The following is a 218,358-nucleotide window of genomic DNA, read 5'->3' as shown; positions in this document are numbered from 1 at the left end:
AAATAGCGGTGTGTCAGGCAGGGCATCCGTCACAGGCAGATTGCTTTCGCGGGCAAGCGCGCTCCTACAGGGGATTTTCGCAAAGCACACCACTGTCAGCGTTCACATGATCCGTAGGAGCTGGCTTGCTGGCGAACGCGGTGTGTCAGGCAAGCCATTCGTGACAGACAGATTGCCTTCGCGGGCAAGCGCGCTCCTACAGGGGATCTTGGTAACGCATGCACTCGTCGGCGTTCATGCAACCCGGAGATCTTTGGCAAAGCGCACCATCGTCGGCGCTCACGCGATCCGTAGGAGCCGGCTTGCTGGCGAACGCGGTGTGTCTGAAACGAACATATCGACTGACACACTGCCTTCGTGAGCAAGCTCACTCCCACAGAAACCAGTCAGTCAGTCACTAAATATCCGCACCGAGCTGTGCGCCAGACGCAATCACGGTCACATACTCGTCGAACAATTGGACCTGACCACCGACCCTGCTCCATCCCCGATACGATTCCGCGTCCCTCCTGTAGCGGGCAAAGGCTTCCGATTCCGGTCCGTCCGCGAACAGTGAAGCTATGGCTGCGCTCTGGAAGTACCAATAAATTCCGTCACATTGCTCGGTGGCTTTAGCGCTGGAAAGGTCGATCGCCCTGGACCGCCATTGCGCTGCAAGCTCACGTCCCTCTTCCCGAGAAGCGTCTGGCAGCGCTCGCCCGCCATTCTTTTCGGCATCGTCCACATAGGCGTGATACCTGGCGAGTAATGCCTTATCTCTTTCCCAGACCGAAGGACAAACGGGCGGCGGCGTCGCGAACGCACCAGGCGCCGGACAAACCGGCAACCCGCTCAGAAGTTGCTGCACCCGCGACAACGGCTGCTCCTGCCCCCGCTCCTTGCCGTCGGCAGAAGCTGACTCTGACTTCGACCCTGGCACAACCTCCTCCGCCCGCCCCGCGCGCCCCAGCACCGCCCTCAACCAGCCTCGCACTTCCATCACCCGCTCCCTTGATAAATCCCTTCCACAAAAACGACGCTCAGCCCAAGCCATCGACCCAAGCCACAACCCGGCAAACTACACCACCCCGCGCCCGAGAAAATCGAGACGCCGCACAAAAAACCACAGATTCGTCACCGCTCCAGCAAAGCTCTTTTGCATCGATTTTCCTTAGTTGTCCGGTAAGTTCAGATCAGTAGGTGAACCGGTTCACCTTTCGACCCTTTTCTTTAAACCTGCCAAAGGGATCCAATAAAACCCTGCAGCCCTTGAATCACAAGGCCTGGAGCCATTTCCAAGCTAACCGCAGCGACAGTACTGGCCATAAAGCATCATTGCGGCCTGTATCAAATGTGAGAAAAACTTCGCGTCTGTAGGAACTTTCCCACACAATTAACTGCCTGAGCTGACACTGCTGGCTACTAGCTATCGGTGTTCGGCCACGTTTCACGCGCCTAATCTTCGCAGCGAGTTTTCGGGATGACGTTCATCCGGACTGCTTCTCGAGAAGGTGTGCCAGCCGGGCAACGCGTATCTCTTCACGCTGTCTCGTCGCATTCGCCGCATTGTTGAGAAAGGTTCAGGGACGATGTACCCATGACTCAAACGTTTGACGTAGAAGCACTCATAAAGCTGCGCAGCCAGACCCGGGCTATTTCCGACGTGCTTAAAGCACAGGCGTCCGATTACCTGGCCACGCTGGCGCTGCTGATCCGTCCGCAGAATCTGTTCGGTGAGTACCTTCAGGGTGCCCAGCGCAGCAGTGGCCGGGAGACTCAACACCACTTCAAAGAACTCAAAGAGCTGTACGACAGGATTGGTTCGGCGTCTCCGTTCCAGTTGGTCAATGAGATGGAAGTGCCGCTGAACCTGATCAGCACCACGCCCGAGCTGTTTCCGCTGGAATACGACAAGGTCCTGGCCGACAGCGGCCAGACCATCCGCATCACCAGCCCGACGCGCTGGGTGATCGGCTTCAATTCCTTTGATCTGGCGCGCTTTCGCAGCGTCATCAAAGACCCTAACCGCAGCAGCGCCGAGTTGTACCGCTTCGTCGTGCACTACCTGGTGCTTTTTTATTGCGTGAGCAAGTCACCGGGCCTGAACCGTCTGTTCGACGGTCTGCGTTTTCCGGTGAGCTTCGAGCGACTGAAGGATTTTGGCGACTTGCCGTTCTGCGTGATCAGCTCCCCGGTGCGCTCGACGCTGCCGGACGACTCGGTCATTCGCAGCAGCACGCAGATTGCCGGCAACGCCAGTTTCGAAGAACTGGTGGGCCAGGACAGCATCATGGAAATGAAAGATGAGATTCGTCAGCGCCTGCTGATGACGATCGAAGGACTGTAAAGCACTCGGCTCAACGTCGAGCCGACACGCAAAATGACTTGCAGCGAGTTGCTCGCACAGGAGAACACGATGGCGAAGAAGGAAAGTACCCAGCACAAACTCGACCGCGTTCGCGCCCCTCGGGTCCACATCACCTACGACGTCGACATCGGCGATGCTCAGGAAAAGAAAGAGCTGCCCTTTGTCGTCGGCGTGCTGGGCGATTTTTCCGGCAACCCCCTTGAGCCGCTGCCCAAGCTCAAGGATCGCAAATTCATCTTCATTGACCGCGACAACTTCAATGGCGTGCTCAAAGGCATCAAGCCGCGCCTGGCCTATCGCGTCGACAACACCCTGGCCAAGAACGGCACGCAGCTGGGCGTCGAGCTCAACTTCAACGCGCTGGAAGACTTCGAACCGCAGAACGTGGTCAAGCAAGTCGAGCCGCTGCGCAAGCTGCTGGAAGTGCGCAACAAGCTCGCCGACCTGCGCAACAAAATGGGCGGCAACGACAAGCTCGAAGAGCTGTTGATGGACGTGTTGCAGAACACTGAAAAGCTGAAAACGCTGGGCAAGGAATTCGGTCGTGAAGCCGCCGTTCCCGCCACCGACGCCAAAGAGTAAGCAGGAGCACGACCATGAACGACAAACAAACCGTGGCCCAGCCGGACACTGATCTGGTTGAAGTGGAAAACTTCGCCCCACAGTCTTCGCTGCTCGACAGCATCATTTCCGAAAGCCGTGTCGCCCGCTCCGAAACTGAACGCACCCGCACCCGTGATCTGATCGGCGAGCTGGTGGGTCAGGTGCTGGAAGGCGAAATGACGCCAAGCAAAGACCTGATCGCCGTGCTCGATGCGCGCATCGCCGAGATCGATTCGATGCTCTCCGAGCAGATGAACGAGATCATGCACGCCCGTGAATTCCAGCAGCTTGAAGCGTCCTGGCGTGGCCTGAAATACCAGGTCGATCAGACCGAGACCAGCACCACGCTGAAGATTCACCTGCTCAACGCCTCGAAGAAAGACCTGGTCCGCGACCTCAAGGCCTCGTCGGAATTCGACCAGAGCGCGCTGTTCAAGAAGATCTACGAAGAAGAGTACGGCACCTTCGGTGGCGCTCCGTTCGGCATGCTGCTGGGTGACTACGAGTTCAACCGTAACCCGGAAGACATGTACCTGCTCGAAGAGATCTCCCACGTTGCGGCCGCCGCCCACGCGCCATTCATTTCGGCTGCGTCGCCCGAGCTGTTCGGCTGGGACTCGTTCACCGACATGTCCGGCCCGCGCGATCTGGCGAAGATCTTCGACACCGTCGAATACGCCAAGTGGAAGTCCTTCCGTAACTCCGAAGACTCCCGTTATGTCGGCCTCACCCTGCCCCACGTGCTGGGTCGCCTGCCGTATGGCCCGGATACCACGCCGGTCGAAGAATTCAACTTCGTCGAAAGTGTCGATGGCCGTGACCACAACAAGTACCTGTGGATGAACGCTGCCTACGCTCTGGGCACTCGGGTCACCGACGCGTTCTCGCGCTACGGCTGGTGCGTGGCAATTCGTGGTGTCGAAGGCGGCGGTCTGGTGGAAGGTCTGCCGACTCACACGTTCAAGACCGATGACGGCGAAATCGCCCTCAAGTGCCCGACCGAAATCGCGATCACCGACCGCCGCGAGAAAGAACTCTCCGACCTCGGTTTCATCCCGCTGGTGCACTGCAAGGGCACCGACTACGCGGCGTTCTTCGGCACCCAGTCGACCCAGAAGCAAAAGCAGTACAACACCGACATCGCCAACGCAAACGCCCGTCTTTCGGCGCAGTTGCAGTACATCTTCGCCACCTCGCGTATCGCTCACTACATGAAGGCGATCATGCGCGACAAGGTCGGCAGCTTCGCTTCGCGCAAAGACGTCGAGATGTTCCTCAACAAGTGGCTGTCCAGCTACGTGCTGCTCGACGACACCGCCAGCCAGGAAGCCAAGGCCAAGTTCCCGCTGCGTGAAGCCCGCGCCGAAGTCTTCGAAGTACCTGGCAAGCCTGGCGTGTACAAGGCCGTGACGTACCTGCGTCCCCATTACCAACTGGATGAGCTGACGGCGTCGCTGCGACTGGTCGCCGAATTGCCGCAATCCACACGCGGTTAACCGGTCCGGATCTGCCAGGGAGGCAACATGAGTAGCCAACACAAGCTGTTGCCGTCACTGCTGGACCGGTTGCTGGACGACCGTCCGCACCAGTCCGTTGAAGCCTCGGCGCAACGCTTGTGTTCGCTGGCCGATTACAAGGCCAGCATCGTGCGTGACCTGGAAATTCTGGTGAACACCCGCCAGTCGCTGGTGGCTGGCGAACTCGCCGGTTTCCCGCAACTGCCTGGGACGATTCTCGATTACGGCATGCCCGATTTCACCAGCAAAAGCGTGCTCGACCCCCAGGACCGCTATCTGATTCAGCAGCAGCTGGAGAAGGCGATTTCCGACGGCGACCGGCGCTTTCGCAGCGTCAAGGTACAACTGCTCGCACAACAAACCGGCCAACGCATGCTGACCTTTCGCGTTGACGCCGTACTGCGCCTGCAAGACATCTCCCGTCAGGTTTCATTTGACGCGGTGTTGCAGGTCAATACCCAGGAATACACAGTACAGAACCTCAACTGATGCTCGACGACCTGCTCCCCTATTACGAAAAGGAACTGTCGCACCTGCGCTTTCTGGGCCAGGAGTTCGCGAGCCAGTACCCGAAAATCGCCTCCCGGTTGCTCATCGAGGGCGATAACTGCGAGGACCCTCACACCGAGCGGTTGATCGAGGCGTTTTCGTTTCTGGCGGCACGGGTGCACAAGAAGCTCGATGACGAGTTTCCGGAAATCGTCGAGTCGTTCCTTGAGGTGCTGTACCCGCACTACCTGCGCCCAACCCCGTCGATGTCCATCGTCGAGTTCACCCTGGGCAAGAACGAGAAAGTCACCGACGCCTATCGCGTGGCGCGTCACACCGAGATCCACGCCACGCCCATCGACAGCGTGGTGTGCAAGTTCCGCACCTGCTACCCGGTCGACCTGTGGCCGATCAGTGTCCAGCAGGCCTCGTTCGTCGAGATGGAACGCTCAGCGTTCAACGGCCACAGCGCTGACCTGGTGGCGCGTTTGCGCATCGGCCTGACGGCGACCTCGGACGTATTGTTCGGCCAGATGGAACTGGACTCGCTGCGCTTTTTCCTCGACGGCGAAAGCACGCTGATGCTGCAGCTCTACGAGTTGCTCTTCAACAACCTGGCCAAAGCCACGCTCACTTTTGAAGACGAAGGCCGTATGCGCGAAGTGGCGCTGCCGGCCAACGCGTTGAAGGCTGTCGGCTATGGCCTGGATGAAGGGCTGGTGGATTACTCGGAACGTTCATTTCTGGGCTACCGGCTGCTGCACGAATACTTCACCTTCCCGGACAAGTTCATGTTTTTCGACCTGTCCGGTTTCGGACGCATTCTGGCGGGCAAGGCCCTGGGCAAAGTCGAGATCAGTTTCTACTTCTCCGACTACGACCTGCACGACCGGCTGGCGCGCCTGACGCAGAACATCGGCCGCGCCAACTTCAAGCTCAACTGCACGCCGATCATCAACCTGTTCCGCCAGCAGGCCGAGCCGATCACCCTGACCCACGCGCAGCATGAATACGCCATCATTCCGGACGTGCGCATGCAAAACACCGCCGAGGTGGTGTCCATCGACCAGGTGCGCCGGGTCAAGAAAGTCGGCGGGCTGGAGCAGGTCACCAGCTGTCATCCGTTCTTCGAGCCGCGCGCCGATCAGGGGCCGGGCAACAGCTTCTGGATCGCCCGCCGACGCCCCTCCCAGAGCCGGCAACGGGACGGCACCGACATGTTCATTCGGGTGGTCGACCGGGATCTGGAGCTGATCAACTCGGCCAGCGATACCTTGAGCATCCGTCTGACCTGCAGCAACCGCGACCTGCCTTCACTGCTGCCCTTCGGCGGCGCGCGCGGGGACTTCAGTGTCCCGGCAGGCTCGGTCATCGACGACATCCGCTGCCTGCGCAAGCCCACCGCATCGGTGCGCGTGCCACTGGGCAACGGGGTGATCTGGCGCCTGGTCTCGCACCTGTCGCTGAACCACATGTCGCTGGTCAGCAAAGGCCGCGACGTGCTGTTGGAATTGCTGTCGCTCTACAACTACCGCAACACCTCGGCGATCCGTAAGCAGATCAACGGCATCGTCTCGGTGAGCAGCGAGCCGGTGGTCGCTCGGATCGGCCACCCGCGGCCGAACTTCGTGCGCGGCGTCGGCATCACCCTCAAATTCGATGAAAGCCAGTACACCGGCAGCGGCGTGTTTCTGTTCGGCATGGTGCTCGACCATTTTTTCGGCCAGTACTGCTCGATCAACAGCTTTACCCAATTAACCCTGCGCACCTTGCAGCGCGAAAAGAGAGTGGTCCAATGGCCCCCGCGAACCGGCGATCAACCCCTGGTCTGATCGACCAGGCACGGGCTGAGCCGCACCGATTCGAATTCTTTCAGTTGGTGCGTTTGCTCCGCCTGCATTACAGCAGGAACGGGCGAATGGACCTGCAGACGCGGCCCCATGAAGACCCGTTGCGCTTTCGCTCGCAGCTGTCGCTGAATTTTCCGGCAAGCGAAGTCAGCGACATGAAGTTCGAGCGCGAGGGCAAGGTGTCCGCGGCCGGGCTGCCGCTGACCGAAGTGCAGGTGACCTTCATGGGCTTGGTCGGGCCGTCCGGCGTATTGCCGCGCCCGTACACCGAGCTGTTGCTCGACCGCCACATTCAGTACCGGGACGACGCTGCTCACGCGTTTCTTGACGTGTTTTCCCATCGCATGACCACGCTGTTCTACGAGGCCTGGCAGAAATACAAGTTCTACATCGAGTACGAGCGCAATGGCACGTCGGACTTCGATCGCTACCTGCTGCACCTGGTGGGTTTGGGCCCGCAGGCGCAGAAGCAAAAGTTCGGCCCTGAAGGCTCACCGCTGCGTCGGGAGCTGTTCAGCTATTTCTCGGGGATGTTTGCGCAGAAGCCGCGCAACGCGCTGAACCTGCAAGTGATGCTGAGCTTTTACTTCTCGCTGCCGTTCAAGGTCCGGCAGTTCGCCGGGGGCTGGCTGAAACTCGACGTGAGCCAGTGCACGCAGCTGGGCCGCAAGAACGCCGCCCTCGGGCAGAGCGCCGTGGTCGGCAACCGGGTCTGGGATTACCAGTCCAGCGTGCGCATCGACATCGGCCCGTTGGCGCTGGCCGACTACCAGCGTTTTCAGCCCGGCACCGAGGACTACCAGAAGCTGGTGGAACTGGTGCGTTTTTACGTCGGCGCGCACCTGGATTTCCAGATCGCGCCGACCCTCAAGCGTGAAGCGGTGCCGCTGGCAAAAATCGGCCGTCAGGGCAACGTCGCGCTGGGCTGGCTGGGCTGGTTGAAACGTCCGGGCGCCGATGTCGAACCGGCCCGTTGTGCTCTTTTCCATATTCCTTTTGATGGGGTCTCACTGTGAACCTGAAGTCGCTGTTCGCCAAACTGAACGAAACCAGTCGCACAGCCACAGAAGGCGCTGCCGCCCTGTGCTTGTCAGAAAACCATTACGACGTTGAAGTCGAGCACCTGCTGCTGCAGCTGCTGGAAAACAACGACAACGATTTGCCGGCGATCCTGCGTCATTACGACGTGGTTCCCGAGCGCTTGCAGGCGCAGTTGGTCACGGCCCTGGGCACCTTCAAAAAAGGCAACACGCGCACGCCGGCCCTGTCGCCGCACATCACCCGGATGATCGAACAGGCCTGGGTGCTGGCTTCCATCGAATTCGGCCAGAGCCAGATCCGTACCGGCTACCTGATTCAGGCGTTGCTGGACGATGACGAGCTGCACCGCGTGGTCGTGGCCTCCGCTCCGGAGCTGGAAAAAATCAACGCCGACGACCTGCGCGTCAATCTCGCCGCACTGGTGGAAGGCAGCCCGGAATCCGGCTTGGCCAGCCCGCTGGAAAGCCCGAAAGCCGCCAACGGCCGCGCCGTTCAGGGCAACGGCAAGACGCCGGGGCTGGATCAGTACACCATCAACCTGACCCAGAGCGCTCGCGACGGCCGCATCGATCCGGTGCTGGGCCGCGAGTTCGAAGTGCGGCAGATGGTCGACATTCTGACCCGTCGCCGGCAGAACAACCCGATCCTCACCGGTGAAGCCGGCGTGGGTAAAACCGCGGTCGTTGAAGGCCTGGCGTTGCGCATCGTTCAGGGCGACGTGCCGTCGGTGCTCAAGGACGTGGCGATTCACACCCTCGATTTGGGGCTGCTGCAAGCCGGCGCCGGGGTCAAGGGCGAGTTTGAGAACCGCCTGAAGTCAGTCATCGAAGAAACCAAGCGCAGCCTGCACCCGATCATCCTGTTCATCGACGAAGCCCACACGCTGATCGGTTCCGGCGGTCAGGCCGGGCAGAACGATGCCGCCAATCTGCTTAAGCCGGCACTGGCCCGGGGCGAGCTGCGCACCATCGCCGCGACCACCTGGGCTGAATACAAAAAGTACTTCGAGAAAGATGCCGCCCTCGCCCGCCGCTTCCAGGTGGTCAAGGTCGAAGAGCCGGACGAAGACAAAGCCATTTACATGCTCCGTGGCCTGCTCGGCAAAATGCAGGAACACCACAAGGTCACGGTCATGGACGAAGCGCTGGTGCAGGCCGTGCGCCTGTCCAACCGCTACATCACCGGGCGTCAGTTGCCGGACAAAGCCGTCAGCGTGCTCGACACCGCCTGCGCCCGCGTGGCCCTGGCGCAGTCGGCACAGCCCGGCCCGCTGGAAGACTGCAAGCGCCAGATCGACAACGTCCAGGCTGAGATCTCGGTGCTGGAGCAGGAAGCCGCCAAAGGCAGCGACCACTCCCGCCGTCTCGCTGCACTGAACGAGGAGTTGCAGAGCGTTCAAAAGACTCGCGAGACGCTGGAGCAGCAATGGCAGCGCGAGCTGGATCTCGTCAAGAAACTGGCTGAACTGGGCAGCGTCGAGACACCCGATGTCAGCGAAATTTCTGCCGTGCGCGCCGAGCTGTCCGAGGTGCAAGGCGAGCAACCGCTGGTCCACGCCCTGGTCGATGGCGGCACCATTGGTGAGGTGATTTCCGGCTGGACCGGCATCCCGCTGGGCAAGATGCTGCGCAACGAAATCGACACCGTGCAGCGCCTGCCGGCACTGCTGGGTGAACGCGTGCTGGGGCAGGATCATGCCTTGGCGGAGATCGGCAAACGCATCAAGATCTCCCGCGCACGCATGGAAGACCCGAACAAGCCCATCGGCGTGTTCCTGCTGCTGGGCCCCAGCGGCGTCGGCAAGACCGAAACCGCCCTGGCGCTGGCCGACACCCTGTACGGCGGCGAGCGTAACGTCATCACCATCAACATGTCCGAGTACCAGGAAGCCCACACCGTTTCCAGCCTCAAAGGCTCGCCGCCGGGTTATGTCGGTTATGGCGAAGGCGGCGTGCTGACCGAAGCGGTGCGGCGCAAACCCTACAGCGTGGTGCTGCTGGACGAAGTGGAAAAAGCCCACCCGGACGTGCTTGAGCTGTTCTTCCAGGTCTTCGACAAGGGCGTGCTGGATGACGGCGAAGGTCGCGAGATCAACTTCCGCAACACAGTGATCATCCTCACTTCCAACACCGGCACCGATCGCATCATGCAGCGCTGCCTGAACACCACCGAGCAGCCGACCCCGGACGAGATCGTCGAGGACCTGCGCGACGAGCTGAACCAGGTGTTCAAGCCGGCCTTCCTGGGGCGTCTGACCATCGTGCCGTACTACCCGGTTCAGGACGAGATTCTGGAGCGCATTGTTGCCCTGAAGCTGGAGCGCATTCGCAAGCGTTTCGAGCGCAATCACCAGGCCGTGCTCGGTTACGACGAGGCGCTGGTCAAGGCCATCGCGGCGCGCTGCACCGAGGTCGACAGTGGCGCACGCAACATCGACAACATTCTGTCCAAGACCCTCATGCCGGAACTGTCCCAGCACGTGCTGGAACGCATGGCCCAGGACAAACCGATTCAGAGCCTGAACATCGAGCTGGGCAGCGACGGCGGTTTCGCCTACCGACTGGTTTGAGCTGGCTGGATTGATCGAGCATTCATAGGTATGCAGTCATGAATATGCGAAACAGGGAACGTCTTTGCGCCGGGGCTGGCTGGGCCACCCGCGTGGCCCTTCTGACGGTCGTGATGGCGCTCACCGCCTGCGGCATCACCGACCGCGCCAGCAAGCGCGTCGATGACACGTGGGCCGGCGACATGCTGTTCGGCGACAAGGAAAAAGTCATCCTCACAGCCGACGGCGGCAACCAGCTCAACCCCGATGAAAGCGGCCGGCCGCTGTCGGTTGTGCTGCGGGTCTATCAGCTCACGGCGCTTGAGCGCTTTGCGTCCATCGACGCCGATTCGCTGTGGGACAACCCGCAGCAGGCCCTCGGCAATACGCTCATCGACAGCCAGGAAATCACCCTGCTGCCGGGCATGGGCCAGATCGACCAGTGGCCCCTGAACACGGCCACCGGCTATGTCGGCATCGCTGCGTTCTTCCGCTCCGATGAGAAGAGCCACTGGAAAGTCGCGTTCGACGCCAACTCCCTGCGCAAGGACGGCATCTGGTTTTCCTCCGACGGCCTGCGCGTGTTGGTCGACAACAACCATGTGCTGGCGGTGCGCGGCCAGGATGTGCTGAACAAGCCGCAGACCGAGGCGCAGTTCGCCAAAAGCAATGTCATGCCCTCGCCCTCGCCCGCCGCCAATGCAGGCAATCCGTCACTGACTCAACAGGTGCAGGACGCAGCGGTGCAGAAGGCCCAGGACACAGCGGTCGACTCCGCTCAAAAAGGCGCGCAGTCAAAGTTCGATTCATTAGTGGAAGGCGTTCATGAGTAAGCAAAGCCGCGTGATGTGGTCCGAAGGCATGTTTCTTCTGCCACAGCACTTCCAGTACCAGGATGAATTCCATCAGCACCAGCTGAGCGAATCGACGCTGCGCGCCACGCCCTTCCATTGGGGCGTGCAGGCCATGCAGATCGACGAAGAAGCGCTGGCCGGCGGGTCCCTGCAATTCAAGCGGCTGAAGCTGGTGTTTCCCGACGGCAGCCTGTTCGACGCGCCGTCACATGATCCGCTGCCGGCTGCGCGGGATTTGCGCGAGTTGCTCAAGGGCAATGACTTCAAGGTCTACGCCGCCTTGAAGCTGCCTGAGCCGTTCGGTCTCAATTACGTCGAAGACGGCCAGGAGCAGAAAAGCGCGCGGCGTTTCCGCAAGCAGTTCGACACCCTGCCCGACCTCAACGAAGGCGATCTGGAAAACGAGATCACCAGCCTGCGCCTCAACGTGGTCATGCTGATCGACGGCGACACCCTGGACGGCTACAGCTACTGCCCGATCGCGCGCCTGTCGCGCAACAACATCGGCGGCTTCAGCCTCGACACCCAGTTCGTACACCCAACCTTGCACCTGGGCACCCACGAAACCCTGATCGGCCTGGGCAAGCGTCTGCTCGGCGCGCTGCACTCCAAGAGCAAGGCGCTATCCGGCCGCCGCCGCGAACGTGCCGACCAGATTGCCGAATTCGGTTCCAGCGACGTCACGCTGTTCTGGTTGCTCAACACGGTCAACCGCGCGTACCCGAATCTGGCCCACTTGCTGGCTCACCCGCGTCTGCACCCGGAGCGTCTGTACCTGTTCCTGGCGGAGCTGGCCGGCGGCTTGCTGACCTTTTCGCTGGACGTCGAACTCAACGACATCCCCGAGTACAACCACCACGACCCGGCGGCGTCGCTGGTCACCCTGGACCAGATGATCCGAACGCTGCTGGACAACGTCATCCCGAACCAGTGCATCGTCATCAACCTGACCCAGACCAAGCCCTCGTACTGGCAGGGCCAGTTGCACGATCCGCGTCTGGTCGATGCCGACTTCTACATCTCCGTACACGCCGACATGCCCGGCTCCAGCCTGCTGGAACTGGTACCGCGGGCGGTCAAGGTCGGCTCGCCGGAAGACATCGAAGTGGTGGTCAACAGCGCCATGCCCGGCGCCACGCTCAACCATTCGACGCGATTGCCCAACGCCATTCCGGTGCGTCTGGACAACCACTACTTCTCGATCGAACCCCATGGCCGGGTCTACGAACGCATGATGAGCGCCCAGGCGATCTCGTTCTACGCACCCAGCGCTTTCACCAACCTCAAGCTTGAACTGATGGCAGTACTCAAATGAGCGAAGCCGTAATGCAAGGCGCCATGGCCGCCGACCAGCCAAAACCGACCCTCAAAGACCTGGTGCAGGAATTCATCAGCATGGCGCTGATCCTGCGTCGTGGCCGTCAAGTGACTTCGGTCAGCGCCTTCGAGGAGAGCGTGGACAGCTTCTTCGCGACCCTGGAGCGGGAAGCCCGCGCCTCGGATTACAGCGTCGAGCAGGTCAAGGACACGCAATACGCGTTGTGCGCGTTTCTCGACGAAAGCGTGCTGCGGGCCAAAATGCCCGAGGCGCCGGTCGTGGTTAAAGCCGACGGTGCTCCCCCTTCAGCCAACGCCGCACTGGCGGCGCCGGCCGAGAAGGTCAACGAGCTGCGCCGGCACATCGAAGTGTCGCCGCTGCAATTCCGCCACTTCGGCGTGCACCTGGCGGGCGAAGGTTTCTTCGACAAGATCGAGACCCTGCGCGCCGACGTCAAACGCAACCTCGACGTGCTGGAGGTGTATCACCTGTGCCTGGCACTGGGTTTCGAAGGCAAATTCAGCGTCGGTGAAGGCAAGGATCAATTGCGCTATCTGGCCAACACCCTCGGCCAGGACATCGCCCGCTATCGCAAGACCCCCAAGGCGCTGTCCCCGGACTGGGCGCTGCCGGATCAGGTCTCGCAGATGCTGCGCCACGAGGTGCCGGTGTGGGTGTACCTGGCGTTGATCGCACTGGTCTGTCTGGCGGTTTACCTGACGCTGGACTGGCTGCTGGGCAAGGACGTTGCCTTATTGTCCGAACACATCAGCCAATTGTTCAGTGCCTGAGCACTACTCGGGTAAGCGGGTCAGGAAGACATGAAAACACTACTTCGCGCTCTAAAAAGTTTCTGGTTCATCCTCATCGCGCTGTGGCTGGCGAGCCTCGTCGCGTGCGTGGTCGTGGCGACGCGCAGCCAATGGTCGCGGGAATACCTGCTTCAGGTCATGCTAGTGGTCAGCGCGTTCTATGTCTTCGTCGGAATATTGCGCCAGCTGCGACGCATGTCCGCGGAGCGAAATCTAGAGCGTCTGGTGCACCATGAAGTCGACCGCTCATTGCCGGCCGACGGCGATTTCCGCGACCAGCAAGTGCTGCGTGATCGCCTCAAGCACGCGATCACCATGCTCCGAGCCGATCGCTCGGCAGGCGGCGGCGGTTCGTCGGCACTGTATGAGCTGCCGTGGTACCTGGTGATTGGCCAGTCAGCGGCGGGCAAGACTTCGCTGCTGACCCGCTCGGGGCTGTCGGCCACCACCGCCGGAGGCCAGAGCAGTGGCGAAAGCGGCACCCGCCACTGCGACTGGTACTTCAGCCCTGAAGCGGTATTGATCGACACGGCCGGCCGTTACCTCAATGACGACCAGTCGGCGAGCGAATTCACCGCCTTCCTGCAACTGCTGAAAAAGCAGCGCAAGAAAACCGCGATCAATGGTCTGGTGCTGGTGGTCAGCCTGCCGGAACTGCTGGCGGCCACCGCCCAGGAACGTGCGGAGATGGCGATCCAGCTGGTCGCGCGCATCGAAGAATACAGCCGCAGCCTCGACGCCCATCCGCCCATCTACCTGATGCTGAGCAAGACCGACCAGTTGCCGGGTTTCAATCAGGCCTTCGACGGTCTGGACCTGAACGAGCGTCAGCAGCCGCTGGGCATGACATTCGCCCTGTCGGAAATCCGCACCCAGGGCTTGAAGACGGTCCTCGACAGCAAACTGAGGAACTTGCACAACGGCGTACAGCGTCACGTCGATGCGCAGATGATCAGGCTCGGTTCCGACGCCAACAGCGCGCTGCTCAACTTCCCCAATTACTTCGCCGAGCTGTCCAGCGTGCTGGTGCCGTTCCTTGAGCACTTCACTCAACCGGCCAGCCACGGCAGCCCCTTGCTGCTGCGCGGCCTGTACTTCACCAGCGCGCTGCAGACCGCCGAGCAGCTGAGCCAGGTGTTCGACGACGATCTCGCCGAATCCTTCGCTCTGCAGCCAGCCAGCGACGGCGCCCAAACCGCCCAGGCCAATGGCCGGAAAACAGGCGACCGCAGCTACTTCATCACCGACACCTTCCGCCGGGTGATCTTCCCCGATCGCGAGCTGACCTCGTATCAATCCCGCGACGGCCGCGACAGGTCCATGACGCCGGTGGTCATCGCCGCCGCACTGCTCGCAGGTTTCGGTTTCATCGGCTGGCAGGCGCTGTCGTTCCAGCACAACCGTGAGTGGATCGCCGCCCTGCAAGACAAACTGACCGAGCTGAGCGACGCCCCCGACCGCGCCCAGCGCATGGCCGCCGGTGAAGGCCTGGAGCTGCTGCGCCATGAACTGGCGCAAATCGAAAAACACCGCGCCAAGGGCGTGCCGCTGCAATTGAGTGCCGGCCTGTATCGCGGTGACGAAATCTTTGCTGCCGCGCAAACAGCCTATCTCCAGCAACTGCGCAGCCAGGCCCTTGAGCCGGTGGCGCTGAAGCTGCAAATGCAGATGCGCGCGTTCAACGAGTTCACCAAATCCGTGGACCCTCAGAACGAACTCGGTGCCACTGCTGGTAAGTCAAGTGACAAGCCCGGCAGCAAGCCCGGCAAAGGCCAAAAGCTGGTGGATCGCGGCGTGCGCGGTTTGACTGCCACCACCGGCAAGCCGAGCCTGAGCAGCATCCCGCGCAGCGTCGGTGATGTCGGCAGTCGTCTCAAAGGCGCCGTGCGCAGCAACGTGACCAAGACCCGCGAAGCCGCCCTTGCCGATCTGCGTAATCCGGCCACGGCCAGTGACGCAGCGGAACTGTCGGCCACCACCGGCGGGCTGTCGTTGTCCGAAGAAATGCTAGGGCGCCTGGATGAGCAACAAGTGGCCTCGATCATCGAGTCCTACAACTCGCTCAAGCTGTACCTGATGCTGACCCAACCGAGTGCGCACTCGGACCCGGAATTCGTCAGCGCTGCCTTGCCCGTTGCCTGGAGCAACACCGCTTCGGCGGACAGCCCGGTGAGCGATGAAGTGATCGCCGACAACGTGCCGATGTACGTGCAGTTGCTCAAGACCGGACAGGCCCCTGCCCTGCCCCGCAATGATCAACTGGTCGAAGAAACCCGCAGGAGCCTCAAGTCGTTCATGATTTCCAGTTCGCTGGTGGACCGTGAATACCTGCGCCTGCAACTGGAAGCCAGTCGCCAGTTCCCCGCCGTGGGCCTCAACGAGCTGGTGCCGTTGCCCGGCCGTCAGTTGCTCTATGGCAGTGAGGCGGTGCCGGCAATCTTCACCCGCCAGGGCTGGGACGGTTTCGTCAAACCCGAGTTGATCAAGCTGATGTCGAGCAACCTGCGCAACGAGTCCGACTGGGTTCTGGACGGCGACGGCGGCGACAGCATCATCCAGAAAGCCAACTTCATGCGCGAGTTCATGGCGCGCTACAAGCGTGACTATGCCCAGTCCTGGTACACCCTGCTGAGCAGCATCGGCGTGCGCCACTTCACCGACATGGCCAACGCCACCCAGCAGTTGTCGCTGCTGAGTGACGTGCAGAACTCGCCGGTGAAAATCCTGCTGTCCGGGGTCAACGACAACACCCAGTGGGACGTGCCCGCGCCCCAGGTCAATCAACAGGCCGGCACGCCGAAGCCCGATGATTTCTGGAGCAAGGTCACCGGGCTGGTCAGCGGCCCGCAAGCGCCGACCGCTGCCATGCTCTCGCCGCTGCCTGCGGTGGATGACGGCAGCCTGGCCCAGCGCTTCGAGCCGGTGTCGCGGGTCTTCGCGACGCAGAACGCTGAAGGCGCCGACAGCACGATCATGGATCGTTACCTGGCGGCACTGCGCAAACTGAAAGTGCGGATGAACAACATCCAGCGCTCCCAGGACGTCGGCAAGAGCAGCAAGCAGCTGATCAGCGAAACCCTGGAAGGTCAGCCGAGCGAAGTCACCAACGTGCGCAACTACGTCGAGACCACGGTAGACAGTAGCCGGGGCAGCTTGTCGGAATCGCTGCAGGGCCTGTTCAGCCTGCCGATCCAGTTCGCCTGGGAAACCCTGCGCGACCCGGCCGGCCAGCAGATCGCCAAGGCCTGGGCGCAGCAGATTGCCAAGCCGTGGGAACAGGTCATGGCGCACCGTTACCCGATTGCCGCCGGCAGTCGCAACGAAGCCTCGGTGAAGGACCTGCAGCGTTTCGTCGACCCCGAGTCCGGCCTGCTGCCGAACTTCAAGCGCAACGAAATCGGCAACCTCTCCGGCGGTGAAGGCCTGGGCATGAGCAGCGGCGCGAAGGCTGCGCCGCTGGTCAACCCGAACATGGTCACCAGCATCGACAAGGCCAGCTCCCTCGGCCAGGTCATCGCCAGCCTGTCGGACAAGGAAAACGGCTTCGAAATCATGCTGGAGCCGTCGGCGTTTTTCACCGACATCATCTTCACCCTCGACGGTCAGGTGCAGCATTACCGCAACGGCAAAACCAGCTGGAGCCGCTTCTCCTGGCCGGGCACCACCACCGCACCGGGCGCACGTCTGGACGTCGTCACCCTGACCGGCGAACGCATCACCGTGTTCGACTACCCCGGTCGCTGGGGCCTGCTGCGCATGAACGACAGCGCGCGGGTTGATGACCTCGACGGCATCCAGCAGCGCTTCAGCTGGAACACGGCCAACGGTCAGGTCAGCCTCGCAGTGCGCAACTACGGTGGGGTCAAGCTGACCGACCTGGCCAACGTCAAATCCCTGAGCGCGCTGAACACGCCGTCCAAGGACGTGGCGCAAGGATCGGCGAAGTGATGTGCGTTGCGCAGGTTCTTGAACGCGGTCTTCAAGGCGGGCTTATGAACCGTCGGGAGGGCAATCGATGATCGGCTGCTTCGGCAAGCTGCCGTCGAGCGCGGACTTCGTCAGCCTGCATGGCGCGGCGGATGACGTCTGCGAGTTCGACGGCTGGCTGCAGACGTCCCTCGCGGCGATTCATGCGGGCGAAGACTGGCGGGCGCAGTTCGATCGCCTGCCGGTGTGTTTCTTCTCGTATCGCGCGCGCTCGGGCAACTGGTTGCTGGGCGGGCTGGTCAGCTCGATGGATTCCAGCCAGCGACGCTACCCGCTGTTCATCTACCAGACCGTGAAGGCAGGCGACGGCGAGCCGCTGGTCAATCCGTTCACCTTGAGCGAGCTGTTCTGCGCGCAGATCAAACCGTTGCTGCACCTCGGTGCCCAGGGCGAGCAGGCGGCGGTGCTGTTCGAGCGGATAAAGGCGCTGCGCCCGTTGCAGGGTCAGGATTTCGCGTTGTTCCGCCAGGTGCACGAGAAATTCCTGCGCAACTTCAACCTGCGGGACATCGCCACGGCGCTGGGTCACTCCTGGCCGGAGTTCGTCACCAACGCCGTGCTGACCCGCCTGCATGCGCTGCGCCGCCCGCTGAATCAACCACAGGCGCCGGGCATCAGCCTGCCGCTGCCCGCCGAACGCGGCCTGAAAAACCCGACGGCGGACCTCTGGGTCGACTGGCTGACACGGATGAAAACCGGTCGCGTGTCGCCCCAGATCAGCGTGCTGGCCGATGACTTCATGCGACCCAAGTTGCTGTGCTTCCCGTCGCGCAGCAACACCGGGCTGTACGCGGCGCTGACCGATCCGGCCGGGCGCAGTGAGCATTACGACGTGCTGGCGGACTTCGCGGCGTTCGATGAACACCACCGGCCGCCCCAGTTTCCCGACACCGACCGCCCCCTTTTTGACGTCATCGACCGTTTTGTCGACGCGCTGGATGTGAAGTCTGTATGAACAAGCTCAAGTATTACCTGCTGCGCTACCAACCCTACATTCTGGGGGTGTGCTTCTTCCTGACGATCTTCATCGTCTGGGGGCTGGGCCGTGCGCTGGACTTCAGTTCCCTGGGCAGCCTGCTGACCGGCATCGCGGTCTTTCTGCTGCTCTCGATCGGCTACGTGCTGTTTCTCTACCGGAGCAACTCGCGGCAGCACAACCTCGAAGGGCTGCTGCGCGACGACGCCGATCAGGCGGTACTGAACGCAAGCCCCGCGGACCGGGAAGAAGTCAGCCTGCTGCGCGAGCGCCTGCTGCAAAGCATCGATCGCCTGCGCAGCAACACGCCCCGCGGCACTCGCGCCAAAGACGCGCTGTACGCCCTGCCGTGGTATCTGGTGGTCGGTCAGCCAGCCGCCGGCAAGAGCACCATGCTGTATCAGTCCGGCCTGAACTTCCCCTACGCCGAGCGCGAAGGCGTTCGCGTCGCCGGGCTGGGCGGCACGCGCAATTGCGACTGGTTCTTCAGCTCCGAAGCGGTGCTGCTGGACACCGCCGGACGCTACATGACCGATCAGGAAGAAGCCGGCAAATGGCGCGGTTTCCTGCAGCTGCTGCGTCAGCACCGCCAGCGTCGTCCGCTCAACGGGCTGATCGTGACAGTAAGCATCCACGACATTCTGCAGGCCTCGCTGGAAGATCAGGAACGTCTGGCCAAGCGCCTGCGTGAACGCATTCAGGAAACCTACTCTCTGCTGGAAGTGCGCCTGCCAATTTACCTGGTCTTCACCAAATGCGACCTGGTACCGGGCTTCGCGCCGTTCTATCGCCAGCTCGACGAGGTGGCCCGTGGCGAAGTGATGGGCAAGACCTTCACCCACAAGGACTATGAAAAAGCCGACTGGGCCCAGCGCTTCGGCGTTGCCATGGACGAGCTGGTCAATTACTGGAAGGAAGCGGCCAGCCAGCAATTGGTGTTGCAGGACATTCAGATCACCCGTCGGGATTCGGCGGTGTACCGGTTCCCCCTGGAACTCGCCGCGCTCAAGCCTAGGCTGCAACTGTTCGTCGACGCCCTGCTGCGCGCCAATCCGTATCAGAACGCCGAGCTGCTGCGTGGCTTCTACTTCACCAGCGCACTGGATGCCGACGCGCCGGAGCTGGGTGGCCATACCCGTCAGGTCAGCGAGCGCTTCTCCCTCGAAGCCGAACAAGCCGCCGCCATCGGTCACGCCCAGCCGCAGCCGCTGTTCATCAACAGCCTGTTCCGCAAGGTGATCATCCCCGATCAGCATCTGGTGGCGCTGTACACCAGCAATGTCCGCGAACGCCGTCGCAAGGCCGCCTGGATTGGCGGCGCCAGCCTGATTGCGCTGCTGCTGTGCGGCGTATGGGGCTGGTCGTTCTGGAACAACAAGACCGAGATCCAGACGCTGTCGTCTGAACTGACCGCCGCTGCGGCCCGGGACGATGGCACGCCGGGGCAGTACACCGACTGGCAAACCCTTGACCGTCTGCGCATCGGGACCGCCGACTACTACGCGCGACACCATGATCAGGGTGTGCCGCTGCGCCTCCGTCTGGGCCTCTATCAGGGTTATAACGTCGAACCGCTGGTGCGTGCGCGTTACTTCAGCCGACTGGAAACGGTCATGCTCAAGCCGACCGCCGACAACCTCACCCGCTCGCTGTACCTGCTGACCACGATCAAGGTCTACCAGCGCAACGCCAAAGACCTGATGCCGGTGACCGGCGTTGACAGTGTCGAGCCGCGCGCGCTGCCCAACGACAACCGCGCGCAGTCCATTGCCGACTTCGGCAAGGCGACGCTGGAGACTTACGTTCAGCTCTCGCGCTCCCAACGGGAAAAAGCCGATCCGGCCTTCCTCAAGGCGAAGATCCCTGACTATTGGTACCCGGCCATCGCCAAGCAGACCGGCAAAACCATCGGCGCTGCCGGCGCTGCGACGAATTCGGGCACGGACTACGAGCTCGCCAGCCGCCAGGTCAATTTCTACAGCGACCAGATCCACGAACCCGACGTGCCGAGGATTCTCGACAACGCGTTCCTGACGTCGAGTTCGCGCAATTACATCAACAGCCTGCTCTCGCAATCGCTGCGCTCCATCGAGACCATCACCCTGGAATCGGACACCCTGTTTGCTTTCGGCCGTGCCGATTTCCAGAGCCTGAAAACCGAGGGTCAGGGTCAGCTGAGCGCCATCGCCGGCAAGCTGCTGAGCACGCCGAACATCGGCAAGATCATCATCGCCGGTCACGCCGACCAGCTTGGCGATCGCCAGGGCAACCTGCAGGTGTCCAGGCAGCGGGCGCAAACCATCAAGACCTATCTGGTCGGCAAGGGCGTGCCCGCCGAGCTGGTGGAAGCCGTGGGCGAAGGCAGCGAGAAGCCGCTGGTCAAGTGCGACATGCAGCAGCCGCGTGCGCAGCTGATCCAGTGCCTTGAACCTAACCGGCGCGTAGAAATCGAGGTGCGTGCGCTCAACTGATTGCGCGCAGGCACCTGAAGAACCCGGCGCCCGGGCCCTGTTGTACGAAGGCCCGGGCAGCGGCAACCGATCCCTTTGAATGTTCAGAGGGGTCAAATCAAGGGGCGTGACCTGGCCGCTGGACGGCTAGCCCCAACATGTAAGTAAGGAGAATCAAGAAATGGCATTTGACGCATATATTCAGATCGACGGCATTCCAGGCGAAGTTCTGGATGACAAGCACAAGGACTGGATTGAAGTACTCGGCTACGAGTACGGCGCCACCCAAGCGACGTCGGCGACTGCCAGCTCTTCAGGCGGTGCGTCCTCCGAGCGCGTTGCACTGAGCGATTTCAGCATCCGCAAAGCGGTCGACAAGGCCTCGGCGAAGCTGTTCGAAGCGTGCTGCAAAGGCACTCACATCGCCAAGATCCAGCTGAACGTCAACCGTGCCGGCGGCGACAAGCTGACCTACCTGACTATCAACCTGGAAGAGGTTGTGGTGTCGTCGGTCAAGGCCGTTGCCGGTGGCAGTCAGGATGGCGAAGACAAAGCCGTCAGCGACCTGCCGATCGAAGAAATCAGCTTCAACTTCGCTCGCATCAAGACCACTTACACCCAGCAGAGCCGTGCCGATGGCCAGGGTGGCGGTAACGTCACCGGCGGCTGGGACCGTACGGCCAACAAGGTTTTCGCTTGATCGAGTAGTCACAGCGGTCCGTTGCCTGGCGCAGCGGGCTGTATTCAACACCGCGCCGGCTGGATGGGCGCGGTGTTCTTTTTTCTTATCCCGAGTTGACCATGTCTGAATTTCTCAACGACCTTTCACTGACCGAACTGACAGCGCCGATCAATGGAGGAAGCGGCGAAGACCTGAGCTTTTCCACGCTGTTCGACAACGTCAAGGAAGCTCGTCGAGCGGACCCTGATTACCTGACCCAGGGTGACTGGCAGACCGACCTGAAATCTTCGGATTGGGACCTGACGATCACCCTGGCGGCACAAGGCCTTGCACAGCAGAGCAAGGATTTGATGCTCGTCGCCTGGCTCAGCGAAGCCCTGGCGCACAAATATCACTTTCTCGGCATCACCTTCGGCCTGACCCTGGCCGAGCGGATTCTTGAACGCTTCTGGGATGACCTGTTCCCGGCGCTGGACGAAGGCCTGGAAGAGCGCGCCGCGCGCCTGGCCTGGCTAAAGACCACCCTGGCCGATGTGGTGGGCGGGCTGCCGATCACCCAGGGCGACTCGTTCGGCCTGCTGCGCTACGACGAGTCCCGGCACATCGAGAACCTGGCGCTGCAAAACCCGCAGGCCATGCGCATCGCGCTGGACGAAGGCAAGATCAACGCGGAAATCTTCCAGCGTTCGGTGGTGCTGACCGACACCGATCACTTCCTGCGCAAGGCCTCGGAAATCACCGACAGCCTGCAGGCCTGCCGTCAGCTGCAAGCCACGGCTGATCGCCTGTTCGGTGTTGAGGCGCCAAGCTTTGCCGGCCTGAGCGAGATCCTTTCCCGCGCCGCGCAACTGGCTGAAAAACTGCTCAAGGACCGTGGCGTGGAAATCAATCCCGCGCCTGCCCAGCCGACTGCCGAGCCTGTCGCCGAAACAGCCGATCAACCCGCTGCGGGGCCTGCCATGACCATCACCGTGAAAGACACCGCGTCGGCGCCACTGCGCACCACCCCGCTGACCCGCGACGAAGCCTTCACCATGCTCGCCGGCGTCGCCCAGTTCTTCAAACAGACCGAGCCACAAAGCCCGGTGCCCTACCTGATCGAACGCGCAATCAAATGGGGCAACATGCCCCTGGAAGGCTGGCTCAGCGACGTCATCAAGGACAACAACGTGGTGGACAGCATTCGCGACGTGCTGGGCACCAAAGAGCCGAAGGGCTGACGACACCCCCCGCCATGGATGGCGGATCTCAGCGTGCCCACGGAGCGAGACCGGAGTGAACGGACCCCGAGGAACGAGCGGCTGAACCAGGAGCAGGCACTTTTGCTTACTTTTGGAGGGTGCGACTTTCGACTTTTCAAAAGCAAGTCGCCGAAGGCGAAACAGTCTGCCTTCAGACAGACGCCCTTGATCTCAAGGGTCTTGATCTTCGACCCAAACCCAACAGCCCTACTGGTGAGTCACCCAAAACACCACCGCCCCCACCACTAATACAACAATGAACAAAATGGCCCATGCATCCACATGGCTATCGGATTTGGCAACTTTCGGGTGATTACGCATTGCATCGCCTTTTGTCTGTTTTATGGGTGATCGCAAAACTCACGGACCAACGACAGCCGCCGTCAGCCATCACCAGAGTAAAGTCGAGCCATCCCCTTATCACAAGTGAGGTTATGCCAGGCCGACGTACTGCTTAGTACTTTTGGTTCTGTGCATATACTCAAACATCACTTTTGCGCATATCTGCAAACTGGTAACCTCCCCCGGCTCCGCAAGGAGTGCGCGGCCGTGCGCGCAGATTTGTTCGGTAGCCCGAAAGCAGACGACAATGCATCGCCTTTCCGGCTGGCCCAGCAGCAGTGAACCGCCTGAGAACAGGACCACCATGTACGTATACGACGAGTACGATCAGCGGATCGTCGAGGACCGCGTCAAGCAGTTCCGCGACCAGACCCGCCGCTATCTGGCCGGCGAGCTCAGCGAAGAAGAGTTCCGCCCGCTTCGCCTGCAAAACGGCCTCTACATCCAACGCTTCGCCCCGATGCTGCGCGTCGCTGTGCCCTACGGCCAGCTGACTTCGCGCCAGGCCCGCATGCTGGCGAAGATCGCCCGCGATTACGACAAGGGCTACGCGCACATCAGTACCCGCCAGAACGTGCAGTTCAACTGGCCGGCACTCGAAGACATCCCCGACATTCTCGCCGAGCTGGCCACCGTGCAGATGCACGCGATCCAGACCAGCGGCAACTGCCTGCGCAACGTCACCACGGACCAGTTTGCCGGCGTCGCTGCCGATGAACTGGTAGACCCGCGCCCCTGGTGTGAAATCGTCCGCCAGTGGACGACGTTCCACCCGGAATTCGCCTACCTGCCGCGCAAGTTCAAGATCGCGATCAATGGCTCGACGACCGACCGCGCCGCCATCGAAGTCCACGACATCGGCCTGGAGCCGGTGAAGAATGCAGCTGGTGAGCTGGGCTTCCGCGTGCTGGTCGGCGGTGGTCTTGGCCGCACGCCGGTGGTTGGCGCGTTCATCAACGAGTTCCTGCCGTGGCAGGACCTGTTGAGCTACCTCGACGCGATCCTGCGGGTGTACAACCGCTACGGCCGTCGCGACAACAAGTACAAGGCGCGCATCAAGATTCTGGTCAAGGCGCTGACGCCTGAAGTGTTCGCCGAGAAGGTCGAGGCCGAAATGGCGCACCTGCGCGGCGGCCAGACCACGCTGACCGAGGCCGAAGTGCATCGCGTCGCCAAGCACTTCGTCGACCCGGACTACAAGGCGCTGACCGATTACAGCGCCGAACTGGCTCAGCTGGATCAACAGCATCCGGGTTTCGCCCGCTGGCGCTCGCGCAACGTCCTGGCCCACAAAAAGCCGGGCTACGCCGCGGTAACGCTGTCGCTGAAACCCACCGGCGTTGCGCCCGGGGATCTCACCGACAAGCAACTGGACGGCATCGCCGACCTCGCCGACACATACAGCTTCGGTCAGCTGCGCACCTCCCACGAGCAGAACATTATTCTGGCCGACGTCGAGCAGAGCCAGCTGTTCACGATGTGGGGCGAACTGCGCGAGCAAGGTTTCGCAACGCCGAACATTGGCCTGCTGACGGACATCATCTGCTGCCCGGGCGGCGACTTCTGCTCGCTGGCCAACGCCAAGTCGATCCCGATTGCCGAATCGATCCAGCGCCGTTTCGACGATCTCGATTACCTGTTCGACATCGGCGAGCTGGACCTGAACATCTCCGGTTGCATGAATGCCTGCGGCCACCACCACGTTGGCCACATCGGCATTCTCGGCGTGGACAAGAAAGGCGAAGAGTTCTATCAGGTGTCCCTGGGTGGCAGCGCCAGCCGTGACGCCAGCCTGGGCAAGATCCTTGGCCCGTCGTTCGCACAGGACGTCATGCCGGACGTGATCGAGAAGCTGATCAACGTCTACGTTGAGAAACGCAACGAAGACGAGCGCTTCATCGACACCTACCAGCGTATTGGCATCGACCCTTTCAAGGAGCGCGTCTATGCAGCGAATCATTAAGAACAACGCGGTCATCGACGAGACCTGGCACCTGCTGCCCAAGGACACGACGTTCGACAGCCTGTCCAACTGCGACGACCTGATCGTGCCGCTGAACCTGTGGCGCGAGCATGCCCATGCATTGAAGGCACGCGACGGCGGCCTGGGCGTTTGGCTGGACAGCGACGAAGAAGCCGAGGAAATCGGTGACGACGCGGATCAGTTCCAGGTCATCGCCCTGAACTTCCCGGCGTTCACCGACGGCCGCAGCTACTCCAACGCGCGTCTGCTGCGTGACCGCTACGGTTACAAGGGCGAGTTGCGGGCGATTGGCGACGTGTTGCGCGATCAGCTGTTCTACCTGCACCGCTGCGGATTCGATGCGTTCGCGATTCGTGCCGACAAGGACCCGTACGAGGCGCTGGAAGGTTTGAGAGACTTCTCGGTAACCTATCAGGCGGCCACCGACGAGCCGCTGCCGCTGTTTCGGCGTCGTTGAGTCGCTGCTGCTGACTCAATGTTAAAAGATGCTGAACAAAAAGCCCCGGCTTCGTGAGAAGCCGGGGCTTTTTAATTGAGAGGGTGAACGGTTCATGTAGGAGCGTGGCTTGTCCCGCGATCTGCCGCGAAGCGGCAGCAGATCAGGTCAACGGTGTGTCAGTTTTGCAAAAAACTGCGGCCATTGCGGCTGCTGCGCAACCGATCGCGGGACAAGCCACGCTCCTACAGACTCATGCACATCAGCTCACCTACCAAAACCGCTGCTGCGTCAGCTTGCCCCACCACCCGGTCACCAAGTGGTCTACCGATGTGCTTGCGGCGATACCGACGCGCTGCTGCAGGCTTTTGCGTTCGGCGTAATGCAGATGGAACACCTCGGCGGTCTTGGCTTTCTCCGACAGGTATTCATCGCTGGTCTTCAGCTCATCCACCAGTTGCTTGTCCTTGGCCGCGATGCCCAGCCAGATCTCGCCGGTGGCGACTTCGTCGATTTGCAACTGCGGTCGGTAGCTGGCGACGAAGTTCTTGAACAGCTCGTGGGTGATGTCCAGATCCTCCTGGAATTTCTCGCGCCCCTTCTCGGTGTTCTCGCCAAACACCGTCAGCGTGCGCTTGTACTCGCCGGCGGTCAGCACTTCGAAGTCAATGTCGTGCTTCTTCAGCAGGCGGTTGACGTTGGGCAGCTGGGCCACAACGCCGATGGATCCCAGGATCGCGAACGGTGCACTGATGATCCGGGTGCCGATGCACGCCATCATGTAGCCGCCGCTGGCCGCGACCTTGTCGATGCAGATGGTCAGCGGAATACCCGCCTGCCGAATCCGTGCCAGTTGCGAGGACGCCAGACCGTAGCTGTGCACCATGCCGCCGCCGCTTTCGAGGCGCAGCACCACTTCATCCTTGGGGGTGGCGAGGGTCAGCAGCGCGGTGATCTCATTGCGCATGTTCTCGGTGGCCGAGGCCTTGATGTCGCCGTCGAAGTCCAGCACGTAGACACGCGACTTGACCTCGGTGGACTTCTTGTCCTTCTTCAGCTCCTTGGCCTGGGACTTGCGCAGCGCCTTGAGCCGGGCCTTGTCCAGCAGCGAGCCTTCGAGGCGATCACGCAGCCCTTTGTAGAAGTCATTGAGCTTGGTGACGTGCAGCTGACCGCCTGCGCCGCGGCGCCCACGACCGCGCATCGAGCCAACGACCACCAGCACCACAATGATCGCGATCACGATGGTGACGGTTTTTGCCAGGAAGCTGGCGTAATCGAAAATGAACTCCACAGAAACTCCTTACCTGTACAGCAGACCCTCGGCAGAGGATCGCGAATGGGGCCAAGCATACCGGCGCGCCGGTTGCCGGGCCAGCGACGAGACGGGTGATCACGGGACAGATCGGCCAATTCAAACGAGCGTATGTTTTTTCATTGACAGACCGCGGGCCGTCCTCATAACCTCCCAGCACTTTCAACGAGCCAGGGTGAAGCGGTCGTGGGCAGCATCTATCTCATACGACATGGCCAGGCCTCGTTTGGTGCGGACGATTACGACGTCTTGTCGCCCACCGGTTTTCGTCAGTCGGAAATCCTCGGCGCGCACCTCGCACAGCAGGGTCTTACCTTCGACCGCTGCATCAGCGGCGCACTGTTTCGCCAGCGCCACACGGCCGAAACCGTGATCGCCCAGCTCAATGCCGCTGGCCTCGCCACACCCGAACTGGAAACCGACATCGCCTTCAACGAATTCAACGCAGAAGGCGTGATCCGCGCGCTGCTCCCCGCGATGCTGGATGAAGAGCCCGACGCCTTCGAGGTCATGCGTGATGCCGCCAACAACCGCGCCGAGTTCCAGCGCCTGTTTGCCGCAATCATCCGTCGCTGGCTGGTGGGCGATCACGACGCCGCCGCGCTGCAGAGCTGGCAGGCCTTCGTCGAGCAGGTAGAGGCCGGCCTGAGCGGGATACTCGACAGCGCCGGGCCAAGCGATCGCATCGCCGTGTTCACCTCCGGCGGCACCATCACCGCCCTGCTCCACCTGATCACGCAAATGCCGGCCACCCAGGCCTTCGAACTCAACTGGCACATCGTCAACACCTCGCTCAACCACTTGAAGTTCCGTGAGCGCGAGGTGTCCCTGGCTTCCTTCAACAGTTACGCGCACCTGCAACTGCTGAAGGCGCCGGAGCTCATCACCTACCGCTGAGCCCGGCCAATCGCACCCGCAAAGTGCTCGTCATCACTCATATAAAAGGATCACACCATGAGCTCCGTAGAAAACGCCGTCCAAGCCATGAAAGCCAAGTTCAACCCAGCCGCTGCTGCAGGCCTGGACCTGGTGTTCGGTTTCCGCATCGACGAAACCAAGAACTTCTCCCTGATCGTCAAGGACAGCACCTGCGAATTGCAGGAGGGCGAAAACCCGGACGCCCAAGTCACGCTGGTGATGGACGGCGAGACCCTGGAAGGCATCGTCAGCGGCGAGACCGACGGCATGCAGGCGTTCATGGGCGGCAAACTGCGCGCCGAAGGCGACATGATGCTGGCGATGAAACTGAGCGAGCTGTTTCCTTCCTGAGGACGCTCGTGCAGGCATTGGCCCGGTCTGCGAGATTTGTCGGTGGCAGCTTGTGTCGCTGATGGACCGCAATCGCGGGCAAGCGCGCTCCTACACAGGAAAGCGCCCATGCCGAAAAACCGAAGCTGCCCGGCTTCGGTTTTTTTTTGTCCGGGCGATGTGAGGACAGCGGCCGCAGCCGTGAATCAGGGATGCTGATTGCCCCGTAACACCCACGCCAATAGCCCTTGTTCGTAGCGGTCGGGGCGCATTAGATTAGCCAATGATCCTGTCCTACCAAAATAATCTGCAGGGATACCCATGGTGCTCACCGACCAGTCCACCCAGGTTCGATCCGGCGAAGAACTCGACGCTGCGTTGATCGACCCCTACCTGAAAGCCCATATCCCCGGCCTGAGCGGCAGCGCACAGATCAGCCAGTTTCCCGGTGGCGCGTCGAACCTGACCTACCTGCTGAAATACCCCGAACAGGAATTCGTTCTGCGCCGCCCGCCGTTTGGTCACAAGGCGAAAAGCGCTCACGACATGGGCCGCGAATTCCGCATTCTCAATCAGCTGCGCGATGCCTTTCCTTACTGCCCCAAGGCGTACCTGCACTGCACTGACGAAGAAGTGATCGGCGCCGAGTTTTATGTCATGGAGCGGGTCAAGGGCATTATCCTGCGTTCGGAATTGCCCGCCGAGCTGAACCTCAATGCGGCGCAGACCGAAACCCTGTGCAAGAGCTTTATCGATCGGCTGGTGGAACTGCATCAGGTGGATTACACCGCCTGTGGCCTCGGCGATCTGGGCAAGCCCCAGGGTTACGTTGAACGGCAGATTCGCGGCTGGACCGAGCGTTACGAGAAAGCGCGCACCGCCGATGCCCCAAGCTGGGAAAAGGTCGCGCGCTGGCTGGACGAGAAAAAGCCCGCGGACCACCCCGTCTCAAGCCTGGTGCACAACGATTACCGCTTCGACAACGTGATCCTCGACGCGGACAACCCGATGCAGATCATCGGCGTGCTGGACTGGGAGCTCACCACCCTGGGGGATCCGCTGATGGACCTGGGCAACAGCCTGGCGTACTGGATTCAGGCGGACGACCCGGCGCCTGTGCAGCTGATGCGGCGCCAGCCAAGCCATGCACCGGGCATGCTCACCCGCAAAGAGTTCGTGGCGTACTACGCCGAGCGCTCGGGCATTCCCATCGACAACTTCGACTTTTATTACACCTACGGTCTGTTCCGGCTGGCCGGTATCGTCCAGCAAATCTACTACCGCTTCTTCCACGGACAGACCCAGGACAAGCGCTTCGCTCAGTTCATTCACATGAACGCCCTGCTGGAGCGCATGGCCCTGCAAGTGGTTGAGCGTTCCAGCCTCTGAATGCGACACGACAAGGAAAACAACATGTCCAAGACCCAACTGTTCGACCTCGATGGCAAGATCGCTTTCGTCTCGGGCGCCAGCCGCGGCATCGGCGAGGCGATCGCAAAATTGCTGGCCCAGCAAGGCGCCCATGTGATCGTCTCGAGCCGCCGGATCGACGGCTGCAAGCAGGTGGCCGACGCGATCATCGCCGAGGGCGGCCAAGCCACCGCCATCGCCTGCCACATTGGTGAAATGGAACAGATCACGGCGGTCTTCGCGCAGATCCGCGAGCAGTTCGGTCGGTTGGACATTCTGGTGAACAACGCGGCGACCAACCCGCAGTTCTGCAACGTGCTGGACACCGACCTCGGCGCGTTCCAGAAGACCGTCGACGTCAACATTCGCGGCTACTTCTTCATGTCGGTGGAAGCCGGCAAGCTGATGCGCGAACACGGCGGCGGCAGCATCATCAACGTCGCGTCGATCAATGGCGTCTCGCCGGGCGTCTATCAGGGCATCTATTCGGTGACCAAAGCGGCGGTGATCAACATGACCAAGGTCTTCGCCAAGGAGTGCGCGCAGTTCGGCATCCGCTGCAACGCCCTGCTCCCCGGTCTGACCGACACCAAATTCGCCTCGGCGCTGGTAAGCAACGAGAAGATCCTGAACACCGCCCTGGCGCAGATTCCCCTGAAGCGGGTGGCGGCGCCGAGCGAAATGGCGGGGGCGGTGCTGTACCTGGCCAGCGAAGCGTCCAGCTACACGACCGGCGTGGCCTTGAATGTGGACGGCGGGTTCCTGTCCTGAGCCACTGAGCGATCATCTGTAGGAGCGCGCTTGCCCGCGAATTCGATGTATCTGGTGTTCATTCACTCCCTGACACACTGCAATCGGGGTCAAGCGCGCCCCCCACAGCATCTGCCCATGAGGTCAAACTGAGGTGTTCCTGATGGAATAAAGATTCCATCAGGCGCCCCCAACCGCCTACATTTTCCGCACAACAACACGTCTTAAAGGACACGCTGTCATGCGCGGAAAATCTCTTCCAGGACTGGGCGTCGGCCTGATTGGCACGGGCTTCATGGGCCGGGCTCATGCCCTGGCGTTCCACAACGCACGGACGACGTTCGACCTTCCCTTCAACCTCACGCTTGTCGCGCTGGCCGATGCGGACGCTGCGCGCGCGGAACAGTGCGCCGCCAGTTGGGGGTTCGAGCGCAGCCATGGCGACTGGCAACGGTTGATCAGCGATCCGGCAGTCAGTCTGGTGGCGATCACCACGCCGAACCAGCTGCATTTCCCCATGGCCATGGCCGCCCTTGAGGCGGGCAAGGCGGTGTATTGCGAGAAGCCACTGGCGGTGAGTCTTGGACAGGCGCGGGAGATGCAGGCGGCAGCGCGCAAGGCCGGCGTGGTGACAAGGGTGGGCTACAACTACCAGCACAACCCGATCATCGGGTTGGCCAAGCAGATGATCGAAAGCGGCGAGCTCGGTCAGATCGTCAGCTTTCAGGGAGAGTTCAGCGAGGACTTCATGGGCGATGGGCTGTCGCCGTGGTCCTGGCGCTGCGAGGAGTCCCATGCCGGCGGCGCCCTGGCGGACCTGGGCAGCCATTTGCTGGCGATGGCGCGGTACCTGCTCGGCGATATCGACGCGGTGTGCGCTGACTCGCAAACGGTGCACCCGCAGCGCCCGACGGTGCTCGGCAGTGAGGAGCATCGGCCGATCAGCATCGATGACCAGACTTACGCACTGCTGCGCTTCGCCAACGGCGCCCGGGGTACGTTCGGCAGCAGTTGGCTCAAGCACGGTTACAAGAATCATCTCAGCTTCGAGATTGGCGGCACCGAAGGCACCTTGTCGTTTGATCAGGAACGCTTGAACGAGCTGCGCCTGTACCGGGCCGGCGCGGCGGGTCGTGACGGGTTTCAGCGGATCCTGGCAGGGCCTGCGCAGCCTGGCTATGCGTCTTTCTGCCCGGCGCCGGGGCATCAGTTGGGGTACAACGAACTGAAGACCCTGGAAGTGTATGACCTGATTCAGGCGCTGGGCGGTCACGGTTCGAACGGGACGGACTTTGCCGAAGCGATGGAAGTCGAGCGGCTCGCCACCGCGATTCGCATCGCGGCGAAAGAGATGCGCTGGGTGAGCGTTTCGGATATTTGAATCGGGTGTCAGCCCGGAAGTTGAGGACGTTCTCTCCGGCCCCTTCCCGGCTGAAGCCGGTCCCACTGAATGCAGCGCGTGCATCCAGGGAGATTGGTGCTGGAAGCTCATTGTGGGACCGGCTTTAGCCGGGAAGGCGTCAGGCGCTACGCCGCAAATCTGGGCGTCGATCGCCACACGGCAGATTCGATGGTGCCCAGACTGGCCCCTTCCCGGCTGAAGCCGGTCCTACCAAATGCAGGGCATGCATCCAGTGACCCGCTACATCCCTTGAGAGTTGTCCTGACCCAATACTTGCTATGATCCGCCCCCGCGCGCATGAATGGTCGAGCCCCCTGCCTGCCGTTCGACAACTGCGCCAGACGATCAGATCGCAAAACCGGTTAACGCCCCAAAGGACCCCCAATGCAACACGCTACGTTGAACCGTTTCTACGCTGGGCTGCTCGCGCTGTTGCTGTGCGTCGCCGTGCCCGCTTTCGCACAGGCCGCGGCGGCGCAGGTCGCGCCACCAGCAGCACAACAGCCCGCCAGTCAGGCTAATGCGACGCCCGAAGCCGAGGCGCCGAGCCTGGATGACCTGAGCGAGCAGCTCGACCAGATCCGACAAAAAGTCACCGTGAGCGCCAATGACGACTTGCTCTCCAGCCTGCGCCAGGCCGCGCTGCAGGTGCAGAAGCAAGCCGACGACCTGATCGCCAAACAGGCGGTCGACATCGAGCACCTGAACGACCAGCTGAACATCCTTGGCCCGGTGCAACCGGACGAAGCACCTACCCTGACCAGCCAGCGCAAGGCATTGACCGCCCAGAAAAACGCGCTGGTCAGCGACGAGCGGCAGACCAATACCTTGAGTCAGTCGGCCCGAGACCTGGCGACTCAGATCTTCAGCCTGCGCCGCAGCCTTTTCGACTCACAGATCAGCACCCGCACGGCAAGCCCGTTGAGTTCGGCGTTCTGGTCGACCCTGATCCGCCCGACCGATGACGACCTGAGGCGCATGAACGGTTTGCTGGACGACGTCCGCAGCGTATTCACCAGCGCCCTGGCGCCCGGCAATCGCCTGCTGTTTGCCAGCGTCGTGATTGGCGCGCTGCTGATCTGGGTGGTGGTGCGCCGCCTGCTGGAAAGCCTGCTGATCCGCCTGATGGTCCGCTGGTTGCCCGAAGGCCGCCTGCGTCGCAGCGCCCTGGCACTGGCCGTCGGACTGTCGACGGTGGTCACCATCACCGCCGCCACCTCCCTGCTGCGTTGGGGCATTGTGAGCAATGCGGTGCTCAGCAACGACGTGGTCAACCTGCTCGACCAGTTGCAAACGCTGATCACTTTCTGCGCCTTCATTGTCGGCCTGGGCCGGGCGCTGTTGATGCTGCCGCATCCGTCGTGGCGCCTGCCCAATATTCCAGACGAAATCGCCACGGCCATGGGCCGCTTCCCGGCGGTGCTGGCCCTGGCGCTGATGATCATCGGCACCCAGGAGCGCATCAACAGCGTGATCGCCAGCAGCCTGGCGCTGACCGTAGCGGTCAACGGCCTGACGGCGCTGGCTGTATCGCTGGTGTTTTTCTTCGGCCTGGTGCGCTACCGCCGGACTCGCCGCCGCTGTGCAATCGAACGTCCGGGCGGCCTCGCCGGGTTGATTCCCTTTGTCGTCGCGGTCTGGGTCGGGCTGAGCCTGCTGGCGTTAGTGAGCGGCTACCTGACCCTCGCGTACTTCCTCGCGGTCAAGCTGCTGTGGATGAGCGTGGTAGCGTCAACTGCCTACCTGCTGGTGGCGTTCTTCGGCGACGTCTGCGAAACCCTTCTGTCGCCCAAACAACCTGGCGGCATGGCGCTGGGTTCGGCACTCGGCCTGTCCCCGCGCCATCAAGCCCAGGCAAGCACCATTCTGGCGGGCGTTGGCCGCAGCCTGCTGCTGCTGGCCGCGGTCCTGCTGGCCTTCCTGCCATCGGGCTCAAGCCCGGGTGAGTTGCTCGAAAGCTTCACCCGGATGGAAGTCACCGACAAATCCCTGGGCGCCCTGAACATTGTCCCGAGTGACATCCTCATGGCACTGGGCTGCCTGGTCGCCGGGCTGTTTGGCGTGCGCGTGCTCAAGGACTGGTTCGGCGAACGCCTGCTGCCGGAAACCAACATGGACGCCGGCATGCAGGCCTCCCTGGTGACGCTGATCGGCTACATCGGGTTTGTGCTGGTGATTGCGGTGGTGATGTCCACCCTGCATATCAGCCTGACGAACCTGACCTGGGTGGTGAGTGCCCTGTCGGTGGGGATCGGTTTTGGTCTGCAAGCGATCGTGCAGAACTTCATCTCGGGCCTGATTCTGCTGACCGAGCGCCCCGTCAAGGTGGGAGACTGGGTGAGCCTGGCGGGGGTCGAGGGCGATATCCGCCGGATCAACGTGCGCGCCACCGAAATCCAGATGTCCGACCGCTCCACGGTGATCGTGCCGAACTCACAGTTCATTACCCAGAACGTGCGCAACGTGACCATGGGCAACGCACTTGGCGTTGTGGGGATTTCCCTCACGCTGCCGCTGGAAACGGATGTCTTGCAGATCCGCGAGCTGCTGTTGCAGGCCTTCACCGAGCATGAAGCCATACTCGATACGCCGGCCCCGTCGGTGACCTTCAAAGACCTGACCAACACGGGTCTGATCATCAGCGCCAGCGGTTACGTGAACAGCCCGCGCTCGGTGGGCGGTGCGCGCAGCGACCTGTTGTTTACCGTGCTCGGGCGCCTGCGTGAAATGGGCATCGCGCTGTCTGCACCGCAGAGCATGGTGTTGATCAATGACGGGCCGGGCAAGGAACAGCCGCCGGCAGTCGTCGATTGATCATTCAATCAGGCGTGTCCGGGTGAATGGGTGCGCGGCGCGACAGTCGATTTCATGACTGACACGCCGCACACCCACCGCAATCAGCTCACCTCTTTGTTCGGGTCTTCGGCATGGGCCCAACGATAATCCAGACGCGGCGCGAACACTTTGATTCGACGCTTGATCTTGATCAGGATCGGGTCATGCACGGGCTCCGGATCTTTCAGGAATGCGGTCATCACGGCGCTCAGCGCGTATAAGCCGCAGAATGCCCAGACCACGCCTTCAATGCCGTAACTCTCATTGAAAATCGCGACCACCGCCGGGCCTACCCATGTCGACGCACCTGCACCCAGGCTCAGCACCGACAACGCAGCGGCCTTGTTATTAGGCGCCAACGCAGGAGCAAGCGCCGACAGCGGCACAAAACACGCCAGCGTCAGACCATAGAACGCACCGAAGATCGAAGCGATCAGGAAGTCGTGGGGAAACGCTTGTGGCATGAAGAAGAACAACGGGGTGCTGATGGTGCTGCCCACTGCGCCGAACCACAGGATCGTATTGCGGTAGCCGATCTTTGTGCTGATCACGCTGGAGCTCAGATTGCCGATGATGTTGAACACAAAGACGATGGTTAGCAGGCGTAGCCACTCTTCCAGGGTGAAGCCCACGGTGTGCATGAAGAACCCGGGCATGACCACCAGAAAACCGAACATCGACGAGGTGTTGATCACCCGGACAAGGGCGGCCAGTGACACTTTCGGACGCGTCCACATGATGGTGATGTTCTTGGCCATCGACACCATCGGCCGCTCACCCTCAGGGGCCAGTCGACGCATCCCGTGGGCTTCGCGCATCCCGATCAAGCCAATCGCACCGCCTATGACCACCAGCGCAAAGGACAACCAGAAGGTCTGCAGCGCCCCAATCAGCGGGATCGCGGCGCTCGCCACCAGAGAGCCGAGCATCGGCAGGCCTGCAGCGTAAGCCACCCAGAACCAGCCCACGGCCATGCCCATTTTGCGGGACGGGGTAGAAGCGGCGATCCAGACCAGGAAGCCGTAGGCGAACAGCGGATAACCGAATCCGCGCAGACCATAGGTCAGCAGAATCATCGAGTAGCTCAATTCCTGCAGACCGTAGATCAGGAAGAGCACTTCAAAGACGCTCCAGATGATCAGTCCCAGGAACATCACCCGTTTCGGGCCCCAGAGGTTGGAAAGCGCACCGGCGAGCCACGATGAAATACCGACCGTGATGCCGTAGGTGGTGAAGATCATGGCGATTTCGTCATCGGGCATGCCGCGATCACTGAGGAAGGGCGAGAGGTAACCGAGTTCTACGCCATCGCCGATCATGAAGATCAACAGGCCGACAAAGCCCCAGAACATGGGATAGGGAATACCCACTTTGTCGCAGAATCGTGAGAGTGGAGTGTTCGGAGTGGATTGATCGCTCAATTTTCCGGTCCTTTTTGATGCACGGCGTTTGGTCGCGCCGAATGAATGGCCTCGATGAGGTTGAAAGGCAGAGGGGTGGCACAGATTTCCGCTTCGGGCAGCGAGCAAAACTGGCTGATGGGTAGCGCGGGGGTCGGACGTGACAGCAGCTATCGTCGACCCATTAATCTATGTTTTTTCTAGATTTTCGAGCCCGTAGCCAGCCTTTTATGACAGATGAAACGATTAAGCTCAACCGCACGACGTTGGCTCGGGTGCGACAACGTGCCCGGTTGTATCGCCTGAGGGGCACAGGGGCCGGGGGATCAGCCGGTGCCAATTGTGGATGAAAATAAATACATCTTTTTTGCGGGAATGGCTCTGTTTCGGCATTCTTGGCGATGTTTCGTCAGAACACTGTCATCGTTATCGACTTTAACCGCGAAGGCGTTTGATCTCGCACCGCGCCCGTGATGGCCGTCACCAGGACGGGCGGATCTTCCTGCCCCACGGCCAGGACGAAGGAAGGGTGAAAGCATCACGCATTTGCCCGGCCGTTATCGCGCGTGCGCCGGCGTCAAATGCAAGAGCGGTTCGCAAGGCAGGCCAGCAACGTTTCGGTAGACGGGCTGGCGCCTGCAAGCCGACGTCGAGATGTTCATCCCGGGCCTGGATCGAAGGCAGGTGGCGAAAGGGATGTTTGCCGCTCGCAAGCTCGTAGATCACACACGCCACGGCGTAGATGTCAGTGCGTGCGGAGAGCGAGTGATGTTCAAGCAGTTCAGGTGCGGCGTAACCCGGTGTCCAGGCATTGAAACGCTCGCGGCTCAGGTGCGGCAGGCCGGGCAGCACGCCCTCCTCGGCCCTGCCAAGGCCGAAGTCGAACAGGCGCACGCCTTTCTCACTGAGCATGACGTTGCTCGGTTTCATATCCCCGTGGACAACGCCGCAGGCATGGGCGTAAGCCAAGGCGTCCAGCAGCGGCAGCACGATGTGTCGCAGTTCTTTCCACGGCAGACCCAAGGGCCGCTCGCAAAGCAGTTTGTCCAGCGTCAGACCTCGCATCAGCTCCATGGTGATGAAAGCGCGCTCGCAAGCGGTGTCGACGTGAAATCCGTGCACGCGCAGCACGTTGTCATGCCGCAGGTAACGGGTCAGGCAGAACTCGCTGTAGAGCACGGCGCTGGCGTCCGGCGATTCAGCGAAGTCTTGGTTGAGGACTTTGAGCGCGACATACGGATCGGGATCGCCGTACTGCTCAGCCAGCAAATCGCGGGCGCGGTAGACGGCTCCCATGCCGCCGGCGCCAAGCAGTCGCTCAATGCAGTAACGGCCTGCCAGAACGTCGGGCATTGTGCTGAGGGCCGACCGGGCCGCCAGGCGAGCGGGTTCACGATTTTTCGACTGAGCGAAGGCGTAACAGGTGAGATGTCCGGGCGGGTCATCGCCGGGAGGAGCAACGAGCGCCTGTCCGTCGGCATCTGTTTGCAGAGGATCGGTCATCGGCGAATCACCACAGCCGTCAGGTTGTCTCGGGCGGGACCACGCAGCGCGTCATCGAACAGGCGCTTGAGTGCCATTGCCGGCAGACCGAGACTCAATGCGCGGCTCAATGCATCGCTGCTCAAGCCCTGATACAAACCGTCGCTGCACAGCAAGAGCGCGTCGCCTGGAAACACCTCGAACTCCAGCACCTCCAGCGTCAGTTGCTCGGCAGCGCCCACCGCTCGGGTCAGGGCATGCCCGCCAGGGTGGGCCCGGGCTTGTCGAGCATTCATCTGTCGTTCGTCGATCATCTGCTGTTGCAGCGAGTGGTCCCGGGACAGCTGGTACAGCCGCTGGCCGCGCCACAAATAGCAGCGGCTGTCCCCCGCCCAGACACAGGCTGCCCGGTCTTCCTCCACGAGAAGCGCGACCACGGTGCTGCCGATGATGTTGTCCTGCCGGCCTGCATTCACGGTCAGCTCCTGACCCAGCCGCCGGTTCAGCCAGTGCAGGCACTGTCGTATGCCGATAAGCCTGTCATCGAAGTGTTCCTGCACCGGCAGCTCCGCCAGACTGGCGACGATCATCTGGCTGGCGATATCGCCTCCCTGGTGGCCGCCCATGCCATCGGCGACCACCCACAGCCCCTGCTCCGGACACTCCAGATACGCATCTTCGTTACGCTCTCGAACCTTGCCGGCATGGGTTCGCGCAGCGCTGCGCCAATGGCCGGCGAGCGGCATCACAGTTGCGCCGGCATGCGGAAGCTGCGCAGCACGGTCATGTCGAACGGGTTCGGCGAGCGCTGGCTCGTCAACAGGTAGCTGGCACGCAGTCCACCCACGTCGGCCTTCAGGACCAGCACGTCGCGACCACTCAAGTCATCGCGCTGCATCGAATCCAGCAAACGGAACAGCGACCACGGCCCCGAGCTTTCTTCGATACCCAATGGGCGGCCAACCATTCTGTCGAGCACCAGACTGGTTCGACCGGCCTGATCGTCGGTCGGCCAACGGAATGACACCGGGACGATCGGGCCGTGGCGATACTCGAGGCTCTTGTCACCCAGCTTGAATTCGGAACGGCTGACAGACGAATCGAGGGTATGGGGCTCAAGCTTGAACTGCACCTGAGGCTCGGCCGGGTTGTCCGCGAAGAAGCCCTGTCGGATGACCCTGGCAGCGTTCATCTGATCGAGATACGCCCGGGAGATCGGCAGGCTTTGCCCATCGATACTGCGCAGACGGTAACTGCCCTTCTCGGCACTCACGAACGGCCGCAGAAATCCGTCGAAGAAGCGGTCTGCAACGCCCTGAACCTTGAAGAACTCGCGAAAATCACCGAGTGCAACATCGCTGGCACTGTCGGCGTTGAATGGATATCGCTTGCTGATCGCCTTCGCGTAGAAGCTGTACACCTCGCTCTGGTAGTGCTGGTTCACGTGTTGATAGGCGTCGCGAAGCACCAGCCGCCAGGAGTCCTCGGCCAGGGTGTTGAACCACGTGCCCACCGGACGCGGCAGGCGACTGGATGCCCCACGCAAACCGGCCAGCGCATCGCGCTGACCGCCCATGCGTGATTTGGCCATGTCGAACGCAGCCTGCTCCGGCGAGCTGGCCCTGCCCAAACTGGCCATTTGCATCTGCAGTTCGTTGAGCGCTGTCAGAACGGGCAGCAGATCGGCAGCCGGGCCGTCCTTGTCGTCGAGCATCCGGTGCAGCGGATCAAACCGGGTTTGCAGTGACTTGCGCGCCGTATCCGGGACGGATGCACTCAACGCCTCAGAGGCTTTACTGGACGCGGCGATCGCCAGTTTGCCGGCTTTGCCACCCTTGTCCGCCAACTGCGCAGCGGCATCGACGGCGTTTGTCAGTGCCTCGGCAACCGGCGTGAAGCGTGTGTTCTCGCGAACTTCCCTGAGCAGGTTGATCACCGGCGAATGGGCCGAGGTCAGGCCAGCCAGTTGCTCGGCACTGTCGGCGAAATCGTAGGGCCCGGGAAGCTCGACCGCGCTGACCGCTTCGCCCCAGTAATCGGCGTAATCGCGAAAATACAGCTGTTCCAGTTCCACCATCAGACGCCGCATGTCCATGTCGCTGAGGCCGGCGCCCTCGCCCAGCACCCAATTGTCCCGCAGGATGTCGGTTACCACCCGGGAGCCGTGAACCGAGAAGTACTGCTCGTATCCCTGTCGGGTATAGAACCCCGGAATCACATAATCGGCGCCGACGAACAGCACCGCCTGCGGCCCGAGGTGCTGGTCGAAACTGTAATCCGGCAAGTTCTCCGCCTGCTCGCGCAGCATCCGGTAAACGACGTTCGCCAGGGACTCACCGCGCAGCACCTGTCGTGCCTGCGCCACGCGTTGATCATTGAGCGCATGGACGAAGGGCAGCTGCAGCAACCGTTCGAAGTGACTGTTCAGCCCGTCTTGCGCGGCGGCATTGCCGGGGTACAGCTCGGACCAGGCAGCAGCGACCTGCTCCTTGAGCCACGCCGCATCACGCCGGTCTTTCAGGCCCAGCATCAAATAGGCCCTCAGGCTTTTGAGCAGGCCCTCGCGACTCTCAAGGTTGGCGGCAATTTGCCCTTCCAGCATCAGTGCCACCTGGGGCAGGAGCAGCCGTTCCAGCTCACGCTCGTAAGCGCTCTCGACGACCGGGTTGACCGCTTCGCCTTGATAAAGCCCGCCACGCGCCTGGTAACCGGCCTCCCCTTTGTCCGGGAAAACCCGGGTCGCCGCATAGCGGGTGTCTAACACGTTCAGCGCTGCGACAAGGTCATCCTCTACCGTTTTCGCCGACCGCTGCCCGGCCCAGGTTCGAGCAAGGGCACTCACACTGTCGAGGCGCTCATAATTACCGGAAAAGCTCACTGCCCAGAGGCTACCGAACAGCGCGAGTGACGCCAGCGCGCCTGCATAGAGCGCGCGCTGGGCCCAATGAATACGGCTGCGCTCGCGCGTGTCCAGACCGGCAAGGTCCGCTTCCGGGAAAATAACCCTGCCGAGCAGGTGATTGATGAAACGCGATCGGCTGCCGCCCGATGTCGGCAGCATCCCCGTGCTCATTCCCGGACTCATTGCCCGGCCGACAGCGGCCCCGTGCATGTCCTGTTCAAAACCTGGCGCGCTGGTGAGGTAGAAGCCCCGCAATTGACTGGCCGACTGATAGCGATTGCCAGTGAACGCCAGCTCCACAAACACGCAAACACGCTCGCCGATTCGACTGAGCTGGTGGGGAAAATCGAGAATGCCGCCACGGCGCGAGGTATCACGCTCTTGGTGCATGCGGGTGATCACCTGGCTGTTGAGCCGAACCAGCAGCTCGCCGAATTCGGCTCGCAGCACGTCGCCGTCGATGCCGCTCTGCCCGTCCCGGAAGGTGGTACCGAGGACCTGATCACTTTCCTCACGGGTCAGTTGCTCGAAAAATGCGTCGAAGCCCGGAAGGCTGTCGGCTTTGCTCAACACGAGGTAGACCGGCACCTCGACGTGCAGCGTCTGATGCACCTCCTGCAAACGGGTACGCACGTGTCGGGCGAGGATTTCGAGCTCAAGGTCGCTGCCGTGGAGCAGCGTGTCGACAGGGAGTGTGACGAGTACGCCATTCAGAGGCCTGTTGCGGCGATACCTGCGCAGCAGGTCAAGCAACGTGCACCAGGCGCTTCGGTCGATGTCGGCGCTCGGCTGGGTCAGGTAACGACCAGCGGTGTCGACGAGCACGGCGTTATTGGCAAAATACCAGTCACAGTGGCGCGTGCCTCGAGGGTCACGGGTGAGTGTGCGCCCGGCCTTGTTGAGCGGAAACTCGAGACCTGAAAAGTCCAGCAGGCTGGTCTTGCCGCTGCCTTCGGGGCCGATCAGCAGGTACCACGGCAGCTCGGTGCGCCAGTGCTCGCTGCGACCGCGATACAGACTCGATGTCTTCAGTGTTTTCATCGCGTCCTTGAAACGCGCCGTCAGCTCAGCTTTCTCCTCGTCCATCTGATCGTCGCGCAGGATGCGCGCCTGACCGTCCTCGCTGTCCTCGACCGCCTTCTTGCGCTCTCCGGCACGCCAGCTGACATAGACCATGGCAAGGCCCCAAAGCAGGAACAGCGAACTGATGGTCAACAGCCGAGAGCTTGAGCCCTCCCAGAACTTTCGGTCGTCAACCGCCAGGGCCGGCCCGACGAACCAGACCATCAGCGCCACGAGCAATACCAGCAGCAGCGTCCACACCCACGTCTGACGCAAAAACGCGCCGGTTTTCTTGAAAAGGTTCTTCATCACACGTCTCTGTTTACGGCTGCGATTGCGCTTGCGGCTGCCATTGCGAGTGAACGGCAGGCTGATCAAACGGCTGATAAGGTTGCAGGACGGCGTTCCGGTGTTCGCCCAGCACCCAGGCGAAGCCCGAATACATCACAATCAGGCAGACCAGGGTGAAGCCCACCACCATCCAGGTGGGGACGATGCGCACCAGGCTGCGGCGCCGGTTGTTCAGGCCTTCCCAGTGGGGTGACAGCTCGCGAGGCGCATCACCACGCAGCTGACGAATTTGTCGGTAGACCGCGTCGCGAATGCTCTCGAGTTCCTGCACGCCGCGTGTCTGCACCCGGTAGCGGCCCTCGAAACCCAGCGACAGGCACAGGTACATCAGCTCCAGCATCGACAGATGCTTCACCGGGTTTTTCGAGAGTCGATCCAGCAGCTGGAAAAACTTTTCGCCGCCGAACGTTTCCTGGTGAAACCTGCTCAGCAGGCTCATCTGCGACCATTCGCTTTCATTGCCCCAGCCGCTTGTGACCACGGCCTCATCCAGCGCCGTGCAGAGCACATAGCGGGCGCCCGCGACCTGACTGCTCTCGGCGCCGTTGTGTAGTGCCCGCGCCTCAAAGGATTTCATCACGCGGGTCAGATGCTCATGGAGCGCGTTCATGTCTTGGGGGAGGTCACCGCTCTTGAGCCGTACAACCTCGGACAACAGCTCCGATGCAGCGGCCACAAGCGGGTTCATGCCGACATTGAAGGTCTGCGCCGGGCGCAGGTGCGCGGCGTAGATCATGCGTTCTTCCAGTTGCTCGAAGCGCGGCGGCGGCGTGGAGTCCGTGATCGGCGTCGATGCGGGGCCATGACCCTGGCGGCTGACCAGCACGGTTTTGTGGTCCTGGCGGTAATCGTTATCCTTGATCATGGCGGTCAGTTCCTGATGGCCCAGAACTTGAGCTCAAGCTCGGCGAACTCGCCGGACACGTGGAACGCGAAACCACCGGAGTGCTCCAGCTGCGCCAGGTCTTCGGAGCTGAGTTCGAGGACGAAGTAGGTTTTGTTCGAATGAAACGCAATTTGTCGCGGCGCCACCGGCAACGGGGTCAGCTTGATGCCGGGCAGGTGCAGGTTCACCAGCTGGCGAATACGCTCCACCGGTGCAACCTTGAAATGCGCGGGCAGACGATGGCGCAGTTCCTCGGAGTCGCAATTGGCACTCGCCGCCAATACAAACGAGGCCGAACCCAGCAGCGTGCGGTCGTGCAGCGGCGAGACGGTGATGCCGTATTGACGCGGCTGGAGCACCAGCTCGATAGCGTGCTGCTCCAGCACCATCGACAGCATCTGCCGAAGCGCTTCCATCAGCGTACGAAAGCTTTCCCCTTGATCATTGTGCCGATAGCGGCTGTCCAGACGCGGCCGCTTGCTGTCGCTGGAGAAGGTCGCCAGATCGCCCAGCAGGGTCAGCAACACGCGGTAGAGTGCCTCCGGATGCACGTGTTCCAGACCCAGGTAGTGACGCAGCAGCAGTTCGGCACGATTGATCAGCTGAAGCATCATGAAATCGCCCACTTCCGCGCCAGCGACCGTGCCGCTGGAGCGGATGCGCTCGGCAATGCTGTCGCCCCGGTGACTGAGCATGCTGATGACTTCCTTCAGGCACGACAGCAGATAGCTGGAGGTATGGGACTGGAGGTAGGTCGGCACGAAATCCGGGGCGAGGCTGATCACTCCGTCAGGTGAGGTGTCGAGCACATCGCAGATTTTCATCTTGACGTACGCGTGGTCGCTCTGCTGTTCGCCCAGCAGCAATCTGAAGTCGGGACGACCGCAGCTGACCTGACACGCCGCGTCATCACCTGCATTCGAGTCGGCAACTTGGGCTTCATAGGCGGTGTAACGCGCCAGCACATCGGACTGCTCCGGTCGTCGGGCTTCCACGTGATTGCCGGTGACCAACGGCAGGGCCAGATAAACAGGCGTGCTGGTCGTATTGGGTGGTATGTCGAGGGCCAGCGACGCCGTGGTGCCACCCAGCTCGAACACGCTGCCGTCAGGGAGGATGCCCGACGCCTGGCTGATCACCAGTTTGCCAATATTGAGAAACTGCAGGTCGATCTCCAGCGTGAGGAATCCCCAACAATAGCCGCCCATTAACCGAGTGCGGATTTTCAGCTGGTGGTCGTAATAGCGGTCGTTGTGCTGGAAGTGCTGCGGACGCAGCAGCATGCCCTCCTGCCAGATGACTTTGTGAGTATTCATGGGCGGTCAACCGCCTCGGCCAGCACTTCATGGGAAGGCCGAATGCCGCTCTCGTCAAGGATCAGATCGATCTCGGTAACGGCTTGAGGCGCGAGATTGAGCGTGGAGCGCCACGAGGCTCGGGACAGGTCGCGGTACGCCGCCACAACGCCGACATAGCGACTGCCCTTCTGCACGCTGAGCTTGAGGTCGACCGTCTCGCCAGGGCGCAGCTCAAGCTCTTCGGTGGCGACCATATCCGGTGCCAGAGACTCTTTGGCCCGCTCATACAGGCTGAAAAAATCAGCGTTCTCGAAGGCCACCGCGTGTTTGAGCTCGTACAGCCGGACCACGATCGGTGACGGCCGGCCGTTGAGATCGGGGTTCAGCTGATCACTGGCCGTGAGCCTGAGGTTGAGTTTGGTCAGGTGGGAAAACGGCGACAGCGTCGAGCAACCTGCAAGCATGAGCACGGCAATCAATGCAGTCAGCGTGTGTGGAAAGACTATTGAACGGCGAAACATGCGCTTCATCCCTGATGATATGTATGGAAGGTGGAAATCAGACGAATTTGCTCTTCGTAGGCCTGGGCGAAGTCTCGCGCCAGCAACCGCTCGCTCCAGTCGTTGTCCTGGCGCAACGCCTGGTGATAGCGGCCATAGGCTCTCCAGCGACTGCCGGAAGTTACGAGCAGTGGCGGGTTGTCGCGCTCGAATCGCAGGGTGAGTTGCTCTGGTGAAAAATGCTCGAGCGTGGCGCGGATTGCTGCGCGACTGGCCGCCAGCAAGGCCACCTGATGCGCCTGCACGTCATGAAAGGCTCGGTTTACCGCCAGATCAGCGGATAGTTGCCCGGGTTTGCCCGGTCGCAACAACGCCGACAGTGCCTCGCCAGCATCGACCGCCGACTTCAGCGGATTGCGCTGAGCCCCCTGCACGGTTGTCTGGGACAGGCGCAACTCGTTTTTCAGCTCGCTGCGCGAATGCAGGTTTCGCTGAAGACCGCCGACGCACTGCCTGAGCAACCGAGCGGCATTGAGCGCCAGCGCCTCACGGGCATCCTGATCAGGCTCGTCCAGTTCGATGCCCAGCGCCTCGGCAAACTGGTGCCAGAAATCATCGGGCTGGCGCTCCACTTCACTAGGCGCAGGCTCGGGTGCTGGCTGTGCCGAGGGATCGTCGACCAGCTCGGGTACGCGCAGGCTTTCCATATCCACCCGGGCATAGTCCGTGCGCGGTTGGCCGGTCTTGAGGGCGGCTGCTGGCGAAATCAGTTCGTCGATGTCTGAATGGACGCGTTCCTGCTGGTCGAGGGCATTCAGCGGGTCGAGGTCCAGAAACGAGTCGTCCGGGATGATGCTGCCGGCCGCATAAGTACGACCCACGTCAGCGTCAAAGGAGGCCGGGTCACGTGTGAGCCGGGCACGCAGCTCGAAATCGCCCAGCACATACAGACTGCCATGCTCGATGGGAACGGCCTGCCCCTTGGGCAGGCGCGCCCTGCTCTCCCCGCTCAGCACGCCATTGCTGCTGGTGTCAGTGAGATAAAAGTCGCCATCTCGGTAGCTGATCGTGATGTGGTGGTGGGACACATGCCGATTGCGGTCGGGAATAACCCAGTCGCAGTCCGCGCCCCGTCCGATCACGCCGCCCGCCTGCCTGAAGGTCTTTTGGCACTGCTCCGCAGGCACAAACTGCCGGGCGCTCAGCATTTCGAAAACCAGTTCCACGGTGATGCTCCTTGGGGTCAGTTACCGCGGTTGGCCGCTTGGGGATCACCCAGCGGGCGATAGGTTTTGTCGTTGAACGTGTAATTGCCGCTGCAACCCGACAGGCCACAGAGAAGAGCGAGGGTCAGCAGAATGGCTTGCCGGTGACGAGCAAACATCAGAGTGTCTCCAGAGGTGAGCAAAAGGCGCCGACGGTTGGCGCGATGGAAAGCGAGTGGGGAAACAGTGATTCGTGCCTAGGCATTGACTTCCCCCAGATTGATATTGAGGCGGCCAAGGCGGTACAGCAGCGTGCGCCTGGGCAGGCCAAGCTCACGCGCGGACAGGCTCTGATTGCCTTCATTTTTACGCAGGCAATCGAGCAGCAAGCCGCGTTCGACCTGTTCAAGGCGTTCGCGCAGGTTCAGGCGGACATCATCGGGGGCAGCCTCGGCGCGAAGGGTGAAATGCTCGGCAAGCAATTGGCCCCCTTCGCACAGCAGAACCGCACGTTCGACCAGCCCCTTGAGCTCGCGAACGTTGCCGGGGAAGGCATAGCCACACAGATGGTCGAGCGCCGCGTCCGACCAGCAAAGTGCATCCCGTTGCAGAAATGCGCAGGCCTTGTCGGCGAAATGCCGGGCGAGATCGACGATGTCATCGCCGCGCTGGCGCAGGGCGGGCAGCTCGATGGGGAATTGCGAAAGGCGGTAGTAGAGGTCCTCGCGAAACGTGCCTTCGCTGACCATGACCGACAAATCCCTGTGGGTCGCGGCAAGGATGCGCACGTCTATCTTGTGGGTGTCGTTGGAGCCCAACGGGCGTATCTCGCCCTCCTGCAGCACGCGCAGCAGCTTGGCCTGCAGCGACAGCGGCAGGTCGCCGACTTCATCAAGCAACAGGGTGCCGCCGTTTGCAGCGTCGAAGAGCCCGGGGCGATTACGCGAAGCGCCTGTGAACGCCCCCTTGCTATAGCCGAACAACTCGCTTTCCAGCAGGCTTTCAGGCAGTGCCGCGCAGTTCTGCACGATGAACGCCTGGGAGCGACGCGGACCATAGTCGTGGATGGCACGTGCAACCACTTCCTTGCCGGTGCCCGTCTCTCCGCGCAGTAAAACGGTATACGGACTGTGCAGGACTTTACTGATCATCGAACAGGTCTGGCGCATGGGCGCGCTTTTGCCGATCAATCCGTAGGCGCTGACGCTTGGCACGCTGACGCGCATGGGTTGTGAGTCATCGACACGTCGTCTCAACCGCTGAAGCAGGTGTAATTGACGGAGCACGAACGTGCCCAGCCGGCCAAGGGAACCGGCAAAAGCCTGCAGCTCGATAGACCGGCTGCTCGCGCAGACGAGCAGGCCCTCCACCCTCTCTTGATCGTTGAGGATGGGCACGCACAGCAGCGACTGCCAAGGCACCGCCCCGGTCGGCAGGAAGCTGGTTTCGTGCAGGCTGCCGGGCAAATCGGTGAGGCACACGACGCGGTTTTGACACAGCGCAAACTGCAGCAGTTGCTCACCCTTGTAATCGGCGGGTAGGCTTCGTGCCTCACGGGGTTGCAAGCGCCCCTCAAGGCACTCGGCGGTCATCCCCAGACGCGTATGGTCTGCGTCCAGAAGATAAAGCTGTGTCAGCTCGCACCCGCTCAACTCGGCAAGTCCAAGCACGAGACCGCCCAGCAGCGCAGCATCGTCGGCGGCGCACGCGAGCCGGGCGAATTGCTCCAGCAACGCTTCTGCGTAGGCCAGCGGCTGCGGCACTTGAATGAACATCGCGCCCACCTCAGGCAAACTCGCAGGTCACGGTAGCTTCGTGATCCAGGGTTGCGTGCACGGACGTGAGACGTTGACCTGCCGCCATCGCGTCGAGCACCCGGTCAGCCACCCGGGGAAGAACATGCAGCTCCAGCAAGTGGTCGATCAGACGTGCGCCGCTGTCACCCTGGCTGCAGCGCTCAGCCAGATGGTCGACCAGCGCCTCGGAAAAGGTAAACGCCAGTTGGCGGCGGTTCAGACGCTCGCCCAGACGTCCCAGTTTGATCTCGATCAGCTCACGCAGAACCGACCCGCTCACCGGGTAGTACGGGACGACGCGCATGCGTGCGAGCAGTGCCGGTTTGAAATGACTCGCGAGGACCGGACGAATATTTTCCTCCAGCACCTGCGCAGCGGGACGTGCGCCCTCTGCGCAGAGATCATTGATGAGGTCGCTTCCAAGGTTCGAGGTCATCAGGATCAGCGTGTTGCGGAAGTTTATCTCCCGCCCTTCCCCGTCATTGGCCACGCCCTTGTCAAAGATCTGATAGAACAGATTCAGCACGTCCGGATCAGCTTTTTCGACTTCATCGAGCAGGACGACGGAATACGGTTTCTGCCGCACCGCTTCGGTGAGCATGCCGCCTTCGCCGTAACCCACGTAGCCCGGCGGTGCGCCAATCAGACGCGAGACGGTGTGCTTCTCCTGAAACTCGGACATGTTGATGGTGGTGATGAACCGCTCGCCGCCGTACAGCAAGTCGGCAAGCGCCAGCGCTGTTTCAGTCTTGCCGACACCGCTCGGCCCGACCAGCAGGAACACGCCCACGGGTGCATCAGGTTTGTTCAGACCGGCTGCAGTAGCACGCATCGAACGATCAAGGGCGTGCACCGCTTGCTCCTGACCGCGGATGCGAGCGCGCAGGTCAGTCGCGAAGGTGGCGACCTTCGCGTTGTGCTCTCGCGCCAACTGCGCCAGGGGCACGCCGGTCCAGGCACTGATCACTTCGGCGACAAGCCGCGGGCAGACCTCAAAGCTCACCAGCCGCTCCTGGGCCTGGGCCTGAGTCAAAGCGTGGTGAGTCTCATCACGGGCGGCTTGCAGCTCTTCGACAGTTTGCGCTTCATCGACATCACGGGCCTGCGCCAGTTGCTGCCGCAAGCCCAGCAGGCGCTCGGCCAGTTCTTTCTGTTCCAGCCAGAGAGATTCGAGAGCGAGGCTTTCTTCATCCGCAACCCGCAGACGGTCTTCCAATGCATCCAGTGCCGGATGATCGATGGACAAACCGGCGTCGGCGTCACGAAGCAGTGCGTGGCGCTCGCGACTGCCTTCTGCCAGTTCGTTGCGCAGACGCTCAAGACGTTGGGGCGCGGCGGCGAGGCTGATGCGAACGCGTGCGCACGCCGTGTCGAGCACATCGACGGCCTTGTCCGGCAATTGGCGACCGGCGAGATAGCGGGCAGACAACTCAGCGGCGGCCACCACCGCATCGTCCCGCAAATAGATGCCGTGACTCCGTTCGTAGACCTGAGCAAGGCCACGCAAAATGGTCACTGCCTCATCGACGGTCGGTTCGTGCAGCCGCACCGGCTGAAAGCGACGGGCCAGTGCCGGATCTTTCTCGACGTATTTTTTGTACTCGGTCCAGGTGGTCGCCGCGATGGTGCGCAGTTCGCCACGCGCCAGGGCCGGCTTGAGCAGGTTGGCTGCATCGGACCCGCCCGCGTCCCCACCGGCCCCGATCAGGGTGTGGGCCTCATCGATGAACACTATGATCGGCCTGGGTGACGCCTTGACCTCGTCGATCACGCCCTTGAGCCGACGTTCGAACTCCCCTTTGACACTGGCGCCGGCCTGCAACAGCCCCACATCCAGCGCCAGCAGCTCAACACCCTTTATTGCCTGCGGCACTTCCCCGGCGACGATACGCAACGCCAGCCCTTCAACAATCGCCGTCTTGCCGACACCGGCATCGCCCACGACGATCGGATTGTTTTTCCGCCGGCGAGCGAGAATATCCACCATTTGCCGAATGGCGTCGTCACGGCACAGCACCGGGTCGAGTTTGCCGTCCCGGGCCTGCTGGGTGAGGTTGTGGGTGAAGCGCGTCAGCAATGACTCGACGGCCGCACCGTGTTTGCCCGCGCCGGAATGCGCCTTCTGCGACAAGGCGAATGCTTTCAATCGCTCGATATTCAGTCGGGCGAGCAATGCCTGATAACGACTGCCTGCGTAACGCGAGGGGTTGAGCAATAGCGCAAGGATCAGCGCTCCCTGCTCAACCTGGGTCTGGCCCAGTTCAAGGTTGGCCACCAGCAACGCATCCTGCAGCCACTGCACCAGTTCCGGCGCAAATACCGGGTTTCGGGAGGCGCTGTTTTCCATCCGCATCTGCAGCGAGGCGCCGAGTTCACCCGCCTCCACACCGGCATCCTGCAGTGCACGGGACAGCAGGCCCTGTGGGCGTTCCAGCAAGCACAGCAACAGGTCCTCGACAAGGACCTTGCTGCCGCCGCGTCCCACGCAGCGTTCGGCGGCGTGCTCCAGGTCGCGACGGCTTTCGGCGTCGAGGGCCTGAATAAGTTGTTGCAGGTTGACGTTACTCATCGTTCGGCTGTCCTTAATGATTGGCTGCCCAGGGTCACCATGCCGTCCGCGCGTTCGCGGCCCAGCCAACTGGTCCATCCCAGGCGACACGCGTTCTGTCCGGCCAGGCGCAGTTCGCGAATTTCTTCCTGACGCAACGCCAGGCGGACGTCGTAGTCCAGCGGGTCACGCAACGTGAATCGCACCAATGCGCACAGCGGTTGGTAACCGGTGCCGATTGGCAGGAACTCGTGGAAACGCTGCCAGCCAAGCTCTCGAACATGGATGCGGAACTTGCCACTGCGGTCGCGAACGTGTTCGCCCAGCACCAGGTCCTCACCTAGCTGGCTGTTGGCTCGGCCAAGGCTGTTGCGCTGCTCTTCGAGAATTTCCACGCGACGCTCCATGCATTGTTCGATCGTGAGTTCTGCGTGTTTGAAGTAGTACCGCAGCACCGACTCGATCAGCGCTGCCGAATGCGCGCGCAGGCTGAGCAAACCCAGGTACGGCAGCAGTCGCTTCCAGTTCAGCTCACGCGCCTGTCGAATCTCTTCGCTGCCCAGTCCGATGAGCGCGAACAACTGCGACGAAAACGGATCGATCGCGCCGCTTTCAAAACAGGCGCGGTACCGGTATTTCTTCCAGATCGGCAACATCAGCCGATGCAGGCGATGGTGAAACAGATCGAGGAACTGACGGGTCGGATTCCCCTCCTCGTTGTCCCCCAGTGCCTGCTCGCTATAAAACGCAGGCAAGGGTGATCCGGACCCGACAAGGCCCGGCAGGTTGAAGCGCAGGCGTGCACGAATCAGCCCGGACTCTTCAAAAAACTCCACGCGGTCCACATCACTTCCCGGAAAGCCCAGGCTCGGGTTGGCCTGGAATTCCAGCAAGTCATACAAGTCGTCATCGTTCAGACGCGGGTGCTCAGTGCGCAGCCGGTCGATGACCAGCAAGACGGCCTGAAACAGCGAGTATTCGCGTATGCCTTGGGTCAGCCCGCTCAAAGCAGGGGCTGCAGGCCCATGCGGGGTGTCCATTGGTACACCTCTCCCTGTGTGCTTCTTACCCGCAGCTCGTGATACGAATTGAGGCTGGCGTAGAGCGCAAAAAACTCATTGAGAACAGAAGCGAACACGAACACGTCGCCCTCACCGATATAGCCCTGTGGGTCGATGGTCAGCTCGGTGCGCAGGCCGCGGACCGGCAAGCCTTTGTGCAGGCGGTCGACATGCTGATGGCTGATCGACGTGAGCCCACCCAGCAGGCGCTTGCTGACCTTTTCCGCGTGCGGGTCGTAATAGCGCGGCAGGTCGTATGTTTCGAGGACCACCTTCAAGGCGTTGACGTCCGCCAGGGACAGGTAGTTGAGCGACATGTTGCTGATCAGCTTCCACAGGAAGTCGCGGTTCAGCGGCGGCGCATAACTGGGCGTGGCCGGGGTGATATTGCGGAAGGTCAGAAATTCCGGTGTCTGTTCGCAGGCGATGCAAATGTCACCCAGCTTGAGCGTGCGCGGCAGGTTCTGATTGGTGCACATCATTTCGATCGACAGTGTTTCAGAGGCTTCGGTGTGACGGATGCCGAAGCTCAGGTAGGTGTCGAGGCCATCGTGCAGCGATGATGAACGCTGGCGAATGCTGTAATGCGGACGGCGATTCGGCACATCGAAACTGGGGTCATGCTCGAAGGACTCGAATGGCACGTACGCCTCGTACCCCAAGCCACCGGGTTTCCAGCCGATCACGGATTCGACTGAAAACACACCGCAATTTTCCGGGCTGTAGAGCGCCGGCGCCAACAGGTACTCGTCCTGTTTGCCCTCAAGGCGTATCGGCGAGGCATCATGCTTGAACAGGTTCACGACCGGCGTGCAATGGAGCTTCACGTTGTCCAGCGTCGGGCGCAGACGCTGCACGCCGCTCTTGCGAATGTCGAAACGCAATTCAAACCCGCGCGCCTGTTTCAGCGTGTCTTCCGGCAACGCAGCGAGCAGGTCCAGGCCCTTCACGTCCACGAACAGAAACTTGTCCTGGAAGGCGAAGTATTCCTGCAGATAGCGATAGCCGCGAAAGGTATTCAGCGGATACGGGATCAGCGCTTCGTCTTCGGCAAACCCCACGGGCTGGATACGATCGACAGGGACGTTGAATGCCATGGGTATGCCGTTGAAGCCCTTTACAGGCTTGCCGTCGCCGTCCAACGGGACCAGCTCAATCTTCTCCAGATTGCGCAGAAGGCTCAGGTAGAGCATCTGACTGATGTAGCGCTCGCCAGCAAAATGCAGGCGCAAACGGCTTAATTCCAACTCACCGAGATGGCCTTCGCCGCTCACCTCCAGGCGCAGGCTCAGCAGCGAGCCTTCGCCCTTGACCGAGTACCCCAGTGCCACCAGATCAAGCGCCTGAACGTCGGTTGGGTAGCAGGTGCGGAAGCGGCACTGCACGCCATCGATCGGCACGCTGTCCACCGGTGTATCGCGCTCCACCCTCAACGCAGGCCCTGCCAGTTTCAACGGGTCGAACTGGAGAATGCTGAAGGCCGGCAGCGGCTGCATGTAGTTGGGCCACAGCAGCCGCATCAGCGAATGGCTGAGCTCAGGCAGCTCGTCATCGAGCTTCTGCCGCAGGCGTCCGGTCAGGAACGCGAAGCCTTCCAGCAACCGCTCTACGTCAGGGTCCCGGCCGGCCTGCCCCAGAAAAGGCGCCAACGCCGGACTGCGCTCGGCGAATAGACGACCTAGCTGGCGCAGCGCGGTGAGCTCGCTTTGGTAGTAGTGGTTAAAGGACATGGTATTACCTTCGGGCGCAGCTGTTTTGGTTCAAGGGTGGGCGTTGCGGCGAGACTTCCTGCTAGCGCCTTGTGTGATCCGGTGCAGCCATGTGCAGCGGGTTACTGACATCAGGTTTTCCTGTGATTGACCTGTACCTGACCGCCGCCCTCCAGACGTGCGGCGAAAGTGACCTGGCGCTTGAAACCCTCAACCTCCAGCAACCCTTCTATACGGAAGGCGAGACGAAGCTGATCGTTGTCGTGGGGCAGCGCGATGACCTGGACGCTACTCAGGCGAGGCTCGTAGGTTTCGATGAAGACTTCGATAGCGAGCCGCGCCTTGGTCAAAGCGTCATGAAGGCTCAAACGCATGTCATTGAGATCGGGCAGCCCGTAGTCGGTAAGCGTCTGAACGCTGCCCGCCCGGGTGCTGAGCATCTTGGCCAGATGGGCAGCCACTGACGCCGTCGCAGAATCTTCGCGGCTCCAGCCGACGCGCTTGTCTGCGTCGCCGCCCAGGCGTTCGAAAAGGCTGCCGTACCCAGTCATGCATCGAATCCCTTCACTCTTTGTCCAGCTTGCCCACCAGCGACAGGGTGAAATCGGCGCCCATGTATTTGAAATGCGGGCGCACGTTCAGGCTGACGCGATACCAGCCGGGCTCACCTTCCACGTCACTGACGATGATCTGCGCGGCACGCAGGGGACGACGACCACGCACTTCAGCACTCGGATTTTCCTGGTCGGCAACGTACTGGCGGATCCACTTGTTCAGTTCCAGTTCGAGGTCAGTGCGTTCTTTCCACGAACCGAGCTGCTCGCGTTGCAGGACTTTCAGATAGTGAGCAAGACGGTTGACGATCATCATGTACGGCAGCTGGGTGCCGAGTTTGTAGTTCAGCTCCGCCGCCTTGCCTTCCACACTGGTACCGAAAAACTTCGGCTTTTGTACCGAACTGGCGGAGAAGAAGGCCGCGTTATCCGAGCCCTTGCGCATGGTCAGTGAAATGAAGCCCTCCTCCGCCAGTTCGTATTCACGACGATCGCTTACCAGTACTTCGGTAGGGATCTTGGTTTCGATTTCACCCATGCTTTCGAAGTGGTGCAGCGGTAAATCCTCGACGGCGCCACCGCTCTGCGGGCCAATGATGTTCGGGCACCAGCGGAACTTGGCGAAGCTGTCGGTCAGCTTCGTACCGAAGGCGTACGCCGTGTTGCCCCACAGGTAGTGCTCATGGCTGTTGGCAACGGTTTCCTTGTAGACGAACGACTTGACCGGGTTCTCTTGCGGGTCGTACGGGTTGCGCAGCAGGAAGCGCGGCACCGTCAGGCCGACGTAGCGGGCGTCTTCCGACTGACGGAAGCTCTGCCATTTGGCGAACTGCGGCCCCTCGAAGTGATCTTTCAGATCTTTCAGGTCCGGCAGGCCGGTGAAGCTTTCCAGGCCAAAGAACCTGGGGCCGGCGGCGGCGATGAACGGCGCGTGGGACATGCAGGCGACGCTGGAAACGTACTGCATCAGCTTGACGTCCGGTGAGCTTGGGGACATGAAGTAGTTGGCGATGATCGCCCCCACGGGCTGCCCACCAAACTGGCCGTACTCCGCGGTGTAGATGTGTTTGTAGAGCCCCGCCTGCATGACTTCGGGTGAGTCCTCGAAATCTTCCAGCAAGTCCTCTTTGGACACGTTGAGGATTTCAATCTTGATGTTCTCGCGGAAGTCGGTCCGCTCGACCAGCAATTGCAGTCCACGCCAGGACGACTCAAGCGACTGGAAGTCCGGGTGATGCAGAATCTCGTCCATCTGGCGGCCGAGCTTGGCATCGATCTCGGCAATCATGCGGTCAACCATCGCCTTCTTGACCGGCTCACCCGCGTTTTGCGGTTTGAGCAGCTCTTCGATAAACGCCGATACGCCGCGCCTGGCGATGCCATATGCGTCTTCATCTCGAGGCAGACGGGTTTCGGCGATGATGCTGTCGAGAATGCTGAACTCGCCGGATGCTTTGCTCTGCTGCTGCGCTGGTGTAGTAGTCATGATGTTGGTTCCTTGGCGGATGGACTCAGGTGTCCTGGGCGGCGGTGTTCAAACCCAGCTCGCCGAGGACGCGATCACGGGACTCGCCGTCGGCAAGGACGCCTTCGATGGCTTTGCGAAAGGCGGGCGCGTTACCCAGCGGTCCTTTTAGCGCCACCAGAGCGTCGCGCAGCTCCATGAGCTTTTTCAGTTCGGGTACCTGGTCAACCAGCGAAGCCGGATTGAAGTCTTTCATCGACTTGACGTGCAGCTGCACCGCCAGGTCTTCGTTGCTTTCACCTTCTTGCAGACGATTGGGCACGCTCAGCGTCAGGCTCAACGCCTGCTTGGCCAGTACCTCGTCAAACGTCATCTTGTCGATGCTGATCGGCTTGCGCTCTTCGACTTTTCGCTCGTCTTTACGCAGGGTGTAATCACCGATTGCGAGAAGCTTCAGCGGCAGCTCGATCTCTTCCTGAGCACCACCGGTGGCGGGTTTGAACGTGACATTGATACGTTCTTTAGGGGCTACCGATCCTTCTTTGGCCATGGCCGTTCTCCTGGTAATTGGGGCCTGAGGCCTATTCAAGTACGACTTCAAGGTCGAGATGGCACAGCCTGCGATACACCTCTTCCTTGCGCTCCCGGACCCCATGGCCCTGGGGCATTAATTCAAAACAGCTGTGCAAGAGATGCAGCACATCGAGCGCAAGATCAGGCTCCCAGGCATCGATACCTGAGTCCCGCAGGGTTTGATCCAGGGTGTCGAGTTGGGTCTTGGCGAGTTCGTACTTCCTGGCGGTGAAGCACAATCGAGCGAGGGCGAACTGCCAGAAAAATCGTGAGCGTCCGCCTTTGGCGCTGTGCAGGCCTTGCTTGAGGAGCTGCACTGCCGCTCTGAGGCCGTCCTTGCGCAACACCGACGCTGCGCATTCCAGGGCGGACTCCCAGGCGGGTTGCGCATCAGCAACTTCTACTTTGCGGGACGCACTGGCCGCTTGCAGGCGAGGCATGACACTGGCGGTAATCCAGGCGCGGGTTGCCGGGTCCGCAAAAGGCACTCCGTCGTGAAAACGCAGTTCGATGACACCCGGCAGTCGCTGAATCAACTGCGCAAAATGGAGCTCTACCTCGCGCATTGCTGACTCCGCGTTCAACCCTTGCAGGCACTCCCAGACCATTCGCTGGCCATCGAACCAGAACGGCGCCTTTGCCAGGCTCGCCTCCAGTTCAAGAAGCAGATCGGCATGGCTGCCTTGATCGTATTTGTCCTGATAGCCTTTGAGCTTGTCTGCCGGGAGCCCACGAAGGGCGGTGATCTGTTCTGCATTACGTTCCGGGACCGCCTCGATCGGCAGCCACAGCAACGTGCGATTGAGGCGCAAGGCGCGCAGATCGCTGGCTTTCTGCCTGAGCCACCAATCACATAGCGACCGCGCGCTGTCCTGCTGATGACGCAGCGCCTTGTGCGCCTCTTTCTCATCGTTGATCACAGCGGTTGGGGCGAATGACTGAGTAGCAGCCTGCATGACCTGCACCACAGCCACGCCAGTTGTACCGGCGTCCGGCGGACTGTCGGGCGTGCCCCGGGCCAGATGTTTCAGACGTCGAGAAATCGGCAGCAGCAAAGGCGCTTCAACACCCAAGTGCTGTGTAAACGCCGTATCGAGGCCTTCGAGGACTTCAACCAGACGACTGAACAACGGCAGTCGCCCTTTGATGGGAACATTATCGTTGAGCACCTGTTCAAGACGGGGGACCAGCCAACCAATAGCGGCGGAGCGCGTGCGGGCCTTCAGGGGATAAATTTCGGCCCAATGCTGCACGCAAAGATGGTGAAGAACCTCAAGCCCTGCCAACAGCCCCTGGAAAGACTCCCGCTGGCACAGCGCCCATGTCAGCCAGACTGCGACGCGCAGATCTTTGGATTGAGTACGGAGCAGATTTTCGCTTTGTTGTTGCACCTTCAGCCAGTCGATCTGACCGTTTTCGTGAATGGATTGAGCCTTACCCAGTTCACTTTCCAAGGCCTCGTATTCATTTGAAAAACGCACGTCTTCACCCGCGAAGCTCTCTACCGAAACAGGGGCTCGAGCGGCGTCAAGGTAATACACAGAAAGTTGACTTGAATAAGACATGCTAAATCTTCGATATAAATTCACGTCAAATACAGCTGATTAATCTGCTGAATGAACGGAATTATTTAGTGACTACCTGAACGGTTGATATGTAACAAAACGTCTACCCTTCCGAGGCCGCAGATAATACTCAGCGCCCCTAGCGCTATCAAGCCATCTAAAAACGAGATAATTCCATTTGCATTGTAGGAAATTTCCACAACTTATAACTGCGAGATGACTCTCCCTCAATGCGCTATAGAACAAGTGCATCTTTGGCGAGTTCGTGATGAATGGACGACGCGCCGCGGCTTCCCGATAACGAAGAACAAGGAGTCGATCAAGCAGTCCGTGGACGGTTTGAGGTGTCCAGCAAGCAGCAGTGGCGCTGAGCCGCCATGCGCAAAAAATTGCGCACTCTTTTAGAAAAACACAGCTCCCTAGACCTTCCAGCCCAGGCGCAGCGGGCCTTACAGCCGAGTGCGCAAGAAGTTGCGCAACACTGCGCAACTTCTTGCGCACATTCTCACGAGCAAGCCCGACAACCTAACGTACCAATGACAACGCATCAATATAACCAATTGATTTACATGAATAATTCAAAGCCTGGCACAGAGATTGATATATCTCCTGCACCCAGAACGCTAACTGGCTTTCGGGGAATTTTATTTATGAGGCAAGGAGCATCTTCATGGCTACACCAGCATATATGTCCATCACAGGCACCAAGCAGGGCCTAATCACCGCAGGTGCCTTTACCGCAGATTCAGTTGGCAACACATACCAGGAAGGTCACGAAGATCAAGTCATGGTGCAAGGCTTTCAACATGAAATGATCATCCCGCGCGATCCGCAGTCGGGCCAGCCAACCGGCCAGCGTGTGCACAAGCCAGTCAAGATTACCAAGGTGTTTGATAAGTCCTCGCCACTGTTACTGGCAGCTTTGACATCGGGCGAGCGCCTGACCGAGATCACTATCCAGTGGTATCGCACGTCCGCAGCGGGTACACAGGAGCACTACTACACCACCAAACTGGAAGACGCGATTATCGTCGACATTAAAGACTACATGCATAACTGCCAGGATCCGTCGAACGCCCACTTCACTCATCTGGAGGACGTAGAGTTCACCTACCGCAAAATTACCTGGACCCATGAAGTTTGTGGCACTTCGGGCTCTGATGACTGGCGTTCGCCGGTTGCTGGTTAACGTCGGCTGACAGCCTCAAGACCTCGGCCGGGGATGCCGGCCGAGGTCTTTAAACAATCAACGGCAACTGAATTCTCTGACGTTCGGTCTCAGCGCCAGAAATTCCATCACATAGGGCAAAGGGATGCTGATGGATGCAGCGGACAATTATGCTGAAGGCGCACTCCAGAGCCCCCAAAAGTGAAAAATATTTCTGATCGTGCCCACGCTCGGCGTGGGTATGCATCCCGGGGCGCTCCGCGTCCATCCCAGCCTTATAGCGATGCAATCAGGCACACGCATTCCTGGCAGGACCGGCCTTAGCCGGAAAGAGGCCAGCGTGCGCACTCTCAATCTCGCCCCATCACGTAGAACTATCCCCCTGTCACCGCCCCACTAGGTGGGTGTAGCCGCGCGGCTTTTCACGGGGCAGATGACACGGTGCAGATTCAGCGCTGTGTTGATGATGCCAATGTGGCTGAAAGCCTGGGGGAAATTGCCGAGCATGCGGTTTTGCTGGGGGTCGTATTGCTCGGCGAGGAGGCCGACGTCGTTGCACAAACCGCACAAGCGTTCGAAAAGGACTTGGGCTTCGTCGTCGCGGCCTTGCAGCACGTAGACATCGGCGAGCCAGAACGAACACACCAGAAACGTCCCTTCGCTGCCCGAGACGCCGTCGGTGCTGCGTTCGCTGTCGTAGCGCAGCAGCAGGCCGTCTTTCATCAGCGACTGTTCAATCCGCGTGACGGTGCCGGTGACGCGCGGGTCGTCGACGGGGAGGAAGCCGGTGAGCGCAATCTGCAGCAGGCTGGCGTCCAGCTCAGTGCCGCCATAGGTCTGCACGAAGCTCCCCAGCGCTGCGTTGTAGCCGTTGGCGCAGACGTCGGCGTGAATCTGGTCGGCAACCTCCCGATAGTGCCGTCCCCTTTCGCGGTCTTCCGGGTCATCGCTCTTGGCCAATACCCCCGCGTTTCGGTCAAACGACACCCACGCCATGACTTTGGAATGGGTGAAGTGCCGTGGCGCCGAGCGAATTTCCCAGATGCCCGCGTCCGGCTGATGCCAGACCTTTTCAAGAAACGGCATGATCACTTTCTGGATTTCAGTTCCGCGCGGCAGCGCCGGCAAGCCGTTCTTGAGCGCCTGGGTCATGGCGTCGGCGACTTCACCGTAAACGTCCAGTTGCACCTGACTGGCCGCACCATTGCCCACCCGCACAGGACGCGACTGCTCGTAACCGGCCAGCCATGGCAATTCATACTCCAGCAAACGCCGCTCGCCTGCCAGGCCATACATGATCTGGACCTGGTCAGGGTTGCCGGCAATGGAGCGCAGCAGCCAGTTGCGCCATGCGGTGGCTTCTTCGAAGTAGCCCAGGTTCATGAACGCCAGCAGGGTCATGGTCGCATCGCGCAGCCAGCAGAAGCGGTAATCCCAGTTGCGCTCGCCGCCCAACTGCTCTGGCAGCGAGGTGGTCACCGCCGCGACGATGCCGCCGGTGGGCGCATAGGTCATGGCCTTGAGGGTGATCAGCGAACGCTTGACCTGATCCGTCCACTGCCCGACATCCGGACAGCGCCCGGAGAAATCTCGCCAGAACGTTTCGGTCTGCTGCAGGGCCAGCTCCACATCGAAGCCCCAACGCACCGGCTCGTGAGAGGCCTGCCAGGACAGCGCGAAGCCCAAACGCTGGCCTGCTTCAACGCTGAACAGGCTTTCGGTGTGATGGTCCATCGGGTGCAGCTCAGCAGGTGTGCGCAGCACCAGCATGTCCGGGCCGGCAACCGCGGTCATAGTGTGGGGATCGCGCTTCTCGACCCACGGCACAGTGCTGCCGTAGTCAAAGCGGATCGCCAGGTCCATCGAAAAATCCACGCGTCCTTCCACGCCGACGACGATACGCACCACGCTGTTGTCGATCTCCATGGGCATGAAATCGATAAGCAGCGCCTGGCCGGTGTCGGTGGTGAAGAGGGTTTCGAGAATCAGCGTGCCGTCACGATAGCGGCGCCGCGACTGAGCGGTGCCGTCCACCGGTGCCAGCTTCCAGCGCCCGTTGTTGCTGTCGCCGAGTAGCGCGGCGAAACAGGCTGGCGCATCAAAACGCGGGAAACACAGCCAGTCCAGCGACCCGTCGCGGGCCACCAGCGCTGCGGTCCGGCAGTTGCCGAGCAGCGCGTAATCTTCGATCAATACAGCCATCGGGCGTTTATCCCTCTTGGTGAGCACTTTATTCTTGTTGTACGCCGGGCCCTTGAGTGGCTGCCCCCATGAGTAGCAGCGCAATCGCCGTCTCGAATCAACGAGGCAGGATGTAGCGCTCGATGGCCTTGGCCAGCCCGTCATCGCCATTACTGTCGGTGACGTAGTTGGCCTGTGTCTTGACGCCCACTTCGGCCTGCCCCATCGCAATCGACAGCCCGGCACGAAGGAACATCGCCACATCGTTGCCGGCATCGCCGATCGCGGCGGTATGGGCCAACGGCACGCCCAACGCAGCGGCCAGCGTTTCAAGGGCAGTGCCCTTGTTGGCGTCCAGCGCGGTGACGTCGAGGTAATAGGACTGGGAGCGCGCTGCCAGCGCCGACCCGGCGATCAGCGGGTTGAGCGCCAACTCGAGGCGCTTGAGCAGCTCGAAATCCTTGCTCGCCGCGACAATCTTGTCGATGCGGTCCAGGTAATCGTCGAAGCTGGGGACGTGCACGAAGTCGTAGCCCAGGGTATTGCGCTCGTGGTCGACGTAATCGCCTTCGGGATTGAGCAGCAGCCACTGGTCATCGGCGAACACCCAGACCGCCACCGCCTCGCTCGCGAACAGCTCAAGGCTGGTGCGCGCCGCTGCGGCATCAATCCGGTGGGCCTGCAGCAGACTGCCATCGGGATTAATGATGTTGGCGCCGTTGAACGCCACGGTCGGCAGCGTGATGCCCAAGGCATCGATCTGCTGACGCATGGCGCGCGGCGGACGGCTGCTGGCGACCGAGAAATGAATCCCGGCCTCCTGCAATTTACGCACGGCATCGATGTTGGCCTGACTCAGGCTGTGATCGGGGTGCAGCAGCGTGCCATCGATGTCGGACAACATGAACTGGATGAGGGGTTGCGTGGCATCACTCATCCCAGACGCTGCCATGTTCGGCCATCACGGGCCAGCAACTCATCGGCCGCCGACGGCCCGTCTTCGCCCGCGTGGTACAGCTCGACTTGCGGATCCTTGGCCCAGGCATCAATGAACGGCTGCACGGCACGCCAGCCGTTTTCGATGTTGTCGGCACGCTGGAACAGCGTCTGATCCCCCGTCAGGCAGTCGTAGATCAGGGTTTCGTACCCGGTCGACGGCTGCATCTCGAAGAAGTCCTTGTAAGCAAAACCCAGCTCGATGGTCTGCATGTCAAGGGTCGGGCCGGGCTTCTTAGCCTGCAGATCAAACCACATGCCTTCGTCAGGCTGGATCTGGATCTTCAGAAAGTTTGGCGCGGGACGGCCGACATCGGTGTCACGAAAGTGCGCGTAAGGCGCGGGTTTGAAGCATATGGATATTTCGGTGTCGCGCACGCTCATGCGCTTGCCGGTGCGCAGGTAGAACGGCACGCCCATCCATCGCCAGTTGTCGATCATCACCTTGAGCGCAACGTAGGTTTCGGTGTTGCTCTCGGGATCGACGCGGTCTTCCTCGCGATAACCGGTGACAGCCTTGCCATTGATGCTGCTCTCGGAATATTGACCGCGCACCGAGTTGGCAAGCGCTTCCATCTCAGACCAGGGCCGAATCGCGCCGACCACCTTGGCCTTCTCGCCACGCACGGCATCGGCGCCGAATGCAGCGGGCGGCTCCATCGCCACCATCGCCAGCAGCTGGAACAGGTGATTGGGCACCATGTCCCGCAGCGCGCCGGTGGTTTCGTAAAAACTGCCACGGGTTTCAACGCCCACGGTTTCGGCCGCGGTGATCTGCACGTGATCAATGTAATGGTTGTTCCAGAACGACTCGAACAGACCGTTGGAGAAACGGCTGACCAGAATGTTCTGCACCGTCTCTTTGCCCAGGTAATGGTCGATCCGGTAGATCTGCTTCTCGCTCATGACCTTCAGCAAGCAGTTGTTCAGTGCCACAGCGCTGGGCAGATCGTGGCCGAACGGCTTCTCGATCACCACGCGACGGAAGCTGTCATCGTCTTCGACCATCAACCCGGAAGAGCCCAGACGCTGCGTCACCTCGCTGAAGAAACGCGGCGCGGTCGCCAGGTAGAACACGGCATTGCGGGTGCCCGTGCTCTTGATCTTCGCGTCGATGTCCGCGTACGTGGAGTCGTCGAGAAAATCACCGGTGATGTAGGTGATGCGCTTCGACAGGCTGCCCCACAACGCCGGGTCCAGAGGCTCTTCGCCGCCCTGGGCGACCTTGCTGGCCGCCTCCTGACGAATGAAATCCTCGAGCTTTTTGGCGAAATCGGCATCGCTGACGGTGTTGTGGTCGACGCCGACGATGTGCAGGTCTTCACTCACCAATCCGTCGCGAAACAGGTTGTAGAGGGCCGGCATCAACAGCCGTTTGACCAGGTCACCATGGGCACCGAAGAGAAACAGCGTGGTCGCCGGAGCGACCGGCGCATTCTGCTTGCTGCGGGATAAACCCATTATTTTGGTTCCTTATGACCACCAAATCCGAAACGCATGGCGGACAGCATCTTGTCGCCGTACGTGCTTTGTTGACGGGAGCGGAAGCGCGCGAACAGCGAAGTGGACAGCACAGGAACCGGTACCGCCTGCTCCATGGCGGCTTCGATGGTCCAGCGGCCTTCACCGCTGTCGGCCACGGAGCCGGAATAGGCGTTGAGCTGTGGGTCGGTGGCCAGCGCGTCGGCGGTCAGGTCCAGCAGCCAGGAAGACACGACACTGCCGCGACGCCAGACTTCGGCGATGTCGCCCAGGTTCAGGTCGAAGCGCTGTTCAACCGGGAGGTTGTCCGAATTCTTGGTCTTGAGGATGTCGAAGCCTTCGGCGAAGGCCTGCATCATGCCGTACTCGATGCCGTTGTGAATCATCTTCACGAAGTGGCCTGCGCCCGGCGGGCCGGCGTGGATGTAGCCGTGCTCGGCGCGCGGATCGGCGTCCTTTGAACGGTCCCTGGTGCGCGGGATGTCACCGATGCCCGGGGCCAGGGTCTTGAAGATCGGGTCAAGTCGCGTGACGACGTCGGTTTCGCCACCGATCATCATGCAATAGCCGCGTTCCAGCCCCCAGACGCCTCCCGAGGTGCCGACATCGACGTAGTGCAGGTTTTTGTCTTTCAACGCCAAGGAGCGGCGTACGTCGTCCTTATAGAAGGTGTTGCCGCCGTCAATGATCACATCGTCGGCATCGAGCAAAGTGGCCAGCTCGTTGATGGTGTCTTCGGTTGGAGCGCCAGCAGGCAACATCACCCAGACGGCTCGCGGTTTTTCCAGGGCAGCGACCAGCGAGGCGAGGTCTTTAGCCGGGGTCGAGCCTTCTGCGGCGAGCACGGTGCGAGACTTCTCATCGCGATCATAGACCACAGTCGTGTGGCCATTGAGCATCAGTCGACGTGCGATGTTGCCGCCCATGCGGCCTAGTCCAACAATCCCGAGTTGCATGTAGAGGTGCTCCTTAATCAAATTCAGAGGTGCCTCAGTTTATAGCCCAGTGCCGCATAGTGGGTTAATCCGGGGAGGCAAACTATGGTTTCCCGGTGAAAAAAGTTTCATGTGCATCTGCACAGATGTCTGCAAGACTGCCTTATGACGCTGGTTTTCGCGATCAAGAAACGTTCGCGACAATCAAAAATAAAAAAGTTCCTTTTTTACGCAAAAGAAATCAGAATTCCGGCCGATAGAGGTAGTGAGCAGGACATGCCGATCAGCAAACGTCCTTGCTTGAACCTTATGAAGTTGAACCCGCCATTTGCGAGGTGTGCAATGGGCACAGTACTGACAGCCAACGCTCCACAAACCCTTTACGTCACAATCCGTCGTGACGAGCTGCGCCAGCTCAGGGAAGAACGCGCCGTATTGCAGAACAAAGTCGCCCAGCTGACTTCGATGCTGCAACACGCCCAGCTCATCGGCAGCGGCACTGCCCTTCACGCCTGACACACACGTCCCTGCGCCACTAAGACCAAGGCAAGCCCGATCTGCAGGCTTGCCGGCGCATGCCCTGATCTTGAGCACTCACCCCGCATCGCCCCATGCATGGCACGGATTTCGACCCTGCGTCGGACCCGGTGCCGGCTGTTACGTTCCCCGCCCTGCTCTAGCGTGCGCGTCTGTAGCTGCTTGCTGCGGTTTCGCAACGCCCTCGTGACAAAATTTTCACTCAACTGAAAACATAATCCCGACCCTCAACACATTGATTGCTGGCCATTTGCTGGCACTTGAATTAATTCGGGCGGTGTCCTGTCGCCCGGAAGGTCTATAGCGGAGCGCTTGATGGCAACGATGAAACGGAGCACTGCGACTCCGAAAGGGTTCGACTGGGCGGGCGTTATCTGGCTGTTCGTGTTTTTCTGGTACTTCTCCGGCATCACTCAACTGCTGATCCAGCTGACCGGCATCACCGGTTTTGCCGGCTTCCGCCAAGCGTTCGTCATCAGTGGCATCTGGCTTGCGCCGATGCTGATGTTCCCGCGAAAGACCCGCGTCATGGCGGCCGTGATCGGCGTGATTCTGTGGGCCTGCTCCATGGCGAGCCTGGGCTACTTCTTCATTTACCAGCAAGAGTTTTCCCAGAGCGTCATCTTCATCATGTTCGAATCGAACATTTCTGAAGCCGGCGAATACATGACCCAGTACTTCGCGTGGTGGATCGTGCTGGCGTTTATCGCCCACACCGCGTTCGCGATATTCCTGTGGACTCGCCTGCGCCCGGTATACATGCCACGCCGCCGCGCCTACGCCGTTGCAGCGGCGCTGTTGATCGGCATCATCGGCTACCCGCTGGCCAAGCAGTTTGCGCGGTTCGACGAAGCATCGACCGCGCTGGAAGCCTTTGAATCACGCATCGAGCCGGCGGTGCCATGGCAGATGATCGTTGCCTATCACCGTTACACCCAGCAACTGGATGGCATGCAGGACATGCTGACCAGCAGCAACAACATCGCGCCGCTGAAAAACCTTAAGGACCAGCAAGCCAATCTGCCCACCACCCTGGTGCTGGTGATCGGCGAGTCGACCAACCGCGGGCGCATGCACCTTTATGGCTACCCGCGCCAGACCACACCGAACCTGGACGCCATGAAGGACCAGTTGCAGGTGTTCAACAACGTCATCACGCCACGGCCTTACACCATCGAGGCCCTGCAGCAGGTACTGACCTTCGCCGACGAGGAAAACCCGGACCTTTACCTGAAGACGCCATCCATTGTCAGCGTGATGAAACAGGCGGGTTACAAGACGTTCTGGATCACCAACCAGCAGACGATGACCAAGCGCAACACCATGCTCACTACCTTCTCCGAGCAGGCTGACGAGCAGGTCTATCTGAACAACAACCGCAACCAGAACGCCCGACAGTACGACGGAGACGTGCTGGCGCCGTTCACCAAAGCACTGACCGATGCCGCGCCGCGCAAACTGATCGTGGTTCACCTGCTCGGCACGCACATGGCTTACCAGTATCGTTTCCCGGAAGAATTCGCGAAATTCAGCGGACGTGACGGCGTGCCACCTGACATCGATGACAGCAAGCTGGAGTTTTACAACAACTACGACAACGCAGTGCTGTACAACGATTTCGTGGTGTCCAGCCTGATCAAGGAATACGGCAAGGCCGACCCGAACGGCTTCCTGCTGTACCTCTCCGACCACGGCGAAGATGTCTACGACTCGCCAGGCCGCAACACCCTGGGCCGTAACGAGAACAAGCCGACCATCCCGATGTACACCGTGCCGTTCATTGCCTACGCCTCGCCGAAGTGGAAGCAGACCCATGACTGGAATTTCGACAGCATTCATGATCGGCCTTACACCAGTTCGAACCTGATCCACACCTGGGCACAACTGGCGGGACTGAGCTTTGACGAACTCGACACCACCAAGAGTCTGGTCAGCCTGGACTTCAAGGCGCGCCCTCGATTGATCGGCGATCCCTATGCGCCGAAAGGCCTGAGTGACTTTGCCCACATGGAGAAGGCCGCCAGCCAGCCCGGCACCACGCCCGACGTCGTACAGAAGTAATAAGTAGCTGTGAAGTAATCTTCGCTCCAACTAAAAAGGCCTGCGCAATGCAGGCCTTTTTTGTTTTCGCCGGGATGGATGTGCATCAGCGACGGCTATAAAGGCGGTGTCTGGCGCAGTAGCACGCGGGTCACCCGACGCTCCTGTACCTGCACGACTTTCATGTGCCAGCCCTCCCACTGCGCCTCATCCCCGATCACCGGCAACCGGTCAAGCAGGCTCACCACCAGCCCGGCCAGGGTCTGATAATCACTCGTCGCCCTCGCTTTGAAGCCAATGCGTTCGCGCAGATGGCTGAGGTTCATGGCGGCATTGACCAGCACGCCCTCACCTTCTTCGATCACGTCCGGGCCCTCGATTTCGCTGGCGTCCGGCAGCTCGCCGGCGATGGATTCGAGAATGTCGGTCATGGTCAGGATGCCGGCGAAATCGCCGAACTCGTTGATCACGAAAGCAATGTGTGTGGACTGCGCGCGCATTTGCTCCAGGGCGTTGAGGATCGAGAAGCTCTCCAGCAGGTTGAGCGTCGGTCGGGCCAGGTGTTCGATGTTCGGCTCGGCACCGGACAGCCAAGCATTGAGCATTTCCTTCTTATGCACGAAGCCCAGTGGCTCGTCGATACGGCCCCGGCGGATCAGGGGCAGCCGTGAATAGGACGAGTTGACCAGTCGCTGGCGAATGCCGTCGGGCGTGTCATCCAGATCGATCACGTCGACGTCGTTGCGCACCGTCATCACCCCGCGAATGGGCCGCTGCGCCAACTGCAGCACGCCGCTGATCATCACCCGCTCGCGGCGGTCGAACACCACCTCGTCGCTGTCGCCATCGAGCATGTCGGCGATCTCCTCACCGACCTCCTCAGCGTTTGGCCTGCGACCACCTAACAGGCGCAGCACGGCATGGGCGGTGCGCTCGCGGCGTGGCAAGTCACCTTTGACGCTGCGCTTGCGTCTCGCACGGGCAATCTGGTTGAACACTTCGATCAGGATCGAGAAACCGATGGCGGCGTACAGATAGCCTTTGGGAATATGGAAACCCAGGCCATCGGCGGTCAGGCTGAAACCGATCATCATCAGAAAGCCCAGGCACAGCATGATCACCGTCGGGTGGGCGTTGACGAAGGCGGTCAGCGGCTTGCTGGCGATGACCATGATGCCGATCGAGAACACCACCGCGATCATCATGATCGACAGCTCATCGACCATGCCCACGGCGGTGATCACGGCGTCCAGGGAGAACACCGCGTCCAGCACGACGATCTGCGCGACGATGGGCCAGAACAGCGCGTAGGTCGTGCTGCCCGCCCGCTGGGTAACGTGGCCTTCCAGCCGCTCGTGCAGTTCCATGGTCGCCTTGAACAGCAGGAACACCCCACCGAACAGCATGATCAGGTCGCGCCCTGAAAAGCTCTTGCCGAAAACCTCGAACAGCGGCTCGGTCAGCGTGACCATCCACGAAATGCTCGCGAGCAGGCCCAGGCGCATGATCAACGCCAGCGACAGGCCCAGGACTCGCGCACGGTCGCGCTGCTCGGGCGGCAGCTTGTCGGCGAGGATGGCGATGAACACGAGGTTGTCGATGCCGAGCACCAGCTCAAGCACGATCAGGGTCAACAGGCCAAGCCAGGCCGTAGGGTCAGCGATCCATTCCATGGGTCAGCGCCCTTTTACAGTCAATGGAACAACCACGAAAAGGCCCGACGCACCGCGAAGTGGGTCGAGCCAGGGAGATATCGTGTTCAAGCGGGATAAAGCGAAGTGAACGCCTTCGACCCCGTTGGAAGGGAGTCGGCGACTGGGAGGTTCCAGAGAAAGCGACATGTGAGTCCTGAAAGCAATACGGGAGGCGATCCTATCGCGCTCCCGGAATCGTCTTACAGGACAGAACTGTTACAAATGGTTTGCGCATTGAGTAGGACCGGCTTTAGCCGGGAAAGCGTCAGGCGTCACACCGCAAAATTGAGGGCATTCAAACCGGCCTCTTCCCGGCTGAAGCCGGTCCCACTAAAAGCATCGCGTGCATCCCGTGGAATCGGCTTTCGCCATGACCACTCCGCTACAGCGCTTTCTGCCAAAACAACGCTCGGCCCATCTGCGGGTCCAGCTGGTAGTCGGCAAACCCCAGTTTGCGGTAAGCGCCTTTGGCCGCTTCGTTACCTTCCAGTACTTCCAGTGTGATTTTGCAGCAGCCGCGCTGGCGGGCGATTTCCTCGACCTTGGCCAGCATCTTCTGGCTGATACCCTGCCCTCTGGCGGAGGCGATCACCACCACGTCATGGACATTGACCAAGGGTCGGCAGGCGAAGGTCGAGAAGCCCTCGAAACAGTTGACCAGGCCAACCGGCTCACCGGCGATGAACGCCAGCACGCTGAACGCATGAGGCCGCTTGGCCAATTCGATCGCCAATTGCTGACGGGTGTCCATGGACAGCGACTTGCCGCCACCCATCGCGTCTTCGGCATATTGATTAAGCAGAAATCCGATCGCGTCAGCGTGAACCGAATTGCTGTAGCTGGCTTGCAGTACCAGAACCTCAGGGGCTTGCATTGACTTCCTCTACCGCTGGAGAAACCTCAACAGGCGCTCGACTCAGTGTGCCGACGTGCCACGTGGCGGCGATTCTAACGCCCTGGCGGAGAAAATATCCTTATACAGAAGTAGGAAATGTCTCTGATCGGTCAGGAATTCTTCCGCCATGCACCGAGAAAAGGCACGGCAATCGGATTGCCCGGGTCACGTCCCACAAAAGCGCATGAGTTGCATCGGAGTAGACCAACGGCTCAATGATTGTCCAACAATCCGACCGGCGGTACCCCTTTATAAAGGCCGCCACCCCATGCTCCACAACGGCGCATTCAGGGGGCCGCAGATCACTGCAACGCTTCGCCATTCACCCGGCACCCCATCGCAACCCCGCATGCCAGACATGGCCCGGAAAAATAGTCGAAACTTCTACACAGGCGCCGGGGTCATGTGAATAGAGCAACTATGCTGTTGAAAAATCGAAGCAGAGTCCGCTTTCACCTTGTCCCTTAATGTGCAGTCGGTAAATGGGTATCGATCTTGCGTAGGTCTTGCGTGCCTGGCCATAGGAAATGGCCGTTTACAACTAAGTGCTGTACCAACACTGCATATCGAACTGGAGAAAACGATGATTAGTGCCGCTGTCAAAACCCAGAAGGGAGAGAGTTTTAATCAGCCGGCCAGCGAGCTGACCCATCTGCCGGTCTTCGCAACGACGAGCGCACCTGTGCTGCAACTGCCTCCTGTTCAACCAGTGATTTCTTCGGTAACCCGCAAGAAAGTCCTGTTCGTGACTTCAGAGATGGCCGACCTGGTGAAAACCGGCGGTCTGGGCGATGTGTCTGCTGCACTGCCGCGCGCCATGCGCCACCTGCACGATGTACGCGTGCTGATTCCCGGCTATCCCCAAGTCATCAATAGTGGCAATCCGATCCACATCATCAGTGAGCTGCCCGGCCACGCCGCGCTGCCACCTTGCAAGATCGGCCGGATGGACATGAAAGACGGCCTGGTCATCTACGTCCTGATCTGTCCCGAGTTGTACGAGCGTGAAGGCACGCCCTACGGTGACAATGACGGTCGCGACTGGTCCGACAACCACATTCGCTTCGCCCGTCTGGGCCTGGCAGCCGCCGACTTTGCGGCCGGCGCGGTCAAGACCCAGTGGTGCCCCGAGCTGGTTCATGCCCATGACTGGCCAGCAGGTCTGGCGCCGGCGTACATGAAATGGCGCGGCCAGACCACGCCGTCGATTTTCACCATTCACAACCTGGCGTATCAGGGTTTTGTGAGCATCGCCTCCAGCCGTGAGCTGGGTATTCCGGACTCGGCACTGAGCCCGGAAGGCATGGAATTTTACGGTCAGCTGTCGTTCATCAAGGCCGGTATGGCGTATTCGAGCCACATCACCACCGTGAGCGCGACCTACGCCAAAGAAATCACCACCCCGGATTTCGGCTGTGGCCTGGAAGGTTTCCTGCAGAGCAAAGCCGATCGCGGTCAGCTCAGCGGCATCCCCAACGGCATTGACGAAAGCTGGGACGCTGCGACGGACGAACACCTGATTTGCCGCTTCGCACCGAATGAGTGGACCCGCAAGGAAATCAACGCCGACTACGTGCGCGAGCTGTTCGAGCTGGAGCCGTCCACCGGCCCGCTGTTCGCCGTGGTCTCTCGTCTGGTTTACCAAAAGGGTCTGGACCTGACCATCGGTGTTGCCGAGTACATCGTCAACAACGGTGGCCAGATCGCAATCATCGGCCGTGGCGAGCCTGAAGAAGAAGACGCCATGCGCGACCTCGCCGCTCGCTTTCCGGGCCAGGTCAGCGTGCGTGTCGGCTTCAACGAAACCGACGCACGTCGCATGTTTGCCGGCAGTGACTTCCTGTTGATGCCATCGCGCTACGAGCCATGCGGCCTGAGCCAGATGTACGCCCAGCGCTTCGGCTCCCTGCCGATCGCCCGTCGCACGGGCGGCCTGGCGGACACCATCGAGGACGGCTGCACCGGCTTCCTGTTCGACGAATCCACCGTCGAAAGCTACACCGACGCCCTGACCCGCGCATTCAAGGTCTTCGAGAGCTCCCTGCTGCTCAACGCCATGCGTTGCAGGGCCATGGCCGCTCCGTTTGATTGGCACAAGGCGGTTGAACCCTATGCCGATCTCTATCAGGAGCTGCTGAAGAAGACCGCAGGCGCGGCATTGCATTATTGATAACTCACTGATTAAGGAATTACGGATGCCTTCGCGCACGGATCACAACTGGCGCCACGGCGCCGTCATGCTGGATCAACAACACACCCGGTTCGCCCTCTGGGCACCGGATGCCAAAAGCGTCAGCGTCGAATTCGAAAACGGGCCTGCACAGGCCCTTCAGCCAGAGCAGGACGGCTGGTTCGTTCTCGACGCCAAGTGTGTTGCCGGCACACGCTACCGTTACAACGTCGCCCTCAATGAACAAGACACCCTCACTGTTCCTGACCCGGCTTCCCGGGCTCAGGACGGCGACGTGCATGGTTACAGCATCGTTGTCGACCAAGACGCCTATCAGTGGCAGAACACCGAGTGGCAAGGTCGGCCCTGGCACGAGGCGGTCATTTACGAGTTGCACGTCGGTGCGCTGGGTGGCTACGCAGGCGTTGAAAAGCGCCTCCAGCATCTGGTTGACACCGGCGTCACCGCCATCGAGCTGATGCCTATCGCGCAGTTCCCGGGTGATCGCAACTGGGGCTACGACGGCGTGTTGCCTTATGCCGCGCAGTCTTCCTACGGTACACCCGACCAGCTCAAGCATCTGATCGACACCGCCCACGGTCTGGGTCTGGCGGTGATTCTCGACGTGGTCTACAACCACTTCGGGCCGGACGGCAATTACCTCGGCGCCTACGCCAAGCATTTCTTCCGCAGCGACAAGAAGACCCCGTGGGGCGATGCGATCGACTTCCGCCGTCGTGAAGTGCACGACTTCTTCATCCACAACACCATGATGTGGCTGCAGGACTATCGGTTCGATGGCCTGCGTTTCGACGCTGTACACGCCATCGAAGACCCGACCTTCCTGCAAGACCTGGCACAGCACGTACGCGATGCGATTCCGGCCGAGCGTCACGTCTGGCTGACCCTGGAAAACGAATTCAACGAAGCCGGGCGCATGGATCAGGGCTACGACGCCCAGTGGAACGATGACGGCCACAACACCCTGCACGTCTTGCTGACCGGCGAGACTGACGCGTACTACACCGACTTCGCCGAAAAGCCCACGCAAAAGCTGGCGCGCCTGCTGGGCGAAGGCTTCGTCTATCAGGGCGAATCCACCCGCCATGGTCATGCCCGGGGCGAACCAAGCGGCCACCTGCCGCCGACCTCCTTCGTGTTGTTTCTGCAGAACCACGATCAGATCGGCAACCGTGCCTTCGGCGAGCGTCTCGTCCAGTTGAGCCCACCGCAAGCACTGCAGGCGGCGACCGCGCTGTTGCTGCTTTCACCGATGATTCCGCTGATGTTCATGGGCGATGAATGGGGCGCGAGCGAACCCTTTCTGTTCTTCACTGACTTCCATGACGAACTGGCAGACGCTGTGCGTGAAGGCCGTCGCGGCGAGTTCAAGGATTTCGCCGCGTTCAAGGACCCGGCCAAGCGCGAGCAGATTCCCGATCCCAATGCGCTGAAAACCTTCGAGGCCTCGCGCCCGGCGTTCGATGCATTGCTGCTTGAGACAGACAAGGGTCAGGACCATCGCAACTGGCTGGCGCTGTACACGACGCTGCTGGAAATACGTCGCACCGAGCTCTTCCCTCGCCTGCACGGTGCGAGTGCCCTCGGCGTGAAAGAGCTGGGCGACAAAGCCGTCAGCGCACGCTGGACACTGGGCGACGACAGCGAGCTGCGCATCGATCTGAACCTCGGCACCGAGGCGGTCGACACCGATGACTTCACCGGCTACAGAGTGCTTCATCAGTCCCACGCCAAGTCAGCAGAACTTTCCCCATCCGCCACCCTCAATCCATACACGGCCATTGTCAGCCTGAAATCGAGTGATGTTGTGGAGGAACAGGATGAGCAATGAGCAACTGGAAATACTGGCGGCCCAGGCGGGCCTGTCGGTTGACTGGAAGGACGCCAACGCCAAACCGCAGCACGTAAGCCCCGAGGTCCTGCGCAAGGTCCTCGGCGGCCTGGGTTACCCCGCCGAGACAGATCAAGACCTCGAAGCCAGCCTCAAACGTCTGAACGAAGAGAGCCAGTCAGCCACTCCGCCGCCGTTGATGACCGTCGACCATGGCCAGGATCTGGATCTGTCGAGCTGGTTCACCGCAGGCACTGCATTCAAGTTGACGCTGGAAGACGGTTCGCTGCTTGAGGCGAAACTCACCGACAAAGCCGCCCTTCCAGGGTTAGCCACAGTCGGTTATCACCAGTTGGAAGTGGACGGCCAGCAGTTGACCGTCGCCGTTGCGCCGAAGACCTGCTTCAGCCTGACCATGGCCAACAAGAAGGCGATTGCCCGCGACTGGGGCCTGACCACTCAGCTGTACTACCTGCGTCGAGACGGCGATGGCGGTATCGGCGACACCCAGGGGCTGGAAGCCTTCGTTCGCGACGCGGGTCGCCGTGGCGCCTCGGCGGTCGCGATCAGCCCGGTTCATGCGATGTTTTCCAACGACAGCGAGCGCTATAGCCCCTACTCGCCTTCCAGCCGGCTGTTCCTCAACGCGCTGTATGCCGCGCCGGGCAAAATTCTGGGTGACCGTGCGGTTGAGCTGGCGATCGAGAAGTCCGGCCTGGCTGACGAGTTCAAGCGTCTGGAATCCCTGGAGCTGATCGAATGGCCCGCCGCAGCCAAGGCAAAATATGCCCTGCTTCGCGAGCTGTATGCCGGTTTCATCGGCAGCGATCACCCCTTCCATGAGGACTTCAAGAGCTTCCGTCGCGCGGGTGGTGAAGCCCTGGAAAACCACTGTCGGTTTGAAGCCTTGCGTGATGCAGGCGATGAACTGGGCATCGGCGGCAACTGGCATGAATGGCCAGAGCAGTTCAAGAATCCGAAGAACCCTGCTCTTGATGCCTTTGCTGCACAGCATGAGAAAGAGATCGGCTTCCACGCTTTCGCCCAGTGGCTGATCGCACGCGGCCTTGAGCGCGCGCAAACCGCCGCCCGTTCGAGCGGCATGAGCGTCGGCTTGATCGGCGATCTGGCCGTAGGTGCCGACGGTGCCGGCAGTCAGGCCTGGAGCCGTCAGGACGAACTGCTTTCGGCGCTGACCGTAGGCGCGCCGCCGGACATCCTCAACCGCTCGGGCCAGAGCTGGGGTATCTCGGCGTTCTCGCCGACGGGCCTCAAACGCAACGGCTTTCAGGCGTTCATTGAAATGCTCAGGGCCAACTTCGCCCACGCCGGTGGCCTGCGCATCGACCACGTGATGGGGCTGCAGCGCCTGTGGGTGGTTCCGTTGGGATCACCTGCCAGTGAAGGCGCTTACCTGAACTACCCGCTGGACGACATGCTGCGTCTGTTGAGCCTGGAATCCTGGCGTCACGAAGCGATTGTTCTGGGCGAAGACCTCGGCACCGTGCCCGAAGGTCTGCACGAGAAGCTGTCCGAGCGTGAAATTCTCGGCATGCGCGTGCTCTTGTTCGAGCAGGATGATGCGGTGTTCAAGCCGATCACCAAATGGTCCAAAGATGCACTGGCGACCACCAGCACCCACGACCTGCCCACCCTCACCGGTTGGCTGAGCGAGCTGGATATTCAGTGGAACAAGACCCTGGGTTTTGTCGATGACGAAACCGAACAGAAGATGCGCGACGGCCGCGAGCGTGAACGCAAAGGTCTGATCACTGCACTCAAGCAGAACTACAAGATGCCAGCCGGCGAGGACAACATCAGCGCCGCCGACATCATCGACCACAGCATCGCTTACCTCGGCCACACCCCGGCACCGCTGGTGTTGCTCCCGATCGAGGATGCCCTCGGTATCGAAGAACAGGCGAACTTCCCCGGCACCATCGACAGTCATCCCAATTGGCGACGTCGGCTCAACGGCGACAGCGGTTCACTGCTGGATAACGCCGATGCAGCGCGACGCCTTGAAATTCTGGCAGCGGCACGCAAACAAGCCGCGGAGCGTGATCAAAAATGAGTACCCCGCTTAAATCCCTGCGCGCCACCCAGCGACTGCAGTTCCACAAAGACTTCACCCTCGACGACGCCACCAAACTGGTGCCGTACTTCGCCAGCCTGGGCATCAGCCACATCTACGCCTCGCCGCTGCTGAAAGCCCGCGCCGGTTCCATGCACGGCTATGACGTTGTCGACCCGCGCGTGATCAACCCCGAACTGGGCGGTGAGCCTGCGTTGCTGCGCTTCGTCGCGGCGCTGCGCGAACATGGCATGGGCCTGATTCTCGATATCGTCTCCAACCACATGGCAGTCGGCGGCAACGACAATCCCTGGTGGCTGGACCTGCTGGAGTGGGGTCAACGCAGCCCGTACGCCAAGTTCTTCGACATCCAGTGGAATTCACCGGACCCGCTGCTCAAAGGCCAACTGTTGCTGCCCTTCCTGAGCACTGATTACGGCACGGTGTTGCAGAACGGCGAAGTGCCGCTGCGTTTTGATGCAGAAAACGGCAGCTTCCACGCCGAGCACTACCAGCACCTCTTCCCGATCAATCCAGCCACGTATGCGCCGCTGCTGAAAGCAGCGAAGCGTACCGAACTGGACGAACTGGCGAAGCGTTTCGCCGAGCTTGACCACTACCCTCAGGCCTACGAGCGTGCCCGTCAGGCCAAAGCGGAACTGGCCGAAGCAGTCAAAGCCAAGCCTGAGCTGGTCAAGGCCATCGAAGCAGGTTTGGGGCAGTTTGACTCCAGCACGCCTGAGGGCTTCGATCGCCTGCACCGTTTGCTTGAGCAGCAGGATTATCGTCTGGCCAGCTGGCGCACAGCGGGCGATGACATCAACTGGCGGCGTTTCTTCGACATCAACGAGCTGGGCGGCCTGAAGGTCGAGCGCTCGCAGGTGTTCGAAGCGACCCACGGCAAGATTTTCGAGATGATCGCTGAAGGCCTTGTAGACGGCCTGCGCATCGACCACATCGACGGCCTGGCCGACCCGCGCGGTTATTGCCGCAAGCTGCGCCGTCGCGTCGACAGCCTGATGAAGCTGCGTCCGGCGGGCACCGAGCTTGCGCGCTTGCCGATCTTCGTCGAGAAGATCCTCGGTTCCGACGAGCAACTGCGCACCGACTGGAATACCGATGGCACCACCGGTTATGAATTCATGAACCAGGTATCGCTTCTGCAGCACGACCCGAAAGGTGAAGCCGTGCTGGGCGAGCTCTGGAGCCGCATCAGCGGACGCACGGCCGACTTCAACAAGGAAGTGCTGGAAGCCCGCGATCTGGTCCTCCACGGCACGTTGGCGGGCGACTTCGAGAACCTTGCCCAGGCGCTGCTGCAGGTTTCGCGCAGTGACGTGATGACCCGCGACATGACGCTTGGGGCGATCCGCCGCGCGCTGCTGGCGCTGGTCAGCAATTTCCCGGTGTATCGCACCTATCTCACCGCGTGCGGCCGTTCTGCCGAAGACGAGCGTTTCTTCCAGCAGGCCATGGACGGCGCGCGCGAGATGCTCGGCGAAGGCGACTGGCCGGTGCTGGATTCGCTCAAGTTGTGGCTGGGTGGCGAGAAGCTGCGCGACTACCCGACGGGCCCATTGCGCGAAATGCGCCGCAAGGCCGGCAACCGCTTCCAGCAGCTGACCTCGCCCGTGGCGGCCAAGTCGGTGGAAGACACCTCGTTCTATCGCTCCGCCGTGCTGCTGTCGCGCAACGATGTGGGTTTCCACCCGCAACATTTCAGTGCGCCGGTGGAGGCGTTTCACCAGGTCAGCGCCGAACGTCACAAAACCTTCCCGAACAACCTGCTGACCACTGCAACTCACGACCACAAGCGCGGCGAAGACACTCGCACCCGTCTGGCCGTGCTCAGCGAACTGGCGCCGTGGTATGCCGAGCAGGTCGAGCGCTGGCAGCAGCTGTCGGCACCGCTCAAGGCTGGCGACACCCACATCAGCCCCGGTGACGAGCTGATGCTGTATCAAGCCATCATCGGCAGCTGGCCGCTGGATCTGGAGGGCGAGCCGGCTTTCGAAGCCTATGCCAAGCGCCTGACTCAGTGGCAGGAAAAGGCCCTGCGTGAAGCCAAGTTGCAGAGCAGCTGGAGCGCGCCCAACGAAGCCTACGAGACCGCTTGCCGCGAGTTTCTGCAGCATGTGCTGCTCAATGCTGACGGCCTGGCGCTGCGCCAATCCATCGGTGCAACGGCCAATCGCATCGCGACCGCCGGCGCGCTCAACAGTCTGGCGCAAACTTTGCTGCGAATGACGGCGCCCGGTGTGCCTGATCTGTATCAGGGCACCGAGTTCTGGGACTTCAGCCTGGTGGATCCGGACAACCGTCGTCCGGTGGATTACCCCGCTCGCGAACGTGCGCTGCAGGCTTCTTCGCCAGTCACCGAGCTGTTGGACCAGTGGCACGACGGCCGGATCAAGCAGGCGTTGGTCGCCCAGGTGCTTAACCTGCGCAACCAGTACCCCGCCCTGTTCAGTGAAGGGGAATATCAACCGCTTGAGGTGGTCGGGGAAAAAGCCGATCACGTCATCGCTTTTGCCCGGGTAACGAAGGAGATGCGGGCTATTGTTGTGGTTCCGCGCTTGCCGGCTGAACTATTGGGCACTGCGCAAACTCCATTCATCAATGCAGCAAATTGGGGCGATACACGAATCAACCTGCCGTTCGCTGATTCACATCCAAATTGGAAGGGACTTTTTTCACAGGCTACAGTCACATCCAGCAAGGAAATGTTGCTCAGCGCAGCGCTCAAGGAAATTTCTGTAAACCTGCTTATACAAACCTTGTGATACCGGGAGTGTCGAGATGAGTGCCGACGATAAAAGAATCAGCGAGCTTGCCCACCAGATCTGGGAAACGGAAGGCAAGCCACATGGGCAAGATGCCCGCCACTGGGAAATGGCCAGCAAGTTGGCAGCCGCCGAGGCGAAGTCGCCTAAAAAACCGGCGGCTGCTAAGACGGCGAAGTCCAAGCTTGACGGCAAGGCGGAGCCCAAGGCTGCCGCCGCCAAACCTGCTCCTAAGGCTGCTGCAAAACCGGCTGCGAAGTCTGCTGCCAAGCCTGCAGAGAAGTCCGCTGATCAGACTGCGAGCAAGCCTGAGCCAAAAGCCGATGCCAAGCCCGCCGCCAAATCGGCAGCGAAGGCACCTGCAAAGCCCAAGTCCGCCGCAACCGGTGCTGGCGCTAAACCGGCCAAGCCAGCCGCCAAGCCTTCTGCCAAGAAGCCTGCCGCAGCTAAGCCTGCACCTTGATCGCATGCCCTAACGCGTCACTGCTGCGCAGCTAACACCCCTACCGCAGGGATCGCCTTAAAACGGTCTTGACCCTGCGGTAACTTTCAAACCTGTTGCATCGATGGCGCAGTCACGTACTGAGGCCACGGCTTTGTTCGCCTTCAGGAACTCATTCGAACGTCAGGAATACACATGAGCACGCAAGATAAGAACGCCGCTACACAGAATGAATCCGGCAACGCTGGCAGCCCCGAAGTCACCGCCTCGCGCATTCGTGAAGGCCTGCCCTTCCCGCTGGGCGCCAGCTGGGATGGCCTGGGCGTCAACTTCGCCATCTTTTCCGCCAACGCCACCAAGGTCGAGCTGTGTCTGTTCGACTCCGCCGGCGAAGTCGAGCTTGAGCGTATCGAGCTCCCGGAATACACCGACGAGATTTATCACGGTTACCTGCCCGACGCCCACCCGGGTCAGGTCTACGGCTACCGCGTCTACGGTCCGTACGATCCGAAGAACGGCCACCGCTTCAACCACAACAAACTGCTGATCGACCCGTACGCCAAGCAACTGGTCGGCGAGCTGAAGTGGTCTGAAGCGCTGTTCGGTTACACCATCGGTCACCCGGACGACGACCTCAGCTTCGACGAGCGTGACAGCGCCCCGTTCGTGCCCAAGTGCAAGGTCATCGACCCTGCCTACACCTGGGGCCGCGAACAGCGTGTGGATGTGCCGTGGGACAAGACTATTTTCTACGAGACCCACACCCGCGGTTTCACCATGCGTCACCCGTCTGTGCCCGATGAAGTCAAAGGCACCTTCGCCGGCCTGATGGTCGATGACGTGATCAAGCACATCAAAGGTCTGGGCGTCACCTCGATCGAATTGCTGCCGATCCACGCCTTCGTCAACGACCAGCACCTGCTGGAAAAAGGCATGACCAACTACTGGGGTTACAACACCCTGGCCTTCTTCGCACCGGATCCACGCTACCTGGCCCACGGCAAGATTTCCGAGTTCAAGGAAATGGTTGCGCACATGCACCATGCCAACCTGGAAGTGATCCTGGACGTGGTCTATAACCACACCGCCGAAGGCAACGAGCGCGGCCCGACCCTGTCGATGCGCGGTATCGACAATGCCTCGTACTATCGCCTGATGCCGGATGACAAGCGTTACTACATCAACGACTCCGGTACCGGCAACACCCTCGACCTGAGCCACCCGTGCGTGCTGCAGATGGTCACCGACTCCCTGCGTTACTGGGCAACCGAGATGCACGTCGACGGTTTCCGCTTCGACCTGGCCACCATCCTCGGCCGTTACCACGATGGTTTCAGCGAACGCCACAGCTTCCTCGTGGCCTGCCGCCAGGATCCGGTGCTGCGCTCGGTGAAACTGATCGCCGAGCCATGGGACTGCGGTCCGGGCGGTTACCAGGTCGGCAACTTCGCGCCGGGCTGGGCGGAGTGGAACGACAAATTCCGCGACAACATCCGTGCGTTCTGGAAAGGCGACGAAGGCCAGCTGGCAGACTTCGCCAACCGCATGACGGCGTCGGGCAATCTGTTCAACCAGCGTGGCCGCCGGCCGTACGCTTCGGTGAACTTCATCACCGCCCACGACGGCTTCACGCTGCACGACCTGGTGTCGTACAACGATAAGCACAACGAAGACAACGACGAGAACAACCAGGACGGCAGCAACGACAACCGTTCATGGAACTGTGGCGTCGAAGGCCCGACCGACGATCCGGAAATCAACGCGCTGCGCCTGCGTCAGATGCGCAACTTTTTCTCGACGCTGCTGCTGGCCCAGGGCACGCCGATGGTGGTCGCCGGTGACGAGTTCGCCCGCACCCAGCATGGCAACAACAATGCCTATTGCCAGGACAGCGAGATTGGCTGGGTCAATTGGGATCTGGACGAAGACGGCAAGGCCCTGCTGGCCTTCGTCAAGCGTCTCATCAAGCTGCGTCAGTCGTACCCGATCCTGCGCCGTAGCCGCTTCCTGGTCGGCGATTACAACGACGCGCTGGGGGTCAAGGACGTGACCTGGCTGTCGCCAAGTGGCGAAGAGATGACCATCGAGCAGTGGGAAGATCCGAACGGCCGCTGTCTGGGCATGTTGATGGACGGCCGTGCGCAGGAAACCGGTATCCGTCGTCGCGGCTCTGAAGCCACGCTGCTGCTGCTGGTCAACTCGCACCACGACGGCGTCAACTTCACCCTGCCGGAAGTGCCGGAAGGCCTCAACTGGACCAGCCTGATTGACACCAATCAGCCGGAAATCGACGGCAAGGATCAGTTCGAGTTCGGCAGCGAATACACGGTCACACCGCGCTCGCTGTTGTTGTTTGAACTGCAAAAGGCTCCACAGGCGTAACTACTTGCGTCTGGATTCATAGCGACACGCTTGCCCGCGACAGGGTCGGTCAGCCGGATATAACGGCTGACCGATCCGGTCGCGGGCAAGCTTCGTTTCAGGCACCGGTTTTGCCACCTTCGTATCGCCCCTGCGCTGTACCCCCCGGATTCATTGACCTTGTAGTCACGAATCGACCTTTGTGTTCTGAAACTACAAAATATGTAGTGCCTCACAATAATCACTACAAAGCCATTGACGATGTCTTTTGCCGACTGCATAGTGCAGGCGTCTCCCCGATCGGGAGAGCTGGCAAATGTATTCCGGGCCCGTTCGACACAGCCGTCGAACAACCTCTGGATGTGTGCTGCCCACAAGGCAGATTGATGAAGCCGAACCGGCAAGATCGACCCACCAGGCCGAGCGCTGGCGACACGTCCTCATGACACTTGTGGTCGACCACCCAGTCGCCCGAGTCCTCGAGGCGTCCGCCCTCACTCCCCCAGGCTCGACCTTCCACCTCTGCTCTCATCAATGCCCACACCTTGCGGCCCGGCACCGGCTCTGTGTACCGACGGACCTTGCTTGTCAGCATATGGAAGGAGTGCGAGTCGACGGACGATTCGCCATTGCGTTTGAACTCACTCGATAGATTAACCAGTGGTCAAAAAGGGGTAACAACCATGAACCTGAACAACCAACCTACCATTGATCAATTGGCTCGACTGTTCGCCGCACGCAAGGATTCTCTTGATAGCCATATCCTCTGGGTGTGCGAGGAAGGCAACGTGCACATGGACGGTCTGGGTGCCTGCACCGAGGAAGAACAATTCGAGAGTCAGCACCCGCACATGCGTGCCCGACTGAAGATGTACCGCAAAGGCCACGGCTACGTCGGCAAGAAGGCCGCAGCGGACAAGCAGTTCCTCGGCCAGGTGCTGGAAACCCTGAGCAGTGAGTGGGGCGCCGTGCAGCAAGCGCCTGGCCTGCGCGTCATCGACAAGCTCTGCTGACCGCCGCTGTCCTGACTTACGCTGCCGCCTGCTGATGGTTTTCGCAGGTGGCGGCGGGTTTTTCAGGTGCCGGCTCCTTCTTTGATGTGCCGGCACTCTTCTTGAAACACCCCTCCTCCCCCCTTCTCCGCCTCTCCTGTTTTTGCGTTGAACTTGCCACCGCCAGCCTCTTCCAATACAGGCAGGCCGCATAGACGGTCTCGCATCAATCCATGCAACAGACAACGCCCGCGGGCGTCATTAAGGTGCCGTAATGGATCTGGACAAGCTCAGCAAACACGTCAAAGCCGGAGAAGTCACTGAGGTCAATCTGGTCTCGGTCGAAGGTGGCTCCTATGTTATTCATGCGCTCATGGATGGCAAGTCCAATGCCGTCACCAGCCCGGACGGCAAAGTCCTGCACGTCGCCTCCATCGACGAAGCGCGCAAATGCCTGTCGTCCACCGAGGAAGTTAAGCTTTTCATCGTCCATCCCGTGGTTTACGACGAGATGGTCGGCCAGCCGCACACCACGCCCGAAGCGCCACGCCAACCCATTCCGTTTCGCTCGGGTAATTGATCGGGATGTGAGACCGGCTTCAGCCGGGAAGAGGAATGTGTGATCAACCCGGATTTTATGGTGTGACCACTGACGCCTTCCCGGCTGAAGCCGGTCCTACAAGTCCCAGTCGCAGCGGGTCTCTCTGGATCCGCGCGGCACATTGAGTGGGACCGGCTTTAGCCGGGAAGAGGCCAGCGTAAACACCCTCGGGCTTGCGGTGTGAAAACTGACTTTTTACTGCTGAAAGCCTGGCCTGCAGGGTTTCGCATCGTGCCAGCGAAACCCTCTTTAAAACGCCAGCTTGTACCCGATCGCCACCAGCATCAGCGCCAGGCACGGGCGCAGGATGCCGTCGGGAATGCGACCGGTCAGATGGCTGCCGATGTAGATGCCCGGTAGTGATCCCATCAGCAAGTAGCCCAACATCGACCAGTCCATGTTGCCCATGCTGGCGTGGCCGATGCCGGCGACGAGGGTGAGCGGCACGGCGTGGGCGATTTCGGTGCCGACCAGGCGCCGGGTTTCGAGGAAGGGATAAAGCAGGAACAGCGCTACGGTGCCGAGCGCGCCGGCGCCGATGGACGTGAGCGCAACCATGGTGCCCAGGATGACGCCGGTCAGCACCGTCAGTGCGTTCAGGCTACGCGGGCTGAGGCGGTAGCGATCACCCGCATGCCGCTGGGCAAATGCCAACAGGCGTTTCTTGAAAAAGATCGCCAGCGCGGTCAGCAGCAGCACCACCCCCAGCGCTTGTTTGATGACCGAATTCATCGCGTCCGGCGCAGCGTGCAGGCTGCTCAGAAACCACAGTGTCAGCCCGGCGGCCGGCACGCTGCCCAGGGTCAGCCAGCCAGTAATGCCCCAATCGATGTTGTCGTTCTTTTTGTGAACCAGTACGCCACCGCTCTTGGTGATGGCGGCGTACAGCAGGTCAGTGCCTACCGCCGTAGCGGGGTTGATGCCAAACCACAACAGGATCGGGGTCATCAGCGATCCGCCGCCCACACCCGTCATGCCGACAATAAAACCGACCACCAGCCCTGCGACGACGAAACCTGCGTTGCCAAAATCCATTGTTCTGCCTGACTGCACATTTGAAAGCCGGCGGGCAGAATAGCGATTTTTGCTCTGACGACCTCTGTTTTTCTTATATCGACGCTAGATCAAGACGTTCTATGGTTATAACCGAATGAGTCATCGGCACACGCCTGGGCGTGAATCACGGCTCGCCTTCCCAATAATCCAGCGTCGCGTCGGAGCGCTGCACAGCGGCAAATGCTCGGGACCCATTGATGGTGACCATCGCCTGATACTTGCCGGAGTCCGGGTATTCTCACACTTCTGGCGTCTCCCGGGTGCTGATGGACAAATACTTTAGCGGCGCGTCCGAGGTGTTGATCAACTGGTGGGGATACTCAGGTCCTGGCGGAATGAAAATGACATCGCCGCTGCGGATCGGCAGCATTTCCCCGGCAACACGCAACGTGCCCTGCCCGTCCAGAATGACGAACATCTCTTCCTGAGCGTAGTGAAAATGATAAGGGCACGAGCGCTTGCCCGGCGCGACGATGTCCACCGATGCACCCAGCTTTTGTGCGGCGGTGTCGGTGCCCAGTCGCGCAGCATGGCTTTCGTACAACGGGTCGCGGCGCTCGTGCTGCAGCGGCACCTCATTGAAGTTGCGAATCAGGCGCGCGGCCAATTGGCTTGGGTCGTTGTCCATGCTCACTCCATCAGAAAACGGTCTCAATCACGGGTCGCGGAACATCTGCATCAGAGCGTTTGATGCAAGGCGCACGCGTTAACGGGTGGCAACGATGAACAGGCGCGGGAATGGCAGCAGCACCGTGCCGTCGTCCAGCGCCGGGTAGGCCTGACTGATCGCCTGCAGGTACGCTTCGAGGAACGCCTGCTGACCTGCTTCGTCCAGCTTTTGCAGATACGGCCGCAGCGCCGAGCCTTTGAACCATTCCACTACCGCCCCGTGACCACCAGGTAGAGGATGGTGATACGTGGTGCGCCAGACATCGACCTCGGCGCAATGCGGTCGCAACAGCTCGAAGTAATAGGCCGCAGGGTGTCGATCGGGGTGCTTGACCCCGCCGATCCTGTCGGCCCACTGCGCGCTCGCGGCGATCTCCCGGGCCAGACGATGGGCAGGCTCCTCCAGATTGTCCGGGGTCTGTACCGCCAGCACACCCCCTGGATTGAGCCGGCTGACCAGCCGTGGATACAGCGACGCGTGGTCGGGCACCCATTGCAGCGACGCGTTGGCGAGGATCACGTCGTAACTCTGCGAAGGATTCCAGTTGCCGATGTCCGCCAACTCGAATGCAATGTTCGGCAGCCGCTGACGGGCGTCGCGCAGCATGTCCTCGGAACTGTCGAGCCCGGTCACCGTGGCCTCCGGGAACCGCTCGGTCAGCACTTCGGTGGAATTGCCGGGACCGCAGCCGAGGTCGACCGCGATGTGGGCCGAGGCCAGGGGAATGGCGGCGACAAGGTCGCGTACCGGTCGCGTGCGTTGCTGCTCGAACAGGGAGTACTGCGTGGCGGACCAGCTCATCGGGCCTTCCTTCTGGGTGTACGGAGTGGCCGAGAGTAAAACGCGCGGGCCGGGAGTACAAATGGGGTGAGCTGCAAGCGGCAAGCTGCAAGCGGTTGGCAGCAAGCAGCGGGTGTTCAGATCATGACGCGCCGGGTGAGGTGGCCGAGCGGTGCGGGTCCAGCGCCGGGAACACCGCCGGCCCGGGCATGATCGCGCCAACGCCTGCCGCAATGACCTGCCGGAACACGTCCAACCCGTCGCTGAGCGCAACTGGGTCATCAGCCACGGTAGCCCGCTCCACCGCCGGGTCATGATCAAGTTGGGGATGACCGGGAAAGTGCTTGGCCGTGGCGATCACGCCCGCGCGTTGCACACCGCGTATGAAGGCGCAGGCAATGCGCGCCACTTCGGCGGGATCGGACCCGAGATTGCGCTGGTGCAGCCATGGGTTCACCCCGGTGACCACGTCAACGATCGGCGCCAGGAACAGGTTGACGCCCATCACCCGGGCCGAGCTGGCCATTTCATAGCTGCGCGATTCGACGTCTTCGGTGCTCATGTGAGTCAATTCGGCCGAAGCCGGCATACCGGGCACCAGACTGTGCAGGCGCTGGATGCCGCCAAGCTCCTGATCCACAGCGATCAGCACCGGCGCCTCCGCACACAGCGCCGCCTCCCTGGCGATCGCGGAAAATTGCGCGTCGGTTTCTTCTCGGCGACGCTCGAAACTCATGCGCCGCGCCAGGTATTCGTCGCGGGTCTCGCCCAGCAGTACCGACACGCCGCCGCCTTGCAGATGCCGGCGCACGGGTTCATCCAGCGCGAGCCCGGTAATCGCCGGCATCAAGACTGACCGTGCAGCCCGTTGCAGTTCATCGTGAGACATGTGTGCTCCGTTTATCAGGCAGTAACGAGCAGCGATGGGGGGAATAATATGCTCGTTTTCGCTCACTCTATTCAGTGATCGAGCAGCATGCAAACGTATCGAGCATAGATTAGCGTTTGACTGAGCGATGGCACGCATCAGCGGGAATGACCCGAAGGCTCGACGGCGCCGGTGCGATGGGGGTTTGAAGAGGCGGTGAAAAATTTCAGAGCGTGCACTTTTCATTTGCACGGTTGCTGGTCAACATAGGCGCCCATCGACCCGGTCGAATTGTTTTCGTTTTCTTATTCAGGATGAATTGATGCGCCGTTTATTTCCGTACTCGTTGCTGGGCTGCACCGTGGCCGTGGTGCTGGCGGGTTGCAGCTCTACCCCGAACAACCCGTCATTCAATTTCGATACCGCCAAGACGCCGTCTGACTACGCCAAGTGCATTTACCCCAAATGGCAGCAGATCAAGCCCGGCACGACCATGACCGAGAGCAAGGGCCACTACAAATTGCTGATCTCCGGGAAGATCGCCTCCGATGAAATTCTCGAGGTCTACAAAGGCAACCCAAACACTCGGGTCTTCCTGTACCAGCGCGCTCCACTTTCGTCAGCCTTTGGCCGCAATGCACTGGAAACCGCGGTCCGCGACTGCCTGTAACCCTGGCGTGGATCGTGGTGCGCCGATTCGTCGCACAGCACTGCTCCTAGCGCCCGGAATCGCGGGCTTGGCTTGAGACATGCGCCACGGCCCCGCCATCCGGCCACGCAATCGGGCTGAACTTTTGCTTTTACGGCTTCCTCTGAAAGTGACACCGCCCGCTGATAGCGGGCGCAGCTCAACACTTTTTATTTCAGAGGAAAGCGAAACATGAGCAATCAACTGAACGGCAAGAAGGTTTTGATCATCACGTCCAACACCGGCATCGAGCGCGACGAGCTGCTCAAGCCGCTGGAAGCGTTGAAGGGTCACGGTGCTGCGGTCACCCATGCCTCCATCGAAGGCGGCACTGCGCAACTGTTCCTCAACGACACCGATAAAGACGCCGTTGTCACCTCCGATACCAAGCTGGCCGGCCTGTCTGCCGCTGATTTCGATGCACTGGTCATTCCCGGCGGCACCGTCAACGCCGACACCCTGCGTCAGGACAGCGATGCCCAGAAGCTGGTCAAAACGTTCGCCGACGCCGGCAAGACTGTCGCGTCGATCTGCCATGGCCCGTGGCTGCTGATCGATGCGGGCGTAATCAAAGGCAAAACCCTGACCTCCTTCCCAAGCGTGCGCACTGACTTGGTCAATGCTGGCGCGGCCAACTGGGTCGACGTGGAGGTCAAGGAATGCCCGGCCAATGGCTGGACCCTGATCACCTCCCGCACGCCAGACGATCTGCCGGCCTTCAACGAGGCCATCGCCAAGGCGCTGATGGCGGGCTGAAGCTTCATCAGTACGCCGTAACGTGAGAACACATCGACGCCGCTGATCAGCGGCGTCGCTGCGTTTGGGGGATGGGATAACGCCCGACACGCGAGACGGTGGTCTTCGCAAACGAAAATACTTGAAACCAAATTTCCATCGCTTCGGTCGACATCGAAGGACGCCGCGATCAGCGCAGGTGTCGAGACGAGACACTTCGATGATTGGAATCATTGTCCCCGCGCACAACGAAGAAGATTTCCTGGACGATTGCATCAAGTCCCTGATCGCCGCCTCTGTCCACGAAGACCTTCACGGCGAGCCCGTGGAAATTCTGATCATGCTCGATGACTGCTCCGATGCGTCGGCCCGAGTGGCGGCCGCCCATGGCGTTACCACCCACGTTTGCAGCTACCGCAACGTCGGCATGACCCGCGCAGAAGGTGCTCGACTCATGCTCGAAGACGGCGCCCGCTGGCTGGCATTTACCGATGCCGACAGCGTCGTGCCCTACGCCTGGCTGGCGCACCAGGTCAGCCTGAAGGTGGACGCGGTGTGCGGCATTGTCGAAATCGATGACTGGTCCGGGCATCCCGAGCATGTGCGTCAACGCTACGACTCGCTGTATCGCCCGGTCGATGACCATCGGCACATCCACGGCGCGAACCTGGGTGTCAGCGCCGATGCTTATCGGCAGGCTGGCGGTTTTAAGGCGCTGGCTGCCCATGAGGACGTGCATCTGGTCGCCGATCTGCAACGCATCGGCGCGTCCATCGCGTGGATTTCCGCGAACAGCGTGACCACCAGCGCACGAAAAGACTACCGGTGCAAAGAAGGCTTTGGGGGTTATCTAAACTCACTGGCAGCGACGTCGCTGTCCAGTTGAGGTGCTCCGTCTGGATGCGCCACGGCAGGCACGCCGGCAGGTGGTAGCCACGCGCTGAAACCGGCGGCAGGTGCGGAATTCCGTGCCTTACGACTCCTCTCATTCTTAAGTATCCAACGCCGGGATCCTCCATGCCGCCCATCGATCATTCTGCCCGCCCCGGCGACGACACACTCGGCGGCGGCATGCACAGCGCCAGTGTCGCCATGCCCAAGAGCGGCAACTGGTTCAAGCGGCTCCTCGCGTTCACCGGCCCCGGCTATATGGTCGCCGTGGGCTACATGGACCCGGGCAACTGGGCCACCGACATCGCCGGCGGTTCGAAATTTGGCTACCTGCTGCTGTCGGTGATTCTGCTGTCGAACCTGATGGCCATCGTGCTGCAAGCGCTGTCGGCCCGCCTGGGCATCGTCACCGGATGGGACCTGGCGCGGGCCTGCCGCGAACGCTGCAGCCGCCCGGTGTGCATCGCCCTGTGGATTGCCTGCGAGATCGCGATCATCGCGTGCGATCTGGCCGAGGTGATCGGCACCGCCATTGCGCTGAATCTGTTGTTCGGCATTCCGCTGATCTGGGGCGCGGTGATCTCGGCCGTCGACGTGTTTCTGATATTTCTGCTCATGGGCCGCGGCTTCCGGGCGCTTGAGGCGTTTGTCATCGCGCTGCTGCTGGTCATTTTTGCCTGCTTCGCGATCCAGATGGTGCTGGCCCGTCCTGATCTGGCGGAGCTGTTTGCCGGTTTCATTCCCAAGGCCGAGGTGGTGACCAATCCCGAGGCGCTGTACCTGGCGATCGGCATCATTGGCGCCACGGTGATGCCGCACAACCTGTACCTGCACTCGTCCATCGTGCAGACCCGCGCCTATCCGCGCACGGATGAAGGCCGACGCGTCGGCCTGCGTTGGGCGGTGACCGACAGCACCATCGCGTTGACCCTGGCGCTGTTCGTAAACGCGGCGATTCTGATCACGGCGGCGACGGTGTTTCACAAGGCCGGCAAGACCGACGTGGTGGAAATCGAGCAGGCCTATCATTTGCTTTCGCCGATGCTGGGCGTGGGCATGGCGTCGATGCTTTTCGGCGTGGCGCTGCTGGCCTCGGGGATCAACTCCACGGTCACGGCGACCCTGGCCGGCCAGATCGTCATGGAGGGCTTTCTGCGCCTGCGTTTGCCGGGCTGGGTCCGTCGCCTGCTGACACGTGGGCTCGCGATCATTCCGGTGATTGTGGTGACCAGTATTTATGGCGCCCAAGGCACCGCCAAGTTACTGGTGCTGAGTCAGGTCATCCTGTCGATGCAACTGCCCTTCGCCATCGTACCGCTGGTGCGCTTCGTGTCGGACCGCAAGTTGATGGGCGACTTCGTGACCGGCCCGGTTCTGACGACCCTCGCCTGGGGCATCGCACTGTTGATCATTGTGCTGAACGTGGTGTTGCTGCTGGGGGCGTTTGGGGATTGAAGCTTGTCCCACAGGAGACCGCATTGAAAGTGTGGGACCGGCTTTAGCCGGGAAGACGTCGGTTTGAACACCATCAATTCTGCGGTGTGGCGCCTGACGCTTTCCCGGCCGAAGCCGGTCCCACACTGGATACGCGATCCTGCTTAATGGGTCATCCCGTGGTCATGGCTCATGTCCATCGCGGCGCGAGCCGGAGCTGTGACCTTCACGACTTCGGTCTCGCCCTTGGCGTTCTTCACGGTCAGGGTCAGTGGCACCTGGTCGCCCTCTTTGATCTGGCCGTTCAGGCCCATGAGCATCACGTGGTAGCCATCGGGGTCCAGCGCCACGGTCTTTCCTGCCGGCAGCGGCACGGCGTCGACCGGGCCCATGCGCATGACGTCGTTGGTCATGCTCATTTCGTGGATCTGCACATCCTTGGCCACCGGCGAGCTCACGCTGAGCAGCGTACTGTCGGTGTCAGCGGTAATACGCATGAAGGCCCCCGATGAAGGCTGCCCGGCGACCGTCGCGCGCACCCACGGGTCCTCGACACGCGTCTGGGCAACCGCACTCACACTAACCCCGGCCAACAGGGCAACGACCAAGGTGCGCGAAACGAACGCGCGCGACGCAGCAGAAAACAGAGCATTCATCAGCAGACTTCCATGACAGTGAGCAGGTCTTCCGCGCATTGCTTGGCGGAAAGCGAAGGCGACAGCCCCAGGCGCAGGTTGCCCCGGGAGTCGAAAACGAAGCTGGTCGCGGTGTGGGACATGGTGTAGGTGTTGCCCGCCGGGACCTTTTCGTAAAACACGCCGAATTCTTTGGCGACGTGAGCGGTTTCTTCCAGCGTGCCGCGCAGGGCGACAAACGTGGGGTCGAACTGTTTGACGTAGGCGTCGAGGACCTGCGGCGTGTCGCGCTCGGGGTCGACGGTGATGAAGATCACCTGCAGCGTTTTGCCGTCCTCGCCCATCATCTTCCTGATCTGCGCAGCGCGGGCCAGCGCAGTCGGACACACCGCCGGGCATTGGGTGAAACCGAAAAACACCATCGGCATCAACCCGCGATAGCTCGACAGGGTTTTGACCTCACCGTCGGTGTCGGTCAGCTTGAAGGTGCGGCCCATGATCTTGTTGCTCAGATCTTTGCCGTACTTGAAATCCAGCGCAGTGGTCGAACCGTCACAGCCGGCCAGCAGGCCCAGCCCCAACAGGCCCATGCCGGTGACCACCTGACGGCGGGTCAGAAACTCATTCATCTGGCGAACTCTCGAAAGCAGCGGCTGGCGCCAACGCCAACCCTTTTTTCGTCCACCTCGCGGCACCGCAGGCGTTATTGGCAGCCGCACTGCTAGTCGCGAGGGACGAAGCGAAAAAAACAGGTGCCCGACAGTGTCGCGCAAAACCAGCTTGAAAAGGTTACGAGCGAATTTTACAGAAGCCATCCGATGACGCTGCACACCTTGACGCCCATGGGTTGAGAATCCCCCGCTGCGACAAAACCGCGCACCCGACTCCAAAGCGCGGATCGACTCGTCGGAGCTGAGTCCCTGCCGGATGCAACCGGCACGGCTGGCGGAAGAAATGTTTGAACCCCTCCCCGCTGGCGCTGCCGAATTTCATCAGCAGGCCGCGCAAGCGGGCCAGGCAAAATGCCCGCGCACCCCGCGTAGGCGTCAACGGGACGGAGACGGTCAGCCATGCGGGACGATGCACAAGGACTTGAATCACTGCTGGCGGATTTCGCCCACCGTGACAATCCCCGCGTGCCGGACGCTCCCTTGCGTCACGCCATGCAGCGCTGCCTCCACAGCGGACTCGATCAACTGCCGTTGCCCGGCAGCGGTCGCACACTCGAGCGCTGGCGTCAGTTGTCAACGGTGGCCGGCATTGATCTGGCGCTGCTCAAACTCTACGAAGGCCATACCGACGCCCTCGCCATTTTGTATGAACTAAGGCCGCAAGAGCTCGGTGCCTCGCCCTTCGAAACGCCCGGCATCTGGGGCGTATGGGCCGCTGAACCGCCCGACGCCAAAGTCGGGCTCAGCCAACGCCACGGCGACAAGGTTCGCCTGAACGGCCGCAAGGCCTGGTGCTCCGGCGCACAGCAACTGGATTACGCCCTGCTCACCGCTTGGGGCAACGATGACGCGCCGCAACTGGTCGCCGTGGATCTGAAGCAGCCGGGCGTACGTTTCAGCAGCGAGACCTGGCAGGCCGTGGGCATGGCGGGCACCGCCAGCGGCGACGTGCACTTCGATGGCGCTGTCGGCATTTGCGTGGGCAACAGCGGGGACTATTTAACCCGGCCTGGATTCTGGCAAGGCGGCGCCGGCATCGCTGCCGCCTGGTACGGCGCGGCAGCGGCGCTGGCGAAAAGCTTGCGCGCGCACCGACATCACGGACGGCCGGAACCCCACGCGGACGCTCATCTGGGCAGCGCGGATGCCGCGCTGTGCGGCGCGGCGGCGGCCCTGCGCGAATGCGCCTCATGGATCGACGCGCATCCCCGGCACGACGCGAGCCTGCCGGTCCAGCGCTTGCGTGCACAGGTCGAAATGGCGGTTGAGCAGGTGTGCCGGCATGTCGGCCGGGCGCTGGGCGCGACGCCTTTCTGCCGTGATCCGCACTTTGCGCGGCTGGCTGCCGACCTGCAGGTGTTTATCCGACAAAGCCATGCTGAGCGCGACCTGGCGCATCTGGGCCAGCGAATCGCCACGGGCGAAACCGAGGATTGGTCACTATGAACGAAGCACAGCCATTCGGCGTCACCGGCACCCCGCTAAGCGCCTGGCAGAACAGTGTGGCGCTGCGCGGCGTGCGCCCGATCACCCTTGAAGAACTCGTCCCGCCCGGCGCGCGTCTGATCGTCCTTGCCCCCCACCCCGACGATGAAGTGCTGACCTGCGGCGGCCTGCTCGCGGCGATGGCCCAGCGGCAGAATGATGTGCAGCTGGTTGCGGTCACCGACGGCGAAGGCAGTCATCCGCAATCACCGCTGTGGCCATTACAGCGCCTGCGCACAGAGCGGCGCCGGGAAAGCCAGCAAGCCGTCGCGCACCTGGGCCTGGACGTGTCGAGGTTGTCCTGGCAACGGCTAGGCATGGGCGATGGCCTGGTCGCCGAGCATGCCGAGTCATTGATTGCGCTGCTCAGCGAAGACCTGCGCCCCTCGGATGTGTTGTTGACCACCTGGCGCCACGACGGCCACTGCGACCATGAAGCCGTCGGCCACTGCGCTGCCCAGGCGGTGGCCAACAGCGGCGCGACCCTGGTGGAAATTCCGGTGTGGGCCTGGCATTGGGCGGAACCGAACGACCCGCGACTCCCCTGGGAACAGGCCCGCAAATTCTGGCTCAGCGAGGAGCAACTGCGGCGCAAGCGCGAGGCCATCGGTGCCCACTTGAGTCAGCTGGAAAACGACCCGAGCACCGGCGCTCCTGCGGTGCTTACCCCCCAGACGCTGGAGCGTCTGCTGCAACCCTTCGAACTGGTGTTTCTGTGAGCATTACCGGTGAGTATTTCGACGAGCTGTTCGCCAGCAGCGATGACCCATGGGCCTTTCGCACGCGCTGGTACGAACACCGCAAGCGCGACCTGACCCTCGCCGCTCTGCCGCGTCAGCGCTATGAGCGCATCTTCGAGCCGGGCTGCGCCAATGGCGAGCTGAGCCTGCGCCTGGCCGAACGTTGCGACGCGCTGCTGTGCATGGACCTTAGCCCCCGGGCCGTCACCCTGGCCCGCGACCGCTTGAGCGGACATCCACATGTTCAGGTGCTCGAAGGCTGTCTGCCCCAGGACTGGCCGGCGGGGGAATTCGATCTGGTGGTGATCAGCGAATGGGCTTATTACCTGACCCCGGATGCCTTTGGCGAGATCATCGAGCGCATTCGCGAAAGCCTGACGCCGGATGGCGCAGTACTGGCTTGCCACTGGCTGCACCCTATCGAAGGCTGCCCGATGGAAGGCCACGAAGTGCATCAGATCCTGGCGCGGCACCTGGCCATGGAACGCACGCTGCATCACGCCGAACAGGATTTCCTGCTGGAAATGTGGAGCAAGGACTCGTGCGGGATTGACCTCAACGAGGCTGTTCGCTGATCTTTCGTATCAGACCAGTCGCGGACCGATAAAGGCCTGCGCGCCCGACTCGCCCAGCAGTCCGTTCACGAAGAGGCGCGCCTGCCGGGTCAACTGATCGATGTGGCGATCGCGCTGTTTCTCCGCATCGGTCATCGCGCGCTTGCCGTGCTGCTTCAACAAATAGCTATGAATCTGCCGCACTTCCAGCGAGTTGTAGATCGGTGCGATGTCCAGCACGGCCAACAAGCCATCGGTCTGCTGCTCGCGGGTGTTCATCAGCACCTGCGGCCCGCGCGCGCCCAGTACCCGAAAACCCAGCGCCTCGAACACCGCAACCCTGGAGACGAAGCACGCCAGTTCGGCATGGGGATAGCGTTCAGTCATTTTCACCAGCATGGCCCGCGCCACACCCTCACGACGACGCGCCGCTTGCACCGCCATGTACGCCACGGCGCACGCCTGCGGGTCGTGCTGAACCGGCAGGTAGAGCAAAAAGCCGATGACAACCGACGGATCCTCGGCGTCCAGCGCCACGATCAATTCCACCGCAATTCCACGTGAGCCGTCCATCGCCTGCACGTACTGATGCACTTCATGGCCGACGCCGTATTGGTACAGCGGGTACAACGGATTGCTCGGGGCGATGGCGACCATGCTGAGCTCGGTGACGTAGTCGATCACCATTTGCATGATCTGGCTCTTGATCGATTCCGGTGGCGTGGCGTCGAGGCGCATGACGGTAAACGTGGGGCTGGGCATTGTGATCCTGAATACGGGGTCGGGCGGTGGGTTCGAGCCGTGCATGATACCTGCGCACTGACCCAATTATCGAACCCCGCCGCTACTGCGCAGCCCAGTGGGACAGTTTGCGCTGGACATCATCGGCGCCTCCCTGGCACTCGCTGGCGGAGAGACCTGGCGCGCCGCGTTCCAGCGTGGTAACGGGCCTGCCTGGAGGCGAGTAGATAGTGATCCGCTGCGCACCCGCCGGCTGAAATTCAATGCGGGTGCCGTCTTCCAGATACAACGCCTCGTCGGCATATTTTCCGTCCATCGCCCGGTAATAAGGCGGAGCGCTCAAGCACGTGCGCAGGTCGCCGTCCTCGAAGATTTCCACGAAAAAAGTGCCGCCGGCATGGGGACCGACCCAAAGGCCGGTGAGTTTGTCTGGCGGTGAAGATGCGCTGACTGAGGTGTAATCGACCAGTGAGGCACCGGTCGTGGCCTTGGTCGTGCACCCGGATACACACACTAAAACCGTCGCTGTGATCAGCAACGTCGTGGCTCGCGTCCTGCTTAACCGTTTGTGCATAGAGAACTTACACTTCCCGCGCTTGATTAGAGGGCAGGCCAGATGGAATCCATGGAATCCCTCTCGTACGCCTGCTGTAAGTTGAGTGGGCTGTTTACGACTCTAGTCTGCACCCATCCCCCCCGCAACTTTGAGCGATGGGATGCATGGCAGCGGGCATTACCTCCCCGCTCTCAACCGCCCTTTGACCGGCCTTTTAAGCCCTCTCTTCGAGCCCCGAACTCGCGCAAAGCATCAGCCTTTGCCATCTGAATGCCTTTGCCCCGGGATCAGATCGTAAACACGGCCTATGCTTTGAAGAGCGGGTGGTCAGTGATGCCGAAAAATTTCATCTAAACCGCAGGTCCGGGAGTTGAACCCCATATACGGCGCACAGTCCATGCACTACATCCCAAGGGGGAACATCGATGAATGACTTATCAAAAGCTTCAGGGCTGAGGCGTTTTACTTCCATCATTGCAGGCATCTTTGCCCTGTTTCTGGTGGTAGGCGGTATCTGGCTGCTTACATTGGGCGGCTCTTTTTATTATCTGTTCATGGGCGCTGCGCTGCTGGTGTTCGCCGTTCTTTTGTGGCGACGTTCCGCGGCATCGCTCTGGCTTTACGGCGCGCTGATGCTGATCACCGTGGTCTGGGGTCTGTGGGAAGCAGGCACGGACTTCTGGGCCCTGGTGCCGCGTTTCGACATCCTTGGGGTGTTGGGTCTGTGGTTGCTGATACCGGCTGTTACCCGTGACATTCCGGAGCGCATCAAGCCAGGCAAAACCTTTTTATCCGCGACCCTGGCGCTGGCGATCGTGGTGATGGTGTATGCCATCTTCAACGACCCGCAGGAAATCAACGGCAGCATGGCGACGGCGCAACCCGCGCAGCACCAGCCTGTCGAAGGCATCGCCAACGGCGACTGGCCTGCTTATGGCCGCACCCAGTCGGGCACGCGCTATTCGCCGCTCACCCAGATCAACGAAGGCAATGTCAAAGACCTGCAGGTGGCCTGGACTTTCAACAGCGGTGAATCGAAAACCGCCAATGACTCCGGTGAAACCACCAACGAACTGACGCCGATCAAGGTTGGCGACAACATGTACATCTGCACCACCCACCAGATCCTGGTGGCGCTGGACCCGGCCACCGGCAAAGAGAAGTGGAGATTCGATCCCAAGCTCAAATCCGATCCGTCCTTCCAGCACTTGACCTGCCGTGGCGTTGCTTACTTCGATCAGGCGGACACTACGCAGTTTGCGAAAAGCCTGGAAGGCACCCAGCCGGTCGCCACCAGTTGCCCGCGCAAGGTGTTCCTGCCGGTCAACGACGGCCGTCTGTTCGCCATCAACGCTGACACCGGCGCACCGTGCGCCGACTTCGCCAAAAACGGCGAGCTCGATCTGCTGCACTTGCAGCCCTACCCGTATCCGGGCGGCCTCGAACCCACCTCCCCGCCTGTCGTGACCGGCACCACCGTGATCATCGGCGGTTCGGTGACCGATAACCTGTCGGTGCACGAGCCTTCCGGCGCGATCCGTGGCTACGACGTCAACACCGGCGCGCTGAAGTGGATCTTCGACACCGGTGCCGAAGACCCGAACGCGATTCCGGGCGACGGCAAGACACTGGTAAACAACTCGCCTAACGCCTGGGCGCCGCTGGCGTATGACGCCAAGACCGATGTGGTCTACGTGCCAACCGGCAACCCGACGCCCGACATCTGGGGGGGCAACCGCACCCCGGTGATGGAGCGTTATGCCAGCTCGATCGTCGCCATGAACGGTTCCACCGGCAAACTGGTGTGGAGCTTCCAGACCACCCACCACGACTTGTGGGACATGGACGTACCGGCCCAGCCTACCCTGGCTGACGTCAAAACCGGCAGCGGCGATGCGGTCCCTGCGGTGTACGTGCCGACCAAGGCCGGCAACCTGTTCGTGCTCGACCGTCGCGACGGCAAGCCGATCGTGCCGGTCCATGAAATGCAGGTGCCTGCTGGTGAAGCGGCACCAGGGGATCGGGTCAGCCCGACCCAACCGCGCTCGGACTTGAATCTGACGTCGATCCAGACGCTGTCCGACAAGGAAATGTGGGGCGCGACCATGTTCGACCAACTGGTCTGCCGTGTGATCTTCAAGCAGCTGTCCTACAACGGTCAGTACACGCCGCCGTCCGAGCAAGGGACGCTGGTGTTCCCGGGCAACCTGGGCGTCTTTGAATGGGGCGGTATCTCGGTCAACGCCGACCGTCAGGTCGCGCTGATGAACCCAATGGCGCTGCCGTTCGTGTCCAAGCTGATCCCGCGAGGCCCGAACAACCCGCTGTGGCCTAAAGAAGGTGCCACCGGGACCGGTACCGAAATGGGCATTCAGCCACAGTACGGCGTGCCTTACGGTGTGGAAATCAACGCCTTCCTGTCGCCACTGGGCCTGCCCTGCAAAGAGCCGGCGTGGGGCTATGTTGCCGGCGTCGACATGAAGACCCATGACGTGGTCTGGCGCAAACGCATCGGCACCATCCGCGACAGCCTGAAAGGCATCCAGCTGCCGCCGCTGAAAATCGGTGTGCCGATGCTCGGTGGTCCGATCTCCACGGCCGGCAACCTGATGTTCATCGCTGGCACCCAGGACAACTACCTGCGCGCCTACAACGTCACCAATGGCGATCTGCTCTGGGAAGCGCGCTTGCCAGCAGGCGGTCAAGCCACACCGATGACCTATGAAAGCAATGGCAAGCAGTACCTGGTGATCATGGCCGGCGGGCATGGCTCGTTTGGTACCAAGATGGGCGACTCGTTGATCGCCTACGCTCTGCCGTCGAAGTAATCAGCGGCTGAGGGACAACAGAAAGCCCGAGTGATCGGGCTTTTTGTTGTCTGCAATTCAAGCATCGCGCTGGTCGATGCGATGTAAACGGACGCTTGCGTCAAAGCCGGAAGCGATCCACCGATTGGGAGAGCTGGCCTGCGAGCACTGCCAGCTGATCGGTGGTACTGGCCGTCTGGCCAATCACTTGGCTATTACCGGCCGACATGCTGGCGATCATCTCCACTTGATGGGCAATCTCGTTGCTGGCCAGACTTTGTTCGCCAATAGTCCGGGTAATGTCATTGACCAACTGAGTGGTGCCCAGCGTTGCCTCAAGGATTTCGCCTATGGCCTGCTCCACTTCAGCAGTCACAGCCATACCCTTATCGACCTGAGCAACACCCGCTTCCATGCTCATCACGGCGTCACGAGTGCTTTGCTGGATACGTGCCACCATGGTGGCAATTTCCTGGGTAGAGGCGCTGGTGCGTCCCGCCAGACTGCGCACTTCATCGGCAACCACCGCAAAACCTCGCCCCTGCTCACCGGCTCGGGCCGCTTCAATGGCGGCGTTCAGCGCCAATAGATTGGTCTGGTCGGCAATGCCCTTGATCACCTGGATAATGTTGAAGATGCCTTCGGACTCTTTATCCAGCAGACGAATCACTTGCGCCGACTGCTGAGACGATCGGGCGATGCCATCCATGTCGCTGACCACCTGATGAATGACGCGGCCGCCATTCTTGGCCAGGGTTTCAGCCTGATTGGCCATGGCCAGCGCCTGCTCCGCATGCCGCGTAATCTCCTCGATGCTCGCCGTCATTTCGCTGGTGGCCGCTGACATCGTGCCGGCTGCGGCACTCTGCTGCAGACTGCTGCCGGCGACCTCATGACAGCTACCCGCCAACTGCTGGCTGATCGTGCTCACGCCCTGAGCATTGTTACGCACCGCCTCAATCATGCCGCGCAAGTCTCGCTGCATGGCGGCCAGGCTACGAATCAGCACGCTGGCTTCATCACGATTAACGGGTTCAGCGATAGGTTCGCTCAAGTTGCCATGGGCAATGCTGTCGGCGATCCGTCGCGCATTCTGCAAGGGTGTCATGATGCTTCGCATCACCCAGAAGCCCTGCGCGGTCAGTAGCAGCATACTGATCACCAGCACCACCCCCAGGGCGAAGTTGGCATTGCGGGTCGCGGTACGTGTGCTTTCGCCACTGGCCTTGGAATTGCTCTCGATCAGCTCGCTCAAACTGGACATTTCACCTTCCAGCCGGGTGAAGGCGCTGCTGAACTGTGCCAGCTCCTGCTGTGCCCGTTCAGGACTGTTGAGTGCCAGATCGACAATTCGCTCGCCTGCGACAATATAGGCGTCCAGACCGGGCTTGATTTTCTCCAACGCTGACGTGAGGCTTTGGCTGAGGGGCAGTGCGAGGTTATCGGCGAGGACCTTGCGAAAATGTGCAGCATGCTCGGCCAGACCCGCCACGACTTGATCTCGATCGGTATCACTTTTACCGAGGCCGACCAGCATCGCCAACAGCACGTCAGCACGCAGCGCATCGTGCATCATGTCGGCTTCCAGATGATTGCTCAGGGCAATCATACTGACCTCACTGTCGATCATCGCGGCTTCCGTTCGCGCATTGCTCAAATAACTGACCAGGCTGATTAACAGGACCGCGAGCACGCTGGTGCCAGTCAATAGCAAAAGACGTAGTTTTATCGACATCATCAGGCCTCAGCTCATCGATGGAAAAATTGCCGCCATGCAAATCTTATCGGCGCTTACCAACGGTTATTTAAGACCAATTATTGATTGACCCACTGACAGGACGGCTTATTTCTCCACCGATAAATAGAGAGGGGGGAGATAGGCAAAATAGTTGTGTCGCGAGGGGCGTAGACGGCGCGGCGCGGAGGGACGCGGGCCTTACTGACAGACAGCCGGGGTGTTCATTTACGTTGAGTGAACACCCCGGCCGGGGTTGCCGGACCGGGGATGATGGGTCAGCCGGTGAATTTCGAACCGACCTCCCGGGTCTTTATTCGGTATGGATCACACCCGTCATCGCCGTGAAACGGCTCTGCGGGTTCTTGAGCTTGTCGAGCACTTCATCGGGCGTGGACTCGCGGAACACCACCATGTGCCCCACCTCCTCGCCACCCTCGGTGACGCGCTCGATGTCGTTGATCATCCAGGTTTTCAGCTCTTCCACGCTGATGCCCAGTTGCTCGGCGACCTGACCGTGGAAGCGCTCTGCGTCGTATTGATTGAATTCGTCGTTGTTCATGGCCTTGGCCTCCTTTAGCGGGTGTAAGTCTGAGGCCCCACCAGGCCGGCACAGTTCAGTCGGTTATGACCCACGGCGCCCAACGACAGGATCAACAAGTTCGTTAGCGCGAGCGTGGCCCGGCCATCCACGGGCTGTATTCGAACGCAACCGCGCCTCTGGAGACGCCGGTTTCATCCACGGAGAAACCCGGCATCTGCGCAAGGTCCAGGTGCTTGCATTGCTCGGTCAGTCGGCTTTGCAAGACGTTGTCGTATTTGAAGGCCTCCGGACGTTCGCGGTGGCGTTCTAGGTTAACGACGCATTCCTCAACCTTGCCCTGCCTGTTCGCCAGATACTCGAAGGTGACCACGCCAATGCTGTTCGGCGGCGCTTTCAGCAGGGTCCGCTCGGCGAAATAGCGGCTCTGTGCGTATTGCTGATAACGGGGCTGCATGGACACGCGCAAGATGTCGTTCATCGGCAGGTAGATCAAAGGGGCGACGACTTCGACGTCGCCGTCTTTGTTTAACCGATCTGCGGGTACGACCGGGAACACCGCGCTCCAGCACACTTTTTTTGAAAGTTCGGTAAGCGGTGCATTGGCCGTCGCAAGGCCTGTGGCCTGGGTTTCGCAGCTGAATACCTCATTGTTGCGATTGATCTTGATGCGCAGGCGGACTTCACCCGTCAGGCCTTCGCTGTTGGCCTCAAGCGCTCTGTTTCCGAGAATGGACTGGAAACGTGCAACAAAGGCGTTGAACTGCTGCTTTTTGACGTCTACCGGGCTCGGGACCGCTGGAGCAGAGGCAGGAGACGCCACCTGGCGGGACTCACAAGCCATCAGGGCACAGGCAACGCCGACGATTGCGGTCAAGCGTAGCCAGGGAGAAAGTGGGCGAATCAATGACAGGCGTGACAGAGGGACAGCAGGCGACATGATCATCCTTGAACGACAGAGAATAAAGCGCGCGAAGATACCGCCGCTGAAGGCAGTGCGTCTACGCCAAGTCTCGCCTCTGATGGTGTATGAACTGACCCCTTCCCGGCTAAAACCGGTCCCACTGGGACACCGCGCACTCCTAGTGGGACCGGCTTCAGCCGGGAAGGCGTCGTCCGTTACGCCGCAGATATGAGGGTGTTTAAACCGGCCTCTTCCCGGCTGAAGCCGGTCCCACTAAAAGCATCGCGTGCATCCATCGGGATTGGCTGAAACCTGGCTCTGTGGGACCGGCTTTAGCCGGGAAGGCGTCATGCGTCACGCCACACCAACCCGAACCGTCACACCGCAAATCGGCAACCGACAAACCGGCCTCCGCCTGCGGCCACCAGCATGCGACAATCACGCACCGAACACCGTCGACCTCTTTACGGTCTGACGTTGAGACCTTTGCGCGGATGAGCCCGATGATCAATGCCCTCGTATTTTTCGCAACCGTGATCGGCATGGAAGGCTTTGCCGTGTTTGCGCACAAGTACATCATGCACGGTTGGGGCTGGGGCTGGCACAAGTCGCACCATGAGCCGAAAACCGGCTGGTTCGAGAAGAACGATCTGTATGCCGTGGTATTCGCCGGGTTCGCCATCGTGCTGATCGCGCTGGGCACTGCGGGAGCGCATCCGCTGGAGTGGATCGGCGCGGGCATGACCGCTTACGGCTTTCTGTATTTCGTTGCCCACGACGGCCTGGTGCACAAGCGCTGGCCGTTCAAATACGTGCCGCGCAATGGCTATCTCAAGCGCCTCTATCAGGCGCATCTGATGCACCACGCGGTGTCGGGCAAGGAGCGTTGCGTGTCGTTCGGCTTTCTCTACGCGCCGAGCGTCACTCGTTTACGCGCCCAGCTTCGACGCTTGCATGACGGCCCGTTGCACAAATCCGACCCGGACGTTGCCAAAGGTTCGCAGGCCGCGCCGGCCAGTGCCGACCTCGAGACGCGCTAGCCTTCCACGCCCCCAGCGCTACCAGACGAAGCTTGTCCAGCTTGCTGGTGGAAACCCGCGTATCCCACGCCCGAGCGCCGCGCTGCCTGACCTTCACACCGATCTCGCGGTAGACGCACCCCGCCGTCGCCACCGCCCAGGCCGAGCGCCACGGCAGCGCGGTCAGCCCGGCGTTGGCGCTCTCGTAATACGGCTCGGCCATGTCCACCAGCCGCTTCGCCAATACGGCTACCGCCGGACGGTATTCCGGGGCTGCAAGGCGATCGTGGGGAATGCCCAACTCATCCAGCCAGTCCCCCGGCAGGTAGCAGCGCCCTACCGAGGCGTCTTCGACGATGTCCCGGGCGATGTTGGTCAGCTGGAAGGCCAGACCCAGATCACAGGCGCGGTCGAGCGTGGCCTCGTCACTCACGCCCATGATCTGCGCCATCATCAAACCGACCACCCCGGCCACGTGATAGCAGTACTCCAGGGTGTCGTCGATGCGCCGATACTCGCGCTGGCTGACGTCCATCCCGAAGCCGTCCAGATGCTGCAGGGCGTACCGCTGCTCGATGCCATGGCGCAGAACAACTTCCCGGAACGCCTCGAACGCCGGACTGTGGGTCGGCGTACCGGCATACACGGCGTGGGTCTGGGCGATCAGCCGTTGCAGGCGCTCGGTGACTTCCTGCTGACTGACCACCGTCGCCGAGTGCCCCGCTTCCTGACCGTCAATGACGTCGTCGCAATGCCGGCACCACGCGTAGAGCATCACCGCGCTGCGACGAGTGACCGGGTCAAACAGGCGTGACGCGGCGGCGAAGCTTTTCGAGCCGACTTCGATGCTCTGGGTGGCGTGGTCGAGCAGCGCCTGATCGGCGACGCTCATGAGTGCAGGTCCTCCAGCATCAACCCCGCGGTGGCTTTGGCCGAACCGATGACACCCGGCACGCCAGCGCCGGGGTGCGTGCCCGCGCCGACCAGATACATATTGCTCAGGCTTGCGTCGCGGTTGTGGGGGCGGAACCACGCGCTCTGGCGCAGGATCGGCTCCAGGGAAAACGCCGAACCGAGGTGCGCGTTGAGCTCGCCCTTGAAATCCTGAGGCGTAAAGATGCGGCTGGTGACCAGATCCTCACGCAGACCCGGCATGTAGTACTTCTCCAGGTACGCGAAGATGCGGTCGCGATAGCGCGGCCCTTCCACTTCCCAGTCGATATCGGCATTGCCCAGGTGCGGCACCGGCGACAGCACGTAATGGCTCGAGCAGCCCGGGGGCGCCAGGCTGGGGTCAGTGATGCACGGCGCGTGCAGGTACAGCGAGAAATCTTCGGCCAGCGCCGCGCCCTGGAAAATTTCCTGAATCAGCGCCTTGTAGCGCGGGCCAAAGCACACCGTGTGGTGCTGCAACTGGGGCTGCGGACGCTTGAGCCCGAAGTGGATGACGAACAGCGAATTGCTGAAGCGTTTGCCCTTCAAACGAGCCCCTTCCTTGACCCCGCGCGGGTGGCCGCCGAGCAGTTCGGCGTAGGTGTGCATGACATCGGCATTGGAAGCCACGCAATCGGCGCTGATCTGCCGGCCATCCTTGAGTCGTACGCCGGTCACTCTCTGGCCACTGGTGTCAATGCTGGCGACATCGGCGTTCAGCTCGAAGCGCCCGCCGATGTCCTCGAACAGCTTGACCATGCCCTGCACCAGCGCACCGGTCCCGCCCTTGGGAAACCACACGCCCCACTGACGTTCCAGGGCATGAATCAGCGTGTAAATGGAGGACGTCGCAAACGGGTTCCCGCCGACCAGCAACGAGTGGAAGGAGAACGCCTGGCGCAGTTTGTCGTCTTCGATGAACTGCGACACCATCGAATACACGCTGCGCCATGCCTGCAACTTGGCCAGCTGCGGCCCGGCCTGGACCATGTCGCGGAAGGACAGGAACGGCACTGCGCCCAGCTTCAGATAGCCTTCCTGAAAGACCGCTTTGGAGTACGCCAGAAAGCGCTGATAACCGGCGACGTCCTTGGGGTTCAGTGCGGCGATCTGGGCGTCCAGGGACTGCTGATCGTTGGCGTAATCGAACTTGGTGCCGTCTTCCCAGCACAGCCGGTAGAAAGGCGACACCGGCAACAACTCGACGTAATCCTTGATGGATTTGCCGGCGGCGGTGAACAGCTCTTCGATGGCTGTCGGGTCGGTGATCACCGTCGGCCCCGCGTCGAAGGTGAAGCCCTGATCTTCGTAGACGTAGGCGCGGCCGCCGGGCTTGTCGCGTTTTTCCAGCAGCGTCGTCTGCACGCCCGCCGCCTGGAGCCGGATGGCCAGGGCCAGGCCGCCGAAACCGGCGCCAATCACAATTGCGCTTTTTGCTTGAGTCATTTCAATTCTCGTTGTGCTTAGGCAGGTGATGCCTGGCCTGGTAGTGCCTGGGCAGGTAACGAACAGCGGCCTTGACCGCCTCGTTGATCGGTACCGGCGGCTTGCCGGTGAGCACGCGCAGCTTGTCGGCCAGGGTACTGCGCCCTGCGTAGAAACGGCTGATCAGGCCTTCGGACAGGCCATAGAACCGCTGCATCACCTGCCAGCGATTGGACGGACGTCCGGCCAGAAACAGCATGCGGTTAAGCAGCCGGTAGAAGCGTTGGGATTGCCAGGCGTGTTGAGCGATGGCGCGAATGCCAGCATCCAGCGACCCGGCATCCAGCGTGGGCTGAGCAGCAATCCACTCCGCCAGCCGCACGGCATGGGGCAGCGAATAGCCGGTGGTGCAGTGGAACAGCCCGGCCCGCAATCCGGATCGCGGCTGCCCCGCTGCCTCACGCCAGAATCCGGCGAAATCCCCGGCCAGGGTGATCGGCAACACGCCCTGCTCTTCGCGCAGGCACTCGGCCATCTCCCAGCCATGGGCGGCGGCGTAGTCGGCAATGTGCTGACGAAGCTGGTCAGCGGAAAACGAATGCTGATCGACGTAATGGGTGTCCTCGATCAGCAAGGTGTCGGCTGAAAAAGGCAGCACGTAGACGAAGCGGTAGCCCTCACTCTGCGCGACGCGGGCGTCCATGATGATCGGCGCGGTCAGGCCATGGGGCGCCTGCAAGCGCAGCAACTGTCCCAGGAACGCCTGCTGCCCCAACACCATGTGCGCCGTGGCCTGCACACCGCGGCCATCAATCACCGCGTTGGCCTGAAGCCGCTCGCCGCTGTCCAGCACCACGGCGTTCGGGGTGAGCTCGGTGATCCGTCGGCCGGTCAGCAGCGCATCGCCCAAGGCGGGCTCAATGACCTCGGCAAAGCGTTCCGAGGTTATGCTGGCGTAGCCGCTGTTCAACCGGCGCGAGCGTTGCGGAAAGTGCACATCGTAGGTAGCCCATCGCTGCACCACCAGAGGCTGCAGCCATTGATGCTGCTCGGCCGTGAGGTCGCCTGCGTGATAGGACCAGGTGTGATTTCCGCCCAGGTGCGGCTGCTCTTCGATGCACAGCACCCGCAGCTCCGGCCGCAGCTGTTTGAGGCGCCAGGCGATCAGACCGTTGGCCAGTCCGCCGCCGGCGAGAATCAGGTCATAGGTCATGGCACCAACCCCGCCAGCACGGGTTCGCCCGTGCGCACCACGGCTTCGACAATGTCGGCCGCGCGGGACGTGCCGCCAGCGTTCGTCAGCTCGGCTGCCAGGCGATCAAAAGGTTCGGTGGACAACCCGCGCAGTTGCGCAAGTCGCTCGCGAATCTGCGCTGCCCCGGCGCCGCGCCGCAGTTGCAGGCCAATCCCGGCATGGCTAACGCGCGAAGCAACGCCCGGCTGATCGAAGGCGATGGGCATGACCAGCATCGGCGTGCGCGCGACGATGGCGTCCATCACGGTGTTCAGCCCGCCGTGGGTCACCAACGCATCGGCCTGTTGCAGCGCCCACTGTTGCGGCGCGAAGTCGGTCACCCAGGTCGCACCGGCCTTTATCAACCGCTGCTCCTGCCGCGCATCGAGCCCGCCGCAGTGGGCGACCAGCAACTGCGCATTCATTTGTCGGCTGGCCGTAGCGATGCGCTTGAACATGTCAAAACGACTGCCCTGCAGCGTGCCGAGGCTGGCAAAGATGAACGGCCGACCGGCGTCTATCGGCCACTCACCCTGTTGTTCGTGTTGAGCCGCCCGCAGTGGCCCGACCGCGTGAAAATTCGCCGGTGGATGCTGACGGGGGAAATCGAAACCGGAGAGAGTCTGGCTGATCTGCGCATAGGGCGAGAGGCATTCATGCAGCCCGTCGCGGGGCTCGATGGCCAGGCGCCGTGAAGCTTCACGCAGCACCTTGCTCAAAGGCCCCATCAGCCAGTCGTACACTTTGCGGCTGCCTTCGAACATATGCTGACTGCGTTCATCGGTGGCGTAGGCAAAGGGCATCACCGGCAGCGGCAACTGCGGCTCGCGATTGACCGGCAAGGCGCAGGCCACCGAGACATACGGCAAGCCCAGCCCTTCGGCGACCATCCCGCCGGCCGCTTCCATCTGATCACACAGCAAGGCCTCGATCTGCCGCACCGCCAGCGCTGATGGCAGCTCGGCACTGAGCATGCGCGTGGTGTCGCACAGGTCGCGGATCACCCGGCGCAGGCGCAACGGATTGTTCGAACAGGCGGCACGCCGCAACGCTGCTTCAAGACTGCCCGGCGGATGACTGAGGGCACCGAGAGCATGAAAGCCGATGCGCGGATCGGTCAGCCAGCGCCGTGCATCGGCCTGCTGAAAAAAGGTCACCTGATGACCGCGGTCGATCAGCGTCCCGGCCAGCGCCTGAAACGCCTGAAAGTGGCTGTAGAACGCCGGCGCCACGACGGCAAAATGCGTCATGACAGCAACGACTGCAGGGTGTCGGGGGCCAGCAAGCGGGCCCTGCGCAACGCGCGAAGGTCCGCTGAACCGGTACAGAAACAGGCGATGCGCAGCTGGCGGATGACGATGTCGAAGTGTTCGATAACCGCAGCGGTCGACAGAGTCGCGTTGCGCAGCACGCCGGCAGCCTGACCCACAACGTCCGCGCCGAGCCGAATGGCCTTGGCCACGTCGATGCCATTGTGAATGCCGCCGGAAGCAATCAGCGGCGTGTCCGGCAAGGCCTGGCGAACCATGGCCAGGCTGACGGCGGTCGGGATGCCCCATTGCGCAAACGCCATGGCAACTTCACGATCGGCCGGATTTTCGGCGCGCTCGGCCTCGACAGCGGCCCAACTGGTGCCGCCAAGCCCGGCTATGTCCAGCACCTGCACCCCGGCCTGCACCAGCGCGAGCGCCACATCGGCAGACAGGCCAGCGCCCACTTCCTTGACCACCACCGGCACGCCGACATCAAGCACCACGCGGTGGATGGCGTCGAGAATGCCCTGCCAGCGCCGGTCGCCGCCGGCCTGAACAGCTTCCTGCAAGGGGTTCAAATGAATAATCAACGCATTGGCCTGGAGCATGTCGACCGCACGGCGGGCCATGTCCAGGCCGTCAGGCTCGATCAACTGCGCGGCGCCGATGTTGCCCAGCAAGGCGATGTCCGGCGCCAGACGCCGCAGTTCGCGGGTCAGGCCCTGATCACCGCCGCGTTGCAAGGCCACGCGCTGCGAGCCTACGCCCATGGCGATGCCCAGCTCCTGAGCGGCTTCGGCCAGATGACGATTGATCGCGGTAGCCCGGTCCGCCCCACCGGTCATGGAACTGATGAGCAGCGGCGCGCGCAATGCAATGCCCAGCAGCGAGCTGCTCACGTCAACGTCGTCCAGATTCAACTCCGGCAGCGCGCAGTGTTCGAAGCGGATGTCGTCCAGTCCGGAAAAGGAGGAGCGCACGCTGGCGCGCCTCTCCAGCACGATATCGAGGTGATCGTCTTTTCGACGACCCATATCGCTGTGAGTCATACTCGCTCCATGCAGCTGAATTATTGAACCGGCTATACGGTCTTCTGCAGACGCAATCTTGTACAAAACCGATTTTCCTGTACAACTTTGCCGTATCTTGAGGCATTAAGAAACAGCAGTCGTTCCGTGATGACCGGTCTCGCACGCCGAACCGTTCCGCGACGAACAGTTTTACCGCTAAAGCATAGGGAAAGACCGATGGCAGGTAACGTCGACACAACAATCAAATCGGGCTTTGCCGGGCGACTGGGAGACGTCCGGGCGGCGATCGAGACGCGCCTCTCCGAGCTGCTGCCGGAATCCGGCAACGAGCGCGATCTGGTGGCGCTGGCCATGCGTGAATCGACGTTGGCGCCGGGCAAGCGCATGCGCCCGGTGCTATTGGTGCTCGCTGCCGAAGGGCTGGTTGAGGACGGCCGTGAAAACAGCCACACGATCAGGCGCCAGGCCGTGGACCTGGGCTGCGCCGTCGAGATGATTCATGCTGCATCGCTGGTGCTCGACGACATGCCGTGCATGGACAACGCCTCGCTGCGGCGCGGTCAGCCCACGGTTCACCTGAAGTTCGGTGAGGACGTGGCCATTCTGACCGCCATCGCCCTGCTCAGCCGCGCCTTCGGTGTCGTTGCCAGCATCAGCGATCTGGCCGCCACCACCCGTACCGAACTGGTCGAAGTGCTGGCCAATACCGTTGGCATGCAAGGCTTGGTGCGCGGGCAGTTTCAGGATTTGCGCGACGGCCAGCGCAGCCGTGATGCGGACGAGATCGCCCTGACCAACAACCTGAAAACCGGCGTGCTGTTCGGCGCGATCATGGACATGGTCTGGCTGATCAGCGGCGCGCGGGCTGATCAGCGGCCGCTGTTGCAGAACTTCGCCATGGAGCTGGGCCAGGCTTTCCAGATGTACGACGATCTGCGCGACCGCTGCGCCGACAGCGACAAGGATCAAGGCAAGGACGACGGCAAATCCACGTTCGTTTCGCTCTACGGCGAGGACAAGGTCAAGCGGCAACTGGCGCTGCACTTGTCCAGCGCCGAGCAGGCGCTGCGAGAGGTCTACGGCGATGCGTCGACCATCGCCGGCTACCTGCGCCTGATCTTCGAAAAGGCCGCGCTCAACGGCTAGCCGACTGCGAACCCAGTTTGGCAATGGCCTGCTTGAGCTGCTCGCCATCCGAGAAACGTTCCTGACGGACGACCGTGCCGTTTTTCAGCGTCAGCCACTGCACGGTTTCGCGGTCGCCGTCATACGCCGAGGCGACCCGGGCGTCACGGTCAAGCAAAATGCGAAACTTGGCCGAACGCATGGCAGGCACTGCGACCATCTTTATCAGGGACGGCATCTTCTCGATGTCTGCCACGTACACAACGTGGCGCTGCTCCAGGTAACCCTCAGGATTGTTTTCCAGTGCGGCGTTGACCATCTTCGCCGCCGCCATGCTGCGGGCGATCAACAGCACCTGGGCCTGATCGTCCAACGTGTAGGCCTTGTCGAACTGGTCGAGCAGCGTCCATTTGGCGATCGGCTGGGGGGCGTCCTGGGCGAATGCGTTGAGACTGAGAAACAGAGCGAGGGCCGCAAATTGCCGCATGGTTTAAATCCCTTCAGCAGGAAAGATTGAACAAAGACAAGCGTCGAGGACAAGGGCTGACACACCAGCGCGAATCACCCTCTCTGGAACCAATAATGGCCCAACACATGACGCATGCGCCAATTTACCAGCAAGCGGTCCACCCGGTAGGCCTGTTATGGGTTTTGCAGGTGATTTCCCGGCTGAAGCCGGTCCCACTAATCGACCGCGTACCCCCAGTGAGACTGGCAAACCTCGACTGTGGGACCGGCTTTAGCGGGGAAGGCGTCGGCGGTCACGCTGCAGAATTGATGGCGTTCAGACTGGCCTCTTCCCGGCTGAAGCCGGTCCTACGAATCGACCGTGTACCCCAGTGGGACTGGCAAACCTCGACTGTGGGAGCGGCTTTAGCCGGGAAGGCGTCGGCAGTCACGCTGCAGAATTGATGGCGTTCAGAATGGCCTCTTCCCGGCTGAAGCCGGTCCCACTGAAGGCACAGCGTACTCCCAAGGGGACAGGCAAACCTCGACTGTGGGACCGGCTTTAGCCGGGAAGGCGTAGGCAGTCACGCTGCAGAATTGATGGCGTTCAGACTGGCCTCTTCCCGGCTGAAGCCGGTCCCACTAATCGACCGCGTACCCCAGTGAGACTGGCAAACCTCGACTGTGGGCGGGCTTTAGCCGGGAAGGCGTCGGCAGTCACGCTGCAGAATTGATGGTGTCCACGCTGGCCTCTTCCCGCCTGAAGCCGGTCCCACGAATCGACCGCGTACCCCAGTGAGACTGGCAAACCTCGACTGTGGGACCGGCTTTAGCCGGGAAGGCGTCGGCGGTCACACTGCAGAATTTATGGTGCTCACACTGGCCTCTTCCCGGCTGAAGCCGGTCCCACTAATCGACCGCGTACCCCAGTGAGACTGGCAAACCTCGACTGTGGGCGGGCTTTAGCCGGGAAGGCGTCGGCGGTCACACTGCAGAATTGATGGTGCTCACACTGGCCTCTTACCGGCTGAAGCCGGTCCCACTAATCGACCGCGTACCCCAGTGGGACTGGCAAACCTCGACTGTGGGACCGGCTTTAGCCGGGAAGGCGTCGGCAGTCACACTGCAGAATTGATGGTGTTCACACTGGCCTCTTCCCGGCTGAAGCCGGTCCCACTGAAGGCACGCGTACCCCCAGTGAGATTGGCAAACCTCGGCTGTGGGGCCGGCTTTAGCCGGGAAGGCGTCGGCAGTCACACTGCAGAATTGATGGTGTTCACACTGGCCTCTTCCCGGCTGAAGCCGGTCCCACTGAAGGCACGCGTACCCGCAGTGAGATTGGCAAACCTCGGCTGTGGGACCGGCTTTAGCCGGGAAGGCGTCGGCAGTCACGCTGCAGAATTGATGGTGTCCACGCTGGCCTCTTCCCGGCTGAAGCCGGTCCCACGAATCGACCGCGTAACCCCAGTGAGACTGGCATACCTCGACTGTGGGACCGGCTTTAGCCGGGAAGGCGTCGGCGGTCACACTGCAGAATTTATAGTGTTGAGACTGGCCTATTCCCGGCTGAAGCCGGTCCCACTGAAAACCAATCAGTCTCTGGGCATGAGTGCTGCCACCGCTTCGATCTCGATCAGCATCCCGTCCAGCGCCAGGCGTGGGACGGGGATGAGTGTGCATACCGGCTTCATAGTGCCGGCCCATGCGAGATCCGCCTGCTCGACCCACAGACGCAACCGTTCTTCCGAGTGATCAACCATCAGCAGCGTCAGTTTGAAGATATGGTGAAGGTCGGCCCCGCGGGATTGCAGCGCGGTGCGCAGGTTGGCGATGGCCTGGGCTGCCTGGTCGGCAAAGACCGGGGAAAGCTGGCCTTGGGCATCCTCCCCGCCCTGCCCGGCGACAAACAGCCACTCGGCGCCCGGGGCAACGGCGGCGAGGTGGGAATAGGCGTTGGGGGCCGGATCGTACAAGCCCTCGGGGTTGTACAAGGTGAACGGAGCAGCAGCGGGGGTTTGCGTCATGACGGCGATCCTGAACGTGAGAGCGCCCAGTCTCGAACCTCCACCTAAGTGGAGGTCAAGCAGGCGCCGACGTTTGAATCAATTCTGGAGCGCGTATCAATTCTCCAGCGCATACCGGCGGCAATGCTCCAGATAGCCTTGCTCGTGGCTGCCCACCAGATGCACGACGTTGCTCCACAGCCAAGACGGCGCATCCAGCGTGTGCGAGCGGTTGAGCTGCAGTTCACGCATCCATGACGAGCGCGTGGCGAGGTCCATCTGCCGGGCGTGGGCGAGGCCGACGACGCGGGCCAGGTAACCGGCCGCTTTCATCGCTTCGCGTTCGCTCAGCTGATCAAGCTCAAGCTTCATGTCCTGGGGCAGCAGTTCGCGGACGAAGAAGCCGTGGTCAAGCATGCGCGTCGCGATCATCCGGTTGCCGAGCCCTGGCGACAGATGCCGGGCGCCTTCCACCACGCGCTTGCCATTGTCACGGGGCATGCCCGCCCGCGGAGTGCGTGGCGCGGCGGCAGCGACGGCTTCCTTGACGTCGAGCAGGCAGTACTCCTGATCCTCATCGTCGCCCACGCTCAACAGGACCGCATAACGCAGCAGGCCCAGCGAGCTGCAACCCTTCACCCAGTACGCGCAATCGAGCATCTCTACGCGGTCATCCTTCGATCGGCCCTTCAGCGACGTCACCAGCGCATGAATCTCCGGCGTCGAGCACAGGTCTTTCAGGCCATGACGCTCATCGCGGGACAACGACCAGAAATGCTTGCCCAGCGGAATGGTCGGCCGCGTGTCTTCGATGCGCTCTTGAGCCAGATGCTTCCAAGTCCTCTGAACAGCGCTGCGCATGCCCGCCTTCACCTGCGCCGGGCGCGCCGGCTCCTCGTCGGCCCCGTCTTCGAACGCCAGCTCGTAGCCCTGCATCATCTCTTCGAGCATTCTTGCGGTGGCGACGCCGGGCAGATCGGAACCACGGGCAGCGGTGGCCAGGGACAGCGCCAGACGTACCAAGTCGTGGGCCGGGTTGCCAATCACCGTCTGATCCAGATCGCGGATGTGGATATCGATGCGCCCTTTCGAATCGCCGGTGGGACCGAGATTACCGGCGTGACAGTCGCCGCAGATCCACACCGGCGGGCCGCTGGGCAGACGCCGGCCGGACTGGCTGTGCAGCCATTCGTAAAACTGCACCGTGCTGCCCCGCACATAGGCGTGGGCGGAACGGGCCATTTTCAGATTACGCAATTCATTGAGCGGCTTGAGACGTGCGGAGGGTCGAGGGGTTTTCATGAACAATTCTTTGCAGGGAGATGTAGCGTTGACTCGCCCCGAAGAGAAATGTTGCGGAATGTTTCACGATTTGGGATGACGAGTTGTGATGTCAGAAATGATCCACCTCCGCCGACTGCCCCTTAGAACACAAACCCATGCCCCAACTCGCCCTCCATCCATTCGAGAAAGCGCCGCACCCGGGGAAATCCGGAGTGCGCTTTCGGGAATACCAGATGATGAGCCGCGACCGGGGCTGACAGCGCTTCGGGCGCCACCTCGACCAGCGCTCCGCTTGCCAGGTATTTCTGCGCCAGCAACGTGCTTTCGAGTGCAAAACCCAGGCCGTGGCTGGCGGCCTCGAGCGTCATGTACGAGCGGTCAAAACTCAGCGCGTAAGGTTTTTCCGGGCGTGCCAGACCATGCTGGGCAAACCAGGCAGGCCAGCGCAGCAGCGTGGCTTCCGAGAGAATCAAATCCCGGTCCAGCAAGTCGGAGGCCTGAGCGACCGCACGCTGGCCGACGAGCTTGGGTGAAGCCAGTACGGCGAAGGTTTCGTTGCGCACCGTGCGCACTTCGAAGCTCGGCCAGTTCGGCTCGCCGTGGCGAATGTCGACGTCGATTTTGTCGCGACTGAAATGCAGCGACTCATAGGAGCACGACAGATTGATCTGAATGTCGGGGTGGCTCAGGCGGAAGGCCTCCAGTCGCGGCATCAACCAGAGCAGCCCGAAGCTGGGCGAGGAATGCAGCCGCAGGCAGTCGAGGCTGACGTCGCTGCCCGCCCGCTCCGTGGCGATGGCCAGGCTGTGCAGCAACCCGGAAACATCCTTCAGGTACTGCTCGCCCACCGGCGTCAGCGTGACCCCGCGCGCCGCACGCACAAACAGCTGGCGGCCAATCATCGCTTCCAGCCTGGCGAGTTGATGGCTGACTGCCGAGGGCGTCAGGTCCAGCACTTCCGCCGCCCGGGCGACGTTGCCAAAGCGCGCGGTCTGCTCGAAGGCCTGAATGGCTTTCAGCGGTGGCACGCTGGCAGGTGCTTCGTCGATACGCCTCATGGTCCGGCTCCGGGTGAGTTCTTGTTATGTCGGGAGCCGACATTCAATCACCACGAACGAGGCGTGACGAGTGCTGAATTTTTTTCAGCATCCAATGACTTTTGCGTCATTGCTCGACCCTTGCACGGAGCACAAGCTGATCCGGCCAGATATTTCGGACAGCGAAAAGGTTCGCTTCCCGCTGATCCAGCCCATAACAATAATCACACGAGATCACGCCCATGCTCCTTCAAGGCAAAATCGCAATCATCACCGGCGCCGCCTCCGCTCGCGGTATCGGTCGCGCCACCGCTGCCACCTTCGCTCAACAGGGCGCCCGCGTGGTCATCCTCGACCTCGACGAATCCGCCGCCCGCGACGCCGCCGCTTCCCTGGGCGAAGGTCACCTGGGCCTCGCCGCCAACGTCGCCGACGAAGCGCAGGTCAAACAAGCCGTCGCGCGGGTCATCGAACACTTCGGCCGCATCGACGTGTTGATCAACAACGCCGGCATCACCCAACCCCTCAAGACCCTCGACATTCGCCCCGGCGACTACGACAAAGTGCTCGACGTCAGCCTGCGCGGCACCTTGCAGATGTCCCAGGCGGTGATTCCGCTGATGCGCGAGCAAAAGGCCGGGAGCATCGTCTGCATGTCATCAGTGTCGGCGCAACGTGGCGGCGGCATTTTCGGCGGGCCACACTACAGCGCAGCAAAAGCCGGCGTACTGGGCCTGGCCAAAGCGATGGCGCGGGAGCTGGGGCCGGACAACGTGCGCGTGAACTCCATCGCGCCGGGCCTGATTCACACCGACATCACCGGCGGCCTGATGCAGGACGAGCGCCGCCACGCAATTATCGACGGCATTCCTCTGGGTCGCCTGGGCGCGGCACAGGATGTCGCCAACGCTGCGTTGTTTCTGGCCAGCGACCTGTCGTCCTACCTGACCGGCATTACCCTGGACGTGAACGGCGGCATGCTCATCCATTGATGCCTTCTGCGCCGGCCGAGGTCGCCGGCGCTGTTCTGAATCGACGTTTCAGCCGCAGCTGACCATAAAAACAAGAGATCAGACCATCATGACTACCCTCTCCCTGGATGCGGTCGTTTCCGTCCGCACCAATGCCTACCGCAAAACCGCGTGGCGGCTGATGCCGTTTCTGATGCTGTGCTACCTGTGCGCCTACCTGGACAGGGTGAATGTCGGCTTCGCCAAGCTGCAGATGATGAACGACCTGGCCCTGAGCGAAGCGGTGTACGGGCTCGGCGCCGGCATGTTCTTCCTCGGCTATTTCCTCTGCGAGGTGCCGAGCAACCTGATCCTGCATCGGGTCGGTGCTCGCCGCTGGATCGCCCGCATCATGATTTCCTGGGGCATCATCTCCGCCCTCTTCGCTTTCGTTGAAACCGCCTGGCAGTTCTATGGCCTGCGCTTTCTGCTGGGCATCGCCGAAGCCGGTCTCGCACCGGGCCTGCTGCTCTATCTGACCTACTGGTTTCCGTCTTACCGCCGGGCGCGAATGACTGTGCTGTGGTTCATCGCCATTCCGCTGTCGGGAATGATCGGCGGGCCGCTGTCCGGGCTGATCATGACCCAGTTCGCCGGCGTGCACGGCTGGGCCGGCTGGCAGTGGATGTTTGTCATCGAAGCCATTCCCACCCTGATCGTCGGGCTGCTGGTGCTGAGTTACCTCAAGGACGGCGTGCACCAGGCCACCTGGCTCAACGACGAGGAAAAGGATCTGGTCAACAAGGAGCTTGCCGAGGACAACAGCCAGAAAGTCACCCACGCGTCAGTCGGGGAGTTCATTCGTGATCGGCGCCTGTGGCTGCTGGCGTGCATCTATTTCTGCGTGGTCATGGGTCAGTACGCAATCACCTTCTGGCTGCCGACGCTGATCCGCAACGCCGGCGTCGCCGACCCACTGCACATCGGCCTGTTGACCAGCCTGCCGTACATGTGCGCCATCGCGGCCATGCTGTTGATGGGCCGCAGTGGCGACAAGCACCGCGAGCGGCGCTGGCACCTGGTGGCCCCGATGATCGCCGGCGCCATTGGCCTGTCGCTGGCGGCGTTGCTGGGGGGCAATCTGCTGCTGTCGGTGCTCAGCCTGTGCCTCGCCGCCTCCGGTGTGCTCTCGGCATCGTCACTGTTCTGGATGCTTCCGACCACGCTGCTGGGCGGGGTTTCCGCCGCCGCAGGGATCGCCGGCATCAACAGCTTCGCCAACCTCGCCGGCTTCTGCTCGCCATACCTGATCGGCTGGATCACCACCACAACTGGCTCAAGCGCCATCGGCATGTACCTGATCACCGGCGTGTTGTGCATCGGCGCCCTGCTGGTGCTGCGCATCCCCGCCGCGTCCGTCAATCGCTAATAAAAGGAGCCACTCACATGAACATCAGTCCATCGGGTCACGCCGCTTTGTCGCTGGCCCAGCGCGCCTTCAATATTCGTCGCCACGCCCTGCGCATGGGGCAGGTTCAGGGCCAGGGGTATGTCGGTCAGGCGTTGGGCGCGGCCGATCTGCTCGCGGTGTCCTACTTCCATGCCTTGCGCTATCAGCCGCAAGACCCCGAATGGGAAGATCGGGACCGTTTTTACCTGTCCATCGGTCACTACGCCATCGCGCTTTACGCCGCGTTGATCGAAGCCGAGATCATTCCGCTCGATGAGCTGGAAACCTACGGCTCCGATGACAGCCGCCTGCCCATGTCGGGCATGGCCGCTTACACACCAGGCATGGAAATCACCGGCGGCTCGCTGGGACACGGACTGGGCATTGCCGTCGGCGCGTGCCTGGGCCTCAAGCGCAAGCACTCCACCTCGTTCGTTTACAACCTGCTCTCGGACGGCGAGTTGAACGAAGGCTCGACCTGGGAAGCGGCGATGTCGGCCTCCCACTGGAAGCTGGACAACCTCATCGCGATCATCGACGTGAACAACCAGCAGGCCGACGGCCATTCCAGCGAAGTGCTGGCGTTCGAACCCATCGTTGACCGCTGGCAGGCCTTCGGCTGGTTCACCCAGCGTGTCGACGGCAATAACATCGACGCCCTGGTCAGCGCCTTTGACGCCGCGCGCAACCATACCGGTGCGCAACCTCGGGTGATCATCTGCGACACCAAAATGGGCAAAGGCGTGGACTTTCTGGAGACCCGCGAGAAAACCCACTTCATTCGCGTCGATGAAAACGAGTGGGATCTGGCACTGGAAAATTTGCAACTCGGGAGAACGGCATGAGCGCACTGACCCACAACGAGCCCGGCAAGAAACGCCTGACGACGTCGGCGATGATTGCTTCGATTGCGTCCGAAGGCCAGGCCACACGCCCGGCGCCATTCGGCCACGCGCTGGCGGCCCTCGCCGAGCAACGCGCGGACATCGTCGGACTCTCCGCCGACCTGTCGAAATACACTGATCTGCACATTTTCGCCAAGGCCCACCCGGAGCGGTTCTACCAGATGGGTATGGCCGAGCAGTTGCTGATGAGCGCAGCGGCCGGCATGGCCCGAGAAGGCTTCGTCCCCTTCGCCACTACCTACGCGGTGTTCGCGTCCCGTCGGGCCTATGACTTTATCTGCATGGCCATCGCCGAAGAAAACCTCAACGTCAAGATCGTCTGCGGATTGCCCGGCCTGACCACTGGATATGGCCCGAGCCATCAGGCGACCGACGATCTGGCGATCTTCCGCGCCATGCCCAACCTGATGATCGTCGACCCTTGCGACGCGCTGGAAATCGAACAGGCAGTGCCAGCCATCGCCGCCCATCAAGGTCCGGTGTACATGCGCCTGTTGCGCGGTAATGTCCCGCTGGTGCTCGACGAATACGGCTACACCTTCGAGATCGGCAAGGCCAAGACCCTGCGCACCGGCAACGATGTGCTGATCATCTCCACGGGGCTGATGACCATGCGCGCGCTGGAAGCGGCGAAGGCACTGCAAGCCGACGGCGTCGATGTGGCAGTGCTGCACGTGCCGACCATCAAGCCGCTGGACGAGCAGACCCTTCTCGCCGAAGCGCGCAAACCCGGACGGTTGGTGGTGACGGCGGAAAACCATTCCATCATCGGCGGGCTGGGTGAAGCGGTGGCGACGGTGCTCTTGCGCAACGGCGTGACGCCAACGTTCCGGCAGATCGCCCTGCCCGACGCCTTCCTAGACGCCGGCGCCCTGCCGACACTGCATGATCGCTACGGGATTTCCACCCCGGCGGTGTGCGCGCGTATCAAGGCGTGGTTGTAAGCGCAGAACATCGGGGGGCTCTTCGAGTCCCCCCTCTTCGCCCAGGAGATTATTCGTGGACCCCGACCAACTGCTGGATCCCGAGTACCCCTTCTTTCGCGACGAAGTGTCCAGCGAATGGACGCTGAGCCAGCTCGCCGACATTCGCACACGTATCCACGCCACCTTCAAACCTGCCGGACTTGCGCGCGGTGAACAGCACTGGGTCAGTCAGCCCGCAGCCGCCCACACACTGCGGCTGTGCCTCTACCGACCTGGGAAAAGCGCTGATGCCCACGACCTCCCCGCGATTCTCTACGTGCATGGCGGCGGGTACGTGCTGGGTTGCCCGGAAATGGCCGACGACTACTTGGCGGATCTGGCGATTGAGTTGGGCGCCGTGATCGTCGCCGTCGATTATCGGCTCGCGCCGGAGCATCCGTTTCCCGCGCCGCTGGAGGACTGCTATCGCGGACTTGAATGGCTTCACCGAGAGCATGCTGCGCTGAGCGTCGATCCTGGCCGCATTGCAATCATGGGGCACAGCGCGGGCGGCGGACTTGCTGCGGCGTTGACACTGCTTGCCCGGGACCGTGGCGAGATTTCCGTCGCCGGCTCGGTCCTCATTTATCCCATGCTCGACCCTCGCACCGGCACCGCCGATGCACCCGTGCAAAACCCCGGCACCGGTACGTTCAGCTGGTCACGGGAGGCCAACCAATTCTGCTGGCAGTGCTACCGCGGCGAGTACCTCTGCAACGATGAGCAGGCGGCGCTGTTTTCTCCCGCGCTGGCCACTGACCTCAGCCACCTGCCGCCGAGCTTCATCGCTGTCGGTGCGTTGGATCTGTTCGTGGATGAAGACATGGCCTACGCGGGCCATCTCTCTCGCAGCGGCGTGCCCGTCGAGCTGCACATTTATCCCGGCGTGCCGCACATGTTCGATCTGCACCCGGGCGGCGTGACAGAGCAGTGCAAGACGGATGTCGTCCGCGCGCTGAGGAAAATGCTGGGGCTATGATCCGTCCTGCGGGGCAGCTTTCTAAAGCAACGCGCTCAAATCCAGCCTGTCCTGGGGCACCGGCATCGAGAAGTAATAACCCTGGGCCTGACCCGCGCCCATTTCCCGCAGCAGCTCCAGAGTCGCGGCGTCTTCAACGCCCTCCGCCACCACCGTCAGCCCCAGGGATTCGGCCATGCGCACAATGGCGCGAACGATGGCCCGGCTGCGGGTGCTGGTGGTCAGTTCCAGGGTGAACGACTTGTCGATTTTCAACCCGCTGAAGTGGTACTGATGCACGTAACTGAGGGACGAGAACCCGGCACCGAAATCATCGAGGACCACCGACACGCCGTTGTCCGCCAGATGCTTCATGGCCTGACGCGCCAGCTCCGGCTCGGCCACCAGCGCGCCTTCGGTGAGTTCCAGACAGATGCGCGACGGCGCAACGCCATGCTGACTGAGCAAACCGAGGACTTCGCTGGAAAACTCCGGGCGGGTGATGCTGTAGCTGGAGCAGTTGACGTGCACCGTCGGCCAGTGCGCGTGATCGGGATGGGCGAGGATCACCACCACCTGCTGAAGCATGTAGAGGTCCAGCCGGCCGATCAGGCGCAAGCCCTCCAGCGCCGGCAGAAACTGCCCCGGCGCGATGATCCGGCCATCGGCCTGACGCCAGCGAATCAGGGCTTCGAGGGCCAGAATCCGGCCGCTGGCGACATCGATGATCGGCTGAAAATACGGCACCAGTTCGTCGGTGCACTTGAGGGCATTGCGCAGCGCGGTCTCCTGCTCCATCTGGTCGGACACCTCGCGGCGCACCTCCTGGTTGAACACCGCGTAGCTGTCGCGCCCGGCGTTCTTGACCCGGTACATGGCCGTGTCGGCGTCGCGGAGCAAATCCGCCGGCTCGCTGTGAAACTGCAGATCGGCACCGACCACGCCGATGCTGCACGACGAAAACACTGCGTGGCCGTCGATGTAGAACGGCACGTCGAAGGCCAGCAGAATGCGCTCGGCGATCGCCACGGTGACGTCCGGCGGCGCGGCATAGGCCAGCACGGCGAATTCATCGCCGCCCAATCGCGCCAGCAAGTCGCCGTCGCGCATGCAGTGGCGCAGCCGATCGGCAGCCTGGATCAGCAACAGATCACCCGAATGATGGCCGAGGCTGTCGTTGACCATTTTGAAGCGGTCGAGGTCGATGAACATCACCGCCAGCTCCTCGCCCTTCTCGCAGAATTTCTCCCACGCGTTTCTCAGGCGCTGCTGCAACTGGCTGCGGTTAGGCAGGCCGGTCAGCGCGTCGTGGGCGTTTTCGTGTTGCAGCTTGGCATTGGCATAGTCCAGCTCCCGGGTGCGGTCCTGAACCCGGGCTTCCAGACGCAGATTGGCGGTGTGGATGGCCTCGGCGGCGCTGCGCCGGGACAGTGCCGTGTCAATGTGACGCGACACGAAGGTCAGCAGCTCCTGATCGCGCAACGAGTAGCTGACATGGGAGGTGTAGCTCTGCACCGCCAGCACGCCCCGCACCACGTCGCCGTCGAACAACGGAATGCCCAGCCACGAACTGGACCGGTTGACCTCGTTCTGCAGGGTGATCTCGCCGATGCTTTCCAGCCAGCGCGCCTCGGCGCCGTCGATCAGGCACGGCCGGCGCTGGCGGATGACGTATTCGGTAAAGCCGCGCTCGCCACGGCGCGGATCGGGTCGCCGGGTCAGGCGTTCATCCACATAGTAGGGAAACGTCACCTCGCCGGTGGCGTCGTCGAACAGCGCGATATAGAAGTTAAGGGCAAACAGCAGTTCGCCAACGATGCCGTGCAGGCTTTTGAACAGATCGGTCATGTCGCCGGGCTGGCTCGACAACTCGGTGATCTGGAACAGGGCGCTCTGCAAGTGCTCGGCGCGTTCGCGGTCAGCGACTTCGTTGCGCAGGGCGTCGTTGAGGCGGGACAGCTCAAGGGTGCGGCGGGCGACGGTTTCTTCCAGTTGGGCGCGATGCAGGATGCGGTCCAGGGCCATCGCCACGTGGCGAGCCACTACCAGAAACAGCTCTTGATCCTCGACGCTGTAGACCCGGGCGACGTCATACACCTGCATCGCCAGCATGCCGAACACGTCGTCGGAGGCGTTTTTCAGCGGCGCACCCATCCAGAATTCCGGGCGATGGCCCACGCAGTGGAAGCGATCCAGCGCCCTCGCCCGCTCGATGGCGGCAGCATCGACGAACAACGCCTGCTCGGTGGTCAGCACATAACCGGTCATGGACAGCCGCTCGGGATCGAGAAACTCGTAGGTTTCCGCTTCGAGGGCGTCGACGTCAGTGATGTCGATGTAATAGGGGTAAGTGATCTTGCCGCTGTGGCTTTCGTACAGCGCCAGGTAGAAGTTTTCCGCGTCGATCAGGGTCGAGAGCTGCTTGTGCACGCCCTGTAAAAACGCCGAGCGGTCACGGGTGGAGCTGGCCAGGTAGGTGATTTCATAGAGCACCCGCTGGGTCGCCTGTGCCCGTGCCAGCGCATCGGTCTGCAGGCGCAGGCCGAGGCGTCCGGCCAGCTCGGCGAAAAACGGATCGTCGCACTGCACGTCCGGCATCAGCAGCCAGCCCAGGGCGGACTCGCCATGACCGGTCACCCAGCGCTGCAAATGGTGTTTGCGGCAATAGCCGTCGAACTCCTCACGGGGTATCAAGGTCGGCCAGTCCGTGGCGGAACAGCCCTGGCCCAGCAGATACATTTGCTGGCCGGCGCGGTAAGCGGCCCAACTCAATGCCGGCGCGGCCTGACGGGCAGCGCGCAGCAAGGCGTCCAGCGAACTCTCCCCGCTCAATCCACCCACGGCCAGAGCGCCCTCTTCGACGGGTACAGGCATCCGCTCGTCGGCAATCGGCGTGTACCCGGCCAGGGTCGATAGTGGGGAATTCATGGGCGCTCCATTGCCAGCGTCGGACTGCGCTATCTTCATTGGGTGTGACAGAAGGTTGCAAGCGCCATATTCGCATTTGCGGTCTATTCACGACGAAAAAACCGTATTCCACGACATTTGTTGGAATTACCCGCCGCACGGCCCTATAGCGGCCTGCAAATTGAAAGATTGAACCCGGCACTCTGTCTACACAGTCCGCTTCGCACAGCTCGTCAAACAGCCGGCGGGAACGGTTTCATGTTTCGGCATTGACCTTTGAACGTCCTCGCCTGTCACTGATTGCTGTTACCCGTCTTTTTGCCCCACTGGAGATGATCACCCAATGATCAAGACTTACAGCTACGCCGCGCAAAAACCCACTGACAAACTGGCCCCGTTGCAGATCGAGCGCCGCGAGCCGGGCGCCGATGACGTGCAGATCGACATCCTGTTCTGCGGCGTCTGCCACTCGGACCTGCACACCGCGCGCAACGAATGGAACAACACCCTGTATCCGTCGGTGCCGGGCCACGAAATCGTCGGCAAGGTCACCGCAGTCGGCGCCAACGTCACCCACTTCAAGGTCGGCGACCTCGCTGGCGTCGGCTGCATGGTCGACAGCTGCCAGCACTGCGCGTCCTGCGCAGAAGGTGAAGAACAGTATTGCGAGAACGGCTTCACCGGCACTTACAACGGTCCGGTGTTTGGCGGCGAGAACACCTTTGGTGGCTACTCCGACAAGATCGTGGTGAAAGAAAAGTTCGTCCTGAAGATTTCCCACAGCGACAACCTCGCCGCCGTCGCGCCGTTGCTGTGCGCCGGGATCACCACCTACTCGCCGCTGCACCACTGGAAGGTCGGCCCGGGCAAGAAGGTCGGCGTTGTCGGGCTGGGCGGTCTCGGTCACATGGCGGTGAAGATCGCCCACGCCATGGGCGCCCACGTGGTGCTGTTCACCACCTCGCCGAACAAGCGTGACGACGGCCTGCGCCTGGGCGCCGATGAAGTCATCGTGTCGAAAAACCCTGATGAAATGGCCACCCAGACCAATCAGCTGGATTTCATCCTCAACACCGTGGCGGCGCCGCACAACCTTGATCCGTTCCTGAACCTGCTCAAGCGCGACGGCACCATGACCCTGGTGGGCGCGCCGGATCAGCCGCACCCTTCGCCAGGCGTGTTCAACCTGATCTTCAAACGCCGCAGCATCGCCGGCTCGCTGATCGGCGGCATTCAGGAAACCCAGGACATGCTGGATTTCTGCGCCAGGCACGGCATCGTCTCCGACATCGAGATGATCCACATGAAGGACATCAACGAAGCCTACGAGCGCATGATCAAGGGTGACGTGAAGTACCGCTTTGTCATCGACATGGCGACCCTCAAAGAAGAAGCGTCGGCCGCCTGACGCTAAACGTTCCCGGGCCGGATGCAGCGGCCCGGGCACTTGTAACATCCTGTGATTTTTCCGCTCGAGAAAAATCGGCAACCATCCCCCGGTGCCTCGGTCACAACCCTTGAGCCATGGCCAGCACTGCCTGCTTTTACTGATCCCGACAAGACGCCAGCCCTCGCCGCTGACACAAGCGCCATGGATTAGAGAAAACGACTCACAAGTGCATGCCCGGATTCAACGCAATGCAGTGCCTGTCCATTGGTTATCGTTGAAGACTGCCGTCGCTTTGAGAATCGCCATCGCTCCAGCCGCTCCACCTGCCGTCCCTGCCCGTGCGTCCGCCCACCGTCGGCCGCCAGGTTGACCCAACGCTGACGAGGAACCCGTTCATGACCGATCAGCCTGATCGCCCCAACAAACAAGAAGTGTCTTGTGACCTCAAGGCCTTCACCGTCCCCTCCCGCCGTAACTTTCTGAAATCCATCGGCGTGTCCAGCCTCGCTGCCGCGACGGCGCCGATCTGGACCCAGGCGCTGGAAGCCCAGGCCGCCGTCGCCGATGACCTCGACCCACCGGCGGCCGACGAGCGGCGCATGACCCTGAAGGTCAACGGCCAGGCCCACACCCTGAACCTGCCGGCCAACGCCGCACTGCTGGATGTGCTGCGCGATCGCCTGCAGCTGACCGGCACCAAGAAAGGCTGCGACCACGGCCAGTGCGGCGCCTGCACGGTTCACGTGAATGGCGTGGCGATCAATTCGTGCCTGTCCCTCGCAGCCATGCACGAAGGCGACGACATCACCACCATCGAAGGCCTGACGCAGAACGGCAAGTTGCACCCGGTGCAGGAAGCCTTCTGGGAACACGACGCCTACCAGTGCGGCTATTGCACCTCCGGGCAGATCATGAGCGCGGCGGCGTTGTTGAAAGACAAGAATATCGGCACCGACGATCACAGCGTGCGTGAAGCCATGAGCGGCAACATCTGCCGCTGCGGCGCGTACAAGAACATCCTCGCGGCGATCCAGTCGGCGCGCATCAAAGTCCAGGAGGTGAGCTGATGAGAGCCTTTGATTACGTGCGCGCCAACAGCGTCGAACAGGCCGTGACGACCCACGCAAAAAGCCCGACCACGTTCTTCCTCGCCGGCGGCACGACGTTGCTGGATCTGGTCAAGCTCGACATCATGCCGGCCGATCAGGTGATCGACGTCAATCACCTCTCCCTCAAGCAGATCGAAGTGCAGAACGACGGCAGCGTGCGCATCGGTGCGCTGGTCAGCAATACCGAACTGGCCCATCACCCGCACATCGTCGAGCACTATGCCGTGCTGTCCCAGGCGTTGCTGTCCGGCGCCACCACTCAGTTGCGCAACAAGGCCACGACAGCCGGCAATGTGATGCAGCGGGTACGCTGCAACTATTTCCGCGACGGCTATTCGCCCTGCAACAAGCGCGAACCGGGCTCGGGTTGCGCCGCTATCGACGGGCATAATCGCAGCGTGCACGCGGTGCTCGGCACCAGCGACCAGTGCATCGCCAGCCACCCTTCGGACATGTGCGTGGCGATGGTCGCCATTGGTGCGACCGTCGAGGTGCAGGGCCCGAAGGGCAAGCGCAGCGTTGATTTCGCCGACTTCCATTTGCTGCCCGGTGCGACGCCGTGGAAAGAACACGCGCTGCTGGACGATGAGTTGATCACCCATGTGGTGCTGGCCGCGCCGCTGGCCGGCAATAAGTCCGCTTACCTGAAACTGCGCGATCGCGCCTCTTACCAGTTCGCCCTGGCGTCCAGCGCGGTGATCGTCGTCATGGACGGCAACACCGTTCGTGACGCGCGGGTAGCCCTCGGCGGCGTCGGCACCAAACCCTGGCGTTCAGTCGAAGCCGAACAGGCGTTGAAAGGCCAGACCCTGACCCCGCAGACCCTCGAAAAAGTCGCCGCCATCGCCCTCAAGGGCGCCAAAGCCTATCGCCACAACGCCTACAAGATCGCCTTGGGGCAGCAGGCCATCGTGCGCAATCTCGGCACCTTGAACGCCTGACCGGAGGATTCACCATGACTGATGCAATGATTGGCTCGGCACCCCGCCGTATCGATGGCCAGCGTAAGGTCACCGGCAGCGCGATGTACGCGTCCGACCATCACCTGAAAAACATGGCCTACGGCTACGGCGTGTTCAGCACCGTCGCCAGCGGCAAAATCACCGGTCTGGAACTGGACGCCGCGCGCAAATCGCCGGGCGTGCTGGAGATTCTGCACCACGGCAACTTCCCGGCGCTCTATCACAACTCGACGCTGCCGATGTCCTTCGCGCAGATCCTCAAGGCAGCCAAGTCCGATGAAAGCCGCCTGCCGTTCGAAGACGACACCGTGTATTACGCCGGTCAGTTCGTTGCCCTGGTGGTGGCCGATACCTTCGAGCACGCCCGGGCAGCGGCTTACAAGATCAAAGTCAGCTACAGCAAGACCGACGCGGTCGCCAACCTCGAACAAGGCCTGAAAGCCGGCGCCTTGCAGGACGGCAGTCCGAACCATACCCGGGGTGATGCCGCCGCTGCATTCGACGCTGCTGCCCACAGCATCGACGCCACCTACTCGACCCCCGTCGAAACCCACAACCCGATGGAAATGCACGCCACCGTCGCCAGTTGGGAGGACGGGCGCCTGATCGTTTACGAGGCGACCCAGGGCGTGGTTGCCCACCGCAATTCCCTGGCGAAAATCTTTGGCATGATCCCGGAGAAGGTCGAGGTCCGTGCGCCGTTCATTGGCTCGGGCTTCGGCAGCAAGCTGTGGATCTGGCCCCATTCGGTCGCCGCCTGCGCCGCCGCCAAGATGCTCAAGCGGCCGGTGCAACTGGTCGTGCCCCGCCAGCAGATGTTCACCACCACCGGCCATCGTCCGGAAACCCGTCAGCGCATGCGCCTGGCAACTGACGACAAGGGCAAGTTGCTGTCGGTGCGCCACGAGTCGATCAACACCACTTCGTTTACCGACCCGTACAAGGAAAACTGCGGCACCTCGACCAAGAGCCTCTACAGCTGCGCGAACGTGCTGGTCACCCACAAGATCATTGAGGTTAACCGCGGGACGCCGACGTCCATGCGCGCGCCGGGTGCAGCGCCGGGGTTGTTCGCTTTGGAATCGGCCATGGACGAGATGGCCGATAAAGTGGGCATGGACCCGCTTGAGTTCCGCAAGCTCAACGTCTCCGAACGCGACGAGAGCCAGAACCTGCCGTGGTCGAGCAATCATCTGCAGGAATGCATCGACAAGGCCGCCGAGCGCTTTGGCTGGAGCAAACGCAATCCGACGCCGGGTTCGATGAAGGACGGCACCGAGATCATCGGCTACGGCATGGCTGCCTGTAACTGGGACGCCTATCGCACTCCCGCCGAGGCGCAAGTCGCACTGCGCGCCGATGGCACGGCGTGGGCCATTTGCGGGGTGCAGGACATCGGCACCGGCACGTACACCATCGTGGCTCAAGTGGTCAGCAGCATCACCGGCATCCCGCTGGACAAGATCGACGTCGAGCTGGGCAATTCATCGTTCCCGCCGGCGCCGGTGTCGGGCGGCTCATGGGCGACCGCGAGCGTGCTGCCGGCCATCGCCGAAGCCACTCGCCAGGCCGTGGAACAGTTGAAAGCGTTCTCGACCGCGCCCAAGGGCGTGTTTGCCGGGATCAAGGCCGATCAGGTGAGCTTCGAGCAGGGTCAGTTGAAAAGCGGCGACAAGACCTTTGCCATCGCCGACGTGCTCAAGGCGCAGAAGCAGGCCAGCGCTTTCGGTGAAGCCAAGACCGGCATGAACGACACCAGCAAGCATTCGTTCCGCTCGTTCGGCGTGCATTTCGTCGAAGTGCGCTGGGACCCGGGCATCTCGCGGCTGCGGGTTTCGCGGGTGGTCAGTGCGATTGACGTGGGCAAGGTGATCAACCAGAAAACCGCCCTCAATCAGGTCGAAGGCGCGATCGTCATGGGCGTCGGCATGGCGCTGTTTGAAGCGACGGACTTCGACGAGCGCAACGGCATGCCGGTGAACAACAACTACGCCGAATACGTGGTGCCGGTGCACGCCGACCAGCCGGAGATCGACGTGATCCTGCTGGACTACCCGGACCTGGAGCTAAACGAGTTCGGCGCTCGGGGGATTGGCGAAATCGGGATTACCGGGCTGGCGGCAGCGGTGGCTAACGCGGTTTCCCACGCCACCGGCAAACGCATTCGGGATTTGCCTATTACGCTGGATAAATTGATGGAGTTGCCGCCGACGATGAAGGTCTGAGCCGGACATTCCAGCGCCCTGACCGTCCTCTTCCCGGCTAAAGCCGGTCCCACTGAAGCACCGCATGCCGTCAGTGGGACCGGCTGTAGACCGGCTTATTTTGATTGATCGTTCCCACGCTCCGCGTGGGAATGCCGCACTGGACGCTCCGCGTCCCAAAGCTGACGCGGAGCGTCATGGTATGAATTCCCACGCGGAGCGTGGGAACGATCATTACTCACTGCATGCAGTCAGTGGGACCGGCTTTAGCCGGGAGGCCTTTGATTTGATGATCTTCGATCATCATGTTGTCAGGCACGCAATCCCTGCGCGGCGCTCAGCAGTCCTTTGAATTTCCCATAACGCGCGCTCAAAGCTTCCTGCACCACCGGCATCGGCTGATACCGGGCCTTCACCGCCATCCCCCGCTTCAGCCACTCAGCTCCCTCCCCGATCGACACAAACCCCAGCTTCGCCGCACCAATGCACGCGCTGAGTTCGCTGCCCTGCAAGGTGTACACCTCGCGATCAAGGATGTTGGCCAGCAACTGCGCCCAGTATTCGCTTCGAGCCCCGCCGCCCACCAGGGCGCAGGCGTTGACCGTGGCCCCGGCGGACAACGTGGCGTTCATCGCGTCCAGCAGCCCGAACCCGACGCCTTCAAGCACCGCATAACCCAGCATCGCGGGCGTGCTGCCATGGGCCAGGTTCATGAATCCGCCGCGCAACAGCGGGTCGTTGTGGGGCGTGCGCTCGCCTGCGAGGTAAGGCAGAAACAGCGGACTGGAAACAGCCACAGGCTTATCCACCGGCAATTGCGCGTGAACCATATCCAGCAACGCCTGCTCATCAGGCTGACCCAACAAGCGGGTGACCCAGCGCAGGCAGCTCGCCCCGGCCAGCATCGCGCCCATGGTGTACCAGCGCTGAGGCAACGCGTGGCAAAAGCTGTGCACGGCGCTCGCCGGGTTGCCCGCAGGATGATCCGTGATCGCAACAATCGCCGCGCTGGTGCCAAGGGTGACGAACGCATCACCGGCGTTGATCGCGCCGATGCCCACCGCGGAAACCGGGTTGTCGCCACCGCCTGCGGCCACGGGCAGACCCAGCGGCAAGTCCAACGCATGCGCTGCCTCGGCACTCAGCCCGGCCGACGGTTGATCGGCCTCCAGCAACCGGGGCATCTGCTCGGTGGTCAGCCCGGTGGCGTGGAGCATCGGCGCGTACCACTCGCGCTTCGCCACATCGAGCCACAACGTGCCGGCGGCGTCGGACATGTCACTCACCTGCTCGCCGGTCAGCAGCAAACGCAGGTAATCCTTCGGCGACAACACGCTGGTGATGCGCGCGAACACCTGCGGTTCGTGCTGCTGCATCCACAGAAGCTTCGGCGCGGTGAGCCCGGCCATGGCCAGGCTGCCAGTGATGTCGGCGTAATCCGGAAAGTCTTCGTTCAACTGCGACGCCTGAAGCACAGCGCGGGAGTCGTCCCAGAGAATCGCCGGATACAGCACCTGCTCCGCCGCATCCAACATGACTGCACCGTGCATCTGCCCCGACAAACCGATGCAGCCGACCCGCGCCCATGCCTGAGGATCGTTCGTCCGCAACTGCCCGAGCGCAGACAGGCAGGCCTGCCACCAATCGGCCGGGTTCTGCTCCGACCAGCCCGACTGCCGGCGGCTGACTTCCACGCGCGCACCGGCCTGGGCCAGCACCACGCCTTCGCCATCCAGGAGAATGGCCTTGAGCTCGGATGTGCCGAGGTCAATACCCAGGGAAACAAGGTGATTCATGAAAATTCGGTTCCTGAAAGTTCGGTGCTTGAGCGTTCGGTGCTTGAGCGTTCGGTGGCTGAAAATCCGGTGATTTGCAGCGGACCCTCAAGGGCACCCACACGAATTGCGAATGCGTAAGGTCGGCGCCAGTCGCTCCGACAGTCGTTTGCCCTCGGGATCATCGATGCGCTGTAACAGCAACTGCACCGCCCGCGCGCCCAGGGCCTCCACCGGCTGAGCAATCACGCTCAAGCGCGGCAAGAAAAAATCCGCCCAGTCGAAATCATCAAAACCCACCAGAGCCAGTTGCTCGGGCACATGGATGTTGGCCTCACGCAAGGCGTGCATGGCGCCAATGGTCATCAGGTTATTCGCCGCCAGAATAGCCGTAGGCGGCGTATTCAGGCGCAGCAGTGCGGACGTGGCGACCCGTGCGGATTCGCTGTTCGACTCGCCGTCGATCAGCAACTGCGGATCCCACGGCAGATCAGCCTCGACGAGCGCCTGTCGGTAGCCCTCGATCCGCTCTTCCGTCGTGCTCAGGCCGCGATGCCCGGCGATCATGCCGATGCGCCGATGACCGTGACCGATCAGATGAGCGACCAGCTCGCAGGTGGCCTGGCGATTCTCGACGCCGACCTGATCGAAACCCTCGACCGCCATTCTGTCCACCAGCACGCTGGGAATCGCGTTGCTGCGCAGGTAGGCCAACGCGGCCTGCTCCGGGTCGCTGGACGGCGCGAGCAGAATGCCGTCCACACGTCGGTGGTGCAGCGCCTGAACCACGCGCAGTTCCTGGGCGGGATCGTCGTGGGTGTCGACGAACAACATCATGATGCCGTGGCGCGCGCATTCGGTTTCAATGGCGTGCACGGTCTCGCTGAAATAGTGATTGGACAGCGCCGAGATCGCCACGCCAATGGTATTGGTGCGCGAACGGGCCAGCGAGCGCGCCAGGGTGTTGGGGATGTAGCCCAAGTCCTGAACCGCCCGCTGCACCGCTTCCACCGTCTTGTCGCTGACCTTGCGCGTGCCGTTGAGCACGTGGGAAACGGTTGACGTCGACACCCGCGCCCGCTTCGCCACGTCTTCCATCTTGATCACTGCGCCGACTCCTTCAGGCCTGCGTCTCAGTGCTTGCTGGACCAGCCGCTGTAGGAACCGATGTTGTCGCGGGTGATCAGTTTCGGCGTCAGCTGGGTGACCGCTTCAGCCGGCTTCTTGTCGTTGAGCAGGTCATTGCCGATGACCACCGCCTGCTGCGCCATGGCCCACGGGTCCTGGCTGGCCGAGGCCTGAATCAAGGTGTCGGCCTTGAGGGCCTGCTCGATGTCCGGCGCTCCGTCCACCGACGTGATGACGATGCCGCTGCGTTTCAGCTGCTTGGCCGCCAGGTCACTGCCGATGGCCTGAGGGTCGTTGATCGCGAACAGGCCGTCGATTTTCGGGAAGCGGGTCAGGTAACCCTGCATTGCATTCAGGCCACCTTCGCGGGAGCCTTTGGCGTCCTGATCCTCAGAGAGAATCTTGATGTCCGGCGCCGCGGCGAAGGCCGACTTGCAGCCCGCCACACGGTCGGTCACGGCCGTCACCTGCGGGCCGTTCTGGATGATCACATTGCCCTTGCCCGACAGCTTGTCGACGATGAACTGGCAGGCCAGCTTGCCCGCTTCGACGTTGTCGGTCTGCACGGTGGCATCGACGCCGGCAGCGCTGACGTCCACGGCCACGACCTTGATGCCGGCGGCCTGAGCCTTCTTGACCGCCGAGGCAATGGCCTTCGGGTCCACGGCGTTGATCAGGATCAGGTCGACGCCGGAGGCAATGAAGTTGTCGATCTGCGAGAACTGCTTGCTCAGGTCGTAATCGGCGGAGACAGAGGTCACTTTGACATTGGGGTTGAGCTCCAGGGCCTTGGCCTTGGCGCCGTCGGCCAGGGTGACGAAATACGGGTTGCCCAGGGAACCCAGGGTGATGCCGACGGATTTCAGCTCGCGGGCCTCAACGCCCTGGGACAGCAACGCGGCCAGGCACAGGGACACGACAGCGGGGAATTTGCGTTTGAAGTTCATGGGTTCTCTCTTGTGATTATTGTTGGATTCTTCGTTGAAACGCATGCAGCCATACAGCGTTGGATCAGGTTCGTGCACCGGATTGGCGATAACGATCCAGCGCCACCGCACCGATGATCACGATGCCTTTGATGATGTATTGCCAGATATCGGAAACGCCCAGCAGCACCAGGCCGTTGGTCAACACCGCGATGATCAGCGCGCCGATCAGGGTGCCGCCGATGGTGCCGACGCCGCCGGTGAAACTGGTGCCGCCGAGGATCACCGCCGCGATGGCGTCCAGCTCGTAGGACTGGCCCAGTTGCAGGCCGTTGGCGGCGAAGAGGCGCGAGGCGCTCATGACGGCGCCGAGCCCGGCCAGTGCGCCGGAGACCGCGTAGACGAACAGCAACACCTTCCATACCTTGATCCCGGACAGGCGCGCCGCTTCGGGATTGCCGCCCACCGAGTAGATCTGCACGCCCATCACCGTGCGGCGCAGGATGAACCACGAGACCGCGATGACCGCCACGGCGATGATCACCAGCCACGGCACGCCGAGCACCGAATCGTTGCCGATAAAGGCGAACGGCAGGTCAGGGTTGAACACGGTTTTGTCATCGGCGAGCAGACGCGCCAGGCCGCGCATCGCCGTCAGCGCACCGAGGGTGACGATAAACGGCGGCAGGCGCATGAAGGCAATCAGGCCACCATTGACCAGCCCGAGCAGCAGGCCGAAACCGACGCCAGCAGCGATGCCGAGCATGCCGAACTGCGGTGACATCGAAGCTTGCAGGGCGACCACCGCGGAAGCCGCGAGAATCGCGCCCACGGACAGGTCGATGCCCGCCGTCAGAATCACGAAGGTCATGCCGGCCGCCAACACCACGTTGACCGAGGCCTGCTGGGTAATGATCGACAGGTTCTGCCAGCTCATGAAGGTGTCAGTCATCAGCGAAAAGCCGATCAGCAACAGAATCAGCACTGGCAGCATGCCAACGGTACGCATCAATTCGCGCACGCGTTCACGCTTGCTGATGGCGGCAACGGATGGCGAGTTTTCCAGGGGCAGACTCATGGCCTGGTTTCCTTTTTATTGTTATCGGAAGATTGCGATTCCTGCAGGAGCGCGGTTCCCCGCGAACGGGATCTGTCAGTGGCAAATGCGCTGACTGATACAACGCCTTCGCGGGCAAGCGCGCTCCTACACGTTAAGTGTCGCGCCTGAGAAGTGGGTCTAGACATGGGCCACCTGTGCACTCCCCGTTGCCAGATCGATGATCCGTTCCTGGGAAATCTCGTGCCCGGAGTGACCACCCACTTCGGCCACCAACTCACCTTCGCGCATGATCAGCACGCGATCGCAGGTGCCGATGATTTCCGGCAGCTCGCTGGAGATCACCACAATGCCGACGCCGGCCTTGGCCAGTTCGTTGATGATTCGGTAGATCTCGGACTTCGAGCCGATGTCCACGCCGCGGGTGGGCTCGTCGAGAATCAGCACATGGGGCTTGACCTCCAGCAGCCGCGCCAGCAGCACCTTTTGCTGATTGCCGCCGGACAGCGCGCCGACGTTGACCTTGCCCGACGCCACGCGAATCGACAGCGAACGAATCGCCTCGATTGCCCGCTGCGCGCCACGGCCGCGATCCAGCACGCCGCCGGTGTGGGCGTCGGGGACGCAGGCACAGACGTTGATGTTGTCGCGCACGCTCATGTCCAGAAACAGGCCCTGGGCCTTGCGATCTTCGGTCAGGTAAACCACCCCCGCTCGGATGGCGTCGGTGGGGTTGCGCAGATCAGTGATCGCCTTCCCGGCCACTTCGAGGGTGCCGGAGATACGTGAGTCGGCAGCGAAGATCAGACGCGCCAGTTCGGTGCGCCCTGCCCCGACCAACCCGGCGATGCCCAGCACTTCGCCCGCATGGAGATCAAAGCTGCAAGGCTTGACGCGCTTGCCATCGGCCATATCGCGCACGCGCATCACCACCGCGCCGGGGTCGTAGGCGGCATGTTCTTTCTTGTAGAAACCGGAGAGGTCGCGGCCGACCATCATCTTCACCAGCGCCTCGGCCGACAGCGCGTCGCGCTCCAGCATGCCGACGTACTCGCCGTCGCGCAGCACCGACACTCGGTCCGACAACTCGTAGATTTCGGCCATGCGATGGCTGATGTAGATGATCGCCAGGCCCTGATCACGCAGCTGTTTGATCAGCGCAAACAGGCGATCGGTCTCCCGGGACGACAGCGGCGTGGTCGGCTCGTCCATCACCAGGATTTTCGCATTGGCGTGCAGCGCCCGGGCAATCTCCACCAGTTGCCGCTCGGCAATGGACAGCACGCTGACCTTGGTTGAGGGTTTGAAATCGGCGCCCAGTCGCACCAGCACGTCAACGCAACCGGCTTCCATCGCCTTGCGGTCGATGCTCCAGCCACGGCGCAATTCGCGGCCCAGATAAATATTCTCGGCGACGCTGAGGTTGGGGCAGAGGCTCAGTTCCTGATAGATCACCGCGATGCCGCGCGCTTTGGCAGACAACGGGTCGAACGCGTTCAGGGTCTGTCCGTCGATGCGGATCTCGCCACCGGCATCGGCCTGATAGGCACCGGACAGAATCTTCATCAGAGTCGACTTGCCCGCGCCGTTCTCGCCCATCAGGGCATGAACTTCACCGGCGTACACCTTGAGGGCCACATTTTTCAGCACGCGCAGGCCGTTGAAGGTCTTGGAAATGGCGGTCATTTCCAGCACGGGCTGGGGAGAATCGGAGAGGACGGCAGCACTCATGACCGAGCAGCCGATGAATCAGAAAGGACAAGCGCGGACAGCACACGCGGCAATCGAGCAGACGAGCTGATCATGTGAATCTCCGAGGTTTCTTGTTTTTATGCCTGGGCCACCTCTTTTGCGGGTGGCACTCGGGAATTGCTTTGAAATATTTCGGAACAGCTGGATCCTAGACCAGCTGAATCGATTCACGCAAGCGCTTGCTTTGTTTTTTACGGTTTGGGTTATGCATCGCGAGGTTTGGCGTCTTACCGGCTGAAGCCGGTCCTACTAAAAAACGCGCGGTGTTTCAGCAGGACCGGCTTCAGCCGGCAAGAAATCGTGGTGATCACCCTTGGTTTGGTGATCATCAGCCCGCTCAGGCGAGAACCTCCAGGCCGTGCTTCTGAACGATGCTCAGCAGCTTCAACCCCATGCCACCGGGACGCTTGGACCCGGCTTCCCACTGTTTGATCGTGGAGGTACTGGTGTTCAGATAGCGGGCAAATACGGGCTGACTGACATGACTTTGCTCGCGAATGGCTCTGATCTGTGCCGGGTCTATGTCAGCCGGGACCTCGGCGATGCAGTGCTGATCAAACTCGCGCATCGTTGCTTTATCGATGGCACCTATATCCAGCAGAGCACTGGCGGACTCGTGCACAGAGGCCAACGCTTCGCTCTCAATTCTTTTCTTCATGACAGATCTCCGTGAAATCCTGTCGATCCAGCAGCATTTGTAATGCCTGCAATCCTAACACTGAGTGGTATACGAGGTCGTCAGTAGGACCGGCTTCAGCCGGGAAGAGGCCGGTGAAGTCACCCTTAATTCTGCGGTGTGCTGCTGCCGCCTTCCCTGCTGAAGCGGTCCTGCCAAGTGCCGCGGAGGTCAGCCCTGCGCCGCCACAAACCCACATCAATGCACATCGCTCGTCGAGGTGAGACGTTTCAGCCTGAATTTGCGGTAGCATTGCTGGCATTTCGATGACGGCCTGAATCAGGAAGCCTTATGTCCAGAATTTCCCACTCCGCTTTGCGTCGCAAATTCCGTGAGCAGCTGGCTTCGCAGCACTGCGTCGAGACGGCTTCAGTGTTCGATCCCATGTCGGCGCGCATTGCGGCGGATCTGGGCTTCGAGGTCGGCATTCTGGGGGGGTCGGTGGCGTCGCTGCAGGTGCTGGCAGCACCGGATTTTGCGTTGATTACCCTGAGCGAGTTCGTCGAGCAGGCCACCCGTATCGGTCGTGTCGCGCAGCTGCCGTTCATTGCCGACGCCGACCACGGCTACGGCAACGCCCTGAACGTCATGCGCACCGTGGAAGAACTGGAGCGCGCCGGCGTGGCGGCGCTGACCATCGAAGACACCTTGCTGCCGGCGCAATTCGGGCGCAAATCCACGGACCTGGTCTCCATCGAAGAAGGCATCGGCAAGGTCAAGGCGGCGCTTGAAGCCCGAGTCGACCCGGAACTGACGATCGTCGCCCGGACCAACGCCGGCGTGCTGCCGGTCCAGGACATCATCGAACGCACCCTGGCCTACGAAAAGGCCGGCGCCGACGGCATCTGCATCGTCGGCATCAAGGACTTCGAGCACCTGGAGCAGATTTCGGAAAAGCTCAGCGTCCCGCTGATGCTGGTGACCTACGGCAACCCGGAACTCAATGACCGCCAGCGCCTGGCCGATCTGGGCGTGCGGGTGGTGGTCGCCGGTCACGCGGCGTACTTCGCCGCGATCAAGGCCACCTACGACAGCCTCCGCGCCCAACGTCAGGTCACCCACAGCACCTCGAACCACAGCGCCACCGAACTGACCCACACCTACACGTTCCCGGAAAATTACGTGGCCTGGGCCAAGGATTTCATGGACGTGAAGGAGTAAGGCCTTGGCGTGACGCCTGAATGCGTCACGCGTTCTGCAGAGTGACATCGGTGGAGTACGCAGGTCAGTCCTCAGACCGCGGCCCCTGTAGGAGCGCGCTTGCCCGCGAATGCAATGGTTCAGTACCGAAGGGGCCACTGACACAACCCGTCCGACACCAGCCCCTTAGTCTTTTTTCACCGGTCCGGCCAGGTAGGTCTGCTCGGTCACCGGCTCAAGCCAGTCCACCGGTTTGCCGTCCAGCGCTTCGTTGACCGCGACGTGTTGCATGGCGGTGATGTCGGTCGCGCCGTGCCAGTGACGACGGCCGCAATTGCACCAGATCAGATCGCCCGGGCGGATTTCGGTTTTCGGCCCGCCTTCGCACTGGGTCCAGCCGACGCCGTCGGTGACCAGCAGGATCTGGCCCAGCGGGTGGGTGTGCCAGTTAGTGCGCGCGCCCGGCTGGAAATTCACGATGGCCAGGCCGACCCGCGCCGGTGCCGGCGCGTTGAAAATCCGGTCGATGCGCACGTCACCGGTGAACCAGTCTGCCGGGCCCTTGATGGCCTCGGCCGAGCCGGCGCGGTGGATTTGCATGTCTTCAGCAGATAAATCAGTTGAGCTCATAGCGACCTCCAGAAAATGTGCAAGCAGCGTAACAAGGGCGCATTGCCGACAGTATCCGTAGAATGCTTCGATCAGAATGAAGGAGCGCTTGGCAATGGCGGATTACAAACTCGATGATCTGGCCGTGTTCGTTGCAGTGGGCCGCGAGGGCAATTTCACCCGCGCCGCCGCCGCGCTGGGCATCTCACCCTCCGCCGTCGGCCAGACCATGCGCCTGCTTGAGGAGCGTCTCGGCGTTCGCCTGCTCACCCGCACCACCCGCAGCGTGACCCGCACCGAGGCCGGCGAGCAGTTATTCAAGGGACTGGCGCCGCTGCTGGACGGCATCGAGGAACAGATCAACGCCGCCATCGAGCACAGCGCGCGGCCTTCCGGCACGGTCCGCATCACCGCCGACGAATTCGCCGCACGTTACGTGCTTTGGCCCCGCCTCAAACCCTTGCTCGACCTATACCCTGACATGACCATCGAGCTGGTCACCGACTACGGCCTGACCGACATCGTTGCCCAGCGCATCGATGCCGGCGTGCGCCTGGGTGACACCCTCGCGGCGGACATGATCGCTGCGCCGATCGCCCCGCCGTTGCGGCTGATGACCGTGGCGTCCCCCGATTACCTCGCGAGACACGCCACACCGCAGGTGCCGGAAGACCTGCCCCGCCATCGCTGCATCAACCTGCGCCTGCCGACCCACGGCGCGCTGTATCAATGGGAGTACGCCAAAGACGGCCGTGATATCCGCGTGCGCGTCGACGGCCCGTTGATCATGAACAGCGTGTTTCAGATTCTGCAGGTTTGCCTGGACGGCATCGGTCTGGCGCAGCTTCCCGAGGGCCTGGTGGCCGGGCATATCGAGCAGGGCGAACTCGTGGAGGTACTCGCGGACTGGTGCGAGCCGTTCGTGGGCTACCACCTTTACTACCCCAGCCGGCGCCAGCACACGGCGGCGTTTCGCGTGGTGCTGGAGGCGCTGCGGATCAATCCGCTGGCGTGAGAAGACGGGTCAGAAAAAAAGGGTTCAGAAGTCGAAGCTGAACTGATCCTGAGAACTCAGATCGATCGTCCGCGAGATCACGAACGGCAGGATCGCGTCGGCAATCGGCTGCAGCTGTTTGCTGATGTAGTGGTCGTAGTCGATGGCCGCCGTGCGCACTTCCAGCGGCTCGGGTCCGGCCACGGTGATCACGTAGCTGATCCAGCCGCCATTCTGGTACTGCAACGGCCGACCCTGCTGGCGGTTGTACTCATCGGCCAGCCGCGCAGCGCGCACATGGGGCGGCACGTTGCGTTCGTAATCGTCGAGGGCCCGGCGCAGGCGCTTGCGATAGATCAGCTGCCCGTCGAGCTCCCCGGCCAGGGTTCGGCCCACGTACTCACGAATGTATTCCTGAAAGGGCTGACGCTGGAAAATCCGCAAGTAGAGTTCCTGCTGAAAGGTCCGGGCCAGCGGTGACCAGTCGGTGCGCACCACCTCCAGCCCCTTGTAAACCATTTCGTCTTCGCCGTTGGCGCGGGTCACCAAGCCTGCGTAGCGCTTTTTGCTGCCCTCCTCCGCGCCGCGAATGGTCGGCATGAGGAAGCGCTTGAAGTGGGTTTCGAATTGCAGCTCAAGCGCACTCTCCAGCCCATATTCCTCCTTCACATGAGCACGCCACCAATCGTTGACCTGCCGGACCAGCGCGCTGCCGATCTGTGCCGCGTCTTCCTGCTCGTGGGCTTTTTTCAGCCAGACAAAGGTCGAGTCGGTATCGCCGTAAATCACTTCATAGCCCTGTGCTTCGATCAGCATCCGCGTCTGGTGCATGATCGCGTGCCCGCGCAGGGTGATCGACGATGCCAGCCGCGTGTCGAAGAACCGGCAGCCGCTGGAACCCAGCACGCCGTAGAAGGCGTTCATGATGATTTTCAGGGCCTGGGACAGTGGCGCATTACGCTCGCGCTTGGCCACTTCGCGCCCTTCGGCCACCCGCGAGACGATGGCCGGCAGACAGTGCCGGGTCCGGGAAAAACGCGCGCCGCGGAAGCCTTCCACCGACTCACTGTCGTCGGGATGCTTGAGGCCTTCGATCAAGCCCACGGGGTCAATCAGGAACGTGCGGATGATTGACGGATACAGGCTTTTGTAATCAAGGACCAACACCGATTCGTACAGCCCGGGCCGTGAGTCCATGACGAAACCGCCGGGGCTGGCTTCCGGCATGCGCTCGCCCAGGTTCGGCGCTACGAAGCCCTGGCGGTGCATCAGCGGGATGTACAAATGCTCGAACGCGGCCACCGAGCCGCCGCTTCGATCCACCGGCAGGCCGGTCACCGTGGCGCGTTCGAGGAGGAAGGTCAGCAGCTCGGTCTTGGCAAAAATCTGCGTGACCAGCTCGCAGTCCTTGAGGTTGTAACGCGCCAGCGCCGGCTTGTCCTCGGCGAACATGCGGTTGATCTCGTCCATGCGCTGGTACGGGTTGTCGATGGCCTTGCCTTCGCCCAGCAGCGTTTGCGACACGTTTTCCAGACTGAACGAGGGAAAGCTCCAGGTCGCCGAACGCAGAGCCTCGATACCATCGATGATCAGCCGCCCGGCCGCCGCCGCGAAAAAGTGATTGTTGCGCGCGCCGTGTTCGCGCCAGGTCATCACCTCGCCGCCGCGACCCAGGCGCAGCGGCACATTCAAGCGCCGCGAGTGCTCGTGCAGCACGCGCAAATCGAACTGCACCACGTTCCAGCCGATGATCCCGTCCGGGTCATGGCGGGCCATCCATTCGTTGAGTTTCTCCAGCAGCGCGACGCGGGTGTCGCAGTACTCGAGCTTGAAATTCACCTGGGCGTCATCGCCGTTGGCCGGGCCGAGCATGTACACCTGACGCTCGCCGCAGCCGTGCAGGCCGATGCAATACAGCTCGCCGCGCTCGGTGGTTTCGATGTCCAGGGACACCAGTTTCAGGGTCGGTCGATAATTTGGATCAGGCCTGAGTTGCGCGTCCTGCAACAGGCCACTGGCGTCTGGCCGCCCGCCGAATTGCACCGGCGCGGTGATGAAACGCTCCATCAGGTAACGCTCGGGCGGGCGGATATCGGCTTCGTAGACGTCGACGCTGGCTTTGCGCAGATCGCTTTCCAGGTTCATCAGATGTCGATGTTGCCGCGTGTAAAGCCCAAGCACCGGACGGTGGCGGAAATCACACAGTTCCAGCGGCTTGAGCTCGACATGGCGCTCGTTGCGCAACACGGCTTCGGCGCGTTCGCGGTGCTGCGCCGGGATAAACGCGACAGAAGTTTGGTACGGCAGGCGCACCTGACGCGGCCCCTCATCGGTGGCCAGCCAGAATTCCACCTCGGTGCCGGCGTCCGTATCACGCCAATGCCGGGTCAGGACGAAGCCCTGCTGTAAATCCACCGCTGCAACCTCGTCGCTTTTTATCCGGGTCCGGATTCTACTTATTTCAGACGTGGATTCTACGGTGAATGCCACGGGAAAGCGCGGCGCGGTGCGCCGACACTGCAAAGCGTGATTAGTGCCTCCAATCCGTAAATATCTTGACGTCAATAAACGGTTTTGTGGCATCATGCCAGCACGACATGCCGGTCATGTCTGGACACACATCAGTCACCATCAAAGGGATTTGACCCATGCTTTTACGCACTGCCCGCCATTGTCTCGCCCTCGTTTTGCTGTTCGCCACACTCTCCGGCTGCTCCAGCTTCGTTCAGAAGCCCATCGACCTCGACGCCCAATTCTGGAATGACAAGAGTCCGGTCATTGGCGTTGCCCTGAGCCCGCTGCCGCCGCCGCAACTGGCACTGATCGGCAACCAGGGTCTGCTGGAGCTGGCGATAAATAAAGGGATCAACAGCAAATTGAGCGATCAGGTCAGCGCATGGGAGTTGCACGACCTGGAGACCCTGCCTGACGAGGTGGTCGCCAGCCTCAAAGCCAAGGGCCTTAACGCCAAGCGCATTCCTGACCTGATCGACCTGACGAAATTCAAGGAAACGGAAAAGCGCGAAGGCTACCTGGCGCGCAACATCAGCGAACTGCAGAGCCGTTACGGCGTTGATCGCGTGCTGCTGATCTCCTACACCGCAACCGGTGCGTTCCGCAGCTATTACAGTGTGGTGCCTACCAGCGTCCCGACGCCACAAGTGGGCGGCATCGGCATGCTGGTGGACCCTAAAGACAGCCGCCTGGTCTGGTACAAGCCTTTCGCGGTCGTCCAGCCTGCCCAGGGTGAATGGGATCAGCCGGGTTACAGCAATCTTTCCAACGCTTTCTATCAGGCCGTCGACGGTAGCCGTCAGCAAGTGCTGTCAGCGTTCAACAAATGAGCCCGAAGTACCTCCTGGCCGCGCTCGGCTTGAGCCTGGCGCTGGCCGGCTGCGCTCAGTCTTCAGCACCTTCGCGCAGCTTTAATGACCCGCTGGCGCTGCGCTATATCAACGATCACGGCGTCTTGGTTGATGTGCAAGTGCCGGCCAAAGATCTGGTCACGGCGTCAATGATCATCGACGCCAAGACTGCTCTGACGGCTCAGCAGACCAGCCAGAACGTTGTCAACGCGGCTCGCGGCACCGGCCTCGCCGGACTGCTGGTCGTCAGCGCGCTGAGCACGCAGATGGGCAGCGCCACGCTGGAGCGCAATGCGCGCGATGAGGCCCGCAAAGACGCTCAGCCCATGGCCGCGCTGATCGGCGGTCAGCCTCTGGACACCCGCTTGCAGGCTCGGTACCGCCAGGCCAGCATCGGTGCCGGACTGCGGCCCGCGACCAATGCGATTGCAGGTCGTTTGCTCATCCGCCCCAACATCATCCTGGAAGCGGACCGGGGCAGCTTTCGCCTGTTCAATGAAGTCGAATTGCAAGACATCGCCGGCTCTGCGCTGTACCACGCTCGCATCGAGGTCATCAGTCAGTCCTTCCGACGCTGCGGAGTGGGATGTGTGGACGACGGAGAGCTTGACCTTAACAAGGTCATGGAGGTGCTGGATGGATGCATTGACGAGTCGATGAAGGTGCTCGCCCAGGATATCCAGACTCAAGGTGTGGCGGGAAAGGAGCAGACCCTGCGCTACGTGCTCAACGGCCAGCGTCATGTCGAGCGCGGCCAACTGCTGTCTTCCACTGACGGCTACACCCGCTATCGAAGCCTGGACGGCGCAGTGCGTTCAGCGCCCGTCCAACTGGAAGGCACCCACAACGTCCCTCTCCTCCAACAAATCGCTGGCGCGCCCGCTGTGCAACCATGATCTGCGCACCTTAGGGAAGATCCGATCCCCGCTCCGCATTCCACGGCGCATGCCATCGGAGGGCGCAGCGGCGGCAAGAATGCGCTGCGTCAGGGAACGGATTTTGGCGATCCGGGCGGTGCGAACGGATCGAGGAACTGATGGCCCGACGACCTATCCTGCGGGAACGATGTGGTTCCTCTGGACATCACAACAACTCGACCATCATCTGAGGGATCCAGCATGCACGTTCGACGTACCGCTCTGACCGCTTCCATCCTCGCCGCGCTGTTCAGCGGCGGCTTTTTTGCCGGGGGCGCCTATGCCGCCGACGTTTCTCCCGAGCCATTGTTGAAAAAGGCCGAGGCCGAGCAGAAACCCTATCTCGCCACCGTCAAGCAATTGGTCGACATCGACACCGGGACCGGCCAGGCGCCCGGTCTGAAAATGGTCAGCGCGGTGCTGGTCGAACGCCTCAAGGCTCTGGGCGCAACGGTGGAAACCACGCCAGCGACGCCGTCGGCGGGCGATAACATCGTCGGCACCCTGAAGGGCACGGGCAGCAAATCCTTTCTGCTGATGATCCATTACGACACCGTGTTCGGTCCGGGTACCGCCGCCAAGCGACCGTTCCGCGTCGACGGCGAGCATGCGTATGGCCCTGGTGTCGCCGATGCCAAAGGTGGCGTGGCCATGGTGCTGCATACCCTGAAGCTGCTGGAAGACGAGAAATTCAAGGACTTCGGCACCATCACCGTACTGTTCAATCCTGACGAAGAAACGGGCTCCGCCGGCTCGAAAAAACTGATCGCCGAACTGGCCCGCAAGCACGACTACGTGTTCTCGTTCGAGCCACCGGACAAGGACGCCGTGACGGTCGCCACCAACGGCATCAACGGCGTGTTCGTCGACGTCAAAGGCAAGTCCTCCCACGCCGGTTCTGCGCCGGAAGCCGGGCGCAACGCCGCCATGGAACTGGCCCACCAACTGGTGCAGCTCAAGGACCTGGGTGACGCGGCCAAGGGCACAACGGTGAACTGGACGCTGATCAAAGGCGGCGAGAAACGCAACATCATCCCCTCCAGCGCCGCGGCCGAAGGCGACATGCGCTACTCCGACCTGAGCGAATCCGACCGCGTGCTGGCCGACGGACAGCGCATCGTTCAGGGCAAAATGATCGACGGCACCGACGTCACCTTCCGCCTCGACAAAGGCCGCCCCCCACTGGCCAAAAACCCAGCGACCGACGACCTCGCGAAAACGGCGCAAGCGATCTACGCCAAAACCGGCCGCGCCCTCGAACCCATCGCCATGCGCTTCGGCACCGACGCCGGCTATGCCTACGTCCCAAACAGCCAGAAACCCGCCGTCCTCGAAACCATGGGCGTCGTCGGCGCCGGCCTCCACGCCGACGACGAATACATCGACCTCACCAGCATCGCCCCGAGGCTCTACCTGACCGCGGCGATGATCATGGAATTGTCCGGGAAATAGAGCGGGGCTGACGCTCCTCAGGGCTTACTGAAAAGCCAGTTCCGGTGGGACGCGGAGCGTCAGAGGCGGCATTACCACGCGGAGCGTGGGAACGATCAGGCATAGGACCGCAAGATTGATGGTGCCCAAACCGGCCCCTTCCCGGCTAAAGCCGGTCCCACTAACAGCAGCGCGTGCAGCCTGTGTGATTGGCTCGGACTGTAGGACCGGCTTCAGCCGGGAAGCTTTTGATCTTGATCTGCTTTTGATCTTGATCTGCTTTTGACCTTGATCTGCTTTTGATCTTCATACGCAAAAAGCCCAGTCACCGCCAATCGCGACTTGGGTGCAGGCCGAACGCAGACGACGCGCAGTGGGTCGAGCCGCATGGATGCGGCGAGAGCGCCGTCAGGACATGGATGTCCGTTCGGCGCGGGCCCACGGAGCGTCGTCGGAGTGAGGGTATCCCGACGGAGGAGGGACCTAACCAGGAGCAGGCACTTTTGCTTACTTTTGGTGCTTCTCAAAAGTAAGTCGCCGAAGGCGAAACAGTCTGCCCCCAGGCAGACGCTCTTGATCTTGATCTCGCTCTTGACGTTAAAACCCTCAACCGCGAAGCGCGCCTACAACGCCCGCCACAATCCGGTCCACCTCATCCCCATCAATCACCAACGGCGGCAACAGCCGAATCGTCTGCCCCCGCGTCACATTGATCAACACCCCATACTCCTGCGCTGCCACCAGACACACATCCCGAATCGGCCGCCTCAACTCAACCCCGATCATCAACCCCATCCCCCGCACCTGCGCCACATCAGCGTGCCCCGCCAGCCCGGCGTGCAACCCCGCCAGCAGCCGCTCACCCTGCAACGCCGCATTACGCAACAGCCCCTCCCCCTCAACGATGTCCAGCACCGTACAACCCACCCGACACGCCAACGGATTACCGCCAAACGTACTGCCATGACTGCCCGGCGTGAACAACCGCGCCACCGCCGCCGTCGCCAGACACGCACCGATGGGAATGCCATTGCCCAACGCCTTCGCCAGCGTCATCACATCCGGCACGATCCCCTCATGCTCAAACGCAAACCAGCGCCCGGTCCGGCCAATGCCGGTCTGGATCTCGTCGAGCATCATCAGCCAGCCGTTTTGAGTGCAATGGACGCGAAGGGCCTTCAGATAACCCGGCGGCGGCAACGCCACACCACCCTCCCCCTGAATCGGCTCGACCAGCACGGCGACAATCCGCTCGCCATACAGCTTCGTCGCACCCTCAACAGCGGCCATGTCGCCAAACGCCACCTTCACGAACTCACCCGACATCGGCTGATAACCCAGCCGTGCGGCGCCGTTATCACTGGCCGACAATGTGCCGAGGGTGCGGCCGTGAAAGGCGTTATCCATGACCAGCACCAGCGGATGCTCGATGCCCTTGGCCCAGCCATACAAACGCGCCAGCTTGAGCGCTGTTTCGTTGGCCTCGGCGCCGGAATTGTTGAAAAACACCTGTTCCAGACCTGACAGCCGGGTCAGCCGTTGCGCCAGTTTCTGCTGCCAGTCGATGCGGTAATGGTTAGACGTGTGCAAGAGCAACCCGGCCTGATCGCTGATCGCCGCGACAATCTGAGGATGGCTGTGGCCGACGTTGGTCACCGCAACACCCGCGACGGCGTCCAGATACTGACGGCCACTGTCATCCCACAGCCGCGCGCCTTCGCCACGAATGAAGCTCAAGGGCATCGGTTTGTAAGTGTTCATCAGGCAGGCGGCGGTCATGTCGGTGGCTCCATCACGGGTAAGTGGAGCCAGTATCGTTAGCCCGTTCTGATGTATAAAGACCGCTATCCTTCGATCACTTTAAAGCAGGGCTTGATAATGGACGTGTTTCTGGCAATGACGGTGTTCGTCAAAGTGGTGGAAGGCGGCAGCATGACCGCAGCCGCGCGCCAGTGCGAAATGTCGACAACCATGGTCGGCAATCACCTGAAAGCCCTGGAGCAACGCCTCGGCGTCAGCCTGTTGCAGCGCACCACGCGTCGGCAGAATCTGACCGAGTTCGGCCTGGAATACTACCGGCGTTGCGTCGAAGTACTCGGGCTGGTCAACGACTCCGAACGCATGGCCGAACAGGCCCAGACCGAGCCCAGCGGCATGCTGCGTGTCACCGCGCCGCCGGCCTTCGGCGCCGAACGCCTGGCGCCGCTGCTCAGCGATTTCGTCCAGCGTTACCCGGAGATCAAAGTGGAGGTGGTACTCAGCAACCAGACGATGGACCTGATCGAGCACGGTTTCGACGCCGCCATTCGCCTCGGCACCCCGGAGTCATCGGCCTTGATCGCCCGGCCGCTGCAGGACTACACCCTGACGATCTGCGCGGCGCCCTCATACCTGAAACGCCGGGGCACGCCGAAGACCGCCGATGATCTGCGTGACCACGACTGCCTCGCGTTCGCCTATCCGGCCGGTGACGACTGGCGTGCGGCCGAAAAACTGTGGCGCCTGACCGGGCCCGACGGGTTGATGGAAGTGCCGGTGTCGGGCTCGATGATCGTCAACAGCACGCCGGCGCTGCGCCAGGCCGTCCTTGCCGGAATGGGCGTGTCGATGCTGCCTGACGTGCTGATCAGCGAGGACATCGCCAGCGGGAAGCTCGTGCCGCTCCTGCAGGATTACCAACCGCCCAGCCGCACGCTGTGGCTAATGTATCCCCAGGACCGCTACCGCCTGCCCAAGGTGCGGCAGTTCGTTGAACACGCGTTGCGCGCCTGGGGCAAATGAGCCGTCACGTCCAGCCCGCCGTCTATCCGAGCAAACACCGTCAACGGGGCGCGCAGCCCTGGCGTCGTTTAAAGCCTCGGTTCGGACCCCGCGCTTACATCGCGACACAGTCATGAGCCTTTGGTGCGGTTGACGCCGTCGAGGCCAGGGCCAGACTCCAGAAAAGGACTTTCGAGCGACTCATCGCTCAGGCCGCTCCGCTCCCGGAGCTTCATGACACGTCAAGGAATGACACTATGCCCCTCAACTCATCCGCTGCATCCCGCCCGCCCCATCTCGACTGGATGGCGCAGATCCCCGAACTCGCTCGGTTGCGCATCGACCAACTGATCCTCCCCGGCGCCCACAATGCCGGCAGCGACAAGCTCTCCCCCAACGCCGGTATTCCGCAAGAGAAAGCCCAGGACGTCGCGCCCCTGGAACAACTCCGCCAAGGGGTGCGCGCGCTGGATTTGCGCGTGGCGTTTTATTCAAAGTACGAAAAGGGTGACCCGCGGCGATTCCAGCTGTTCCACCTGACCTCGTCGGGGCGCACGGTCGCCGGGGACATTCTCGCGTGCGTCGACGCGTTCTATCAGGAGCTTGAGCAAAATGGCTCCCCCGCCCGGGAACTGGTCATCCTGGACTTTCACCAGTTCAAGGATTTCACCGAGGTCACGCACCGGGAATTTCAGAGCCTGCTGACGAAAAGCCTCGGCCCAAGAGCCGTGCCTCGGTCTTTGCACAAGCTGACCCTGGAAGGGATCTGGCGGGATCATCCGGGCAAGAATCTCGTGCTCTCCTACAACCGTGCTTCGGTTGACGAGCTGTTGTGGCCCGGGGTCAAGCAGCGCTGGCCGGGGGAGACCCTGTTCAACACCAACACCCTGAAGGCGTTCGTCAATGAAGTTGCGGTGGAAAACAAACCGGAGTTCAGCCTGACCGCCATCCAGTGCGCGAAATACTCACTGCCGCTGCACGCGCCCAGTGACTTGAGCCTGAAGATCGATCAGTGGTTTGCGTCGACGGATGAAAACAGCTTCATCCAGAATTTCTACATCATCAACACCGACTGGACCCTGCGCAGTTCACTGATCGCTCATTGCCGTCACGCGAACGCTGTGCGTGCGGGTTTCCACCTGCGCAGTCCCGATCTGCCGCTGCAACCCAGGCGGCGAACCGCCCGCAACGGGTGATCAGCAACGCGTAATCAGACCCTGTCGGGCAACGCGGATCAGTTGGTGAATCACCGCCTCTGCGCGCTCGGCCGTGGGCGCCTGAATCACCGCCAGATCAAACTGGTCGTTGCCGAAGCGCTCAAGGGCGTCGTTGGTTTCGATGAACTGAATGAGAAAGGCGTGCGGGCCGCCCTGGCGACGCGGCCAGCCGTCGAGATAACGCAGGAGCGTCGGCTGGTGGGCACCGCCCAGAAGGATTTGCGGATTACGACGATTGAACTGGCTGGCTATGGGGGCCAGACGGACGAGGGGACGCGGGTGGGAATGACGGCTCATAGTGTCGTTTTCTCTGCCTCATTGATCCGCTGGGCAGCGGTGAGAGGCAACACCGAACCAGCGCTTTAGCGGAATTTCGATGACGAATGACCGTCATCAGGCGCCCCGCAAGTAGCTGTTTAAATCGGCGCATGAACGGCATCCTAGAGAAGCGGCGTGGGCATTGTCAATCGGCGGATCCTGTCGTTTGTTGCTTGAACCGAACGCAAAAAAATCCCGGCGTCCTGAGAGGCCGGGATTTTTTGACCGGATAAATCAGCGGCGTGCGATCAATCGGTCCAGGGACAGGCGACCGGCGCCTTCGAACAGCACCGCCACCGCACCGGCGATCAATGCCAGACCGAACTCATAACCGTTGTTGGCCATGAACAAGCCGTTGTGGATGTGCACCGAGAGAATCGCTACCACCAGCATCACGATCACCACCAGGGCTGCAGGTCGTGCCAGCAGACCAAGGAACAGCGCTAGGCCGCCGAAGAATTCCGCGCTGCCCGACATCAGCGCCATCAGGTAACCAGGGTTCAGGCCCAGGCTGGCCATGTACTGGCCGGTGCCTTCCAGGCCGTAGCCGCCGAACATGCCGAACAGCTTCTGGCTGCCGTGGGCCATGAGGATGATGCCAATGAGGATCCGCAGGCCGGTGATGCCGAAACCGGCGTGGGTGTTGAAGATCGATTTGAGTTGAGCATTCATGGCGGGCATTCCGTTTCAGTTGAGAATGGCGCCATCTTAATCGTTTCTATGAATATGAAAATCGCAAAAAACGCGCCATACATATCGAATCAATAGATCTATCAGCGAGTCGCAGGACGCTCCAGTGAACTGCGTGCCTGATCGAACGCCAGGTAGTACTTGTTGACGCTGTTGACGTAGCTCACGACGTTCTTGCCGCCCTGGTCCATGGCGACGCGCTCCACCTGGAAAAACCACTGGTTCGGGTTGAGCCCCTGGCGCTTCGCTTCCGCGCGCATGGCCTGCACGCGCTCCGGGCCAAGGTTATAGGCCGCCAGGGTGAAGGCCATGCGCTCGCGCTCGTTGATTTTCGGGCTGGCGAAAAACTTGCGCCGCAGCAGCGCCATGTACTTGCTTGCCGCCTGCACGTTACCGTCGAGGTCGTGAATGTTGTCGACGCCGACGCGCTGGGCAGCCGACGGCGTGATCTGCAGCAAGCCTGTGGCGCCACTGCCGCCCTTGGCGACCGGGTTGAGCGCCGACTCCTTGAAGGCCACGGCGGCGAGGTCGAGCCAGTCCATCTTCTGTTTGTCGGCATGCAGTTGCAATGTGGGGCGAAGTTTCTCCAGGCGTTGACGGTCTTCGCGGGCGAGCGGATTGTGGATCTGGTAGCGGTCCTTGTAGGCGGCCTGGAAGACGGCATCCTGGTTGCGCGGTGGTTCGTAGGTTTGCAGGAAACGGTCAACGGCGCCGCGCAATACCACGGCGTCCTTGCGCACGAACCAGTTCATGTCACCCGGATCGCTCAAGGCAGCAGCGCGATCGATGCGCAGTTTCGGCATCACCCTTGCCCAGCGTTCGGCGATGGGTTGCTCGACCACGGTCAGGTGATACACCCCGGCCTGAACCATTTCCAGGACGTCCTCCACCGCCAGGCTCGGATCAACCCATTCGATCTTCACCGGGGGCAGCTTGCGCAGCGCCAGCTTCTGGTTGAGCTCGAGGATGGCTTCATCGGCGGCGCTGCCGCTGGTCAGCATCAGTGTGCGGCCGGAGAGCTGTTCGGGATGCCGGAGCCCGCGCTCACCCTTGACGCCCACCACCACCAGCGGCACCTGGGCGACTACCGGTTCAGACGCGTCAACGTAATGCGCGGCGCTGGCGTCGAGCAGTTCGCCCGGCGCAACCATGTCGCCCTCGCCCCGCTGCAGCGCGGCCAGGAGTTGATCCTTGGCTTTGGGAATGAGTTTGAGGGAGATTTTCTGGCCGTCCCGGGCGTGGCTGTTGAGGTAGGTTTCGAACGCCTCCAGGCGACGGCACTCGACGCCCACCGGCTCGCCCTGTACTTCGGCGGAGCTGTTGCGGCTCTGATTGACCAGCACCCGCAGGACTTTGCCGCTGCGAATCGCCGGCAGGTCGCGGACCTGATTCTTCTTTATCACCACGGGCGGCCCTGCGGGGCGCGGGGACGCGTGGCCGGGCACGGCCATGACACACATCAGGGAAAACAGGGACGCGCGGATCATTGACGCTCCGACGAAAGGCCGAAAAAGACGGGCTTGAAGTCTGCGTCGCGCACATGACCGGCTCGCAGCGGACAGCGCGGCGTGCGTCAACAAAGCGGGATCACAGGGTTCGGGTATTCCAAGCAGTTGAGCCTGCTTGTTTTTTATCGCTTCAATCGCTCTGTTATTCTTCTCGGCCTCTGGCCTGAGGTAGCACCATGCAACTAATAGACATTGGCGTCAACTTGACCAACCCCAGCTTCGCCGCCCGCGAAGGCGAGGTGGTGGAGCGCGCATACGCCGCCGGCGTCGGCCAGTTGATCCTCACGGGCACCGACGTCGAGGGCAGCGAACAGGCCCTTGCTTTGTCCCGCCAGCTTGATGACAGCGCCGAGCGGTTGTTCAGCACCGCCGGCATTCATCCGCATTCGGCAAGCGCCTGGACGGGCGAAACGGAAAGCCAGCTGAGGGCACTGCTGCGTGAAAAGACGGTCTGCGCCGTGGGTGAATGCGGGCTGGATTTCAATCGCGACTTCTCCCCTCGCCCGCAGCAGGAAAAGGTCCTGGAAGCGCATCTGGCCCTGGCCGTGGAGCTGCAACTGCCGGTGTTTCTCCATGAGCGCGATGCCGACGAGCGACTGCTCGCCATTCTGCGGGACTACCGCGACCAGCTCCCGGCGGCAGTGGTGCATTGCTTCACCGGGGAAAAACGCGCGCTGTTCAACTATCTGGACCTGGACCTGCACATCGGCATCACCGGCTGGATCTGCGACGAACGCCGGGGCACACACCTGCACCCTTTGGTCCGCGAGATCCCGCGTGGCCGTTTGATGCTGGAAAGCGACGCGCCGTATCTGCTGCCCCGCACCTTGCGGCCCAAACCGAAGAACGGCCGCAACGAACCGGCCTACTTGCCCGAGGTCCTGCGAGAAGTGGCGCTGCATCGAGGGGAGAGCCCGGCGGATGTCGCGGCCCACACCACCGATTGTGCGCGCGCGTTCTTTTCATTGCCGTTGGTTGCGGCGTTCGCTCAACAGTCGTAAAACCGCCGCCTGGCATAGATTTCCCGGCCGCACGGATACCAACTGTAGGAGCGCGCTTGCCCGCGAACGCGGTGGGTCAGCTGACATATTCGTGACTGTCCCACCGCATTCGTGGGCAAGCGCGCTCCTACAAGACCGTTGGGCCATCTGTCTTCTATCAGGCTGATAGCAATCCTCGATTCGCCGAAGTGAATCTCCGGGCCTATTCTCACCTCAATCGAAAACACTTCTTGTTAACGTTTCACCGAGGTAAGCGTCATGCCCAAGTTCATCACGGATCTTCACATCGGCGAATTCTTCCACCCATCGCGCAAGCAAGGCCTGCCGTCAAATGTCGTGATGTCGTCCCTGGCGTTCCCGCTGGCCATCGTCTCCGGCCTGTTGCTTCTGGACGGCGCATTCAACGGCAGCCTGACCTCCGCCGCCATCGGCGTGCTGGGTCTGGTCGCTGCCCAGGCCATCAAAGCCCGAGGCCAATAAGGCCTCAGGCTTTTGGCAGGTTCATAACGGCATCACGTGAGCACGTGTCAGTGAACTCGCAGCATGCGCATCTAATCAGCCAAAGACCGTCACTGTCTGGCGACTGATCGCTACCAGCTCCCCTTTCGGCGTCCACAACGCCGCCGCGGTATGACCGTAGCCATCGCGGGCATGCTCGATCACCGCTCGGTACTGGGTCCAGTCATGGGTCGTCAGCGCGGGCAACGGGTGCACAAATTCAATCGTCCAGGTCAATGAGCTCCCCGGTGCCGGCTTGTTCAGATGCGGCAGCACCGCAGGCGGCCAAGTGTCGACCAGTGCCAGCAGATGCGCTTCGGTCAAGGGTTCTTCTTCCACGTCACGCAAGCGCGCATAGCCGCCAATCGCACCGGATGGCGTGTTGGAAAACGGCAGTCCGCCCAACGCCCAGCGCAGATCGATGAAGCGCAGATATTCCGGCATGACACCCGAGACAAACGGGAACGGCTGAATCTCGTCCACCGGCTTGAAGACTGGCGCAGGCTCGGCCTGCACGGAAATCATCGACTCACGGGGCGCGCCGAAGCTGCCCTGAATCAGCGTCACGACCTCACCGTTCTGTATTGCCCGCCCCAAGACCTGGCTGACGGCCTTGCCCTCGCGCAGGATCTCCACTTCAAACGAAATCGGCGTGTCGATGGTCGGCGGCGCCACAAAACAGATCGCCAGCGAGCGAACCGGCCGCTCAGTCGACACCTTCGCGCGCATCGCTTCATACATCAGCGCGGCCATCAGCCCGCCGAAGCAGGCACGCCCCTGGGCCCACGATGCAGGGATGCTGATGGATTGAGGGCGGGTGCGGACGGCGTCGAGCAGCTCGGAGAATTTCATGGGCATTCCAGAGTGGCAGGCAGGATGTGCGAATGGTAGCGAGGCAGCTGCCGCAGGACAGGGTTTATAAGCGCCAATCCTGCGGACCAAGCTGTTTAAAAGCGACGGAGCTCGACGCCCCTGAGGACTGAACCGCCTTAGCGCGGAGAATGTTTGCCGAAGCAGGCCTTGTACAAGCGCTCCAGGACCTGGTCCGACTTCTGCTCCGCGCGATGGATGCCCAATTCCCACCCGGCCACACAAGGCGCCAGATCCGCTTGATGCCGCGCCTGTTCCAGCCATTGCAGGTGATCGTGCCAATCGCCAAGGGCGCCTTGGGCCGCTTTCAACCGGCGTTGCATGTTCTTCGGCTGATGACTGAGTTCCGGGTAGGCTTCGCCTGCGTAACGCACGCGCTTGATCAACAGGCGCAGGCGATGCCGGTCGTGGGCAGGGTCGCCCATGGCTTCTCGCAATTGCTTCCACTGCTTGTCCAGACGCTTTTCAATGCGCTGCTTCAGCTTGTCGAGCAGGCCGTGACGCTCCTGGGTGCGCAACAGGGCCGGCAATTGATCCAGCACGCCGAACAGCCGATTGAGCTCCGCAGAGCTGGCCACTTTCGGGCACGCGGTCTTGAGGTATTGATCGCGCTTGGCTGCCGCCTGGGGCAGACCCTGTTCATCGAGAAACGCCGCCAGCACCTGCATGTCGCGCAACGGCGTGGTCAGCGCACCGACCTCCTTCGCCGCCCCTTCCACCTGATCCAGCCCCGGCAGACCGCGCAATGGCCGCAAGACACTGCGCAGGCGGCGGACATTGGTGCGCAGATCGTGCAGCGCCTCGCTGTCGGTGGAGACTTCCAGCCGCGCGTGGCAGGCAAGCAGTTTGATGTTGAGGCCGATAATCTCGGCGACCAGGTGATCGACCATCGCTGACATGAAGCACTCCTTGGTTGAAGATGAATGTCTGATGATTTACGGCCGCTTGCCCCTCACGGCGGACAAGCGCCACGGCAGGCTGCGGCGCAGGGACTTCAGGCGCTGGCGAAGTGCACCGACGGAGCCGTCTGCCCCGGCATAGCGCTGGGCTTCGAACTCGCCGACAAAATCCCTGATCGCCCCGGCGTGCGCCGGCAGTTGCTCGGCAGCACGTTGCGCGAAGGCCTGAGCGCCTTCACCCGGTTGACGTTTAAGACCTTGCCGGGCGAGCAGACGTTCGAAATGGTTGAACAGGCGCAGCTGCGAATCGCTTTCACGGCGCCACGGCTTGAACAGCCACAGCGCCAGCAGCCCCAGAATAACTGCCGCGCCACCGGCAAACACCGGCGCCTGAAAGCCGGAAAACCAGCGGCCCAGGACCTGCAGTTGCTGCTGACCCTGATAGCCCAGCACCCAGCGTTGCCAGCCGTAATTGAGGTTGTCCCAGCCCATGCGGATCGAATTGACCCAGGCCAGGTGCCGATAGCGCAGGGCTGACATCGGCGAATCGCCGAGAAATTCCTCGTCCGCCGCCAGCGCCTGTTCAAGTCCCTGCTCGACCCGCGCGGGCGCCACCGCGGCGGTGGGATCGACGCTGCGCCAACCCACATTCGGTTGCCAGTATTCGACCCAGGCGTGGGCATCGAACTGGCGCACCGTCAGGTAGTTGCCGTCCGGGTTGAGCTCGCCACCCTGATAACCGGCAACCACCCGCGCCGGCACGCCCGCCGCCCGCAGCGCAAAGGTCATGGCCCCGGCGTAATGGGCACAGAACCCGGCACGGCTGCCGAACAGAAAGTCATCGATGCTGTTGGCGCCCAGCGTCGGGGGCTTGAGGGTGTAGCGGAACGGCTGCGAGGTGAAGTACGACAGCAGCGCGTCCACCACGTCGTCGGTCCCGGGATGGCGCCGATGCAGGTCCGCCGCCCATTCGCGCACCTGGGGATTGCCTTTGGCCGGCAGTTGCAGCGCCTGCAACCGGGCGCCGTCGCTGAGCACGGTCTCGCGCACGGCGTCAGGCCAGGACTGAACGCTGTAGAGCATCGATTGCTCGACCGGTCGCCGCCGCTGCCAGCGGAAGTCGCTCATCTGGCGCACGCCGGCCAGATCGGTCTGGCCCACGTCGAGGGTGATGAGCCACGGCTTGCCGGTGGGTTCCAGGACCACGCTGTAGCCTACCCGCTCGCCTTCCCGGCGCCACAACGGCGCGTCCAGCACTTGCGCCCGCGACGACTGCGACCAGCGTCTGCCGTCGAACTGCTCCAGGGTCAGCGCGCGCCAGTACAGCTGATTGCGCGGCGGCAGCGGGCCGTCAAAACTTGCGCGAAACACCAGCTCCGCGGACTTGCTCAGCTCGGCGATGTCCCCCGGCGCCATACTGTCCGACAGACCGGTCAGCGCCTTGTTGCTCGGTTGCGGCAACGACCACAGCGGATCGAGGCGTGGAAAGAACAGAAACAACAGGATCATCAGCGGCACGGCCTGCAACAGCAGTTTGGCCGAAAGTTTGAGCGTGGCCGCCGGCTTGCTGGAGATGCCGGACTGCTGCAGGCCGATCAGCGCGGCCAGCAGCGTGGTGATCGGCAGCAGAGTGAACAGCCCCCAGAGCAGCGAGTCTTCGAACAGATAGCCGACCGCGATGCAGAAGAAGCCGAGGAAGATCAGCACCAGCGCATCGCGTCGGTTCTGCATTTCCAGCATCTTCAGGATGAACGCGGCGATCAGCAGCGCAGCCCCCGCATCCAGGCCAATCAAACTGCCCCGCGCCAGATAAATGCCCCCGGCGGTGCCGACCAGCAGACCCGATTTGATCCAGGTACCGGGCATTCGCACCCGCATGCGAAAGATCTGAATCCGCCAGAACGAACACACCAGCCACAGCACGATCAACGCCACCGGCACGTGCAAGGCGAAAGGGACGATCACCAGCGCCTGGGCGATCAGCAGCCAGTTGAGGCTGACCCGGGGGATCGGTTTGGCCAGGCTTGAGGAGGTCATCGCGCCGCGCCTTTCATGCCCGTACTCCATACAGCGCCAACTCGCGCAAACAGGCTTCGCGGTGGGCATCTCCGCTGTCCACGGCCGAGATGAAACCGGGCAGGCGCAACGCGAAGGGTTGCTGCCGCTGGGACAATTCCAGCACCCAGTAGCACAAGCGCGACAGCCGCTCTTCGATATCCCCGCCCAGGGCCATGAAGTCCAGACACAGATCATGGCCGCTGAGGTCGCTGAACTCTTTGACCATCAACCCCTGCCCTCGCGACCAGGCTTTCCAGTGCATGCGCCGCATCGAATCGCCCGGCTGCCACAGGCGCAGGCCCTGATAATCATCGACGCCCGGCCCCGTCGTCGCGTGGCCGTCGTCCTCGGCATGGGGTTGCACGCCTTGCAGCAGCGGCATCGTGCCGGCCAGCGGTTGCGGGTAGATCAGCACGGTCTGTTCCAGATCCAGCCAGCTCCAGGCGCGAAAAATACCCAGAGGGAACACGCTCTCCACGCGCAAACGCGGCGCCCGCATCCAGCCGCGTTTAAGCGCCGGCAGGGTCAGGCCGACTTCAACCAGACGCTCGGCTTCAACGTCGGTCTGCTCCAGTTGTTCGCTGTCCCAACCCAAGGCAATCGCCTGATGGCCATGGCCGGTGCTTTCCAGCCGCAGGCGCAGTTGCACCGGTTCGCCAACGAACACCGAACGCGCGTGGCCGCCGCTCAGCACCAGCCCGCTGATGTTGCGGTAGGTGTGCAGAATGGCGAGGACACCCACCGAGAGCATCAGGAATGTCAGGCCGTAAGCGAGGCTGTTCTGGTAGTTGATCGACACCAACAGCAGCAAAAACAGAATGAGCGCGTACGTGCCGCCGACTCGGGTCGGCAGGATGAAGATTCGGCGGTGATCCAGTTCGACCCGCGACGCTGGGGGAATGCGGCGTCCCACCCAGCGCTGCCAGACCGGTTTGAAGCGTTCGATCACAGCACCGGCACCTCGCGCAGTAGCCACTGGACCAGCGCGCCGCCGCCATGCCCGGTCGGGTCGGTACGTTCGCGCAGGCGGTGGCTGATGACGGCGGGCAGAATCGCCTGCACGTCTTCGGGAATCACGTAGTCGCGTCCGGCCAGTAACGCCCAGGCCCGCGCCGCCGAGAGGATCGCCAGGCTCGCGCGGGGCGACAGGCCATAGGCAAATTGCGGCTGGCTCCGCGTGGCATCGACCAGCCTCAGCACGTAATCGACGAGGGCGTCACTGGCCCGCACCTGTCGAGCCTGCTGCTGGAGCAAAGCGAGTTCGGCGTGATCCAGCAACGGCTCGATGCGCGGCAGCAGATCACGACGGGATTCCCCCAGCAGCAGGGCTTTCTCCGCCGAGCGCGCCGGGTAGCCCAGGGACAGCCGCATGAGAAAGCGGTCCAATTGCGATTCCGGCAGAGCGAAGGTGCCGCCCTGGCTGAACGGGTTCTGGGTGGCGATGACGAAAAACGGATCGGGCAGCAGACGGGTGGCGCCCTCGATGGTGACCTGCCCCTCCTCCATGGCTTCGAGCAGCGCGCTCTGGCTCTTGGGCGTGGCGCGGTTGATTTCGTCGGCCAGCACCAGTTCGGCGAAGATCGGCCCGGGATGGAAAGTGAATTGCCCGGTGTCGCGATCAAAAACGGACGTGCCAAGGATGTCGCCCGGCAGCAGATCGGAGGTGAATTGAATACGCTGAAAGCTCAGGCCCAGCACCCGCGCCAGGGTGTGGCTGAGGGTGGTTTTGCCCATGCCGGGCAAATCTTCGATCAACAGGTGACCGCCGCCCAGCAGGCAGGTCAGCGCCAGGCGAACCTGCGGTTCCTTGCCCAGCACGACTTCGTTGATCGCGTTGAGACACGCATCCAGTTTTCTGCCCATTGGAAGGCCTCCCCAGGCGACTGCTTATGGCTAATAGGACTGCAGAGGATGCCAGACGTGCAGCCACTGTAAGGTCAGCGTAGGCCTTTTCGCTAGAGCGGGAGGGAGGGATTCATCAGGGTGTAGCGAAACAGGACTGTAGGAGTGAGCTTGCTCGCGATTCGCGTTATCTCAGCCAGCTCGATGGCGACTGACAGCATGCTTCGCGAGCAAGCTCACTCCTACAGGGAGACCACTTAATGGCTGCGGACCTTGGAACGATCTCAGCGACCCGCGCGGGACTCACGGATATAGAAACGGGCTTTCTCGGCTTTCTCGGAGCAACCCTCGAACGCTTCGAACTGCTGCTGGGTCTTGGCGCCGGTCAGCAGCGACAGGGCCTTGGAGTAGCTGACCGTGCCGGCGAAACCTTCGGCCTTGGCCAGATCGAGCTCGTGCCAGGCTCCGTCAAGATTGGTGGCGCAGCTGTCGCGGTAGGCCGTTTTGCCGGCGCAGCCGGTGAGAACCAACGCCAACAGGGGCAGGCAGATCCAGGCTTTCATGGGTGTTACCTCAACTAAGGAAATCGACGATGCGGATTTGACGGTGCGGCGATGCAAAAGTGCCACGCCGGGGCGATGCACGATACCTGTTTCCCGCTGTTGGCGTTACGCTGGTGTGTGATGAATCGGCCGCCTCGCGCGCCGCCCGAATGCTGACTACGGTAAACCGCACATGAATAAACGCATCGCGCTGGTCCTGGGCTCCGGGGGCGCCAGGGGTTACGCGCATATCGGCGTCATCGAAGAGCTCGAACATCGCGGCTACGACATCGCCTGCATCGCCGGCTGTTCCATGGGCGCGGTGATCGGCGGGATCTACGCGGCGGGCAAGCTGCCCGAGTACAAGGCGTGGATCGAAAGCCTGGATTACCTGGACGTGTTGCGGCTGGTGGACGTGAGTTTCCGGCTGGGGGCGATTCGCGGCGAGAAGGTGTTCGGCAAGATTCGTGACATCGTCGGCGAGATCAACATCGAGGACCTGCCGATACCCTACACCGCGGTGGCCACGGACCTCACCAATCAGCAGGAAATCTGGTTTCAGGAAGGCAATCTGCATTCGGCGATGCGCGCTTCGGCGGCGATCCCCAGCTTGTTCACCCCGGTGGTTCAGGGCAATCGCACCCTGGTCGATGGCGGGTTGCTGAACCCGTTGCCGATTGTGCCGGTGGTGTCCAGCCATTGCGATTTGATTGTCGCGGTCAATCTCAATTCCACCACCCAGAAGCATTACACGTTGCCCGTGATCGAGCGCCCGCCGGCGGTGAAGAAGCGGTTCGACGGGCTGATGAATTCCATCGGCTCGCACCTGCCGTTCCGCCGCAAGCTGGACCTGACCGGCGAAGACGGGTTGCGCCTGGCGCAGGAAAGTCTCAAGCCCAGCGCCGCCGTGCTGACGGGCAATCCGTGGTTGATGGCTGACATCGAATCCGCCGATCCCCAGGGCCAGCAACCGGCCGCCGCGCCCACCCAGCCCGGCGCCCCGAGATCGGCCAGCGGCTCAAGGATCATCGACAACGTCGGCCCGGCGTCGCTGCTGGACCTGATCAACCAGAGCTTCGAGGTGATGCAGACCTCACTGGCGCAATACAAGATCGCCGGCTACCCGCCCGACATCCTGATCAACGTGCCCAAACGCGTATGCCGGTTCTTCGAATTCTACAAAGCCCCGGAGCTGATCGCGCTCGGGCGGCAGATCGCCAGGGAAACGCTGGATCGGTATGAGCAGGAGCATTAAGGGCATGCCAACACGGTCGTCCGGCGTTTCAGCCAGACCCACTGGATGCATGCGATCAATTAGTGGGACCGGCTTCAGCCGGGAAGAGGCCCGCATGAACGCCATCAATCATGCGGTGTGACCACCGACGCCTTCCCGGCTAAAGCCGGTCCCACAAGTTGGCGTTTCAGCCAGACCCACTGGATGCATGCGATCGATTAGTGGGAGCGGCTTCAGCCTGGAAGAGGTCCGCATGAACGCCATCAATCATGCGGTGTGACCACCGACGCCTTCCCGGCTAAAGCCGGTCCCACAAGTTGGCGTTTCAGCCAGACCCACTGGATGCATGCGATCAATTAGTGGGACCGGCTTCAGCCGGGAAGAGGCACGCATGAACGCCATCAATCATGCGGTGTGACCACCGACGCCTTCCCGGCTAAAGCCGGTCCCACGGAGGCTGTCCCGCGTAGTCTGATCCTTCACGCATTCACCAACCGATACCCGACCCCCGCTTCCGTCACGATGTACTGCGGCGCGGCGGGGTCGTCGCCGAGTTTCTGGCGCAGGTGGCCCACCACGATGCGCAGGTAATGGGTGTCTTCGACGTGGGTCGGGCCCCAGATGTCCTTGAGCAATTGCTGCTGGGTGATGACCCGCCCGGGATGCCGCGCCAGTTGCGCCAGCACCGCGTATTCCTTGCGGGTCAGGCCGACTTCGGTATCGCCCAGGGACACCCGGCGGTAGGCCAGATCGATGTTCAGCGGGCCAATGACCACCGCCGACTCTACCTGACCGCTCTCCGGCGCCTGGCGCAGCAGTGAACGAATCCGCGCCAGAAACTCCTGGATGCCAAACGGCTTGGTCACGTAATCATTCGCACCGGCGTCCAGGGCGCGAACCTTCTCGCCCTCGCTGGCACGCACCGACAGCACCAGTACCGGCACTGTCGACCACTCGCGAAACTGACTGAGCACGTCCTGCCCGTCCATGTCCGGCAGGCCCAGGTCGAGCACCAACAGGTCGGGTTTGTTGAGCGCGGCCTGAGTCAAGCCATCGCTGCCAGTTCCTGCTTCCAGCACTTTGTAGCCTTGTGACGCGAGGCTGATGCGCAGGAACTTGCGGATCTGCGGCTCGTCATCGATCACCAGAATGGTCGCCGTCTGGCTCATGGGTGTCCTGTCATTGGAAAAAAGGGCAGTTGCAAACGCACGTCAGCGTAGCGCAAAACGGTTTCAGACCGCCTGGTCCATTTCCGCCTCGGGTTGCGCCTGGAGCGGCAGATGCAGACTGATGCAGGTGCCGCGACCGTCGATGCCATCACCCACGCTGATCCGCCCGCCATGGGCGCCGACCATGCCCTGACAGATCGCCAGACCCAGCCCAGTGCCCTGCCCGCCTCGGTCACCCCGCGCGGCGGTGTAGAACATGTCGAAAATCTTAGCCCGTTCACCCTCGGGTATCCCCGGCCCCTCATCGCTGACGGCGAAGACGATCTCCTCGTTCTGCGCACTGACCGCCATCTGCAGACGACCATTGACCGGCGAGAAGCGCGCGGCGTTTTCAATCACGTTGATCAACGCCTGCTCGATCAGCGCGGCGTGGACATACAGCAGCGGCAGCTCCGCCGGCAGTTGAGTCATGACTTGCAGCGGCGCGAGCACGGCGCGAAGGCGATTGAGCGCGCTGCCGACGATGTCACCCGGCGAGACCCAGTCCCGCGCCAGCTTCAGCGCGCCGTGGCCGAGGCGCGTCATGTCCAGCAGGTTCTGAATGTAGCGGTCCAGACGCTCGGCCTCGTCGCGTGTGCCTTCGAGCAACTCGCGACGGTCTTCCAGCGGAATCGCCTCGCCCAGCGCCAGCAGGCTGTCGATGCTGCCGCGCATGGCAGTCAGCGGCGTGCGCAGGTCGTGGGACACCGAGGCCAGCAAGGCGCTGCGCAGTTGTTCGGTCTCGCCATGCAAACGCGCGGCTTCCAGGTCCTCGGCCAGCCGCGCCCGCGCCAGCGCCTGACCCAGTGGCTGACTCAGCGCCGTGAGCAAACGTCGACGCTGAGGCGTGAAGGTCTGGCCCTGTTTCGCACGAATCCCCAGCAACGCCAGCGGCGCGTCGTCGACCCACAACGGCAGCCACCACCAACTCCCCGACGGCAGCGTGCCGGTGCCCTTGCCCGCCGGTTGCCCGTGCTGCCAGGCCCAGTCCGCCGCCGCGCGCTCGAATTCGGAGAATTCCATCGGCCCGCCCACCTCGACCTTCCAGCCCTGTTCGCGATCGTTGTCCAGCACGCACAGTTGCAACTCGCTCCAGCCGGCCAGGTGATGATCGGCGGCGCTCAGCACCGCCTGCCGATCGGTGGCGGCGGTCAGGCGACGGGACAGGTCAAGGAGTTCGCTGGTCTCCTCTTGAGTGTCGCGCAGCGCCTGCAACTGGCGACGCTGGCGAGCGGCAAGATTGCCGGTCAGCGCCGCCATCAACAGAAAGAACAGCAACGTCAGCACGTCTTCTTCGCGCTGGATGCTCAGGGAAAAATTCGGGGGAATGAACAGAAAGTCATAGGCCAGAAACGACAGCACCGAACAGACCATCGCCGGACCGACGCTGCTGCGCACGGCCACCAGCAGCACGGCGGCGAGAAAGACGAGGGAGATATTCGGCAGCGCCAGCCAGCTGGATACCGCCCAGGCCAGAGCACTGGCGCCGACCGTGGCGAACAGCGCCAATGCGTAGTCGAACCAGACCAGATTGCGTGGCGTAGTGGATTGCGGCTGATCGGGGCGCGACTCGCTGTCGAGGACGTTGATTTCCAGGCCGTGGGCATTGCGCAGCAGACGCGACGCCAGGCCGCCGCCCAACACCCGACGGCGCATCGAAGGACGCGACTGGCCGACCAGCACCAGACTCGCGCGGCGTTCGGTCGCGTGCTGAATCAACGTCTTCGCCACTTCCGGCGCGCGCAGCACCACCACTTCCCCACCGAGGCGTTCGGCGAGCTGCTGGGCGTTCTGCAAACGGCCGCGCGCCAGTTCATCGAAAAAGCGCCCGTTGTCGACGTGCACCAGGCTCCACGGCAGATGCCGACGCTGCGCGACCCGGCTGGCGTGGCGCACCAGACGCTCGGCCTGGGCATCACCGTCGATGCCGACCAGCAGACGACCGCGCACTGCGGGCGCCGACTGACCCAACTGCCGATAGCCCAGCGCCAGATCGTTGTCCACTTGGGCGGCGGCGGTCTGCATCGCCATTTCCCGCAGCGCGGTGAGGTTGGTCTGGGTGAAGAACGCATCAATGGCCGCGCGCGCCTGCTCGGGCACGTAGACCTTGCCGTCGCGCAGACGCTCCAGCAGCTCCCGGGGCGGCAGGTCGATCAGCACCAGTTCGTAGGCTTCCTGCAACACCCAGTCCGGCAGGGTTTCGCGCACTTGCACGCCGGTGATGCCGCGCACCTGATCGTTGAGGCTTTCAAGGTGTTGAACGTTGACCGTGGTGTAAACGTCAATCCCCGCCGAGAGCAGTTCCTGGATGTCCTGCCAGCGCTTGGCGTGGCGGCTGCCCGGCGCGTTGCTGTGGGCGAGCTCATCGACCAGCACCAGTTTGGGTTTCGCCGCGAGCAGACCGTCCAGGTCCATCTCTTCGAGCATGACGCCGCGGTATTCGGAGCGAAGCATGGGTTGCTGGGGCAATCCGCCCAGCAGCGCCTCGGTCTCGGCCCGGCCGTGGGTTTCGACGACCCCGGCCAGCAGCGAAACGCCCTGGCGCATCTGCGTGTGCGCGGCCTGGAGCATGGCGTAGGTTTTGCCCACGCCGGGCGCTGCGCCGAGAAACACCTTCAGCCGGCCGCGATCGTCCCGGGCAAGGTTGACCAGCAAAGCGTCGGCGCGGGTGGTTGAGTTCACGAAGGTTGTCCTGATCCATTGGATGACGGGTGATCGTTGGTTGTCGCCCACTCAGATGGGCATCACAGATCTCTATCCTGGCCGAGGCCAATTGTAGGAGCGCGCTTGCCCGCGAATGGGCCGGTACATCCGACGTTTCTCTATCGTCCGTGCCTATGTCTTCGCGGGGGGGCGCGCGCCGGCCGCGGCGGGGGGGGGGCGCGGCGGGGGCCCCCGCCGCCCCCCCCGCGGGCGGCCCCCGCCCCCCGCGCCGCGCGGCCCCGCCGTCCCCCGCCCGGGCGGCCCCCGCGCCGCCCCCCCCCCCCCCCCCCCCGCTCCTACAGGTCCGCGGTGTGCCGCAGATGTCTGCCCCGGCCGAGATCCAAGTGTAGGAGCGCGCTTGCCCGCGAAGGGGGCGGTACATCCGACATCCCTCTATCGTCCGTGCCAACGTCTTCGCGGGCAAGCGCGCTCCCACAACTCCGGTGTGCGCCACAGAAGTCTGTCCAGCGGACTCAGTTCACGGCTTTGCCAGACGGTAACCGATTCAGACCCAGATTCAAGTCCAGCACGTTCACCACCGGCGGGCCGATCAGCGAGGTCTGGGTGTTGTCCGCCACCAGTTTCTGTACCGATTCGCGCGGCAGGTTACGCGCCGCTGCGATGCGGGACACCTGATATTCCGCCGCAGCCGGCGACAGGTGCGGATCGAGGCCGCTGCCGGAGGTGGTCAGCAGGTTTAGCGGCACGGGGCCCTGGCTGTCGACTTTTTCCTTGGCGGCATCCTCGGCCACTCGCGTCGCCAGCGCCGGATTGCTCGGTGCCAGGTTGCTCGCGCCGCTGGCGACGGTGGCAAAAGCCCCGGCAGACGGCCGCGGATGAAACCATTCTTCGCCGGTGAAATTCTGGGCGATCAGCTCCGAACCGATCACCTTCTCGTGGTCGTCGTAGACCAGGCTGCCATTGGCCTGATCCGGGAACGCCACCTGGGCGACGCCGGTCACCACCAGCGGGTAAGCCACGCCGGTGATCAGGGTCATCAAAACGATCAGGCTCACGGCCGGACGCAATACGCTGGACATCATTCAATCCTCATTTCGAAGTGAGCGCCGCGCGGGATCAGTCACCACGCGGCGCAATCAACGGGTTAAACCAGGTGCAGAGCCGTCAGCAGCAGGTCGATCGCCTTGATGCCCACGAACGGCACGACCAGCCCGCCGAGGCCATAAACCAACAGGTTGCGGCGCAGCAAATGCCCAGCGCTCGCGGCCTGTACCCGGACACCGCGCAGTGCCAGGGGGATCAGCACGACAATGATCAGCGCGTTGAAGACGATGGCCGACAGGATCGCGCTCTGCGGGCTGGCCAGGTGCATGATGTTGAGCACGCCCAGTTGCGGATAAATCGCCGCAAACAGCGCCGGCAGGATGGCGAAGTACTTGGCCACGTCGTTGGCGATGGAAAAGGTCGTCAGGGCGCCGCGGGTCACCAGCAATTCCTTGCCGATCTGCACCACGTCCAGCAGCTTGGTCGGGTCGCTGTCGAGATCGACCATGTTGGCCGCTTCCCGTGCCGCCTGGGTGCCATCGTTCATCGCCATGCCGACGTCGGCCTGGGCCAGCGCCGGGGCGTCGTTGGCGCCGTCGCCACACATCGCCACCAGACGCCCGTCGTTTTGTTCCTGACGGATGCGCTCCAGTTTCTTCTCGGGGGTGGCTTCGGCCAGCACGTCATCGACGCCCGCTTCTGCCGCGATCGCTGCCGCCGTCAGCGGGTTGTCGCCGGTGACCATGACCGTGCGAATGCCCAGCTTGCGCAGTTCTTCAAACCGCTCGCGAATGCCTGGTTTGACGACGTCCTTGAGGTGAATCGCGCCCAGCAGTTTGCCGTCGCCGCAGACCAGCAACGGCGTGCCGCCGGTCTTGGCGATCTTGTCGATCTCCCGCGCCAGCACCGGCGGCAGGTCGCTGCGGTCACGGCCGAGGAATTTCAGCAGCGAGTCCACGGCGCCCTTGCGGTACACACGGCCCTCGAAGTCGACGCCGGACAAACGGGTTTCCGCCGTGAACGGCACCGGCGTCAACTGGCTCGGCGCAGGTTCGGTCATCGGGTGCTGCCCGCGCAGGTATTCGACGATGGACTTGCCTTCAGCCGTGTCATCCGCAAGCGAGGCCAGCAACGTGCCTTCGCTCAGCTCTTTGGCTGTCACGCCCGGCGCCGCATAAACCGCCGCGCAACGACGGTTACCGAAGGTGATGGTGCCGGTCTTGTCCAGCAGCAACACATGCACGTCACCCGCCGCCTCTACGGCACGGCCGGATTTGGCGATCACGTTGAGGCGCACCAGGCGGTCCATGCCGGCAATACCGATGGCCGAAAGCAGGCCGCCAATGGTGGTCGGAATCAGGGTGACCAGCAGCGCCACGAGGAACACCAACGGCAGGTTACCACCAGCGAAATGCGCGAACGGCTGCAGGGTCACGACCACCAGCAGGAAGATCAGGGTCAGGCCGATCAGCAGAATGTCGAGGGCCACTTCGTTGGGGGTCTTCTGGCGTTTGGCACCTTCAACCAGCGCAATCATGCGGTCCAGGGTCGACTCGCCAGGGTTCGCGCTGATGCGCACCAGCAGCCAGTCGGAGACCAGTCGGGTATTGCCGGTCACGGCCGAGCGGTCGCCGCCGGACTCGCGAATCACCGGCGCAGACTCACCGGTAATCGCCGCTTCGTTGACCGCCGCGATGCCTTCGATCACCTCGCCGTCGCCGGGGATCATCTCACCGGCTTCGACGCGCACCACATCACCCTTGCGCAGGGTCGCAGCATTGACCATTTCGTAGCTGCCGTTGGCGTTCTGCTTCCGCGCCTTCAGGCCTTCGCTGCCCGCTTTCAGGCTGTCGGCGCGGGCCTTGCCGCGGCCTTCGGCCAACGCTTCGGCGAAGTTGGCGAACAACACGGTGAACCACAGCCAGATCGCGATCTGCACCGCGACCGACGTCGGGACTGCCGGATCAGGGATCAGGCACAGCACGGTGGTCAGAATCGCGGTCAGTTCGACCACCAGCATTACCGGTGCACGGTGCAGCTGGCGCGGGTCGAGCTTGACGAACGCCTGCACCAGCGCCGGGCGCCAGAGGGCGGCCAGGCCGGTTTTGGCCGATACGGGCTGCGCGTCGCGGCTTGCGGCCTTGCTGGCCTGGCTTTTACTGTCCGGGCTCTTTGTTACGGGGGCTTGTATGTTCATGGTGTGGTCCTCAGAAGCCCAGGCTCAAGTGTTCGGCGATCGGTCCCAGTGCCAGGGTCGGCAGGAACGTCAGGCCACCCACGAGCAAGATGGTCACGGTCAGCAGGGTGACGAACAGCGGGCCGTGGGTCGGGAAGCTGTTCTGGCCCAGCGGCGAGCTCTTCTTCGCCGCCAGACTGCCGGCCAGCGCCAGCACCGGCAGGATGTAGCCGAAGCGGCCGATGAACATCGACAGGCCCAACATCAGGTTGTGGAAGGTAGTGTTGCCGCTGAAACCGCCGAATGCCGAACCGTTGTTGGCGGTCGCCGAGGTGTAGGCATAGAGCAACTGACTGAAACCGTGGGCGCCGGGGTTGCTCACCGCCCCCGCCGGGCCGGGTAACGACGCCGCCAGCGCACCGAACACCAGCACCCCGACCGGCATCACGATCAACGTCGCCACGAGCAACTTCACCTCACGAGCCTGCAGCTTCTTGCCGAGGTATTCCGGGGTGCGGCCGATCATCAGCCCGGCGAGAAACACCGCGATCAACACGTTCAGCAACATGCCGTAGAGGCCTGCGCCGACGCCGCCGAAGATCACTTCGCCAACCATCATGTTGGCCAGGGCGATCATCCCGGTGAGCGGGTTGAGGCTGTCATGCATGCCGTTGACCGAACCGTTGGACGCTGCCGTGGTGGTCGCCGCCCAGAGTACGGTGGCCGTGGTGCCGAAGCGGGTTTCCTTGCCTTCCATCGGCGCGGTCTGCTCAACCGAGGCAATATTCAGCGCAGGATTGGGCTGGTACTCGGCCCACATCGCCGTCGCGCCGCCAATCAGAAACAGCGCCAGCATGCAGGCGATGATCGCGCGGCTCTGGCGCATGTCCTTCACGTAATGGCCGAAGGTGAACACCAGCGCCACCGGAATCAGGATGATCGATACCAGCTCGAACAGATTGCTCCAGATAGTCGGGTTCTCGAACGGATGCGCCGAGTTGACGCCGAAGAAGCCACCACCGTTGGTGCCCAGTTGCTTGATCGCAATCTGGCTGGCGGCCGGGCCGAGCGGAAGGGCCTGGTCGGTACCTTGCAGGGTCACGGCGTCCACGTAATGGGCGAAGGTTTGCGGCACGCCCTGCCACACCAGCATCAGTGCCAGTACCAGACACAGCGGCAGCAGGCCGTAGAGGGTCGCGCGGGTCATGTCCGCCCAGAAGTTGCCCAGGTGCTGTGTCGAGCGACGGCTGATACCGCGGCAGAACGCGACCAGCACGGCGATGCCGGTGGCGGCGCTGACGAAGTTTTGCACGGTCAGGCCGGCCATCTGGCTGAGGTAGCTCAGGGACGCTTCGCCGCTGTAGCTCTGCCAGTTGGTGTTGGTGACGAAGCTCATGGTGGTGTTGAACGCCAGCGACCACTCCATGCCCGGCAGGCCCTGTGGGTTGAGGGGCAGCGAGCCTTGCATGAGCAGGATGGCGAACAGCACGACGAAACCGGCCAGGTTGAAGGCCAGCAGGGCAATTGTGTAGGTTTTCCAGTTTTGTTCGATCGAGGGGTCGACGCCGGACAGGCGATAGCAGATGCGCTCGACCGGGCCCATGACCGGGGTCAGAAAGGTGCGCTTGCCTTCCATGACGTTGTAGTAGAACCGTCCCAGCAGCGGCGCGGGCAACAGCACCAAGGCGAAAAACGCCAGTATCAGCAGGTAGTCGTAACCGTGCATGGCCGTTACTCCTCGACCCGGCCGGCGCGCAGGAGCGCAACCAGCAAGTAAACGAATAACCCTGCTGCGAGCAGCAGTGACACCCCATCCAGAACGCTCATGAAAAACTCTCCGTCATACGGCGACTGCCGTGTGGGGCAATTGTGTTCAGTGGGGGTGTAAAGGAACGAGAGCGACGGGGGGTGGGGGGCATAAAGAAAGCGTAAAGAGTGGTTGTTTTCGGGGCTCTGGAGGCTTTACGCGGCGTTTATATCCATTATCTGTGTGTGCAGTTATTAGGGTTCCGCCCTTACGGCGGGTCACTTTTGGCAAAAGCGCCCCAAAAGTAACCAAAAACGCTTTGCTCCTGGTTTGGCCCGACTTCGTCGGGTTCCCTCACTCCGACGACGCTCCGTGGGCCCGCGCCGAACGGACATCCATGTCCTGACGGCGCTCTCGCCGCATCCATGCGGCTCGACCCACTGCGCGTCGTCTACGTTCGGCCTGCACCCAAGTCGCGTTTTGCGGTGTTTGGACTTTCTGTGTATGGAGATCAAAAGCCAAAAGCCAAAAGCCAAAAGCCAAAAGCCAAAAGCCAAAAGCCAAAGCAGATCAAAAGCTTCCCGGCTAAAGCCAGTCCTACAAAGACATCGCATGCGTACAGTGGGATTGGCGGTGACCTCGACTGTAGGACCGGCTTCAGCCGGGAAGCTGTTGATTCGCTTTAGATCTTGATCTTGATCTTCATACGCAAGACGTCCAGACGACACCAATCGCGACTTGGGTGCAGGCTGAGCGCAGGTCTTGCGGAGTGGGCCGAGCCGCATGGATGCGGCGAAAGCGCCGTCAGGACATGGATGTCCGTTCGGCGCGGGCCCACGGAGCGGGACCGGAGTGAAGGAACCCTGACGAAGGAAGGGCCAAACCAGGAGCAAGCACCCTTGGTTACTTGGGGATGGTGCGACTTTCGACTTTTCCAAGTAACTCGCCGAAGGCGAAACGGTCTGCCCCCAGGCAGACGCTCTTGATCTTGATCTTGATCTCGGCGTACTCAGCCACACCGCAGATGTACCTGACTTGATACATTCAAGACAACCCACCGACACCTGCCCCCCTCACCCTTCCGCCCCGCTCGCCAGCGAAGTAGCATGGCAGCGTCGACTCCTATCCGCGGCCCAATCGGCGGCACCACACGGCGGCAGCACCATGCAGACAACACCCGACAGCCCCACCGCCACCGCGCCGACCGAAGAGCGCCGCTGGAACACCCGCGCCCTCATCGTCGACGACGACATCCCCATCCGCGAACTGCTCTGCGACTACCTCGCCCGCTTCAACATCCACAGCACCGGCGTCACCGACGGCAACGCCATGCGCCTGGCCCTCACCGAGAACACCTACGACGTCGTCGTCCTCGACCTCATGCTCCCCGGCGAAGACGGCCTCTCCCTCTGCCGCTGGCTGCGCAGCACCTCCGACATCCCCATCCTCATGCTCACCGCCCGCTGCGAACCCACTGACCGCATCATCGGCCTGGAACTGGGCGCCGACGACTACATGGCCAAACCCTTCGAGCCTCGCGAACTCGTGGCGCGCATCCAGACCATCCTGCGCCGCGTGCGCGACGACCGTACCGAAGAACGCACCACTCTGCGCTTCGACAACTGGCGCCTGAACAGCGTCCTGCGCCAACTCACCGCGCCGGACGGCCTCGTCGTGCCCTTGTCCAACGCCGAATTCCGCCTGCTGCGGGTCTTCCTCGAACGGCCGCGTCGCGTGCTCAACCGCGAACAACTGCTCGACGCCGCCCGCGGCCGCTCCATCGAAGCCTTTGATCGCAGCATCGACCTGCTCGTCTCGCGCCTGCGCCAGAAGCTCGGCGATGACCCTAAATCCCCGCAACTGATCAAAACAGTGCGCGGCGAAGGCTACATGTTCGACGCCCGGGAGATTGGTTGATCCGCTCGGCCGACACCCTGTTTGCCCGGCTGTTTGGCGGGGCACTGCTGGCGATCGTCCTCGCCCACCTCCTCGCGTTCGTCTGGTTCCACTACTACGGCCCGCGAATGCCGCCCCCGCCCGGTTGCGATCGACCGATGGCCGGCCATATGCAAGCGCCGTCCGACCGCGACCCTGCCGCCGAGGCAGGCCAGAACGACAGGCGCCGGCCGCCGTGCCGCCCGCCGCTGCTCGGCATTCCGCTGGTGCCCTTGCTGTTCCAGCTGATCAGCCTGGTGCTGGCTGCCTGGTTCGGCGCCAAGGCCCTGAGCCGGCCGATCCGCCGATTGAGCGACGCGGCCGAGCGCCTCAGCGAAAACCTCGACAGCCCGCCGCTGGCGACCAATGGGCCTCGCGAGGCACGTCAGGCGGCGCAGGCGTTCAACCTGATGCAGGAACGCATTCGCGAACAAGTGCGACAGCGCGGGCGCATGCTCGCCGCCGTGTCCCATGACCTGCGCACGCCCCTCGCGCGCCTGAAACTGCGGGTCGAGCAGATCGACGAACCGCGGCTGCACGGGCAGATGAGCCAGGACCTCAACGACATGATTGGCATGCTCGACGCGACCCTGACCTACCTCAACGAACAGCGCACCAGCGAAGCCCTGCAGTACTTCGACGTACAGGCGCTGATCGAATCCCTGGCCGAAAACGCCCAGGACAATGGCGACGACATTCAGGCGAGCGGCACCTGCCGGCCACTGAATTCCCAGCCCATGGCCCTGCGTTCGTGCTTGAACAACCTCATCGACAACGCCCTGCGTTACGCCGGCCATGCGCGGGTGGAGATTGAGGACGCCAGTGATCGCCTGCGGGTCAGCGTCATCGATCACGGCCCGGGCATTCCCGAAGACCTGCGGGAAGTGGTGTTCGAGCCCTTCTACCGCGTCGAAAGCTCGCGCAATCGCAACTCGGGCGGCGTGGGCATCGGCATGACCATCGCCCGGGAAGCCGCGCGCCGAATGGGCGGCGACCTGCGCCTCGAACACACCCCCGGCGGCGGCCTGACCGCGGTGCTGGACTTGCCGCGAATCTGACTCGACGCCGTCATCAGCGATGGGCCCGAGTGCGTTCGGTGGTACTGGCGATCGAGCCTGTTGCGGGACCGGCTTTAGTCGGAAATTCGTCAGGCGTCACACCGCAAATCTGACGGTGTTCGGATTGACCTCCTCCCGGCTGAAGCCGGTCCCACGGAGCGAAGTTTCACGCAAGCGCTCAGGTAACTTCGCCGGTACAAATCCAACACACCCACGACACGCCTTGCCTTGACGCTGCATAAGCCGGAGCACCGCCCCGGCATTATCCATCTGATGGGGAGTCAGTCCGATGATCACAGGCGTCAGCGGCAATAGCAGTTATTCCAGTTACACCAGTGCCAGCACGAGCAGCACCAGCACCGCCAACAGCAAGAAGTTCGCCGATGAGTTATTGAAGAAACTCGATGCCAACGGCGACGGCAGTGTCGACAAGGACGAGTTGAGCTCGGCGCTGTCATCGGATTCCAAAGACGGCGTTACCGTCAGCCTGAGCAAGGCATTCGGCGATCTCGACGGCAATGACGACGACAGCCTCGACGCCGATGAACTGGCTGCCTTGACGCCTCCGCCGCCACCACCCATGCAGATGGACGGCAGCTCTGCGGCGGATGACGCGCAAAACCTGCTGAGTGCGCTGGACAGCGACGGTGACGGCACGGTCAGCAGCGATGAACTCACCACTGCGCTGAGCAGTTCAGGCAGCAGCGCCGACAGCAGTAAAGTGTTCGATGCCCTGGACACCAACAAGGACGGCACCGTCAGCATTGACGAATTGACCGCGAGCCTGCAGGCCCAACAACCGCCGCCTCCGCCCCCTGCCGAAGACGCCAGTGACCTGTTCAGCAGCCTGGACAGCGACAGTGACGGCAGCATCACTGCCGCCGAACTGACCAGCGCTTTGCAGGGCACCAAGAACTCCGCCAGCGCCTCGTCCTCCAGCAGCCAGACCGCCTCTGCGCAAACAGCCACTTCGCAAACCACCACCCAGGCCACTGAAGCCCTGAAGCGCATGGTCGCGGCCCTAAGTGATCGCTACAACCTCAACGGCAGCGCCACGTCCGGCAAGTACGTGAGCACGTCGGCCTGACGAAAAAAAACGCCGCCGAGCTCAGCCCGGCGGCGGTTTTTGTAGGCGTGCTTGTTACTTGACCGGCTGAGAAGTCGACGGTGTTTGCTTTACCAGCGCTTTCAGTATTTGCGCCGCGCCTAGGTGTCCAGTCCCCGAGCTGTCCCCACATCATGATTGCCCCGAGAGGCAATAATCAGGTAGGGAAATTGAATCAGATCACCTATCGCCCCCTGCCCGACCTATCCAAATGAAACCCCAGCATCCCCACTGCCCTGGGCCCATCTTGATCACACTTCAACGAATCGCCCACCATTGCGACCTGTTCATTCTGATCACCGAATAGATTCCCCGGTGACACTCCCAGCTCCCTGCAGATGGACTGATAGATCAGGGCGTCTGGCTTCATTGCACCGACCTGATAGCCAAAGGCATACCCATCGAGATCAGGGAATGCCTGTAGCACCGCTGCCTCATACGGCTCGCAAGGGTTAGAGCAAACGCCAACCCGCACGCCCTCTGCGCGAGGCAAAACCACTGCTTCAATGCCATCCTTGAACGGTGTGATCGATGCAACTTCGCGATCCAGATCGTCTTGCAACGCCTGCAGGCGAGTGAGAGACCCGCGAATACCCAATTGATCTGCAGCATCCTTTAGCGACCATGATTTGCTCATCAAAACGCGCACATCGTGGGGGTTAGCTGGGCGGCCACCCGCGACCCCTCCCTTAAGTAACTGCCTGAAAGGATGACGCTTGCTTTGGAGGTCGTAGGACCTTGATGTCCTCAACGTCGGGAAACTTGAGTGCCCGATCAGCCAGTGCTTCTGCAGTGCCATAACTGGACCGTCAAACCATTATTCTCAATGGCTCCGCACTGATCGGTCACTTGCATAATCTTGCGCATTTGATTTGCGGGGGGCTGGCACGTGACGCTGCACCGGGTAGGATGTAATTCGAAGACAGGAGCTTTATAGCAACTACTGTGCTTTCAGGCATTAAAAGAGTTTATCCATAACTAACCGATGCTCACTTGGCACTTTTAGAAATTTACATACCCACTTTAAGAGCGGGCTCACTATACGGGCGAGGATACCCCCGTGAGCGTAACGGCATTGTCTTGTCATAATAATCACCCCGTCCGTGCAGATTATTTATCAAGCCAATCTCTCTCGTGCGAGCCACCTCAACTCATTAAGGAAATATTCGATGTCATCCAGTCACACCAAAAATCCAGATCTATTAACTGTTGGGTTGGCACAGATTTCACCCATCTGGCTTAACCGCGAAGCAACTCTTGAGAAAATAGTTGATTACATCGGACGTGCTGCAGAGCAACAGTGCCACTTCGTCACGTTCGGTGAAGCCCTCTTGCCCGGCTACCCTTTCTGGCTGGAACTGACCGATGGAGCACGCTTCAATTGCCCGATACAGAAAGATATTCACGCCTACTACCTTAAGCAGGCAGTACAGATCGAGGCAGGGCATCTGGACGCCGTCTGTGCTGCTGCTGCCAGAAACAACATCGCTGTCATGCTCGGTTGTATCGAGCGGGCAGCAGATCGGGGCGGCTACAGCGTATATTGTTCGCGGGTTCATATCGGGGCGGATGGCGTGATTGGTTCGGTGCACCGCAAGTTGATGCCGACCTACGAGGAACGACTGACATGGTCGCCGGGTGACGGACATGGTTTGCAAGTCCACCCAGTTGGATCATTTACTGTCGGCGGCCTCAACTGCTTTGAAAACTGGATGCCCCTGTCGCGTGCTGCACTGTATGCCCAAGGCGAAGATCTGCACGTCGCTCTATGGCCCGGCAATCTGCGCAACACCGACGACATCACGCGCTTCATCGCCAAAGAGGGGCGTTGCTTCACCATCTCCGTATCTGCTCTGATGCGGCGTGAAGACTTTCCATCCGATACGCCGCACTTGGACTTGATACTCGCAAATTGCCCAGAGATCCTGGCAAACGGTGGCTCATGTATTTCTGCGCCAAATGGCGACTGGATCATTCCGCCAGCCGTCGGTGAAGAGTGCCTGCTGGTCGCGACGCTTGATCGCAATGAAGTGCGCCGTGAGCGGCAGAACCTTGATCAGGCTGGGCATTATTCGCGGCCTGACGTGACGCGGCTTGTCGTCGACCGGCGCCGTCAAAATGTTGTGTCGTTTGAAGATTGATATGACCTGAACGAGCAAGCAGGAGGTCTGTTTAACGGGACAACTACTCGAACGAATGCCGGTTATTCCGGATGATGAGATTGTACTCGTGCGCAGCGCTGCATCCCATGGAGATAAGGCCGTGGAACTGCTGGCGCTCGCGATGCAGCGCTCTTTTCGGTTATGGCCGGAGCACTGCTTGCCGTTGCCATGCTGTATAGGCATAACACCAGCAGCCCCAAGTTGGTTGCCATCCTGCAGTCAGGGTTGCAAGGCGCGTAGGTTCTTTACGAAAAATAATGCTTCACACCGCGTGACGCGTGCCAGCGAGACCATCGCGGAAAGGTGACTTCACTGAACGTTTGCGATGCGATACCCTTCAGAGATCACCAAGGCTGAGCCTCAGAAGCAAACGAGTAAGGCTCAAGTGCCCGATCAGTCTGGCTAGCGACACCAAATCAGAGAGGCGCACTTGGACTACCTAGCAGCACTGACCGCTTTCGTAGAGTCGGCCAATGGAAATAGCTTCTCCAAAGCAGCAGAGCGTATGGGGATAAAGGCTTCTACAGTTTCGCGATACATCAAAGATTTAGAGCAAGATCTCGGCATTGCACTTTTCAATCGATCAACACGAAAACTTGCATTGACGGAGGGTGGGCAAACGTTCTTGTACCATGCCCAAAAAGTTCTCTTTGAATTATCAGAAGCCAAGGCGGCAACGTCCGCTCTTAATCAAAATCCTCGAGGGAGATTGAAGGTTAGTCTTCCGCCTGCTTTTGCGCGTCATCACATACTTCCTTTAATAGGGGAGTTTATTGAGCGTTACCCAGACATCACACTAGATCTCTGTATTGATGAGTCACAAATCGATCTGATCGCCACTGGAATCGATCTTGCGATTCGAATTGGCAGGCTAGCCAACTCCAATCTCAAGGCGAGAAAGCTGGCTGAGGTAAAGACTTTCCTATGTGTGAGTCCAGAATTTGCCACTCGTTATCCTCAACCGGATTGCCCTGATCAACTGCCCGTCGACATGATGATCATCGGACGCCAGTGGCCCGACGCGTTGATATGGGCCAACGACAAAGAGCAGGTGTCGTTGCCCATTGGTGGTGTACTTTGGATAAATGACCTTGACGCACAGCTAATCGCGGCGAGCAGCGGGTTGGGAATGGCATTACTCCCAGACTGGCTTGCCAGCGCCAGTTTGCGCGATGGTCGACTGGTGCGTTGGCTGCCTGATTGGGAGGTCAAGGTCTCACATGAATCTGGCGCCATCTGGTTTGTATATCCCCCGAAGCGAATCGTTTCTACGAAGGTGCGATGCTTCATTGATTTCATTGCTGATCGCGTGGTTGACCCGCCCGTGTGGCAGCGATAATTCCCGGTATGAGCTAGTCATAACGGGAATCCACTTTAGCTGAACCGAATATCCAGTGATCGCAGATAGGTCTGTAGACCAGCATCCTGAATCGGGATCAGAAATGCTTCGCGATCCGACTCATTGAAGTGAGCATGCCAATAGCCAGGTGGTGTGACGAACGCAAGCCCTGGTGTCCAATCTACGCGTTGTGGATTGCGAATATGGCCATTTTCGGCCAGTTCAGTACCTACAAGCGAATAGCATCCAGTTGGGCAATCAATGATGAAGTCCAGGGCGATGGATTGGTGCCGGTGGGGTTTTTGGATCGAGCCGGCTGGGAGGATGCCGTACATAGCCCACAGCACATGGGTCACTGTGCGTGTCTGAGGAAAGTGACTGTTACCCAGCAGAATGCTGACGCGGCTGCGATCCTGTGCACGTGGATCATCAGCGGCTTCACGAAGCTTTGCCGATGCGACATCCGCAGGGTACAGAGTCGGGGTGAAACGGTCTTCACTTCTGCTCACGCCTAAGTAGCGAAGAAGAGGCTCATCATGTACCCAGTAGAATCGTGCGTCCGCCGACGCCTTGAGAATTGTGCTGTTCATCCCCGGCAGGGCGATAAAACAACCTTTCGTCCATTCAAACGCCTCTTCACCATACGCAAGGCTACCGCTACCATCGATTACATACAGAACCTGTGAGGTCGCGTTGGGCGCCAATGTGACGTCATCGCCAGCGTTCAGTCGAATCAAACTAGCGCAAAGACCTGGGCCGGTTGCAGGGCCTTCACACTCTAGTTTTTCGCTCAAATCCAGAGCAACTGTTCGAGACGGGCCCGAATCATAGAGCGAAGCAGGGAAACTCTGGTACGGGATGCGGGTGATCAAGTTTGCGCTTATCGGGTTTGCCGCTTTGCTGTACTCGAAGTATTCGGCATCGATCTCATGTGGAGATACTTCCAGGTTTGAATGCGGTTGAGTTGCACTGTTCATCATCAAGTCTCGTTTTGGGGTCTCATCATCAGCACGCTGCGGGAGCCAGCACGCCACGGTGGATTCAATATACGAGTCTGGTACGGGGCCAGGAATAACCGAACCAGCACATCACTTGTGTCTAAAGGGGTGTTTACCTCAGTAATGAAGTAGACGATGCGCCAGAAATGGCTGAGCAAACAGAGGTATGACAAGACAGGGACGGTAGTTTTAACCGCCGCCGCGCTTAAAGAAATCAAGCGCCAGGAAAAGCCCTTACCCTCTGAAGTAATCGGTATTTCGTGGAGCGCTGTCCACGAAAACTCGGGTTTCGGATGATGGCGCTGGCAGTGCTGGTGTGTAGAAAAGCCTGTTCCGCGCCCATCAAACCCTGTCCTGCCAAACAACAACGGCCCCACAGACTGGCGGCTAAAAGTCGAAAGCGGCCAGCTTCGAAAGGCAGCTATCGGCCAATCTCAGAAGGTCATACCGCCAGCGACATCAAGCGTGGTACCCGTTACCCAGCCTGCATCTTCCGATACGGCATACGCTACCGCTGCTGCAATGTCTTGAGGCTTGCCTACGCGACCCAGCGGGGTCTTGGCGATGAAAAACTCATCCATGCCTCGTGCAGAGTCCGCGTTTCCTTCTGTATGAACAAACCCCGGTGCGATGCCCATAACACGAATGCCCCGAGGACCTAGCTCCATGCCCAGGGAGCGGGTCAGCGTGTTCACCGCTCCTTTTGTTGCGCAATACACGTGCACCTGCGGATAAGGACTGTGGGCCAGGCCTGAACTGATATTAACGATGACTGAGCCGGCATTCATAACCCGAGCAGCTGCTTGTGTGGTGAGCAACAGCCCGCGTACGTTCAGGTTGAAATGCTCGTCGAAACTGTCAGCACTCAACTCGTCGAGTGAGTCAGGTTTATATATGCCAGCGTTATTCACCAGAATATCCAGCCTGCCAAACGCTTGAACAGCCGAGTCGATCAAAGGCCCGATATCTGCGGGACGAGAGAGGTCAGCCTTGAACGCGATGGCTTCACCGCCAGCGTCGACAATGCGCTCTACCACACGATTGGCATCTGCGACGCTTCGTGAATAGTTGATGATAACTTTTGCACCGTCCGCCGCCAGCCGCTCGGCGATACCTGCACCGATGCCTTTTGAAGATCCTGTCACGATGGCAACTTTCCCTTCTAACTTACCCATGAATAGCGCTCCTGTGAATGTAGGCGCCATGTTAGGCTTGATCACTCCCTTTATTAATAGGCGCAATCGGCATGCAATATGAAGCGTTGCTTCACAATAATGCTATTCGCCCAGACCTTTTGTCCGGCATCGCTGCCTTCGCTCAGGTCGCAAAATACGGAAGCTTTACCAAAGCGGCTGCAGTAATGGGTATCTCGCCCTCGGCTCTTTCACAAACCCTGCGCACACTCGAGAGCCGGCTGGGCGTGCGACTGCTCGAACGCTCCACGCGAAAGGTCGGTCTGACCGAACTTGGTCAACGTTTTTTGGGCTACGCGCAACCGGGGCTGGCGACCCTTGCATCAGCCATCGAAGATGTAAATGAACTACGAGATAAACCTACCGGCCTTCTGCGACTCAATGTGTCTCGCACTGCTGCGGACATTGTCCTGGCGCCTCACTTGGCGGCGTTCATGGACGCCTATCCTGACATCACTCTGGATATCCATTGCGACAACGCACTGCTGGATCTGGTGGCGGGCGGCTTTGATGCCGGCATCAGGGTCGGCGAAAACCTTGCACAGGACGTAGTCGCGTTACCCATGGGAGGCAGTCATCGTATAGCTACCGTAGCAGCACCGAGTTACCTGCGAGATCGCGATCTCGTGCGCACGCCTGAGGATCTGCGCCTACATCGATGCTTAAATATCCGCTTGGCTGGTGGCGTTTACCGATGGGAATACACTCAGGATGGCCGTTTAATCGAAATCCAGCCTCCCAGCCCACTGATTAGCAATGATGCAGACACTTTGATGCAGGCAATCCGCGCCGGAGCCGGCATCGGATGTGCGTTTGAAGCCCAGGTACGAGCTGAGATCGCTAGCGGGCAACTGATAGCGCTGCTTGAGCCCTGGTGGCCCGGCGTCTCGCCGTTCCATCTGTACTATCCAAGCCGAATGCATATCCCACGGAAACTAAGCGCTTTCATTGCTTTTATGAGAGCAAGGGTTGAGCAGCGGCAGCTGCCCACCTAAGCCGGTAACCGCTTTCCTGGTGGAAAGATGCGAAATACAGCGTGCCTGCCGCGCAGAGTGGAGTCAGACCAAAATTGTTTGAAATGGTCTGAAGGCTGGATCAAGTGTTTTTTGGGTCTACCCCACGTAGGGCTTAGCAACTCGCGCATCCTGCTCATCACTGTCGTTCAGCGCTTTGGCAACGAGTCCGCTGCGCAGACAGCCATTTATGAAGCTCTGAACGTACTCAGCAGCAAGCGCTCTGCCTTTCGGAATAGCCAACGCCTGACGAATTTCCGTAAAGTTGTCACTCAACACTCTGACGCCTGTCGTACTTCGGGCGAAGCGCTCCAGAGGCTGACGAACTCCTGCAGCTGCATCGAGGCCTAGCGTCAAGAACTCATCAACGGCGACGGCTGAAGTATTCGCTCGAACCAACTCGGCATTTTTCAACGTCCGGGACAAGAACAGGTCATAGGCCGCTCCCCTACCCACTGCGATCCTGCAGCCGCCAGCGTCTAAGGCAGAAGCGAGATTAAACTTGCTTTCCGTTCGCACCAGATAGGTTCCATCGATGTAGACATAGGGGCTTGAGAAGGAGATTTTCTCAGCCCTGACTGGCTCAATGGCTAGAAACGCAAGATCCCAAGCTCCTTCCTCAAGTGCTGCGAAGACCTTGCCGGCGGCGTCATAGGCGGTCAGTGAAATATCAATTTCAAGCGCATCAGCGAGTGCATTGGCCAACACGACCGACACACCAGAGAAAACCTGGGTCTTCTCCTCAAGCTTCGCGAGTACAGGATTACCGAGGTTGATTGCGACCCGCAGCTTTCCCTGTGGAGCGATATCTTTTCGTACGGCGGCAAGATCAAATTCCACGGCTACTCACTCCTCTCTGTTTCTGATTTCTTACCCGCAGTTGCATTCGAACTGACAATGCATTTTCCGATGATCAATACCATTGCCACGCCGACGATGCCGGCACCGTAATGAGCCCAGGCCGGTACCGCCGGCAGGCTTATATCAGTGATCGCCATACTGGCCGCGATCCAACCGAGCAATGCAGCTCCAAGGGTGATGACAATCGGATATCGATCCATGAAATGCAGTACCAACTTGCTGCCCCAGATGATGATCGGGATGCTGATCACGATGCCAAAGATCACCAGCTCAATCTGCCCGCCGGATGCCCCTGCTACTGCGACCACGTTGTCCAGGCTCATGACCGCATCGGCAACGATGATGGTCTTGATCGCCCCCCAAAGCTTTGGGCTCGTCGACATGTTCTCGTGTGCGCCCTCACCCTCAGGAAGCATCAGCTTGATACCAATCCAGAGGAGCAATACGGCACCCATCAGTTTAAGGAAAGGCAATCCCAACAGCTGAAGTGCGAAGAAGATCATTCCTATCCGCAATAGGATCGCGCCCAGCGCGCCGCCAATAATGGCGCGATTACGCTGTGCTTCAGGGAGCTTGCGACACGCCAGCGCGATGACAACCGCGTTGTCGCCGCCCAGCAAAATATCGATGGCGATGATTTGCATCACGGCCAGCCAGAACCCTGGCGAGTTTATGAGTTCGATCAAAATGAGCTCTCCAGGCCGTCAGCGAACTTCAGGAACCCGTACCCAGCCTTCCATCAGCCGGCGAGCACTGCGGCTCATCACTGCCTTGTCCACACTCCAGCCACCCTCCTCCAGCACGGTTTTCGCGCCTACTGCAACGCTGCCGGCGGTATGCCCCATACGAACCTGGCGATCCCCGATGTCGCCGACGATACGATTCACCAGCGTGCCATCCAGAGCAGCCGCGACGGCGACAGCGACAGCACCAGTACCCGTAATCGCGTGGTGCAACTTGCCCATCGACAGGATCCGCGCGATCACGTCGATATCAGCTGGCTCGACAAACTTGCCACCGGCAGCCTGATAGCTCTGAGGCCCGGCAACAAAGCACAGCTTGGGCGTATGCGGACGCAGACGAGTTGCCTCTTCGGCAGTCGCGGCCAACCCCATCGCAACAGTGCAATGAGCACGAATGGTTTCACAGCGCGCCAGAAGCTCGGCATCGCCATTGACCTGATCCTGAGTTTCGGTACCTTTGAGACCCACTCGGTCAGCCTCAAGGAAAATGGTAGGGTTACCAGCGTTCAACAACGTGACGGGCATAATGCCAATGCCTGGAATGTCCAGTTCATCGACGGCGTTACCGGTGGGCAGAATGCTGCCGTCTGACCCGCCGGGCTTGAGAAACTCCAGCACGATCTCGGCCGCTGGAAACGCCACACCATCGAGTACGAAGTCACCCTCCTCCTGAACCTCACCGTTGCGCATCGGCACGTGGGCGATGATTCGTTTCTGTAGATTGGCCTGCCAGATACGGACAACGGCGATGCCATCACGAGGAGCATCCAACAGGCCTTCAGAGATCGCATACGGGCCAACAGCCGAACTCAGGTTGCCGCAGTTACCTGACCAGTCAATAACCGGCGTCTCGATGGCCGGAGCCCCGAACAGGTAATCAACGTCGCAATCTTCACGACTTGATTTACCGATGATCACAACCTTGCTGGTACTGGAGGTCGCACCACCCATTCCGTCGATCTGCTTGCCGTACACATCTGGACTGCCGATCACACGGAGAAGGATGGCATCTCGCTCCTGGCCAGCGGGCGGCAGATCCCTGTCGAGAAAGAACACGCCCTTACTCGAGCCGCCACGCATGTAAACGGCTGGAATACGTCTTTGAGTCATTTGATATCTCCTGTGACAAATCAGCGGCGCATCAGTTGGCGGATGCGTTCTTCATGCTTTCGATCAGCAACTGTGGCAACAGACCACCGCTGCGGAAGTAACGAACGTCCTCGAAGGTATCCAGACGGCTCACGACACTGACGCGCTCGGTTTCGCCGTTTTCGCGCTCAATCACCAGAGTGACCTTGGCGCCTGGCTGGAAGTCATCAGTGATGCCCTCAACGCTAAAGGTCTCGCGGCCATTCAGACCCAGGCTTTGACGTGAGACGCCCTGCTCGAACTGCAGTGGCAGGATCCCGAGCCCTGCCAGGTTCGTGCGGTGAATACGTTCGAAGCTCTCCGCAACCACGACACGGACACCCAGCAAGCGTGGGCCTTTGGCTGCCCAGTCGCGGGAAGAACCGCTGCCGTACTCTTTGCCGGCAACGACAATCAGACTCTGCTTGCGATCCGCGTAGACCTCAGCGGCCTGGAAGATCGTAGTGACTTCTTTTTCGGGCAGCAGCAGCGTCCATGGGCCTTCGCGACCATCTTCGAGCAGCTCGTTCTTAAGGCGTGGACTTGCGAAGGTCGCACGCTGTGCAGCCTCGTGGTTACCACGGCGAGTGCCATAGGAGTTGAAGTCTTGCACCGCGATCCCGTGAGACTGCAGGTACTGACCTGCATCACTTTCAGGCAGGATCGCACCCGATGGAGAAATATGGTCGGTGGTGATGTTGTCCGACAGCATGGCGAGGACGCGCATGCTCCTGAGATCTTTGCGGGTATCGGTAGCCGTGACAGCGTCGCTCCAGTATGGAGGCTTACGGATGTAGGTGCTGCTGGCCTGCCAGTCATATTGGTCGCTGACGCCTGCACGCAAGTCGCTGGCAATCAAACCGGCTTCACGTGGGACATCCTCGTATGCCTTGTCGAAAAGGTCTGCGGTCAGGTTGTCCGCTTCGATTCGAGTCAGTTCTTCGTCACTTGGCCACAGCTCGTGCAGGTAAACAGGTACGCCATTCTCATCCAGGCCCAGAGCATCTTTCTCCGGATCGATCAGGTAGGTGCCCGCAATCGCGTAAGCAACGATCAGTGGCGGCGACATGATGAATACTTCACGAGCCAATGGGTGAACCCGACCTTCAAAGTTACGGTTACCGGAGGTCGCAGCAACGGTTTCCAGCTTACGTGTGCGGATCTCTTCTTCGATCTCAGGGCTGAGCAGCGGGCCGGACATACCGTTACAGGTGGTGCACCCGTAGCCGACCAAGTTGAAGCCCAAGGCGTCGAGATCTTCGTTGAGTCCCGAACGCTCAAGGTAATCGGAGACAACCATCGAGCCAGGTGCAAAGGACGTCTTGACCCAAGGAGCACGTTTCAGGCCACGTTTACGTGCGTTTCGCGCGACCAAACCGGCGGCGATCACACCGCGTGGGTTGGAGGTGTTGGTGCAGCTGGTGATCGCCGCAAGCACAACCGAGCCGTTGTCCAGGCCAACTGGGAGGTTGGTCGCGGGTGCTTTTTGACCCAATACAATTCTTTGGTGTGGTTGCTTCGGCCCCGCAATTGAACGCGCCACAGAGCTGAGATTCAGCGTTACGACGCGGTTGTACTCAGCCTCACCTAAGCTGTCATGCCACAGGCCTTGAGCGCGAGCATAAGCCTCAGTCAGGCCGGAAATCTGACCGCCACGGCCCGTCATGCGCAAGTAATGCAGAGTGCGATCATCAATCGCGAACATCGCCGCGGTTGCGCCGAACTCAGGCGCCATATTGGACAAAGTGCCACGATCAGCCAGCGACAATTGTGGTACGCCAGGGCCGAAAAATTCCAGGAATGAACCGATCACGCCAGCCTTGCGCAGTTGCTCAGTCAGCGCCAGTGCGATGTCCGTTGCCAAGTAGCCTTGACGCAGCGTGCCTTCCAGACGTACGCCGACAATTTCCGGCAGACGCAGCATCAACGATTTACCCAGCATTGCCGCTTCAGCTTCGATACCGCCTACACCCCAGCCCAACACGCCAATGGCATTGATCATAGTGGTGTGGCTGTCGGTACCGACCAGCGTATCCGGGAATGCCCACAGCTCGCCGTCACGACGCTGAGTCCCCACGACTGTGGTCAGGCGCTCCAGGTTGATCTGGTGAAGGATGCCTTTGCCCGAAGGAATGATCGACAAGTTGCTGAACGCCTTGTTGCACCAGTCCAAGAACTGAAAACGTTCGGCATTGCGCTCACGCTCGATGGCTTCGTTATCGGCAAGCGCGCTCGCATCCCCCCAGCGCTCGACGTTGAGCGAGTGATCGACGACCAGGTGAGTTGGAGTGACCGGGTTAACCAATCGTGGGTTGCCGCCCCTCTCGGCAACAGCATCACGCAGCCCGGCGAGGTCGACCAACGCAGGTGTACCGAGCAGATCCTGCAGGACGACACGGGCTGGTCGGAAAGGTATATCGAATTCTTTGGAGCGTGCGCAGATGACTTTGAGCGCGGCTTCAGGGTCAGCCTCCCCTCGCAAAACGTTCTCGGCGAGGATTCGCAGGCTGTAGGGCAGCTTTGCGTAATCACCGCCCAGGTCAGTCACGACCCCACGAATGTCGCTGACACGGTACTCGATCCCGTTGGCGAAAACGGTTTGACCCTTTGACTCAGGCATTGGCTAATCCTCACAGGCTGCACAGGCAATGTTTTTGTGGGGCGATATTGCACTTTGTCATGATATAGGTCAATGTTGATTCATCCGATTCACTCAGCCACCGAAGTCGGATGTACCTCATCAGGCAACCAGCCAGGCAGGTACGGTAAAAAAATAAACATAAGAAAATGAGGCCATCCATGATCCAGCTCCCGCACTTCAAATCCATTCGACCCCCCTTCCGCATCGAGCCAGTCTCGACCTGAATCACGCCGGCTAGCTTGCAGCCGCCACGCTGATAGGCGCCCTACAAATTCAAGAAAAAAGGGAGTTCGACCGTGCTGACAATCCTCGGCTTTTCGATGGTCATCTGTTTCATGTATCTGATCATGACCAAGCGCCTTTCGGCGTTGATCGCTCTGATCCTGATCCCCATCCTGTTCGCGCTGATTGGCGGGCACTACGCTGGTTTGGGCGGGATGATGCTCGACGGCGTGAAAACGCTGGCCCCTACGGGTGTCATGCTGACCTTCTCGATCCTGTACTTCGGGATCATGATTGACGCAGGGCTTTTCGATGGTTTGGTGCGCTTCATTTTGAAGCTGGTTAAAGGCGACCCTTTGAAGGTACTGGTCGGTACCGCCGTGCTGACCATGTTGGTGTCGCTGGACGGTGATAGCTCGACGACCTACATGATTGCGTGTGCAGCCTTTTTGCCGCTTTATCAGCGTCTAGGCATGAGCGTTCTGGGCATGACGTGCCTGGTCAACATCGCCAGCGGGATCATGAACATCTCGCCATGGGGCGGGCCTACGGCCCGAGCAGCCGCAGCACTTCATGTCGATGCAATGGACATCTTCGTGCCGATGATTCCGGGGATGCTGATCGGCGCTGCGTGCCTGGCGTTCACCTCAGTGATTTTGGGACGCAAAGAGCGCGCTCGTCTGGGCATCATTCATCTGGATGACTTTCTCGACGGATCAATTACGCTGGGTAATGGTTCTGCTGAGGAGTGTGACGATAACCGTCGTCCCAAAATGTTCTGGGCAAACCTCATTCTGACGCTGGTTTTAATCACCTGCCTGGTACTGGGCGCTATGCCAATCCAGATACTGTTCATGATCGGATTTGCTATCGCGATCATGCTCAACTATCCAAAAATCGAGGATCAGAAAGCCCGTATTGCGGCTCATGCGGCCAACGTGCTCGCAGTCACAGGAGTCATCTTCGCTGCAGGCATCTTCACCGGGATTCTATCGGGTACCGGTATGGTTGATTCAATGGCAAAGAGTTTACTGCACGTCATCCCTCCTAGCTTTGGACCTTTCCTTGCGGTAGTTACTGCTGTCGTCAGCCTGCCGTTCACTTTTTTCATGTCGAACGATGCGTTTTACTTCGGCATCCTTCCGGTAATAGCTCAAACCGCTGCCCAGTACGGCATCACGCCGCTGGAAATAGCCCGCGCGTCGGTTGTTGGCCAGCCGGTACACCTTTTGAGCCCCCTCGTGCCCTCGCTATATTTGCTGGTCGCCTTGGCCAAGGTCGACCTAGGCGATCACCAGCGATTCGCGCTGAAGTGGGCCATTCTCGCAAGCTTTGGATTGCTTGTAGGCGGTTTGCTGTTCGGGGCTTTCCCGTTCTATCAGGTTCGCTAAACAGATATTGCGCGCTCAAGACGCACCGGCGGAGATCAGAAGAGTGGTCTCTGCCCCTGCATAGCACGACGCGCTAGAATGGCAGCCCTCTGGTTCAGCACTTTCTGGTTCCCGATCCAATGCCTCTAAGCCCTCTCCAAGCACGCATTGCGCGTGACATCGTTTCTTACGTACGTCGTGAACGCTTCGCTATTGGTCATCACTTGGTCGAGTCCCAGTTGGCTACGACGCTCAATGTCTCGCGCACGCCGGTCAAGTTCGCCATGGGCCATCTGGTCGAAAAAGGCATGCTGACCTATGACCGCAACAGAGGTTTTTTCCTGGCGCGCGCGAGCGATGATCTGGGTGATCTCGTCTCAGAGGTCATGGAAAACAGCGACGATCCTCTATACCTGAAACTTGCAGAGCTGAGACTAAGCAGACAGCTTCCTGAGCTGTTTACTGAGATCGAATTTATGCGCCAGTTTGACGTCTCCAGGGCCGCGCTGCGAGCCGTATTGTTTCGTATCCAGCAAGAAGGCTGGGTCGAACAGCGTGCTGGTCAGGGGTGGCGTCTGCTCCCGATGATCGACTCTGTCGAGGCCTATGAAGAAAGCTACTCCTTCCGCGCTACCATTGAGCCTTCCGGCCTTCTGTCACCGACATTTCAGATTGATCGCGAAACCCTGGCGGCCTGTCGTCGGCAGCAGGAGTTCATTGCCAATGGTGGATATCTGACGATGACGGCGCAGGAGTTGTTTGAGGCCAACTCTCAGTTCCACGAGACTCTGGCGACATGTTCAGGCAACCGCTTCCTGCAGCAGACCGTACGTCGCCTCGACCAACTACGCCGGCTCGTCGAATACCGGCAGGCAAGCGCACGTGCACCCCGTAAAGGCCAAGCCGAAGAACACTTGGCGATTCTGGAGTGCCTGGAACGGGGTGACAGATTGGCAGCCGCTGATCAAATGCGACGCCATCTGGAACAGGCAAGACGCCACAAAGTCGACCCCGCTCTCTTCGAGTAAGCCTCAGAGCCTACCCTGGAGTTGTCACGCGACCTGTCTAGATCACGTGCGCTCTTCCGTGCCTGTCCATCCTATACCGACCCTTCAAGTCAGTCGTCGGCTTCATATGCTTTTCACAAAACACAGATTGTCTTATATCACTGCAAAGTTCATTTGTGCATTACGCAATTAAGCAACCAAGCAACCAAGCAACCAAGCAACCAAGCAACCAAGGCGCGGATCGCACGTTCGAAGACATCGTTGTCAATCGGCAAATAGCCGTCCTCGACGTACCGCTCCAGTTTGTTCCCGGCCTGACGAAAAAACCGCCGCCGAGCCCAGCCCGGCGGCGGTTTTTTATGCGCGTGCTTTTTCGGGGTGTGAGTTACTTGACCGGCTGACGCGCGCGGCTTTCTCCGACCCAGTCCAGCAGCAAGCTGTAGGCCACTGCCAGCAATGTCGGGCCGATGAACAGTCCGATGAAACCGAAAGCCAGCAACCCGCCAAACACCCCGAGCAAGACAATTACCAACGGCAGATTGCCGCCGCGGCTGATCAGGTAAGGCTTGAGCACGTTATCGACGCCACTGACGATGAACGTGCCCCACAGGCCGAGGAAAATCGCCATGCCGTAATCGCCCCTCCAGGCCAGCCACGCCGTGGCCGGTATCCAGATCAGCGGCGGGCCCATGGGCACCAGGCTCAGCAGGAAGGTGCCGATGCCCAGTACCAGCGCGCCCGGCACACCGGCAATCAGGAATCCGATCAGTGCCAGCACCGCTTGCGCCGCTGCCGTACCGATCACACCGTTGACCACCCGTTGCACCGTGCCGGCCACCAGATCGAGGTAATACTGCGCGCGATCGCCAATCAGCCGTTCCAGCAGACTCAGCACGAACGCTGCCACTCGCGGCCCGTCGCGGTAGAAAAAGAACACGAAGACGATGCTCAGGGTCAGCTCAAGAATGCCGCCGCCGATTTGCGCACTGCGCGCCAGCAGCCAGTTGCCGACCTGCCCCAGATAAGGCCGGACGCTGACCAGCAGCGCCGCGCCCTGTTGGTCGATGGTGTTCCAGTAACCCACCAGTCGCTCGCCCACCAGCGGAATACCCGCCAGCCAGGTGGGTGGATCCGGCAGACCGTCCACTTGCACATCCTTGACGAACGCCGTTGCGTCGCGCACGTGATCCGCGAGATTGAAGCCCAGCCAGACCAGCGGTGCGAGCACCAGCACCATCCAGCCCAGGGTCAGAATGGCCGCCGCGAGGGATTCACGCCCCTTGAGCGCGCGAGTCAGCAGACGCATCAGCGGCCAGCTGGCGAACGCCAGCACGGCACCCCAGAACAGCGCCGACCAGAACGGCACCATCACCCACAGGCAGGCGCCGAATAGCGCGAGCAGGATAATCTGCACCAACAGGCGATCGTTATTGAACATCGGTCATTCAGCCCATTCTTTATTGACGGTAAAGGCGATTGTCAGCCAACGATCAGGGCCGGTACCTCCGACCTCTTCGCCTATCTCATCCCGGATCAGATCCCAAGCCTCCAGGGAGCGTGGCGGCAAGCCCGGGGGAACGATAAAGTAAATCTCGATCTGTCTACCGCGCCCCACACGGGCCACATAGGCACGGTAGGAAAGAAAGCCATGTCGCTGGACAGCATCGCTAGCAACCTCATCGACTCTTTTCTTCATTTCTGTCGGGGTCACCAGCAGAACATCTGCGAGAGCGTCACGAATCGTCGGCAGAGGTAGAGGTAAAACGATGACACAAACAAGCGCTAACACCGCTGGATCTATATAAGGCGATAACCATTCCAGCTCTGTGCCCCTGATAACCCAGCCGGTCAGGAACGCGAGTAACAAAGCGCCGGTCATTGCGGCGGAGATCGTCCAGGCTTTTACGTCCAGGGCAATGAAGCTTGAATGGAGTCGTTTGTTTGCTCGTCGGCCATAGACAATCATGCCAACCGCGCTCACCAGGGCCACTAGAGCGAAAACGAGCGCGAGATCGAAGTCCAGATGTCGCCCGCCCCCCATCAGGCTTCCAACGGCCATGATCAAACCATAGCCAGCGGTGCCAACCAATAGAGTCCCGGACAAACCAAGCACAATGGGCTCAAGGTGCCAGAACCCCATTGTGAAGTTCCTGGTCAGGCGGGCTCGACCGACATCGTTGTGAGAGAAGGCAATCAGCTTGGCAACGACCAGAGCGAAGCTCGTCATGATCGCGTCGATAAGGGTGTATACACCGTCAAAAATAATCGACGCAGATCCGGTCAGCAGGCCGAAAACCACCCCAAAAATAGCCAGAGCAAACGTCACAATAATGGAAAGGCGAAGCACGCTTGGTTCTGTCATCTGACTCACGGGTACGATTGGAGGGCGGCATTGTATACACACGGTGAAGTCAGACCAAACTTGGCTCTGCGGCCGTCAGCGAATGAGCTCGAGGGTCAGACCGGGATTTTTCCGATCGCCCGCTTCCAGCCGGGCAGCGCGTACGCCTTTGGCCACCAACGCCTGCCGCCAGGCCTCGCGCTGATCCCCGGACAGGGTAACGCGCAAGGTGCTGTCCAGGTTCAAGCCACGGGACAGCAAGGTGATCCAGGGTTCCTCGGGCTCTGCGGTCAGCATCGGCAGCTCCAGCTCGCCAGTGCTTTTCAGCTCGCGCAACAGGGTTGCGGAAGTCGGCAACAAATCCCCCAGCGGCCCGCTTGATTGAAACTGCTCGACGTGAAGGAACGCCCGGCGGTTACCGCGGGTGATGCCGTACAACGCTACGAGCGTGTTGTCCGCCGGGGCGGCCAGGCGCAGCAGCAAATAGGACTGGCCGTTGTCGGCGCCATACAACTTTGCGTTGCCGAACACCTCGTTGGCCCACAGGCTGCTTTCGCCGCAATCGCGCGCCTGGCACCAGAACAGCAACTGCGCGCCCTGCTGCTGCAACGCTTCGCGGGCAGCGGTGAACGCCTCGTCGGCGCTGTGCTCGACCGGCAATTGGTAGGTGATGGACGTCACGTTGCCGCGTCCGGCCACCTGCCCGTCGAAGCGCAACTGGCCGCTGATCTTGCGGATCGAGCCCAGCGGGTAGATACGCTCCAGCTCGACGGCAGGCCGATAATCGACGATTTCCGCGTCTTCAAGTCGCGGCAGATTGGGCAAATCCTGACTGCCGGGAACGTCGGCTGCATGGGCGATGGCGCTGAACCCGGTGAGCAGCAGCGTGAGCCCGAGCGTGCGGGTTAAGGTGTGGGCAAACGTCATGGATGCACTCATGGCAGGTCAATCGGCGAGGCAGCCATTGAAGCGGCAGGCAGGGCAATCGGCAGGCAAAACAAAGCCGCGACAACGCGCGGCAAGCATGAAAATAAAACGGTGCGGCGTGGGCAGTGGTCCATCGTGCAGTCTCCTGTTTCAACTGCCCCAGCCTCGGCAGTTGCAGGTCGCAAGTCAAGGAACGGCGAAGAAGCGATTGAAACAGTCTGCAACAGAGCGCGCACCCGCCTCATCGTTAAGGTGCAGATGGTGGCCGCCCGGCAAGGACGTCACCGTAAAAGGAACGCTGGCGAGCAGCTCCCGGTTCTGCGCCAGCATTCCCTCCTCGGCGACGATCAACTGCGCCGGACAGCGCACCGCGGTGACAAAAGACAGCGCCTGAGCTCGTGTCAGACGAATCGCCGAGGGCAAGGTCAGTCGGCTGTCGCTGCGCCAGGTGTAACCACCCGGCACCGGCATCAAGCCACGCTGAGCCAACAGTTCAGCCGCCTCACGACTGACCGCCACCATGCCTTTCATCCGCGCCTCCACTGCACGGTCCATGTCCGGGTAGACCGGCTTGCGCTTGCTCTGCCGGGTCAATTGCGCCTGCAGCGCTGCGCCCATGCGCTCTACGACAGACTCTGGCTCGCCCACCGGTGGCACCAACCCGTCGATCAAGGCCAGACGGCTCACCCGCTGGGGGACGGCCGCCGCAACGATCACCGAAATGATCGCCCCCAGCGAGTGACCCAGCAGGGAGAAGCGCTCCCAGCCCATCTGCTCCGCCACCTGCAATACATCGTGGGCGTAGTCCGGCAAGCCATACGCCGAACCCGGCGGACGGTGGTCGGAGTGACCATGCCCGGCCATGTCCAGCGCCAGTATCCGCAGCCCTTCAAGCTTGGGCGCCAGCCGCGCGAAGCTGTTGGCGTTGTCCAGCCAGCCATGCAGGGCGATCACCGGAATGCCGTCCTGGGGACCAAACAGATGAGCCGCCAGCTCGATATGGGGCAGGCTCAGGCGGATCTCTTCCACCGAGCAAGTCATGCGCGGGCTCGGTGCAGCGCAGCGTCAGCGTTTGCCGTTGCAGTTGCAGTTGCGGCGTCAGCGCCGGCCGTCCAGCGGGAAAACAGCGTTGTGAGCATGCGGGCGGTGTCCTCGGGATGTTCGAGCGGGAACATATGCCCGCCGGGCACGGAAAGATACACGCCCTCGCGCATGCTTTTGACCGACAGCGCATGGTGCCGACGCACAACATCGCTGCTTTCACCGCGCACCATCGCCAACGGCACCCGCAACTGACGGGCAAGGCCGGGGCTGGTGTGGGGCACGCTACGGTAGATGCTGATTTCGGTGGCGGGATCGAAGCGCAAGCGCAACCCGTCGCCATCGGCCTGCAACCCGTGGCGCAGATACGCCTCGAAACACTCGGGATCGAAACGCCGGAACAGTGACTTGCCGGCAAAGTACTCCCGCGCCGCCTCGACGCTGCTGAACACCTCCCGGCGCCCGAGCGTCCGGCCTGCGGGCGTAATGCGATCGATGAAACCGAAGCGCTTGGCCGCCCGAATCATCCACTGATCGAAACGCGTCAGCACCGGCGAATCGAGCATGACAACGCCCCGGTACAACTCCGGATGGCGCAGCGCCGCATGGTAATGCAGCACGCCACCCAGCGAATGCCCGACACCCCACACCGGTTGCGGCTGCTCGCGCAAATGGTGGATCAACTCATCCACCAGCTCCGGCCAGTTGTCGGTCACCGGAAATTGCGGGTCATGGGCATGCTGCTCCAGATGCCGAACCTCAAACTCTGGCCCTAGCGCGGCGAACAACTTGCCGTACGTGCCCGACGGAAAACCATTGGCGTGAGCGAAAAACAAAAGTTGAGACATGCCGACACACCCAGAGCAACCCGAACAAGCGGCGATTGTGCGCACCACGCACGAACAGCGGCAATGACCGGAACTGCCATCGATGAGGCCACTCCGGTCATGGGGGTGTTTATCTGGGTGGGTGGCAGCGCCACGGCAGAGACGCGGAGCGTCTGAGGCGGCATTCCCGCGCGGAGCGTGGGAACGATCAGATGTTAGAGCTCAGGAAATACCGGCGCCTGGACTGGCCTCTTCCCGGCTAAAGCCGGTCCCACTAACAGCGGCGCGTGCAGTCAGTGGGACCGACGATGACCCTGTGGGACCGGCTTCAGCCGGGAAGCTTTTGATTCGCTTTAGATCTGCTTTTGATCTTCGTACACAAATAGCTCCAGCCACCGCCAATCGCGACTTGGGTGCAGGCTGAACGCAGGTCTCGCGCAGTGGGCCGAGCCGCATGGATGCGGCGAGAGCGCCGTCAGGACATGGATGTCCGTTCGGCGCGGACCCACGGAGCGTCGTCGGAGTGAGGGTATTCCGACGAAGGAGGAACCCAACCAGGAGCAAGCACCCTTGGTTACTTGGGGTGCTTTTCCAAGTAACTCGCCGAAGGCGAAACAGTCTGCCCCCAGGCAGACGCTCTTGATCCTGGCGAAGCGCTTGAGCCTTCAGCGAGAAGGAGGCTGCTCCCCATGGGGCACTACCGCCACCGTCAACCGGGAAATACAACAGGCCTTGCCATCCTCCGTCGTCAGACGAATATCCCAGACATGGGTCGTACGACCGATATGCACCGGGTGCGCCACCGCCGTCACCCGCCCGCTGCGCACCCCGCGCAAATGGTTCGCGTTGACCTCGATCCCCACACAAAAAAACCGATCCGTATCGATCACCAGATAACTGGCCGTAGACCCCACCGTCTCCGCCAGCACCACCGACGCCCCGCCGTGCAACAAGCCGTAGGGCTGGTGGGTGCGCTCATCCACCGCCATGCTCGCCGTCAAAGACCGATCGTCGACGGCTTCAAACCGGATATCCAGCACCTCACCGATGGTGTTCTTCTGCTTCGCATTAAGCGCGTCAAGGTCCGGAGGGCTACGCCATACACTCATGGTTCTTCCTTGTTATTTTCAGGGTTTGGAGCACTTGTTTCATTCAACGACGGGGAGCGCAGCAAACCGCTCCCCGCTCCTTGTTTCATTCATTCAGCGTGCCAAACATCCACCAGTTCCATCGCGCCAGCAAGGGGCAAATCCGCCTCAAGCTGAGCAAGACTGGCGGTGCGCATCGGTTGCGCCTGCTGCACAGAGCCCTGCACCGCCAGGCCGATCAACGAGCCCACCAAAGGTTGATGACTGACCAGCAACACATTTTCTTCGCTGTACGCATCCAGCAGCTCCAGCACCTTGTGCGGATTGCTCTCAGGCGTCAGCCACGGCACGGTCACGATGGCCTCTGCAAACCCAAGCGCCTGTCGGACCAGCTCGGCGGTCTGCCGGGCACGCACATACGGGCTGGCGATGATCCGCTGCACGGGATGCCCCATCAAGTGGGCCGCACTGCGCAAGACCTCTTCGCGGCCATTGGCAGTCAGCTCCCGCTCGGCGTCCGTACGGGCCTGAGGTTTGGCCTCGCCGTGGCGCAGAATCCAGACCTTCACAGTTTTGGCCCCTCGCCGGGCGTGGACGGCGGCGTAATCGGCGCCGATGGCGATGGCGATGTGTCGGCAGCGGCGTCCGACGTGTCGGGAACCACCGGCGAGGTTTCGGAAACCGGTTGCGGCGTGTCGGAAACCGTTGGCGTTGCAGCAGGAACGGGCTGCGGAGTCACAGGCGCCGGTTGCGGCGTGGCTGGAGCGGGTTGCGGAGCAGAAGGCGCCGGTTGCGGCTTGACCGCCACAACGTGCGGCGCCTCGCCCTCAGGCGCACGCGGCGTCGGCCAATCGGCGAACGGCCATGGCTTCTGATCGGTGTGGAAGGTGCCAAAACGGCCGATCTGCGCCAGGTACTGGCTCAGGCTGTCGCCGAACGACATCACGCTGAGGCTCGGCGCGCCGTTGAAAAGCCGGTAGACGAGCTGCACGAGGACAGCCACCGCCAGCACCACTTCCGCCACCTGCCAGACCAGCACAAACAGCACCATCCACAGGATGCGCAGAAGGATCGATTCGTGTTGCTTGAGTTTTGATTCGTTCAAGAGCTTCTCCGTGTGGTGATCAGTTGAAATCACTGGTTGAAATGAAATCGACGTCGGTCTTGGGCTCGGCGCGCATCAGCAACTCGATGACCTGCTCCAGCGTGCGGCCCTCGAACAGAATGGCGTGAAGCCCGGCCACCAGGGGCATGTAAACCTGCAACTCCTGCGCCTTGGCCTTGAGCACCTTGAGCGTGTTGACACCCTCCGCGACCTCACCCAGTCGAGTCACCGCTTCCTCCAGGCTCAGGCCCTGCCCCAGGGCAAAGCCGACCTGGTAATTGCGGCTCTTCGGCGAAGAACAGGTAACGATCAGATCGCCGACCCCGGCCAGGCCCAGGAAGGTCATCGGATTGGCACCCTGACTGACCGCAAACCGGGTCATTTCCGCCAGCGCGCGAGTGATCAGCATGCTCTTGGTGTTCTCGCCCATGTTCAGCGCCACCGCCATGCCGGCAATGATGGCGTAGACGTTTTTCAGTGCGCCGCCCAGCTCGACGCCAAAACGGTCGGCACTGGCGTATACGCGGAAGGTGCGGCCATGCAGGGCGGCCTGAACCTGCTGGCAGAGATCCTCGTCTTCGCTGGCGACCACCGTGGCGGTCAGGGCGTGTTCGGCGATTTCGCGAGCCAGGTTGGGGCCGGACAGCACGCCGATTCGCGCAGCGGGCGCGATGTCCTGAAGGATCTCGCTCATGAGTTTGAAGGTGTCGGCCTCGATGCCCTTGGTCAGGCTGACCAGCATCTTCCCTGCCAGCAGGTCAACGTGCGGGGTCAGTACGCCACGCAGCGCGCTGGACGGCAGTGCGACGAAGACCAGTTGGCTGTCTTGCAATGTGGCGTGCAGGTCGGTGACCGGCTCGACGCCTTCGAGCACCTTGATGCCCTTTAGGTAGCGCGGGTTCTCGCGGTTGATGCGGATCGCCTCCGCCTGCTCCGGATCGCGCATCCACTGCGTCACCCGATGACCGTTGCCGGCCAACAGATTGGCCACTGCGGTCCCGAAGCTGCCGCCGCCAAGGACCGCTATTGGTTGCTGCTGGGTCATAAAACAATCCATTCAGGGCCATCACATCTGGCGATGGGGGCATTATACGGAGCGTCAGGCTCGGGGCCAGCGGCAAAAGGTGCCCCCACGAACTTATAGCCGATCCCCCACTCTTGCCGAGGAAATTGCCCACGGCTCGGTTAAGATGCGCCCTCGAGATGAAAATTCCTCAGCGGCGCCGATGAGCTATCGTCAGGTCGCTCCCGAAGAGATCCGTCACATGACACCAAGCGTCTACCTCACGTGCCCCGTCAGGCTTCCCCATGCCTGAACATCGGCAAACCCTCCTGGCCCAGACAGCCGGAACCGCCTCGTGACGGCTCAGCGCGGCTGGAACATCAGCACCCGCACGCAGATCCTCAGCCTCGGCCCGGCGTTGCTGCTGACCTTGTTGCTGATCAGCTTCTTTACCGTGGTGCGGATTCAGGACCTGCGACAGGAACTCAATCACACCGGGCAACTTATCGCCAACCAACTGGCCCCCGCGTCGGAATACGGCGTCATCGTCGGCAACAACGCCGTTCTTGAAAACCTGATGAACGCCACGATGAACACGCCCCATGTGCGTTTCCTCGAAGTGCGCAACAGTGCCGGCAAAGTACTGGTTCATGTCGAACCCGCCGAGGAGCAAGGGCATTCGCGGCAAATGGAAGTGTTCCAGGCACCCATCCGTCTGCAGTCGGCCAAGTCCCCACAGCTGACCGAAAATGCCGACCAGGCGGTTTCCGATGGCGACATCAGCGTGCCGGTCGAAGGTTATCTGGGCCGGGTGCTGGTGGGTATGTCCAGTGACGCCTTCAATCAGCGCGAGCAGGAGATACTGCTCAAAGCCGGCGTGTTGGCGATGTTTGCCCTTCTGTTTACTTACATGCTGGCAAGACGTCTGTCCCTGAGCCTGTCCCAGCCGATCAGCGCCATGAGCGCGGCAGTGAAGGCCATTCAGCAGGGCGATTACTCGGTCCCGCTGCCCGTTGCAGATGATGCCGAACTGGGCGATCTGGCGCGACACATCAACAACCTGGCCCTGGGCCTGGAAAAGGCCAGCCGCGAGCAGAAGCAGGCGATGGACGAACTCATCCGCACCCGCGAAGAGGCCGAGCGCGCCAACAACGCCAAGTCCGAATTCCTGGCCATGATGAGCCACGAGTTGCGCACGCCGATGAATGGCGTGCTGGGCATGCTGCAGTTGATGGAAACCACGAAGATGACCGACGAGCAGGCCGAATATGCCGCGCTGGCCATGGAATCCACCGAGCACCTGCTGCGCGTCATCAACGACATTCTCGATTTCTCCCGCTTCGAGCGCGATGCGCTGGAACTGGAGAGCATTCCATTCAACCTCGCCGACCTGATCAGCACCTCGATTCAGGCGTTTGCCCATAACGCACAGCAGCGCGGGCTGGCACTGGAACTGGACCTGCCGCCCTCAATGGAGGCGTTGCAGGTCAAGGGCGACCCGACGCGCATCCGGCAGATTCTGGTCAACCTGATCGGCAACGCGCTGAAATTCACCGAATTTGGCAGCGTGCGGGTCGAGGCGGGCTTTACCCTCGCCGACCCGCACCACATCCGGTTTACCTGCGCGGTGCGCGACAGCGGCATCGGGATCTCTCCGGACCTGCTGGAATCGATGTTCGATGCGTTTCAGCAAGCGGACAACTCCATCTCCCGGCGCTATGGCGGCACCGGCCTGGGCCTGCCCATCGCGCGCAATCTGGCCGAGCGCATGGGCGGGTCGCTGCAGGCGCAAAGCAGCGAAGGACTTGGTTCCGTTTTCCAGTTGCAAATCCCGCTTCAGCGGGTTCAACAGGCGGTGATCAAGCCCGAGTCCGGCGCGGTGGGTGAATTACCCCAGAGCCGTGACGCCTGCGTGTTGCTGGTCGAGGACAACCCGGTGAACCGCACGGTGGTCGAAGCGATGCTGCGCAGCCTGGGTTTGCAGGTGAGTGTGGCGGCGGATGGCCTTGAAGCGGTGACCATGGCCGGCCGGGAAAGCTTCGCGGTGATCCTGATGGACTGCCGACTGCCGGTCATGGACGGCTATGAAGCGACGCGCCAGATCCGATTGCTGCCGGGGCTGGCGACGGTGCCCATTATTGCCCTCACCGCCAACGCCCAGCATGGTGACCGGGAAATTTGTCTGCAGGCCGGAATGAACGATTACCTGGCGAAGCCGTTCAAACGTACTGATTTACAGCAGGTTTTGCAGCGCTGGCTGACCATTAAGGCATCTGCGACTGGCGGTAAATGATAAATTGCGGCAGTCTTGTGTGCCGATTCGACCCACGCCAACGCGCGGACGAAAAATTTCAGTGCACAGGTGTACATTCATTTCACCCGTGCTGTGACTTTCACTACAACGCAATAGTCTATGAGTAGGCTGCCAGCAGAGGGATGACCCGCTGGCCAGACTGGGTAAGTAACGCCACACCCTGCCGCACAGGATTATCGAGGAGTTCGCATGACCAAACAAAACGCCTTTACCCGGGAAGATCTGCTGCGCTGCAGTCGCGGCGAGCTGTTCGGCCCAGGTAACGCGCAATTGCCCGCCCCCAACATGCTGATGGTTGATCGCATCACCCATATCAGTGAAGAAGGCGGCAAGTTCGGCAAAGGTGAATTGGTCGCCGAACTCGATATCAACCCGGACCTGTGGTTCTTCGCCTGTCACTTCGAAGGTGACCCGGTGATGCCAGGCTGCCTGGGCCTCGATGCCATGTGGCAACTGGTCGGCTTCTTTCTGGGCTGGCAAGGCCTGCCGGGCCGCGGTCGTGCACTGGGCTCGGGCGAAGTGAAATTCTTCGGTCAGGTCCTGCCGACTGCCAAGAAGGTCACCTACAACATTCACATCAAGCGCGTCCTCAAAGGCAAGCTGAACCTGGCGATCGCCGACGGTTCGGTCAGCGTGGACGGCCGTGAAATCTATACCGCTGAAGGCCTGCGTGTCGGCGTCTTCACTTCCACTGAAAATTTCTAAGGGTATTCGCATGCGCCGCGTCGTTATCACTGGTCTGGGCATTGTTTCCTGCTTGGGCAATGACAAAGACACCGTCTCCGCCAACCTGCGTGCAAGTCGCCCTGGCATCCGTTTCAATCCGGAATACGCCGAAATGGGTCTGCGCAGCCAGGTATCGGGCTCCATCGACCTCAACCTTGAAGAGCTGATCGATCGCAAGATCTTCCGCTTTGTGGGCCACGCTGCTGCGTATGCCTACTTGGCGATGAAGGACGCTGTGACCGATTCCGGTCTGACCGAAGAGCAGGTGTCCAACCCGCGTACCGGTCTGATCGCCGGCTCCGGCGGTGCATCGACGCTGAACCAGATGGAAGCGCTGGATATTCTGCGCGAGAAAGGCGTCAAGCGCGTCGGTCCCTACCGCGTGACCCGCACCATGAGCAGCACGGTGTCGGCGTGTCTAGCGACGCCATTCAAAATCAAAGGCCTGAACTACTCCATCGCTTCTGCCTGCGCCACCAGTGCTCACTGCATCGGTACCGCCATGGAACAGATTCAGATGGGCAAGCAGGACATCGTGTTTGCCGGCGGTGGCGAAGAGGAGCACTGGAGCCAGTCGTTCCTGTTCGACGCCATGGGCGCACTGTCCAGCAAGCGCAACGACACCCCGGAACAGGCTTCCCGTGCCTATGATGCTGACCGTGACGGTTTCGTCATCGCCGGTGGCGGCGGCATGGTCGTGGTCGAGGAGCTGGAACACGCTCTGGCCCGTGGCGCGAAGATCTACGCGGAGCTGGTTGGTTACGGCGCGACGTCCGACGGTTACGACATGGTCGCTCCGAGCGGCGAAGGCGCCATCCGCTGCATGCAGCAGGCGCTGTCCACCGTTGATGGCACCATCGACTACCTGAACACCCACGGCACTTCCACTCCAGTCGGCGACGTCAAGGAAATGGAAGGTGTCCGTGAAGTGTTCGGCGACAAGGCCCCTGCGATCAGCTCCACCAAGAGCCTGTCGGGTCACTCCCTGGGCGCCGCCGGCGTTCACGAAGCGATCTACTGCATGCTGATGATGGAAGGCAACTTCATGGCTGGTTCGGCGAACATCGACGAGCTGGACCCAGCCGTCGCCGACATGCCGATCCTGACCAAGACCCGCGAAAACACCGAGCTGAATCTGGTGATGAGCAACAGCTTCGGCTTCGGTGGCACCAACGCCACCCTGGTGATGAAGCGCTGGACTGGCAAGTAATCGAGTCAGTTACAGACAAAGGGCGCCCCTCGGGGCGCCTTTTTTATGGCCAGGTGAAATGCATTGATAGAGCCCAAACCGGCCGCTTCCCGGCTGAAGCCGGTCCCACAACAGCACCGCATGCATTCAGTGGGACCGGCTTTGGCCGGGAAGGCGTCGGATCTCACACCGAGAACGCTGCAACCATTCCGTTCAGGTCGGTCGCCAGCCGCGACAGCTCGTGGCTGGCCGCGCTGGTCTGATTGGCGCCTGCCGAGCTTTGCAGCGAGATGTCGCGGATGTTGGTGAGGTTGCGGTCCACTTCCCGCGCAACCTGCGCCTGTTCCTCCGACGCGCTGGCGATGACCATGTTGCGTTCGGTAATCAGCGTAATGGCCGCGGCGATGTCGTCCAGCGCCACGCCGGCGGACTGCGCCAGCTCCAGGGTCGTCTGCGCTCGACTGTTGCTGCCCTGCATGGCGGCCACGGCCTGATCGGTGCCCTGACGGATGTCGCCCACCAGCTGTTCGATTTCCTGGGTTGACGACTGAGTCCGATGCGCCAAGGCACGCACCTCATCCGCCACCACCGCAAAGCCGCGCCCTGCCTCCCCTGCCCGTGCTGCTTCGATGGCTGCGTTCAACGCCAGCAGATTGGTCTGCTCGGCAACCGAGCGAATCACGTCCAGTACCTTGCTGATGCCATATACCTTCTGCGCCAGGGTCTGCACCTGCTCGCCGGCGTCGGTCACGTCTTCGGCCAGATGGGCAATGGACGCTACGGTCTGCTGGACCTGCTGACGACCATGCTGGGCAATCCGGTCAGATTCCTCGGACGCCTCCGACGTGGCCACCGCGTTGCGCGCCACTTCCTCGACCGCCGCGGTCATCTCGTTGACTGCCGTCGCCGCCTGATCGATCTCCAGGCTCTGCTGATGCAGGCCGCGCGTCGCGTCTTCGGTGACAGTACTGAGCTCTTCCGAGGCCGACGCCAGCTGGTTCGAGGAATCGGCAATGCGCATGATCGTGTTGCGCAAATTCTGTTGCATGGTCTTGAGCGCCTCCAGCAACCGGGCCGGTTCATCGCGTCCCTCCACGACAATCTCGCGGGTGAGATCCCCCGCCGCCACCACCTGAGCAATGCCCAACGCCTGGGCGATCGGTCTGACGATGCTGCGGGTCAATCCCCACGCCAGCAGCAACGTGACCAACGCCGTCAGCAGCATCATGCCCATGACCCAGGCGAACGCACTGGAGAACACCGCCCGCGCCAGATGGCTCGCCTGGACGGCACCGTCCTTATTCAACACCGTCAACTCATTCAGGGCGACGGTCATAGCGTCGGCAAACTGGTTCATTTCACCGTTGACCAGTTGCATCGCATCCTCCACCTGATTGACAGCGGACAGCTCCATGACGCGGCTCTGGCGCTGGAAATAAGCCTGTTGCGAGGCTGCAAACGTGTCGTACAACTCCCGCTCTCGGGGCGAGCTGATCAGTGCAACGTAGCTTTGCTGCTTGGCCTGCAGCCCCGTCTTGAGCTGGTCGAGCTTGGCGGTGTTGTCACGCAGGGCATCCGGGCTGCGGTTGAGCATCAGACGCAGCGTCAGGGTACGAACCCGCATCAGGTCCTGCCCCATACTGCCGAGCTCCATCACGCTGGGCAGCCACTTGTTTTCGACCTGGTCGGACTCCTCACGCATGCTCGACATCTGCAACAATGCGAAGATCCCCAGACCGAACACCAGCAAAGCGAGCACGCCGAAACCGAGTGCGGCCCGGGGTGCGATATTCATATTTCTCACGGTCATAGCTGGTCCCTTCCCAAGACACTGCTCTGAAAAGAACAGTTGCCCGTGATGTCGGCTTACAGATGACGCTCTGTAGGACAATTCCCAACGCACTTCGTAAGAATTCATTACAGAGGTCCTGGCGCAGCCGTCACAGTCAACTGTGCGAGTCATCTATATCCTGTGTGCCATGTCCAGAGAGAGCGCCATCATGCTGACCATCATTCCCCGCGCCGAAGACGTCGAAGGCCAACCGATCCTGCGTCCCCTCCCCGCTGCGAAGTGCCGGAGCGTGGGGCCCTTCGTGTTTTTCGATCACATGCTGGAAACCACCTACGCCCCCGGCACCGGCATGGACATCCGCCAGCACCCGCACATCGGCCTGTCGACGCTGACCTACCTCTTCGAAGGCGAAATTCGACACAAAGACAGCCTCGGCAGCGATCAGCACGTAAGGCCCGGCGAAGTCAGCTGGATGACCGCCGGCAGCGCCATCGCCCACATCGAACGCACGCCCGAAGCCCTCCACGCCAGCGGCTCTCGTCTGCACGGCTTGCAAGTCTGGCTGGCATCGCCCAAATGCCATGAGCAAGGCGAAGGTCATTACAGCCATCACCCCGCCGACACACTGCCGGTTAGCGACGGCATGGGCATTCGTGTCCGCATGATTGCCGGCGAAGGCTTTTGCCTGAAGTCGCCGGTGCCAGTGCTGTCACCCACGCTCTACGCCGAACTGAACCTGCAGACGGCGACGACGCTTTGTGTGCCCGCCGAGCACGAACAGCGGGCGCTGTATGTGATCGAAGGCGACCTGCTACTGGACGGCGAGCCGGTGCAGCCCCGCAGCCTGGTGGTGCTGGATTCAGGCAGCGAGCCGACGCTATGCGCGCAGAGCGAATGCCACGCGGTACTCATCGGCGGCGCGCCCCTTGACGGGCCGAGACGGATGAACTGGAATTTCGTGGCCAGCGATGCGGCGCTGATTGACCAGGCCAGAGCGAAGTGGGCGGCCGGGGACTGGCCGACAGTGCCGGGGGAAGTGGAGCGGATCGAATTGCCGGTGCCGCGAAGATAGTCGCAAGCTCACACACCCTGTATGAGCCGGCTTGCTGGCGAAACCTCTCAGGCGAGGTAACTGCTGACAGTGGAAATCCAAACAAGTCAGCAGTCACCTGCTTCACATGATCAGACGGCGAACACTTCGTCCAGCAGGTTGTGCATCGAGGTAAACGCACGCTTGGAAACGGTCGGGTTGTACATCTGCACGCCCGGGTTGTTGGCGTGCGGGTCTGTGAAGGAATGGAATGCCCCGCCGTAGCTCAGCAGTTGCCAGTCGACGTTGGCGGCGTTCATCTCAACTTCGAACGCCGGCAGTTGCTCCTTCGGCACCAGAGGGTCGGACGCGCCGTGCATCACCAGCACTTTGCCCTTGATGTTGTTGGCGTCAGCCGGGTTCGGCGTGTCGAGCGTGCCATGGAATGACACCGCAGCTTTCAACGGCGCACCGGTGCGCGCCAATTCCAGTGCGCAGCAACCGCCGAAACAGAAGCCAAACGCCGCCAACCGGGACGTGTCAACGGCGGTAATGGTCTGCGCAGTCAATTGATCCAGCGCGGCCTTCATGCGTTTGTTCAACAGCACACGATCGTTCTTCAACGGCATCATGGCAGCCGCGGCTTCATCGCCATTGGTCGGGCGTACGTGCTGGCCATACAGATCCGCCAGCAACACCACATAGCCCTTGGCCGCGACGTCTTTGGCAATCTGCTCGGCGTCTTCGCTGACACCCATCCAGTTAGGCGCCATCACCAGACCCGGTGCGGCCTGACTGCCCTCGCTGAAGGCCAGACGACTCTCGTAGCTCACGCCGTCGATGTCGTACACGACGGACTGCACGGTCACATTGCTCATAGCGAACTCCTGCTGATAAGGATGGAGGGAGATTAAATGACAAAACCCGCCGGAGCGGGTTCTGCCGTGACGCGGATGTTAAACCGAGAGCTCGACCAACAACTTGTTCAAACGGCGCACGTACGCAGCCGGATCTTTCAAGCTGTCGCCGGCCGCCAGCGCAGCCTGGTCGAACAGAATGTGCGACAGATCGCCAAAGCGGTCTTCACTCTGCTCGTTGTCCAGCTTGTCGATCAGCGGGTGCGACGGGTTGAATTCGAAGATCGGCTTGGACTCCGGCACCTTCTGACCGCTCGCTTCGAGGATCTGGCGCATTTGCATGCCCAGGTCCTGCTCGCCAATCGCCAGAATCGCCGGCGAATCGGTCAGGCGGTGGGAAACCCGCACTTCACTGACGGCATCACCCAGCGCGGCTTTCAGGCGCTCGATCAGGCCTTCCTTGTCCTTGGCGACTTCTTCCTGGGCTTTCTTGTCCTCTTCAGAGTCAAGCTTGCCAAGGTCCAGGTCACCGCGTGCCACGTCGACAAAACCCTTGCCGTCGAAGTCGCTGAGGTAGCTCATCAGCCACTCGTCGATGCGGTCGGTCAGCAGCAGCACTTCGATGCCTTTCTTGCGGAAGACTTCGAGGTGCGGGCTGTTCTTGACCTGCGCGTAGCTTTCGCCCGTGAGGAAGTAGATCTTGTCCTGACCTTCCTTGGCGCGCGACAGGTAGTCGGCCAACGAAACGCTCTGCTCGCCGCTGTCGTCGGAAGTCGATGCAAAACGCAGCAGGCCGGCGATTTTCTCTTTGTTGGCGAAGTCTTCGGCCGGGCCTTCTTTCAGCACCTGACCAAAGTTTTTCCAGAAGCCTTTGTATTCTTCCGGCTGGTTTTTCGCCAGCTTCTCCAGCATGTCCAGCACACGCTTGGTCAGCGCGGACTTCATCGAATCGATGATCGGGTCTTTCTGCAGGATTTCGCGGGACACGTTCAGGGACAGGTCGTTGGAATCGACCACGCCCTTGATGAAACGCAGGTACAGCGGCAGGAACGATTCTGCCTGGTCCATGACGAACACGCGCTGCACGTATAGCTTCAGGCCGCGCGGTGCTTCGCGCTGGTACAGGTCGAACGGCGCGCGGGCTGGCACATACAGCAACGAACTGTATTCAAGCTTGCCTTCAACCTTGTTGTGGCTCCAGCTCAGCGGGTTCTCGAAATCGTGAGCGATGTGCTTGTAGAACTCCTGGTATTCCTCGTCCTTGACCTCGGTACGTGGACGGGTCCACAGCGCGCTGGCACGGTTGACCGTTTCCCACTCTTCAACAGGCTCAGCGTCGCCTTCGACCGGCGCCTGTTCTTTCGGCAACTGGATCGGCAGTGCGATATGGTCGGAGTACTTCTTGATGATGTTGCGCAGACGGTAGCCGTCAGCGAACTCGTCTTCTGCGCTCTTGAGGTGCAGCACGATGCGCGTACCGCGATCGGCTTTCTCGATAGTGGCGACTTCGAACTCGCCCTCGCCTTTCGACGACCAGTGCACACCTTCGCTGGCGGCCAGGCCGGCGCGACGGGTGAACACTTCAACCTGGTCGGCAACGATGAAGGCGGAGTAGAAGCCGACACCGAACTGACCGATCAGGTGGGAATCTTTCTTCTGATCACCGGACAGGTTCTTCATGAAGTCGGCGGTGCCGGACTTGGCGATGGTGCCCAGATGAGTGATGACATCTTCGCGGCTCATGCCGATGCCGTTGTCTTCCAAGGTGACGGTCTTGGCGTCCTTGTCGAAGCTGACACGGATCTTCAGCTCGGCGCCGCCTTCCAGCAGCTCAGGCTTGGACAGTGCCTCGAAACGCAGCTTGTCCACCGCGTCGGACGCGTTGGAGATCAGCTCGCGAAGGAAAATTTCCTTGTTCGAGTACAGCGAATGGATCATGAGGTGCAGCAGCTGCTTCACCTCGGTCTGGAAGCCCAGGGTTTCTTTTTGAGTTTCCACACTCATGGTCATCAAACTCCAATCAGTCCACACAAATAGGGGCAGCTGCACGGAACGCCGAGGGCGACTCCGAGCAACGGGTTGTCATCAAGGTGGGGGCTGGGGAGACGATTTCAAGGGACAGGCATGCTGTCGGTGAAGAATCTTCACCCTTGGAAAATCGTGACGCCGCAGATCCGTTGACTGACGACGGCAGATAAACCGACGCACCGACTCTGCTCGGCCGAGTGATTACACCGCTGAGACGCTTATGTATTTATCCCGCCGGAACATGGAACTAACTTTATGACCCAGCGCTCGAAGGCACGTTGATGACCAATAAGGAGAAACACCCCATGCGTAAATCTTTAGCTATTGCCCTGATGCTTTCTGCCACTCTGGGCCTCGCCGCCTGTGACAAAAAATCCGAAGATAAACAGCAAGATGCAAACAAGGCTGCCGAGCAGTCGCAAGAATCGATGCAGAAAGCGCAAGACAAAGTGAACGACGCTGCCAAAGAAAGTCAGGAAGCCGCTCAAAAGAACGCTGAAGCCGCTCAAGAGCGCGCTAAAGAAGCGAACCAGGCAGCACCTGCAACTAAGCAGTAAGTTTTCAGAGTTTCAAAAAACAAAGCCCGCATTTAGCGGGCTTTGTTTTGTCTGCTGGAAATGGTCGGCGCATTGATATCAATGCCGCGCCGACCTCCACCGTCAGGCCAGCGCTTCGCTGCGCTTGCCCAGCATGCGATCCACCACGAACGCGACGAACAGCGTGATCAACGACGGCATCAGCCAGGCCAGGCCTTGCTCGCTCAATGGCAGATGAGCCAGCGCATCCGGCAGGTACACACCCAGCGCAGACCCCTTCACCGCATCCACCGCACCGATCAGGAACGCGACCAGCATGACCGGTGCGACGATCCGCCCTTGCTCGTGCCAGAAATCCTTGCAGAAGCTCAACGCCACCAGCGCAATGCACGGCGGGTAGATGGCGGTCAGCACCGGAATCGAGAACTGGATCAGCTTGGTCAGCCCCAGGTTGGACACCAGCAGGGAAAATACTGCCAGCAGAATCACCAGCGTCTTGTAGGACAGCGGCAGCACACGGCTGAAGTATTCAGCGCAGGCGCAGGTCAGACCGACCGCCGTCACCAGACAGGCCAGCGAGATCAGCACGGCGAGGAAGCTGCTGCCCAGGGTGCCGAAGGTGTGCTGGACGTAGGCATGCAACACGGCGGCGCCATTGGTTGCACCGGCAGCGATGGCGTGGCTGTCGGAGCCCAGGCGGAACAGGCTGATGTAGACCAGCGCCAGACCGACACCGGCGATCAGGCCGGCGATGATGGCGTAGCGGGTGATCAACCGAGGCGACTCGACACCGCGCGAGCGAATCGCGTTGACGATGACGATGCCGAAGACCAGCGCGCCCAGGGTGTCCATGGTCAGGTAGCCGTTGATGAATCCCTGGGAGAACGGCGCGGCGACGTAGGCAGGTTCCGCGATACCCACCTCTCCCGCTGGCAGAACAAACGCGGCGATGCCGAGGATGGCCAGGGCGATGATCTTCAGCGGCGCGAGGAAACGGCCCACGGTGTCGAGCAGTCGACCCGGATAAAGGGAGATCCAGAACACCAGCACGAAATAAACCAGGCTGTAGAGAAACAGCGCGAGCGGGCTTTCACCCGTCAGCGGCGCCAGGCCGACTTCGAACGACACAGTCGCCGTGCGGGGGGTGGCGAACAACGGCCCTACGGACAGGTAGCAGACGGCGGCGAGAATAGTCCCGGCGACCTTGCCGATCGGGCTGCTCAACGCGTCCATCGCGCCGCCGACCTTGGCCAGGGCGATGACAGTCACCACCGGAAGGCCGACTGCCGTGACCAGAAAGCCCAGGGCGGCCATCCATACGTTGGGGCCGGCCTGAAGACCTACGATCGGGGGGAAGATGATATTGCCAGCGCCCACGAACAGCGCAAACGTCATGAAACCCAGTGCCAGAATGTCCTGGCCTTTCAACACTTTCATTAAGGAAACCACACTGCTGAATCGGAATTAAGAAGAGGATTTCCCTGAGGGTGGGGGAAATGCTGCCCGCCCTTTTAAGACAGACCCTGAGCGCGCCGCCGCTCCTTGTGGGAGCCGACTGCACAAAACGGCGGCTAGCCTACCCTATTTGGCGCACCGATACAGGGCGGTGCGACCGCTGAGTGCACGTTCATGTCGCATATCAGAAATGTCTTACAGGATCAGGGCCGTCACGCCGGCGCAAATCGAAACGCCAGAAAACACAAAAGCCACCCGAAGGTGGCTTTTGTTGATCAGGCAGTGAGACGAGGGCGATTAAGCCTTCTTCACTTCCCAACCGGTCAGCTCAGCCAAGGCTTTGCCGATGTCTGCCAGCGAACGCACGGTTTTGACGCCTGCGTCCTGCAGTGCAGCGAATTTCTCGTCTGCAGTGCCTTTGCCGCCAGAGATGATCGCGCCCGCATGGCCCATGCGCTTGCCCGGAGGAGCAGTCACACCCGCGATGTAGGAAACGACTGGCTTGGTCACGTGTGCCTTGATGTAGGCAGCCGCTTCTTCTTCAGCCGAACCGCCGATCTCACCGATCATGACGATCGCTTCGGTCTTAGGGTCTTCCTGGAACAGCTTCAGGATGTCGATGAAGTTCGAACCCGGGATCGGGTCACCACCGATGCCGACGCAAGTCGACTGGCCGAAACCGGCGTCAGTGGTCTGCTTCACAGCTTCGTAAGTCAGGGTGCCGGAACGCGACACGATACCGACTTTGCCTGGCAAGTGAATGTGACCTGGCATGATGCCGATCTTGCACTCGCCCGGGGTGATGACGCCTGGGCAGTTAGGGCCGATCAGGACCACACCCAGTTCGTCGCACTTGACCTTGGCTTCGAGCATGTCGATGGTCGGGATGCCTTCGGTGATGCAGACGATCAGCTTGATGCCGCCGAACGCTGCTTCAAGGATGGAATCCTTGCAGAACGGAGCCGGAACGTAGATGACCGAAGCGGTTGCGCCGGTTTTCTCTACAGCTTCGGACACAGTGTTGAACACTGGCAGGTTCAGGTGCGTGGTGCCGCCCTTGCCTGGAGTTACGCCGCCAACCATTTTGGTGCCGTAGGCAATGGCTTGCTCGGAGTGGAAGGTACCCTGGGAGCCGGTGAAGCCCTGGCAGATAACTTTGGTGTCTTTATTGATCAGGACGCTCATTATTTGCCCTCCGCAGCTTTGACGACTTGTTGAGCAGCGTCGGTCAGGCTGGTAGCTGCGATGATGTTCAAGCCGCTTTCTGCCAGTACTTTAGCGCCCAGCTCAGCGTTGTTGCCTTCAAGGCGAACAACCACCGGGATTTTCACGCCGACTTCTTTCACGGCGCCAATGATGCCTTCGGCAATCATGTCGCAACGAACGATGCCGCCGAAGATGTTGACCAGTACTGCAGCGACGTTGGTGTCGGACAGGATGATCTTGAACGCTTCGGTAACGCGTTCCTTGGTTGCGCCGCCGCCTACGTCGAGGAAGTTGGCTGGCTTGCCGCCGTGCAGGTTGACGATGTCCATGGTGCCCATGGCCAGACCGGCACCGTTGACCATGCAGCCAATGTTGCCTTCCAGTGCCACGTAGTTCAGTTCGAACTTGGCAGCGTGGGCTTCACGTGGGTCATCTTGCGATGGGTCGTGGAAAGCCTTCAGCTTTGGCTGACGGTACATGGCGTTGGCGTCGATGTTGATCTTGGCGTCGAGGCAGTGCAGATCGCCGTCAGCCTTGATGACCAGCGGGTTCACTTCCAGCAGCGCCAGGTCGTGGTCCTGGAACAGCTTGGCCAGACCGGTGAAGATCTTGGCGAACTGAGTGACCTGCTTGCCTTCCAGACCCAGCTGGAATGCCAGATCGCGACCCTGGAATGGCTGAGCGCCAACCAGTGGATCGATGGTCGCTTTGAGAATCTTCTCAGGCGTGTCGTGAGCGATTTTCTCGATGTCCACGCCACCTTCGGTGGAAGCCATGAACACGATACGACGGCTCGAACGGTCGACTACAGCGCCCAGGTACAGCTCTTTGGCGATGTCAGTGCACGATTCAACCAGGATCTTGGTGACTGGCTGACCGTTGGCATCAGTCTGGTAAGTAACCAGACGCTTGCCCAGCCACTGTTGAGCGAACGCAGCGGCGTCTTCCTTGCTGCGAACCAGCTTGACGCCGCCGGCTTTACCGCGACCGCCTGCGTGAACCTGGGCTTTGACGACCCACTCGGTTCCGCCGATCTTGTCGCACGCTTCTGCTGCTGCTTCCGGGGTGTCTACTGCATAGCCCTTGGATACTGGCAGGCCGTATTCAGCGAACAGCTGCTTACCCTGATACTCGTGAAGATTCATGCTTATTACCGTCTTCGTTAGGTACTGCGCATTCGGTGCTGCTCGTCAAAGCGTGCCGCACCACCTGTGACCGCTTCTCCCGGAGAACGCAGATCAGGCATCAGCCTGCCCTGCGCTGCCGGGAGTTCGAGTCCAACGGACCTTCCGCGGTAAGCCCTGCGAGCAGGGCCTACGACGGGCGGACCGTCGTGGTTATCTTTAGCGTTTTTTCTTGTTCTGGATGTGGATGGCGCCGCCATTCACAGCCAGTGCCGCTTCGTGCAGCGCTTCGGACAGCGTCGGGTGGGAGAAGACCATCATGCCGATGTCTTCGGCACTGGTGCCGAACTCCATACCGATCGCGCCCTGCTGTACCAGCTCTGCAGCGCCAGGACCAATGACGTGTACACCCAGTACACGGTCGGTCTTGGCATCAGCGATGACCTTGACGAAACCGCCGGTGTCATTCGCTGCCATTGCACGGCCGCTGGCCGCGAACGGGAACTGACCGACGTTGACTTCAACGCCTTCAGCCTTGAGCGTCTGCTCGGTCTTGCCGACCCAGGCGATTTCCGGGTGGGTGTAGATGACCGACGGGATCAGGTCGTAGTTCATCTGGGTCTTGTGACCCTTGATGCGCTCGACAACCATGATGCCTTCTTCGGACGCTTTGTGCGCCAGCATCAGACCACGAACCACGTCACCGATCGCGTACACGCCAGGAACGCTGGTCTCGCACTGCTCGTTGACGAAGATGAAACCGCGCTCGTCGATGTCGACGCCGCTATCGGCAGCCAGCAGCTCGGTGGTCACCGGGCGACGGCCAACGGCCACGATCACGCGGTCGAACGTGATGTTCTGCTCGCCGTCCTTGTCGGTGTAGGTGACGACCACTTCGTCGCCATTGACCTTGGAACCGGTCACGCGAGCGCCTAGCTTGATGTCCAGACCCTGCTTGTTGAAGGTCTTCTGCGCTTCTTTGGCAACAGCTTCGTCAGCGGCAGGCAGGAATTTCTCCAGCGCTTCCAGGACCGTCACTTTGGCACCCAGACGAGCCCAGACCGAACCCAGTTCCAGACCGATAACACCGGCGCCGATGACGCACAGGCGCTCAGGCACAGCCGGGAATTCCAGGGCGCCGGTCGAATCGACGATGGTGACCTGATTGACCGGAGCCGGCGGAATGTCGATCGGACGCGAACCGGATGCCAGAATGATGTTCTCGGCTTCGATCACTTCGGTGGTGCCGTCAGGCTTGGTCAGCTCGACTTTCTTGCCTGCCAGCAGTTTGCCGTGGCCTTGCAGGGAAGTGACGCCGTTGGCCTTGAACAGGCTGGCAACGCCGCCGGTCAGGCCTTTGACGATCTGTGCCTTGCGACCAATCATGGCAGCAATGTCCATTTTCAGATCGCTGAGGGAGATACCGTGAACGCCGAACTGGTTCTTGGCTTCGTAGAATTTCCAGGAGCTGTCCAGCAGCGCCTTGGAAGGGATGCAGCCCACGTTCAGACAGGTACCGCCGAGGGCCAGCTTGCCCTCTTTATCCTGGTACTTCTCGATGCAGGCAGTCGTGAGACCGAGTTGCGCGGCCTTGATAGCGGCTACGTAGCCGCCAGGGCCAGCGCCAATCACTACCACGTCGAATTTCTGGGACATAGAAAAGAGTTCCTCTTTAGCTGCGAGCTTTAAGCCACAAGCTGCAAGCTGATCCGTGATGCTTTACAGACGAGTTGCAGCCTGTTCATTAGGATGTTGCGACGACCCAAGCGTTGGCGCCAGGCTGCTGTAACTTGCAGCTTGGCGCTTGCGGCTTGCAGCTGTCCTTGAATCAGATGTCCAGCAACAGACGCGCCGGGTCTTCCAGCAGGTTCTTGATGGTCACCAGGAACGTCACGGCTTCTTTACCGTCGATCAGGCGGTGATCGTAGGACAGCGCCAGATACATCATCGGACGGATGACGACCTGACCGTTGATCGCCATGGGACGCTGCAGAATGTTGTGCATGCCCAGGATAGCCGCTTGCGGCGGGTTGACGATCGGGGTCGACATCATCGAACCGAAAGTACCACCGTTGGTGATGGTGAAGGTACCGCCAGTCATCTCGTCGATGGACAGTTTGCCGTCACGGGCTTTCTTGCCGAAGGTGGCGATGCCGCCTTCGATTTCAGCCAGGCTCATCTGCTCGGCGTTGCGCAGCACCGGAACCACCAGACCGCGATCGCTCGACACGGCAACGCCGACGTCGGCATAACCGTGATAAACGATGTCGGTGCCGTCGATCGACGCGTTGACCGCCGGGTAGCGTTTAAGCGCTTCGGTCGCGGCCTTGACGAAGAACGACATGAAGCCCAGGCGTACGCCGTTGTGGGACTTCTCGAACAGGTCCTTGTACTTCGAACGCAGAGCCATGACTTCGGTCATGTCGACTTCGTTGAAGGTGGTCAGCATCGCCATGTTCGATTGAGCTTCAACCAGACGCTCTGCCACCTTGGCGCGCAGACGGGTCATCGGAACACGCTTCTCGGTGCGGTCGCCAGCGGCAGCAACAGGAGCAGCGGCTGCAGCAGCAGGCTTGGCGGCAGGTGCAGCGGCCGGAGCGGACTTCTTCGCTTCGATGGCAGCAACAACGTCTTCCTTGGTCACGCGGCCGTCTTTGCCTGTGCCTTTGACGCTGGACAGGTTGATGCCGTTTTCTTCCGCAAGCTTGCGGGCAGCCGGAGCGCCGATGGCGTCTTCGTCACCGGAAGCAGCGGCAGGTGCAGCGCCAGCCTGGGCCGGCGCAGCAGCCGGAGCCGATGCAGCAGCGGCTGGAGCGGCAGCAGATGGAGCGGCAGCAGCGCCGCCCTCTTCAATCGAGCCCAGCAGCTGGTTCGACAGGACGGTAGCGCCCTCTTCGGCAACGATTGCGCCGAGCACGCCGTCAGCTTCGGCCAATACTTCCAGCACGACCTTGTCGGTTTCGATATCGACGATCAGGTCGTCACGCTTGACGGCGTCGCCCGGTTTCTTGTGCCAGGTGGCAACGGTGCCGTCGGCAACGGATTCCGGGAAAGAGGGGGCTTTGATCTCAATAGCCATTATCTGTAATTCCTTTAATTCGGTTTCTAGTGCGCGATGGCGTTAAACGGAGAACGCGTCTTTCAGCAGTTTTTCCTGCTGTTCGGCGTGCATCGAAGCGTATCCACAAGCGGGAGCAGCTGAAGCATCACGGCCGGCGTACTCGAGAACGAGGTTGCGGTTGTGATTGCCGATGCTGCGGCGCAGGTGGTGCTGACTGCTGTACCAGGCGCCCTGGTTCATCGGCTCTTCCTGACACCAGACCACATTGGTCAGGTTGGTGTAAGACGCGATAGCGTCCATCAGGTCGTCTTCCGGGAACGGGTAGAGCTGCTCGAGACGCACGATGGCGATGTCTTCGCGGCCTTCGGCACGGCGTTTTTCCAGCAGGTCGTAGTAGACCTTGCCGCTGCACAGCACCAGACGCGTCACTTTCGCGGCATCGAGGGTGTCGATTTCCGGGATGACAGTCTGGAACGATCCATGGGCCAGATCTTCCAGGGTCGACACGGCCAGCTTGTGGCGCAGCAACGACTTCGGCGTCAACACGATCAGCGGCTTGCGCAGCGGACGGATCACCTGACGGCGCAGCAGATGGTAGATCTGGGCCGGGGTGGTCGGTACGCAGACCTGAATATTGTGCTCGGCGCACAACTGCAGGTAACGCTCAAGACGTGCCGATGAGTGCTCCGGGCCCTGCCCTTCGTAGCCATGGGGCAGCAGCATGGTCAGACCGCACAGACGGCCCCACTTGTGCTCGCCGCTGGTGATGAACTGGTCGATCACGACCTGTGCACCGTTGGCAAAGTCACCGAACTGGGCTTCCCAGATCACCAGCGCATTCGGCTGAGTGGTCGAGTAACCGTATTCGAACGCCAGCACAGCTTCTTCCGACAGGAACGAGTCGTACAGGTCAAAACGAGGCTGACCGGCATACAGGTTCTGCAGAGGCACGTAGGTCGCGCCGTCTTTCTGGTTGTGCAGCACGGCGTGGCGGTGCGAGAACGTACCGCGACCGACATCCTGCCCGGTGATGCGCACCTGATGGCCTTCGAACGCCAGCGTGGCGTAGGCCATGGTTTCGGCGTAGCCCCAGTTGATCGGAAGCCCACCGACTTGCATCTTCTGGCGGTCTTCGTAGATTTTCTGGACCTGACGCTGAACCACGAAACCTTCCGGCACTTCCATCAGCTTGGCTGACAGTTCCTGCAGGGTCTTGAGGTCGAAACTGGTGTCGTGACGTGCGGTCCACGCGTGACCCAGATACGGACGCCAATCCACGAACAATTCCTTGTTCGGCTCTTTGACCAGGCTTTTAACAACGTGCATGCCGTTGTCCAGCGCGTTGCGGTACTCGTCGACCTTGGCCTGAGCGGCTTCGGCGTTGAGGATGCCGGCGGTGGCCAGCGCATCGGCGTACAGCTCACGGGTGGTGCGCTGTTTGGCGATCTGCTGGTACATCAGCGGCTGGGTGCCACTTGGCTCGTCGGCTTCGTTATGGCCGCGACGGCGGTAGCAGACAAGATCGATGACCACGTCACGCTTGAACTGCATGCGGTAGTCGATCGCCAACTGGGTCACGAACAACACGGCTTCCGGATCATCGCCATTCACATGGAGGATCGGTGCCTGAATCATCTTCGCAACGTCGGTCGCATACTCGGTGGAACGCGAGTCTTCCTGCTTGCTGATGGTGAAGCCGACCTGGTTGTTGATCACGATGTGGATCGTGCCGCCCGTTTTGAAGCCACGGGTCTGCGACATCTGGAAGGTTTCCAGCACAACGCCCTGACCGGCGAACGCCGCGTCACCGTGAATCGAGATCGGCAGCACTTTCTCGCCAGTGACGTCGTTACGACGGTCCTGACGGGCACGCACCGAGCCTTCGACCACAGGGGAAACGATTTCCAGGTGGGACGGGTTGAACGCCATCGCCAGGTGGACTTCGCCGCCGGTGGTCATCACGTTGGACGAGAAGCCCTGGTGATACTTGACGTCACCGGAGCCCAGCTCGACCTTCTTCTTGCCTTCGAACTCGTCGAACAGGTCGCGCGGGTTCTTGCCGAAGGTGTTGACCAGCACGTTGAGACGGCCACGGTGGGCCATGCCGATGACAACTTCCTTGGTACCGTAGGACCCGGAGCGCTGAATCAGCTCGTCGAGCATCGGGATCAGGCTTTCGCCGCCTTCCAGACCGAAACGCTTGGTGCCCGGATATTTGGTGCCCAGGTACTTTTCCAGACCCTCGCCCGCGGTCACACGCTCGAGCAGATGGCTCTTGATGTCGGCGGAATAGGCTGGACGACCACGCACGCTTTCGAGGCGCTGCATGAACCAGTTGCGCTGGTTGGAATCGACGATGTGCGTGAACTCGGCGCCGATGGTGCGGCAATATGTCTGCTGCAACGCTTCGACGATTTCGCGTAGGCTCGCTTCTTCCTTGCCGATGAACAGGTCGCCGGCACGGAATGTGGTGTCGAGGTCAGCGTTGGTCAAACCGTAATGGTTGATCGACAGGTCAGCTGGCGCAGTACGCTTCCACAGACCCAGAGGATCGAGTTGCGCACCCTGATGGCCGCGCATACGGAATGCCTGGATAAGTCGCAGCACTTCAACTTGCTTCTTTTCATGCTCGCTGCTCACGCTGCCGGCAGAGACCGGTTGGGCGCGGCGCTGGTTTTTCCCCAGCAACACAAAATGATCGCGAACCGTAGAGTGCGATACATCGGTGGCAGTGCTGCCGTCAGCCGGCAACGTCTGAAAATAGGTGCGCCACTCTTCTGGCACAGCGTTAGGGTCGTGCAGGTAGAGCTCATAGAGCTCTTCCACATAGGCAGCGTTACCACCGGAAAGGTGGGCGCTGTTCCACATGCGCTGCATCACGCTTTCTTGCATGCTTGGTCACCCTCGATTAGGGGACACCATCGGCGTCGATGCCAGCGCAAACTTGAAAAGTCCATGTGCAGCGACTTCAAGTCACTAGGGATCACGCAGATAGTCCGGGTACCAGCCCGGATGCCCCTGCTGGTTTCATTTCTTCAAAATAAGAGCTGAAGCCATACGACAACTGCTCAGGTTAAAACTACGGCGCCGGTTGAAGCCTGCGCCGCAGCGTCTACGGGTGCTGCATTAGCGGGTGCTGCGGTGTTACAGGTGCGGCAAACTCAGACACCGCTCTTGAGCAGCATGTTGCGCACGTGACCAATGGCCTTGGTTGGGTTCAGGCCTTTCGGGCAAACGTTGACGCAGTTCATGATGCCGCGGCAGCGGAACACACTGAACGGATCGTCCATCGACGCCAGACGCTCTTGCGTTCTGGTGTCGCGGCTGTCCGCCAGGAAACGGTAGGCTTGCAGGATCGCCGCAGGACCCAGGAACTTGTCCGGGTTCCACCAGAAGGACGGGCAGGACGTCGAGCAGCAAGCGCACAGAATGCACTCGTACAGGCCGTCGAGTTTTTCCCGCTCTTCCGGAGACTGCAGGCGCTCGATGGACGGAGCCGGCGTATCGTTCTGCAGGAATGGCTTCACCTTCTCGTACTGCTTGTAGAAGATGCTCATGTCGACGGCGAGGTCACGGATGACCGGCAGACCAGGCAGTGGGCGAACCACCAGCTTGTTGCCCTTGATCACAGCCGACAGCGGCGTAATGCAGGCCAGACCATTCTTGCCGTTGATGTTCATGCCGTCGGAACCGCACACGCCTTCGCGGCACGAACGACGGTACGAGAAGCCTTCGTCCTGCTCTTTGACCAGAGCCAGGACGTCCAGCACCATCAGGTCTTTGCCACCGGTGTCGACCTGGAAATCCTGCATGAACGGCGCGGCGTCCTGATCAGGGTTGTAGCGATAAACACTGACTTGCAACATGGCGGTCACCCTTAATAAGTCCGAATCTTAGGTTCAAAAGTCGGAACAGTTTTCGGCGAGAAGTTCACGGCACGCTTGGCTACGCTCTTGTCACCCGGGAAGTAAAGGGTGTGGCACAGCCAGTTCTCGTCGTCGCGATCTTCGAAGTCTTCACGGGCGTGGGCGCCACGGGACTCCTTGCGATGCTCTGCGGCGATCGCCGTTGCTTCAGCGACTTCCAGCAGGTTCTGCAGCTCCAGCGCTTCGATCCGGGCAGTGTTGAACGCCTGGCTCTTGTCGTTGATCTTGACATTGGAAATACGCGTGCGCAGGTCAGCCAGCTGGGCAATACCCTTCTGCATGTATTCGCCGGTACGGAACACACCGAAGTAGTTCTGCATGCAGCTCTGCAGCTCTTTGCGCAGGGTAGCGACGTCTTCGCCCTCGGTACGCGAGTTCAGGCCATTGAGGCGAGCGAGCGCGACGTCGATGTCGGTCTCGGAAGCGCGACGGTAGTCGACGCCTTCGTTGAGCGCCTGCTCCAGGTGCAAACCGGCGGCCCGACCGAACACCACCAGATCGAGCAGCGAGTTGCCGCCCAGACGGTTGGCACCGTGAACCGATACACACGCCACTTCACCGACCGCGAACAGGCCCGGGATGATGGTGTCGACGCCGGCGGCGTCCTGGGTGATTGCCTGACCATGAATATTGGTGGCAACGCCGCCCATCATGTAGTGGCAGGTCGGTACGACAGGGATTGGCGCAACGGCCGGATCGACGTGTGCGAAGGTCTTGGACAGCTCCATGATCCCTGGCAGACGGCTGTGCAGCACTTCTTCACCGAGGTGATCGAGCTTGAGCATCACGTGGTCGCCGTCGGGACCGCAACCGTTGCCGGCAATGATCTCTTTAACCATCGAACGAGCCACTACGTCACGACCGGCGAGGTCCTTGGCGTTTGGTGCATAGCGTTCCATGAAACGCTCGCCGTGCTTGTTGATCAGGTAACCGCCTTCACCACGGCAGCCTTCGGTGACCAGTACACCTGCGCCGGCGATGCCGGTCGGGTGGAACTGCCACATTTCGATATCCTGAACCGGGACACCGGCACGCAACGCCATGCCGATGCCGTCGCCGGTGTTGATCAGGGCATTGGTGGTGGAGGAATAGATGCGGCCGGCACCGCCGGTGGCCAGTACAGTCGCGTCGGCGCGAATGTAGGAGGTTTCACCGGTTTCGATGCAGATGGCGATGATGCCGACGAACACGCCGTCCTGGTTCTTGACCAGATCAACTGCGTAGTACTCGTTGAGGAATACGGTGCCGGCTTTCAGGTTGGCCTGATACAGCGTGTGCAGCAGCGCGTGACCGGTACGGTCGGCAGCAGCACAGGTACGTGCAGCCTGACCGCCCTTGCCGAAGTCTTTCGACTGGCCGCCGAACGGACGCTGATAGATGCGGCCCTGCTCGGTACGGGAGAACGGCAAGCCCATGTGCTCGAGTTCGAACACGGCTTCCGGGCCTACGGAACACATGTATTCGATAGCGTCCTGGTCACCGATATAGTCGGAGCCCTTGACGGTGTCGTACATGTGCCAGCGCCAGTCATCGTTCGGATCGGCCGAAGCGATTGCGCAGGTGATGCCACCCTGGGCGGAAACGGTGTGGGAGCGAGTCGGGAATACCTTGGTGACGACAGCGGTCTTGTGGCCGCCCTGAGCCAGTTGCAATGCGGCACGCATGCCCGCACCGCCGCCGCCAATGATAATGGCGTCGAATGAAAGCGTATTAATGTTAGCCATGGATCAGATACCCCAAAGAATCTGCACACCCCAGACGAAGTAAGCGAACATCGCAATGCCGCACACCGCCTGGAACAGGAAACGCACCACTGTCGCGGACTTGCCCAGCGCCATCGGCGTCAGGTAGTCGGTCGCGATGGTCCACATGCCGACCCAGGTGTGAGCCGCCAGGGCCACAAGGGCCAACAGACTGAAGATGCGCATTGCGTTATGGGAGAACAGCGCATGCCACGTGGCGTATTCGAGGCCAGGGTGCGCGACCAGGTACCCGATCAGGAAAATGAAATAAGCCGCGAGTACGACGGCGGAGACGCGTTGCGCCATCCAGTCATACAGGCCCGAACGAGAAAGGTTGGTGACGTTGGTTACCATATCCACACTCCTGCCAGAACGATCACCACCAGAGACACGGCAATCACGATTTTAGAGCCCAGCTTGCCGCCTTCCAGCGTCTCGCCAATGCCCGAGTCCATGATGAGATGACGGACGCCCGCCACCAGGTGATACAGCAGTGCGGACAGAAGAGCCCAGATCACGAACTTGGCCAGCGGACTGGTCAGTCCCGCTTTCACCGACGCGAAGCCTTCCTCGGAGTCGAGCGACAGGTCCAATGCATAAAGCATGATGGCAATGCCGACGAAGAGGATGACACCGGAAATACGGTGAAGGATGGACGTGTAAGCAGTGATTGGGAGTTTGATGGTCCTTAGGTCTAGGTTTACAGGTCGTTGGCTTTTCACGGCTTTTTTTCACACTGAAGAGCCCTAACACTCAGGGCAAGTTGTTGGGAAGTGTACTGGTCAGGTACCCACTACCCAGGAAGTGACCAACCCCGTTGAATCGGGCCTGAAAGCCCCTGGCGGTCGGACGCCGAGTATAGACAGTTAGCCAACTAATGACAACGCGCAGACCCTGTGCCAAGGGTGGATTGCTTTAGCCCGATAATTGGCGTAAATGGCCCGTAATTTCGACGAAAACCATGGGTTAAAGCCTTCTGCCACAAGACTTTTGGCAAATTGACTTTAGAATTTATCTCACTATAGTGATGCGGGCCCTGCGTGGGGGGTCTGTCTGATGATTTGAAGCATAATTAGGAGGCCACATGGCTGATAAAAAAGCGCAGTTGATCATCGAGGGCGCAGCCCCCGTCGAGCTGCC

172 protein-coding genes and 9 pseudogenes (1 of these 181 cut by a window edge) are annotated in these 218,358 nt (G+C 61.3%); 78 read left to right on the top strand and 103 right to left on the bottom strand.

Annotation, left to right across the window (positions count from 1 at the left end):
• Positions 1–397: 397 nt before the first annotated feature.
• Positions 398–979, bottom strand: coding sequence for a hypothetical protein (locus tag ACYAR8_RS14820; RefSeq protein WP_463580293.1), 582 nt, complete (start codon positions 977–979; stop codon positions 398–400).
• 597 nt (positions 980–1,576) lie between these two features.
• On the opposite strand from ACYAR8_RS14820, the gene ACYAR8_RS14815 reads away from it, so the two are divergent.
• The 17 genes from ACYAR8_RS14815 to ACYAR8_RS14735 all read left to right on the top strand — a co-directional run bounded on the left by ACYAR8_RS14815 (position 1,577) and on the right by ACYAR8_RS14735 (position 25,498).
• Positions 1,577–2,326: a hypothetical protein gene (locus ACYAR8_RS14815; RefSeq protein WP_074887839.1), complete on the top strand. Its 750-nt coding sequence runs from the start codon at positions 1,577–1,579 to the stop codon at positions 2,324–2,326.
• Positions 2,327–2,395: 69 nt separating this feature from the next.
• Positions 2,396–2,929, top strand: coding sequence for a type VI secretion system contractile sheath small subunit (gene tssB, locus ACYAR8_RS14810; RefSeq protein WP_062387737.1), 534 nt, complete (start codon positions 2,396–2,398; stop codon positions 2,927–2,929).
• A gap of 14 nt (positions 2,930–2,943) precedes the next feature.
• Complete coding sequence (tssC, locus tag ACYAR8_RS14805; RefSeq protein ID WP_074887836.1) at positions 2,944–4,446, top strand: type VI secretion system contractile sheath large subunit; 1,503 nt, start codon at positions 2,944–2,946, stop codon at positions 4,444–4,446.
• Between the two features lie 27 nt (positions 4,447–4,473).
• Positions 4,474–4,956 (top strand): type VI secretion system baseplate subunit TssE, encoded by a 483-nt coding sequence (gene tssE / locus ACYAR8_RS14800; RefSeq protein ID WP_065988945.1) that lies wholly within the window; start codon positions 4,474–4,476, stop codon positions 4,954–4,956.
• Complete coding sequence (gene tssF / locus ACYAR8_RS14795) at positions 4,956–6,788, top strand: type VI secretion system baseplate subunit TssF (RefSeq protein ID WP_463580292.1); 1,833 nt, start codon at positions 4,956–4,958, stop codon at positions 6,786–6,788. The genes tssE (ACYAR8_RS14800) and tssF (ACYAR8_RS14795) overlap by 1 nt, the downstream gene beginning before the upstream one ends.
• Positions 6,752–7,822 carry a type VI secretion system baseplate subunit TssG gene (gene tssG, locus ACYAR8_RS14790; RefSeq protein ID WP_463580291.1) on the top strand — a complete coding sequence of 357 codons (1,071 nt, stop codon included), beginning with the start codon at positions 6,752–6,754 and terminating at the stop codon, positions 7,820–7,822. Before tssF (ACYAR8_RS14795) ends, tssG (ACYAR8_RS14790) begins: the two co-directional genes overlap by 37 nt.
• Positions 7,819–10,416, top strand: coding sequence for a type VI secretion system ATPase TssH (gene tssH, locus ACYAR8_RS14785; protein ID WP_463580290.1), 2,598 nt, complete (start codon positions 7,819–7,821; stop codon positions 10,414–10,416). The genes tssG (ACYAR8_RS14790) and tssH (ACYAR8_RS14785) overlap by 4 nt, the downstream gene beginning before the upstream one ends.
• A 38-nt stretch (positions 10,417–10,454) precedes the next feature.
• Positions 10,455–11,228, top strand: coding sequence for a type VI secretion system lipoprotein TssJ (gene tssJ / locus ACYAR8_RS14780; RefSeq protein WP_074887825.1), 774 nt, complete (start codon positions 10,455–10,457; stop codon positions 11,226–11,228).
• Complete coding sequence (gene tssK / locus ACYAR8_RS14775) at positions 11,221–12,564, top strand: type VI secretion system baseplate subunit TssK (protein WP_463580289.1); 1,344 nt, start codon at positions 11,221–11,223, stop codon at positions 12,562–12,564. The genes tssJ (ACYAR8_RS14780) and tssK (ACYAR8_RS14775) overlap by 8 nt, the downstream gene beginning before the upstream one ends.
• On the top strand, positions 12,561–13,358 hold the full coding sequence (gene icmH, locus ACYAR8_RS14770) for a type IVB secretion system protein IcmH/DotU (RefSeq protein WP_074887818.1): 798 nt from the start codon (positions 12,561–12,563) through the stop codon (positions 13,356–13,358). The genes tssK (ACYAR8_RS14775) and icmH (ACYAR8_RS14770) overlap by 4 nt, the downstream gene beginning before the upstream one ends.
• Before the next feature lie 30 nt (positions 13,359–13,388).
• Entirely contained in the window at positions 13,389–17,327 is a 3,939-nt protein-coding gene (locus ACYAR8_RS14765; protein ID WP_463580288.1) for a type VI secretion protein IcmF/TssM N-terminal domain-containing protein, read from the top strand.
• A gap of 67 nt (positions 17,328–17,394) precedes the next feature.
• On the top strand, positions 17,395–18,321 hold the full coding sequence (gene tagF, locus ACYAR8_RS14760) for a type VI secretion system-associated protein TagF (RefSeq protein ID WP_463580287.1): 927 nt from the start codon (positions 17,395–17,397) through the stop codon (positions 18,319–18,321).
• Positions 18,318–20,813 (top strand): type VI secretion system membrane subunit TssM, encoded by a 2,496-nt coding sequence (gene tssM / locus ACYAR8_RS14755; RefSeq protein WP_463580286.1) that lies wholly within the window; start codon positions 18,318–18,320, stop codon positions 20,811–20,813. Before tagF ends, tssM (ACYAR8_RS14755) begins: the two co-directional genes overlap by 4 nt.
• A gap of 160 nt (positions 20,814–20,973) precedes the next feature.
• A complete protein-coding gene (locus ACYAR8_RS14750; protein WP_065988935.1) occupies positions 20,974–21,492 on the top strand; it encodes an Hcp family type VI secretion system effector in 519 nt (172 codons plus the stop codon).
• A 101-nt stretch (positions 21,493–21,593) separates the two neighbouring features.
• The gene (gene tssA, locus ACYAR8_RS14745; protein WP_463580285.1) at positions 21,594–22,694 is read left to right on the top strand and encodes a type VI secretion system protein TssA; all 1,101 of its coding nucleotides are present in this window, start codon (positions 21,594–21,596) and stop codon (positions 22,692–22,694) included.
• A 667-nt stretch (positions 22,695–23,361) separates the two neighbouring features.
• The gene (locus ACYAR8_RS14740) at positions 23,362–25,020 is read left to right on the top strand and encodes a nitrite/sulfite reductase (RefSeq protein ID WP_463580284.1); all 1,659 of its coding nucleotides are present in this window, start codon (positions 23,362–23,364) and stop codon (positions 25,018–25,020) included.
• Positions 25,004–25,498, top strand: coding sequence for a DUF934 domain-containing protein (locus ACYAR8_RS14735; RefSeq protein ID WP_074887803.1), 495 nt, complete (start codon positions 25,004–25,006; stop codon positions 25,496–25,498). The genes ACYAR8_RS14740 and ACYAR8_RS14735 overlap by 17 nt, the downstream gene beginning before the upstream one ends.
• 250 nt (positions 25,499–25,748) lie before the next feature.
• Here the strand turns inward: ACYAR8_RS14735 and sohB are convergent, their stop codons facing one another.
• The gene (sohB, locus tag ACYAR8_RS14730; RefSeq protein WP_463580283.1) at positions 25,749–26,771 is read right to left on the bottom strand and encodes a protease SohB; all 1,023 of its coding nucleotides are present in this window, start codon (positions 26,769–26,771) and stop codon (positions 25,749–25,751) included.
• A 207-nt stretch (positions 26,772–26,978) separates the two neighbouring features.
• Between sohB and ACYAR8_RS14725 the strand changes: the two genes are divergently transcribed.
• The 6 genes from ACYAR8_RS14725 to ACYAR8_RS14700 all read left to right on the top strand — a co-directional run bounded on the left by ACYAR8_RS14725 (position 26,979) and on the right by ACYAR8_RS14700 (position 34,416).
• On the top strand, positions 26,979–27,689 hold the full coding sequence (locus tag ACYAR8_RS14725; protein ID WP_463580282.1) for a histidine phosphatase family protein: 711 nt from the start codon (positions 26,979–26,981) through the stop codon (positions 27,687–27,689).
• 57 nt (positions 27,690–27,746) lie between these two features.
• On the top strand, positions 27,747–28,061 hold the full coding sequence (locus tag ACYAR8_RS14720) for an SCP2 sterol-binding domain-containing protein (protein WP_074887795.1): 315 nt from the start codon (positions 27,747–27,749) through the stop codon (positions 28,059–28,061).
• A 300-nt stretch (positions 28,062–28,361) separates the two neighbouring features.
• Positions 28,362–29,429, top strand: coding sequence for a phosphotransferase family protein (locus ACYAR8_RS14715; protein ID WP_074887793.1), 1,068 nt, complete (start codon positions 28,362–28,364; stop codon positions 29,427–29,429).
• A 24-nt stretch (positions 29,430–29,453) separates the two neighbouring features.
• Positions 29,454–30,221, top strand: a complete 768-nt coding sequence (locus tag ACYAR8_RS14710; protein WP_074887791.1) for an SDR family oxidoreductase — start codon at positions 29,454–29,456, stop codon at positions 30,219–30,221.
• A gap of 220 nt (positions 30,222–30,441) precedes the next feature.
• Positions 30,442–31,581 (top strand): Gfo/Idh/MocA family protein, encoded by a 1,140-nt coding sequence (locus ACYAR8_RS14705; RefSeq protein WP_463580281.1) that lies wholly within the window; start codon positions 30,442–30,444, stop codon positions 31,579–31,581.
• A 405-nt stretch (positions 31,582–31,986) separates the two neighbouring features.
• Positions 31,987–34,416 (top strand): DUF3772 domain-containing protein, encoded by a 2,430-nt coding sequence (locus ACYAR8_RS14700; protein WP_463580280.1) that lies wholly within the window; start codon positions 31,987–31,989, stop codon positions 34,414–34,416.
• Positions 34,417–34,499: 83 nt separating this feature from the next.
• On the opposite strand, the gene ACYAR8_RS14695 is transcribed toward ACYAR8_RS14700, so the two are convergent.
• From ACYAR8_RS14695 to tssA (ACYAR8_RS14615), 17 genes are all read right to left on the bottom strand, one after another.
• Positions 34,500–35,858, bottom strand: coding sequence for an MFS transporter (locus tag ACYAR8_RS14695; RefSeq protein ID WP_456292948.1), 1,359 nt, complete (start codon positions 35,856–35,858; stop codon positions 34,500–34,502).
• 459 nt (positions 35,859–36,317) lie between these two features.
• Complete coding sequence (locus ACYAR8_RS14690) at positions 36,318–37,340, bottom strand: serine/threonine-protein kinase (RefSeq protein ID WP_463580278.1); 1,023 nt, start codon at positions 37,338–37,340, stop codon at positions 36,318–36,320.
• Positions 37,337–38,065, bottom strand: a complete 729-nt coding sequence (locus ACYAR8_RS14685) for a PP2C family protein-serine/threonine phosphatase (RefSeq protein ID WP_074887777.1) — start codon at positions 38,063–38,065, stop codon at positions 37,337–37,339. Before ACYAR8_RS14685 ends, ACYAR8_RS14690 begins: the two co-directional genes overlap by 4 nt.
• On the bottom strand, positions 38,065–41,592 hold the full coding sequence (gene tssM, locus ACYAR8_RS14680; protein WP_463580277.1) for a type VI secretion system membrane subunit TssM: 3,528 nt from the start codon (positions 41,590–41,592) through the stop codon (positions 38,065–38,067). Before tssM (ACYAR8_RS14680) ends, ACYAR8_RS14685 begins: the two co-directional genes overlap by 1 nt.
• A 13-nt stretch (positions 41,593–41,605) precedes the next feature.
• Complete coding sequence (gene icmH, locus ACYAR8_RS14675; RefSeq protein ID WP_463580276.1) at positions 41,606–42,499, bottom strand: type IVB secretion system protein IcmH/DotU; 894 nt, start codon at positions 42,497–42,499, stop codon at positions 41,606–41,608.
• Between the two features lie 5 nt (positions 42,500–42,504).
• Complete coding sequence (gene tssK, locus ACYAR8_RS14670) at positions 42,505–43,836, bottom strand: type VI secretion system baseplate subunit TssK (protein ID WP_463580275.1); 1,332 nt, start codon at positions 43,834–43,836, stop codon at positions 42,505–42,507.
• On the bottom strand, positions 43,833–44,339 hold the full coding sequence (gene tssJ, locus ACYAR8_RS14665; protein ID WP_074887768.1) for a type VI secretion system lipoprotein TssJ: 507 nt from the start codon (positions 44,337–44,339) through the stop codon (positions 43,833–43,835). Before tssJ (ACYAR8_RS14665) ends, tssK (ACYAR8_RS14670) begins: the two co-directional genes overlap by 4 nt.
• A gap of 5 nt (positions 44,340–44,344) precedes the next feature.
• Complete coding sequence (gene tagH, locus ACYAR8_RS14660) at positions 44,345–45,544, bottom strand: type VI secretion system-associated FHA domain protein TagH (protein WP_463580274.1); 1,200 nt, start codon at positions 45,542–45,544, stop codon at positions 44,345–44,347.
• Positions 45,545–45,561: 17 nt separating this feature from the next.
• Positions 45,562–45,702: a type VI secretion protein gene (locus tag ACYAR8_RS14655; protein ID WP_074887762.1), complete on the bottom strand. Its 141-nt coding sequence runs from the start codon at positions 45,700–45,702 to the stop codon at positions 45,562–45,564.
• 78 nt (positions 45,703–45,780) lie between these two features.
• Entirely contained in the window at positions 45,781–47,298 is a 1,518-nt protein-coding gene (locus tag ACYAR8_RS14650) for a sigma-54 interaction domain-containing protein (protein WP_463580273.1), read from the bottom strand.
• Positions 47,299–47,308: 10 nt separating this feature from the next.
• Complete coding sequence (tssH, locus tag ACYAR8_RS14645) at positions 47,309–49,888, bottom strand: type VI secretion system ATPase TssH (protein WP_463580272.1); 2,580 nt, start codon at positions 49,886–49,888, stop codon at positions 47,309–47,311.
• A complete protein-coding gene (gene tssG, locus ACYAR8_RS14640) occupies positions 49,885–50,907 on the bottom strand; it encodes a type VI secretion system baseplate subunit TssG (protein ID WP_463580271.1) in 1,023 nt (340 codons plus the stop codon). Before tssG (ACYAR8_RS14640) ends, tssH (ACYAR8_RS14645) begins: the two co-directional genes overlap by 4 nt.
• Positions 50,871–52,658, bottom strand: coding sequence for a type VI secretion system baseplate subunit TssF (gene tssF / locus ACYAR8_RS14635; RefSeq protein WP_463580270.1), 1,788 nt, complete (start codon positions 52,656–52,658; stop codon positions 50,871–50,873). Before tssF (ACYAR8_RS14635) ends, tssG (ACYAR8_RS14640) begins: the two co-directional genes overlap by 37 nt.
• Before the next feature lie 110 nt (positions 52,659–52,768).
• Positions 52,769–53,188 (bottom strand): type VI secretion system baseplate subunit TssE, encoded by a 420-nt coding sequence (tssE, locus tag ACYAR8_RS14630; protein ID WP_108122419.1) that lies wholly within the window; start codon positions 53,186–53,188, stop codon positions 52,769–52,771.
• Between the two features lie 13 nt (positions 53,189–53,201).
• Positions 53,202–54,677 (bottom strand): type VI secretion system contractile sheath large subunit, encoded by a 1,476-nt coding sequence (gene tssC, locus ACYAR8_RS14625; RefSeq protein WP_074887745.1) that lies wholly within the window; start codon positions 54,675–54,677, stop codon positions 53,202–53,204.
• Positions 54,678–54,702: 25 nt separating this feature from the next.
• A complete protein-coding gene (gene tssB / locus ACYAR8_RS14620; protein WP_463580269.1) occupies positions 54,703–55,206 on the bottom strand; it encodes a type VI secretion system contractile sheath small subunit in 504 nt (167 codons plus the stop codon).
• A gap of 31 nt (positions 55,207–55,237) precedes the next feature.
• Positions 55,238–56,794, bottom strand: a complete 1,557-nt coding sequence (gene tssA / locus ACYAR8_RS14615) for a type VI secretion system protein TssA (RefSeq protein WP_463580268.1) — start codon at positions 56,792–56,794, stop codon at positions 55,238–55,240.
• A 670-nt stretch (positions 56,795–57,464) separates the two neighbouring features.
• Here tssA (ACYAR8_RS14615) and ACYAR8_RS14610 point away from each other — a divergent pair.
• Positions 57,465–57,983: an Hcp family type VI secretion system effector gene (locus tag ACYAR8_RS14610; RefSeq protein ID WP_074887735.1), complete on the top strand. Its 519-nt coding sequence runs from the start codon at positions 57,465–57,467 to the stop codon at positions 57,981–57,983.
• Positions 57,984–58,358: 375 nt separating this feature from the next.
• On the opposite strand, the gene ACYAR8_RS14605 is transcribed toward ACYAR8_RS14610, so the two are convergent.
• The 4 genes from ACYAR8_RS14605 to gnd form a co-directional block, all read right to left on the bottom strand.
• A complete protein-coding gene (locus tag ACYAR8_RS14605; protein ID WP_463580267.1) occupies positions 58,359–60,164 on the bottom strand; it encodes a glycoside hydrolase family 15 protein in 1,806 nt (601 codons plus the stop codon).
• A 97-nt stretch (positions 60,165–60,261) separates the two neighbouring features.
• On the bottom strand, positions 60,262–61,080 hold the full coding sequence (locus tag ACYAR8_RS14600) for an HAD family hydrolase (RefSeq protein ID WP_463580266.1): 819 nt from the start codon (positions 61,078–61,080) through the stop codon (positions 60,262–60,264).
• Positions 61,077–62,600 carry a glucose-6-phosphate dehydrogenase gene (zwf, locus tag ACYAR8_RS14595; protein ID WP_074885678.1) on the bottom strand — a complete coding sequence of 508 codons (1,524 nt, stop codon included), beginning with the start codon at positions 62,598–62,600 and terminating at the stop codon, positions 61,077–61,079. The genes ACYAR8_RS14600 and zwf overlap by 4 nt, the downstream gene beginning before the upstream one ends.
• A complete protein-coding gene (gene gnd, locus ACYAR8_RS14590) occupies positions 62,600–63,577 on the bottom strand; it encodes a phosphogluconate dehydrogenase (NAD(+)-dependent, decarboxylating) (protein WP_108121830.1) in 978 nt (325 codons plus the stop codon). The genes zwf and gnd overlap by 1 nt, the downstream gene beginning before the upstream one ends.
• A 321-nt stretch (positions 63,578–63,898) precedes the next feature.
• Between gnd and ACYAR8_RS14585 the strand changes: the two genes are divergently transcribed.
• A complete protein-coding gene (locus tag ACYAR8_RS14585) occupies positions 63,899–64,072 on the top strand; it encodes a DUF6026 family protein (RefSeq protein WP_108121958.1) in 174 nt (57 codons plus the stop codon).
• A 336-nt stretch (positions 64,073–64,408) separates the two neighbouring features.
• The gene (locus tag ACYAR8_RS14580; RefSeq protein WP_463580265.1) at positions 64,409–66,154 is read left to right on the top strand and encodes a phosphoethanolamine transferase CptA; all 1,746 of its coding nucleotides are present in this window, start codon (positions 64,409–64,411) and stop codon (positions 66,152–66,154) included.
• 95 nt (positions 66,155–66,249) lie between these two features.
• Here ACYAR8_RS14580 and ACYAR8_RS14575 read toward each other — a convergent pair whose 3' ends face one another.
• Together ACYAR8_RS14575 and ACYAR8_RS14570 are read right to left on the bottom strand one after the other, a co-directional pair.
• Positions 66,250–67,806, bottom strand: a complete 1,557-nt coding sequence (locus tag ACYAR8_RS14575) for a TerC family protein (protein WP_463580264.1) — start codon at positions 67,804–67,806, stop codon at positions 66,250–66,252.
• Between the two features lie 403 nt (positions 67,807–68,209).
• A complete protein-coding gene (locus ACYAR8_RS14570) occupies positions 68,210–68,701 on the bottom strand; it encodes a GNAT family N-acetyltransferase (RefSeq protein ID WP_108121826.1) in 492 nt (163 codons plus the stop codon).
• Between the two features lie 604 nt (positions 68,702–69,305).
• Here ACYAR8_RS14570 and glgA point away from each other — a divergent pair.
• From glgA to ACYAR8_RS14530, 8 genes are all read left to right on the top strand, one after another.
• Positions 69,306–70,892, top strand: coding sequence for a glycogen synthase GlgA (glgA, locus tag ACYAR8_RS14565; protein WP_074885693.1), 1,587 nt, complete (start codon positions 69,306–69,308; stop codon positions 70,890–70,892).
• Between the two features lie 25 nt (positions 70,893–70,917).
• Positions 70,918–72,744: a malto-oligosyltrehalose trehalohydrolase gene (gene treZ, locus ACYAR8_RS14560; RefSeq protein ID WP_463580263.1), complete on the top strand. Its 1,827-nt coding sequence runs from the start codon at positions 70,918–70,920 to the stop codon at positions 72,742–72,744.
• The gene (gene malQ / locus ACYAR8_RS14555; RefSeq protein WP_463580262.1) at positions 72,734–74,818 is read left to right on the top strand and encodes a 4-alpha-glucanotransferase; all 2,085 of its coding nucleotides are present in this window, start codon (positions 72,734–72,736) and stop codon (positions 74,816–74,818) included. The genes treZ and malQ overlap by 11 nt, the downstream gene beginning before the upstream one ends.
• On the top strand, positions 74,815–77,601 hold the full coding sequence (locus ACYAR8_RS14550) for a malto-oligosyltrehalose synthase (protein WP_463580261.1): 2,787 nt from the start codon (positions 74,815–74,817) through the stop codon (positions 77,599–77,601). The genes malQ and ACYAR8_RS14550 overlap by 4 nt, the downstream gene beginning before the upstream one ends.
• A 16-nt stretch (positions 77,602–77,617) precedes the next feature.
• Positions 77,618–78,064: a DUF2934 domain-containing protein gene (locus ACYAR8_RS14545; protein ID WP_463580260.1), complete on the top strand. Its 447-nt coding sequence runs from the start codon at positions 77,618–77,620 to the stop codon at positions 78,062–78,064.
• 174 nt (positions 78,065–78,238) lie between these two features.
• Complete coding sequence (gene glgX, locus ACYAR8_RS14540; protein WP_108121813.1) at positions 78,239–80,425, top strand: glycogen debranching protein GlgX; 2,187 nt, start codon at positions 78,239–78,241, stop codon at positions 80,423–80,425.
• A 662-nt stretch (positions 80,426–81,087) separates the two neighbouring features.
• Positions 81,088–81,417: a hypothetical protein gene (locus ACYAR8_RS14535; RefSeq protein ID WP_074885710.1), complete on the top strand. Its 330-nt coding sequence runs from the start codon at positions 81,088–81,090 to the stop codon at positions 81,415–81,417.
• Between the two features lie 253 nt (positions 81,418–81,670).
• The gene (locus ACYAR8_RS14530) at positions 81,671–81,976 is read left to right on the top strand and encodes a DUF6482 family protein (RefSeq protein WP_108121811.1); all 306 of its coding nucleotides are present in this window, start codon (positions 81,671–81,673) and stop codon (positions 81,974–81,976) included.
• 270 nt (positions 81,977–82,246) lie between these two features.
• On the opposite strand, the gene ACYAR8_RS14525 is transcribed toward ACYAR8_RS14530, so the two are convergent.
• From ACYAR8_RS14525 to ACYAR8_RS14510, 4 genes and pseudogenes are all read right to left on the bottom strand, one after another.
• A complete protein-coding gene (locus ACYAR8_RS14525) occupies positions 82,247–83,032 on the bottom strand; it encodes a sulfite exporter TauE/SafE family protein (protein WP_074885716.1) in 786 nt (261 codons plus the stop codon).
• Positions 83,033–83,177: 145 nt separating this feature from the next.
• Positions 83,178–83,681: pseudogene (locus ACYAR8_RS14520) on the bottom strand (cupin domain-containing protein).
• A 78-nt stretch (positions 83,682–83,759) separates the two neighbouring features.
• Positions 83,760–84,524: a trans-aconitate 2-methyltransferase gene (gene tam, locus ACYAR8_RS14515; protein WP_463580259.1), complete on the bottom strand. Its 765-nt coding sequence runs from the start codon at positions 84,522–84,524 to the stop codon at positions 83,760–83,762.
• Between the two features lie 121 nt (positions 84,525–84,645).
• Positions 84,646–85,392, bottom strand: a complete 747-nt coding sequence (locus ACYAR8_RS14510; protein WP_463580258.1) for a glycoside hydrolase family 3 N-terminal domain-containing protein — start codon at positions 85,390–85,392, stop codon at positions 84,646–84,648.
• 301 nt (positions 85,393–85,693) lie between these two features.
• Between ACYAR8_RS14510 and ACYAR8_RS14505 the strand changes: the two genes are divergently transcribed.
• The 4 genes from ACYAR8_RS14505 (at position 85,694) to ACYAR8_RS14490 (ending at position 89,140) form a co-directional block, all read left to right on the top strand.
• Positions 85,694–86,041: a hypothetical protein gene (locus tag ACYAR8_RS14505; protein WP_074885727.1), complete on the top strand. Its 348-nt coding sequence runs from the start codon at positions 85,694–85,696 to the stop codon at positions 86,039–86,041.
• Between the two features lie 210 nt (positions 86,042–86,251).
• Positions 86,252–86,815: a type 1 glutamine amidotransferase domain-containing protein gene (locus ACYAR8_RS14500; protein WP_463580257.1), complete on the top strand. Its 564-nt coding sequence runs from the start codon at positions 86,252–86,254 to the stop codon at positions 86,813–86,815.
• A gap of 199 nt (positions 86,816–87,014) precedes the next feature.
• Positions 87,015–87,680: a glycosyltransferase family 2 protein gene (locus ACYAR8_RS14495; RefSeq protein ID WP_463580256.1), complete on the top strand. Its 666-nt coding sequence runs from the start codon at positions 87,015–87,017 to the stop codon at positions 87,678–87,680.
• Between the two features lie 131 nt (positions 87,681–87,811).
• Positions 87,812–89,140 carry an Nramp family divalent metal transporter gene (locus ACYAR8_RS14490; protein WP_463580255.1) on the top strand — a complete coding sequence of 443 codons (1,329 nt, stop codon included), beginning with the start codon at positions 87,812–87,814 and terminating at the stop codon, positions 89,138–89,140.
• Between the two features lie 143 nt (positions 89,141–89,283).
• Here ACYAR8_RS14490 and ACYAR8_RS14485 read toward each other — a convergent pair whose 3' ends face one another.
• Together ACYAR8_RS14485 and ACYAR8_RS14480 are read right to left on the bottom strand one after the other, a co-directional pair.
• Entirely contained in the window at positions 89,284–89,775 is a 492-nt protein-coding gene (locus ACYAR8_RS14485) for a copper chaperone PCu(A)C (protein WP_463580254.1), read from the bottom strand.
• Positions 89,775–90,383, bottom strand: coding sequence for an SCO family protein (locus ACYAR8_RS14480; protein WP_065987131.1), 609 nt, complete (start codon positions 90,381–90,383; stop codon positions 89,775–89,777). Before ACYAR8_RS14480 ends, ACYAR8_RS14485 begins: the two co-directional genes overlap by 1 nt.
• A gap of 441 nt (positions 90,384–90,824) precedes the next feature.
• On the opposite strand from ACYAR8_RS14480, the gene ACYAR8_RS14475 reads away from it, so the two are divergent.
• The 3 genes from ACYAR8_RS14475 to ACYAR8_RS14465 are packed head-to-tail and all read left to right on the top strand — an operon-like array spanning position 90,825 to position 93,225.
• Positions 90,825–91,871 (top strand): acyl-CoA dehydrogenase family protein, encoded by a 1,047-nt coding sequence (locus tag ACYAR8_RS14475; RefSeq protein WP_463580253.1) that lies wholly within the window; start codon positions 90,825–90,827, stop codon positions 91,869–91,871.
• On the top strand, positions 91,868–92,629 hold the full coding sequence (locus ACYAR8_RS14470) for a PIG-L deacetylase family protein (protein WP_463580252.1): 762 nt from the start codon (positions 91,868–91,870) through the stop codon (positions 92,627–92,629). Before ACYAR8_RS14475 ends, ACYAR8_RS14470 begins: the two co-directional genes overlap by 4 nt.
• Positions 92,626–93,225: a methyltransferase domain-containing protein gene (locus tag ACYAR8_RS14465; protein ID WP_463580251.1), complete on the top strand. Its 600-nt coding sequence runs from the start codon at positions 92,626–92,628 to the stop codon at positions 93,223–93,225. The genes ACYAR8_RS14470 and ACYAR8_RS14465 overlap by 4 nt, the downstream gene beginning before the upstream one ends.
• 9 nt (positions 93,226–93,234) lie before the next feature.
• Here the strand turns inward: ACYAR8_RS14465 and ACYAR8_RS14460 are convergent, their stop codons facing one another.
• Together ACYAR8_RS14460 and ACYAR8_RS14455 are read right to left on the bottom strand one after the other, a co-directional pair.
• Complete coding sequence (locus ACYAR8_RS14460; RefSeq protein ID WP_074885751.1) at positions 93,235–93,966, bottom strand: GNAT family N-acetyltransferase; 732 nt, start codon at positions 93,964–93,966, stop codon at positions 93,235–93,237.
• 82 nt (positions 93,967–94,048) lie between these two features.
• Complete coding sequence (locus ACYAR8_RS14455; protein ID WP_463580250.1) at positions 94,049–94,459, bottom strand: hypothetical protein; 411 nt, start codon at positions 94,457–94,459, stop codon at positions 94,049–94,051.
• Between the two features lie 467 nt (positions 94,460–94,926).
• Here ACYAR8_RS14455 and ACYAR8_RS14450 point away from each other — a divergent pair, with 467 nt between their 5' ends.
• Positions 94,927–97,329, top strand: coding sequence for a glucose/quinate/shikimate family membrane-bound PQQ-dependent dehydrogenase (locus tag ACYAR8_RS14450; protein WP_463580249.1), 2,403 nt, complete (start codon positions 94,927–94,929; stop codon positions 97,327–97,329).
• A 100-nt stretch (positions 97,330–97,429) separates the two neighbouring features.
• On the opposite strand, the gene ACYAR8_RS14445 is transcribed toward ACYAR8_RS14450, so the two are convergent.
• The 3 genes from ACYAR8_RS14445 to ACYAR8_RS14435 form a co-directional block, all read right to left on the bottom strand.
• Positions 97,430–99,043, bottom strand: a complete 1,614-nt coding sequence (locus ACYAR8_RS14445; RefSeq protein ID WP_108121956.1) for a methyl-accepting chemotaxis protein — start codon at positions 99,041–99,043, stop codon at positions 97,430–97,432.
• 313 nt (positions 99,044–99,356) lie between these two features.
• Positions 99,357–99,605: a hypothetical protein gene (locus ACYAR8_RS14440; protein WP_074885759.1), complete on the bottom strand. Its 249-nt coding sequence runs from the start codon at positions 99,603–99,605 to the stop codon at positions 99,357–99,359.
• A gap of 103 nt (positions 99,606–99,708) precedes the next feature.
• Positions 99,709–100,524: a hypothetical protein gene (locus tag ACYAR8_RS14435; RefSeq protein WP_463580248.1), complete on the bottom strand. Its 816-nt coding sequence runs from the start codon at positions 100,522–100,524 to the stop codon at positions 99,709–99,711.
• Between the two features lie 458 nt (positions 100,525–100,982).
• Here ACYAR8_RS14435 and ACYAR8_RS14430 point away from each other — a divergent pair, with 458 nt between their 5' ends.
• Entirely contained in the window at positions 100,983–101,528 is a 546-nt protein-coding gene (locus ACYAR8_RS14430; RefSeq protein WP_463580247.1) for a sterol desaturase family protein, read from the top strand.
• Here ACYAR8_RS14430 and crtB read toward each other — a convergent pair.
• Genes crtB through fni form a run of 5 tightly spaced genes read right to left on the bottom strand, consistent with a single transcriptional unit; the run spans position 101,410 to position 107,401 of the window.
• The gene (gene crtB, locus ACYAR8_RS14425; RefSeq protein ID WP_463580246.1) at positions 101,410–102,399 is read right to left on the bottom strand and encodes a 15-cis-phytoene synthase CrtB; all 990 of its coding nucleotides are present in this window, start codon (positions 102,397–102,399) and stop codon (positions 101,410–101,412) included. The genes ACYAR8_RS14430 and crtB overlap by 119 nt on opposite strands.
• A complete protein-coding gene (locus ACYAR8_RS14420; protein WP_463580245.1) occupies positions 102,396–103,886 on the bottom strand; it encodes a phytoene desaturase in 1,491 nt (496 codons plus the stop codon). Before ACYAR8_RS14420 ends, crtB begins: the two co-directional genes overlap by 4 nt.
• Before the next feature lies 1 nt (position 103,887).
• Entirely contained in the window at positions 103,888–105,078 is a 1,191-nt protein-coding gene (crtY, locus tag ACYAR8_RS14415) for a lycopene beta-cyclase CrtY (RefSeq protein ID WP_463580244.1), read from the bottom strand.
• Entirely contained in the window at positions 105,075–106,349 is a 1,275-nt protein-coding gene (locus ACYAR8_RS14410; protein ID WP_463580243.1) for a glycosyltransferase, read from the bottom strand. The genes crtY and ACYAR8_RS14410 overlap by 4 nt, the downstream gene beginning before the upstream one ends.
• The gene (fni, locus tag ACYAR8_RS14405; RefSeq protein WP_463580242.1) at positions 106,346–107,401 is read right to left on the bottom strand and encodes a type 2 isopentenyl-diphosphate Delta-isomerase; all 1,056 of its coding nucleotides are present in this window, start codon (positions 107,399–107,401) and stop codon (positions 106,346–106,348) included. The genes ACYAR8_RS14410 and fni overlap by 4 nt, the downstream gene beginning before the upstream one ends.
• A 198-nt stretch (positions 107,402–107,599) precedes the next feature.
• Here fni and ACYAR8_RS14400 point away from each other — a divergent pair, with 198 nt between their 5' ends.
• Positions 107,600–108,529 carry a polyprenyl synthetase family protein gene (locus ACYAR8_RS14400; protein WP_463580241.1) on the top strand — a complete coding sequence of 310 codons (930 nt, stop codon included), beginning with the start codon at positions 107,600–107,602 and terminating at the stop codon, positions 108,527–108,529.
• Here ACYAR8_RS14400 and ACYAR8_RS14395 read toward each other — a convergent pair.
• The 4 genes from ACYAR8_RS14395 to ACYAR8_RS14380 all read right to left on the bottom strand — a co-directional run bounded on the left by ACYAR8_RS14395 (position 108,519) and on the right by ACYAR8_RS14380 (position 113,300).
• Positions 108,519–108,995: a hypothetical protein gene (locus tag ACYAR8_RS14395; protein ID WP_074885784.1), complete on the bottom strand. Its 477-nt coding sequence runs from the start codon at positions 108,993–108,995 to the stop codon at positions 108,519–108,521. The genes ACYAR8_RS14400 and ACYAR8_RS14395 overlap by 11 nt on opposite strands.
• A 1,552-nt stretch (positions 108,996–110,547) precedes the next feature.
• Positions 110,548–110,979: a RidA family protein gene (locus tag ACYAR8_RS14390; protein ID WP_463580240.1), complete on the bottom strand. Its 432-nt coding sequence runs from the start codon at positions 110,977–110,979 to the stop codon at positions 110,548–110,550.
• 96 nt (positions 110,980–111,075) lie between these two features.
• Positions 111,076–112,260: a DUF2252 domain-containing protein gene (locus ACYAR8_RS14385; protein WP_463580239.1), complete on the bottom strand. Its 1,185-nt coding sequence runs from the start codon at positions 112,258–112,260 to the stop codon at positions 111,076–111,078.
• Between the two features lie 122 nt (positions 112,261–112,382).
• Positions 112,383–113,300 (bottom strand): LysR substrate-binding domain-containing protein, encoded by a 918-nt coding sequence (locus tag ACYAR8_RS14380; protein WP_463580238.1) that lies wholly within the window; start codon positions 113,298–113,300, stop codon positions 112,383–112,385.
• Positions 113,301–113,521: 221 nt separating this feature from the next.
• Between ACYAR8_RS14380 and ACYAR8_RS14375 the strand changes: the two genes are divergently transcribed.
• From ACYAR8_RS14375 to ACYAR8_RS14355, 5 genes are all read left to right on the top strand, one after another.
• Positions 113,522–114,271 (top strand): SDR family NAD(P)-dependent oxidoreductase, encoded by a 750-nt coding sequence (locus tag ACYAR8_RS14375; RefSeq protein WP_108121780.1) that lies wholly within the window; start codon positions 113,522–113,524, stop codon positions 114,269–114,271.
• A gap of 88 nt (positions 114,272–114,359) precedes the next feature.
• A complete protein-coding gene (locus tag ACYAR8_RS14370) occupies positions 114,360–115,658 on the top strand; it encodes an MFS transporter (protein WP_463580237.1) in 1,299 nt (432 codons plus the stop codon).
• 17 nt (positions 115,659–115,675) lie between these two features.
• Entirely contained in the window at positions 115,676–116,524 is an 849-nt protein-coding gene (locus ACYAR8_RS14365; RefSeq protein WP_463580236.1) for a transketolase, read from the top strand.
• On the top strand, positions 116,521–117,528 hold the full coding sequence (locus ACYAR8_RS14360) for a transketolase family protein (protein WP_074884811.1): 1,008 nt from the start codon (positions 116,521–116,523) through the stop codon (positions 117,526–117,528). Before ACYAR8_RS14365 ends, ACYAR8_RS14360 begins: the two co-directional genes overlap by 4 nt.
• Positions 117,529–117,583: 55 nt before the next feature.
• Positions 117,584–118,528, top strand: a complete 945-nt coding sequence (locus ACYAR8_RS14355; protein WP_463580235.1) for an alpha/beta hydrolase — start codon at positions 117,584–117,586, stop codon at positions 118,526–118,528.
• Positions 118,529–118,549: 21 nt separating this feature from the next.
• On the opposite strand, the gene ACYAR8_RS14350 is transcribed toward ACYAR8_RS14355, so the two are convergent.
• Positions 118,550–121,381 (bottom strand): sensor domain-containing phosphodiesterase, encoded by a 2,832-nt coding sequence (locus ACYAR8_RS14350; protein ID WP_463580301.1) that lies wholly within the window; start codon positions 121,379–121,381, stop codon positions 118,550–118,552.
• 376 nt (positions 121,382–121,757) lie between these two features.
• On the opposite strand from ACYAR8_RS14350, the gene ACYAR8_RS14345 reads away from it, so the two are divergent.
• From ACYAR8_RS14345 to ACYAR8_RS14330, 4 genes are all read left to right on the top strand, one after another.
• The gene (locus tag ACYAR8_RS14345) at positions 121,758–122,822 is read left to right on the top strand and encodes an NAD(P)-dependent alcohol dehydrogenase (protein WP_463580234.1); all 1,065 of its coding nucleotides are present in this window, start codon (positions 121,758–121,760) and stop codon (positions 122,820–122,822) included.
• Between the two features lie 377 nt (positions 122,823–123,199).
• Positions 123,200–123,871: a (2Fe-2S)-binding protein gene (locus ACYAR8_RS14340; RefSeq protein ID WP_463580233.1), complete on the top strand. Its 672-nt coding sequence runs from the start codon at positions 123,200–123,202 to the stop codon at positions 123,869–123,871.
• Positions 123,871–124,854 carry an FAD binding domain-containing protein gene (locus ACYAR8_RS14335; RefSeq protein ID WP_463580232.1) on the top strand — a complete coding sequence of 328 codons (984 nt, stop codon included), beginning with the start codon at positions 123,871–123,873 and terminating at the stop codon, positions 124,852–124,854. The genes ACYAR8_RS14340 and ACYAR8_RS14335 overlap by 1 nt, the downstream gene beginning before the upstream one ends.
• A 14-nt stretch (positions 124,855–124,868) precedes the next feature.
• Positions 124,869–127,100 (top strand): xanthine dehydrogenase family protein molybdopterin-binding subunit, encoded by a 2,232-nt coding sequence (locus ACYAR8_RS14330; RefSeq protein WP_463580231.1) that lies wholly within the window; start codon positions 124,869–124,871, stop codon positions 127,098–127,100.
• 290 nt (positions 127,101–127,390) lie between these two features.
• Here ACYAR8_RS14330 and xylB read toward each other — a convergent pair whose 3' ends face one another.
• From xylB to ACYAR8_RS14295, 7 genes are all read right to left on the bottom strand, one after another.
• Entirely contained in the window at positions 127,391–128,875 is a 1,485-nt protein-coding gene (xylB, locus tag ACYAR8_RS14325; protein WP_463580230.1) for a xylulokinase, read from the bottom strand.
• An 87-nt stretch (positions 128,876–128,962) separates the two neighbouring features.
• Entirely contained in the window at positions 128,963–129,961 is a 999-nt protein-coding gene (locus ACYAR8_RS14320) for a LacI family DNA-binding transcriptional regulator (RefSeq protein ID WP_463580229.1), read from the bottom strand.
• 26 nt (positions 129,962–129,987) lie between these two features.
• The gene (locus ACYAR8_RS14315) at positions 129,988–130,929 is read right to left on the bottom strand and encodes an ABC transporter substrate-binding protein (RefSeq protein WP_074884830.1); all 942 of its coding nucleotides are present in this window, start codon (positions 130,927–130,929) and stop codon (positions 129,988–129,990) included.
• Between the two features lie 64 nt (positions 130,930–130,993).
• On the bottom strand, positions 130,994–131,986 hold the full coding sequence (locus ACYAR8_RS14310; protein ID WP_074884833.1) for an ABC transporter permease subunit: 993 nt from the start codon (positions 131,984–131,986) through the stop codon (positions 130,994–130,996).
• Positions 131,987–132,145: 159 nt separating this feature from the next.
• Complete coding sequence (locus tag ACYAR8_RS14305) at positions 132,146–133,696, bottom strand: sugar ABC transporter ATP-binding protein (RefSeq protein WP_463580228.1); 1,551 nt, start codon at positions 133,694–133,696, stop codon at positions 132,146–132,148.
• Positions 133,697–134,054: 358 nt separating this feature from the next.
• Positions 134,055–134,375 carry a helix-turn-helix domain-containing protein gene (locus tag ACYAR8_RS14300; RefSeq protein ID WP_108121756.1) on the bottom strand — a complete coding sequence of 107 codons (321 nt, stop codon included), beginning with the start codon at positions 134,373–134,375 and terminating at the stop codon, positions 134,055–134,057.
• On the bottom strand, positions 134,359–134,655 hold the full coding sequence (locus ACYAR8_RS14295; protein WP_146175921.1) for a hypothetical protein: 297 nt from the start codon (positions 134,653–134,655) through the stop codon (positions 134,359–134,361). Before ACYAR8_RS14295 ends, ACYAR8_RS14300 begins: the two co-directional genes overlap by 17 nt.
• 29 nt (positions 134,656–134,684) lie before the next feature.
• Here ACYAR8_RS14295 and ACYAR8_RS14290 point away from each other — a divergent pair, with 29 nt between their 5' ends.
• Positions 134,685–135,554 (top strand): isocitrate lyase/PEP mutase family protein, encoded by an 870-nt coding sequence (locus ACYAR8_RS14290; protein ID WP_265389386.1) that lies wholly within the window; start codon positions 134,685–134,687, stop codon positions 135,552–135,554.
• Positions 135,555–135,719: 165 nt separating this feature from the next.
• Here the strand turns inward: ACYAR8_RS14290 and ACYAR8_RS14285 are convergent, their stop codons facing one another.
• Positions 135,720–136,163, bottom strand: coding sequence for a (R)-mandelonitrile lyase (locus ACYAR8_RS14285; protein ID WP_463580227.1), 444 nt, complete (start codon positions 136,161–136,163; stop codon positions 135,720–135,722).
• Between the two features lie 94 nt (positions 136,164–136,257).
• Between ACYAR8_RS14285 and ACYAR8_RS14280 the strand changes: the two genes are divergently transcribed.
• A complete protein-coding gene (locus ACYAR8_RS14280) occupies positions 136,258–137,157 on the top strand; it encodes a LysR family transcriptional regulator (protein ID WP_463580226.1) in 900 nt (299 codons plus the stop codon).
• 24 nt (positions 137,158–137,181) lie between these two features.
• Here the strand turns inward: ACYAR8_RS14280 and ACYAR8_RS14275 are convergent, their stop codons facing one another.
• Positions 137,182–139,551, bottom strand: a complete 2,370-nt coding sequence (locus ACYAR8_RS14275) for a DNA polymerase II (protein WP_463580225.1) — start codon at positions 139,549–139,551, stop codon at positions 137,182–137,184.
• 233 nt (positions 139,552–139,784) lie between these two features.
• Here ACYAR8_RS14275 and ACYAR8_RS14270 point away from each other — a divergent pair, with 233 nt between their 5' ends.
• From ACYAR8_RS14270 to ACYAR8_RS14260, 3 genes are all read left to right on the top strand, one after another.
• Positions 139,785–140,480 (top strand): hypothetical protein, encoded by a 696-nt coding sequence (locus ACYAR8_RS14270; RefSeq protein ID WP_463580224.1) that lies wholly within the window; start codon positions 139,785–139,787, stop codon positions 140,478–140,480.
• A complete protein-coding gene (locus ACYAR8_RS14265; RefSeq protein WP_463580223.1) occupies positions 140,477–141,397 on the top strand; it encodes a hypothetical protein in 921 nt (306 codons plus the stop codon). The genes ACYAR8_RS14270 and ACYAR8_RS14265 overlap by 4 nt, the downstream gene beginning before the upstream one ends.
• A gap of 222 nt (positions 141,398–141,619) precedes the next feature.
• On the top strand, positions 141,620–142,870 hold the full coding sequence (locus ACYAR8_RS14260) for a M20/M25/M40 family metallo-hydrolase (RefSeq protein WP_463580222.1): 1,251 nt from the start codon (positions 141,620–141,622) through the stop codon (positions 142,868–142,870).
• 585 nt (positions 142,871–143,455) lie between these two features.
• Here ACYAR8_RS14260 and ACYAR8_RS14255 read toward each other — a convergent pair.
• Positions 143,456–144,628 carry an acetylornithine/succinylornithine family transaminase gene (locus tag ACYAR8_RS14255; RefSeq protein WP_463580221.1) on the bottom strand — a complete coding sequence of 391 codons (1,173 nt, stop codon included), beginning with the start codon at positions 144,626–144,628 and terminating at the stop codon, positions 143,456–143,458.
• A 99-nt stretch (positions 144,629–144,727) separates the two neighbouring features.
• Here ACYAR8_RS14255 and ACYAR8_RS14250 point away from each other — a divergent pair, with 99 nt between their 5' ends.
• Entirely contained in the window at positions 144,728–145,630 is a 903-nt protein-coding gene (locus ACYAR8_RS14250; protein ID WP_463580220.1) for a LysR family transcriptional regulator, read from the top strand.
• A 236-nt stretch (positions 145,631–145,866) separates the two neighbouring features.
• Positions 145,867–146,805 carry a PI-PLC domain-containing protein gene (locus ACYAR8_RS14245; protein WP_463580219.1) on the top strand — a complete coding sequence of 313 codons (939 nt, stop codon included), beginning with the start codon at positions 145,867–145,869 and terminating at the stop codon, positions 146,803–146,805.
• On the opposite strand, the gene ACYAR8_RS14240 is transcribed toward ACYAR8_RS14245, so the two are convergent.
• The 3 genes from ACYAR8_RS14240 to ACYAR8_RS14230 form a co-directional block, all read right to left on the bottom strand.
• Entirely contained in the window at positions 146,806–147,123 is a 318-nt protein-coding gene (locus ACYAR8_RS14240) for a class I SAM-dependent methyltransferase (RefSeq protein WP_463580218.1), read from the bottom strand.
• A 255-nt stretch (positions 147,124–147,378) separates the two neighbouring features.
• Entirely contained in the window at positions 147,379–147,816 is a 438-nt protein-coding gene (locus ACYAR8_RS14235; RefSeq protein WP_108119793.1) for a DoxX family protein, read from the bottom strand.
• Between the two features lie 101 nt (positions 147,817–147,917).
• On the bottom strand, positions 147,918–149,321 hold the full coding sequence (locus ACYAR8_RS14230) for an MltF family protein (RefSeq protein ID WP_463580217.1): 1,404 nt from the start codon (positions 149,319–149,321) through the stop codon (positions 147,918–147,920).
• A gap of 197 nt (positions 149,322–149,518) precedes the next feature.
• Between ACYAR8_RS14230 and ACYAR8_RS14225 the strand changes: the two genes are divergently transcribed.
• On the top strand, positions 149,519–150,343 hold the full coding sequence (locus ACYAR8_RS14225; RefSeq protein ID WP_463580216.1) for a TatD family hydrolase: 825 nt from the start codon (positions 149,519–149,521) through the stop codon (positions 150,341–150,343).
• Between the two features lie 258 nt (positions 150,344–150,601).
• Positions 150,602–150,823 (top strand): hypothetical protein, encoded by a 222-nt coding sequence (locus ACYAR8_RS14220; RefSeq protein ID WP_074884874.1) that lies wholly within the window; start codon positions 150,602–150,604, stop codon positions 150,821–150,823.
• Between the two features lie 75 nt (positions 150,824–150,898).
• On the opposite strand, the gene ACYAR8_RS14215 is transcribed toward ACYAR8_RS14220, so the two are convergent.
• The 6 genes from ACYAR8_RS14215 to ACYAR8_RS14190 all read right to left on the bottom strand — a co-directional run bounded on the left by ACYAR8_RS14215 (position 150,899) and on the right by ACYAR8_RS14190 (position 157,073).
• Positions 150,899–151,693 carry an acyl-CoA thioesterase gene (locus ACYAR8_RS14215; protein WP_463580215.1) on the bottom strand — a complete coding sequence of 265 codons (795 nt, stop codon included), beginning with the start codon at positions 151,691–151,693 and terminating at the stop codon, positions 150,899–150,901.
• A 137-nt stretch (positions 151,694–151,830) separates the two neighbouring features.
• Positions 151,831–152,601 carry a CHAD domain-containing protein gene (locus ACYAR8_RS14210; RefSeq protein WP_463580300.1) on the bottom strand — a complete coding sequence of 257 codons (771 nt, stop codon included), beginning with the start codon at positions 152,599–152,601 and terminating at the stop codon, positions 151,831–151,833.
• A gap of 45 nt (positions 152,602–152,646) precedes the next feature.
• Positions 152,647–154,647 (bottom strand): transglutaminase TgpA family protein, encoded by a 2,001-nt coding sequence (locus ACYAR8_RS14205; protein WP_463580214.1) that lies wholly within the window; start codon positions 154,645–154,647, stop codon positions 152,647–152,649.
• Between the two features lie 13 nt (positions 154,648–154,660).
• Positions 154,661–155,644 carry a DUF58 domain-containing protein gene (locus ACYAR8_RS14200; RefSeq protein WP_463580213.1) on the bottom strand — a complete coding sequence of 328 codons (984 nt, stop codon included), beginning with the start codon at positions 155,642–155,644 and terminating at the stop codon, positions 154,661–154,663.
• Entirely contained in the window at positions 155,614–156,531 is a 918-nt protein-coding gene (locus ACYAR8_RS14195) for an AAA family ATPase (RefSeq protein ID WP_122538460.1), read from the bottom strand. The genes ACYAR8_RS14200 and ACYAR8_RS14195 overlap by 31 nt, the downstream gene beginning before the upstream one ends.
• A gap of 263 nt (positions 156,532–156,794) precedes the next feature.
• Positions 156,795–157,073: a hypothetical protein gene (locus tag ACYAR8_RS14190; protein WP_037009450.1), complete on the bottom strand. Its 279-nt coding sequence runs from the start codon at positions 157,071–157,073 to the stop codon at positions 156,795–156,797.
• Between the two features lie 172 nt (positions 157,074–157,245).
• Between ACYAR8_RS14190 and ACYAR8_RS14185 the strand changes: the two genes are divergently transcribed.
• A complete protein-coding gene (locus ACYAR8_RS14185; RefSeq protein ID WP_463580212.1) occupies positions 157,246–158,307 on the top strand; it encodes a patatin-like phospholipase family protein in 1,062 nt (353 codons plus the stop codon).
• A 458-nt stretch (positions 158,308–158,765) separates the two neighbouring features.
• Here the strand turns inward: ACYAR8_RS14185 and ACYAR8_RS14180 are convergent, their stop codons facing one another.
• The 7 genes from ACYAR8_RS14180 to ACYAR8_RS14150 all read right to left on the bottom strand — a co-directional run bounded on the left by ACYAR8_RS14180 (position 158,766) and on the right by ACYAR8_RS14150 (position 168,169).
• Positions 158,766–159,455 (bottom strand): response regulator, encoded by a 690-nt coding sequence (locus tag ACYAR8_RS14180; protein WP_074884893.1) that lies wholly within the window; start codon positions 159,453–159,455, stop codon positions 158,766–158,768.
• A gap of 63 nt (positions 159,456–159,518) precedes the next feature.
• The gene (locus tag ACYAR8_RS14175; RefSeq protein WP_463580211.1) at positions 159,519–162,176 is read right to left on the bottom strand and encodes a DUF4118 domain-containing protein; all 2,658 of its coding nucleotides are present in this window, start codon (positions 162,174–162,176) and stop codon (positions 159,519–159,521) included.
• A gap of 494 nt (positions 162,177–162,670) precedes the next feature.
• Positions 162,671–163,237, bottom strand: a complete 567-nt coding sequence (gene kdpC, locus ACYAR8_RS14170; protein ID WP_463580210.1) for a potassium-transporting ATPase subunit KdpC — start codon at positions 163,235–163,237, stop codon at positions 162,671–162,673.
• Positions 163,238–163,302: 65 nt separating this feature from the next.
• Positions 163,303–165,399, bottom strand: coding sequence for a potassium-transporting ATPase subunit KdpB (gene kdpB, locus ACYAR8_RS14165; protein ID WP_463580209.1), 2,097 nt, complete (start codon positions 165,397–165,399; stop codon positions 163,303–163,305).
• A gap of 10 nt (positions 165,400–165,409) precedes the next feature.
• On the bottom strand, positions 165,410–167,104 hold the full coding sequence (gene kdpA, locus ACYAR8_RS14160) for a potassium-transporting ATPase subunit KdpA (protein WP_463580208.1): 1,695 nt from the start codon (positions 167,102–167,104) through the stop codon (positions 165,410–165,412).
• 5 nt (positions 167,105–167,109) lie between these two features.
• Positions 167,110–167,205: a K(+)-transporting ATPase subunit F gene (gene kdpF / locus ACYAR8_RS14155; protein ID WP_037009437.1), complete on the bottom strand. Its 96-nt coding sequence runs from the start codon at positions 167,203–167,205 to the stop codon at positions 167,110–167,112.
• A gap of 823 nt (positions 167,206–168,028) precedes the next feature.
• Positions 168,029–168,169, bottom strand: coding sequence for a hypothetical protein (locus tag ACYAR8_RS14150; RefSeq protein ID WP_463580207.1), 141 nt, complete (start codon positions 168,167–168,169; stop codon positions 168,029–168,031).
• Between the two features lie 120 nt (positions 168,170–168,289).
• Between ACYAR8_RS14150 and ACYAR8_RS14145 the strand changes: the two genes are divergently transcribed.
• The 3 genes from ACYAR8_RS14145 (at position 168,290) to xopAW (ending at position 171,205) form a co-directional block, all read left to right on the top strand.
• Complete coding sequence (locus ACYAR8_RS14145) at positions 168,290–169,042, top strand: response regulator transcription factor (RefSeq protein WP_108119773.1); 753 nt, start codon at positions 168,290–168,292, stop codon at positions 169,040–169,042.
• A complete protein-coding gene (locus ACYAR8_RS14140; protein ID WP_463580206.1) occupies positions 169,039–170,118 on the top strand; it encodes a sensor histidine kinase in 1,080 nt (359 codons plus the stop codon). The genes ACYAR8_RS14145 and ACYAR8_RS14140 overlap by 4 nt, the downstream gene beginning before the upstream one ends.
• Positions 170,119–170,407: 289 nt before the next feature.
• Entirely contained in the window at positions 170,408–171,205 is a 798-nt protein-coding gene (gene xopAW, locus ACYAR8_RS14135; protein WP_463580205.1) for a XopAW family type III secretion system calcium-binding effector, read from the top strand.
• 119 nt (positions 171,206–171,324) lie between these two features.
• Here the strand turns inward: xopAW and ACYAR8_RS14130 are convergent.
• Positions 171,325–171,974: pseudogene (locus ACYAR8_RS14130) on the bottom strand (HAD family hydrolase).
• Positions 171,975–172,392: 418 nt separating this feature from the next.
• Here ACYAR8_RS14130 and ACYAR8_RS14125 point away from each other — a divergent pair.
• Both ACYAR8_RS14125 and ACYAR8_RS14120 read left to right on the top strand, forming a co-directional pair.
• Positions 172,393–173,364, top strand: coding sequence for a carbon-nitrogen hydrolase family protein (locus ACYAR8_RS14125; protein ID WP_108119767.1), 972 nt, complete (start codon positions 172,393–172,395; stop codon positions 173,362–173,364).
• 451 nt (positions 173,365–173,815) lie between these two features.
• Positions 173,816–174,724, top strand: a complete 909-nt coding sequence (locus ACYAR8_RS14120; RefSeq protein WP_463580204.1) for a LysR family transcriptional regulator — start codon at positions 173,816–173,818, stop codon at positions 174,722–174,724.
• 35 nt (positions 174,725–174,759) lie between these two features.
• Here ACYAR8_RS14120 and ACYAR8_RS14115 read toward each other — a convergent pair whose 3' ends face one another.
• Together ACYAR8_RS14115 and ACYAR8_RS14110 are read right to left on the bottom strand one after the other, a co-directional pair.
• Entirely contained in the window at positions 174,760–175,701 is a 942-nt protein-coding gene (locus tag ACYAR8_RS14115; protein ID WP_463580299.1) for a cupin, read from the bottom strand.
• 455 nt (positions 175,702–176,156) lie between these two features.
• Entirely contained in the window at positions 176,157–176,897 is a 741-nt protein-coding gene (locus ACYAR8_RS14110; protein WP_108119763.1) for a glucose 1-dehydrogenase, read from the bottom strand.
• A gap of 71 nt (positions 176,898–176,968) precedes the next feature.
• Here ACYAR8_RS14110 and ACYAR8_RS14105 point away from each other — a divergent pair, with 71 nt between their 5' ends.
• A complete protein-coding gene (locus tag ACYAR8_RS14105; RefSeq protein WP_463580203.1) occupies positions 176,969–177,910 on the top strand; it encodes a LysR family transcriptional regulator in 942 nt (313 codons plus the stop codon).
• Between the two features lie 117 nt (positions 177,911–178,027).
• Here ACYAR8_RS14105 and ACYAR8_RS14100 read toward each other — a convergent pair whose 3' ends face one another.
• From ACYAR8_RS14100 to ACYAR8_RS14085, 4 genes are read right to left on the bottom strand one after another with little or no spacing between them, the layout of a single operon-like run.
• Positions 178,028–178,768: a transporter substrate-binding domain-containing protein gene (locus ACYAR8_RS14100; RefSeq protein ID WP_108119761.1), complete on the bottom strand. Its 741-nt coding sequence runs from the start codon at positions 178,766–178,768 to the stop codon at positions 178,028–178,030.
• 2 nt (positions 178,769–178,770) lie between these two features.
• Positions 178,771–179,475: a TerC family protein gene (locus ACYAR8_RS14095; protein ID WP_463580202.1), complete on the bottom strand. Its 705-nt coding sequence runs from the start codon at positions 179,473–179,475 to the stop codon at positions 178,771–178,773.
• A gap of 18 nt (positions 179,476–179,493) precedes the next feature.
• Entirely contained in the window at positions 179,494–180,642 is a 1,149-nt protein-coding gene (gene prpF / locus ACYAR8_RS14090; protein ID WP_463580201.1) for a 2-methylaconitate cis-trans isomerase PrpF, read from the bottom strand.
• Between the two features lie 31 nt (positions 180,643–180,673).
• Positions 180,674–183,280 (bottom strand): aconitate hydratase, encoded by a 2,607-nt coding sequence (locus ACYAR8_RS14085; protein WP_463580200.1) that lies wholly within the window; start codon positions 183,278–183,280, stop codon positions 180,674–180,676.
• A gap of 311 nt (positions 183,281–183,591) precedes the next feature.
• On the opposite strand from ACYAR8_RS14085, the pseudogene ACYAR8_RS14080 reads away from it, so the two are divergent.
• Together ACYAR8_RS14080 and ACYAR8_RS14075 are read left to right on the top strand one after the other, a co-directional pair.
• Positions 183,592–184,914: pseudogene (locus ACYAR8_RS14080) on the top strand (CitMHS family transporter); the annotation flags it as partial.
• Between the two features lie 119 nt (positions 184,915–185,033).
• A complete protein-coding gene (locus tag ACYAR8_RS14075) occupies positions 185,034–185,921 on the top strand; it encodes a GntR family transcriptional regulator (protein ID WP_108119751.1) in 888 nt (295 codons plus the stop codon).
• Positions 185,922–186,118: 197 nt separating this feature from the next.
• On the opposite strand, the pseudogene ACYAR8_RS14070 reads toward ACYAR8_RS14075, so the two are convergent.
• The 10 genes and pseudogenes from ACYAR8_RS14070 to ACYAR8_RS14025 all read right to left on the bottom strand — a co-directional run.
• Positions 186,119–186,208 (bottom strand): annotated as a pseudogene (locus ACYAR8_RS14070) (IS66 family transposase); the annotation flags it as partial.
• Positions 186,209–186,285: 77 nt separating this feature from the next.
• Positions 186,286–187,338: an AI-2E family transporter gene (locus ACYAR8_RS14065; protein ID WP_463580199.1), complete on the bottom strand. Its 1,053-nt coding sequence runs from the start codon at positions 187,336–187,338 to the stop codon at positions 186,286–186,288.
• 3 nt (positions 187,339–187,341) lie between these two features.
• Positions 187,342–188,262: a cation diffusion facilitator family transporter gene (locus tag ACYAR8_RS14060; protein WP_463580198.1), complete on the bottom strand. Its 921-nt coding sequence runs from the start codon at positions 188,260–188,262 to the stop codon at positions 187,342–187,344.
• 75 nt (positions 188,263–188,337) lie between these two features.
• Positions 188,338–189,168: a DUF4892 domain-containing protein gene (locus ACYAR8_RS14055; protein ID WP_463580197.1), complete on the bottom strand. Its 831-nt coding sequence runs from the start codon at positions 189,166–189,168 to the stop codon at positions 188,338–188,340.
• Between the two features lie 186 nt (positions 189,169–189,354).
• Complete coding sequence (locus tag ACYAR8_RS14050) at positions 189,355–190,209, bottom strand: alpha/beta hydrolase (protein ID WP_074884924.1); 855 nt, start codon at positions 190,207–190,209, stop codon at positions 189,355–189,357.
• The gene (locus tag ACYAR8_RS14045; protein ID WP_108119741.1) at positions 190,206–191,057 is read right to left on the bottom strand and encodes an alpha/beta fold hydrolase; all 852 of its coding nucleotides are present in this window, start codon (positions 191,055–191,057) and stop codon (positions 190,206–190,208) included. The genes ACYAR8_RS14050 and ACYAR8_RS14045 overlap by 4 nt, the downstream gene beginning before the upstream one ends.
• Before the next feature lie 644 nt (positions 191,058–191,701).
• A complete protein-coding gene (locus ACYAR8_RS14040) occupies positions 191,702–192,145 on the bottom strand; it encodes a hotdog fold thioesterase (protein WP_074884934.1) in 444 nt (147 codons plus the stop codon).
• An 89-nt stretch (positions 192,146–192,234) separates the two neighbouring features.
• Positions 192,235–192,693: a phosphohistidine phosphatase SixA gene (sixA, locus tag ACYAR8_RS14035; RefSeq protein WP_463580196.1), complete on the bottom strand. Its 459-nt coding sequence runs from the start codon at positions 192,691–192,693 to the stop codon at positions 192,235–192,237.
• Between the two features lie 215 nt (positions 192,694–192,908).
• Positions 192,909–193,229, bottom strand: a pseudogene (locus tag ACYAR8_RS14030) (DUF4389 domain-containing protein); the annotation flags it as partial.
• A 19-nt stretch (positions 193,230–193,248) separates the two neighbouring features.
• On the bottom strand, positions 193,249–194,274 hold the full coding sequence (locus tag ACYAR8_RS14025; protein WP_074884939.1) for an NAD(P)H-dependent glycerol-3-phosphate dehydrogenase: 1,026 nt from the start codon (positions 194,272–194,274) through the stop codon (positions 193,249–193,251).
• A 313-nt stretch (positions 194,275–194,587) separates the two neighbouring features.
• On the opposite strand from ACYAR8_RS14025, the pseudogene ACYAR8_RS14020 reads away from it, so the two are divergent.
• From ACYAR8_RS14020 to fabB, 4 genes and pseudogenes are all read left to right on the top strand, one after another.
• A pseudogene (locus tag ACYAR8_RS14020) lies at positions 194,588–196,058 on the top strand (ATP-binding protein); the annotation flags it as partial.
• A gap of 86 nt (positions 196,059–196,144) precedes the next feature.
• A pseudogene (locus tag ACYAR8_RS14015) lies at positions 196,145–196,525 on the top strand (response regulator); the annotation flags it as partial.
• Positions 196,526–196,735: 210 nt separating this feature from the next.
• Positions 196,736–197,251: a 3-hydroxyacyl-[acyl-carrier-protein] dehydratase FabA gene (gene fabA / locus ACYAR8_RS14010; RefSeq protein ID WP_074884946.1), complete on the top strand. Its 516-nt coding sequence runs from the start codon at positions 196,736–196,738 to the stop codon at positions 197,249–197,251.
• Between the two features lie 10 nt (positions 197,252–197,261).
• A complete protein-coding gene (gene fabB, locus ACYAR8_RS14005; RefSeq protein WP_074884949.1) occupies positions 197,262–198,482 on the top strand; it encodes a beta-ketoacyl-ACP synthase I in 1,221 nt (406 codons plus the stop codon).
• Between the two features lie 163 nt (positions 198,483–198,645).
• Here fabB and ACYAR8_RS14000 read toward each other — a convergent pair.
• Both ACYAR8_RS14000 and ACYAR8_RS13995 read right to left on the bottom strand, forming a co-directional pair.
• A pseudogene (locus ACYAR8_RS14000) lies at positions 198,646–199,245 on the bottom strand (methyl-accepting chemotaxis protein); the annotation flags it as partial.
• Between the two features lie 258 nt (positions 199,246–199,503).
• Positions 199,504–200,256, bottom strand: a pseudogene (locus ACYAR8_RS13995) (MCP four helix bundle domain-containing protein); the annotation flags it as partial.
• Positions 200,257–200,461: 205 nt separating this feature from the next.
• Between ACYAR8_RS13995 and ACYAR8_RS13990 the strand changes: the two are divergent.
• On the top strand, positions 200,462–201,325 hold the full coding sequence (locus ACYAR8_RS13990; RefSeq protein WP_463580195.1) for a pirin family protein: 864 nt from the start codon (positions 200,462–200,464) through the stop codon (positions 201,323–201,325).
• A 110-nt stretch (positions 201,326–201,435) separates the two neighbouring features.
• Here the strand turns inward: ACYAR8_RS13990 and ACYAR8_RS13985 are convergent, their stop codons facing one another.
• Together ACYAR8_RS13985 and htpG are read right to left on the bottom strand one after the other, a co-directional pair.
• Positions 201,436–202,161, bottom strand: coding sequence for a dienelactone hydrolase family protein (locus ACYAR8_RS13985; RefSeq protein WP_463580194.1), 726 nt, complete (start codon positions 202,159–202,161; stop codon positions 201,436–201,438).
• Between the two features lie 78 nt (positions 202,162–202,239).
• A complete protein-coding gene (gene htpG / locus ACYAR8_RS13980) occupies positions 202,240–204,144 on the bottom strand; it encodes a molecular chaperone HtpG (RefSeq protein WP_463580193.1) in 1,905 nt (634 codons plus the stop codon).
• Positions 204,145–204,473: 329 nt separating this feature from the next.
• On the opposite strand from htpG, the gene ACYAR8_RS13975 reads away from it, so the two are divergent.
• Positions 204,474–204,725 carry a hypothetical protein gene (locus ACYAR8_RS13975; protein WP_065986299.1) on the top strand — a complete coding sequence of 84 codons (252 nt, stop codon included), beginning with the start codon at positions 204,474–204,476 and terminating at the stop codon, positions 204,723–204,725.
• Positions 204,726–204,827: 102 nt separating this feature from the next.
• Here the strand turns inward: ACYAR8_RS13975 and brnQ are convergent, their stop codons facing one another.
• The 10 genes from brnQ to sdhC all read right to left on the bottom strand — a co-directional run bounded on the left by brnQ (position 204,828) and on the right by sdhC (position 217,940).
• Positions 204,828–206,141: a branched-chain amino acid transport system II carrier protein gene (gene brnQ / locus ACYAR8_RS13970; protein WP_463580192.1), complete on the bottom strand. Its 1,314-nt coding sequence runs from the start codon at positions 206,139–206,141 to the stop codon at positions 204,828–204,830.
• Between the two features lie 315 nt (positions 206,142–206,456).
• Entirely contained in the window at positions 206,457–207,344 is an 888-nt protein-coding gene (sucD, locus tag ACYAR8_RS13965) for a succinate--CoA ligase subunit alpha (protein ID WP_037009399.1), read from the bottom strand.
• On the bottom strand, positions 207,344–208,510 hold the full coding sequence (sucC, locus tag ACYAR8_RS13960; protein ID WP_004882574.1) for an ADP-forming succinate--CoA ligase subunit beta: 1,167 nt from the start codon (positions 208,508–208,510) through the stop codon (positions 207,344–207,346). Before sucC ends, sucD begins: the two co-directional genes overlap by 1 nt.
• Positions 208,511–208,708: 198 nt before the next feature.
• The gene (gene lpdA, locus ACYAR8_RS13955) at positions 208,709–210,145 is read right to left on the bottom strand and encodes a dihydrolipoyl dehydrogenase (protein WP_065986297.1); all 1,437 of its coding nucleotides are present in this window, start codon (positions 210,143–210,145) and stop codon (positions 208,709–208,711) included.
• 172 nt (positions 210,146–210,317) lie between these two features.
• On the bottom strand, positions 210,318–211,568 hold the full coding sequence (gene odhB, locus ACYAR8_RS13950) for a 2-oxoglutarate dehydrogenase complex dihydrolipoyllysine-residue succinyltransferase (protein WP_074884966.1): 1,251 nt from the start codon (positions 211,566–211,568) through the stop codon (positions 210,318–210,320).
• Positions 211,569–211,610: 42 nt separating this feature from the next.
• The gene (locus ACYAR8_RS13945; RefSeq protein ID WP_074884969.1) at positions 211,611–214,442 is read right to left on the bottom strand and encodes a 2-oxoglutarate dehydrogenase E1 component; all 2,832 of its coding nucleotides are present in this window, start codon (positions 214,440–214,442) and stop codon (positions 211,611–211,613) included.
• 269 nt (positions 214,443–214,711) lie between these two features.
• Positions 214,712–215,416, bottom strand: coding sequence for a succinate dehydrogenase iron-sulfur subunit (locus ACYAR8_RS13940; RefSeq protein WP_074884973.1), 705 nt, complete (start codon positions 215,414–215,416; stop codon positions 214,712–214,714).
• Positions 215,417–215,427: 11 nt separating this feature from the next.
• Complete coding sequence (gene sdhA / locus ACYAR8_RS13935; protein ID WP_074884975.1) at positions 215,428–217,200, bottom strand: succinate dehydrogenase flavoprotein subunit; 1,773 nt, start codon at positions 217,198–217,200, stop codon at positions 215,428–215,430.
• 3 nt (positions 217,201–217,203) lie between these two features.
• A complete protein-coding gene (gene sdhD / locus ACYAR8_RS13930) occupies positions 217,204–217,572 on the bottom strand; it encodes a succinate dehydrogenase, hydrophobic membrane anchor protein (protein WP_074884978.1) in 369 nt (122 codons plus the stop codon).
• Positions 217,566–217,940 (bottom strand): succinate dehydrogenase, cytochrome b556 subunit, encoded by a 375-nt coding sequence (gene sdhC, locus ACYAR8_RS13925; RefSeq protein WP_074884980.1) that lies wholly within the window; start codon positions 217,938–217,940, stop codon positions 217,566–217,568. The genes sdhD and sdhC overlap by 7 nt, the downstream gene beginning before the upstream one ends.
• Positions 217,941–218,302: 362 nt before the next feature.
• On the opposite strand from sdhC, the gene gltA reads away from it, so the two are divergent.
• A protein-coding gene (gene gltA / locus ACYAR8_RS13920; protein ID WP_037009384.1) for a citrate synthase crosses the window boundary here: on the top strand, positions 218,303–218,358 show its 5' end (the start). It continues 1,234 nt past the right edge of the window; 56 of the gene's 1,290 nt are visible here — the first part of the coding sequence; the start codon lies at positions 218,303–218,305; its stop codon lies off the right edge, out of view.

The sequence above is a fragment of the Pseudomonas sp. HP_01 genome, assembly GCF_055284355.1.
The sequence above is the reverse complement of the archived record's forward strand: the minus strand, read 5'-3'. Positions and strand labels throughout refer to the sequence as shown.

Coding starts and splice junctions, on each gene's coding strand:
- ACYAR8_RS14205 (WP_463580214.1), bottom strand. CDS start 154,647: ATGACCTCCTCAAGCCTGGCCAAACCGATCCCCCGGGTCAGCCTCAAC.
- ACYAR8_RS14330 (WP_463580231.1), top strand. CDS start 124,869: ATGACTGATGCAATGATTGGCTCGGCACCCCGCCGTATCGATGGCCAG.
- ACYAR8_RS14735 (WP_074887803.1), top strand. CDS start 25,004: ATGCAGCGAATCATTAAGAACAACGCGGTCATCGACGAGACCTGGCAC.
- tssG (WP_463580291.1), top strand. CDS start 6,752: ATGGCCCCCGCGAACCGGCGATCAACCCCTGGTCTGATCGACCAGGCA.
- zwf (WP_074885678.1), bottom strand. CDS start 62,600: ATGGGTTTATCCCGCAGCAAGCAGAATGCGCCGGTCGCTCCGGCGACC.
- tssA (WP_463580285.1), top strand. CDS start 21,594: ATGTCTGAATTTCTCAACGACCTTTCACTGACCGAACTGACAGCGCCG.
- ACYAR8_RS14225 (WP_463580216.1), top strand. CDS start 149,519: ATGCAACTAATAGACATTGGCGTCAACTTGACCAACCCCAGCTTCGCC.
- ACYAR8_RS14110 (WP_108119763.1), bottom strand. CDS start 176,897: ATGGGTAAGTTAGAAGGGAAAGTTGCCATCGTGACAGGATCTTCAAAA.
- tssM (WP_463580286.1), top strand. CDS start 18,318: ATGAACAAGCTCAAGTATTACCTGCTGCGCTACCAACCCTACATTCTG.
- ACYAR8_RS14260 (WP_463580222.1), top strand. CDS start 141,620: ATGCACGTTCGACGTACCGCTCTGACCGCTTCCATCCTCGCCGCGCTG.
- ACYAR8_RS14340 (WP_463580233.1), top strand. CDS start 123,200: ATGACCGATCAGCCTGATCGCCCCAACAAACAAGAAGTGTCTTGTGAC.
- tssJ (WP_074887768.1), bottom strand. CDS start 44,339: ATGTTTCGCCGTTCAATAGTCTTTCCACACACGCTGACTGCATTGATT.
- ACYAR8_RS14290 (WP_265389386.1), top strand. CDS start 134,685: ATGTCCAGAATTTCCCACTCCGCTTTGCGTCGCAAATTCCGTGAGCAG.
- ACYAR8_RS14075 (WP_108119751.1), top strand. CDS start 185,034: ATGCCTCTAAGCCCTCTCCAAGCACGCATTGCGCGTGACATCGTTTCT.
- prpF (WP_463580201.1), bottom strand. CDS start 180,642: ATGACTCAAAGACGTATTCCAGCCGTTTACATGCGTGGCGGCTCGAGT.
- ACYAR8_RS14045 (WP_108119741.1), bottom strand. CDS start 191,057: ATGTCTCAACTTTTGTTTTTCGCTCACGCCAATGGTTTTCCGTCGGGC.
- ACYAR8_RS14445 (WP_108121956.1), bottom strand. CDS start 99,043: ATGTCGATAAAACTACGTCTTTTGCTATTGACTGGCACCAGCGTGCTC.
- ACYAR8_RS14310 (WP_074884833.1), bottom strand. CDS start 131,986: ATGAGTCTGCCCCTGGAAAACTCGCCATCCGTTGCCGCCATCAGCAAG.
- ACYAR8_RS14750 (WP_065988935.1), top strand. CDS start 20,974: ATGGCATTTGACGCATATATTCAGATCGACGGCATTCCAGGCGAAGTT.
- xylB (WP_463580230.1), bottom strand. CDS start 128,875: ATGAATCACCTTGTTTCCCTGGGTATTGACCTCGGCACATCCGAGCTC.
- ACYAR8_RS14215 (WP_463580215.1), bottom strand. CDS start 151,693: ATGAAATTCTCCGAGCTGCTCGACGCCGTCCGCACCCGCCCTCAATCC.
- ACYAR8_RS14145 (WP_108119773.1), top strand. CDS start 168,290: ATGCAGACAACACCCGACAGCCCCACCGCCACCGCGCCGACCGAAGAG.
- ACYAR8_RS14485 (WP_463580254.1), bottom strand. CDS start 89,775: ATGAATGCTCTGTTTTCTGCTGCGTCGCGCGCGTTCGTTTCGCGCACC.
- tssB (WP_062387737.1), top strand. CDS start 2,396: ATGGCGAAGAAGGAAAGTACCCAGCACAAACTCGACCGCGTTCGCGCC.
- ACYAR8_RS14065 (WP_463580199.1), bottom strand. CDS start 187,338: ATGTTCAATAACGATCGCCTGTTGGTGCAGATTATCCTGCTCGCGCTA.
- ACYAR8_RS14025 (WP_074884939.1), bottom strand. CDS start 194,274: ATGACCCAGCAGCAACCAATAGCGGTCCTTGGCGGCGGCAGCTTCGGG.
- tssK (WP_463580289.1), top strand. CDS start 11,221: ATGAGTAAGCAAAGCCGCGTGATGTGGTCCGAAGGCATGTTTCTTCTG.
- ACYAR8_RS14460 (WP_074885751.1), bottom strand. CDS start 93,966: ATGCCCAGCCCCACGTTTACCGTCATGCGCCTCGACGCCACGCCACCG.
- ACYAR8_RS14685 (WP_074887777.1), bottom strand. CDS start 38,065: ATGCCGCTCGCCGGCCATTGGCGCAGCGCTGCGCGAACCCATGCCGGC.
- glgX (WP_108121813.1), top strand. CDS start 78,239: ATGAGCACGCAAGATAAGAACGCCGCTACACAGAATGAATCCGGCAAC.
- ACYAR8_RS14765 (WP_463580288.1), top strand. CDS start 13,389: ATGAAAACACTACTTCGCGCTCTAAAAAGTTTCTGGTTCATCCTCATC.
- glgA (WP_074885693.1), top strand. CDS start 69,306: ATGATTAGTGCCGCTGTCAAAACCCAGAAGGGAGAGAGTTTTAATCAG.
- ACYAR8_RS14240 (WP_463580218.1), bottom strand. CDS start 147,123: ATGAGCCGTCATTCCCACCCGCGTCCCCTCGTCCGTCTGGCCCCCATA.
- tssG (WP_463580271.1), bottom strand. CDS start 50,907: ATGGACACCCCGCATGGGCCTGCAGCCCCTGCTTTGAGCGGGCTGACC.
- ACYAR8_RS14385 (WP_463580239.1), bottom strand. CDS start 112,260: ATGAAAACCCCTCGACCCTCCGCACGTCTCAAGCCGCTCAATGAATTG.
- ACYAR8_RS14550 (WP_463580261.1), top strand. CDS start 74,815: ATGAGTACCCCGCTTAAATCCCTGCGCGCCACCCAGCGACTGCAGTTC.
- ACYAR8_RS14480 (WP_065987131.1), bottom strand. CDS start 90,383: ATGAATGAGTTTCTGACCCGCCGTCAGGTGGTCACCGGCATGGGCCTG.
- ACYAR8_RS14420 (WP_463580245.1), bottom strand. CDS start 103,886: ATGACTCAAGCAAAAAGCGCAATTGTGATTGGCGCCGGTTTCGGCGGC.
- tssJ (WP_074887825.1), top strand. CDS start 10,455: ATGAATATGCGAAACAGGGAACGTCTTTGCGCCGGGGCTGGCTGGGCC.
- ACYAR8_RS14500 (WP_463580257.1), top strand. CDS start 86,252: ATGAGCAATCAACTGAACGGCAAGAAGGTTTTGATCATCACGTCCAAC.
- ACYAR8_RS14105 (WP_463580203.1), top strand. CDS start 176,969: ATGCAATATGAAGCGTTGCTTCACAATAATGCTATTCGCCCAGACCTT.
- ACYAR8_RS14650 (WP_463580273.1), bottom strand. CDS start 47,298: ATGTTCATTCAAGTGCCGCAGCCGCTGGCCTACGCAGAAGCGTTGCTG.
- ACYAR8_RS14210 (WP_463580300.1), bottom strand. CDS start 152,601: ATGGTCGATCACCTGGTCGCCGAGATTATCGGCCTCAACATCAAACTG.
- ACYAR8_RS14720 (WP_074887795.1), top strand. CDS start 27,747: ATGAGCTCCGTAGAAAACGCCGTCCAAGCCATGAAAGCCAAGTTCAAC.
- tagF (WP_463580287.1), top strand. CDS start 17,395: ATGATCGGCTGCTTCGGCAAGCTGCCGTCGAGCGCGGACTTCGTCAGC.
- ACYAR8_RS14710 (WP_074887791.1), top strand. CDS start 29,454: ATGTCCAAGACCCAACTGTTCGACCTCGATGGCAAGATCGCTTTCGTC.
- kdpA (WP_463580208.1), bottom strand. CDS start 167,104: ATGCACGGTTACGACTACCTGCTGATACTGGCGTTTTTCGCCTTGGTG.
- sucD (WP_037009399.1), bottom strand. CDS start 207,344: ATGAGCGTCCTGATCAATAAAGACACCAAAGTTATCTGCCAGGGCTTC.
- tssK (WP_463580275.1), bottom strand. CDS start 43,836: ATGAATACTCACAAAGTCATCTGGCAGGAGGGCATGCTGCTGCGTCCG.
- ACYAR8_RS14655 (WP_074887762.1), bottom strand. CDS start 45,702: ATGTTTGCTCGTCACCGGCAAGCCATTCTGCTGACCCTCGCTCTTCTC.
- ACYAR8_RS14305 (WP_463580228.1), bottom strand. CDS start 133,696: ATGAGTGCTGCCGTCCTCTCCGATTCTCCCCAGCCCGTGCTGGAAATG.
- ACYAR8_RS14610 (WP_074887735.1), top strand. CDS start 57,465: ATGGCTACACCAGCATATATGTCCATCACAGGCACCAAGCAGGGCCTA.
- ACYAR8_RS14605 (WP_463580267.1), bottom strand. CDS start 60,164: ATGGCTGTATTGATCGAAGATTACGCGCTGCTCGGCAACTGCCGGACC.
- ACYAR8_RS14690 (WP_463580278.1), bottom strand. CDS start 37,340: ATGACCGATCCTCTGCAAACAGATGCCGACGGACAGGCGCTCGTTGCT.
- htpG (WP_463580193.1), bottom strand. CDS start 204,144: ATGAGTGTGGAAACTCAAAAAGAAACCCTGGGCTTCCAGACCGAGGTG.
- tam (WP_463580259.1), bottom strand. CDS start 84,524: ATGAGCTGGTCCGCCACGCAGTACTCCCTGTTCGAGCAGCAACGCACG.
- tssC (WP_074887745.1), bottom strand. CDS start 54,677: ATGACTACTACACCAGCGCAGCAGCAGAGCAAAGCATCCGGCGAGTTC.
- ACYAR8_RS14150 (WP_463580207.1), bottom strand. CDS start 168,169: ATGTATCAAGTCAGGTACATCTGCGGTGTGGCTGAGTACGCCGAGATC.
- xopAW (WP_463580205.1), top strand. CDS start 170,408: ATGATCACAGGCGTCAGCGGCAATAGCAGTTATTCCAGTTACACCAGT.
- ACYAR8_RS14580 (WP_463580265.1), top strand. CDS start 64,409: ATGGCAACGATGAAACGGAGCACTGCGACTCCGAAAGGGTTCGACTGG.
- ACYAR8_RS14365 (WP_463580236.1), top strand. CDS start 115,676: ATGAACATCAGTCCATCGGGTCACGCCGCTTTGTCGCTGGCCCAGCGC.
- ACYAR8_RS14040 (WP_074884934.1), bottom strand. CDS start 192,145: ATGAGTGTATGGCGTAGCCCTCCGGACCTTGACGCGCTTAATGCGAAG.
- ACYAR8_RS14295 (WP_146175921.1), bottom strand. CDS start 134,655: ATGCCAGCAATGCTACCGCAAATTCAGGCTGAAACGTCTCACCTCGAC.
- ACYAR8_RS14430 (WP_463580247.1), top strand. CDS start 100,983: ATGAGCCCGATGATCAATGCCCTCGTATTTTTCGCAACCGTGATCGGC.
- ACYAR8_RS14475 (WP_463580253.1), top strand. CDS start 90,825: ATGCGGGACGATGCACAAGGACTTGAATCACTGCTGGCGGATTTCGCC.
- ACYAR8_RS14115 (WP_463580299.1), bottom strand. CDS start 175,701: ATGAACAGTGCAACTCAACCGCATTCAAACCTGGAAGTATCTCCACAT.
- ACYAR8_RS14060 (WP_463580198.1), bottom strand. CDS start 188,262: ATGACAGAACCAAGCGTGCTTCGCCTTTCCATTATTGTGACGTTTGCT.
- ACYAR8_RS14440 (WP_074885759.1), bottom strand. CDS start 99,605: ATGAACAACGACGAATTCAATCAATACGACGCAGAGCGCTTCCACGGT.
- ACYAR8_RS14315 (WP_074884830.1), bottom strand. CDS start 130,929: ATGAACTTCAAACGCAAATTCCCCGCTGTCGTGTCCCTGTGCCTGGCC.
- ACYAR8_RS14530 (WP_108121811.1), top strand. CDS start 81,671: ATGGATCTGGACAAGCTCAGCAAACACGTCAAAGCCGGAGAAGTCACT.
- tssC (WP_074887836.1), top strand. CDS start 2,944: ATGAACGACAAACAAACCGTGGCCCAGCCGGACACTGATCTGGTTGAA.
- sdhD (WP_074884978.1), bottom strand. CDS start 217,572: ATGGTAACCAACGTCACCAACCTTTCTCGTTCGGGCCTGTATGACTGG.
- brnQ (WP_463580192.1), bottom strand. CDS start 206,141: ATGAAAGTGTTGAAAGGCCAGGACATTCTGGCACTGGGTTTCATGACG.
- ACYAR8_RS14410 (WP_463580243.1), bottom strand. CDS start 106,349: ATGACGCATTTTGCCGTCGTGGCGCCGGCGTTCTACAGCCACTTTCAG.
- ACYAR8_RS14570 (WP_108121826.1), bottom strand. CDS start 68,701: ATGCAAGCCCCTGAGGTTCTGGTACTGCAAGCCAGCTACAGCAATTCG.
- ACYAR8_RS14390 (WP_463580240.1), bottom strand. CDS start 110,979: ATGACGCAAACCCCCGCTGCTGCTCCGTTCACCTTGTACAACCCCGAG.
- tssA (WP_463580268.1), bottom strand. CDS start 56,794: ATGTCTTATTCAAGTCAACTTTCTGTGTATTACCTTGACGCCGCTCGA.
- tssE (WP_108122419.1), bottom strand. CDS start 53,188: ATGACTGGGTACGGCAGCCTTTTCGAACGCCTGGGCGGCGACGCAGAC.
- ACYAR8_RS14525 (WP_074885716.1), bottom strand. CDS start 83,032: ATGGATTTTGGCAACGCAGGTTTCGTCGTCGCAGGGCTGGTGGTCGGT.
- ACYAR8_RS14245 (WP_463580219.1), top strand. CDS start 145,867: ATGCCCCTCAACTCATCCGCTGCATCCCGCCCGCCCCATCTCGACTGG.
- fabB (WP_074884949.1), top strand. CDS start 197,262: ATGCGCCGCGTCGTTATCACTGGTCTGGGCATTGTTTCCTGCTTGGGC.
- ACYAR8_RS14535 (WP_074885710.1), top strand. CDS start 81,088: ATGAACCTGAACAACCAACCTACCATTGATCAATTGGCTCGACTGTTC.
- tssM (WP_463580277.1), bottom strand. CDS start 41,592: ATGAAGAACCTTTTCAAGAAAACCGGCGCGTTTTTGCGTCAGACGTGG.
- ACYAR8_RS14575 (WP_463580264.1), bottom strand. CDS start 67,806: ATGGAATGGATCGCTGACCCTACGGCCTGGCTTGGCCTGTTGACCCTG.
- ACYAR8_RS14510 (WP_463580258.1), bottom strand. CDS start 85,392: ATGTCTCACGATGAACTGCAACGGGCTGCACGGTCAGTCTTGATGCCG.
- ACYAR8_RS14435 (WP_463580248.1), bottom strand. CDS start 100,524: ATGTCGCCTGCTGTCCCTCTGTCACGCCTGTCATTGATTCGCCCACTT.
- lpdA (WP_065986297.1), bottom strand. CDS start 210,145: ATGTCCCAGAAATTCGACGTGGTAGTGATTGGCGCTGGCCCTGGCGGC.
- ACYAR8_RS14600 (WP_463580266.1), bottom strand. CDS start 61,080: ATGAGTGATGCCACGCAACCCCTCATCCAGTTCATGTTGTCCGACATC.
- ACYAR8_RS14395 (WP_074885784.1), bottom strand. CDS start 108,995: ATGCGGCAATTTGCGGCCCTCGCTCTGTTTCTCAGTCTCAACGCATTC.
- tssE (WP_065988945.1), top strand. CDS start 4,474: ATGAGTAGCCAACACAAGCTGTTGCCGTCACTGCTGGACCGGTTGCTG.
- crtY (WP_463580244.1), bottom strand. CDS start 105,078: ATGACCTATGACCTGATTCTCGCCGGCGGCGGACTGGCCAACGGTCTG.
- ACYAR8_RS13975 (WP_065986299.1), top strand. CDS start 204,474: ATGCGTAAATCTTTAGCTATTGCCCTGATGCTTTCTGCCACTCTGGGC.
- ACYAR8_RS14700 (WP_463580280.1), top strand. CDS start 31,987: ATGCAACACGCTACGTTGAACCGTTTCTACGCTGGGCTGCTCGCGCTG.
- gnd (WP_108121830.1), bottom strand. CDS start 63,577: ATGCAACTCGGGATTGTTGGACTAGGCCGCATGGGCGGCAACATCGCA.
- ACYAR8_RS13940 (WP_074884973.1), bottom strand. CDS start 215,416: ATGTTGCAAGTCAGTGTTTATCGCTACAACCCTGATCAGGACGCCGCG.
- kdpC (WP_463580210.1), bottom strand. CDS start 163,237: ATGTCCAGCGTATTGCGTCCGGCCGTGAGCCTGATCGTTTTGATGACC.
- ACYAR8_RS14495 (WP_463580256.1), top strand. CDS start 87,015: ATGATTGGAATCATTGTCCCCGCGCACAACGAAGAAGATTTCCTGGAC.
- ACYAR8_RS14715 (WP_074887793.1), top strand. CDS start 28,362: ATGGTGCTCACCGACCAGTCCACCCAGGTTCGATCCGGCGAAGAACTC.
- sdhA (WP_074884975.1), bottom strand. CDS start 217,200: ATGGCTAACATTAATACGCTTTCATTCGACGCCATTATCATTGGCGGC.
- odhB (WP_074884966.1), bottom strand. CDS start 211,568: ATGGCTATTGAGATCAAAGCCCCCTCTTTCCCGGAATCCGTTGCCGAC.
- ACYAR8_RS14300 (WP_108121756.1), bottom strand. CDS start 134,375: ATGAAGAAAAGAATTGAGAGCGAAGCGTTGGCCTCTGTGCACGAGTCC.
- ACYAR8_RS14470 (WP_463580252.1), top strand. CDS start 91,868: ATGAACGAAGCACAGCCATTCGGCGTCACCGGCACCCCGCTAAGCGCC.
- ACYAR8_RS14185 (WP_463580212.1), top strand. CDS start 157,246: ATGAATAAACGCATCGCGCTGGTCCTGGGCTCCGGGGGCGCCAGGGGT.
- ACYAR8_RS14180 (WP_074884893.1), bottom strand. CDS start 159,455: ATGAGCCAGACGGCGACCATTCTGGTGATCGATGACGAGCCGCAGATC.
- ACYAR8_RS14350 (WP_463580301.1), bottom strand. CDS start 121,381: ATGCCTGTACCCGTCGAAGAGGGCGCTCTGGCCGTGGGTGGATTGAGC.
- ACYAR8_RS14345 (WP_463580234.1), top strand. CDS start 121,758: ATGATCAAGACTTACAGCTACGCCGCGCAAAAACCCACTGACAAACTG.
- ACYAR8_RS14370 (WP_463580237.1), top strand. CDS start 114,360: ATGACTACCCTCTCCCTGGATGCGGTCGTTTCCGTCCGCACCAATGCC.
- ACYAR8_RS14505 (WP_074885727.1), top strand. CDS start 85,694: ATGCGCCGTTTATTTCCGTACTCGTTGCTGGGCTGCACCGTGGCCGTG.
- kdpF (WP_037009437.1), bottom strand. CDS start 167,205: ATGAGCGTTCTGGATGGGGTGTCACTGCTGCTCGCAGCAGGGTTATTC.
- ACYAR8_RS14235 (WP_108119793.1), bottom strand. CDS start 147,816: ATGAATGCTCAACTCAAATCGATCTTCAACACCCACGCCGGTTTCGGC.
- ACYAR8_RS14220 (WP_074884874.1), top strand. CDS start 150,602: ATGCCCAAGTTCATCACGGATCTTCACATCGGCGAATTCTTCCACCCA.
- ACYAR8_RS14335 (WP_463580232.1), top strand. CDS start 123,871: ATGAGAGCCTTTGATTACGTGCGCGCCAACAGCGTCGAACAGGCCGTG.
- ACYAR8_RS14380 (WP_463580238.1), bottom strand. CDS start 113,300: ATGAGGCGTATCGACGAAGCACCTGCCAGCGTGCCACCGCTGAAAGCC.
- ACYAR8_RS14270 (WP_463580224.1), top strand. CDS start 139,785: ATGCTTTTACGCACTGCCCGCCATTGTCTCGCCCTCGTTTTGCTGTTC.
- sucC (WP_004882574.1), bottom strand. CDS start 208,510: ATGAATCTTCACGAGTATCAGGGTAAGCAGCTGTTCGCTGAATACGGC.
- ACYAR8_RS14250 (WP_463580220.1), top strand. CDS start 144,728: ATGGACGTGTTTCTGGCAATGACGGTGTTCGTCAAAGTGGTGGAAGGC.
- ACYAR8_RS14820 (WP_463580293.1), bottom strand. CDS start 979: ATGGAAGTGCGAGGCTGGTTGAGGGCGGTGCTGGGGCGCGCGGGGCGG.
- treZ (WP_463580263.1), top strand. CDS start 70,918: ATGCCTTCGCGCACGGATCACAACTGGCGCCACGGCGCCGTCATGCTG.
- ACYAR8_RS14285 (WP_463580227.1), bottom strand. CDS start 136,163: ATGAGCTCAACTGATTTATCTGCTGAAGACATGCAAATCCACCGCGCC.
- tssF (WP_463580270.1), bottom strand. CDS start 52,658: ATGTCCTTTAACCACTACTACCAAAGCGAGCTCACCGCGCTGCGCCAG.
- tssH (WP_463580272.1), bottom strand. CDS start 49,888: ATGAGTAACGTCAACCTGCAACAACTTATTCAGGCCCTCGACGCCGAA.
- icmH (WP_074887818.1), top strand. CDS start 12,561: ATGAGCGAAGCCGTAATGCAAGGCGCCATGGCCGCCGACCAGCCAAAA.
- crtB (WP_463580246.1), bottom strand. CDS start 102,399: ATGAGCGTCGCCGATCAGGCGCTGCTCGACCACGCCACCCAGAGCATC.
- ACYAR8_RS13990 (WP_463580195.1), top strand. CDS start 200,462: ATGCTGACCATCATTCCCCGCGCCGAAGACGTCGAAGGCCAACCGATC.
- ACYAR8_RS14705 (WP_463580281.1), top strand. CDS start 30,442: ATGCGCGGAAAATCTCTTCCAGGACTGGGCGTCGGCCTGATTGGCACG.
- ACYAR8_RS14125 (WP_108119767.1), top strand. CDS start 172,393: ATGTCATCCAGTCACACCAAAAATCCAGATCTATTAACTGTTGGGTTG.
- ACYAR8_RS14545 (WP_463580260.1), top strand. CDS start 77,618: ATGAGTGCCGACGATAAAAGAATCAGCGAGCTTGCCCACCAGATCTGG.
- ACYAR8_RS13945 (WP_074884969.1), bottom strand. CDS start 214,442: ATGCAAGAAAGCGTGATGCAGCGCATGTGGAACAGCGCCCACCTTTCC.
- ACYAR8_RS14360 (WP_074884811.1), top strand. CDS start 116,521: ATGAGCGCACTGACCCACAACGAGCCCGGCAAGAAACGCCTGACGACG.
- ACYAR8_RS14190 (WP_037009450.1), bottom strand. CDS start 157,073: ATGAAAGCCTGGATCTGCCTGCCCCTGTTGGCGTTGGTTCTCACCGGC.
- ACYAR8_RS14255 (WP_463580221.1), bottom strand. CDS start 144,628: ATGACCGCCGCCTGCCTGATGAACACTTACAAACCGATGCCCTTGAGC.
- tssB (WP_463580269.1), bottom strand. CDS start 55,206: ATGGCCAAAGAAGGATCGGTAGCCCCTAAAGAACGTATCAATGTCACG.
- ACYAR8_RS14195 (WP_122538460.1), bottom strand. CDS start 156,531: ATGGGCAGAAAACTGGATGCGTGTCTCAACGCGATCAACGAAGTCGTG.
- ACYAR8_RS13985 (WP_463580194.1), bottom strand. CDS start 202,161: ATGAGCAATGTGACCGTGCAGTCCGTCGTGTACGACATCGACGGCGTG.
- fni (WP_463580242.1), bottom strand. CDS start 107,401: ATGACTCACAGCGATATGGGTCGTCGAAAAGACGATCACCTCGATATC.
- ACYAR8_RS14265 (WP_463580223.1), top strand. CDS start 140,477: ATGAGCCCGAAGTACCTCCTGGCCGCGCTCGGCTTGAGCCTGGCGCTG.
- ACYAR8_RS14230 (WP_463580217.1), bottom strand. CDS start 149,321: ATGATCCGCGCGTCCCTGTTTTCCCTGATGTGTGTCATGGCCGTGCCC.
- fabA (WP_074884946.1), top strand. CDS start 196,736: ATGACCAAACAAAACGCCTTTACCCGGGAAGATCTGCTGCGCTGCAGT.
- tssF (WP_463580292.1), top strand. CDS start 4,956: ATGCTCGACGACCTGCTCCCCTATTACGAAAAGGAACTGTCGCACCTG.
- kdpB (WP_463580209.1), bottom strand. CDS start 165,399: ATGAACATACAAGCCCCCGTAACAAAGAGCCCGGACAGTAAAAGCCAG.
- ACYAR8_RS14585 (WP_108121958.1), top strand. CDS start 63,899: ATGGGCACAGTACTGACAGCCAACGCTCCACAAACCCTTTACGTCACA.
- icmH (WP_463580276.1), bottom strand. CDS start 42,499: ATGATCAAGGATAACGATTACCGCCAGGACCACAAAACCGTGCTGGTC.
- ACYAR8_RS14490 (WP_463580255.1), top strand. CDS start 87,812: ATGCCGCCCATCGATCATTCTGCCCGCCCCGGCGACGACACACTCGGC.
- ACYAR8_RS14375 (WP_108121780.1), top strand. CDS start 113,522: ATGCTCCTTCAAGGCAAAATCGCAATCATCACCGGCGCCGCCTCCGCT.
- ACYAR8_RS14815 (WP_074887839.1), top strand. CDS start 1,577: ATGACTCAAACGTTTGACGTAGAAGCACTCATAAAGCTGCGCAGCCAG.
- ACYAR8_RS14050 (WP_074884924.1), bottom strand. CDS start 190,209: ATGACTTGCTCGGTGGAAGAGATCCGCCTGAGCCTGCCCCATATCGAG.
- ACYAR8_RS14450 (WP_463580249.1), top strand. CDS start 94,927: ATGAATGACTTATCAAAAGCTTCAGGGCTGAGGCGTTTTACTTCCATC.
- ACYAR8_RS14085 (WP_463580200.1), bottom strand. CDS start 183,280: ATGCCTGAGTCAAAGGGTCAAACCGTTTTCGCCAACGGGATCGAGTAC.
- malQ (WP_463580262.1), top strand. CDS start 72,734: ATGAGCAATGAGCAACTGGAAATACTGGCGGCCCAGGCGGGCCTGTCG.
- ACYAR8_RS14055 (WP_463580197.1), bottom strand. CDS start 189,168: ATGACGTTTGCCCACACCTTAACCCGCACGCTCGGGCTCACGCTGCTG.
- ACYAR8_RS14740 (WP_463580284.1), top strand. CDS start 23,362: ATGTACGTATACGACGAGTACGATCAGCGGATCGTCGAGGACCGCGTC.
- ACYAR8_RS14280 (WP_463580226.1), top strand. CDS start 136,258: ATGGCGGATTACAAACTCGATGATCTGGCCGTGTTCGTTGCAGTGGGC.
- ACYAR8_RS14400 (WP_463580241.1), top strand. CDS start 107,600: ATGGCAGGTAACGTCGACACAACAATCAAATCGGGCTTTGCCGGGCGA.